At 66.7% G+C, this 227,516-nt stretch carries 205 protein-coding genes and 1 tRNA gene (2 of these 206 running past the window's edge); 103 read left to right on the top strand and 103 right to left on the bottom strand.

Annotation, left to right across the window (positions count from 1 at the left end; all coding sequences use genetic code 11):
* The 4 genes from AC3ARF_RS06435 to AC3ARF_RS06420 form a co-directional block, all read left to right on the top strand.
* A protein-coding gene (locus tag AC3ARF_RS06435) for a PQQ-dependent sugar dehydrogenase (RefSeq protein ID WP_498931356.1) crosses the window boundary here: on the top strand, nt 1-182 show its 3' end. The gene continues 862 nt to the left of window position 1, outside the view; only the last 182 of its 1,044 coding nucleotides appear in the window; its start codon lies off the left edge, out of view; its stop codon occupies nt 180-182.
* A gap of 68 nt (nt 183-250) precedes the next feature.
* Nucleotides 251-1,492: an App1 family protein phosphatidate phosphatase gene (locus AC3ARF_RS06430; protein WP_498931354.1), complete on the top strand. Its 1,242-nt coding sequence runs from the start codon at nt 251-253 to the stop codon at nt 1,490-1,492.
* A 60-nt stretch (nt 1,493-1,552) separates the two neighbouring features.
* Nucleotides 1,553-2,347: a ferredoxin--NADP reductase gene (locus AC3ARF_RS06425; protein WP_498931352.1), complete on the top strand. Its 795-nt coding sequence runs from the start codon at nt 1,553-1,555 to the stop codon at nt 2,345-2,347.
* Between the two features lie 37 nt (nt 2,348-2,384).
* The gene (locus AC3ARF_RS06420) at nt 2,385-2,927 is read left to right on the top strand and encodes a TlpA disulfide reductase family protein (RefSeq protein WP_498931350.1); all 543 of its coding nucleotides are present in this window, start codon (nt 2,385-2,387) and stop codon (nt 2,925-2,927) included.
* Nucleotides 2,928-2,999: 72 nt separating this feature from the next.
* On the opposite strand, the gene AC3ARF_RS06415 is transcribed toward AC3ARF_RS06420, so the two are convergent.
* From AC3ARF_RS06415 to AC3ARF_RS06400, 4 genes are all read right to left on the bottom strand, one after another.
* A complete protein-coding gene (locus tag AC3ARF_RS06415; protein WP_498931348.1) occupies nt 3,000-3,392 on the bottom strand; it encodes a hypothetical protein in 393 nt (130 codons plus the stop codon).
* A gap of 14 nt (nt 3,393-3,406) precedes the next feature.
* Complete coding sequence (locus AC3ARF_RS06410; protein ID WP_498931346.1) at nt 3,407-3,889, bottom strand: glutathione peroxidase; 483 nt, start codon at nt 3,887-3,889, stop codon at nt 3,407-3,409.
* 111 nt (nt 3,890-4,000) lie between these two features.
* Nucleotides 4,001-6,295 carry a TonB-dependent receptor gene (locus tag AC3ARF_RS06405; protein ID WP_498931344.1) on the bottom strand — a complete coding sequence of 765 codons (2,295 nt, stop codon included), beginning with the start codon at nt 6,293-6,295 and terminating at the stop codon, nt 4,001-4,003.
* Between the two features lie 229 nt (nt 6,296-6,524).
* Nucleotides 6,525-8,579: an amidohydrolase family protein gene (locus AC3ARF_RS06400; protein ID WP_498931342.1), complete on the bottom strand. Its 2,055-nt coding sequence runs from the start codon at nt 8,577-8,579 to the stop codon at nt 6,525-6,527.
* 233 nt (nt 8,580-8,812) lie between these two features.
* Between AC3ARF_RS06400 and AC3ARF_RS06395 the strand changes: the two genes are divergently transcribed.
* Nucleotides 8,813-11,002: a M3 family metallopeptidase gene (locus tag AC3ARF_RS06395; protein ID WP_498931340.1), complete on the top strand. Its 2,190-nt coding sequence runs from the start codon at nt 8,813-8,815 to the stop codon at nt 11,000-11,002.
* A 111-nt stretch (nt 11,003-11,113) separates the two neighbouring features.
* Here AC3ARF_RS06395 and AC3ARF_RS06390 read toward each other — a convergent pair whose 3' ends face one another.
* From AC3ARF_RS06390 to AC3ARF_RS06380, 3 genes are all read right to left on the bottom strand, one after another.
* Entirely contained in the window at nt 11,114-13,618 is a 2,505-nt protein-coding gene (locus tag AC3ARF_RS06390) for a response regulator (protein WP_498931338.1), read from the bottom strand.
* Nucleotides 13,619-13,758: 140 nt separating this feature from the next.
* Entirely contained in the window at nt 13,759-15,435 is a 1,677-nt protein-coding gene (locus AC3ARF_RS06385) for a phosphoethanolamine transferase (RefSeq protein WP_498931336.1), read from the bottom strand.
* Entirely contained in the window at nt 15,432-16,247 is an 816-nt protein-coding gene (locus tag AC3ARF_RS06380) for a phosphatase PAP2 family protein (RefSeq protein WP_498931334.1), read from the bottom strand. Before AC3ARF_RS06380 ends, AC3ARF_RS06385 begins: the two co-directional genes overlap by 4 nt.
* A gap of 351 nt (nt 16,248-16,598) precedes the next feature.
* Here AC3ARF_RS06380 and AC3ARF_RS06375 point away from each other — a divergent pair, with 351 nt between their 5' ends.
* Nucleotides 16,599-17,315 (top strand): response regulator transcription factor, encoded by a 717-nt coding sequence (locus AC3ARF_RS06375; RefSeq protein ID WP_498931332.1) that lies wholly within the window; start codon nt 16,599-16,601, stop codon nt 17,313-17,315.
* On the top strand, nt 17,302-18,564 hold the full coding sequence (locus AC3ARF_RS06370; protein WP_498931330.1) for a sensor histidine kinase: 1,263 nt from the start codon (nt 17,302-17,304) through the stop codon (nt 18,562-18,564). The genes AC3ARF_RS06375 and AC3ARF_RS06370 overlap by 14 nt, the downstream gene beginning before the upstream one ends.
* Before the next feature lie 82 nt (nt 18,565-18,646).
* Here AC3ARF_RS06370 and cfa read toward each other — a convergent pair whose 3' ends face one another.
* The 4 genes from cfa to AC3ARF_RS06350 all read right to left on the bottom strand — a co-directional run bounded on the left by cfa (nt 18,647) and on the right by AC3ARF_RS06350 (nt 21,901).
* Nucleotides 18,647-19,783 (bottom strand): cyclopropane fatty acyl phospholipid synthase, encoded by a 1,137-nt coding sequence (gene cfa / locus AC3ARF_RS06365; protein ID WP_498931328.1) that lies wholly within the window; start codon nt 19,781-19,783, stop codon nt 18,647-18,649.
* A gap of 42 nt (nt 19,784-19,825) precedes the next feature.
* Entirely contained in the window at nt 19,826-20,641 is an 816-nt protein-coding gene (locus AC3ARF_RS06360) for a DUF3298 and DUF4163 domain-containing protein (RefSeq protein ID WP_498931326.1), read from the bottom strand.
* Nucleotides 20,642-20,766: 125 nt separating this feature from the next.
* Nucleotides 20,767-21,480 (bottom strand): pseudouridine synthase, encoded by a 714-nt coding sequence (locus AC3ARF_RS06355; RefSeq protein WP_498931324.1) that lies wholly within the window; start codon nt 21,478-21,480, stop codon nt 20,767-20,769.
* Nucleotides 21,481-21,613: 133 nt separating this feature from the next.
* On the bottom strand, nt 21,614-21,901 hold the full coding sequence (locus AC3ARF_RS06350; RefSeq protein ID WP_498931322.1) for a GNAT family N-acetyltransferase: 288 nt from the start codon (nt 21,899-21,901) through the stop codon (nt 21,614-21,616).
* A gap of 145 nt (nt 21,902-22,046) precedes the next feature.
* On the opposite strand from AC3ARF_RS06350, the gene AC3ARF_RS06345 reads away from it, so the two are divergent.
* Nucleotides 22,047-22,244: a hypothetical protein gene (locus AC3ARF_RS06345; RefSeq protein ID WP_498931320.1), complete on the top strand. Its 198-nt coding sequence runs from the start codon at nt 22,047-22,049 to the stop codon at nt 22,242-22,244.
* An 11-nt stretch (nt 22,245-22,255) separates the two neighbouring features.
* Here the strand turns inward: AC3ARF_RS06345 and AC3ARF_RS06340 are convergent, their stop codons facing one another.
* On the bottom strand, nt 22,256-22,864 hold the full coding sequence (locus AC3ARF_RS06340; RefSeq protein ID WP_498931318.1) for a rhomboid family intramembrane serine protease: 609 nt from the start codon (nt 22,862-22,864) through the stop codon (nt 22,256-22,258).
* Between the two features lie 4 nt (nt 22,865-22,868).
* A complete protein-coding gene (locus AC3ARF_RS06335; RefSeq protein WP_498931316.1) occupies nt 22,869-24,482 on the bottom strand; it encodes a POT-type proton-dependent oligopeptide transporter in 1,614 nt (537 codons plus the stop codon).
* A gap of 220 nt (nt 24,483-24,702) precedes the next feature.
* On the opposite strand from AC3ARF_RS06335, the gene AC3ARF_RS06330 reads away from it, so the two are divergent.
* Complete coding sequence (locus AC3ARF_RS06330; RefSeq protein ID WP_498931314.1) at nt 24,703-26,478, top strand: M14 family metallopeptidase; 1,776 nt, start codon at nt 24,703-24,705, stop codon at nt 26,476-26,478.
* Nucleotide 26,479: 1 nt separating this feature from the next.
* Here the strand turns inward: AC3ARF_RS06330 and AC3ARF_RS06325 are convergent, their stop codons facing one another.
* On the bottom strand, nt 26,480-27,085 hold the full coding sequence (locus AC3ARF_RS06325; RefSeq protein ID WP_498931312.1) for a YdeI/OmpD-associated family protein: 606 nt from the start codon (nt 27,083-27,085) through the stop codon (nt 26,480-26,482).
* A 77-nt stretch (nt 27,086-27,162) separates the two neighbouring features.
* Between AC3ARF_RS06325 and AC3ARF_RS06320 the strand changes: the two genes are divergently transcribed.
* A complete protein-coding gene (locus tag AC3ARF_RS06320) occupies nt 27,163-27,420 on the top strand; it encodes a hypothetical protein (protein ID WP_498931310.1) in 258 nt (85 codons plus the stop codon).
* A gap of 6 nt (nt 27,421-27,426) precedes the next feature.
* Here the strand turns inward: AC3ARF_RS06320 and thpR are convergent, their stop codons facing one another.
* The 5 genes from thpR to AC3ARF_RS06295 form a co-directional block, all read right to left on the bottom strand.
* Entirely contained in the window at nt 27,427-28,014 is a 588-nt protein-coding gene (gene thpR / locus AC3ARF_RS06315; RefSeq protein WP_498931307.1) for an RNA 2',3'-cyclic phosphodiesterase, read from the bottom strand.
* Nucleotides 28,015-28,026: 12 nt separating this feature from the next.
* The gene (locus AC3ARF_RS06310) at nt 28,027-29,931 is read right to left on the bottom strand and encodes an ATP-binding cassette domain-containing protein (RefSeq protein WP_498931305.1); all 1,905 of its coding nucleotides are present in this window, start codon (nt 29,929-29,931) and stop codon (nt 28,027-28,029) included.
* 43 nt (nt 29,932-29,974) lie between these two features.
* Nucleotides 29,975-30,406: a host attachment protein gene (locus AC3ARF_RS06305; RefSeq protein WP_498931303.1), complete on the bottom strand. Its 432-nt coding sequence runs from the start codon at nt 30,404-30,406 to the stop codon at nt 29,975-29,977.
* Nucleotides 30,407-30,532: 126 nt separating this feature from the next.
* Nucleotides 30,533-31,225, bottom strand: coding sequence for a DUF5666 domain-containing protein (locus AC3ARF_RS06300; RefSeq protein WP_498931301.1), 693 nt, complete (start codon nt 31,223-31,225; stop codon nt 30,533-30,535).
* A gap of 128 nt (nt 31,226-31,353) precedes the next feature.
* Entirely contained in the window at nt 31,354-32,913 is a 1,560-nt protein-coding gene (locus AC3ARF_RS06295; protein WP_498931299.1) for a protein adenylyltransferase SelO, read from the bottom strand.
* A gap of 216 nt (nt 32,914-33,129) precedes the next feature.
* Between AC3ARF_RS06295 and AC3ARF_RS06290 the strand changes: the two genes are divergently transcribed.
* The 3 genes from AC3ARF_RS06290 (at nt 33,130) to AC3ARF_RS06280 (ending at nt 36,908) form a co-directional block, all read left to right on the top strand.
* On the top strand, nt 33,130-35,205 hold the full coding sequence (locus AC3ARF_RS06290) for a DEAD/DEAH box helicase (protein WP_498931297.1): 2,076 nt from the start codon (nt 33,130-33,132) through the stop codon (nt 35,203-35,205).
* Between the two features lie 24 nt (nt 35,206-35,229).
* Nucleotides 35,230-36,090: an EamA family transporter gene (locus AC3ARF_RS06285; protein ID WP_498931295.1), complete on the top strand. Its 861-nt coding sequence runs from the start codon at nt 35,230-35,232 to the stop codon at nt 36,088-36,090.
* A gap of 62 nt (nt 36,091-36,152) precedes the next feature.
* A complete protein-coding gene (locus tag AC3ARF_RS06280; protein WP_498931293.1) occupies nt 36,153-36,908 on the top strand; it encodes a type 1 glutamine amidotransferase in 756 nt (251 codons plus the stop codon).
* On the opposite strand, the gene AC3ARF_RS06275 is transcribed toward AC3ARF_RS06280, so the two are convergent.
* The gene (locus tag AC3ARF_RS06275) at nt 36,891-37,787 is read right to left on the bottom strand and encodes a pseudouridine synthase (protein WP_498931291.1); all 897 of its coding nucleotides are present in this window, start codon (nt 37,785-37,787) and stop codon (nt 36,891-36,893) included. The genes AC3ARF_RS06280 and AC3ARF_RS06275 overlap by 18 nt on opposite strands.
* A 49-nt stretch (nt 37,788-37,836) precedes the next feature.
* On the opposite strand from AC3ARF_RS06275, the gene AC3ARF_RS06270 reads away from it, so the two are divergent.
* The gene (locus AC3ARF_RS06270) at nt 37,837-38,421 is read left to right on the top strand and encodes a YaeQ family protein (protein ID WP_498931289.1); all 585 of its coding nucleotides are present in this window, start codon (nt 37,837-37,839) and stop codon (nt 38,419-38,421) included.
* Nucleotides 38,422-38,435: 14 nt separating this feature from the next.
* Nucleotides 38,436-39,626 carry a BaiN/RdsA family NAD(P)/FAD-dependent oxidoreductase gene (locus AC3ARF_RS06265; protein WP_498931287.1) on the top strand — a complete coding sequence of 397 codons (1,191 nt, stop codon included), beginning with the start codon at nt 38,436-38,438 and terminating at the stop codon, nt 39,624-39,626.
* Nucleotides 39,627-39,670: 44 nt separating this feature from the next.
* Here the strand turns inward: AC3ARF_RS06265 and AC3ARF_RS06260 are convergent, their stop codons facing one another.
* Nucleotides 39,671-39,823 (bottom strand): hypothetical protein, encoded by a 153-nt coding sequence (locus AC3ARF_RS06260; protein ID WP_498931285.1) that lies wholly within the window; start codon nt 39,821-39,823, stop codon nt 39,671-39,673.
* A gap of 176 nt (nt 39,824-39,999) precedes the next feature.
* Here AC3ARF_RS06260 and AC3ARF_RS06255 point away from each other — a divergent pair, with 176 nt between their 5' ends.
* A complete protein-coding gene (locus AC3ARF_RS06255) occupies nt 40,000-40,440 on the top strand; it encodes an FKBP-type peptidyl-prolyl cis-trans isomerase (protein WP_498931283.1) in 441 nt (146 codons plus the stop codon).
* Between the two features lie 16 nt (nt 40,441-40,456).
* On the opposite strand, the gene AC3ARF_RS06250 is transcribed toward AC3ARF_RS06255, so the two are convergent.
* On the bottom strand, nt 40,457-42,133 hold the full coding sequence (locus AC3ARF_RS06250) for a serine hydrolase (RefSeq protein WP_498931281.1): 1,677 nt from the start codon (nt 42,131-42,133) through the stop codon (nt 40,457-40,459).
* 129 nt (nt 42,134-42,262) lie between these two features.
* On the opposite strand from AC3ARF_RS06250, the gene AC3ARF_RS06245 reads away from it, so the two are divergent.
* A complete protein-coding gene (locus AC3ARF_RS06245) occupies nt 42,263-43,510 on the top strand; it encodes a TIGR03862 family flavoprotein (protein ID WP_498931280.1) in 1,248 nt (415 codons plus the stop codon).
* On the opposite strand, the gene AC3ARF_RS06240 is transcribed toward AC3ARF_RS06245, so the two are convergent.
* The 5 genes from AC3ARF_RS06240 to AC3ARF_RS06220 all read right to left on the bottom strand — a co-directional run bounded on the left by AC3ARF_RS06240 (nt 43,494) and on the right by AC3ARF_RS06220 (nt 48,578).
* Nucleotides 43,494-43,838: a RidA family protein gene (locus tag AC3ARF_RS06240; protein ID WP_498931278.1), complete on the bottom strand. Its 345-nt coding sequence runs from the start codon at nt 43,836-43,838 to the stop codon at nt 43,494-43,496. The genes AC3ARF_RS06245 and AC3ARF_RS06240 overlap by 17 nt on opposite strands.
* On the bottom strand, nt 43,835-44,593 hold the full coding sequence (locus AC3ARF_RS06235; protein ID WP_498931275.1) for a sulfurtransferase: 759 nt from the start codon (nt 44,591-44,593) through the stop codon (nt 43,835-43,837). The genes AC3ARF_RS06240 and AC3ARF_RS06235 overlap by 4 nt, the downstream gene beginning before the upstream one ends.
* A gap of 97 nt (nt 44,594-44,690) precedes the next feature.
* Nucleotides 44,691-45,962 carry an MFS transporter gene (locus tag AC3ARF_RS06230; protein ID WP_498931273.1) on the bottom strand — a complete coding sequence of 424 codons (1,272 nt, stop codon included), beginning with the start codon at nt 45,960-45,962 and terminating at the stop codon, nt 44,691-44,693.
* Between the two features lie 248 nt (nt 45,963-46,210).
* Nucleotides 46,211-47,395, bottom strand: coding sequence for a glycosyltransferase (locus AC3ARF_RS06225; RefSeq protein WP_498931271.1), 1,185 nt, complete (start codon nt 47,393-47,395; stop codon nt 46,211-46,213).
* Between the two features lie 16 nt (nt 47,396-47,411).
* The gene (locus AC3ARF_RS06220; protein ID WP_498931269.1) at nt 47,412-48,578 is read right to left on the bottom strand and encodes an MFS transporter; all 1,167 of its coding nucleotides are present in this window, start codon (nt 48,576-48,578) and stop codon (nt 47,412-47,414) included.
* Nucleotides 48,579-48,757: 179 nt separating this feature from the next.
* On the opposite strand from AC3ARF_RS06220, the gene AC3ARF_RS06215 reads away from it, so the two are divergent.
* The 5 genes from AC3ARF_RS06215 to AC3ARF_RS06195 all read left to right on the top strand — a co-directional run bounded on the left by AC3ARF_RS06215 (nt 48,758) and on the right by AC3ARF_RS06195 (nt 55,961).
* A complete protein-coding gene (locus tag AC3ARF_RS06215; protein WP_498931267.1) occupies nt 48,758-49,834 on the top strand; it encodes a hypothetical protein in 1,077 nt (358 codons plus the stop codon).
* 105 nt (nt 49,835-49,939) lie between these two features.
* A complete protein-coding gene (locus AC3ARF_RS06210) occupies nt 49,940-51,649 on the top strand; it encodes an AMP-binding protein (protein ID WP_498931265.1) in 1,710 nt (569 codons plus the stop codon).
* 16 nt (nt 51,650-51,665) lie between these two features.
* Nucleotides 51,666-52,400, top strand: a complete 735-nt coding sequence (locus tag AC3ARF_RS06205) for an ABC transporter ATP-binding protein (RefSeq protein ID WP_498931263.1) — start codon at nt 51,666-51,668, stop codon at nt 52,398-52,400.
* Entirely contained in the window at nt 52,397-54,754 is a 2,358-nt protein-coding gene (locus tag AC3ARF_RS06200; protein ID WP_498931261.1) for an ABC transporter permease, read from the top strand. Before AC3ARF_RS06205 ends, AC3ARF_RS06200 begins: the two co-directional genes overlap by 4 nt.
* Nucleotides 54,755-54,761: 7 nt before the next feature.
* Nucleotides 54,762-55,961: an efflux RND transporter periplasmic adaptor subunit gene (locus AC3ARF_RS06195; protein ID WP_498931259.1), complete on the top strand. Its 1,200-nt coding sequence runs from the start codon at nt 54,762-54,764 to the stop codon at nt 55,959-55,961.
* Nucleotides 55,962-56,157: 196 nt separating this feature from the next.
* Here the strand turns inward: AC3ARF_RS06195 and AC3ARF_RS06190 are convergent, their stop codons facing one another.
* On the bottom strand, nt 56,158-56,574 hold the full coding sequence (locus AC3ARF_RS06190; protein WP_498931257.1) for a hypothetical protein: 417 nt from the start codon (nt 56,572-56,574) through the stop codon (nt 56,158-56,160).
* A 108-nt stretch (nt 56,575-56,682) separates the two neighbouring features.
* Between AC3ARF_RS06190 and AC3ARF_RS06185 the strand changes: the two genes are divergently transcribed.
* Nucleotides 56,683-57,486: a hypothetical protein gene (locus tag AC3ARF_RS06185; protein ID WP_498931255.1), complete on the top strand. Its 804-nt coding sequence runs from the start codon at nt 56,683-56,685 to the stop codon at nt 57,484-57,486.
* 130 nt (nt 57,487-57,616) lie between these two features.
* Here the strand turns inward: AC3ARF_RS06185 and AC3ARF_RS06180 are convergent, their stop codons facing one another.
* Entirely contained in the window at nt 57,617-59,296 is a 1,680-nt protein-coding gene (locus AC3ARF_RS06180) for an ABC1 kinase family protein (protein WP_498931253.1), read from the bottom strand.
* Between the two features lie 47 nt (nt 59,297-59,343).
* Complete coding sequence (locus AC3ARF_RS06175; RefSeq protein ID WP_498931251.1) at nt 59,344-59,847, bottom strand: phosphoglycerate mutase family protein; 504 nt, start codon at nt 59,845-59,847, stop codon at nt 59,344-59,346.
* Between the two features lie 55 nt (nt 59,848-59,902).
* Between AC3ARF_RS06175 and AC3ARF_RS06170 the strand changes: the two genes are divergently transcribed.
* Nucleotides 59,903-60,805, top strand: a complete 903-nt coding sequence (locus AC3ARF_RS06170) for an NAD-dependent protein deacetylase (protein ID WP_498931249.1) — start codon at nt 59,903-59,905, stop codon at nt 60,803-60,805.
* Here AC3ARF_RS06170 and AC3ARF_RS06165 read toward each other — a convergent pair.
* From AC3ARF_RS06165 to AC3ARF_RS06155, 3 genes are all read right to left on the bottom strand, one after another.
* Nucleotides 60,800-60,988 (bottom strand): YgaP family membrane protein, encoded by a 189-nt coding sequence (locus tag AC3ARF_RS06165; protein ID WP_498931247.1) that lies wholly within the window; start codon nt 60,986-60,988, stop codon nt 60,800-60,802. The two genes, AC3ARF_RS06170 and AC3ARF_RS06165, sit on opposite strands and share 6 nt — an antisense overlap.
* A gap of 111 nt (nt 60,989-61,099) precedes the next feature.
* Complete coding sequence (locus AC3ARF_RS06160; RefSeq protein WP_498931246.1) at nt 61,100-61,693, bottom strand: HAD family hydrolase; 594 nt, start codon at nt 61,691-61,693, stop codon at nt 61,100-61,102.
* A 30-nt stretch (nt 61,694-61,723) separates the two neighbouring features.
* Nucleotides 61,724-61,990 carry a DksA/TraR family C4-type zinc finger protein gene (locus AC3ARF_RS06155; RefSeq protein WP_498931244.1) on the bottom strand — a complete coding sequence of 89 codons (267 nt, stop codon included), beginning with the start codon at nt 61,988-61,990 and terminating at the stop codon, nt 61,724-61,726.
* Nucleotides 61,991-62,360: 370 nt separating this feature from the next.
* On the opposite strand from AC3ARF_RS06155, the gene AC3ARF_RS06150 reads away from it, so the two are divergent.
* The gene (locus AC3ARF_RS06150) at nt 62,361-62,639 is read left to right on the top strand and encodes a hypothetical protein (protein ID WP_498931242.1); all 279 of its coding nucleotides are present in this window, start codon (nt 62,361-62,363) and stop codon (nt 62,637-62,639) included.
* Nucleotides 62,640-62,645: 6 nt separating this feature from the next.
* On the opposite strand, the gene AC3ARF_RS06145 is transcribed toward AC3ARF_RS06150, so the two are convergent.
* Nucleotides 62,646-63,065, bottom strand: coding sequence for an Lrp/AsnC family transcriptional regulator (locus AC3ARF_RS06145; protein WP_498931240.1), 420 nt, complete (start codon nt 63,063-63,065; stop codon nt 62,646-62,648).
* Nucleotides 63,066-63,210: 145 nt separating this feature from the next.
* Here AC3ARF_RS06145 and ocd point away from each other — a divergent pair, with 145 nt between their 5' ends.
* Complete coding sequence (gene ocd / locus AC3ARF_RS06140) at nt 63,211-64,257, top strand: ornithine cyclodeaminase (RefSeq protein WP_498931239.1); 1,047 nt, start codon at nt 63,211-63,213, stop codon at nt 64,255-64,257.
* 153 nt (nt 64,258-64,410) lie between these two features.
* Nucleotides 64,411-64,656, top strand: coding sequence for a DUF2789 domain-containing protein (locus tag AC3ARF_RS06135; RefSeq protein ID WP_498931237.1), 246 nt, complete (start codon nt 64,411-64,413; stop codon nt 64,654-64,656).
* A gap of 71 nt (nt 64,657-64,727) precedes the next feature.
* On the opposite strand, the gene AC3ARF_RS06130 is transcribed toward AC3ARF_RS06135, so the two are convergent.
* Together AC3ARF_RS06130 and AC3ARF_RS06125 are read right to left on the bottom strand one after the other, a co-directional pair.
* Nucleotides 64,728-64,967 (bottom strand): hypothetical protein, encoded by a 240-nt coding sequence (locus AC3ARF_RS06130; protein ID WP_498931235.1) that lies wholly within the window; start codon nt 64,965-64,967, stop codon nt 64,728-64,730.
* A 165-nt stretch (nt 64,968-65,132) separates the two neighbouring features.
* On the bottom strand, nt 65,133-66,161 hold the full coding sequence (locus AC3ARF_RS06125) for a magnesium transporter CorA family protein (RefSeq protein WP_498931233.1): 1,029 nt from the start codon (nt 66,159-66,161) through the stop codon (nt 65,133-65,135).
* 156 nt (nt 66,162-66,317) lie between these two features.
* Between AC3ARF_RS06125 and AC3ARF_RS06120 the strand changes: the two genes are divergently transcribed.
* The 4 genes from AC3ARF_RS06120 to AC3ARF_RS06105 all read left to right on the top strand — a co-directional run bounded on the left by AC3ARF_RS06120 (nt 66,318) and on the right by AC3ARF_RS06105 (nt 71,234).
* The gene (locus AC3ARF_RS06120; RefSeq protein ID WP_498931231.1) at nt 66,318-67,124 is read left to right on the top strand and encodes an N-formylglutamate amidohydrolase; all 807 of its coding nucleotides are present in this window, start codon (nt 66,318-66,320) and stop codon (nt 67,122-67,124) included.
* A gap of 88 nt (nt 67,125-67,212) precedes the next feature.
* Nucleotides 67,213-68,988 carry a flavohemoglobin expression-modulating QEGLA motif protein gene (locus AC3ARF_RS06115; protein ID WP_498931229.1) on the top strand — a complete coding sequence of 592 codons (1,776 nt, stop codon included), beginning with the start codon at nt 67,213-67,215 and terminating at the stop codon, nt 68,986-68,988.
* Between the two features lie 4 nt (nt 68,989-68,992).
* Nucleotides 68,993-70,045: a glutathione synthetase gene (locus AC3ARF_RS06110; protein ID WP_498931227.1), complete on the top strand. Its 1,053-nt coding sequence runs from the start codon at nt 68,993-68,995 to the stop codon at nt 70,043-70,045.
* A gap of 85 nt (nt 70,046-70,130) precedes the next feature.
* Complete coding sequence (locus AC3ARF_RS06105; protein ID WP_498931225.1) at nt 70,131-71,234, top strand: DUF1615 domain-containing protein; 1,104 nt, start codon at nt 70,131-70,133, stop codon at nt 71,232-71,234.
* Nucleotides 71,235-71,281: 47 nt separating this feature from the next.
* Here the strand turns inward: AC3ARF_RS06105 and AC3ARF_RS06100 are convergent, their stop codons facing one another.
* The 3 genes from AC3ARF_RS06100 to AC3ARF_RS06090 all read right to left on the bottom strand — a co-directional run bounded on the left by AC3ARF_RS06100 (nt 71,282) and on the right by AC3ARF_RS06090 (nt 75,491).
* The gene (locus tag AC3ARF_RS06100; RefSeq protein WP_498931223.1) at nt 71,282-72,229 is read right to left on the bottom strand and encodes an NAD(P)/FAD-dependent oxidoreductase; all 948 of its coding nucleotides are present in this window, start codon (nt 72,227-72,229) and stop codon (nt 71,282-71,284) included.
* Between the two features lie 140 nt (nt 72,230-72,369).
* Nucleotides 72,370-74,496 carry a M13 family metallopeptidase gene (locus AC3ARF_RS06095; RefSeq protein ID WP_498931220.1) on the bottom strand — a complete coding sequence of 709 codons (2,127 nt, stop codon included), beginning with the start codon at nt 74,494-74,496 and terminating at the stop codon, nt 72,370-72,372.
* A gap of 155 nt (nt 74,497-74,651) precedes the next feature.
* Nucleotides 74,652-75,491, bottom strand: a complete 840-nt coding sequence (locus AC3ARF_RS06090; protein ID WP_498931218.1) for an alpha/beta hydrolase — start codon at nt 75,489-75,491, stop codon at nt 74,652-74,654.
* Nucleotides 75,492-75,742: 251 nt separating this feature from the next.
* Between AC3ARF_RS06090 and AC3ARF_RS06085 the strand changes: the two genes are divergently transcribed.
* The gene (locus AC3ARF_RS06085) at nt 75,743-77,131 is read left to right on the top strand and encodes a sensor domain-containing protein (RefSeq protein ID WP_498931216.1); all 1,389 of its coding nucleotides are present in this window, start codon (nt 75,743-75,745) and stop codon (nt 77,129-77,131) included.
* A gap of 45 nt (nt 77,132-77,176) precedes the next feature.
* Here AC3ARF_RS06085 and AC3ARF_RS06080 read toward each other — a convergent pair whose 3' ends face one another.
* Nucleotides 77,177-77,923: a hypothetical protein gene (locus AC3ARF_RS06080; RefSeq protein WP_498931214.1), complete on the bottom strand. Its 747-nt coding sequence runs from the start codon at nt 77,921-77,923 to the stop codon at nt 77,177-77,179.
* 185 nt (nt 77,924-78,108) lie between these two features.
* Between AC3ARF_RS06080 and AC3ARF_RS06075 the strand changes: the two genes are divergently transcribed.
* Nucleotides 78,109-78,540, top strand: coding sequence for an FHA domain-containing protein (locus tag AC3ARF_RS06075; RefSeq protein ID WP_498931212.1), 432 nt, complete (start codon nt 78,109-78,111; stop codon nt 78,538-78,540).
* A gap of 62 nt (nt 78,541-78,602) precedes the next feature.
* Here the strand turns inward: AC3ARF_RS06075 and AC3ARF_RS06070 are convergent, their stop codons facing one another.
* On the bottom strand, nt 78,603-79,133 hold the full coding sequence (locus AC3ARF_RS06070) for a hypothetical protein (RefSeq protein WP_498931210.1): 531 nt from the start codon (nt 79,131-79,133) through the stop codon (nt 78,603-78,605).
* Between the two features lie 105 nt (nt 79,134-79,238).
* Nucleotides 79,239-80,159 (bottom strand): M14 family metallopeptidase, encoded by a 921-nt coding sequence (locus tag AC3ARF_RS06065; RefSeq protein ID WP_498931208.1) that lies wholly within the window; start codon nt 80,157-80,159, stop codon nt 79,239-79,241.
* Nucleotides 80,160-80,371: 212 nt separating this feature from the next.
* Between AC3ARF_RS06065 and azu the strand changes: the two genes are divergently transcribed.
* The 6 genes from azu (at nt 80,372) to AC3ARF_RS06035 (ending at nt 83,972) form a co-directional block, all read left to right on the top strand.
* Complete coding sequence (gene azu / locus AC3ARF_RS06060) at nt 80,372-80,959, top strand: azurin (protein ID WP_498931206.1); 588 nt, start codon at nt 80,372-80,374, stop codon at nt 80,957-80,959.
* A 159-nt stretch (nt 80,960-81,118) separates the two neighbouring features.
* Nucleotides 81,119-81,961: a class I SAM-dependent methyltransferase gene (locus AC3ARF_RS06055; protein WP_498931204.1), complete on the top strand. Its 843-nt coding sequence runs from the start codon at nt 81,119-81,121 to the stop codon at nt 81,959-81,961.
* Nucleotides 81,962-82,179: 218 nt separating this feature from the next.
* Nucleotides 82,180-82,533 (top strand): YkgJ family cysteine cluster protein, encoded by a 354-nt coding sequence (locus AC3ARF_RS06050; RefSeq protein WP_498931202.1) that lies wholly within the window; start codon nt 82,180-82,182, stop codon nt 82,531-82,533.
* A 12-nt stretch (nt 82,534-82,545) separates the two neighbouring features.
* Nucleotides 82,546-82,764, top strand: coding sequence for a hypothetical protein (locus tag AC3ARF_RS06045; RefSeq protein ID WP_498931200.1), 219 nt, complete (start codon nt 82,546-82,548; stop codon nt 82,762-82,764).
* Entirely contained in the window at nt 82,761-83,027 is a 267-nt protein-coding gene (locus tag AC3ARF_RS06040) for a hypothetical protein (protein ID WP_498931198.1), read from the top strand. The genes AC3ARF_RS06045 and AC3ARF_RS06040 overlap by 4 nt, the downstream gene beginning before the upstream one ends.
* A 174-nt stretch (nt 83,028-83,201) precedes the next feature.
* A complete protein-coding gene (locus tag AC3ARF_RS06035; protein WP_498931196.1) occupies nt 83,202-83,972 on the top strand; it encodes a DUF2189 domain-containing protein in 771 nt (256 codons plus the stop codon).
* A gap of 68 nt (nt 83,973-84,040) precedes the next feature.
* Here AC3ARF_RS06035 and AC3ARF_RS06030 read toward each other — a convergent pair whose 3' ends face one another.
* The 4 genes from AC3ARF_RS06030 to AC3ARF_RS06015 all read right to left on the bottom strand — a co-directional run bounded on the left by AC3ARF_RS06030 (nt 84,041) and on the right by AC3ARF_RS06015 (nt 90,576).
* Nucleotides 84,041-85,921, bottom strand: a complete 1,881-nt coding sequence (locus tag AC3ARF_RS06030) for a S8 family peptidase (protein WP_498931194.1) — start codon at nt 85,919-85,921, stop codon at nt 84,041-84,043.
* Nucleotides 85,922-86,307: 386 nt separating this feature from the next.
* The gene (lnt, locus tag AC3ARF_RS06025) at nt 86,308-88,746 is read right to left on the bottom strand and encodes an apolipoprotein N-acyltransferase (RefSeq protein ID WP_498931192.1); all 2,439 of its coding nucleotides are present in this window, start codon (nt 88,744-88,746) and stop codon (nt 86,308-86,310) included.
* A 44-nt stretch (nt 88,747-88,790) separates the two neighbouring features.
* The gene (locus AC3ARF_RS06020; RefSeq protein ID WP_498931190.1) at nt 88,791-89,462 is read right to left on the bottom strand and encodes a hypothetical protein; all 672 of its coding nucleotides are present in this window, start codon (nt 89,460-89,462) and stop codon (nt 88,791-88,793) included.
* A gap of 25 nt (nt 89,463-89,487) precedes the next feature.
* Nucleotides 89,488-90,576 (bottom strand): SGNH/GDSL hydrolase family protein, encoded by a 1,089-nt coding sequence (locus tag AC3ARF_RS06015; protein WP_498931188.1) that lies wholly within the window; start codon nt 90,574-90,576, stop codon nt 89,488-89,490.
* A 431-nt stretch (nt 90,577-91,007) separates the two neighbouring features.
* Here AC3ARF_RS06015 and phaZ7 point away from each other — a divergent pair, with 431 nt between their 5' ends.
* From phaZ7 to AC3ARF_RS06000, 3 genes are all read left to right on the top strand, one after another.
* Nucleotides 91,008-92,063 (top strand): extracellular native short-chain-length polyhydroxyalkanoate depolymerase PhaZ7, encoded by a 1,056-nt coding sequence (gene phaZ7, locus AC3ARF_RS06010; protein WP_498931186.1) that lies wholly within the window; start codon nt 91,008-91,010, stop codon nt 92,061-92,063.
* Nucleotides 92,064-92,096: 33 nt separating this feature from the next.
* Entirely contained in the window at nt 92,097-93,431 is a 1,335-nt protein-coding gene (locus AC3ARF_RS06005) for an NAD(P)/FAD-dependent oxidoreductase (protein WP_498931185.1), read from the top strand.
* Nucleotides 93,432-93,515: 84 nt separating this feature from the next.
* Nucleotides 93,516-94,496, top strand: coding sequence for a DUF4240 domain-containing protein (locus tag AC3ARF_RS06000; RefSeq protein ID WP_498931183.1), 981 nt, complete (start codon nt 93,516-93,518; stop codon nt 94,494-94,496).
* A 90-nt stretch (nt 94,497-94,586) separates the two neighbouring features.
* Here the strand turns inward: AC3ARF_RS06000 and AC3ARF_RS05995 are convergent, their stop codons facing one another.
* Nucleotides 94,587-95,186, bottom strand: a complete 600-nt coding sequence (locus AC3ARF_RS05995) for a short chain dehydrogenase (RefSeq protein ID WP_498931181.1) — start codon at nt 95,184-95,186, stop codon at nt 94,587-94,589.
* 97 nt (nt 95,187-95,283) lie between these two features.
* Here AC3ARF_RS05995 and AC3ARF_RS05990 point away from each other — a divergent pair, with 97 nt between their 5' ends.
* Nucleotides 95,284-96,201 carry a LysR family transcriptional regulator gene (locus tag AC3ARF_RS05990; protein ID WP_498931179.1) on the top strand — a complete coding sequence of 306 codons (918 nt, stop codon included), beginning with the start codon at nt 95,284-95,286 and terminating at the stop codon, nt 96,199-96,201.
* Nucleotides 96,202-96,252: 51 nt separating this feature from the next.
* On the opposite strand, the gene AC3ARF_RS05985 is transcribed toward AC3ARF_RS05990, so the two are convergent.
* A complete protein-coding gene (locus tag AC3ARF_RS05985; protein ID WP_498931177.1) occupies nt 96,253-97,338 on the bottom strand; it encodes an alpha/beta fold hydrolase in 1,086 nt (361 codons plus the stop codon).
* Nucleotides 97,339-97,589: 251 nt separating this feature from the next.
* Here AC3ARF_RS05985 and AC3ARF_RS05980 point away from each other — a divergent pair, with 251 nt between their 5' ends.
* The 3 genes from AC3ARF_RS05980 (at nt 97,590) to AC3ARF_RS05970 (ending at nt 99,565) form a co-directional block, all read left to right on the top strand.
* A complete protein-coding gene (locus tag AC3ARF_RS05980) occupies nt 97,590-98,252 on the top strand; it encodes a glutathione S-transferase family protein (RefSeq protein ID WP_498931175.1) in 663 nt (220 codons plus the stop codon).
* Between the two features lie 77 nt (nt 98,253-98,329).
* Entirely contained in the window at nt 98,330-98,812 is a 483-nt protein-coding gene (locus AC3ARF_RS05975; RefSeq protein WP_498931173.1) for a pyridoxamine 5'-phosphate oxidase family protein, read from the top strand.
* A gap of 108 nt (nt 98,813-98,920) precedes the next feature.
* Complete coding sequence (locus AC3ARF_RS05970) at nt 98,921-99,565, top strand: outer membrane beta-barrel protein (protein WP_498931171.1); 645 nt, start codon at nt 98,921-98,923, stop codon at nt 99,563-99,565.
* A gap of 84 nt (nt 99,566-99,649) precedes the next feature.
* Here AC3ARF_RS05970 and yihG read toward each other — a convergent pair whose 3' ends face one another.
* The gene (yihG, locus tag AC3ARF_RS05965) at nt 99,650-100,537 is read right to left on the bottom strand and encodes a 1-acylglycerol-3-phosphate O-acyltransferase, YihG family (RefSeq protein ID WP_498931169.1); all 888 of its coding nucleotides are present in this window, start codon (nt 100,535-100,537) and stop codon (nt 99,650-99,652) included.
* A 168-nt stretch (nt 100,538-100,705) separates the two neighbouring features.
* Nucleotides 100,706-100,981: a hypothetical protein gene (locus AC3ARF_RS05960; RefSeq protein ID WP_498931168.1), complete on the bottom strand. Its 276-nt coding sequence runs from the start codon at nt 100,979-100,981 to the stop codon at nt 100,706-100,708.
* Nucleotides 100,982-101,237: 256 nt separating this feature from the next.
* Here AC3ARF_RS05960 and AC3ARF_RS05955 point away from each other — a divergent pair, with 256 nt between their 5' ends.
* Nucleotides 101,238-102,401: a hypothetical protein gene (locus tag AC3ARF_RS05955; RefSeq protein ID WP_498931166.1), complete on the top strand. Its 1,164-nt coding sequence runs from the start codon at nt 101,238-101,240 to the stop codon at nt 102,399-102,401.
* Nucleotides 102,402-102,567: 166 nt separating this feature from the next.
* Here AC3ARF_RS05955 and AC3ARF_RS05950 read toward each other — a convergent pair whose 3' ends face one another.
* Both AC3ARF_RS05950 and AC3ARF_RS05945 read right to left on the bottom strand, forming a co-directional pair.
* A complete protein-coding gene (locus AC3ARF_RS05950) occupies nt 102,568-103,158 on the bottom strand; it encodes a DUF6151 family protein (protein WP_498931165.1) in 591 nt (196 codons plus the stop codon).
* A 163-nt stretch (nt 103,159-103,321) separates the two neighbouring features.
* Nucleotides 103,322-104,302 (bottom strand): alpha/beta fold hydrolase, encoded by a 981-nt coding sequence (locus AC3ARF_RS05945; RefSeq protein WP_498931163.1) that lies wholly within the window; start codon nt 104,300-104,302, stop codon nt 103,322-103,324.
* A gap of 138 nt (nt 104,303-104,440) precedes the next feature.
* Between AC3ARF_RS05945 and AC3ARF_RS05940 the strand changes: the two genes are divergently transcribed.
* On the top strand, nt 104,441-105,340 hold the full coding sequence (locus tag AC3ARF_RS05940) for a LysR family transcriptional regulator (protein ID WP_498931161.1): 900 nt from the start codon (nt 104,441-104,443) through the stop codon (nt 105,338-105,340).
* 141 nt (nt 105,341-105,481) lie between these two features.
* On the top strand, nt 105,482-105,847 hold the full coding sequence (locus tag AC3ARF_RS05935; RefSeq protein ID WP_498931159.1) for a DUF1428 domain-containing protein: 366 nt from the start codon (nt 105,482-105,484) through the stop codon (nt 105,845-105,847).
* Between the two features lie 28 nt (nt 105,848-105,875).
* Here AC3ARF_RS05935 and AC3ARF_RS05930 read toward each other — a convergent pair whose 3' ends face one another.
* Entirely contained in the window at nt 105,876-106,241 is a 366-nt protein-coding gene (locus tag AC3ARF_RS05930; RefSeq protein WP_498931157.1) for a DUF6164 family protein, read from the bottom strand.
* Between the two features lie 184 nt (nt 106,242-106,425).
* Here AC3ARF_RS05930 and AC3ARF_RS05925 point away from each other — a divergent pair, with 184 nt between their 5' ends.
* Both AC3ARF_RS05925 and AC3ARF_RS05920 read left to right on the top strand, forming a co-directional pair.
* Nucleotides 106,426-106,938, top strand: a complete 513-nt coding sequence (locus AC3ARF_RS05925; RefSeq protein WP_498931155.1) for a DUF2975 domain-containing protein — start codon at nt 106,426-106,428, stop codon at nt 106,936-106,938.
* A gap of 1 nt (nt 106,939) precedes the next feature.
* On the top strand, nt 106,940-107,164 hold the full coding sequence (locus AC3ARF_RS05920; protein WP_498931153.1) for a helix-turn-helix domain-containing protein: 225 nt from the start codon (nt 106,940-106,942) through the stop codon (nt 107,162-107,164).
* Nucleotides 107,165-107,221: 57 nt separating this feature from the next.
* Here the strand turns inward: AC3ARF_RS05920 and AC3ARF_RS05915 are convergent, their stop codons facing one another.
* The gene (locus AC3ARF_RS05915) at nt 107,222-108,589 is read right to left on the bottom strand and encodes a hypothetical protein (RefSeq protein ID WP_498931151.1); all 1,368 of its coding nucleotides are present in this window, start codon (nt 108,587-108,589) and stop codon (nt 107,222-107,224) included.
* A 395-nt stretch (nt 108,590-108,984) separates the two neighbouring features.
* On the opposite strand from AC3ARF_RS05915, the gene AC3ARF_RS05910 reads away from it, so the two are divergent.
* Entirely contained in the window at nt 108,985-109,737 is a 753-nt protein-coding gene (locus AC3ARF_RS05910) for a DNA-formamidopyrimidine glycosylase family protein (RefSeq protein WP_498931149.1), read from the top strand.
* The gene (gene yghX, locus AC3ARF_RS05905; protein ID WP_498931147.1) at nt 109,734-110,621 is read left to right on the top strand and encodes a YghX family hydrolase; all 888 of its coding nucleotides are present in this window, start codon (nt 109,734-109,736) and stop codon (nt 110,619-110,621) included. The genes AC3ARF_RS05910 and yghX overlap by 4 nt, the downstream gene beginning before the upstream one ends.
* Nucleotides 110,622-110,663: 42 nt before the next feature.
* On the opposite strand, the gene AC3ARF_RS05900 is transcribed toward yghX, so the two are convergent.
* A complete protein-coding gene (locus AC3ARF_RS05900) occupies nt 110,664-112,250 on the bottom strand; it encodes an FG-GAP repeat domain-containing protein (RefSeq protein ID WP_498931145.1) in 1,587 nt (528 codons plus the stop codon).
* 223 nt (nt 112,251-112,473) lie between these two features.
* Complete coding sequence (locus tag AC3ARF_RS05895) at nt 112,474-113,865, bottom strand: S8 family peptidase (protein ID WP_498931143.1); 1,392 nt, start codon at nt 113,863-113,865, stop codon at nt 112,474-112,476.
* 518 nt (nt 113,866-114,383) lie between these two features.
* Between AC3ARF_RS05895 and AC3ARF_RS05890 the strand changes: the two genes are divergently transcribed.
* Nucleotides 114,384-114,863 (top strand): VOC family protein, encoded by a 480-nt coding sequence (locus AC3ARF_RS05890; protein WP_498931142.1) that lies wholly within the window; start codon nt 114,384-114,386, stop codon nt 114,861-114,863.
* A 17-nt stretch (nt 114,864-114,880) separates the two neighbouring features.
* On the opposite strand, the gene AC3ARF_RS05885 is transcribed toward AC3ARF_RS05890, so the two are convergent.
* On the bottom strand, nt 114,881-115,309 hold the full coding sequence (locus AC3ARF_RS05885) for a VOC family protein (RefSeq protein WP_498931140.1): 429 nt from the start codon (nt 115,307-115,309) through the stop codon (nt 114,881-114,883).
* Between the two features lie 254 nt (nt 115,310-115,563).
* Here AC3ARF_RS05885 and AC3ARF_RS05880 point away from each other — a divergent pair, with 254 nt between their 5' ends.
* From AC3ARF_RS05880 to AC3ARF_RS05870, 3 genes are read left to right on the top strand one after another with little or no spacing between them, the layout of a single operon-like run.
* The gene (locus AC3ARF_RS05880) at nt 115,564-116,712 is read left to right on the top strand and encodes an SPFH domain-containing protein (protein ID WP_498931138.1); all 1,149 of its coding nucleotides are present in this window, start codon (nt 115,564-115,566) and stop codon (nt 116,710-116,712) included.
* Nucleotides 116,713-116,733: 21 nt separating this feature from the next.
* Nucleotides 116,734-118,044 (top strand): TFIIB-type zinc ribbon-containing protein, encoded by a 1,311-nt coding sequence (locus AC3ARF_RS05875; RefSeq protein WP_498931136.1) that lies wholly within the window; start codon nt 116,734-116,736, stop codon nt 118,042-118,044.
* Nucleotides 118,041-118,307 (top strand): hypothetical protein, encoded by a 267-nt coding sequence (locus AC3ARF_RS05870; protein ID WP_498931135.1) that lies wholly within the window; start codon nt 118,041-118,043, stop codon nt 118,305-118,307. The genes AC3ARF_RS05875 and AC3ARF_RS05870 overlap by 4 nt, the downstream gene beginning before the upstream one ends.
* A gap of 184 nt (nt 118,308-118,491) precedes the next feature.
* Here the strand turns inward: AC3ARF_RS05870 and AC3ARF_RS05865 are convergent, their stop codons facing one another.
* From AC3ARF_RS05865 to AC3ARF_RS05850, 4 genes are all read right to left on the bottom strand, one after another.
* Entirely contained in the window at nt 118,492-118,962 is a 471-nt protein-coding gene (locus AC3ARF_RS05865) for a hypothetical protein (RefSeq protein WP_498931133.1), read from the bottom strand.
* Between the two features lie 234 nt (nt 118,963-119,196).
* A complete protein-coding gene (locus tag AC3ARF_RS05860; protein ID WP_498931131.1) occupies nt 119,197-119,754 on the bottom strand; it encodes a DUF3228 family protein in 558 nt (185 codons plus the stop codon).
* Nucleotides 119,755-120,494: 740 nt separating this feature from the next.
* Nucleotides 120,495-121,592, bottom strand: coding sequence for a tetratricopeptide repeat protein (locus AC3ARF_RS05855; protein ID WP_498931129.1), 1,098 nt, complete (start codon nt 121,590-121,592; stop codon nt 120,495-120,497).
* Nucleotides 121,593-121,717: 125 nt separating this feature from the next.
* Entirely contained in the window at nt 121,718-122,740 is a 1,023-nt protein-coding gene (locus tag AC3ARF_RS05850; protein ID WP_498931127.1) for a LysR family transcriptional regulator, read from the bottom strand.
* A gap of 126 nt (nt 122,741-122,866) precedes the next feature.
* On the opposite strand from AC3ARF_RS05850, the gene AC3ARF_RS05845 reads away from it, so the two are divergent.
* The 9 genes from AC3ARF_RS05845 (at nt 122,867) to AC3ARF_RS05805 (ending at nt 133,450) form a co-directional block, all read left to right on the top strand.
* Nucleotides 122,867-123,112, top strand: a complete 246-nt coding sequence (locus AC3ARF_RS05845) for a hypothetical protein (RefSeq protein ID WP_498931125.1) — start codon at nt 122,867-122,869, stop codon at nt 123,110-123,112.
* Nucleotides 123,109-123,948 carry an SDR family oxidoreductase gene (locus tag AC3ARF_RS05840; RefSeq protein WP_498931123.1) on the top strand — a complete coding sequence of 280 codons (840 nt, stop codon included), beginning with the start codon at nt 123,109-123,111 and terminating at the stop codon, nt 123,946-123,948. Before AC3ARF_RS05845 ends, AC3ARF_RS05840 begins: the two co-directional genes overlap by 4 nt.
* Nucleotide 123,949: 1 nt before the next feature.
* The gene (locus AC3ARF_RS05835; protein WP_498931777.1) at nt 123,950-125,134 is read left to right on the top strand and encodes an efflux RND transporter periplasmic adaptor subunit; all 1,185 of its coding nucleotides are present in this window, start codon (nt 123,950-123,952) and stop codon (nt 125,132-125,134) included.
* A 126-nt stretch (nt 125,135-125,260) separates the two neighbouring features.
* The gene (locus AC3ARF_RS05830; protein ID WP_498931121.1) at nt 125,261-128,425 is read left to right on the top strand and encodes an efflux RND transporter permease subunit; all 3,165 of its coding nucleotides are present in this window, start codon (nt 125,261-125,263) and stop codon (nt 128,423-128,425) included.
* A 30-nt stretch (nt 128,426-128,455) separates the two neighbouring features.
* On the top strand, nt 128,456-129,190 hold the full coding sequence (locus tag AC3ARF_RS05825; protein ID WP_498931119.1) for an SDR family oxidoreductase: 735 nt from the start codon (nt 128,456-128,458) through the stop codon (nt 129,188-129,190).
* Complete coding sequence (locus AC3ARF_RS05820) at nt 129,184-130,629, top strand: efflux transporter outer membrane subunit (RefSeq protein WP_498931118.1); 1,446 nt, start codon at nt 129,184-129,186, stop codon at nt 130,627-130,629. The genes AC3ARF_RS05825 and AC3ARF_RS05820 overlap by 7 nt, the downstream gene beginning before the upstream one ends.
* Nucleotides 130,630-130,652: 23 nt before the next feature.
* Nucleotides 130,653-131,096 carry an RcnB family protein gene (locus AC3ARF_RS05815; protein WP_498931116.1) on the top strand — a complete coding sequence of 148 codons (444 nt, stop codon included), beginning with the start codon at nt 130,653-130,655 and terminating at the stop codon, nt 131,094-131,096.
* A 223-nt stretch (nt 131,097-131,319) separates the two neighbouring features.
* Entirely contained in the window at nt 131,320-131,796 is a 477-nt protein-coding gene (locus AC3ARF_RS05810) for a YehS family protein (RefSeq protein WP_498931114.1), read from the top strand.
* A gap of 130 nt (nt 131,797-131,926) precedes the next feature.
* A complete protein-coding gene (locus AC3ARF_RS05805) occupies nt 131,927-133,450 on the top strand; it encodes an SDR family NAD(P)-dependent oxidoreductase (RefSeq protein WP_498931775.1) in 1,524 nt (507 codons plus the stop codon).
* A gap of 192 nt (nt 133,451-133,642) precedes the next feature.
* Here AC3ARF_RS05805 and AC3ARF_RS05800 read toward each other — a convergent pair whose 3' ends face one another.
* A complete protein-coding gene (locus AC3ARF_RS05800) occupies nt 133,643-133,897 on the bottom strand; it encodes an energy transducer TonB (RefSeq protein WP_498931773.1) in 255 nt (84 codons plus the stop codon).
* A gap of 509 nt (nt 133,898-134,406) precedes the next feature.
* Nucleotides 134,407-137,049, bottom strand: coding sequence for an excinuclease ABC subunit UvrA (locus AC3ARF_RS05795; RefSeq protein WP_498931112.1), 2,643 nt, complete (start codon nt 137,047-137,049; stop codon nt 134,407-134,409).
* Nucleotides 137,050-137,516: 467 nt separating this feature from the next.
* Here AC3ARF_RS05795 and AC3ARF_RS05790 point away from each other — a divergent pair, with 467 nt between their 5' ends.
* A complete protein-coding gene (locus AC3ARF_RS05790) occupies nt 137,517-139,424 on the top strand; it encodes an autotransporter outer membrane beta-barrel domain-containing protein (RefSeq protein ID WP_498931110.1) in 1,908 nt (635 codons plus the stop codon).
* 111 nt (nt 139,425-139,535) lie between these two features.
* Complete coding sequence (locus AC3ARF_RS05785; protein ID WP_498931108.1) at nt 139,536-140,015, top strand: DUF1203 domain-containing protein; 480 nt, start codon at nt 139,536-139,538, stop codon at nt 140,013-140,015.
* 56 nt (nt 140,016-140,071) lie between these two features.
* Here the strand turns inward: AC3ARF_RS05785 and AC3ARF_RS05780 are convergent, their stop codons facing one another.
* Nucleotides 140,072-140,533: a YybH family protein gene (locus AC3ARF_RS05780; RefSeq protein ID WP_498931106.1), complete on the bottom strand. Its 462-nt coding sequence runs from the start codon at nt 140,531-140,533 to the stop codon at nt 140,072-140,074.
* Between the two features lie 376 nt (nt 140,534-140,909).
* Here AC3ARF_RS05780 and AC3ARF_RS05775 point away from each other — a divergent pair, with 376 nt between their 5' ends.
* The 3 genes from AC3ARF_RS05775 to AC3ARF_RS05765 all read left to right on the top strand — a co-directional run bounded on the left by AC3ARF_RS05775 (nt 140,910) and on the right by AC3ARF_RS05765 (nt 143,383).
* Nucleotides 140,910-141,953 (top strand): sensor histidine kinase, encoded by a 1,044-nt coding sequence (locus tag AC3ARF_RS05775; RefSeq protein WP_498931104.1) that lies wholly within the window; start codon nt 140,910-140,912, stop codon nt 141,951-141,953.
* Entirely contained in the window at nt 141,935-142,711 is a 777-nt protein-coding gene (locus AC3ARF_RS05770) for a LytR/AlgR family response regulator transcription factor (RefSeq protein WP_498931102.1), read from the top strand. The genes AC3ARF_RS05775 and AC3ARF_RS05770 overlap by 19 nt, the downstream gene beginning before the upstream one ends.
* A gap of 123 nt (nt 142,712-142,834) precedes the next feature.
* Complete coding sequence (locus tag AC3ARF_RS05765; RefSeq protein WP_498931100.1) at nt 142,835-143,383, top strand: ester cyclase; 549 nt, start codon at nt 142,835-142,837, stop codon at nt 143,381-143,383.
* A gap of 19 nt (nt 143,384-143,402) precedes the next feature.
* On the opposite strand, the gene AC3ARF_RS05760 is transcribed toward AC3ARF_RS05765, so the two are convergent.
* From AC3ARF_RS05760 to AC3ARF_RS05740, 5 genes are all read right to left on the bottom strand, one after another.
* Nucleotides 143,403-144,080 carry a hypothetical protein gene (locus AC3ARF_RS05760; RefSeq protein WP_498931098.1) on the bottom strand — a complete coding sequence of 226 codons (678 nt, stop codon included), beginning with the start codon at nt 144,078-144,080 and terminating at the stop codon, nt 143,403-143,405.
* Nucleotides 144,081-144,235: 155 nt separating this feature from the next.
* A complete protein-coding gene (locus tag AC3ARF_RS05755) occupies nt 144,236-144,505 on the bottom strand; it encodes a hypothetical protein (protein ID WP_498931096.1) in 270 nt (89 codons plus the stop codon).
* A 225-nt stretch (nt 144,506-144,730) separates the two neighbouring features.
* On the bottom strand, nt 144,731-145,357 hold the full coding sequence (locus tag AC3ARF_RS05750) for a hypothetical protein (RefSeq protein WP_498931771.1): 627 nt from the start codon (nt 145,355-145,357) through the stop codon (nt 144,731-144,733).
* A 140-nt stretch (nt 145,358-145,497) separates the two neighbouring features.
* Nucleotides 145,498-145,767, bottom strand: a complete 270-nt coding sequence (locus tag AC3ARF_RS05745; protein ID WP_498931094.1) for a hypothetical protein — start codon at nt 145,765-145,767, stop codon at nt 145,498-145,500.
* Nucleotides 145,768-145,975: 208 nt separating this feature from the next.
* The gene (locus AC3ARF_RS05740; RefSeq protein ID WP_498931092.1) at nt 145,976-147,673 is read right to left on the bottom strand and encodes a winged helix-turn-helix domain-containing tetratricopeptide repeat protein; all 1,698 of its coding nucleotides are present in this window, start codon (nt 147,671-147,673) and stop codon (nt 145,976-145,978) included.
* A gap of 94 nt (nt 147,674-147,767) precedes the next feature.
* Here AC3ARF_RS05740 and AC3ARF_RS05735 point away from each other — a divergent pair, with 94 nt between their 5' ends.
* Nucleotides 147,768-148,298, top strand: coding sequence for a cupin domain-containing protein (locus tag AC3ARF_RS05735; protein WP_498931090.1), 531 nt, complete (start codon nt 147,768-147,770; stop codon nt 148,296-148,298).
* 137 nt (nt 148,299-148,435) lie between these two features.
* Here the strand turns inward: AC3ARF_RS05735 and AC3ARF_RS05730 are convergent, their stop codons facing one another.
* Nucleotides 148,436-150,037, bottom strand: coding sequence for a hypothetical protein (locus AC3ARF_RS05730; RefSeq protein ID WP_498931088.1), 1,602 nt, complete (start codon nt 150,035-150,037; stop codon nt 148,436-148,438).
* A 343-nt stretch (nt 150,038-150,380) separates the two neighbouring features.
* On the opposite strand from AC3ARF_RS05730, the gene AC3ARF_RS05725 reads away from it, so the two are divergent.
* Nucleotides 150,381-151,424, top strand: coding sequence for a serine hydrolase domain-containing protein (locus tag AC3ARF_RS05725; RefSeq protein ID WP_498931086.1), 1,044 nt, complete (start codon nt 150,381-150,383; stop codon nt 151,422-151,424).
* A gap of 58 nt (nt 151,425-151,482) precedes the next feature.
* Here AC3ARF_RS05725 and AC3ARF_RS05720 read toward each other — a convergent pair whose 3' ends face one another.
* Nucleotides 151,483-151,956 (bottom strand): hypothetical protein, encoded by a 474-nt coding sequence (locus tag AC3ARF_RS05720; protein ID WP_498931085.1) that lies wholly within the window; start codon nt 151,954-151,956, stop codon nt 151,483-151,485.
* 165 nt (nt 151,957-152,121) lie between these two features.
* Between AC3ARF_RS05720 and AC3ARF_RS05715 the strand changes: the two genes are divergently transcribed.
* Entirely contained in the window at nt 152,122-152,667 is a 546-nt protein-coding gene (locus AC3ARF_RS05715; RefSeq protein ID WP_498931084.1) for a fasciclin domain-containing protein, read from the top strand.
* An 89-nt stretch (nt 152,668-152,756) separates the two neighbouring features.
* The gene (locus tag AC3ARF_RS05710; RefSeq protein ID WP_498931082.1) at nt 152,757-153,536 is read left to right on the top strand and encodes a hypothetical protein; all 780 of its coding nucleotides are present in this window, start codon (nt 152,757-152,759) and stop codon (nt 153,534-153,536) included.
* Nucleotides 153,537-153,673: 137 nt separating this feature from the next.
* Here the strand turns inward: AC3ARF_RS05710 and AC3ARF_RS05705 are convergent, their stop codons facing one another.
* Together AC3ARF_RS05705 and AC3ARF_RS05700 are read right to left on the bottom strand one after the other, a co-directional pair.
* Entirely contained in the window at nt 153,674-154,330 is a 657-nt protein-coding gene (locus tag AC3ARF_RS05705) for a hypothetical protein (RefSeq protein ID WP_498931080.1), read from the bottom strand.
* A gap of 584 nt (nt 154,331-154,914) precedes the next feature.
* Complete coding sequence (locus AC3ARF_RS05700; RefSeq protein WP_498931078.1) at nt 154,915-155,379, bottom strand: hypothetical protein; 465 nt, start codon at nt 155,377-155,379, stop codon at nt 154,915-154,917.
* Between the two features lie 188 nt (nt 155,380-155,567).
* Between AC3ARF_RS05700 and AC3ARF_RS05695 the strand changes: the two genes are divergently transcribed.
* Both AC3ARF_RS05695 and AC3ARF_RS05690 read left to right on the top strand, forming a co-directional pair.
* Nucleotides 155,568-156,332, top strand: a complete 765-nt coding sequence (locus AC3ARF_RS05695) for a restriction endonuclease (RefSeq protein ID WP_498931076.1) — start codon at nt 155,568-155,570, stop codon at nt 156,330-156,332.
* A 211-nt stretch (nt 156,333-156,543) separates the two neighbouring features.
* On the top strand, nt 156,544-157,362 hold the full coding sequence (locus AC3ARF_RS05690) for a GIY-YIG nuclease family protein (protein WP_498931074.1): 819 nt from the start codon (nt 156,544-156,546) through the stop codon (nt 157,360-157,362).
* A gap of 401 nt (nt 157,363-157,763) precedes the next feature.
* Here AC3ARF_RS05690 and AC3ARF_RS05685 read toward each other — a convergent pair whose 3' ends face one another.
* Nucleotides 157,764-159,503 (bottom strand): ATP-dependent nuclease, encoded by a 1,740-nt coding sequence (locus AC3ARF_RS05685; protein WP_498931073.1) that lies wholly within the window; start codon nt 159,501-159,503, stop codon nt 157,764-157,766.
* A 78-nt stretch (nt 159,504-159,581) separates the two neighbouring features.
* On the bottom strand, nt 159,582-163,136 hold the full coding sequence (locus AC3ARF_RS05680) for a methylmalonyl-CoA mutase family protein (RefSeq protein ID WP_498931071.1): 3,555 nt from the start codon (nt 163,134-163,136) through the stop codon (nt 159,582-159,584).
* Nucleotides 163,137-163,314: 178 nt separating this feature from the next.
* On the opposite strand from AC3ARF_RS05680, the gene AC3ARF_RS05675 reads away from it, so the two are divergent.
* The 5 genes from AC3ARF_RS05675 to AC3ARF_RS05655 all read left to right on the top strand — a co-directional run bounded on the left by AC3ARF_RS05675 (nt 163,315) and on the right by AC3ARF_RS05655 (nt 170,123).
* Nucleotides 163,315-164,484 (top strand): hypothetical protein, encoded by a 1,170-nt coding sequence (locus AC3ARF_RS05675; protein WP_498931069.1) that lies wholly within the window; start codon nt 163,315-163,317, stop codon nt 164,482-164,484.
* Between the two features lie 40 nt (nt 164,485-164,524).
* Entirely contained in the window at nt 164,525-165,796 is a 1,272-nt protein-coding gene (locus AC3ARF_RS05670) for a 2OG-Fe(II) oxygenase (protein ID WP_498931067.1), read from the top strand.
* A gap of 197 nt (nt 165,797-165,993) precedes the next feature.
* Nucleotides 165,994-167,097 carry a Glu/Leu/Phe/Val dehydrogenase dimerization domain-containing protein gene (locus AC3ARF_RS05665; protein WP_498931065.1) on the top strand — a complete coding sequence of 368 codons (1,104 nt, stop codon included), beginning with the start codon at nt 165,994-165,996 and terminating at the stop codon, nt 167,095-167,097.
* Nucleotides 167,098-167,246: 149 nt separating this feature from the next.
* Complete coding sequence (locus AC3ARF_RS05660; protein WP_498931064.1) at nt 167,247-168,404, top strand: isovaleryl-CoA dehydrogenase; 1,158 nt, start codon at nt 167,247-167,249, stop codon at nt 168,402-168,404.
* A 210-nt stretch (nt 168,405-168,614) separates the two neighbouring features.
* Nucleotides 168,615-170,123 carry a DUF3369 domain-containing protein gene (locus AC3ARF_RS05655; RefSeq protein ID WP_498931062.1) on the top strand — a complete coding sequence of 503 codons (1,509 nt, stop codon included), beginning with the start codon at nt 168,615-168,617 and terminating at the stop codon, nt 170,121-170,123.
* 63 nt (nt 170,124-170,186) lie between these two features.
* Here AC3ARF_RS05655 and AC3ARF_RS05650 read toward each other — a convergent pair whose 3' ends face one another.
* Together AC3ARF_RS05650 and AC3ARF_RS05645 are read right to left on the bottom strand one after the other, a co-directional pair.
* Nucleotides 170,187-173,942: a two-component regulator propeller domain-containing protein gene (locus AC3ARF_RS05650; protein ID WP_498931060.1), complete on the bottom strand. Its 3,756-nt coding sequence runs from the start codon at nt 173,940-173,942 to the stop codon at nt 170,187-170,189.
* A 60-nt stretch (nt 173,943-174,002) separates the two neighbouring features.
* Nucleotides 174,003-176,837, bottom strand: a complete 2,835-nt coding sequence (locus AC3ARF_RS05645; protein ID WP_498931058.1) for a S8 family serine peptidase — start codon at nt 176,835-176,837, stop codon at nt 174,003-174,005.
* Between the two features lie 207 nt (nt 176,838-177,044).
* Between AC3ARF_RS05645 and AC3ARF_RS05640 the strand changes: the two genes are divergently transcribed.
* The 5 genes from AC3ARF_RS05640 (at nt 177,045) to AC3ARF_RS05620 (ending at nt 181,568) form a co-directional block, all read left to right on the top strand.
* On the top strand, nt 177,045-178,220 hold the full coding sequence (locus AC3ARF_RS05640) for a thiolase family protein (RefSeq protein ID WP_498931057.1): 1,176 nt from the start codon (nt 177,045-177,047) through the stop codon (nt 178,218-178,220).
* 151 nt (nt 178,221-178,371) lie between these two features.
* Nucleotides 178,372-178,719, top strand: a complete 348-nt coding sequence (locus tag AC3ARF_RS05635) for a hypothetical protein (protein ID WP_498931055.1) — start codon at nt 178,372-178,374, stop codon at nt 178,717-178,719.
* A gap of 165 nt (nt 178,720-178,884) precedes the next feature.
* On the top strand, nt 178,885-179,193 hold the full coding sequence (locus AC3ARF_RS05630) for a hypothetical protein (RefSeq protein WP_498931053.1): 309 nt from the start codon (nt 178,885-178,887) through the stop codon (nt 179,191-179,193).
* A gap of 187 nt (nt 179,194-179,380) precedes the next feature.
* The gene (locus tag AC3ARF_RS05625) at nt 179,381-180,991 is read left to right on the top strand and encodes a carboxyl transferase domain-containing protein (protein ID WP_498931051.1); all 1,611 of its coding nucleotides are present in this window, start codon (nt 179,381-179,383) and stop codon (nt 180,989-180,991) included.
* A 217-nt stretch (nt 180,992-181,208) separates the two neighbouring features.
* Nucleotides 181,209-181,568: a hypothetical protein gene (locus AC3ARF_RS05620; RefSeq protein ID WP_498931049.1), complete on the top strand. Its 360-nt coding sequence runs from the start codon at nt 181,209-181,211 to the stop codon at nt 181,566-181,568.
* 145 nt (nt 181,569-181,713) lie between these two features.
* Here AC3ARF_RS05620 and AC3ARF_RS05615 read toward each other — a convergent pair whose 3' ends face one another.
* From AC3ARF_RS05615 to AC3ARF_RS05605, 3 genes are read right to left on the bottom strand one after another with little or no spacing between them, the layout of a single operon-like run.
* On the bottom strand, nt 181,714-181,947 hold the full coding sequence (locus tag AC3ARF_RS05615) for a DUF6587 family protein (RefSeq protein ID WP_498931046.1): 234 nt from the start codon (nt 181,945-181,947) through the stop codon (nt 181,714-181,716).
* A 2-nt stretch (nt 181,948-181,949) separates the two neighbouring features.
* On the bottom strand, nt 181,950-183,818 hold the full coding sequence (feoB, locus tag AC3ARF_RS05610) for a ferrous iron transport protein B (RefSeq protein ID WP_498931045.1): 1,869 nt from the start codon (nt 183,816-183,818) through the stop codon (nt 181,950-181,952).
* Nucleotides 183,815-184,117, bottom strand: a complete 303-nt coding sequence (locus AC3ARF_RS05605; RefSeq protein WP_498931043.1) for a FeoA family protein — start codon at nt 184,115-184,117, stop codon at nt 183,815-183,817. The genes feoB and AC3ARF_RS05605 overlap by 4 nt, the downstream gene beginning before the upstream one ends.
* A gap of 118 nt (nt 184,118-184,235) precedes the next feature.
* Between AC3ARF_RS05605 and AC3ARF_RS05600 the strand changes: the two genes are divergently transcribed.
* From AC3ARF_RS05600 to AC3ARF_RS05585, 4 genes are all read left to right on the top strand, one after another.
* Nucleotides 184,236-185,021, top strand: a complete 786-nt coding sequence (locus AC3ARF_RS05600; protein ID WP_498931041.1) for an enoyl-CoA hydratase/isomerase family protein — start codon at nt 184,236-184,238, stop codon at nt 185,019-185,021.
* Between the two features lie 138 nt (nt 185,022-185,159).
* Nucleotides 185,160-187,157, top strand: coding sequence for an acetyl/propionyl/methylcrotonyl-CoA carboxylase subunit alpha (locus tag AC3ARF_RS05595; protein ID WP_498931039.1), 1,998 nt, complete (start codon nt 185,160-185,162; stop codon nt 187,155-187,157).
* A 7-nt stretch (nt 187,158-187,164) separates the two neighbouring features.
* Nucleotides 187,165-188,058, top strand: coding sequence for a hydroxymethylglutaryl-CoA lyase (locus AC3ARF_RS05590; protein WP_498931769.1), 894 nt, complete (start codon nt 187,165-187,167; stop codon nt 188,056-188,058).
* Nucleotides 188,055-190,631 carry a sensor domain-containing protein gene (locus AC3ARF_RS05585; protein WP_498931037.1) on the top strand — a complete coding sequence of 859 codons (2,577 nt, stop codon included), beginning with the start codon at nt 188,055-188,057 and terminating at the stop codon, nt 190,629-190,631. Before AC3ARF_RS05590 ends, AC3ARF_RS05585 begins: the two co-directional genes overlap by 4 nt.
* Before the next feature lie 13 nt (nt 190,632-190,644).
* Here AC3ARF_RS05585 and AC3ARF_RS05580 read toward each other — a convergent pair whose 3' ends face one another.
* Nucleotides 190,645-191,739 carry a c-type cytochrome gene (locus AC3ARF_RS05580; protein ID WP_498931035.1) on the bottom strand — a complete coding sequence of 365 codons (1,095 nt, stop codon included), beginning with the start codon at nt 191,737-191,739 and terminating at the stop codon, nt 190,645-190,647.
* 163 nt (nt 191,740-191,902) lie between these two features.
* Here AC3ARF_RS05580 and AC3ARF_RS05575 point away from each other — a divergent pair, with 163 nt between their 5' ends.
* On the top strand, nt 191,903-192,673 hold the full coding sequence (locus AC3ARF_RS05575) for an SDR family NAD(P)-dependent oxidoreductase (protein WP_498931033.1): 771 nt from the start codon (nt 191,903-191,905) through the stop codon (nt 192,671-192,673).
* 78 nt (nt 192,674-192,751) lie between these two features.
* Entirely contained in the window at nt 192,752-193,318 is a 567-nt protein-coding gene (gene yeiP / locus AC3ARF_RS05570; protein WP_498931032.1) for an elongation factor P-like protein YeiP, read from the top strand.
* 99 nt (nt 193,319-193,417) lie between these two features.
* Here the strand turns inward: yeiP and AC3ARF_RS05565 are convergent, their stop codons facing one another.
* Nucleotides 193,418-194,806 (bottom strand): D-2-hydroxyglutarate dehydrogenase, encoded by a 1,389-nt coding sequence (locus AC3ARF_RS05565; RefSeq protein WP_498931030.1) that lies wholly within the window; start codon nt 194,804-194,806, stop codon nt 193,418-193,420.
* A 126-nt stretch (nt 194,807-194,932) separates the two neighbouring features.
* Between AC3ARF_RS05565 and serA the strand changes: the two genes are divergently transcribed.
* Nucleotides 194,933-196,171 (top strand): phosphoglycerate dehydrogenase, encoded by a 1,239-nt coding sequence (gene serA, locus AC3ARF_RS05560; protein WP_498931028.1) that lies wholly within the window; start codon nt 194,933-194,935, stop codon nt 196,169-196,171.
* Between the two features lie 114 nt (nt 196,172-196,285).
* On the opposite strand, the gene AC3ARF_RS05555 is transcribed toward serA, so the two are convergent.
* Entirely contained in the window at nt 196,286-196,861 is a 576-nt protein-coding gene (locus AC3ARF_RS05555; RefSeq protein WP_498931026.1) for an NUDIX hydrolase, read from the bottom strand.
* A 169-nt stretch (nt 196,862-197,030) separates the two neighbouring features.
* Between AC3ARF_RS05555 and AC3ARF_RS05550 the strand changes: the two genes are divergently transcribed.
* The 5 genes from AC3ARF_RS05550 to mtnC all read left to right on the top strand — a co-directional run bounded on the left by AC3ARF_RS05550 (nt 197,031) and on the right by mtnC (nt 201,923).
* Nucleotides 197,031-198,506 carry an amino acid permease gene (locus AC3ARF_RS05550; protein ID WP_498931024.1) on the top strand — a complete coding sequence of 492 codons (1,476 nt, stop codon included), beginning with the start codon at nt 197,031-197,033 and terminating at the stop codon, nt 198,504-198,506.
* Between the two features lie 91 nt (nt 198,507-198,597).
* Nucleotides 198,598-200,022 (top strand): amino acid permease, encoded by a 1,425-nt coding sequence (locus tag AC3ARF_RS05545; protein WP_498931022.1) that lies wholly within the window; start codon nt 198,598-198,600, stop codon nt 200,020-200,022.
* Between the two features lie 13 nt (nt 200,023-200,035).
* Complete coding sequence (locus AC3ARF_RS05540; protein ID WP_498931021.1) at nt 200,036-200,674, top strand: methylthioribulose 1-phosphate dehydratase; 639 nt, start codon at nt 200,036-200,038, stop codon at nt 200,672-200,674.
* Nucleotides 200,671-201,228 carry a 1,2-dihydroxy-3-keto-5-methylthiopentene dioxygenase gene (locus tag AC3ARF_RS05535; protein ID WP_498931019.1) on the top strand — a complete coding sequence of 186 codons (558 nt, stop codon included), beginning with the start codon at nt 200,671-200,673 and terminating at the stop codon, nt 201,226-201,228. The genes AC3ARF_RS05540 and AC3ARF_RS05535 overlap by 4 nt, the downstream gene beginning before the upstream one ends.
* Nucleotides 201,225-201,923, top strand: a complete 699-nt coding sequence (gene mtnC, locus AC3ARF_RS05530) for an acireductone synthase (protein ID WP_498931017.1) — start codon at nt 201,225-201,227, stop codon at nt 201,921-201,923. The genes AC3ARF_RS05535 and mtnC overlap by 4 nt, the downstream gene beginning before the upstream one ends.
* Nucleotides 201,924-201,931: 8 nt before the next feature.
* Here the strand turns inward: mtnC and AC3ARF_RS05525 are convergent, their stop codons facing one another.
* The 11 genes from AC3ARF_RS05525 to AC3ARF_RS05475 form a co-directional block, all read right to left on the bottom strand.
* Nucleotides 201,932-202,516 (bottom strand): YdeI/OmpD-associated family protein, encoded by a 585-nt coding sequence (locus AC3ARF_RS05525; RefSeq protein WP_498931015.1) that lies wholly within the window; start codon nt 202,514-202,516, stop codon nt 201,932-201,934.
* 4 nt (nt 202,517-202,520) lie between these two features.
* Nucleotides 202,521-204,188 (bottom strand): calcineurin-like phosphoesterase C-terminal domain-containing protein, encoded by a 1,668-nt coding sequence (locus AC3ARF_RS05520; RefSeq protein ID WP_498931013.1) that lies wholly within the window; start codon nt 204,186-204,188, stop codon nt 202,521-202,523.
* Nucleotides 204,189-204,293: 105 nt separating this feature from the next.
* Nucleotides 204,294-204,959: a bifunctional phosphoribosyl-AMP cyclohydrolase/phosphoribosyl-ATP diphosphatase HisIE gene (gene hisIE, locus AC3ARF_RS05515; protein WP_498931011.1), complete on the bottom strand. Its 666-nt coding sequence runs from the start codon at nt 204,957-204,959 to the stop codon at nt 204,294-204,296.
* Entirely contained in the window at nt 204,956-205,747 is a 792-nt protein-coding gene (gene hisF, locus AC3ARF_RS05510; RefSeq protein ID WP_498931010.1) for an imidazole glycerol phosphate synthase subunit HisF, read from the bottom strand. Before hisF ends, hisIE begins: the two co-directional genes overlap by 4 nt.
* Nucleotides 205,747-206,490: a 1-(5-phosphoribosyl)-5-[(5-phosphoribosylamino)methylideneamino]imidazole-4-carboxamide isomerase gene (hisA, locus tag AC3ARF_RS05505; protein WP_498931008.1), complete on the bottom strand. Its 744-nt coding sequence runs from the start codon at nt 206,488-206,490 to the stop codon at nt 205,747-205,749. Before hisA ends, hisF begins: the two co-directional genes overlap by 1 nt.
* Complete coding sequence (gene hisH, locus AC3ARF_RS05500; RefSeq protein WP_498931006.1) at nt 206,487-207,086, bottom strand: imidazole glycerol phosphate synthase subunit HisH; 600 nt, start codon at nt 207,084-207,086, stop codon at nt 206,487-206,489. Before hisH ends, hisA begins: the two co-directional genes overlap by 4 nt.
* Nucleotides 207,087-207,099: 13 nt before the next feature.
* Nucleotides 207,100-208,200: a bifunctional histidinol-phosphatase/imidazoleglycerol-phosphate dehydratase HisB gene (hisB, locus tag AC3ARF_RS05495; protein ID WP_498931004.1), complete on the bottom strand. Its 1,101-nt coding sequence runs from the start codon at nt 208,198-208,200 to the stop codon at nt 207,100-207,102.
* Nucleotides 208,197-209,258 carry a histidinol-phosphate transaminase gene (gene hisC / locus AC3ARF_RS05490; protein ID WP_498931002.1) on the bottom strand — a complete coding sequence of 354 codons (1,062 nt, stop codon included), beginning with the start codon at nt 209,256-209,258 and terminating at the stop codon, nt 208,197-208,199. Before hisC ends, hisB begins: the two co-directional genes overlap by 4 nt.
* 86 nt (nt 209,259-209,344) lie before the next feature.
* Nucleotides 209,345-210,646, bottom strand: a complete 1,302-nt coding sequence (gene hisD, locus AC3ARF_RS05485; protein WP_498931000.1) for a histidinol dehydrogenase — start codon at nt 210,644-210,646, stop codon at nt 209,345-209,347.
* Nucleotides 210,643-211,557 (bottom strand): ATP phosphoribosyltransferase, encoded by a 915-nt coding sequence (hisG, locus tag AC3ARF_RS05480; RefSeq protein WP_498930998.1) that lies wholly within the window; start codon nt 211,555-211,557, stop codon nt 210,643-210,645. Before hisG ends, hisD begins: the two co-directional genes overlap by 4 nt.
* A 28-nt stretch (nt 211,558-211,585) precedes the next feature.
* On the bottom strand, nt 211,586-211,894 hold the full coding sequence (locus AC3ARF_RS05475; RefSeq protein ID WP_498930996.1) for a YerC/YecD family TrpR-related protein: 309 nt from the start codon (nt 211,892-211,894) through the stop codon (nt 211,586-211,588).
* Nucleotides 211,895-212,046: 152 nt separating this feature from the next.
* On the opposite strand from AC3ARF_RS05475, the gene AC3ARF_RS05470 reads away from it, so the two are divergent.
* Entirely contained in the window at nt 212,047-213,873 is a 1,827-nt protein-coding gene (locus AC3ARF_RS05470; protein ID WP_498930994.1) for a sensor domain-containing diguanylate cyclase, read from the top strand.
* A gap of 99 nt (nt 213,874-213,972) precedes the next feature.
* Here the strand turns inward: AC3ARF_RS05470 and AC3ARF_RS05465 are convergent, their stop codons facing one another.
* Together AC3ARF_RS05465 and hisS are read right to left on the bottom strand one after the other, a co-directional pair.
* Nucleotides 213,973-215,865 (bottom strand): HAL/PAL/TAL family ammonia-lyase, encoded by a 1,893-nt coding sequence (locus AC3ARF_RS05465; protein WP_498930992.1) that lies wholly within the window; start codon nt 215,863-215,865, stop codon nt 213,973-213,975.
* On the bottom strand, nt 215,862-217,307 hold the full coding sequence (gene hisS / locus AC3ARF_RS05460; protein WP_498931767.1) for a histidine--tRNA ligase: 1,446 nt from the start codon (nt 217,305-217,307) through the stop codon (nt 215,862-215,864). Before hisS ends, AC3ARF_RS05465 begins: the two co-directional genes overlap by 4 nt.
* A 159-nt stretch (nt 217,308-217,466) precedes the next feature.
* Here hisS and AC3ARF_RS05455 point away from each other — a divergent pair.
* The 3 genes from AC3ARF_RS05455 to AC3ARF_RS05445 all read left to right on the top strand — a co-directional run bounded on the left by AC3ARF_RS05455 (nt 217,467) and on the right by AC3ARF_RS05445 (nt 220,196).
* Nucleotides 217,467-217,543: transfer RNA gene (locus AC3ARF_RS05455), tRNA-Pro, on the top strand.
* A gap of 305 nt (nt 217,544-217,848) precedes the next feature.
* On the top strand, nt 217,849-219,303 hold the full coding sequence (locus tag AC3ARF_RS05450; RefSeq protein ID WP_498930990.1) for a glycosyltransferase family 2 protein: 1,455 nt from the start codon (nt 217,849-217,851) through the stop codon (nt 219,301-219,303).
* Nucleotides 219,300-220,196, top strand: a complete 897-nt coding sequence (locus AC3ARF_RS05445) for a hypothetical protein (protein ID WP_498930988.1) — start codon at nt 219,300-219,302, stop codon at nt 220,194-220,196. The genes AC3ARF_RS05450 and AC3ARF_RS05445 overlap by 4 nt, the downstream gene beginning before the upstream one ends.
* A 70-nt stretch (nt 220,197-220,266) precedes the next feature.
* Here the strand turns inward: AC3ARF_RS05445 and AC3ARF_RS05440 are convergent, their stop codons facing one another.
* The 7 genes in view from AC3ARF_RS05440 to AC3ARF_RS05410 are tightly spaced (at most 19 nt apart) and all read right to left on the bottom strand, a layout consistent with a single transcriptional unit that may run on beyond the window.
* Nucleotides 220,267-221,529: a glutamate-5-semialdehyde dehydrogenase gene (locus tag AC3ARF_RS05440; protein WP_498930986.1), complete on the bottom strand. Its 1,263-nt coding sequence runs from the start codon at nt 221,527-221,529 to the stop codon at nt 220,267-220,269.
* Nucleotides 221,526-222,686 carry a glutamate 5-kinase gene (gene proB, locus AC3ARF_RS05435; protein WP_498930984.1) on the bottom strand — a complete coding sequence of 387 codons (1,161 nt, stop codon included), beginning with the start codon at nt 222,684-222,686 and terminating at the stop codon, nt 221,526-221,528. Before proB ends, AC3ARF_RS05440 begins: the two co-directional genes overlap by 4 nt.
* The gene (gene argH / locus AC3ARF_RS05430) at nt 222,683-223,972 is read right to left on the bottom strand and encodes an argininosuccinate lyase (protein ID WP_498930982.1); all 1,290 of its coding nucleotides are present in this window, start codon (nt 223,970-223,972) and stop codon (nt 222,683-222,685) included. Before argH ends, proB begins: the two co-directional genes overlap by 4 nt.
* Nucleotides 223,973-223,991: 19 nt before the next feature.
* Nucleotides 223,992-224,957: an N-acetyl-gamma-glutamyl-phosphate reductase gene (gene argC / locus AC3ARF_RS05425; RefSeq protein WP_498930980.1), complete on the bottom strand. Its 966-nt coding sequence runs from the start codon at nt 224,955-224,957 to the stop codon at nt 223,992-223,994.
* Nucleotides 224,950-225,558 (bottom strand): GNAT family N-acetyltransferase, encoded by a 609-nt coding sequence (locus AC3ARF_RS05420; RefSeq protein ID WP_498930978.1) that lies wholly within the window; start codon nt 225,556-225,558, stop codon nt 224,950-224,952. The genes argC and AC3ARF_RS05420 overlap by 8 nt, the downstream gene beginning before the upstream one ends.
* Before the next feature lie 3 nt (nt 225,559-225,561).
* Nucleotides 225,562-226,884 (bottom strand): acetylglutamate kinase, encoded by a 1,323-nt coding sequence (locus AC3ARF_RS05415; RefSeq protein ID WP_498930976.1) that lies wholly within the window; start codon nt 226,882-226,884, stop codon nt 225,562-225,564.
* Nucleotides 226,881-227,516: the 3' portion of an acetylornithine deacetylase gene (locus AC3ARF_RS05410; protein ID WP_498930974.1), read on the bottom strand. It continues 462 nt past the right edge of the window; the window shows 636 of its 1,098 coding nt (coding positions 463-1,098); the start codon falls outside the window, past its right edge — the gene reads right to left on this strand; it ends in the stop codon at nt 226,881-226,883. Before AC3ARF_RS05410 ends, AC3ARF_RS05415 begins: the two co-directional genes overlap by 4 nt.

Raw genomic sequence — 227,516 nt, 5'->3', positions numbered from 1 at the left:
CACTCATTCGCCTTTCCCTGGACGGTGAACGGATCCGCGGCGAGGAACGCCTGCTTACGGAGTTGGATGAGCGCATCCGCGACGTGCGTGCCACGCCCGATGGCCTGCTGTACGTAGTGACCGACGAGGACGATGGGCGCCTGCTGAAAATCACTCCGCCGGGCATGGGGGATACGCCCTGACCGTGCGTTGACACCCCATGCGGCAGGCTCATCCCACGCAAGAGGTGGGCGTGGGCCAAGAGGTGGATGTGGGAGATTCCGACAGCAACGCGAAACATGCGCCGGGGTGGCGGCAGCGCGCCGGGCAGTATGTGCGCGACCGGATCATTGTCGGCGACGACACACTGGATGCCGCACGGCGGCGGCTGGAGACGCGGCTGGGCCTCGGTCGCCCGATGCACATCGACGCCTACCGTGGCTATGGCGACGACACTTCGATCGAGCTGATCGGCCGCGTCCTGGCCGAGAAGCCCGGCGACGGACCGCTGGAGGATGCCGGGTGGTGGGACAACCTGCTGGACACCTGGCGACGTTTCGAAAGTGACGAGGTGCCGGGGGTCCCGCTGCGCGCTCGTTTTGGCCGGCACGAGGTCGAAGTCACCTCCGACCATGAGGGCTACTACACCGCGACCCTGCCCGGCAGCGGAACGCCCACCGAGCTGTGGGAGAACGCGACGGTGATGCTGGCCGACGGCACGATCGCGACCTCGCAGCCGGTGCTGCGCATCCTCCCCCAGGCGCGGATCGGGATCATCTCGGACATCGACGACACCATCCTGTACAGCGGCATCACCAACTGGAAGGTTGCGGCACAACTGACGTTCCTGCACAACGCGAGGACGCGCAAACCGCTTGCCGGCGTGGCCGCGTTGTACAAGGCGCTCCAGCGAGGCATGGCAGGTGCGGGGCCGAATCCCCTGTTCTACGTATCGAGCTCGCCGTGGAACCTGTACGACCTGCTTGAGGATTTCATGGACCTCAATGGCATTCCGCCAGGGCCCATATTCCTGCGCGACCTGGGCACTGACCCGGGAAAGTTCATCAAGACCCAGGGCCATGGGCACAAACTCGAGCGGGCACGCACTTTGATCACCCGCTTCCCGCAGTTGCGCTGGGTGCTGCTTGGTGATTCGGGCCAGGCCGATGCCGAGCTGTATGCCGAGGCCGCGCTGGAGTTTGGCGACCGCATCGCCGCGATCTATATCCGCGACGTGGACCCTGGCACGGATTCACCCTTCGACACGGCCGTGGACAGTCACCTGCAACGCATCGCCGGCACCAAGGTACCGATGCTGCGCGCTACCGACAGCAGCGCCATCGCCAGACACGCGGCCGATCTGGGCCTGATGGCGCGCGAAGACATCGCCGCGGTGGAGCGTGATGTGCATCGGGACCAGCAGCGCCCGGCGCAGGGTGAGGCGGCCCTGGCCGCCGCCGTGGGGGCCGAGCCCAATCCGGGGCCGGACGGCACACCGCCAGCAGGCAGTTAGGCACCCCGGCGACCGGTGGCGTAAAATGGCGAGTCATCCGCTGTCTTCTCCCGCCCGCCCATGTCCTCCGCCTTCGGCACCGAGACCGTGCTGGACGTCCGTCACTGGACGGACGCCTATTTCAGTTTCACCACCACCCGCGACGACGGCTTCCGGTTCGAGAACGGCCAGTTCGTGATGATCGGGCTGGAAGTGAACGGCAAGCCCCTGATGCGTGCGTACTCCATCGCCGGCGCCAACTGGGAGGAGCAGCTTGAATTCTTCAGCATCAAGGTGCAGGACGGCCCGTTGACCTCGCGGCTGCAGCACATCAAGCCTGGCGACACGATCCTGATCGGACGCAAGCCGACGGGCACGCTGCTGATCTCCGACCTGCATCCGGGTCGCAACCTGTACCTGCTGGGCACGGGCACCGGATTCGCCCCGTGGTTGTCGGTGATCAAGGACCCGGAGACGTACGAGCGCTTCGACAAGGTCATCCTGTGCCATGGCGTGCGCAGTGCGGAAGACCTGGCGTACCGCGACTACATCGTCAACGAATTGCCCCGCCATGAGTTCCTCGGCGAGACCATCGCGGCCAAGCTGAAGTACTACCCGGCGGTGTCGCGCGAGCCGTTCACCTTCAACGGCCATGACCAGCGCGGCCGCCTCACCGACCTGATGGCGGACGGGCGGATGATGGAGCACCTGGGCATCGAGCCGCTGGACGCCGAACACGACCGCGCGATGATCTGCGGCAGCCCGCAGATGCTGGCCGACTTCCGCGCCCTGCTCGACGGCCGTGGCTTCTCTGCGGCGCCGCGCATCGGCACGGCGGGGCAGTACGTGTTCGAACGCGCCTTCGTCGAGAAGTGAGCTAGACTCCGTCGGCGCAACGCCAAGGGATGGGGTCATGGGGAAGATGAGAACGGCCTGGCTGGCGGGACTGCTGGCCATCGCAATGCCGCTGGGAGCCTCCGCACCGCTGCCGCCGCAGCCCAGACCAGGTGAATTTCCGCCGGACGCGCTGGGTACGCTGAAGGGCCACCCCCTGAGCGTCAGCCAGCATCGCGGCAAGGTGGTGATCGTTACCTTCTGGGCTTCGTGGTGCGGCCCCTGTCGGCGCGAATTGCCGTTGCTGGCCAGATTGCAGAAGACAGTGGGGCGCGATCACCTCGAAGTCATCGCGGTCAACTACAAGGAAGACCGGCGCGACTACCTGGCGGTGCTGCGTGCCAATCGAGAATTCGAACTGACCTACGTCCACGATGCCAGTGGCGTGATCAGCGATAGTTACGGTGTGCGAGCCCTGCCGAACATGTTCGTCATCGACCGCGATGGCAAGGTGGCCCACGTCCATCGCGGCTATTCCGAGCAAATGATCCCCGGCTTCATCCAGGAGATGCTCGCCCTGCTGCCGCAGGAAGCGCTGAACCGTCCGGCCGAAGGCACCTGAAGGCCGGGACACAGGCGCCTGCGCCTCGTGCCAGTGCGCCCTGGTTCGAACGCGCCGTCGTCTAGAAGCGACTTACTCCTCGCCGTAGGTCAGCCACACCGAGGCGGCGGCCTCGCTGCCAAACACGCGCACCGCATATCCCCGCTCGCGGGCGAGTATCTCCACCGATTCCGCCAGGGGAATCCGATCGTCATGCGCCTCCACGTAGGCAATGCGCACGCCTTCCAGCCCCTGGCCGATCAGCGCGGCGATGAAGCGTTGGCGGTCGCCGGGCGCCATGGGGTTTCCCGCCATCCGGTCGACCACCAGCAACTGGGCGGGGCGGCGGCGACGAACCTCATCGGCAATATCCATCCAGCGCGAGAGCATCACTTCCCAGGTGTCGTGCACGCCGCTGATCTCGGCGCGCAGGCGATTGCCGGAAAGCTGGAACGTGACTTCAAACGGGACCTTGCGCGCATCCATGGGTCGCGGCGCCGTCAGGCCAACGCGGCTTCAATGTCCGCGGCGATGGATTCGGGCTTGTCGTTGGGCGCGTAGCGTTTGATGACGCGACCATCGCGACCGACGAGAAACTTGGTGAAGTTCCACTTGATGGCGTCGATGCCGAGGAAGCCGCCCTTCTCGTCCTTCAGCCACTTCCAAAGCGGGTGTGCGTCGTTGCCGTTGACGTCGACCTTGGCGTACATCGGGAACGTCACGTCATAGGTGAGCGAGCAGAAGTCCTTGATCTCAGCCTCGTTGCCGGGTTCCTGGTGCCCGAACTGATCACAGGGAAAACCCAGCACGACCAGGCCTCGCGGGCCGTACTCGCGCCACAGTTGCTCCAGCCCGGTGTACTGCGGGGTGAAGCCGCACTTGGAGGCCACGTTGACCACCAGCAGCACCTTGCCGCGGTATTCCTCCAGCGCGCGGGGCTGTCCGTCGATGTCGGTCGCGGAGAAGTCGTAGGCAGTCGTCATGGGTCAGCCTCCACTGGGGCCCCCAGCATACCCCCATGCCACCCTGCGCAAACAAGCACGCCAGCGCGGACGGGCCGCGCTGGCGTCGGGTCAGAACGTGTGGGGCCAGTCTTAGAAGCTGGCCTTGAACTCCACGCCGACGATCCGCGGCTCGTTGACGAAGCCGGTCAGGTTGTTGAAGTCGATGGCGCCCACGGCCTGCACTTCATCCAGGATGTTGCGGCCGAACAGGGCCAGGTCGTACTGGCCGTGGTTCCAGCTGTAGCCGACGCGCAGGCCGCCTTCAAGCAGGTCCTTGCTGCGGAACTCCACCGCCTCGTACAGAAAGTAGTTGACCGAGCTGCGATAGGCCCAGTCGGTGAACACATAGAACTCACCCGCATCGCCCACCGGCAGGCCGTAACGCGCGGTGGCGTTATAGACCCACTTGGGTGCCTGGGGCAGCGGGTTACCGTCGATGTAGGCCAGCCCGCCCACGACCGGGTCGGTCACCGTGCACATACCGCTGCCGCACGGTGCGACGGCCAGGTCCTCGTCCTGGATTTCGGTGTCGTTGTAGCTGGCGCCGAAGGTGACCATCAGCGCATCGGTCAGGTAAGCGTCGAAGTCGACTTCAAAGCCCTGACCCACGGTCTTGTCCGCGTTGAGCAGGATGGTCTGGTTGAGCGCACCACCCACGGCGTTGAGCTGCTGGTTGTCCACTTCGTACCTGAAGACCGAGAAGCCCAGGCGCGCACGGTTGTCCCACAGGTCCGCCTTGACGCCCGCTTCCACCGAAATCACCTCTTCGGCATCGGCGACGGAAGGCTGCGGCGGGTTCTGGAACAGCAGGCGGCCCTGGATGGACGGGGCGCGGAAACCCTTGGCCACGCGGGCGTAGAGGTTCACTGCATCCGTCGCCTCGAACGTCCCGCTGAGGTCCCAGCTGACGTCATCGACATCCGTACGCACCGGGAACGGGCCGGAGACCGGCGCACCGAACGGCGCGCTTTCGAGCACGCTGGCGCTGAAGTCCTTTTCGTCCTGCGTATAGCGCAGGCCGCCACGCAGGGTCAGGCGCTCCGTGACGTTGTAGTCGAGCGAGCCGTATACCGCCCATGCCTTGTTGCGCTGCGTCTGCTGCGCCCAACCGGCCTGCGCGCCCTGGTCGAACAGGGTGTCGTAGTTGAAGCTGTCGACGGTGATGTCCTCGTCGAACCAGAACAAGCCGGCCTGCCAGTTCATCGGACCGTCGTAGTTCGATTCCAGGCGGAACTCCTGGGTGACCTGGCGATGGTCCGGCAGGCCATCGGCGGACTCGGCCGCGAACGGGATGAAGCCCGGGCCCGACGGCTGGAAGAACACCGCGCCGACGCCACCGTCGATGTCACCGCGGCTGAGCGACTCGGCCGTCTCGTACCCGGTGATGGAGTACAGGGTCAGGTCATTGGACAGGTCCCAGCTCAGTCGTGCACCCGCACCCCAGGTGTCCAGTTCCTGGAAGTTGCGACCGTCGATGGCGACCTCGTCGATCTCGAAGTCGTCGCGCAGGTCATTGGTACCCTGCTTGAACAGGTTGGCGCGGAACAGGCGCGCGGTGCCGTTGAGGTGGCGTGCGTGCACGTTGAACAGCGCCTTGAACGTGTCGCTGCCGTCGTACTGCAGTTGCAGGCGGGCGGCCGACTCGTCGTAGCCCTCGAGCTTGGGGTTGGTGCGCGCATCGGGGTTGGTGTTGTCGACCCACTCATCGCGGCGCTGGAACAGCACCGAAGCGCGCGCCGACCAGTTCTGGCTCAGCGGGCCACTGACCGCGCCTTCCACGTTGGTGGTGCCGTAGGTGCCATAGGCGACCTGCCCGTAGCCTTCCAGGTCGCGGGTCGGCTTGGCCGACTCGAACTTCACCACCCCGGCCGGGGTGTTGCGGCCGAACAACGTACCCTGCGGGCCGCGGAGCATTTCGACCGTTTCTATGTCGAACACCGGGAAGCCCTTCAGCAGCGGGTTCTCCATGACTACTTCGTCGTACACCAGCGATACCGGCTGCGAGGCGTTGAGGTCGAAGTCGGTGTTGCCCAGGCCGCGGATGTAGAAGCGCGGGAAGGCGCGGCCAAACGAGGACTCGATGTTCAGGCTCGGCAGGCGACCGGCGAGGAAGCGGATGTCGCCGCCCCCGGAACCCAAAACGTCCATCTTCTCGGCGTCGACCGTGGTCAGCGCCATCGGCACGTCCTTGGCGCGCTCCACCCGGCGGGTGGCGGTGACCATCACCGCGTCCAGGGTCTTGGCATCAGTCTCGGTCTGCGGCGCCGCCGGAGCTTCCTGCGGGGTGCTGGACTGGGCCACGGCCTGCATCGGCAGCAGGATGGCGACTGCGGCCGCGAGGGCGCTGCGGCGCAGGGTACGGGTGCTCGGGTGGCGTGCGGACATGGGCGATCTCGCTGATGGGGGCGACCGCAAGTGCGGCTCACCCCGGAGGGGGTCGGAGGGTATGGCTACCTGGAGCCGTCCCATGACGGCCCGGCGCCCCGGTTGGGCGCGTGGCGATTCGCTGAGCACGGCGATGTTACAGCAACGTTAACGAGTCCGTACTCGACAGTCCGGAGCGTCGTACGCAGTGCCCGCCTCGCCCGGACCCGGACGGATGGGGGACGAGTTTTTAGCGTGCCGTCCCGTTGGCTGTTACGGGCGCAGCAAACGGCTTGATACCCAGCGATTCGTGAATTTCGCTGGGGTAGTACGCCACGTCGCCCTTCATCACCAGTGCAACCTTGCGGATATCGGCGATGTTAGCGATCGGATCGCCGTCGATCAGCACCAGATCAGCGCGCTTGCCCACTTCAATCGAGCCCCGGTCATCCAGTACCCGGGCCACCTTGGCCGATGTCCAGGTGGCGCTTTGCAGGGCTTCGCCGGGGGTCATGCCGGCCTGCACGTACAGTTCCAGTTCCCGTTGGAGGGTGAAACCCGGGATGGCGTCGGTCCCCGGGACGATCGGAACGCCGGCGCGGTGCATCCGGCCCACGAACTCGATCATCTTGGCGTACGAGCGGTTGTAGCGCTCCGCCGTCGCATCGTCCGGGATTTTCATCTCGGCACTGCGCAGCCCGCGCTGGATGTCGGGCGGCATGTGCGGGGCGACGGCGGCATACGCCTGCGACATCTCGCCCGCCCGCTGCCGCAGGAAGTCGAAGGTGGTCAGGGTCGGGTCAACCACCGTCTTGTTGCGCGCCAGCAGCGCAATGAAGTCCTGAACCGCCGGGCTGTCGAAATCCAGGTCGGCCACCCTCTCCGCCGGCAGGTAGAAGCGCTGCAGCGTACGGGTGTCGGTGGTGTCATCCACCAGGAAGTTCAGCAGTACCTGGTTGATGTGTTGGATCTCGTCGTAACCCTGCTCCACCACGTCGCGCGCGCGCATGAACGCGGGCACGTGGCCGCTGACGCGCAGCCCCTTGGAATGGGCGTACGCGGCCGTCTCCCGCAGCAGTTCCTTGGGGAAAGAGTTGTAGATCTTGACCTGCACGTAGCCGTTCGCTGCATACCAGTCGATGGCCCGCTTGGCTTCGTCAAGGGTCTTGATCACGAAGCCGTTGCGCGCAGACATCGGGCTTTCGCCCTCGAGGAAGCCGGCGGCGACGATACGGCTGGTCAGCAGCGTGCCGGCCTTCTCCTCGCCCATGATCTGCTGCAGGGTGGTGTTGTCGTTGCCCATGTCGCGCACGGTGGTCACGCCGGCCGCGAGGTTCAGGCCACCGTCCCAGCGCCCGATGTGGCCGTGCATGTCGAACAGGCCGGGCAGCAGCACGCGGTTGGCGGCGTCCACGACTTGGTCGGCCTTGGCGGCGCGTCCACCGGCAGCCTTGATCGACACGATGCGGCCGTCCTTGACCAGCACGTCCGAGGCGGGGCCCAGTGTGGCCTTGGCGCTATCGAACAGGCGCGCGTTGCGGATCAGCGTCGAACCCTTGAGCGGGTGCGAGACGCGCGCATTGAGCCCGGACAGGAACTCGCCCTCAGCCTGCTTCTGGCGTTGCTCAAGGCCCGCGGCGTTCTCGTTCCAGCCGTCCTCGATCAGCTGCATCCAGCCCGGCACGATCGCGGCGAACAGGCGCGGCTGGGCATCCGTGGTGGCCCAGACGAACTGCGGCACGAGGCCAATGCCGGTCAGGGCCATCAACTGCACGCGTTGGGTTTCCTGCCCGCGCTTCACCTCCACTTCCGTGATCTTGCGCGCGGACAGGGTTCCCCCGGGGATCAGCGGCAGCTTGCCGTCGGGGCGCTTGGCCAGCGCCCCCAGGCTCACGGAGGCGATCGCCGGCGACCCGCCCAGCGGTGCGTACATCGCCGTGCCCGACACGGACTGCTCGCCGTGGTCGGACGTGGATTTCCAGGTCGCCTGCCCGCCTTGGCGCTTGAACGACTCGTCCACGGGAGCGCCGAAAGTGCTGCTGCCGGTCACCTGATAGGTGGCCAGGGTGTGGTCCGGGGCCAGCGTGAAGGTCTCCTTCAGCTCGGGACCGCGGCCGTTGTCCTTGAAGATGAAGTCGACGTGCGTCACCCCGTCGTCTCCTGTAGTGACTACCTGGTGCCCGGCCTGCTTGTTGCCGTCCACCAGCACCACGTAGCGCGTGGTCTCGGCCGCCAGCGCATCCATCGCCATCATTGCCAGGCAGGCGGCCAGTCCGGCCGACCATGCCGCTTTCGTCTTCTTCATGCCCTACCCCTTCCTGTGAGTTGTGCCGGGACCCAACGCGTTTCCGCCGGGGGCGAAACCCTGCCCGAGCCCCTGGCGCCGCCGGTCAGCCGAGTCTAGACCTCCCGGCGGACCGACGGTCCATGCCAGAAGTCCTGCTGAACCCTTGCTTGCCCGTGCCATTCGTCACGGGCCCCGGGGGCCGCCGTTCCGGTAGGCTTCGGGTTCCGTTTCCGTCCTCGAGACTCCACCCAATGAAGCATCCCCTCGCGCTTGCGCTCGCCGTGGCGCTGACCTCCGTCGCCGTCACCGCGTGCAAGCCGTCCGCCGAGAAGCCCGCCGCCACCGAGACCGCCGTGAAGCAGGAAGCCAACCCGTTCTTCGCCGAAAGCACGCTGCCGCTGCAGTACCCGCACTTCGACAAGATCCAGGACAGCCACTTCGCCCCCGCCTTCGAGCGCGGCATGGCCGAGCAGCTCAAGGAAATCGAGGCGATTGCCAACAGCACGGAAGCGCCGACCTTCGACAACACCATCGTGGCGATGGAGAAGTCGGGCCGCCTGCTGACCCGCGCGGCCTACGTGTTCTACAACCTGGTCGGTACGGACACCAATCCCGAGCGCGAGAAGCTGCAGGCGGAATTCGCGCCGAAGCTGTCGGCGCACAGCGACGCCATCCGCCTGGACCCCAAGCTGTTCGCGCGCATCAAGGCGCTGCATGACAAGAAGGACACGCTGGGCCTGGACGCCGAGGGCGTGCGCCTGGTCGAGCGTTACTACACCGACTTTGTCCGCGCCGGCGCCAACCTGTCCGACGCTGACAAGACCAAGCTGAAGGAAATGAACGCCGAACTGGCCAAGCTGGGGACCCAGTTCAGCCAGAACGTGCTGGCCGAGGTGAACGACTCGGCGATCATCGTCGACACCAAGGAAGAGCTGGCCGGCCTGTCCGACGAGGCCATCGCCGCCGCCGCGGAAGCCGCCAAGGAGCGCAAGCTCGAAGGCAAGTACGTGCTGGCGTTGCAGAACACCACCGGCCAGCCGCCGGAAACCTACCTGCACAGCCGCGCCCTGCGCGAGAAGCTGCACCGCGCCTCGGTGGCCCGTGGCAGCCGCGGCAACCAGTACGACAACACCGAGATCGTGGCCAAGGTGGTGAAGCTGCGCGCCGACCGCGCCAAGCTGCTCGGCTACCCGACCTACGCCGCCTACGTGCTGGAAGACGAGACCGCCAAGTCGCCGGAAGCCGTCAACGCCATGCTGGGCAAGCTGGCCCCGGCCGCCGTGGCCAACGCCAAGGTCGAGGCCGCCGCGCTGCAGGCCATGATCGACCAGGAGCAGGCCGCCAAGGGCGAGCCGACCTTCAAGCTCGAGCCGTGGGACTGGGCGTACTACAGCGAGAAGGTGCGCCAGGCCAAGTACAACTTCGACGAGTCGCAGCTCAAGCCGTACTTCGAGATGAAGAACGTGCTGGAGAACGGCGTGTTCTTCGCCGCGACCAAGTTGTATGGCATCACCTTCAAGCAGCGCACCGACCTGCCGACGTACCACAAGGACGTCACCGTCTATGACGTGTTCGACAAGGACGGCAAGCAGCTGGCCATCTTCCTGATGGACCCGTATGCGCGCTCGTCCAAGCGCGGTGGCGCGTGGATGAATTCGTACGTCGACCAGAACGCGCTGTTCGGCACCAAGCCGGTCGTGGCCAACCACCTCAACATCCCCAAGCCCAGCGAAGGCAAGCCGACGCTGATGACCTGGGACGAGGTCACCACGATGTTCCACGAGTTCGGCCACGCGCTGCACGGCATGTTCTCGGACGTGAAGTACCCGTACTTCTCGGGCACCAACGTGCCGCGTGACTTCGTCGAGTTCCCGTCGCAGGTCAACGAGATGTGGGCGGACTGGCCGGAGATCCTGGCCAACTACGCCAAGCACTACCAGACCGGCGAGGCGATGCCGAAGGAACTGCTGGACAAGGTGCTGGCCGCGTCGAAGTTCAACCAGGGCTTCGCCACGACCGAGTACCTGGGTTCGGCGATGCTGGACCAGCGCTGGCACCAGATCACCGCCGACAAGGCCCCGACCGCCAAGGACGTCATGGCATTCGAAGCCGCCGCGCTGAAGCAGAACGGCACCGACTTCGAGGCCGTGCCGCCGCGCTACAAGACGCCGTACTTCAGCCACATCATGGGCGGCTACGCGGCCGGCTACTACGCCTACATCTGGTCGGAAGTGCTGGACGCCAACACCGTCCAGTGGATCAAGGACAACGGCGGCCTGAAGGTCGAGAACGGCGACCGCTTCCGCGCCACCCTGCTGTCGCAGGGCGGCAAGAAGGACGCGCTGCAGCTGTTCAAGGACTTCACCGGTGCCGAGCCGAAGATCGAGCCGTTGCTCGAGAAGCGCGGCCTGACCGGTGGCGCGGCAGCTGCCGGCAAGTAACACGCGTCCTCGTCAGGCGTGAGGAAGGCCGCCCGGAGAAATCCGGGCGGCCTTTCCTTTTGTGGGAGGGTCCCGGTGCGGGCCGGTGGGCCGGCCCCGCCCGGCGAGCGCTCAGGCGCCGGCGGAGACCGGCTCGGCGAAGCGCAGCGCCTTGGCGAGCTGTGCGGCCTCGAAAGGCTTGGGCAGGATTGCCCCCATGGCGCCCCGCTCGCGCAGGGTGGCCACGTCGTGGCCACTGACGTACACCACGCGCACGGGGATGCCGCGCTCTCGCACCTTGTGGGCGAGTTCGATGCCGGAGTACATCGGCAGCTCGACGTCGGTCATCAGCACGTCCCAGCCGCCGTCGGCCAGGCGTGCGAGGGCCTCGTCCGGGGTCGCCGCCGTGTCCGCCGCATGCCCCAGCGATTGCAACTGCGCCTTGGTGAGGAAACGTTCGTCCGGGCAGTCATCCACCAGCAGGATACGGAGCGGTCGGCCGGTTTCCCCGGGTTCGCGCGAGTCCAGGAGCGCGCGCACCCGCTGGGCGAGCACGTCCATGCGATAGGGCTTCTCGAGCAGTTCGTCGCCGGCCTCCAAGCCGCCATCGCGCGCCAGGGCTTCCTCGGCAAAGCCCGAGGTGAACAACACAACCACCCCGGGATGGTGGGCGCGCACGTATGTCGCCAGCTCGGTGCTGCGCATCGGCCCCGGCATGACCACATCGGTGAACAGCACGTCGGGAACGATGCCGCTGTCGACCAACGCCTTGGCGGACGCGGCGTCGGCCGCCTCGCAGACCTTGTAGCCCAGCGCGCGCAGCATCCGCACGGAGCCGGCGCGGACCGCTTCGTCGTCCTCCACCACCATCACCTTCTCGCCGTGGCCGCGGCGTGCGTCATCCAGCTCGGGAGCCACTGGCGTGACCGGCTTGTCCGTCATCGGCAGGTACAGGGCCACGGTCGTGCCCTCGCCTTCGGTGCTCTCCACGCGTATGTCACCGCCGCTCTGGTGCATGAACCCGTAGACCATCGGCATGCCCAGCCCCGATCCGCGACCCACCTGTTTGGTGGTGAAGAAAGGTTCGAAGATGCGGTCGAGCACGTCCGGGCCCATGCCACGGCCGTTATCCTGCACGACCACCTGCACCATGGGCTCGCCCGCGCGGCCGACGGCGGCCCCGTCGATACGACGGCAGCGGATTGACACCAGGCCCTCTCCGCGAATGGCGTCGCGGGCGTTGATGGCCAGGTTGAGCACGGAGTTGTCGAACTGCACCGGGTCCGCCTCGACGTTGCCGACGCCTGGGTCGATGTCCAGATCGAGGGTGATGGCGGTGCCCTCGCCCAGCGTGCGCTGCAACAGGTCGCCCAAGCGCTCCAGGTGGTCGCCCGCGTCGAACACCGTGGGGTTCAGCGGCTGCTTGCGCGCGAACGCCAGCAACTGCGACACCAGGCGGGCGCCGCGCCGGACCGCGCGTCCGGCGGCATCCAGTCGCTCCATCACGGGCATGGGCAGGGCTTCGTGCCCGCGCGCCAGATCGAGATTGGCGCCCACCACCTGCAACAGGTTGTTGAAGTCGTGCGCTATGCCACCGGTGAGCTTGCCGACCGCCTCCAGCTTCTGCGCCTGCAGCAACGCGGCCTCGGCGACGCGGCGTTCGGCCTCGCTGGCGTGCAGGGCCCGGGTGCGTTCCTCCACCAGTTCAGTGAGATCGGCGTGGTACCGCGCCAGCTCCTCCTGAGCCTTCGCCTGCGCCGTGATGTCATTGCCCTGCACGAAAATCCCGGTCACGCGACCCTCGGCATCCCGCACGGGCTGGTAGACGAAGTCGACGACGATCTGCTCCAGTCCGCACTCCGGGGTGCGCTGCAGCTCCAGTCGCATGCCATGGCCCACGAAGGGCTTGCCCGATTCGAACACTTCGTCGAGCAGGCGCAGGTAGCCCTGCTCCGCCGCCTCCGGGAGGCACTCCGCCAGTGTGAGCCCCAGCAGTCCGCGATCGCCCACCAATTGCGAGTAGGCCTGGTTGATCAGCGTGAATCGGTGTTCGCGGCCCTGCAGGTAAGCCATGAAACCAGGCGCCTGCTCGAACATCTTGAGGAGTTGCGTGCGCTGCTCTTCCAACTGCGTGTTGGCCGCCTGCACCTTCTGTGCGCGCTGGAAGACGCCGCCTTCCAGCGATTCCAACCGTGCGACCTCTTCCTGCGGCGTGGTTGCGGCAAGCAGGGCCTCCTTGAGGCGCTGCAACTCAGTCACGTCCACCGTGTGCTGCAGGACGTGGGTGGTGCGCCCCGCGGCGTCGTACATGGGTGTGTGCGTGGCCGACCAGTAGCGGACGTCCATGACCGGCCCATCGGGTGTCTGGCGCTCGATGGCGTAGCGGATCAGCCCAAGCGTGTCGGCCTTGCCCGTGTCCAACACCTTGCGCAGCGAAGCGCGCAGCATGCGAACGTTCTCGTCGCCCAGAAGAGTGCCGTCGCCGGGAAACGCCTCGAAGACCGGGACACCGAGCAGTTGTTCGCGGCTGCGCCCGGTTACATCCAGGTACGCGTGGTTCATGTCAACGTAGCGCAACTCCCGATCCAGCACCATGTACGGGTTCGGGGACTGCTCAAACAGTTGGTGGTAGTCCATCGGATCCCGGCGCGAAGGCGAAAGTGGCCTGCCCGGAACCCCCAAGCCGACGAAGTGTGACAATGCACCTTAACAGGGTGTTGGCCGCGTGAAGGATGCGCGAGGAATCCCCAGCTTGCTCCGCAACGCCAGGCGTTGGATCACGTCGCGGGGGCAGTACACCCCTTGAACAGGTCCCGCTCTCCATCGTACATGCGGGTGCGTACCTGCAACAGGCCCAGCACCGAGTGGAAGAGGTTGTCGTGGCTGGCCGGCTGCCGGGTACGGGCGCGCATGCACGCCAGGTCGATGCCGCGGCTGGCAGCCATGCCGGCGGACATCCACATCACCATCGGCACCTTGATCTGGGTATCGGGCGCGATGGCGTACGGCACGCCGTGCAGGAACAGCCCCTTCTCGCCCAGCGACTCGCCGTGGTCGGAGACGTAAACCAGCGCGGTGTCGCGGTCCTTGCGCGCGGCCAGCTGGCGGATCGCCTTTGCCAAGAAGTCATCGGTGTGCAGGATCGAGTTGTCGTAGGCGTTGACCACCTGCTGCGAGGTGCAGTCGCCCAGCTCCGAGGTGTCGCAGGTGGGGGTGAAGCGGCGGAAGGCCTGGGGGTAGCGCTCGTAGTAGCTGGGGCCATGGTTGCCCAGCTGGTGCAGTACCACCACCGCGTCGCGCGGCAGGCGGTCCACCTTGTCCATCAGGCCACTGAGCAGCACGTCGTCCATGCAGCCGTCGGTGGTGCAGTCGCCGGGCACGGTGCCGTGCTCCAACGACTCGAACGGCAGGCCCTCGCACACGCCCTTGCAGCCGGTCTGGTTGTCACGCCACAACGTGGCGATGCCGGCGTGGTCGAGCACGTGCAGCAGCGACTGCGAATGCTTGATGCGGTCCCGGTCGTAATCCGCGCGGCCCCACGGCGAGAACATGCACGGCAGCGACACTTCGGTGGCCGAGCCGCACGCGGTGACGTTGGCGAAATTGAGCGGCGCCAGCGCGGCCAGCTGCGGCGTGGTCTGGCGCGCGTAACCGTTGAGGCCCCAGTTCTGCGCGCGCACCGTCTCGCCCACCACCAGCACCAGCAGGCGCGGCTTGGCGCCGGCCGCACGCCCCACCACCCTGGCGTCCAGGCCAATCGGGGCGCGCGGTTGCTGGGCGCCGGCATGGTCTTCCAGCGCCACCTGGGTCAGCGAGACCAGGTAGTTGCCCGGGGCGATGAGGTAGCGCAGCTCCTTGTGGTTGCGCATCAGCGCCGAGACGTTCTGGAACGACAGCAGCAGCCCCACGACCGCGGCCACCGCAACGCCCGCCATCCAGATCGCGCGCAGCCAGACCGCGCGCGCCAACGGCCGGCGCACGATGCGCACGCGCCACAGCGCCACCGCCGGCAGCACGCCGGTCAGCGCCACCCAAGCCACCATGCCCGGCGCGAACAGCTCACGCGATTCTTTGGCGTCGGTGTGCAGCACGTTGCGCACCATGTCCGCGTCCAGGAACACGGTGTAGGCGCTGGCGAAATACGCGGCTGCCGCTGTACCCACCAGGAGCACGGCCAGCAGCGGCTTCGTCGTCCAGCGATTCAGCACCCCACCCAGCAGCAGCGCGTGCAACGCGGTGATGGCCAGGAACATCGATACGCCGGTCAGTGCGCCGCTGGCGCCGTGCAGCGACCCGGTGGCCATTACCGCCCGCCAGTACGCCAGATTGAACATCACCGAAAAATACAGGCTGGCCATGCAGGCCAGTTGCTCTACCGTCAACAACGGCCGCACCGCGGCCCAGCGGCGCATGGTCGCCCAGGGGCCGCCGCGCGGCCACACCACTGCACTCATGCCACTCCTCCGCGCCGACCGGCCAGGCGCCAGACCACCACCGCCACGCTCCAGCACAGCAGCGCGGCCCACACGTCATGCGACAGGAAATGCGCGCCGCGGAGGTGCTGCGCCACGCCAAACACCAGACCCATCCCCACGCCCGTCGCCAACCCAAGCCAGCGCCACGACGGGCGCACGGCCAGGAAGAAGAAATACAGCGCCATCCACGCATAACCGGCACTCGCGTGGCCGCCTGGGAAACAGCGGTTGTGTCCCAGCGCCGCCGGGCGTGCCTCCCACAGCCCCACGTAGGGGCGATGGCCGCCGAACTGCAGCAGGTCCCACGGGCAATCCATGTTGGACCACGACTTGATCCACGCCACCAGGCTGGTCGCCAGCAGCACGGACACCGCCAGGACCGCCAGCGGCCGGCGCGCACCGCGGTGCGCGGTGCGCCGCCAGGTCAGCGCCCATGCGACCACCACGCCCAGCCACGCCAGGGAGGACAGGTCGCGGCCCATCCTGTGAATGAGCGTCTCGGTCACGAAGGCCGACTTCAACGCCCAGCGCTGGCCTTCCAACCCATACAGCCAGCCGGTCCAGCGGAAGTCGATATCGGTGGCGGCCATCGCCGCCAGCACCGCGATGCCCACCAGCCACGGCACCCAGAGTTCCGACCACGGCGGCAGGCGATGGCGCTGCATCGCGCGCGGCCCGACCGCATGTCTCACCGCGGCCTCCAGCCGCGGATCGCGTGCCGCCGTTGCGGCCAGGCGCCAGCCGGACCGGCCGCTGCGGGTGCCCTGGGGATTGAAGGAGGAGAAGCCCACCGGATGCGTGCCAAGTACGAAGCCCGCGGCGATGGTCGGGGGGGCGGCGTCGGAGAGACGTCGGAGCCTTGTAAAGCGCTCGTTACAGGCGCCGCTGGGTTCACACTTCCGCAGTCGCCGGGCCCGGGCTTGGTGGTCGATCAGGCGATCTGGCTCTCCCATCGCCCAGCGGACCCAACGACCCGCCGAACCCGCCCCCGCACGATCCCGCGGGGGTGCCACCGCTTGCCCCGGTCTCGCCCCCCGCCCACCATGGGCCGGCGGGCCGCCCGGACATTGTTCCGACATCGACCCACGCAGACTGCCCGACCGATTGCTTCAGGCGCCCCTGGCGCGAGGACGCCCGCACCCATGCGGATACTGGTGGTGGAAGACAACCGCAGCCTGGTGGCCAACCTCTTCGAGTACTTCGAGGCGCGCGGGCACGTGCTGGATGCCGCCCCCGACGGCCGCACCGGCCTGCACCTGGCGCTGAACCACCCCTACGACGCCATCGTGCTGGACTGGATGCTGCCGCGCATGGAGGGCCACGAGGTGGTCCGCGCCCTGCGCGAGGCCGGCCGCGACACGCCGGTGCTGATGCTCACGGCGCGCGACGAGTTGCCAGACAAGATCGCCGGCTTCCGCGCAGGCGCCGATGATTACCTGACCAAACCCTTCGCCCTGCCCGAACTGGAAGTCCGGCTGGAGGCCCTGCAGGCCCGCGCCACCGGCCGCGGGCGCACCCGCGTGCTGGAAGTGGCCGACCTGCGCTACGACCTGACCACGCTGGAGGTCACCCGCGGCGGCCGCCCGCTGCACCTGTACCCGGCCTGCCGCAAGCTGCTGGAAGTGTTGATGCAGGCCAGCCCCGCCGCCGTCACCCGTGAGCGGCTGGAGCAGGCATTGTGGGGCGAGAGTCCGCCCGACAATGACATGCTCCGTTCGCACATCTACGAGCTGCGCCGCAGCGTGGATGGCGCCGCTGCGGTGAAGCTGATCCACACCCTGCCCCGCGTGGGCTACCGGCTGGGGGTCACCGCAGAAGGAGTCGACACACCGAAGGAGGCCGCGCATGGCCACGGCTAACCTCCACCAGCGCATCCTCTGGGGCATGCTCGCCTACCTGGGCCTGCTGACCTTGGCCGTCATGGCCTACGGTGCGATCACCAACGAGTACGCCGAGCGCCTGGTGTGGCGCGCCGTGCTGGAGTCGGAGCTGGACCATCTGGCCGAGCGTCGCGCCGAGGAGCCCGGCTACACCTGGCACGACACCGCATCGATGCGGCTCTACGACGGCAGTGCCGGGCGCCGGGTTCCGGCCGAACTGAAGACGCTATCGCCCGGCCTGCACGACGACATCGCCCTCGACGGCCTGCCGATCGCGGCGATGGTCCGCGACATCGACGGCGAGCACACGGTGCTGACCATCGACATCAGCGATTTCGAGCGACACGAGGAGCATCTGGCGCTGGTGGTGATGGGCGCTGCGTTGGCAATGACCCTGCTGCTGGGTCTGGCCGTCACCCTGAGCGTCAATCATCTGGTGCGGCCGTTGAAGGCCTTCCTCGGGCAGATCGGCGCCCTGCGCCCGGACCAGGCCGGCCAGGCGGTGAAACTGCCGCGCACGGCCAGCAGCGACCTCGTGGCCATTGCCGATGCGCTCAACGGCTACCTGCGGCGCAACGACCACTTCGTCGAGCGCGAGCGCGCCTTCATCGACAGTACGAGCCACGAACTGCGCACGCCGATCGCGGTGATTTCCGGCGCGGCGGAGATCGCGCTGGCGCAGCCGGATATCACCCCGGACGTCCACCAGCGGCTGGAACGCATAAAGCGCACCGCCTCGCACGTCGAACAGTTGATCTCGCTGCTGCTGGTACTCGCCAAGGACCCGGCGCAACTGGGCAAGGCCAGCGACCGCATCGCCCTGGACCAACTGCTGCCGGACATCGTGGACGACCACCGCCACCTGCTGGAAGACAAGGCACTGTCGGTGCAGGTGGGCCCCCTGTTGCCCTGTGAGATCCAGGCGCCGGTGGTCATCGTGCAGGCGGCGATCGGCAACCTGTTGCGCAACGCCATCGAGAACAGTGACCGCGGCGAGATCCGCGTGCGACTGGAGGCGCCGGCCACCGTGGTGATCGACGACCCCGGCCACGGCATGAGCCCGGAGGAGATCAGCGCGATCTACGCCAGGCTGGCGCGCGGCGGCGGCGACCGCGGCGGCGGCGGCATCGGCCTGGACCTGATCTCGCGGCTGTGCGAGCACCTGCACTGGCAGCTGCGCTTCGACTCCGCGCCGGGGCGCGGGACCACCACGACGCTGCGGTTCTGAGCGGCGCGGCACACGGCACGCCAGTCGCGCCGGCGCCTTCGCGACTCGATTCAGGGCGGCGCGTCCTTATCGAACGTCGCTCTCAGCGCACGGCCGTGAGTCCGCCCGGCACGCCGCGTGGTGACATGACGATCTGCCACAACTGCGAACGCCGGCTGCGGAACGTTGCCATCGATGCCGCCAGGTAGAAACGCCACATGCGCCGGAAGCGCTCGTCATAGCGCGGCGGCAGCCGGTCCCACGCGGCCTCCACGTTGTTGCGCCACGCCTGCAGTGTGCGGTCGTAGTCGGGGCCGAAGCCGTGCCAGTCCTCCAGTACGAAACGGCGCTCGGCGGCGCTGGCGATCTGCGCGGCCGAGGGCAGCATCGAGTTGGGGAAGATGTAGCGGCCGATCCACGGGTCGGTGTGGGTGGCCGAGATGTTGGTACCGATCGTGTGCAGCAGGAACAGCCCGCCCCCGGTCGCCGTTTCGTCGCGCAGGCAGCGGCGTACCACGTCGAAGTAGGTGCGGTAGTTGCGCACCCCCACGTGTTCGAACATGCCGATGGAAAAGACGCGGTCGAAGGGCTCGTGCAGCTCGCGGTAGTCCTGGACGCGGATCTCCACCGGCAACCCGGCGCACAACTCGCGTGCGAACGCGGCCTGCTCCTTGGAGATGGTGATGCCCACGCCGGACACCCCGTAGCGCTCGGCGGCGAACTTCAGTGCCTCGCCCCAGCCACAGCCGATATCGAGCACGTGCATGCCCGGGCGCAGGCCGAGCTTGCGGCAGACCAGGTCCAGCTTGGCCTCCTGCGCGGCATCCAGTTCGTCCGCATTGGCCCAGTAACCGCAGCTGTACACCATGCGCCGCCCCAACATGGCGCGATACAGGTCGTTGCCCAGGTCGTAATGGCGCTCGCCCACTTCGCGGCTGCGCCAGCGGGTCTGCAGGTTGCTCAGGTGCGCACGCAGGCCATCGAGCACCCAATGCCAACCGTGCACGCGCTGGTCGAGCTGGGCCTGCAACAGGCGGGTCAACAGCCCGTCAAGGCTGCGGGTGTCCCACCCGCCGTCCATGTAGCCCTCCCCCAGCCCCAGCGAGCCTTCGGCGAGCAGCCGTGCGTATAGCCGTTCGTCGTGGACTTCCAGGTCCCATTCGCGCTCGCCGTCCATCCGCACGTCGGCCAGCGCCAACAGGCCAGACACCCTGTGTTTGAAGGGATGCACTGCGGCCATCGTCCACATCCTCGGTGGGCAACGCGGCCAGCATAGCGCGGCTTACTGGCTGGCGAAGAGGTCCCTGTACTCGGGGGCGATCAGCGGCAGCAACGCCGAGGCCGGCAGTTGCACCGACTGCACGCCGTCGGAGTACGGCCCGACCTGGTACGGCGGGAACACGAACTTCAGCCCGGCCAGCTTGCCGCCCGGGCCCGGCACCGGCTCGAACTGGCGGAAGCTGGCAGCGTTGGGGGCGGTACCCTCATCGATCATGCGGCCGGCGCTGCGGGCGATCTCGGCACGGTCCTGCGGGGAGAGTTCGTCGGCATCCAGGCGCTGGGACAATGCGGTGTGCAGTTGCTCCCGCACCAGGTCGGACAGTGGCTTCCAGTTACGCGCGTCCGGCACCAGCAGCTCGGCGGTCAGGCGGCGGTTCTGCCTGGGCAACCACACGAAGCGCTCCAGCAGCGGATTGCCGTGCGCGCCGCCGGTATAGCTGCTGCCGTCGGCCGCGACGGCGACCAGATCGGGTGTCTCCATGACGTCACTGAAGGTGAGTGACAGGTCGTACATGTCCGCCGCACTGCCGTCGGCACCACGCCCCTTGGCGGCGGTCACCAGCTCCGCGCGCGCCGCATCGGCGTAAGCCTTGATCTCCGCCGCAAGCCCGGGATAGCGCACGGCGGACTTGGGAAAGGTGATGCCGACCATGTAGCCCGGCTGGCTTTCCACCACGTCCTGCAGCCCCGCCGATGGCGCCGTGGGCGCGGGTGCGGGTTGGGCAGTGACTGCGGGAGCGGGCGTCGGCGCGGGTTTCTCACGCTCGCAGGCGGCCAGGGCCAGGGCGAGCAACGCAACGATCAACAGACGATTCATGGGGGAGGCAATCCGTTGTCCAATCCAGTCGAAATTTCAGCCGACCATAGCCGTCGGCATGTGATGAATGCATACAGGAAAGCGCGGTCGGCACAGGGGCCCACGGCGTCAGTCGACGCGGTGGGTCACCACTCGGTGCGGTTGGGCAGCAGCCCGCGCAGTTCCGCGTCGGTGAGGTTGCGCCATTGGCCGATCTTGAGGTGGCCCAGCTTCACGTTGCCGATGCGGACGCGCACCAGCTTCTTTACCCGCAGCCCGAAGTGTTGCGCCATGAGTCGGATCTGGCGGTTGAGGCCCTGCACCAGGGTGATGCGGAAGCCGAACTTGCCCAGCCGCCCGGTCTTGCATGGCAGCGTGGTCTGGCCGTGCACGGGCACGCCGCGGGCCATGCCGCGCAACACCTCGTCGGTGATCGCGTGGTTCACCGCCACCAGGTACTCCTTCTCCAGTTTGTTCTCGGCGCGCAGGATCTCGTTGACGATGTCGCCGTTGCTGGTGAGCAGGATCAGACCCTCGGAGTCCTTGTCCAGGCGGCCGATGGGGAAGATGCGCTTCTCGTGGCCGATGAAGTCGACGATGTTGTCCTTGACGTCGGACTCGGTGGTGCAGGTCACGCCCACCGGCTTGTGCAGCGCGATGTAGACATGCTTCTTCTGGCCCTTGGCCGCGGTCCGGACTTGCAGCTTCTGGCCGTCCAGCAGCACTTCATCGCCCTCGCCCACCTCGGCGCCGATCCGGGCGCGGACGCCGTTGACGGTGACCCGGCCTTCACCGATGAGGCGATCGGCCTCACGGCGCGAGCAGAAACCGGTGTCGCTGATGTGTTTGTTCAGGCGCATGGTGGGGCGGTGGCCGGGCGCGTATAGGGGGGCGCATGCTGGCACAAACCGCGCCCGCCTGCATTGTTCCGGGGCTGCGCCGACAATTCCAGGGGTTCAGGGCCAGGCGGCGAACGTCGCCCCAGCGGGCGAATCAGGCCAGCAGGTCGCCCACCGCCTGGTGTTGGCGCCGGGCCCAGACGTCAGCGTAGGAGCACTCCGGGCGCACTTTGAGCCCGCTGCTGCGCGCATGGTCGAACGCCGCCTGGACCAGCTTCCCTGCAATGCCCCGGCCGCCAATGGCGGGCGGCACGATGGTGTGGGTGATGACCAGCACCCCGGCCTCGACCTCGTAATCCAGGTGCGCGTTGACGCCATCGACCGTGGTAGCGAAACGGCAGTTGGCGGCATCGTGGTGGACGGCGGGAGCCGGGTGGGTCATGGCGGGGCCTCTTTGGGTGGGTCGCGGATATCAGAACGTGCCGGGTGGCACCGCCGCGTGAACATGCGTGCGGACCGTCGCTGCCGGTTTCGACAATCGGTTGCGTTGATTGATGCACAGTCCACGCATTCCGGGGGAAACCACCATGGCCACCTTGCACCCGACGTCGCTCCAGGCCCTATCCGACGAGGCACTGGTGGAGCGACTGTATGAGTTGTCCTGCGATGACGTCTACCCGGCCACGCTGGCGGCCGAGCTGGACCGCCTGGTGCACCGCCGCCTGACCAACACCTACGGGGAGCCCGATTCCGCACCCGAGCGGCGCATACGCCGGGCCGACTGAGCCTGGCGCGGTCAGCGGAGGAAGGAGGGGCTGAGCAACCGCTCCAGGAAGACCGCGCCCACGCGCGGCTCCATCAGCAGCATGAACAGTACGCCGTAGATCGCACCCGACAGGTGGGCGCTGTGGTTGACGTTGTCGGTGCCCTGCCGGTCCATCCAGAACGAGTAGCCGACGTAGAAGACGCCGTACAGGATCGCCGGCACCGGGACGACGAACACGAAGATCAGCGACCAGGGTTGGACCAGGATGAAGGCGAACAGCACCGCCGACACCGCTCCCGACGCGCCCAGGCTGCGGTAACGCGCATCATTGCGGTGCCGCAGGTAGGACGGCAGGATCGCCACCACGATCGCGGACATGTAGAACAGCACGAACCCCAGCGGCCCGATCAGCTGCGCCATCAGCCGTTCGATCACCCGGCCGAAAAAGAACAGGGTGATCATGTTGAACAGCAGGTGCTGCCAGTCAGCGTGGACGAATCCGTGGGTCAGCAGCCGATCGTACTGGTGCTGGCGGCTCATGGCGGGAGGCCACAGCGTCAGCCGGTCGAGCAGCCGCGGCCGCTCGAACGCCAGCCACGACACCAGCACCGTCACCGCGATCAGGGCGAACGTCAGCATCGGGTCAGCCCGCCGGGCGGTAGTTGTCCACCAACGGGTAGCGCCGCGCGTACCACCCGAAGGCCAGCGCGGCGACCAGCGCGAAGCCGGCGAAGAAGAACATCAGGAACGCCGTCTCGCTGAACCCGGTCTGCGCGATCTTCCCGGTCACCGTATCGTTGCGCACGGCGGCGTTGGACAGCAGCACCCACAGGTTGCCGATGGTGGTGGTGAGGTTCCAGAAGCTCATCACCACGCCCTTCATCGACAACGGCGCCTGGCTGTAGGCGAACTCCAGGCCGGTAGCCGAGACCAGCACCTCACCGAAGGTCAGCAGCGCGTACGGCAATACCTGCCAGACGATCGACATCGGCGTGCCCCCGTCCATCTGCAACTGGATAAGGCCCACCACGATCCACGCCAGCCCGCTGAAGGCGATGCCCGCGGTCATGCGACGCAGCGCAGTCGGCTCCATGCCGAAACGGCGCAACGCCGGATACAGGACCAGGTTGTTGAACGGAATCAGGATCATCACCAGCGCCGGGTTCAACGCCTGCATCTGCGAGGCCACGAACCACTCCGGCTTGGCCATCGCATTGCCCTGGATGACCCAGGTGGACGCCTTCTGGTCGAACAGGGAGTGGAACGGGGTAACGAGCGCGAAGATCACCAGCAGGCGCAGCACGCTGCGCACGCCTGCAATGGCGGCGTCGGGATGCACGCCGCGCGCACGGTCCAACTGCAACCACGCGCCACCGCCCACACCGGCCACCAGCACCACCAGCGCCAGGCAGAAGGTGATGACGAAGCCGAAGCCCTTCGGCCACCAGGCGGCCAGGCCCAGCGCGGACAACGCCCAGCCCAGCACCATGCCAACCGCAACCGCGACACCGGCGAAAGCCAGCGCGCGACCCGGTGCACCCTGACCTTCGCGGCGGGTGTTGAGCGCGGTGCGGATCACGTTGGCGAACGAATTGGGGTCGCGCGTGCGCGCCGGCGGCACCATGACGTACTTCTTGCGGCCCAGCCACAGCACGAAGGTGGCAATGAACATCAGGATGCCCGGAATGCCGAACGCCACACTGGGCCCGTAGTTCTTGAGGAACAGCGGCATCAGCAGCGAGGCGAACAGCGAACCGAAATTGATGATCCAGTAGAAGGCGTCGAACACGACCTTGGCCAGCTTCTCGTTGGACTTGTCGAACTGGTCACCCACGAACGAGGCCACCAGCGGCTTGATGCCGCCCGCTCCCAGCGCGATCAGGCCGAGGCCGGTGAAGAAGCCGGCACGGCTGTGCTCGAAAATGGCCAGGCACGCGTGGCCGGCACAATAGATCAGGCTGAACCAGAGGATGGTGTTGTACTTGCCGAAGAATCGGTCGGCCAGATAACCACCCAGCAGCGGGAAGAAATAGACCCCGATCATGAACTCATGCATCAGGTCCTTGGCAGCCAACTCGCGTTCGCTGCCAGCGGTGATGTGCTGCAGCAGCAGGCCGGTGATCAGGAACTGCACCAGGATGTTGCGCATCCCGTAGAAACTGAAGCGCTCGCAGCCTTCGTTGCCGATGATGTAGGGGATCTGCCGCGGCATGCGGCCTCTATTGGCGGTGGCAACGGTGCTGGTGGTGGACGACATCGAGCGACCCTGTCTGGTGCAAAGGGGCAAAGCCTACCCCATCTCAGGGGGGCGATTTCCATCCACCCCCGTTCATGTTGCAAGCCAACTCAGCTTGTCAAAGCCTTCCGCCGCCTGCCGGCAAGCACCCTGCGGACAGCTGGCGCCCGTGACCTCCAGCAGGGTTCCGTAGTCCCGGCTCGTCTTACCATCGGCGATTGCCTTGTCCCCGGACCGCCGAATGAACCGAAAGCCGTTGCTTGTCGCCCTCCTCGCCTGCCTGGCCGCGACCGCCTCCGCGGCTCCCGCGAACACTGACGGCCTGGTGACGGTGTCCGAACGCTCCGGCTTCCTCCGCACCGGCCGTTACGACGAAGTCATCCGCCTGTGCGATGCCTTCGCCCGGGCCTATCCCACCGCGGTGCGCTGCGAATCGTTCGGCACCACGCCGGAAGGCCGGCCGATGCAGGTCCTGGTGGTGTCGAAGGCCGGTGCGTTCACCCCCGACGCCGCCCGTGCCCAAGGGCTGCCGGTGACCCTGATCCAGGGCGGCATCCACGCGGGCGAGATCGACGGCAAGGACGCGGGATTCCTGGCCCTGCGGGAGATGCTGGAGGGCGTCGCTGCAAAGGGCGCGTTGGAGCGCCAGGTGCTGCTGTTCGTGCCGGTGTTCAACGTGGATGGCCACGAACGCTTCGCCCGCTGGAACCGCCCCAACCAGCGCGGCCCAGAGGAAATGGGCTGGCGCACCACCGCGCAGAACTACAACCTCAACCGCGACTACGTGAAGGCCGACACGCCCGAGATGCAGGCGATGCTGGCACTGCTGAACCGCTGGGACCCGCTGGCCTACGTCGACCTGCACGTCACCGACGGCGCCAAGTTCGAGCACGACGTGTCGATCCAGGTGGAGCCGGTGCACGGCGGCGATGCGGGCCTGCGGAAGGCGGGCACGCAGTGGCGCGATGGCGTGATCGCCGCCTTGGCGCGACAGGGTTCGCTGCCGCTGCCCTTCTATCCTTCGTTCGTCGAAAGCGACAACCCCGCGTCGGGGTTTGCCGATGGCGTGGCGCCGCCGCGCTTCTCCCAGGGGTACATTGCCCAACGCAACCGCCTGGGCATGCTGGTGGAGACGCACTCCTGGCGGGAGTACCCGCACCGGGTCAAGGTCACGCGCAACACGATCGTGGCGGTGCTGGACCTGGTGGCGCGTCACGGCCGGCAGTGGCAGGCGGAGGCACGTGCGGCGGATGTGCGTGCAGCCGAGGTGGCGGGCCTGCCCGTCGCACTGGATTACAAGGCCACCGACAAGGCGCGGACGATCGCCTACCGCGGCTACGCCTATACCCGCACGCCATCGGAGGTGTCCGGCGCGTTGATGACGCGCTATGACGAGACCACCCCGCAGGTCTGGCACATACCGCTGCGTGATGAGGTCGTGCCGTCGCTGACGGTGGCGGCACCCCGCGCGGGCTACGTGGTGCCGCCCGCGCATGCCGCAACCGTGCTCCCGCTGCTTCAGCGACACGGCGTCAATTACGCCCGGCTGGAGACAGCCCTGGCCCAGAGCCCGGTGCAGGCCTTCCGCGCGACCACGGCCGAGGCGGGCAAATCGTCCGTGGAAGGACACCAGCGCTTGACCCTGAAGGGCACGTGGGCCGACGAACGCATGGACATTCCCGCAGGCGCTCTGTTCGTGCCCATCGCCCAGCCCAGGTCTCGACTGGTGATGTCGCTGCTGGAACCGCAGGCCCCTGACTCGATCGCGGCTTGGGGCGGGTTCAACAACGCCTTCGAGCGCAAGGAATACATGGAGGACTACGTGGCCGAGGAAGTCGCCCGGGAGATGCTCAAGGATCCGGCGGTGAAGGCCGAATTCGAGGCGCGACTGAAGGCAGATGCCGCCTTTGCCGCGAGCCCGGAAGCCCGCCTGGAGTTCTTCGCCCGCCGCCATTCCTCGTGGGATGCGCGCTACAACCTGTACCCGGTACTGCGACTGGACCAGGCCCCGCGCTGACCTAGCAGCCGGTGTACTTCCAGTTTCGGGGCTTGCCCTCGGCCATCCACTCGACGGCCTGGGCGAGCCGGCGCTGGCGGGTGTCGTCGCGTTTGGCCTCGGTGATCCACTCGATGTACTCGCGGCGTTGACTGGGCGGGAAGGCAGCAAACGTCGCTTGGGCCGCGGGCACTGCCGCAAGGGCTGCGGCCAGGTCGGCCGGCACCGGCAGTGTCGGTCGGGGCGAGGCCTTCGCTGGCCTGCGCGCCGCCCCCGCGTCGATCAAACGCATGGCCTCGCGGACGTAGTCCTCCAGCATCTCCCGCGGGGGCAGTTGCGCCACCTCGGTCAGCCGTCCGAACTGGCCCATCGCGGCCTCGGTACGCCCTTTGGCTTCGCCCACGATCTGCCCGCCCTGCCAGAAACCGAACGTCGCGTGCTGCTTGAACGCGGCCATGCCGCAGACCAGCTTGCCCTTGTACGTCAGATGCGGTGACCCCCACTTGAGGGTCTCCTGGCCCTGCGGGCACGCGGTGGCCACCACATCCCGCAGGTAGGACAGGATCGGCCGGGCGAAGGGAGCGGACCTGGCGATATAGGCGTCGATGCGCGGGTCTTGGGTGGCCATGACGGGGGAGCGGTGGCGGACGGCCCATTCTGCCGCTGCCTTGCGTTTGGTGTCTGCAGGAGAGGAGGAGAACCACCATGGCAGACACCGGCCTGAAAGACCGTCGCCTGAGGGCAGACGCATCCACGTACCTGCTGCGCGCGCAGCTCAACGAAGCCCAATTGCTCACGCTGGCGGAGCTGGAGCGCTTCGGCTGGCAGGTCCAGTTCATCCGCCGCCCGCTGTTCCAGGACCCCATCCCGGTATTGGTGGATGGCGACCGGAAATGCTACGCGGTGCTCACCCCCGAGGGGGAGTTGGACGAGTCGCCGACGTTCAACATCCGCCAACGCTGACTCGCGTCAGCCCACCAGTGGCCAAGTGCCGAGTGCGCTGTACGCGCTGCTTGCGCCCAGCGCGCTCTGCATGAGGTGGAACGATTCCACCCGCCACGTGACCGGCTCGATGATCGTCTCGGGCAAGGAAGACCGCGCATCGCGAAGGACGGTGACGTGCGGGCGGAACCCGTGCGCGTCCGGGACACGCACCCCGGCCTGCGCAAGCTCCAACCCGAGTCCGCGCCACAGCGTGGACAACCCCGGGACCTCCGCGGTGGGACCGAGCCACCACGGAATGGCGCGGTTATGGAAGCTGCCTGCCCTGTCCAGCACCAAGGAGAACGGCGCAACCCGTACCCGCAATGCGGCATGCCGCGCCTGGGTTGCAACGGCCGTGGGAGGACCGTCGAAATCCCCGAGGAACTGCAGGGTCAGGTGGTAGCGCCCGGGATCGATCCAGCGACCGCGGGGCGCATGTTGCGCCTCCAACTGCACGGCTGCCTGATGGATGCGGGCGCGTGTCGCCTCGTCCGGTAGCAGTGCGAAGAACAGACGATACCGCCGTTGTGGCGGAGTGGCGCCAGGGGCCGTGAGCGACTCGTCCGTGGTCATCCGATCCCTGCCCTAGCCGTCGAGCTCCGCCCAGCGCGCATAGGCCGCATCCAGTGCCTGCTGGGTCTCACCCAGCCGAGCGGTATGGGCGGCGACCGTCGCTGCCTCGCGCTGGAAGAAGGATGGATCGTTCATCTGGCTGGTCAGTGCCTCCAGCTCGGCCTCCAACTGTTCGATGCGCACGGGAAGTTGTTCCAGCTCGCGCGCATCCTTGTAGCTGAGCTTGCGCTTGGACGGCGCGCCGCTGCTCGCCGTCGATGCGCCCTGCCCCACTCCGGCCGCATTGCGCGCGGTCGGCGCGGCATTGCCGGAGCCGGCGGCCGATCGGGCGAGCCCCGGCGCCGCCTGCCGCAGCCAATCGCTGTAGCCACCCACGTACTCGCCGACGTGCCCCCCACCTTCCATCACGAGGGTGGAGGTGACCACGTTGTCCAGGAAGTCGCGATCATGGCTGACCAGCAGCAGCGTGCCTTCGTACTCGCCGAGCAATTCCTCCAGCAACTCCAGCGTCTCAACGTCGAGGTCATTGGTGGGTTCGTCCATGACCAGCAGGTTGGAGGGCTGTGCGAACAGCTTGGCCAGCAGCAGGCGATTGCGCTCGCCGCCGGACAGGCGGGTGATGGGCGCGCGTGCGCGCTCGGGGGTGAACAGGAAATCCTGCAGGTAGCCGATGGCGTGCTTGCGCTTGCCGTTGATCTCGACGAAGTCGCTGCCTTCAGCCACGTTTTCCAGCGCGTTCCAGTCCTCGCGAAGCGTGGCGCGGTACTGGTCGAAGTAGGCCACCCGCAGGTTGCTGCCCAGGCGCACCTCGCCAGCAGTGGGGGCGAGCTCGCCCAGCAGCACCTTCAGCAGCGTGGTCTTTCCGCTGCCATTCGGGCCGATCAGGCCAATCCGGTCGCCGCGCAGGACCACGGTGTCCAGTCCACGCAGCATCGGCCTGCCGCCGTAGTCGAAGTCGACTCCCTTCGCCTCGATCACCTTCTTGCCGGAGGACTCGCCCTGGGCAACCTCCATCCGCACGTTGCCTTGCAGGTCACGGCGCTGTGCGCGTTCGCCGCGCATCGCCTTGAGCCTGCGCACGCGTCCTTCGTCACGCACGCGCCGGGCCTTGATGCCCTGGCGGATCCAGACTTCTTCCTGTGCGAGCAGCTTGTCGAAGCGCGCGTTTTCCTGCGCCTCGGCATTGAGTCGCTCCTCGCGACGCCGCTCGTAGTTGGCCCAGTCGCCCGGCCAACTGGTCACCTTGCCGCGGTCAATCTCGACGATGCGGGTCGCCAGTGCGCGCAGGAAGCGGCGGTCGTGGGTGATGAACACCAGCGCGCCGGGCCAGGACTTCAGGAAGCCCTCCAGCCAGTCGATCGCCTCGATGTCGAGGTGGTTGGTCGGCTCGTCCAGCAGCAGCACGTCCGGCGCGGACACCAGGGCGCGCGCCAGCAACACGCGCCGCTTCATGCCGCCGGAGAGTCCCGCGAACGCCAGGTCGCCGTCCAGTTCCAGACGGGTAAGGGTTTCGGTCACGCGCTGGTCCACGCTCCAGCCGCCCGCCGCTTCGATCTTGGCCTGCACCGCAGCCAGCCGGGTAGTATCCACGTGTTCGGCATGGCTCAGGTGATGGTATTCGGCCAACCACTGGCCCAGTTGCCCCATGCCCGCGGCCACCACGTCGAAGACGCTGCCTCCGGCATCGCGGGGCACCTCCTGCTCGAGCCGGGCCACGCGCACCCCGCCCTCCAGACGCACCTCGCCGTCGTCCGGGTGGAGGTCACCCGACATCAACTTGAGCAGCGTGGACTTGCCCGCGCCGTTGCGGCCGATCAGCGCAATGCGCTCGCCAGGTTCGAGGGACAGTTCGACATTGTCGAGCAGCAATGGGCCGCCGATGCTGTAATCGACGTTCTGCAAAGTGATCAGGGGCATCCGCGCATTGTACCGGCATGTGCGGGTTGGCCCGTGTCAGCCGTCAGTGCAGATGGCTCAACTCCTCGCGGATCCGGTCCATGCTGGCGTCGGTGATCTGCTTGTCCAATGCATGGGTCACCATCCGCGCCACCTGTGGGTCCAGCTCGGAGCGCACCGAGCCCAGGAATGCCGGGGCCGCCATCAGTACGAGGTTGTCGTAACGGTTGGCCACGCGCGCCTCGTTGAGGAAATCGGACAGCTCCGCGGCGAACTCGTGGCGGATCTTCTCTTCGGTCGAAGTGCGCGGCTCGATGCCGTGTCGCGCTCCACCCACGCTCTGGTGGGCGCGCGGCAGGCGGTCACGATGCCCGCGGTCGGCGTGATGCGCGTCGGGATGGACGAAATCCGCAACTTCCAGCAGTTCGCCATTGGCCCGCTCGCTTTCGAACAGGCGGGCGTGGGCTTCGTCGGCGACGAGAATCCAGGTCTTCATGGCAGCTCCCATTGCGCGAGCGGGCCCGTGCCGGAGTAGCCCGGCGCCCGAACGTGCTTTCACCGCGCGCGGCGGCTTGCCGACGAGCATGCGACCGCCGGCGTTAAGCGGCGGTCACCGCCGGCCTTACCGCGAACGCGCGCTGGTCTCCACCCAGATCTGTTCGGCAAGCCAGTCGTTGCCTGATGGCCGCGCCTGAACGCGGATCAGGTCGCCGCGCTCCAGCTGTTCGGGGCGCAAGTACTGCCCTCGGTACTCGACCCGGGTGCGCTCGTCGTAAAACACGCGCTCCGTGCGGCCGGCGTAGCCATCGCGGGTCAGGTCGATGCGGCGGGCGCGGGTATCGACGTAACTGACTGCTCCGCGCAGCTCGCCACCGTAGTAGCTCCCACCCTGGCCATCGCGCACGTTGTGCACGACCTCGATCGAACGCGCCACGAGTCGACCACCGGAATGCACGCCATCGACGCTGATGCGGTCGCCGCGCTCCAGCCCCGCGATATCCACTTCGCGGCCCTGGTAGTACAGACGGGTGTTGCGGTCGAAGCCGACTTGCACGTAAGCGGATGACTGTCCGTACCGGCTTTGGTCGGCGGTCATGACAATGCGGCCGTTGCGAAGGTCGACTTCCTGCACCGTGCCGAGGACGCGCTCGTTGCCATAGCCCTGGCCGTAGCCGTCGCCGGGGTAGCGATCCCCGGGATAGCCGCCACCATAGGGAGTCACACAGCCCGCCAGTGACAGCGTTGCGAGCAGCAGGGCCACCAGGCCGGGGTGGAGCCGGCGCCAGCCGAAACAGAGAAGGTGGGATGCGGTCATGGTGGTCCATCCTCGGGCCCCTGCGGGGCGTGCGGATCGAGGATGCGACCGGCTGCGTGAATTGGGCGTAAGCGCTTCCGACCGGAACGTCGGCCGTCCGCAACAACGGCAGGGGCGGGAATCGCCGCTCAGGAGCTGCAGGACAGCATCGAACAGCCGGCCCTCTCCCTGGCCCAATCCGGACGCTTCTGTGCGAAGGGCTCGCGGCCCGGCTGGTCCTCGTAGGGACGGCGCATGACGTCCAGCAGTTCAACGACGCCGGCGATATCCCCCTGCGTGGCCCGGTCGATGGCCTGCTGCGCCAGGTAATTGCGCAGGACGTAACGTGGGTTGGCGGCATTCATCCGGACACGGCGGGCGGTGGGGTCCGCCGCATCCTCTTGCACGCGCGCGGCGTGTCGCAGCAGCCAGGCCTCAAGCGCAGGCGCGGCTTCCGCCCGCTTGGACAGGTCGTAGAACGCCTCGCTCAGGGGCGCCAATGACGGTGCGCCCGGATCGACCGCGGCCAGTTCCCGGAAAAACAGGGTCATGTCCACCTCGGCCTGCCTGAGCAGGTCCCGGAGGTCCTGCATCAGTACCAGATCCTTGTCACGGGCTTCCAGCAAACCCAGCTTCCGCGCGGTGGTCTCGCGTTCGGCCGCGTTCCACGCCGCCACGTAACGTTTCAGCCCGTCCTGCAATGGCTCGGTGGAACCAAATAAAGGTGAAAGCGCCCCCGCCAGACGACCGAGGTTCCAGTACGCCACCTGCGGCTGCTGCCCAAAGCGGTAGCGCCCCCGTTGGGCGTCGGTGGTGTTGGGCGTCCAGTCGGGGTCGTAGTCATCGACCCAGCCATAGGGCCCGTAGTCGATGGTCAGCCCGAGGATCGACATGTTGTCGGTGTTCATCACGCCGTGCACGAATCCCACGCGCATCCAGTGCCCCATCAGCACTGCCGTGCGCTCGCAGACCTGGGCGAACCACTCCGCGTACAGCGCTTCGCCCTGCCCCTGCAACTCGGGGAAATCCCGGCGGATGCAGAAGTCGGCAAGCCGTCGGACAAGGTCGAAGTCGCCGCGCGAGGCGGGCAACTCGAAGTTGCCGAAGCGGATGAACGACGGCGCCACGCGGCACACGATGGCGCCCGGCTCCAGCTCGGGATGGCCGTCATAGAACATGTCGCGCACCACGCCTTCGCCCGTCCCGACCAGGCTCAGCGCCCGGGTGGTCGGCACGCCCAGGTGGTGCATGGCTTCGCTGCACAGGAACTCGCGGATGGACGAGCGCAGCACGGCGCGCCCGTCGGCTGTGCGCGAGTACGGCGTCGGGCCGGCGCCCTTGAGCTGCAGTTCCCAGCGCTCACCCGCCGCGTTGATGGCCTCGCCCAGGGTGATGGCACGGCCGTCGCCCAGTTGCCCGGCCCAGTGGCCGAACTGGTGGCCCCCGTAATTGGCAGCATACGGGTCCATGCCAGGCATCAGCGCGTTGCCGCCGAAGATCCGGGCGAAGTCCGGGTCGGAAATGTCAGCCGCATCGAAACCCAACCGCGTCGCCATCCCCGCCGAGTGCGCCAGCAATCGGGGCGCCAGCACCGGGGTCGGCGCAACCCGCGACCACAAGCCGCCCTCGACCTGGCGCACTCCGGGGCCGACCACGGGGTCGCCCGGCAGGTCGCGCAAAAAGGCATTGTCGAAGCGGAGTTGGCGCATGCGCACTCAAAGACTGGCGGTGGTCGAGAAGTGTCCCACAGCGGGCTGAAACCCACGCTGCACAAGCGTTACCGTGGGGACGGCCGAACCTCGGGGGCGACAGCGGGCGCCTGATCCAAAGCGCGACCTGCGCCCGCATCACACGCCCTGTTCAGCAGAAGGGTAAACTGTTCGATCCCCGACCGGCCGCCACGGCGGCGCCAACGAGACTTAGCGATGAGCGCCGAGACGCCCGCAACGCCAGAATCCCCCGAAACCCCGACGATCAAGTTCACCGACCTGGGCCTGCCCGAGTCGCTGCTGAAGGCCTTGAGGGACGTCGGGTACGAGTCACCATCGCCCATCCAGGCCGCCACCATCCCGCCGCTGCTGCAGGGCCGCGACGTGCTGGGCCAGGCCCAGACGGGCACCGGCAAGACCGCCGCCTTCGCCCTGCCCGCCTTGGCGCAGATCGACCCGAAGCAGTTCAAGCCGCAGGCGCTGGTGCTCGCGCCGACCCGCGAACTGGCCATCCAGGTGGCCGAGGCGTTCCAGAAGTACGCCGTGAACATGCCGGGCTTCCATGTGCTGCCAATCTATGGCGGCCAGAGCTACTACCCGCAGCTGCAGGCGCTCAAGCGCGGCGTGCACGTCGTGGTGGGCACCCCGGGCCGCGTGATCGACCACCTCGACCGCGGCACCCTGGACCTGTCCGAGCTGCGCTGCCTGGTGCTGGATGAAGCCGACGAAATGCTGCGCATGGGCTTCATCGACGACGTCGAGAATGTGCTCAAGAAGACCCCGGAGACCCGCCAGGTCGCGCTGTTCTCGGCCACCATGCCGGCGCCGATCAAGCGTATCGCCCAGACCTACCTGAAGGATCCGGTCGAAGTCTCGATCAAGGCCAAGACCACCACCGCGGCCAACATCCGCCAGCGCTACTGGTCGGTCAGCGGCGTGCACAAGCTGGACGCCATCACCCGCATCATCGAGGCCGAGCCGTTCGACGCGATGATCGTGTTCGCGCGCACCAAGCTGGGCACCGAGGAACTGGCCGAGAAGCTGTTGGCACGCGGCGTGTCCGCGGCGGCGATCAACGGCGACGTGCAGCAAGCCCAGCGCGAGAAGACCGTCCAGAACCTCAAGGACGGCAAGATCGACGTGCTGGTGGCCACCGACGTGGCCGCGCGCGGCCTGGACGTGGAGCGGATCAGCCATGTGCTGAACTACGACATTCCGTACGACACCGAGAGCTACGTCCATCGCATTGGCCGTACCGGCCGCGCCGGGCGCAAGGGCGAGGCGATCCTGTTCGTGACGCCACGCGAGCGCGGCATGCTGCGCGCGATCGAGCGTGCCACCCGCCAGCCGATCGAGCCGATGGAACTGCCGAGCATCGAGACGGTGAACGAGCAGCGCGTCAACCGCTTCCTCGGCAAGATCGGCGAGGCGCTGGAAAGCAGTGAACTTGGCCTGTTCCGCGAGATGATCGAGCGCTACGAGCGCGAGAAGAACGTGCCGGCCATCGAGATTGCCGCAGCGCTGGCCAAGCTCTTCCAGGGAGACACGCCGCTGCTGCTGGCCGCACCGACCCGACCGGAGCGCGCCGCGCCCTTCGAGCAGCGCGGGCGCGATTTCGGCGACCGCGAACGCGGCGCGCGACCGCAGCGCGAGTTCCGCGAGCGCGATGAGCGCCCGGCCCGCGAGCCGCGCGCCTTCGCCGAGCGCGAGCGTGCGCCGCGCCACGCCGAGCGCCAGTTCACGCCGCCCGCCTACAACCCGCCCGCCAACGCCGGCGAGGCGATGTTCGACGACCACGCCGATGCCGCGCCAGCGCCGCGGCCCGCCCGCGAATTTGATGCGCCGCGGGGAGCCGAGGCGGGCATGGAGACGTTCCGCATCGAGGTCGGCCACGTGCACGGGGTCAAGCCGGGCAACATCGTCGGCGCGATCGCCAACGAGGCCGAACTGGAAAGCCGCTACATCGGCCGCATCGACATCCGCGATGACCACAGTCTGATCGACCTGCCGGAAGGCATGCCGCGGGAAGTCATGGAGCACCTGAAGAAGGTGCGCGTGGCTGGCCAGCAGTTGCGCATCAGCCGACCGGGCCAGGGTGGCTGGCGTCAGAGCCAGCACCAGGGACACGACGAGGGCCGTCCGGCTCGCGCGCATGACGATCGTCCGCGTGGTGGACACGGCGACGACCCGCGTCCTCGCGGCCCGCGGCCGCAGGGCCCGCGCCCGCATGACGGCCGTCCTGGCGGTCGGCCGCACGGCACAGGACCCCGCAAGCCGTTCAAGCCGCGCTGATCGCCCTCCTGCGGCAACGGGTCGATGCACCTGATCCTGTTCAGCGCGGTTTGCAGCGTGCTGGTGTCCGTACTGCTGAAAATAGCGCCAAGGCACCGGCTGGACGTGGCCCAGCTGGTGACGTGGAATTACCTGGCCGCCACGGGGTTGTGCGCATGGATCCTGCAGCCCCCGCTTGACAGCCTCCAGGCGCCCGATGCGCCCTGGCCGGCGCTGCTGGGGCTGGCCGTGGTACTGCCCTCGCTGTTCCTGGTGCTGGCCGCGGCGGTGAAGTCCGCCGGCATCGTCCGGACCGACGTGGCCCAACGCCTTTCCTTGCTGCTGTCGCTGATTGCCGCGTTCACCCTGTTCGGCGAGCGCGTCGACGGGTTGCGGCTGGCGGGGCTCGCGCTGGGGCTGCTGGCCGTGGCGGGGATTGTCATGCGCCCCGAGGCTACCGTGACGGATCGTCGCGGCTGGGGCCTGCTGCTGGTCGTGTGGATCGGCTTCGCGGTGGTGGATGTGCTGCTCAAGCGCATCGCGCTGGCCGGCATGCCGTCGTTGGCCTCACTGCAGGTCGCCTTCGCCCTCGCCTTCCTGTTGATGCTCAGCTGGCAACTGCTACGCCAGGGGCGCGGAACGGCACGGCTTGACCTGCGGAACTTCGCGGCGGGCCTGCTGCTGGGCGTGCTGAACTTCGGCAACATCGTCTTCTATGTGCGCGCCCATCAGGCACTGCCGGGCAACCCGTCGGTGGTATTCGCCACCATGAACATCGGTGTGGTGGTCCTGGGCACGGCGGTGGGCGTGCTGGCCTTCGGCGAGAAGACCAGCCGCTGGAACCGACTCGCGATCGGGCTGGCCATCGGCGCAATCGGGCTGATTGCGGCGGCCCCGAAGAGCTGAGCGAACATCGCCATCTTCCGCATGGCTTGGCATAGTGGGCCTGACAAGCCACAACCGCCGCCATGTCACGCCTACTGGTCTTCCAACACGTCGCCGCCGAGCCGTTGGGCACCCTGGACCCGCTGATCCGGCGGCGCGGGCACCGCATCCGCTTCAAGAACTTCGAGCGGCACCCGGAAACGCAACCTAACGTCGACCGCTACCGCGGACTGATCGTGCTGGGCGGGCCGATGAACGTGGAGGACCACACCCACCGCGCCCACCTGCTGACCGAGATGCGTGCAATCGAACGGATGTTGCAGCTGGGCCGCCCGGTACTGGGCATCTGCCTGGGAGCGCAGTTGCTGGCCCATGTGCTGGGTGCACCGGTGCAGCGCCACTCCGTGCCGGAGATTGGCTGGCACCGGCTGCAACTCACCGGCCCCGGCAAGGCGGACCCAGTGCTGGCGCCGCTGGGCGACGAGGCGCCGGTTTTCCAGTGGCACCGCTACAGCTTCCACGTCCCGCCCGGCGCCGAACATCTGGCGCGGACCGACGGCTGCGACCCGCAGGCATTCCGCTACGGCGCCAACGCCTACGGGTTCCAGTTCCACCTGGAAATGGACCAGGCCCTGGTCGAGCGCTGGCTGGCCAATCCGGACTACCTGGCGGAACTGGCCGCTCACGGCCACGCCACGGATGCCGACGCGATCCGCGCCCACACACGCGCGCACATCGGCTCAATGCAAGCCCACGCCGACGTGGTCTTCAACCGGTTCCTGGATCTGGTCGGGCGGCCCCAACGGCGCTACACCCTGCCCTCAAGGGAATGGGTCTAGGCGGAAACGACTCTCAAAGTGCCGTGGACTGCCATCAATCGGGTCGGAAAATCTCAATGTGCGTGCGAGCAGCCTGAGGGGCTTCGTGAAGTCATCATCCTCGCGCTGCCGCACCTCGGGATACACCGCGTCGTTGGCAATCGGCGCGCCCATCGCCGCCATGTGCACCCGCAACTGATGCTTCCGCCCGGTGACCGGCTCCAGCCGGTAACGCCAAAGCCCTTCACCCCGGGTGAGCACGTCGAGCCGGGTTTCCGTATTGGCGGTCCCCGGCACCTCCCGCATGCGGAAGAAGGGTTCTCCGGGCTCCAACCGCGACCTGTGAACCCGGGGAAATTCCAGCCCCGGCAGTGCTGGCGCGAGCGCCTCGTAGCCCTTGGTGATGCAGCGGTCGCGGAACAGCGCCTGGTAGGCCGCTCGCGTGTCCGGATGGGCTGCAAACAGCACCAGCCCGGCGGTATCGCGGTCCAGGCGGTGCAACGGCACCAGATCGGGGTTGTCCAGCCGTCGCATCAGCCGCCCAAGCAGGGTCTCGTGGACATGGCGGCCGGCAGGCGCCACCGGCAGAAAATGCGGTTTGTCAGCCACCACGAGGTGCGCATCGACGTGGACCAGGGTCTCTTCGAAGGGAATCCGGGGTTCCTCGACCACCTCGCGGTAATAGTGGATATCGGCGCCGGGCCGATACGGCGCGTCGTCGCGCATGGGGCGACCGGCGGCATCCAGAATCCGCCCCCGCGCGAACCGATCACGCCAGGTTGCCTCCGGAATGGCGGGAAACAACGCGCAGAGTGCTTCAAGGGCCGTCCCCCAAGGTCCCGGTGGCAGTTGGATATGGCTGGCCGGAAGACCGTCGATGGCAGGCGGGCGAGTACGCATGACCTAGAATGACGGATTCTCTTTCCCGGCGCCCGCCGGCAGGCACCCCATGGCAGCGAAAGCCACCGTCGTCAAAGCCGAGATGCAGGTCAGCGACATGGACCGGCACTACTACGCGTCGCACAATCTCACCCTCGCCCAGCACCCGTCGGAAACCGACGAGCGGCTGATGGTGCGGTTGCTGGCGTTCGCGTTGAGTGCGGATGAGCGGCTGGAGTTCGGCAAGGGCCTGAGCAGCGATGACGAGCCCGACCTGTGGCGCCGCGACTACACCGGCGACATCGAGCTGTGGATCGACCTGGGCCAGCCGGACGAGTCGCGCATCCGCAAGGCATGCGGCCGGTCACAGCAGGTGCTGGTGGTCAATTACGGGGGCCGCAATGCTGACGTCTGGTGGGAAAGGAACGCGGTGGGACTGTCCCGACTGAAGAACCTCAGCGTGATCGACATCGACGCTGCCAGCGTCGAGGCGGTCGGTGCAATGCTGGAACGCGGCATGCGCCTGACCGCGATGATCCAGGACGGTGAATTGCAGTTGATGAGCGAAAGCACCAACGTCGCACTGCGACCCCGGGTACGGATGGTGTCTGCGGCAATGGCCGCGGGCGGGATGTCCAACCTGCAGGTCGCCTGAGCAACACCGTCACGATGCAGCACTACGACGTCATCATCATCGGCGGTGGCGCCGCCGGCCTGATGTGCGCCATCACGGCAGGACAGCGCGGGCGACGCGTGCTGGTCGTTGACCACGCCAACCGCGTGGGCAAGAAGATCCTGATGTCCGGCGGCGGGCGCTGCAATTTCACCAACACCGGCACCACCCCGGCCAATTACCTTTCCGCCAACCGCCATTTCTGCAAGTCAGCCCTGGCGCGCTACACGCCCTGGCATTTCATCGAGATGGTGGAGCGGCATCGCATCGCCTATCACGAGAAGGAGCTCGGCCAGCTGTTCTGCGATGAGTCGTCCAAGCTCATCGTGAAGATGCTGCTGGATGAGTGTGCCGGGGCGGGAGTGCGTATCGAAACCAGTTGCAGCGTGGAGCGCGTGCTGCACGGCGAAGGCACGGCCGAGGCGCCCTTCCGCCTGCACACGACCCACGGCGTGTTCGTCGCAACTTCGCTGGTGGTGGCCAGTGGTGGATTGTCGATCCCCAGCATGGGCGCCAGCGGTTTTGGTTACGAACTTGCGCGCCAGCTTGGCCACGCCGTGCTGCCCACTCGCGCGGGGTTGGTGCCGCTGACGCTAAGTGGCAAGCACCAGGAGCGACTGGCGGATCTCAGCGGATTGGCACTGCCGGTCACCGCCACCTGCAACGGCCAGTCCTTCAGCAATTTCATGCTGGTCACCCACCGCGGCGTCAGCGGGCCGGCCATCCTGCAGATCTCCTCGTACTGGCAACCGGGTGACGAGCTGCACCTCGACCTGCTTCCCGGACAGGACGCGTTGGACACCCTGCAGCGCTGGCAGCGCGAACGTCCCGCGGCCGAACTGAAGACGGTGCTGGGCGATGCATTGCCCAAGCGCTTTGCCCAACGCCTGTGCGAGCACTGGCTGCCCAACCGGCCCATGAAGCAGTTCAACCTACCCGAGCTGCGGCAGATCGCGGAGGTGCTGCAGGCATGGCCCCTGGTGGCCAGCGGCACCGAGGGTTACCGCACCGCCGAAGTCACCCTGGGCGGGGTGGATACGGACAGTCTGTCATCCACCACGATGCAGTCGCGCCGGGTGCCCGGGCTGTACTTCATCGGCGAAGTGGTGGACGTGACCGGCTGGTTGGGTGGCTACAACTTCCAGTGGGCTTGGGCATCCGGCCATGCGGCCGGGGAAGCGGCGTAACCCGCGCCGACACACAGCTCAACGCGATGGCGCCGACCGGGCCGTCAAAACAAGGTGGGCAGCCCCAGGATCGGTGCGAGGACCCAGTACAGTCCGAACAGAACCAGCCCCCACATCAGCAGCTTCATGGCGAACCCGGCCACCTTCAGCGCCAGGTACAGGCCGACCACCACGATCACGATGCCAATCCAGCTCATGCACGCCTCCAATGTGTCCTGGTCGCAGGGTACGTGCAGCTCTTGGCACCCGGCAACCCATGCCCAGTCACTGGAATCGGGCTAACCTTTCGCCTTCGCAATCTCAACCACGCGTGTCGCGCCGCTCGATCACCGGCATCGGAGGGGTGGCCGCCGCCCCATTTCCGGACCCTGCCATGCACCCAACCCGCCTCCTGCTTGCCCCCTTGCTGGGCCTGCTGCTCACCGCGTGCGCCGATCCGGGCCCGCCGCCCGGCGGAAGCGTGGCCGAGCTGCAACGCATGGACCAGACCACCGGCAGCGGGCCGGTGGCGGTGCCGGGCAGCGACGTCACCGTGCATTACACCGGTTGGCTTTACGACGAGCGCCGACCGGACAAACGCGGCAAAAAGTTCGACAGCTCGGTGGATCGGGGCGAACCCTTCACCTTCCTGCTCGGCGCGGGACGGGTGATCCGCGGCTGGGACGATGGCGTGGCCGGCATGCACGTGGGCGGAAAGCGTGTGCTGATGATCCCCGCGCACATGGCCTATGGCCGCAAGGGCGCGGGCGGCGTAATCCCGCCCAACGCCTCGCTGGTGTTCGAGGTCGAACTGCTAGCCGTCAAGGCGCACTGAGCGCCCCGAGCCACCCTCACTTCGCGGGGGCGGCGTCCGCCTTGACCGGCACCAACCGCAGGTCGTGGAAGTCGAAGCTGAAGTCGGTCTGCGGCGAAATCGCCTTGATCCGAACCTCGGCGACGTTTCCATCCGCATCAAGGCTGAAGTTCACGAAGGCGTCGGCGTTGAGCCAGCGCTGGTGCCACCGGACGATGAACGTGTCGTGCTGCCAGTGCGACAGCGTGCCAACCAGCGACTTCGTGCGGCTGAAGCGCATCACCAGCTTGCCCTTCTCCTGCGCGATGGAGACGTCGCCGTACCAGGCATCCCGGTAGGTGCCGGCATACTTCGCCAGCGGCAACGAGGGCTTGGACTTCGCGTCACGCGCCTGCTCGTGCTTTTGCCAGCTTTCGTCAGCCTTGGCCTCGGCCTTCGCCACCGCCGCGGCGTAGGCGTTCACCCAGTCCGTGCGCGGCGCATCCAGGAACGCATCCAACGCGCGCATCGTCACCGCGTTGAACGCCGCTCCCACTTCGGCACTGGTCAGCACCACCACGCCCAGCTTGTGCTCGGGCACCAACGTCAGCCGCGACACCATGCCCGGCCAGCCGCCGGTGTGCCAGACCAGCTTGCGGCCGCGGTAATCCGACAGCTGCCAGCCTTCCCCGTAGCCGAGGAAATTGGGCTTGACCGCGCTCAGTTCCGGCACTGAAGGCTCCTGGATGTTCATCGGGGTGATCACCGACCACATGGCCTTCTGCCGCTTCGCACTGAATAGTCGCTTGGCGTCGTCACCCTCGCCCGCCATCACGCCGCCATCCAGCTGCACGCGCATCCACTTCGTCAGGTCGTGCGCGCTGGCGTACAGGCCACCGGCACCCGACACGTTGTGCCAGGTCATCGGGGCGACGGGCTCCAGGTCCTTGAAGTCGGCCTTGGCGTGACCCGTCGCCACGTTGTCGTTCGGCTTGAGGTGGTCGCTGTTGAAGCGCGTCTCCGTCATGCCGAGCGGCGCGAAGATGCGGGCCTGCAGGAAGCCGTCGAAGGTCTGCCCGCTCGCCTTCTCGATCACCAGCTCCGCCACGCCATACAGGATGTTGTCGTAGGCGTACTGGCCGCGGAAACTGCCGGTCAGCGGCACGTCCTTCAACCGCCGTGCCACCTCCTCGGTGGTGTAGTCGGTGCCCGGCCAGTACAGCAGGTCGCCGGCACCAAGACCCAAGCCGCTGCGGTGCGCCAACAGGTCCCGCAGGCGCATCTCGTGGGTGACGTACGGGTCTGCCATGCGGAACCACGGCAGGTGGTCGATGACGCGATCGTCCAGCGAGAGCTTGCCTTCGTCGGCAAGGATGGACAGCGCAGCCGCAGTGAACGCCTTCGTGTTGGAGGCGATGGCGAACATGGTGTGTTCGTCCACACGCGCGGGTTTGCCCATCTCGCGCACGCCATACCCGCGCTCCAGCACCACTTTGCCATCCTTGATGATGGCGACCGCAATGCCGGGCACGTTGAACTGCTGGCGCACGCGCTCAACGTAGGTGTCGAAGTCGCGCAGTTGCTCCGGCAGCGTCGCGTCGCGCGATTGCGCGGGTTGCGCTTGCCCGGTCGCCGCGGGACTCGCCTGTCGGACGGGCGTATCGGCCCATACGGGAAGCGTCGCACTGCCCCAGATCACAACGGCCAACAGGGCGGCAAGACGGTTCGGGCGCATGGGGTCGGTCTCCTCGATGATCAGGCGTGGTGCCAGCCGGCGAAGATACCGCACCCGGCCACTCGCGCCCCGTTGCCGGGGTCATGGGCCAACCGCGGCATAATGGCGCGCCCCACTGCGCCCCTGCCCATGCCCGCATCCCGCCACAACGCTCCTGGTCTGGTCGTCATTGGGGGCGGGCCCGCCGGCCTGATGGCCGCTGAGGTGGCGCGTGCCGCCGGCATCGACGTGGACCTCTACGAGGCCATGGGCTCGGTGGGTCGCAAGTTCCTGATCGCCGGCAAGGGCGGCCTCAACCTGACCCATGCCGAGCCGCGCCCGGCGTTTGATCAGCGCTACCGCGACCGTGCGCAAGCCGTCGGTCGCTGGCTGGATGATTTCGATGCCGTCGCGCTGCGCGAATGGGCACGCGGCTTGGGCGTGGAGACCTATGTCGGCAGCTCCGACCGCGTATTCCCGCTGGACCGGAAAGCCGCGCCACTGCTGCGCGGGTGGGTACGGCGACTGCGGGAACAGGGCGTGCGATTCCACGTACACCACCACTGGCTCGGCTGGACCGACGACGGTGCACTCCGCTTTGCGTCGCCTGCCGGCGATGTGGAAGTCCTGGCCCCGGCAACGCTGCTGGCACTGGGCGGCGGCAGCTGGCCCGAGCTCGGCTCCGATGGCGCCTGGGCGCCGGTGCTGGCCGCGCAGGGCATCGATGTGGCCGAGCTTCAGCCGGCCAATTGCGGCTTCGACGTGGGCTGGAGCGAGCATCTGGCGCAGCGCCATGCCGGGGCGCCGCTCAAGCCCGTGGTCGCGCACTGGCACGATGCGGAAGGCGTCGAGCACAGCCTGCAGGGCGAGTGCGTGCTCACCGCAACCGGCATCGAGGGCAGCCTGATCTACGCCCTGTCCGCGCCTCTTCGCGAGGCCATCGCCGCCAATGGAGAAGCCCGCCTGTGGCTGGACTTGGCTCCGGGCCGCGACCTGGAGCACCTCAAGCGGGGCCTCGCCAAGCCTCGCGCCGGCCGCAGCATCAGCGAACATCTGCGCCGCCAGGCAGGGCTGGTCGGCGCCAAGGCGGCGCTGGTGCATGAGGTGCTGGGCCGCGACGGCATGCAGGATCCGGATGTCATCGCCACGACCATCAAGCGCCTTCCACTGATCCTGACCCAGCCGCGGCCGCTGGCCGAGGCGATCAGCACGGCCGGCGGTGTCCGGCTTGAAGCCTTGGATGATGCGCTGATGCTGCGCCAGCATCCCGGCGTGTTCTGCGCCGGTGAGATGCTCGATTGGGAGGCGCCGACGGGCGGCTACCTGCTCACCGCCTGCTTCGCCAGCGGCCTGCGGGCGGGCCGCGGCGCGGTGGCGTGGCTCAAACGGCCGCGGTAACCACGATCTCGACCTTCCACGCCGCGTCCGCCAGGTGCGCCTGCACCGTGGCACGGGCCGGCGCCTGGCCCGGCACCACCCACGCGTCCCAGGCGCGGTTCATGCCGGCGAAGTCCGCCATGTCACGCAGGAAAATCTCGGCACGCAAAAGGCGGGTCTTGTCAGTGCCGGCCTTGGCCAGCAGTGCATCGATCTCCGCCAGCACCTGGCGGGTCTGGCCTTCGATGTCCTGGCTGGTGTCTTCGGGAATCTGTCCCGCCAGGTAGGCCACGCCGTTATGGACCACGGCCTCGGACATGCGGGGGCCGGCATCGATACGGTGGATCATGGGACAACTCCAGAAGTCTGGACTGCATCCACCAGGGGCTGCAGTTGCGGATCCAGCGCCACGCGCTCGTCGAAAACGAAGCAGCGCCCGTCGTAGTGGGCGCCGCCCACCTGTTCAAAGTAGCCGAGGATTCCCCCGTCCAGCTGCAACACGTTGTCCATGCCGTCGGCGCGCATCCACAGTGCCGCCTTCTCGCAGCGGATGCCGCCGGTGCAGAAACTGACCACCGTGGCATCGCGCAGGGCATCGCGGTGTGGTGCCAGCGCCTCGGGCAGGTCGGTGAAGTTGTCGATGGGCAGCGTCAGCGCCCCCGCAAACGTACCGAAGCCGAACTCCTCGCGGTTGCGGGTATCGAGCATGACCACGCGGCGCCCGGCATCGTCGTGGCCCTGGTCAAGCCAGCGGGTCAGCGTTTCGGGCGTGACCGCCGGGGCACGGCCCACCAGCGGGGAGGCGTCGTCCCTGCGGAAGGCGATGATCTCGCGCTTCAGCTTGACCTTCAGGCGCGCGAACGGCTGCGCGGCACTGTGGCTGTACTTGACGAGGATGTCGGCGAATCGGGCGTCGGCGCGCAGGTGTGCCAGGAACGACTCGATGGCCTCCGCATCGCCCGCCAGGAAGATGTTGATGCCTTCGCCGGCCACCAACACGGTACCCAGCAGGCCGCCCTCCCCGGCCCATCCGCGAGCGGCCGCGGCCAACGCCGCGGGGTCGTCCACGGCTACGAAATGATATGCGGCGATATTGACGATCATCGACCCATTTTACGCGCAGGCCTACGCGAAAACCGGAATGGCGGCCTGCGAGGCACCTGAGAAGTGCGACGCCAAGCGCCTTGACACCGCTCCGACCTCAGGTGGCCCTCGCCGGACGTATGGCCAGGAGGGCGAGCAAGGTCAGCACGGCAGCCGCGACGAGGTAGAGCCCGACCGACACCAATCCGTAGCGACCCGCCAGCCAGGTTGCGATGTACGGCGCCAGCGAGGCGCCCAGGATGCCCGCGAGGTTGAACGCCAGCGACGCGCCCGTATAGCGGACCGCGGCGGGAAACATTTCCGCCAGGATCGTGCCCACCGGCCCGTAGGTCAGCCCCATCAACGCCAGCCCCAACGACAGGAACAGCAGTGTGCTCCCCATGCTGCCGGCAACGAACAGCGGCGCAAATACCAATCCGAAGGCGAGGATGGCGACTGTCGCGGCAATCATGGCCCGCCGGGCACCCACCCGATCCGCGTACAGCGCGGACACCGGGATGGTCAGCGCAAAGCACACCACTCCCACCATCTGCAGCCCCAGGAACTGCTCGCGCGTGTACCCCAGCTGAGAGGTGCCCCAGCTCAGCGCGAACACCGTCATCAGATAGAACAGCACGAACGTGGCCAGCGCGCCGAAGGTGCCCGCCAGGAGCGCGCGCGGATGCGAGCCCAGTACCACCAGCATCGGCAGGCGTACCCGCTCTTCGCGGTCCAACACCCGCTGGAAGTCGGGCGTTTCGCTCAACCGCAGGCGGATCCACAGGCCGATGAACACCAGCGCCGCGCTCCCCACGAACGGGATGCGCCAGCCCCAGGCGAAAAACTGCGTATCGCTCATCACTGCGGTCAGCAGCAGGAAGATGCCGGTTGCGAGGAAGAACCCGAGCGGCGCCCCCAATTGCGGAAACATCCCGTACCAGGCGCGCTTGCCCGGCGGCGCGTTCTCGGTGGCGAGCAGCACCGCCCCGCCCCATTCGCCACCGAGTCCCAAACCCTGGCCAAACCGGCACAGAGCCAGCAATGCCGGCGCCACCAAACCGATGCTGGCGTAGGTCGGTAACAGGCCAATCGCGACGGTGGACAGGCCCATCGTCAGCAGCGCCGCGACCAGGGTGGCCTTGCGCCCCACGCGATCCCCGAAGTGGCCGAACACCGCCGAGCCAATGGGCCGGGCGAAGAACGCCAGCGCAAACGTCGCCAGCGACTGCAGCGTTGCGGTGACTGGATCACCGGCCGGAAAGAACAACTTCGGGAACACGAGAACGGCAGCCGTCGCGTAGATGTAGAAGTCGAAGAACTCGATCGTCGTGCCGATCAGGCTGGCGAACAGCACGCGCGCCGGCGAGTTTCCCTGCTTGGCTGGAGGCATGTGGAGGCTATCAATGGGTGGGTTCCACGCCCATGGACCCCTGCCAACCCCGCAGGCGCCCCTCCCCGGGCCGGATGCCGCCACGATAACTGCCGCTCCCTACCCGCGCAAAAAAAGACGCCGGCGGAAGCGCGTGCCATGGGGGAGGAGGGGGCACAGGGGCTTCGGCCGGTCGTCTTCATCTATGCCAACGCATCCGCGTGGCCAACACCGGACGCTTTTGCCCTCCCCCGCACGGGGGATGGGGATCAGGCCAACGCGGGCATTGGGCGCGCCAACGAGGCGTACAGCTCCACCGCGCGCCGCATCAGCACCTCGGTGCTCCAGGCACGGGCATCCAAGGGGCCCGCCTCGGCGAGTGCGCGACGGTCTTCCGCCGAATCCAGCAACGAGGCCACATGTTGTGCGAAGGCCTCCTCATCTTCCTCGCTGACTCTCGCGCTGCGGGCGTCACGCAGCACGGTCGCCGTGCCCATGACCGCTGTAGAGACGATCGGCGTACCCAACGCCATCGCCTCGATCAGCACCAGCCCCTGCGTTTCGCTGGGCGAAGCAAACACGAACACGTCCCCGGCACGGTAGGCATCCAGCAGGGTGCTGCGCCGGTCGAGGTTGCCGAAAAAGCGGACGTTGTGCTCCAACCCCAGGCCTGCAACCAGCTGCCGCAACCTCGCGGCGTCAGGGCCCTCTCCCGCTATCAGGAACTGGAGCGCGGGGAACCGGGGCAAGAGCCGCTTCATCACCCGCAGCAGGAACGCGATGTTCTTCTCCAGCGACAGCCGGCTCACGGTCACCATCGTGGGAACATCGGCGGCAATGCCGTGCGTCTCGCGGAAGCGCGCGCCGTCGCCGCCGGCAAACTCAGCCAGGTCGATGCCCGTGGGAATCACCGTGCGGGGCGTGCGCACGCCGTAACGGTCGAGTACCTCGGCCATCTGCGCGCTGGGCACGATCAGGTGGTCCACGCCGTGGCACAGGTAACGAGAGGCACGTCGTGCCAGCCAGCGCGCCAGCCCGGTCGGCAGCCACGGCAGGTAATGGCCCACGTACTCCTCGAAATAGGTGTGGTAGGTCTCCACCGTCGGCACGCCAGTCAGCCGTGCCAGCCGCACGCCCAGCTGATGGGCGCGGAACGGGGTGTGCACGTGGACCACGTCCCAGTCGCGCGCGGCCAGCGTTCGGGTCACCCTGTCCAGCGCGGCGCCCTTGATCAGGCGGTCTTCTGGATCGAAGAAGATCACCCGCGCAGGCAAGCGGATGACCTTGAAGGTGTCGTCATGGTGCTGCTCCTGCCCGCTGCTAGCCCCGTAGTCCGGCACCACCAGCGTTACCGCATGGCCCATCCGCGCCAACGAGCGGGCAAACGTACGGATCGACGTGGAAACGCCGTTCACACGCGGAAAATACACGTCGGACAGCATCAGGATATTCATCCCGATGCACGCTAGGTCAGGCAGATGACGGTTTCATGGCGCGGGCGAGCCACGGCGTGGCGAGGGCAGCCAGGCCCGAAACCACAGCCCCCATCCAGAATGCCGCGGGTGGGCCTTGCCGATCCCACAGCCACCCTGCGACGGCACTTGCCACCAGCAGTCCCGCCCCTGACACCAGATTGAACATGCCGAAGGCTGTGCCGCGATACGCCTCGGGCGCCACATCCGCCACCAGGCTGGCAAGGATGCCTTGGGTCAGGCCCATGTGCAGGCCCCACAGCGCGATGCCGCCGAATACCAGGCCCAGGCCGTCGGACGCGGCCAGCGCCACATCGGCCAGCACCAGCACGCCCATTCCCAACGCAAGCAGCGTCGAACGCGACATCCGATCCGACAGGTATCCAGCCGGATAGGCGGTGAGAGCGTAAACCGCGCTCATCACCACCAGCACTATTGGCACCCAGGCCAGCGGCAGCCCCCGATCGGCCGCCCGCAGCACGAGGAACGCCTCGCTGAACCGGGCCAGGGCCACCAGCAGCCCAAGCGCCACCAACCACCAGAATGAACGCCCCAAGTGCGACAAACCTTCCCGGCTCAGTGGCAGGCGCGCGGGCTTGCGGGCCCCATCGGCCGGTTCAGGCACCTTCAAGAGCAGCAGTACCGCCACCACTCCGGGAACCACCGCGAACCACAGCACGGTCTGGATGTCATTGGCGAAGGCGTGCATGAGCCCCACTGCCAGCAGTGGCCCCATGAACGCCCCGACGGTGTCCATCGACTGGCGCAGCCCAAAGGCGGCGCCGCGGATCTCGCGCGGCGTCAGGTCGCTCACCAGCGCGTCACGCGGCGCACCACGGATACCCTTGCCGAACCGGTCCAGAAGGCGCACCGTCGTCACCGTGGCCACCGAATCGGCCAGCGGGAAAAGGGGTTTCACTACCGCAGCCAGCCCGTAGCCCAGCAACACCAAAGGCTTGCGGCGCCCCACCGCGTCACTGACGTAGCCGGAAAATACCTTGGTCACCAGCACCAAGGCCTCGGCTGCGCCCTCGATCAGGCCGATCACCAGTGCGCTGGCCCCCAGGGTACCGGCGAGAAGCACCGGCAGCAGGCTGTGGACGATTTCCGACCCCATGTCGGTGAACAGGCTGACGAACCCCAGCGCGACAATCGCGCGTGGCATGGCCGGAGGTGGCGGGAGGGACGTCGAAACTGTCAAACGAAGCCACCCCGTGGCAAGGCGCGCGATTGATCTTATCCAGCCGAAGTGATGAACAGGCAAAGGCGCGTCCTGAAGGCATGGGTTAAGGACGTTTAATGGAGAATAATGGCCGCATCCCACGACCCTGCCCGCCACGTTCCATGACGAAGCCTTGGCTCCTGCTATCCCTCGCGTCGGCGTTGATCGCCGCGCTGAGCGGGTGCTCGGATCAAGCTGCGTCGGCGAATGACGGCGACGGCAAGCCGCCGGTGGTGACGTTGGCCGAGGATCGCAGCAGACCCGCCATCGCCGGCCTCCGCGCGCCGCCTCCGCCGACCACGCCGGACTTCACCTACTGGCCCCCGGCCACGCTCGAAAGCGGCACGGCGCGGGTGAGCTGTCACTACGACTACGACCGCGAAGGCGACGGCGACCGCATCGGCGCCCTGGAGTTCTTCAACCTGGTAGATGTGTTGTCCGAGTGCCGTGAACCCGGCATGGTCCGCCTGAGGTACGACGGCAAGATCGACGCTGGCTTTACGGCGCTGATGGCCCGCGTCAGCGAGGTCGCCGATCGCATGGAGATCCGCAACCGCGTGCTCGACATCGACTCGGCGGGCGGACAGGTGGAAGAGGCTATCCGCGTGGGCGACCAGATCGCCGAATCCGGCTGGTCCATCTGGGTGCGCGAAGGTTCGCTGTGCCACAGCGCATGCGTGCTGGTGCTGGCTGCGGGCGACACCCGTTCCATTGCCGGCAAGGTGGGAATCCACCGCCTGATGCGGCTCAAGTCCACTGCCACCACGCGCGTGGAACTCAATGACGAACTGCGTGACATCACCCAGCAGCTGCGGGACTACCTCTCGCGCAATGGCGTGGCCGCGCACCTGGCCGATCGCATGATGACCATCCCGGCGCGCAACCTGTTGCTGCTCAACGCCGCGGAACTGCGCCAGTATGGACTCTCGGGTACCAACGCGGCGCAGGAAGACCTTGACCGCATCCGCGTTGCGCGCAAGTGCGGCGAGGATTTCGCCCGGCGCCGCGACGCATTCGGGCGTGCCTTCGACAACGAATGCATGCAGCCCGGCGCAGCCTTCCAGTCGCTGGCTGATTGCGGACGGGCGCTGCGGGGCCAGTTCGGCTTTCCGGACGTGCGGTGCCCGGACGAAACGCCGCTCGCCCGCTTCGACACCGCGAACGAACAGGCCCCTCCACAACTGCTACGGCAGGAGTGAGATCCGGCGGCGCATCACGTAGCCGCGTGTGGGCGGCAGACCAGGCGACAGCCCGATACCAAAGACGCATCGTGTCGATTCCCGGCCGGCGGCTATCCTGCGCGGATGACCTCGCTTCCCGACCCCGGCCCCAGCCCCAGCCACGTCATCGGTGACCACACCGTCCCGCTCCTCGAGGAAACAGTGGGCGACATGCTCGCCCGCGTTGCCCGCACGTGGCCCGCACAGCCTGCCTTGGTCGTACCGCCGCAGGGCGTGCGCATGGATTACGCCACCTTCAACGAGGCCGTGGATCGGTTGGCGGCAGGCCTGCTGAAACTTGGACTGGTGCCCGGCGACCGAGTCGCCATCTGGTCCCTGAATCGCGCCGAATGGGTCCTGATGCAGTTCGCCGCCCCACGGGCCGGTTTGATCCTGGTGAACATCAACCCGGCGTATCGCACCCACGAGCTGGCCTTCGCGCTACGTCACGTGGGCTGCAAGGCTCTGGTACTGCCCAGGCGCTTCAAGACCTCGGACTACGTCGGCATGTTGCGCGAGCTGGCGCCCGAACTGGACGCATGCGCCGCAGGGGAGCTGAAGGCGGCCGCGCTGCCGGACCTGCGGCACGTGTTGGTGATGGGCGAAGGCGAACCGATTCCGGGCACGCACGCATTCGATTGCGTCGCGAACTGCGACGACACCACCGCCCTCGCCCGCATGCGCGGCGTGGCTGCCACGCTCTCCCCCCACGACGCCGTCAACATCCAGTTCACCTCAGGCACGACCGGCGCCCCCAAGGGGGCCACACTCACCCACCACAACATCGTCAACAACGGCTTCTTTGTCGGTGAAGCCATGCACCTCACCGAACAGGACAAGCTGTGCATCCCGGTGCCCTTCTACCACTGTTTCGGCATGGTGCTCGGCAACCTGGCGTGCGTGACGCACGGCGCGTGCATGGTCATTCCCGGCGAGGGTTTCGACCCGCTGGTTACGTTGGAGACCGTGCAGGCCGAGCGCTGCACCGGACTGCACGGCGTGCCCACGATGTTCATCGCCGAGCTCGAACACCCGCGCTTCGCGGAATTCGACCTCACCACGTTACGCACCGGCATCATGGCCGGCTCCAATTGCCCCATCGAGGTGATGAGGCGCGTGGTCGAGGTGATGCACATGTCCGAGGTGACCATCACTTACGGGATGACCGAAACCAGTCCGGCCAGTTTCCAGACCACACCCAATGACCCCCTGGAGCGCCGCGTCGATTCCGTCGGACGCGTGCACCCGCATGTGGAGGTCAAGATCATCGATGGCGAAGGCCGCACCGTGCCCCGCGGCACCACGGGCGAACTGTGCACGCGCGGCTACTCGGTCATGCAAGGCTATTGGAACGAACCCGCGCGCACCGCCGAGGCGATCGACGCCGAAGGCTGGATGCACACGGGGGACCTCGCCACCATCGACGCCGACGGCTACTGTCGCATCGTAGGCCGCGTCAAGGACATGCTGATCCGCGGCGGTGAGAACATCTACCCGCGTGAGGTAGAGGAATTCCTCTACACGCATCCCGCCATCGCCGACGTGCAGGTCTTTGGCATTCCGGACGAGAAGTTCGGCGAGGAGGCCTGCGCCTGGATACGGCTCGCCGACGGCGCCGTCTGCGATGCCGACCAGGTCCGCGCGTACTGCCAAGGCCGCATCGCCCATTACAAGATCCCCCGCCACATCCGCTTCGTCGACAGCTTCCCGATGACGGTGACGGGCAAGGTACAGAAGTTCCTGATGCGCCAGGCCATGATCGACGAGTTCAAGCGCACCCAGGGCGACGGCTGACCCATTACAGTAGGGCATGGCCACGGCCCCTACCCCCTTGGACTCTCCGCAGCCGGTGTTCCGGGCACGGGGGCTGACCAAGGTTTACCGCATGGGGGATGTCGACGTGCATGCGCTGCGCGGCATCGACCTCGACCTGTTTGCCGGCGAGTTCGTGGTGTTGCTGGGAGCCTCCGGCAGCGGCAAGTCCACCCTGTTGAACATCCTGGGCGGCCTGGATGCGCCTACCAGAGGCGAGGTCGAATGCCAGGGCCATCCGCTCACCGGTGCGGATGAGGCAGTGCTGACGCAATTCCGGCGTGAACACGTGGGCTTCGTGTTCCAGTTCTACAACCTCATCCCCAGCCTGACCGCCCGCGAGAACGTGGCGCTGGTGACGGAGATCGCCGACCAACCGATGGCGCCCGAGGAGGCGCTGGCGCTGGTCGGGCTGAAGGAGCGCATGGATCACTTCCCCGCGCAGCTCTCCGGTGGCGAACAGCAGCGCGTGGCGATCGCACGCGCCATTGCCAAGCGGCCTGCCGTACTGCTTTGCGACGAACCAACCGGGGCACTGGATTCCCCAACGGGCATCCTGGTATTGCAGGCACTGGAGCGCATCAACCGCGAGACCGGCGCACTGACCGTGGTGATTACCCACAACGAGGTGATCGCCGGGATGGCCGACCGCGTGATCCGACTCAGCGATGGTCGTGTCATCAGCCAGGAGCGCAACGCCACGCGCAAACCCGCCTCGGGGCTGCGCTGGTGAGGGCCCTGCACCGCAAGCTGCTCCGGGAGTTCGTGCAGCTGCGGGGCCAGGTGCTCGCCATCGCGCTGGTCATGGTGGGTGGCATCGGCACCATGGTGATGGCGCTGGGCAACTACAACGCGCTCTCCCGCACGCGGGCGCTGTTTTACGCCGAATACGGCTTCGCCGACGTGTTTGCGCAGGCCAAGCGCGTTCCGTTGCCGCTGGCCGACACGATCCGCGGATTGCCGGGTGTGCGCGCCGTTGAGGCCCGCGTGGTGGGCTTCGCGCCCCTTGAACTGACGGGCTTCAGCGGCCCCATCAACGCGCAGCTCATCTCGCTCCCTGCATCCGGCGATGGAGGCCTCAACCGGCTCTACCTGCGCTCGGGCCGATTGCCGGAGCGGCTGGATGAAGCGGTGGTGGGCGAGGCCTTTGCCGAGGCCCACGACCTGCACGAAGGCGATCGGCTCGTTGCCATTCTCAATGGCCGGCGGCAGGAACTGCGGATCTCCGGCATCGGCCTCTCGCCGGAGTTCATCTACCAGATCAAGCCGGGCGAGGTCTTTCCCGACTTCCAGCGCTTCGCGGTGCTGTGGATGCAGCACGCATCGCTGGCCCGCGCTTTCGACATGGATGGTGCGTTCAACAGCCTCGTGGTCACCGTGCAGCCCGGCGCCCGCGTGCCCGATGTGATCGACGCCATCGACCCGCTGCTCGTCCCTTTCGGCGGAGCCGGCGCCAACGGCCGCGACCTGCAGCCCTCACACCGTTTCCTCGATGAGGAATTGAGCCAGTTGCGGATGATGGCGCGCATGTTCACCGCGATCTTCCTCGGCGTTACCGCGTTCCTGCTCAACGTGGTGCTTGGTCGGCTGGTGGCGTCCCAACGCGAACAGATCGCACTGCTCAAGGCCTTCGGCTACTCGCGCTTGCAGGTGGCGGTGCACTACGGGCAACTGGTGCTGATTGTGGTTGCGGTGGGGGTGCTGCCAGGCATCGGGCTGGGCGCGTGGCTGGGGCGCGCGATTGCCGGCATCTATCGCGAGTACTACCGCTTCCCCTACCTGACGTGGTCACTCGAACCACCGCTGCTGTTGCTGGCGATGGCGTTTGCCGTGGTTGCCGGCGCATTGGGCACATTCGCCGCGCTCGCGCGCGTGCATCGGCTTTCGCCCGCGGAGGCCATGCGGCCTGAGTCGCCGGCCAACTTCCGTCCCCTGCTGCTGGAGCGCCTGGGCCTTGGGCGTGTCCTCGACCCCGCGGCGCGGATGGTATTGCGCAACCTTGAACGGCGCCCGTTGCGGACGTTGCTATCGGTGCTGGGCATCGGGATGGCGTGCGGCATCCTGGTCATGTCGCGGGCGATGCCCAATTCGGTCGAGCGCGTGGTCGACGTCCAGTTCGGCTTTGCCCAGCGTGACGACTTCGCCGTGGGTTTTACCGAGCCCGCTTCCAGCCGGGCGGTAGCGGAATTGGCCGCACTGCCCGGCGTGCGTGCTGTCGAACCGTTCCGGGTGGCTGCCGTTACCCTTCGGCATGGCCATCGCACGTACCGTACCGCATTGCACGGCCTGCCTACGCAAGGCGACCTCAAGCGGGTGGTGGATGCGCGCATCCAGCCCGTCGTGCTCCCGCGCGATGGACTGCTGCTGACCGATTACCTGGCGGACCTGCTCCGGGTCCGTCCCGGCGACACCTTGCAGGTGCAGTTCTTCGAAGGCCACCGCCGCACGCTTGCCGTACCGGTGGCCGGCACCGTGAAGGAGTACCTGGGTGTCGGCGCATATGCGCGCCACGGCTACCTCAATACCCTGCTGAACGAAGGGGACGTGGCTTCCGGCGCATGGATTTCGGTGGACGCGCGGTACCGCGAGGCGGTCCTTGCCGAGCTCCGCCGCCGACCCCGCGTGGCCTCCGTCACCGACCGATCAGCGATGGTGCAGAGCTTCCGCGACACCATGGCGCAGAGCCTGTCCACCTTCACCTTTGCGATCACCCTGCTGGCCGGCGCCGTCGCCGTGGGCGTGGTGTACAACGCCGCGCGCATCACCCTCGCCGAGCGGGGTCGCGAACTCGCCAGCCTGCGCGTACTGGGCTACACCCGTGCCGAAGTGCGGGGCCTTCTACTCGGCGAGCTGGGCGCGCTGGCCCTCATGGCCCTGCTGCCAGGGTTCGTGTTGGGATTCGCCATGATCGCGCTGCTGGCCCGGGGCATGCAGTCCGACCTGTTCCGCATCCCGGTCGTTCCCGACCCGACGGGCGTCGCGTTTGCCGGCATCGTCATACTCGCAGCGACGGTACTATCGGCGGCACTGGTGCGCCGACGACTGGATCGACTGGACCTGGTGGCCGCGCTGAAGACCAAGGAATGATCCGCTGATGCCGGCAACCACACGCGCCCGCCTGCTCCGTTGGCTGCTCGCCCTCCTCGTGGTGGGCGCTTTCGCCGCTCTGCTGCTGTGGCCCAAGGCCACGCTGGTGGACACTGCCCGCGCCGATCGAGGTCCCGTGCGCGAGGTCGTCGAGGCGGAAGGCCGCACTCGCCTTCGCGACCGCTATGTGATCACGGCGCCGATCGCGGCCACCGCGCGCCGGCTTGAACTGGAGCCAGGCGATGCCGTCGAGCCCGGCCAGACCCTCGTGGTGCTCGATGCCCTGGCCGCCCCTGCGCTGGATGCGCGTGCGCGCGCCGAAGCGCAGTCGCAGGTTGCGGCCGCGCGCGGGCGATGGGCCGCGGCCCGGGAAGCGGCGGCAGCCTCCGCCGCCCGTGCCCGCCAGGCCAAGGCCGATGCCGACCGCCTGCAGCGCCTGCAACGCGACCAGCTCGTGGCCAGCGCCACGGCCGACCAGGCCCGCACCGCTGCCGACCAGGCGCAGCGTGAGGCCAGCAGTGCCCGGTTCCTGGAGGCAACGGCCAAACACGAACTGACGGCCGCGCAGGCCGTCCTCGCCCACGGCAGCGGGGAGAGTGGCGCCAGCGTGCTGAAGCTCACGGCCCCGGTGGCTGGCATGGTGCTGCGTCGACATTTCGAAAGCGCGCGCCCGGTGCAACCCGGCGAACCATTGCTGGAACTCGGCGACCCGGATGCGCTGGAAGTGGAAGTGGACGTGCTCTCCGCCGATGCGGTCCGCCTGCGTCCAGGCATGCGCGTGGAGCTCGTGCGCTGGGGCGAGGCGCAGCCCCTGGAGGGACGCGTTCGCCGCATCGAGCCCGGGGGCTTCACCAAGGTGTCGGCGTTGGGCGTGGAAGAGCAGCGCGTGTGGGTGATCGTGGACATCCTCAGCCCCCATGCGCTCTGGCATCACCTCGGCGAGGCCTACCGCGTCAATGCGCGCTTCCTGCTGCGCGAGGCCGCGCCCACGTTGCGCGTCCCCGCGAGTGCGGTCTTCTTCGATGGCGACACTGCCCGCGTGTTCCGGGTCGTCGCGGACAAAGCGCGCCGGACTCCCGTGGGCGTCGGGCTGCAGGGCGAAGGCTGGTCGGAGATCCGGCAGGGAATTTCCCCTGGCGACATCGTGATCGTGCACCCGGATCGCGCCCTTGAAGATGGGGACCGTGTCCGCGAGAGGGGCCGCTGAACCCCGAGACAGAGGCAATGCCCTGCGCACCCGCCCCGGACCCAACCGCCAGCTGAATCTTTTTTTCACCTCTGCGCTGGTATCGGGCGGATGTCAGTGCCCGTTCATGCGTCTTCACGCCAACTGCACATCAGGCGTGCGGGTGGTCCGCGGCCCATCCTGGAGACACGAAATGAACGGTTGCGGCCAGCGAATCCTACTCGCGGTGGTGATCGGCACTTTGCTGGCCGTGGCGGCGCCCGTGGGCGCGCAGCAGGCGCAAGGGGACGAGCAGAACGAACGTCCACGGCGCGGCGAAGGCCGCCGCGCGCGTGATGAAGAACGGTCGAACCAAGCGGGCCAGGATAAGCCCCCGCAAGCCGCGGAGGCCCGCGAGGAGAGGCGTGAGCGTAGGTCTGAGCCACGCCCGGCCGCAGTCGACCGCGATGACCGGGCACAGTCCCAATGGCGACGCGGCCCCGAGCCAGCCGAGCCTGGACGCCGCTGGCAGCAGGAGTCCGAGCGCCCGGAGCGCGACGCGCAACGCGAACAGTCCAGGTCGCAGCGCATCGCCCAACAGGCTGAGCGGGAACAGCGCGAGCAAGCCCAACGCGCCCGCAACGAACAGGCACAAGCACGCGCTCAGGAGCAGCGAGAGCGGGCGTTCGCGCAGCAGCGGGACGCCGAAGCCCGCGAGCAGGCAGCCCGACAGCGGCGCGCAGAAGCGGAACGCGATCGCGCGGTGGAAGCCCGCCGTGTGCGCGTGGAAGACGAAGGCCGCCCGCAGCCCGGCCGTGTGCGCGATACCGATGAACAGCGCGGCCCCGCATGGCGCGACCTGGATCGGGTGGCGCAGGAACGGCGCGATATCGACGAGCGCCGCAGTGTGGAGCGCTCCGACCGCGAGCGCCGTGGGGACGCGCGTCGCGACGCTGGGGGGCAGCGTCTCTCAGCCCCGCAGCAGCGCCGCCTGATCGAAAGCCAGCAGCGGCAGGCCGACGCCTACCGTCGCTCTCACGTCGACCGCGAGCGCCGTGCCGAACAGTACAGCCGAACCCTGCGCGATCAGCGTCGCACTTCGCAGTACCGGTACCAGAGCGACTACATCCGCCGCCTGCGCGACCATCACCACCGGTATGCAACGCGCCGCTGGGACTATTACAACGACCCGTTCTTCTATACCCCGATCAGCTACCGCTACTACTACAGCGGCTACCACCACGACACCAACCGTTACGGTGCCGACCTGCTGCGTGACGCGGTGCGCCGGGGGTACGAGGAAGGCTACTGGGCCGGCCGCGCCGACCGCATGGACGGCTGGCGTCCGGACTATCGCAGTTCCTACGCGTACTCGGATGCCAGCTACGGCTACTACGGCTACTACGTGCCTTACGACGCCTATCGTCACTACTTCCGCCAGGGCTTCCGCCGTGGTTACGACGACGGCTACTACGGTGCGTACCGCTACGGCACCTACCGCCGCGGCACGCCGTCGATCCTGCCGGCGATCCTCGCCACCATCCTGGTGCTGGACGCATTGGACTGACCATAGTTCCGTTTCGACACCGCACCCTGCACTGCAGTAACTCGACGCCCGGCCAGCCCGGGCGTCTTTTTTCATCGGGGATCGGCAACGACTGATCGCCTTGCCACGCGCACGCGAGATTGCACCTCGCTCAGCGCCCGCCCCCGCTCCGCCAGATCGAATAAACCAGCCATGCCCCCGCCACTGCCGCGCCGAGGAAGCCCAGCAGCCCGAATACCGGCAGGCCCATCAGCGTCGGCCCGCCCTCCACGGTCAAAGTGATCGACGAACCGACGATCAGCGCCGCCAACACCACGCCCACCGTCAACCGGTTGGCCGAGTGGTCGATCTGCGCGCTGAATTCCTTCAGGTGGTCGATGTCGATATGCACCTTCAGCTTGCCGCCCCGCACCACGCGCACGATCCGCTGCAGGTCGCGCGGCAGCGCCGCGAGGAACCGCGCCGTGTCGCCGAGTACGTGCCAACTCTGCCGCGCCACCGCGCGTGGCCGGTATCGCCCGAACATCACCACGCGCAGGAACGGCGCCGCTTCGTGGGCCATGTCGAAATCCGGGTCCAGCTTGCGCCCCAGGCCCTCGAGGGTGATGAACACCTTCACCAGCAGCGCCAGTTCGGAAGGCAGCGCCAGCTTGTGCGTGCGCAGCAGCGCGGTGACCTCCAGCAGCATCGCCGGCAGGTCCAGGTCCCCCAGACGCACGCCGTGGTAGCGCTCAACGAATGCGTCGATGTCCTGCGCCAGCTGGCCCTCATCGGCCTCCGACTGGCCGGTCCACTCCATCAGGACGTCGCTCACCCGTTCGGGATCGTGGTCCACCAGCCCATGCAGCAACGACACGATCTGTTCGCGGCGCGCCTGCGACAGTCGGCCGACCATGCCGTAATCAATCACTGCAATGCGCGAATCCGGCAGTACGAACACGTTGCCGGGGTGCGGATCGGCATGGAAGAACCCGTCCTCCAGCACCATTTTCAGGATGGTCTGCGCGCCCCGGCGTGCGATCAGTTTGCGGTCCACGCCGGCGGCGTCCAGCGCGGCGGTATCGGACACCGGGATGCCGTCGATGTAGTCCTGCACATTCACCCGCTCGCTGGTGAAGTCCCAATGCACCGAAGGCACGACGATCTCGGGGTGGCCCTCGAAGTTGGCGGCGATGCGCTCGGCGTGGCGGCATTCCGCGGCCAGGTCCAGTTCCAGCATGAGCGAGGCGCGGAACTGCTTGACCACACCCACCGGCTGGAACTGCCGCCATTCGGGGAACTGCGCTTCGAACAATTGGGCCGCGCGTTGCAGCAGGCGAAGGTCGGCCTCGATCACCGGGCGGATACCCGGCCGCCGCACCTTGACCACCACTTCGCGGCCGTCCTTGAGCGTGGCCCGGTGCACCTGCGCAATGGACGCCGCCGCCAGCGGGGTGGTGTCGAAACGGCGGAACACCTCGTCGGGTGGCGCCCCGAGGTCCTCCACCAATTGCGCGTGGATGCCCTCGTACGCCACCGCGGGGGCCTGACTGTGGAGTTTTCCGAACTCGGTGATCCAGTCGGGCGGAAACAGGTCGACGCGGGTGGCCAGCACCTGGCCCAGCTTCACGAACGTCGGCCCCATGTCTTCCAGCGCGCGCCGGACGCGCACTGGCGCGGGCAGCGCAGCGGATTCGGAAAGCTGCGACAGCGGCAGCACCTTGCCCGCCCGGGCGACCACGGCGCCCAATCCCAGGCGGCGCACCATGTCGCCAAAGCCGTAATGCACCAGGATCGAGGCGATGTCGTGCACCCGTCCCAGGTCACGCACGGCGGTGAGGTGTTCCCACATGCCCAGGCTCCTCCGGTATCGCAATGTCCGTCGCGCGACGGCCAGCCTCAACGCACGGGCCAACGTTCCTGCTGCAGCTGCACCTCGCCGTCGGCGGGGATGACGACGATCATGGCACGGTCGTATTCACTTTCATCCATGTCAGCCACGCCTTGCGCGCCCAGCGCACGGGCCACCGCCGGCAGGGTATTGCTGTGGCCGACCACCAGCACGCTTTCGCCCGAATGGCGACTGCGCAGCACTTCGGCCAGGGAGGCGGCCGGCTCACCCGCGGGACGTACGGTGAGGGGCAGGCCCCGCGCCTTCGCGACGGGCCAGGCGGTGAGCTGCGTCCGCCTGAAAGGCGTGGCGTAAACCGCCGCGATGGGTCGCTCGGCCAGGCGATCCACCAATGCCTCGGCACGGGTGCGGCCTTCGACCGTCAGCAGGGGATCGCGCGAGCCGTCGGTGGCCTTTTCGGCATGGCGCACCAGCACCACCACCGTGTCCGGCGGAGCCGCCGTAGCCAAGGGTGCTGCCAGCAGGCACAAACCCAACCACATCGATCGCATGTTTTACGTCCTCGCGCGTCACGTCCTCACCCGGATTCCAACGTAGCATGGACGCATGGCCACGCCCGCCCCCGCGCCCCTTGAAGCCGCCCTGCAACTCGCGGACTGGATGGCCGCACACCCCCGCGTGTTCGTGCTCACCGGCGCGGGCTGCAGCACGGCTTCTGGCATCCCCGACTACCGCGACGAGGACGGCAGCTGGAAACGCAAGCCCCCGGTCACCTACCAGGCCTTTGTGCAGGAGCCACTTACCCGCGCACGATACTGGGCGCGCAGCTTCATCGGCTGGCCGCACATCGCCACCGCCCGGCCCAATGACACCCACAACGCACTGGCCGATTGGGAAGCGGAAGGCGGCGTCTCCACGCTGGTCACCCAGAACGTGGATGGGCTGCACCAGCAGGCGGGCAGCCGCGGGGTCATCGATCTGCATGGCCGCCTGGATCAGATCGTCTGCCTGGTTTGCGGACAACTCAGCCGCCGCGACCGGCTGCAGCAGCGGCTGGGCGAACTCAACCCGGACTGGCACCACCTGAGCGCAGCCACCGCACCGGACGGCGATGCAGACCTTGAAGACGCGGATTTCCACCGCTTCCGCGTGCCGGACTGCGACGCTTGTGGTGGCCTGCTCAAACCAGACGTGGTGTTCTACGGCGAGAACGTCCCGCGCGATCGCGTCAACGCCGCGCAGCAGGCGCTGGCAAGTTCCAACGCCATGCTCGTCGTCGGCTCTTCGCTGATGGTGTATTCGGGTTACCGCTTTGCCCGCATGGCGCGCGAGGTCGGGCTGCCCTTGGCCATCCTCACCCGCGGCGTCACGCGCGCCGACGAGCTGGCCACGCTCAAACTCCCTGCGGACTGCGGCACCACGCTCGCGCGGGCAATGCATGCACGCAACGAAAAGGCCGGCGGCACCCCCCAGCGCCGCCGGCCGGCCTCCCCCACTGCAACGTTATGACCTGACCTTGCAGGTACTCATGCCCAGCAATGCGTACAACGGGCAGAAGTTGAAAAGACCGGTCAACAAGGGCACCACGCCGACCCAGGCCCATACCGGCCCGCCCGTCGCCGCCCACGCAATCAGGGCCACGCCGACCACGATCCGCAGCACCTTGTCCACGCCACCCACGTTCGCCTTCATACGCACCTCCGTCTGGACGTTGTGCCGCCACGGTAACCGACCCGGCGCGGCGGGACTTGATCAAGGGCAAATGGCGCGACAAACGGCAGGCAACGGTCTGGGCGCGGTGCGTCAGGCCGGCAGCTCCTGCCAGCGGTAGTACCGCCGGCTGGCCAGATCCAGCATCGGCTCGTCCTCATGGGTGTCGCCATAGGCGTAGACCTCGCCGTACTCGCCCAACCGGTAGCGGTCCAGGATCATCTGCGACTTGAACGGCCCGCAATCCCCCTCCAGCAGTCGGCCGGTCATGCGGCCGCCCCGCGACTCCAGTTCGTTGCAGATCAGCTCAAGACCATGGTTGCGGCACCATGCGGCCAGATACACGTCCAACGAACAGGACACCACGACCACCCGGTCACCGCGGGACTTGTGCCAGCGGATGCGTTCCAGTGCATGCGGCCGCACGAAGGCGGGCAGCTTCTCGGATGCATAACGCTCGCCCGCGGCGCGCACCGCGGCCTCATCCTTGCCGCGGAATGCAAACGCGCTCACCAGCGTGCGGATCATCGGTGCCGAGACGAGGCCAAGCTTGTACCCCACCACCACCGGGGCCAGCACCACGCGGCCAACCAGCAGGTGGCGGCGCGACAGGGCATGGGGCAGGAACGACGAGAAGGTGTCGTTGACCGTGATCGTTCCGTCGAAGTCGAACAGGGCCAGGTCCATCGGGTGCGTCCTGCAGGATGTGCCGACAGCTTACCGGAGTTGACTGTCCTTGCTGCCCCGGCGGTTGTATCCGGTGAAGGCATCCTGTTCCTGGTCATGGGCCTCCTGGCACGGCACGCACAGGCGCACCCCCGGCATGGCCTTGCGCCGCGCCTCCGGGATCAGGGCGTCGCAGTCCTCGCAACGCTCACGCCCCGGCCCCTGCGGCAATTGGCTGCGCGCACGCTGGATTGCGTCGTTGATGGTCGCGTCGATCTGGTCCTGCACAGCGCCGTCGCCGGCCCAACCGGTGGCCATGGCTGTCTCCGGGGTTCGTGGTCTGGGTTTCAAGCATACGCCGCGGGTCCGAACGCGGATTGAATGACGCCGATCGATTGGGCCGACTCCTCGACTGCGCGCTCACGCCGCATCAGACACGGTGGGAGCCCCCGTTCCGGAGTGACGCATGCCCCGCCATCTGCCTCTGATTGCCGTCCTCGCAATGGCCGGTTGCTCCGCGCAACCTGACGCGTCCACCACAGCAGCGCCGTCCCGGGCCGAACGCCCTTCGGCTGACAGCCCCCGGTCGCAGCCTCACCCCCCGGCGGAGAGGCCGCCGCATGCCACCGAGGTCGCCGCCCCCGACGGTCCCGCTGCCCCCTCAAACCCGCCCCCCGCGACGGCGGGCGTGCCCAAGCGCTTCCAGGGCACGTTCGCCCTGAACGAGCAGGCCTGTGGCCAATCCGGGCACGAGAGTCACCTGGACCTGTCCGCGGACCGCATCCAGTTCCACGAAAGCAGCGGTCCGATCGAGCACGCCCAGGTCGCCGACAACACGCTGCACGTGGTCGCACGCATGACCGGCGAGGGCGAGACGCGCGAGGCGACCTACCGCTTCGCCCTCACCGAAGACGGACGGCAGCTGAGCGACCTCAACCACGGCATGGTCCGCGTGCGTTGCCCCTGAGCCCGCTCAGCCGCGGAAGCTGTGCAGGTGGATGCTGGTTTCGGTGGCGCTGACGCCCTTGATGCGCCGGATGCGTTCCAGCGTCGCCGAAAGTTCAGCGAGGGAGCCCACGCGCAGCTCGGCGAGCAGGTCCCAGCGGCCGTTGGTGTCGTGCAGGGCGGCGACGCCCGGCTCCCCCAATAGCGCTCGGATCACGCCCTGCTGGTTGCCCTCCACTGCCACGCCGGTCCACGCGTGGATTTCGTCGGGCGCCGCATCCGGGCGCAGCCGCAGGGTGTAGCCCACGATCACCCCGTCACGCTCGAGCCGCGCGATGCGGTTGGTGATGGTGCCGCGCGACACCCCCAGCGCTTGGGCCAGGTCGGCGATCGAAGTGCGGGCGTTGTGCCGGAGTTTGGCGATCAGGCGGTGGTCGAGGTCGTCCATGCGGGCATCATGCCTGCGCCACTTGCCGAAATGCCAGACGCCAGTGACTAAACGTCACTAAATTGGCGTTTAATTGCCATTATTGCTGTTTTGTTCTGGCACGCAGCTGAGCAGAATGCCCACTCCCCTTCGAGCCCGGGCTGCCATGACCACTTTGCTGACCACCCGTGACGTTGCGCGCATCGTCGCCGCCCACGGCTTGCCGCAGGTGTTGGCGCGCATGGTCGAGTACCTCGAGGCCGATTTCCGCCGCTGGCCGGAGTTCGAGAAGTGCGCTCGGCTGGCCTCCCATTCCGACGTCGGCGTGATCGAGCTCATGCCCGTCTCCGACGCCACCGAGTACAGCTTCAAGTACGTCAACGGCCACCCCAAGAACACCCGCGAAGGCTTGCCCACGGTCATGGCCTTCGGCGTGCTGGCCAACGTCGCCACCGGCATGCCCACCCTGCTGAGCGAGCTGACCCTGACCACCGCGATGCGCACCGCCGGCACTTCGGTGATGGCGGCCAAGCGACTGGCCCGGCCAGACAGCAAGGTGATGGCGCTTGTCGGCAATGGAGCCCAGAGCGAGTTCCAGGCGCTCGCCTTCCACCATCTGCTGGGGATCCAGCAGGTGCGCCTCTATGACGTGGACACCGACGCCACCGCCAAGCTCACCGCGCACCTGCAGGCCGCGGCCCCGGCGCTGCGCGTTGTGCGCTGCGGCAGTATTGCTGAAGCGGTGCGCGGCGCGGACATCGTCACCACGGTGACCGCGGACAAGACCAACGCCACCATCCTGACGCCGGAGATGCTGGAGCCGGGCATGCACGTCAACGGCGTGGGCGGCGATTGCCCCGGCAAGACCGAACTGCATCCGGCCGTGCTGCAACGCTCGCGCGTGTTCGTCGAGTTCGAACCGCAGACCCGCATCGAAGGCGACCTGCAGCACCTCCCCGCCGACTTTGCGGTGACCGAGTTCTGGCGCGTGCTGACCGGCCAGGCCGAGGGCCGCCGCGATGCCAGCGAGACCACCGTGTTCGACTCGGTTGGCTTCGCGCTGGAGGACTATTCGGCGCTGCGCCTGCTGCGCGACTGCGCGCGCGAACTGGGACTGGGAGCGGACGCCGACATCATCCCGGCGCTGGCCGACCCCAAGGATCTGTATGGCCACCTGATGGGTGCGCCGCTGGGGCAGCGTCAGGCGGCCTGAGCGCCACGGCAACAACGAGACCCGAAGAAGGACGACTTGGCCGCAAGGATGCGGCACCTATTCCCGGGCGCATCGCCCTTGTTGATGATGCGGCCTTGATCCCCCCGGCGGTACGCTGGGCTCCGTTGATCCCCCAAGCGGCACGGAGCCCCCATGGAACATCCCGTCCATCCGTTTTCCGAACTCTTCGCCCAGTTGGGCCTGCCCAACAGCCACGAAGACATCCGCCAGTTCCTGGCCACCCATGCACCGTTGCCCGACAACATGCGGCTGGAAGAGGCGCCGTTCTGGACCCCCGCCCAGGCCCAGTTGTTGCGCGAAGAGCGCGTGGATGACGCCGACTGGATCGTGGTGATTGACCAGCTCAACGCGGCGATGCATGCGTCACCCGCGAACTGATCACTCCGGGCGAGCCGTCACGCTCGAAGGGAGCGTCCGTAGCCCATCGCCCCGTCCCCCTTGAGCCATGCTCAGCCGCTGCAACCGCCGCAGCAGATCGAGGGCAGCTGCTCCACCTGCTGCGGAGACACCGGGTAGCCTGCCTGCGACATCATCACCACCACGTCGACCGCGGTGAACGCGCCCGCCAGGCGCAGGGTGTCGCCCTTGACATCGAGATCGACCAACGCCGCGGGGTCCGCCTCAAGCACGGTGTCCTCGATAGCGTCGAGGTCAGGCCGCGCTCCGGCAAGATGAATGTGAAATTCCACGCGTCGGTCCTCCGGGCAATTTTGGAACCCAATGTTCCTGATGGCCATATTGGCCAAGGGTGCCCCGACGTGCCCTGACGCCGGTCAATCAAGAGGCGGGTTGCCTCCACTCGCTTCAAGGCCCGCCAAGACTGCCTGGGACCAGCCGTGCACCCTGCCCGCCGCTCAGATCCACCGCCGCCAACGGGCGACGACGATCGCGATCACCGCGACCAGCGCCATGCCCGCGAAGGCCGTCCAGAAGCCCCGCCCTCCCGTATCGAAGAAGGGCGCGGCAAAGTTCATTCCCAGCGTGCCTGCGACCACCGACAACGTGCCCAGCAGCACGGTCACGAAGGTCAGCGTGCGCATGGTGTCGTTGGTGCGCTCCGAACTGCGGGTGGCGAACAGCTCGAAGCTGCCCACGACCAGATCGCGGGCGTTCTCCACCGCGTCCATGGCGCGCTCGAATCGCTGCTCCAGGGCGCGGAAGTGCTTGTCGGCGATCCCGGCGTCGTCCGGCCGGAAGTCCGGACGTGCCATCGCCCCGAATACGTGCCGATGCGGCGCCAGCATGCGGCGCAGGCGCGATGCACCGCGACGCAGTTCTGCGAGGTCCTGGAGGCTTTCCCGGGGCGCCCGCGCTGACAGCACTGATACTTCCAGACGGTCAACCGCCGCCTCGAAATCGGAAACCGCATGCAGGTAGCTGTCCACCAGCCACCCCAGTAGCGAGGCGGTGAAGCTTTCCGCGCTCAGCGTGCCAAGGCGCGTGTCGGCCCGCTCGCGTCCACGCAGCTGCTCCAGAAACTGCACCGGGCCACGATGCAGGCTGACCACCACGTTGTGACCGCAGACGATCGCCAGCCCACGGCCCTTGAAGCGCAAGCCGCCCTCATGCTCCACCGCAACCGCCTGCGCCAGGAACCAGTCACCGAAGCTGGCCAGATCAGCCCGTCCATCCAAGGACTGCAGCGCCTCGACAGCGTGCGGACCCAGTTCCAGCTGATCCACCAGGTACTCGATCAGGGAATGGGCATCGCTGGCTTCATCGTCCTCGACGTCCACCCACAACAGCTGGGTTTCGGTCAGCGCACTGACGTCGAGCGTGTCCAGGTCAACATCGCGGTCCTGGCCTTCGCCGTCAAACAGGAAGGCACCCAACTTGGCCGTGGCCGGCGCGGGTGCTGGCGGAGCATTGGCAGTGTTCTGCATGGGACGCGTTGACCCTCGGGATGGGGCCATCTTCGGTTGCGGTCGCGAAGGTCGGGTGAACGCACAGGCCAACGAGCGCTGAACGCCCCCGGGGCGTCGACCCGACGTGCACGCGCGGCGTTCTAGTTTGGCGTCATCTGCCTGTTGCGAATTGTGATGAATCCCGATCAACCCTGCTCCATCCAGCCATGGTGGCAGCTGCAGCGCAGCGACGATTGCGTGGTGGCGACAGCCATCCACGATGGTAATGCGCTGCGTCCCGAAGTCCAGGCCGCGATGGCACTGACCGACGCAGAACGCCTGCGTGAGGAAGACCCCTTTACCGGCCAGGCAATCCTCGGAATCCCGACCCATGTCATCCCGCGGGTGTCACGCTTCGAGTGTGACCTCAACCGGGGTGAGACCGATGCGGTGTACGCCACGCCCGAGCAGTCCTGGGGTCTGGATGTCTGGCACGCGCCACCGCAGGCCGACCTGGTCGAGCGCTCGCTGCGCTATCACCGTTCGTTCTACAGGATGATGCGGCAACTGCTGGACGACGTCGCGACCCGAAGTCCCTTCGTGTTGTTGGACGTGCACAGCTACAACCATCGCCGGGACGGACCAGCTGCAGACGCGATGCCTCAGCAGGATGCACCGGATATCAATATCGGCACGTTCTCGATGCCGCGCGAGCGTTGGGCCTGGTTGCTGGACCCGCTGATGGACACGATGCGCGGGTTCGACTTCCTCGGCAGGCGCCTGGATGTGCGCGAAAACGTTGCCTTCCAGGGAAAGGGCCAGTTGGCCCGCTTCGTGCACCAGACCTACCCGGGTGTGGGCTGCGCCATTGCAATCGAGTTCAAGAAGTTCTTCATGGACGAGTGGAGCGGGGTACCGGATGTCGCGGAGCTCGAGGCGATGCGGCGTCTGATGACCTGCGTGGCCGACACCAGCCGACAGTTGCTGCTGGGCCATGGCTAGTATCACGCCCCCACCCGCGCAGCGGCCGCCCGCACCCGACTTGGGCGGAACGGGCGCGTATCGGCATGAGTCGGCGCTGGGAGTGCGGGTGCATCTGGACCGCCCGTTGCCCTTCGCGGTGCTCCATCGCCGCGTGCCGGGCACCGACGGACTGGCCATGCGCGTCACTGCGATCAGCCCCACCCACTTCCTCTGGCCCGGCCAGGCGAGCGCCGATGCCGCGGCAATGGCATCACTGGGAGAGCTTCTACAGCGGCTGCACGCTGACTTCCCCAGTTTTCTGCTGGTGTCGCTGTACGACCTGCCCCTTGACGAACGGATCGAGCAGGACAGTCCGCGTCTGGAGAAATTCCGCTTCGTCCTCGGGACATCGCAGCACGAGCCAGCCCAGGCGGCATCCCTTGCGATGGCAAGGGCACTGGAGGGAATTTGCCTGGACCTGCGCAACGCCCAGGTCGAGCCAGCGGACGCGCTATATGCCGAACCCGGCTTGGTGGAGATGCTGGCAGGCCATCCGGGCGTATCACACCTCTCGCTGGGGCTGCCGCAGGTTTACCGGGTGCCCCAGACACAGCGAATCTATCCGCAGCTTTTCAACGCCTTGGAATCGGGGGTGTTCGACGCGCTGCTGCAGGGATTCGCGGCATTTGTCGACGCGACCACACAGGGGCCGGCTCCACACCCGCGAACGCTGGGACGAAGTTCCTTCGTGCATGCCGCGATCGCGGCCGACGAGGCGCTGGATGCGATCAGCCGTTCGTTCGACTTCCTGCTGGGCGTATCCCCGATCAACAGCACGCAGGCGTTCGACCAGTTCATGGCCGACAAGGCAGCGAAGTCACCTGTTTTCCGCTATCGGCCCTTGGCCGTCGATGTGGACGCAGCCAAGCGCGCCGTGTATTCGGTCGACCTGCGGGCAGTGGAAGACCCGGTGCTGGAGTCGGTGTTCAGCGAGAAACAGCACGAACTCGACCTTCAGCTCACCTTGCTGCACAGCCGCAACACACCCAACTTCCGCCATGCCTCGTTGATGCAATACGGCGGCGTGGAGCAGGATCTGCTGGAACGGGCGCAGTCCGTGCTGTCAGGCCTGCCGCCAGAGGACATCGTGCGGGACCAGGTCATTGGCCCGCCGCGCATCCGTGAGGCGGCCGAGGCATTGATCCGGGATTACCAGGAGACTGCCCCAGATTTTGCCGCGGACGTCTGCATACGCGACGACATTGGCCCCGGCCTCATGGTGAGCGGCAACTCCCTGTTGGTGTCCAGTGCGACGCGCATGCCGGCGGCGCGGTTGGACGCCCTGTTGCAGCACGAGGTCAGCGTGCACGTGCTGACCTGCGTGAATGGCCGTCAGCAAGGGCTGCAGGTGTTCGGCAACGGCCTCGCCGGATACGAGGGCATCCAGGAAGGCCTGGGTGTTTTCGCTGAGTACGTGGCCGGTGGCCTGACCCGCGCACGCCTGCGCCTGCTCGCCGCGCGCGTGGTCGCGGTACATGCCCTTCTGGACGGCGCCGACTTCATCGATACCTGGCGGCTGCTACACCACGGCCACGGCTTCCAGCCACAGACGGCGTTCTCCATCGCCACCCGCGTACACCGTTCGGGGGGACTGACCAAGGATGCGATCTACCTGCGCGGACTGGCGCAGGTGTTCGACCTCGTGGCGAACGGACAGGACCTCACGCCCTTCTGGTGCGGAAAGATCGCGCCGCACCACGTGCCCATCGTCGACGAACTGCGGTCCCGCGGCATTCTCCGTCCGCCACTTGTCATGCCCCGCTTCCTCACCCGCCCTGCCAGCCTGGCCCGCATCGCCCGGATCCACGCAGGGGAACCCTTCATCGATATCCTCCGAGGCTGAACCGATGCTCATCGCCTTCTTCGTCAACGCCATCAAGGACGAGTACCCGCGTTACACCACCACCGTGCTGGCCCATGAGGCCTCGCGCCGCGGGCACGACGTCTGTTACATCACGCCCGACGACTTCGTCCTCAGCCCCGACGACGCATTGCGCGTTCACGCCCATTTCGTCCCGGCGGCCACGACGCGGACGCGCTCGCTGGACAAGTTCTTCAAGGACATGCGCGGGGCGGCGAAGAACACCAAGCTGATCGACATCGACGACATCGACGTGCTGATGCTGCGGAACGACCCCTCCAACGACGCCATCGAACGGCCTTGGGCGCAGGACATCGGCATCCAGTTCGGACGGCGCGCGATAGAACGTGGCGTACTGGTGCTCAACGACCCGGATTCGCTGTCGCACGCCATGAACAAGCTGTACTTCCAGTCGTTCCCGCGTGAGGTTCGTGCGGAGACACTCATCACGCGCAAGCCGGATGACATCAAGAAGTTCGCCAGGAAGCATGGCGGCAAGGTGGTGCTGAAGCCGCTGCAGGGCTCCGGTGGCCAGGGTGTGTTCCTGGTGAATGCCAAGACGGCAGCCAACCTCAACCAGATGATCGATGCCATCAGCCGCGATGGCTACGTCATCGCCCAGTCGTATGTGAAGGAGGCGGAAAAGGGCGACATCCGCTTCTTCCTCATGAACGGCAGGCCGCTCACCGTCGACGGAAAGTATGCGGCGATGCGACGCGTCAGCTCCAAGGACGACATCCGCAGCAATATCCACGCCGGGGGCAAGGCCGTCGCGGTGAAGATCTCCGAGCGCGAGCTGCGCGTGGCCGAGCTGATCCGACCCAAGCTGTTGGCTGATGGGATGTTCCTGGTGGGCATCGACATCATCGGCGACACCATCCTTGAGGTGAATGTCTTCAGCCCGGGCAACCTGCAGTCGTGCTCCGACATGGCGGGGGTCAACTTCGCCACGGCCATCCTCGAATCGATCGAGCGCAAGGTGCAGATCGCGCTGGAGTTCCCCGGGCAATTCTCGAACCAGGCGCTGGCGGTGATGTAAGGGGGTGGGCTTCAGCCTCGACGGAGTCCTTGGGTCGCCATGGGTTGGGGGTGCGCGCCGGCGAGTGTGTGGTTACGCTGCGCCGATGCATTCCATCCGCCCTGCCTTTGTCCTGTTGCTGGCCAGCCTGTTGGGCGTGGCCTCGTGCTCGCGGCCCGAGCCGCAACCCACGCCCGCGCAGATCCGTGCGCAAGTCAGTCGGCTGCTGCCTGTCACCCTCCACGAGCGCGCCGAGTGGGCGCAGGACGTGCAGGTCGCGTTCACGTCGCTCGGCATCCGACCGGTGCCACCCAACCTCTGTGCCGCCCTGGCGGTGATCGAGCAGGAAACCGGCTACAACCCCGATCCCGTGGTGCCGGGGCTGGCACGGATCGCCCGCACGGAGATCGAGAACCGCGCGGGGCGCCTGGGCGTGCCGCGCTTCGTGGTGGCCGCCGCCCTCGCGATGGAAGCCGCGGATGGGCGCCCCTACAGCGAGCATCTGGCCGCCGTCCGCACCGAGCATGACCTCAGCCGCCTGTACGAGGAACTGATCGATTCGGTCCCGCTGGGCAAACGCCTGCTCGGCCGGGCCAACCCCGTGCGGACTGGTGGTCCCATGCAGGTCAGCATCGCGTTCGCCGAGGCCTTCGCCGATGCGCGTCCCTACCCGTACCCACTCACCGGCACCATCCGAGACGAGGTGTTCAGCCGCCGCGGCGGGGTCTACTTCGGCATTGCCCACCTGCTGGCATACGAGGCGTCATACCCTCACCTGCGGTACCGATTTGCCGATTTCAACGCCGGGCTGTACGCCAGCCGCAATGCGGCATTCCAGAACGCGTTGAGCGTGGCCAGCGGCATGCCCCTCGACCTTGATGGGGATCTGGTACCGCACGGCAGCGGCCGCAACGACGTGGGACAGACCGAACTGGCGGCGCGCACGCTGACCCCGGTGCTGGGAACAGACGACGCGGCGGTCCGGCGCGCCCTCAAGCTGGGACATACGCTGCGTTTTGAGGACACGGACCTCTATCGCGAAGTGTTCGCCATGGCCGAGCGTGAAACCGGCAAGCCTCTGCCCCGCGCGATGATGCCGCGCATTCGCCTGCAGAGCCCCAAGATCACCCGCCGCCTGACCACGGAGTGGTTCGCCACACGCGTGGAGAAGCGCTATCGGCAGTGCATGGCACGCGCCGCAAGCGGCTGAAGCGACCGCCACCGCTGGCGCTATGGCCGCGCGTGGGTGCCCGGCAATCAGGCTTGCGCAGTCGCCGCCGGGGCGCTGGTAGCCGCATCCTCCTGGTCACGCAGCCAGTTGTGCGCGCGGGTCGCGGCCACCGCGCCGTGGCCCATCGCTACGCTGATCTGGTCCAGGCCTTCGACGATGTCGCCGGCGCAATACAAACCCGGCACGTCCGTTCCCAGCGGTGAGGTTGCCGCCACGCAACCCGCTTCGCCAAGTGGCAGGCCCAGCATCGCGGCAAGTTCAGTCCGTTGCCGCACGCCCAGCGCGGGATAAACCACGTCGAATTCCATCGGGGTGGCATCACCTTCCAGGTAGATGTCGAAACCCTGGGCATGGGGAGCGTAGCGTTCCACCGCGCGATCCTCCACGTGGATGCCGGCTGCCGCCAGCTCCGCTCGGCGCGCGGCACTCAGTTCGGCCTTCGCCTTGGGCAGCAGGGTCAGATGAGGGGTGTAGCGGCGAAGGAACAGCGCCTCGTCCGCGCCCTCCGCGTCGCAACCCACCACCGCCACGCGCCGATCGATGTGCTCGAAGCCATCGCACACGGGGCAATAGCGCAACACGTTGGCGCGGATGGCAGCTTCGTGGACGGCGTCTGGCAATGGAATCTGGTTCAGGTGGAGGCCGGTGGCCAGCACCAGGGCCCGGCCGGTTACGGTGTTGCCATCGGCGATATGCAGCTGGAAACGTCCGCGGGCGTGTTCCGCCCGCACCACCTCAGCCTGGCGCAGCACCGCCCCGTAGCGGGTGGCGTGCTCGGCCATGCGCTCGAGCAACTCGGCGCCCGCGATGCCGTCGGGAAACCCCGGTACGTTGTGTGTGCGCGGAATGCGCGCCGCGCGCGCCTTGCCGTCGTGCAACACCAGGACGCGGCGCCGAAAGCGGGCGAGATATAACGCGGCGGACAGCCCTGCGGGGCCCGCACCGATGATCAGGCAATCCCAAGGGGCGTCCAAGACAAGGTGCTCCAGAACATTGGAGACCTACCCTAGCCCGGGTCGCGTCAACGCCACGTTCAACCGCAACCCCGCCCCTGACGACCCCACCAAAGCAGAGGGGCCGCATTCGCGGCCCCTCGTCTGTCACTGCGTGCCCATCACCAGATGCGCACGCGATCCTTCGGTGCCACCCACAGCGGATCGGCCTGGGTGATGCCGAACGCCTCGTACCACGCGTCGATGTTACGCAGCGGTGCAAAGGCACGGATATGGCCCGGCGAATGCGTACCGTTGACCAGCTGCTGGCGCAGCGCATCGTCACGCCACAGCGTGCGCCACACCTGCGCCCAGCCCATGAACAGCCGTTGCTCACCGGTGAATCCATCCACCACCGGCGCGGGCTTGCCGGCCAGCGAGCGGCGGTAGGCTTCCAGCGCGATGGTCAGGCCGCCGAGGTCGCCGATGTTTTCGCCCATAGCGACACGGCCGTTGATGTGCATGCCAGGCAACTGGGGGAATGGATACGCCTCGTACTGCGCGCCCAGCTTGCTGGCCTGCGCCTCGAAACGCGCGGCGTCCTCGCTGGTCCACCAGTCGCGCAGCACGCCCTTGCCATCGGACTTGCGGCCTTGGTCGTCGAAACCGTGGATGATCTCGTGGCCGATCACGCCGCCAATGCCGCCGTAGTTCACTGCCGGGTCGGCCTTGGGGTCGAAGAACGGCGGCTGCAGGATCGCGGCCGGGAACACGATCTCGTTCTTCACCGACGAGTAATAGGCATTCACCGTCTGCGGGGTCATGCCCCACTCCGCCTTGTCCACCGGCTTGCCGATGCGCACGCGGTCGTAATCCCACTCGAACTGGCGCGAGCGCTGCGCGTTGCCGAACACATCACCGTTGACGACGGTCAGGCCCTTGTAGTCGCGCCACTTGTCCGGGTGGCCGATCTTCAAGCCGAAATTCTCCAGCTTTGCCAGCGCCTCGGCGCGGGTGGCCGGGCCCATCCACTCCAGCTTCTCCAGGCGCGCCCGCATGGCCGCCTTCACGTTACCGACCAGCTCGTCCATCTTGGCCTTGGACTCCGCCGGGAAGTACAGCTGGACATAGTCCCGGCCGATGGCTTCGCCCATCGCGGCCTCGGCAAAGGCCACGCCACGCTTCCAGCGCGGGCGCTGCTCAGGCTGGCCGGACAGGAACTTGTTGCGGAACTCGAACTCCGCATCAACGAAGGCCTTGGACAGCAGCGGCGCGGCTTCATCGGTGGTTCGGAAGGCCTGCCAGGCCTTCAGCGTGTCCAGGTCGGTCTCGGCGAAAACCTGGGCGATCTTCGGGAACGCGGTGTCCTGGCGCAGCACCGCGCGTTCGGCGCTGTCCACGCCGGCGGCCTTGAAGAAGGTCGCCCACGGGAAGCCCGGCGCCTTGGTTTCCATCTCGGCCAACGTGGCGGGGTTGTAGGTCTTGTCGCGGTTGCGGCTCTCGGCGCGGGTCCAGTGCGCCTGCGCGATGCGGGTTTCCATCGCCACGATCCCGGCGGCGTTGTCCTTGGCCTTGGGCCAGCCGACCATCGTCAGCATCTGCTCGATGTAGGCCTGGTAACGCTCGCGCTGCGGGGCGAACTTGGCGTCCAGGTACATCTCGCGATCGCCCAGGCCCAGGCCGGACTGGCCCAGGTACAGGGCGTACTGATCCGGATTGCGCGCGTCGTCGGAGACGAAGGCGCCGAAGAAGCTGCCGCCCAGGCTGCCGCTGGCACGCCCCATCAGTTCGGCCATGGCGGCCTTGTCCTTCACCTTGGCGATGGCCGCCAGGTGCGGCTTGAGCGGCCTGGCGCCCAGCGCCTCCAGGGCGGCCTCGTCCATGAAGCCACGGTACAGCGCGGCGATCTTGGCCGCGTCGCCGTCCTTGGCCGGGTCGCCCAGGGAATAGCCCTCGACCAGCGTGCGCACGCGGGCTTCGGACAAGTCGCGAAGTACCATGAACGAGCCGTAGCTCGATCGGTCAGAGGGGATCGGCGTGTTCCTGGCCCAGTTGCCATTGACGAAGCCGAAGAAGTCGGCGCCCGGCTTCACGCTCCGGTCCATGCCCGCGGTATCGATACCCCAGGTGCCATAGCGCGACGCGTCAGCCGCGGGGGCGCTGTCGCCACCCCCCGACGCGCTGTCCGTGGCGAACAGCAGCTGCTGGTCGCAAGCGGCATCCATGCAGCCGTGGTTCTCATCGGCGGCCACGGGGGCCGACAGGGCCAGCGCCAGGGCGGTCGCGGCGCAAAGCAGGGTCTTCTTCAAGGGATACCTCCGGGTGGTCGGTACGCCGCGACCCGTCAGCCGGGTTGGCGTGTGGCCCCGCGTGGGGCCGTCCGACGTTCTAGCCGGTTCCGGTTGGGGCGGAACAGTGCCGGAGGTTGGGTGCCGGGGCCATGGCTTTGCCAAAGGTTGCGAATTCACGGCCGCACGGGCTCCGGGAGCGCGAACAGCCAACGCACGGCCGCGGGGAAGGCCTCACGCCACGCCGCTTCGTTGTGCTCGGCGTCTGGCGCCAGGTGCAGGGTGACCCTGCCCTCCATGCCCGGCTGGGCCCGCAACACCTGCTCCATGCGCTGCACCAGTGGCACGGCCTCGTCCCCTTCCTTGCCGCCCATGTACAGGTACACGCGACTGTCCGCGGGCAAGGACGACCGGGCCGCGATCCTGAACGGCTCATCCGACACCCAATACGCGGGCGAGAACACGCCGGCTTTGCTGAACACCTGTGGGTAGCGATGGATTGCGTAGTCCGCTGACAGCCCGCCCAGCGAGCTGCCAAGGATGGCGGTATCCGCCCGCCCCGGGCGCGTGCGGTAATTGGCGTCGATGAAGGGCTTCACCGTGCGCACGAGGTCTTCGACAAAGCCGACCCCGGTGTTGGGGAGGAAACGCACGTTCCAGTAGGGAATCAATTCGTTGAAGCGCGCCTCATTGCCATGATCGATGCCCACCACGATGGCGGCGAAGCCCTGCTCGTGAGCGAGCGCGTCCAGACTCTCGTCCACCCGCCATTCGCCGGCATAACTGGTCGCGTCATCGAACAGGTTCTGCGCGTCGAACATGTACAACACGGGATACCGGCGCCGCCCCGAGCCGTAGTCAGGAGGCAGGTAGATGCGCAATCGCCGCGGATAGCCGAGGGCGGACCACTGCAGCGGCGGAGAATAAACGCGCACGGTGGGGCCGGCCGTGTGGGCCCGCTCGGGCGCCGCCGCCAATGCGGAAAACGGCAAGGCGAGCAGCAGGAGCAAAATCACGCGTCGTAGCATCGCCTTCCCCCGGATTGGCAGGTCATGACAATGCCGGCTGCGCGGCCTCGATGGCCCGTCCCATCCGTCATGTTGCACCGCATTAACGGGAGGCCAGCCTGATGCGGCATACCTCCCAGCCATGGGGCGGCGGTGCGGGCTCCTGCGTCGCCCGGCTGCCCGTCCCCTGCCCGGGTTCAAGGCGGGCCGTCCCGCTTGCGCGGACGGGTTTACAGTAGCGCTCACATGCCGGATGCCGGATGCCTGACACCCCGATGGAATACAGGCTGCCACCGCTGACCGAGCTGAAGGACCTGCTCCTGGATGCCCTCTGCGTGGTCGACGAAGAGGGACGCTATCTCTTCGTCAACGCAGCCTTCGAGCGGATCTTCGGCTACTGCGCCGACGAGGTGCTGGGACAGCGCATGATCGACCTGGTCCACCCGGATGACCGCGAGGCGACCTTGCGCGCCGCCCGCGACATCATGGCCGGGGAATCGAAGTTCAACTTCCAGAACCGGTACGTGCACAAGGATGGCCACGTGGTGCATGTGCAATGGTCGGCGCATTGGTCGCCGCAGCATCGGGTGCGCTTCGCCCTGGGCCACGACATCACCGAGCTGAAGCGCGCTGAGGCGGTGCAATCGGCCTTGCTCGAGATCTCCGAGGCGGCCCACGCGGAGTCCGACCTGCAGTCGCTGTTCAAGCGCATCCACCAGACAGTGGCCGGGCTGCTGCCGGCGCGCAGCTGCTTCGTCGCGCTGCGCGATGTCGACAGCGGCCAGGTGGCATTCCCCTACTTCCAGGATGAGTTCGACCCACTGCCCCCTCCGCTGCCGCTGGAAGCTCCAACGCTGTCCAACCACGTCATCCGCAGTGGCGAACCGCTCCTGCTCACGCCCGAAACTCGGATGGCCTTGCCTGCCCACCTGCGATTGCCCGTCGGCCATCGCTCAACCGGTTGGCTGGGCGTGCCGTTGGCAGCGCGAGCCGGCGTCATCGGGGCACTGGTGGTGCAAAGCTACGACCCGACTGCGCGCTACACCCAGCAGGACCTGCAATTACTGCAGTTCGTCTCCACGCAGGTCGCAGCGGCGATAGAGCGAACCCGCAACCGCAACTGGCTTGCGTTCCTCGCCAGCCATGACCCCCTCACCGGCCTGCCCAACCGCAGCCACTTCCACGAACGGCTGCAGCGGGCCCTGCAGGCAACTGGCAGCGAACGCCACCCCATTGCACTGATCTATATCGACCTGGACGGCTTCAAAGGCGTGAACGATCGCCACGGCCACGAGATGGGTGACCGGCTGCTGCAGGCCGTCGCGGAGCGGATTCGCAATGGTGTACGTCATTCGGACACGATTGCACGGCTGGGCGGGGACGAATTCGTGGTGATGTTGAACGGTACGTCGCGCACCGCCGATGCGGTCAATGTCGGCGAGACCCTTCGCAAGGCGCTGTCGCAGCCCTTCCAGCTTGACGATCACGCCATCCGCATCAGCGCCAGCATTGGCATCGCCCTGCACCGCGACGACGGGGACCCCGGAAACGGCCTGCTGCAGGAGGCTGACAAGGCCATGTATGCCGCCAAACGCGGCGGAGGTAACCGGTTCGTACTGTTTCCTTTCGACGAGCCCTGGACCGTGTAAGTTCGACGCCGCCGAATACCCGGCCACACGCCAGGGGCGGGCGCCCTAGTCGCGATCGCCGCCCGCATCGGAGGCGCCGCCGCCCATTCCGACGCCCAGCCCGAGTCCCGCGCCGCCTACGGCCATCCCGCTCCCTCCACCGCCTGCTCCTCCCCCGCCGCCACCCCCGCCGCCCCCGCGGCCGCCACCCTCCCGACCACCACGCCCGCCTCCGCCGCCACCTCCGCCGGAAGGGCGCGTCGGGCCCTGGCGTGGCACGGACAGGTCTGCGGGAATGGGATCCAGGTCCAGCACCTGGCGAATGAAATCACGCAACGAAAGCACCAACTCCGCCGTGTGCACGCGGCGCCCGGCCACCAGTTCCGAGGCGGCCGTGGCGGCCAGCCTCACCTGTTCGTCCGTACCCAACAGCAGGATGTCCGACAGCGCTGCCTCGACGGCATCGCGGATCCGCCGCGAACGCTCCGAACTTCCCGCCAGGACATCGGCCAGGGCCGCGTCGCCCGGCTCCACGGGCCCGGGTTGTGCATCGACCCCGACCTGGCGCTGCCGGACCTCGCGCAGATGGGTGGGATCAACCTCCAGGTTGCCGGTGAAGGAGCCGCCGAGTGTCTTGTATGCCGCGATCAGGGTGCGGAGGCGTTCGTTGATCTGTCGGTTTTCCCGTTGCCGGCGTTGCTGCACCGTCTGCATTACCAAAAGGCGGATGCCCACACCCACCAACGTGATCAGGGCCAACGCCAGCACGGTGGAAAACATGCCCTGCCAGGAGCTCACGTCCAGATAGCGCATGGAGCGATCCTCGTCTCATTGCCGCCCCCCAACCTGACGTGCGGCCCGTGGACGGAACGTCGACGCCCGCCGCCGCCGGTGAAGCTGAAGCCCCTTCGCGCTGCAATGCTGGCGCACTTGCACAACCCAACGAGCCGGCTCGTGCTAGGGTGCGTGCCCGCCCACCAAAGCAGCATCGAATCGAAATGCCGACGGCCCTTTCCGACCCCGAATACCTGCTCCGCGGCGTTGCGGGCGACGTGTTTGGCCGAAGCTACCGACTCTTGGCCCCCACGACGGTGGGTCGCGCCCCGGAATGTGACATCTACCTGGACGACGCGGGTGTGTCCCGGCAGCACGCGCGCCTGCGGCCGCTCGATTACGGCGTGGAGGTCCAGGACCTGGGCTCCACCAACGGCAGCTTCATCAATGGCCAACGTGTCACCGTGGGGATCGCCGGAGTGGGTGATGAAGTGGCGTTCGACCAGCTGCGCTTCCGGATTGGCGATCGACGCGCACCACATGCGGCCAGGAAGGGCCCGTCCGCTCCAAAGCCGGGCGTGCATGCGGGGTGGTACTGGGTCGCAGCGGCAGCGCTACTCGGCGGCGCGCTCGCGGGCTACTTCCTGCTGCGCTGACCGCCCACGGACGGCGCCAAGCGCACGCCCTACGCGCGCCGTCCCGACGGATCCAGATGGTCCTAAAGCGTCGACGTCACGTCGGCGCCACGTTCACGCAACAGCGATGCTGCCTCATCGCGCTGCTCTCTGCTGAATGCATGCACCACGACCGTGGTATCGCCCGCGCGCATTGCGTCGCGCGTCGCCTGGATATAGCGGTCATGGTCCGGTCGCAACGACACCAAGCCACCCAGCATCATGCCGCCAAAGGTTGAAAACGCGAGCAGCACCACGGCTGAAGCGATCGGGGACTGCACGATGAACGGCACACCCATTGCATACAACACTGCAAATACCAGCAGGCCCGCTATCGCGCCCACGACGGCTAGACGCACATGCGACACCACGATGGTACGCAGGATGCCCCGGCTCTCGGGCTCCAGCTTGCGACCTGGGAAAGGCTCGCCGGGCGCCACCAATTGCACCTGCGACTCGCCCAACCCCAGTTTCGACACCAGGCTGCTGGCTGCGTCCTGTGCGCCCTGTGCCGAGTGGAAGACCGCCGCAAGCTTGTGATTCGAATACTCGTCGGTGATGGGCGTCGTGGTCATGGGATGCACTCCTCTTTACCCATGCAGAGGCTCGCAGAACCGTCGTATGCGAAGGGTGAATCCTTCGCGCCATCCCCCGTTGGATGCCGCAGCAGCTCGTTCCCGTTACGCCAGCGTCAGTGCATGGTCAATCGCGCCCCGCACCGACGCCGCCTGGGCCTCGTTGCACTGCTCGGGCGTCGCACGCGGACTGTCGGGATACACCTCGGTGGTGGTGCGGAAGCGCGCATTCGTCACGCCCGCACACAATCCCAGCTTCCGATACGGATATTCGATCACGCCTGGCGCCACCACCGGCGAACCGATGATGGTGCCGTCCGGATCCGCCGGCGCGATGTGCGTCACCTGCGCCACCGCCGCGATCACTGCCTGCTGGAACGCAGGCTCCGGTGCTTCGCTGTCGGCGCACAGGTAGAAGCCATCCGGAATCGTGCCTGGTTCGAACGGCTTGCCATCCCGCGCGGCCAACGCCGGGCGGAACTCGGACTCGTCGGTATCGGTGGTTTCGTGCAGGTCGATGTGCATCACGATGCGATCGCGCAGCGGCGCCACGAGCGCCATCAGGGCAGCCGACTCAGCCGCGGGACTGTCGTCGCGGAATGAACGGTTGGGGTCGATGGCATCGGCGTTCCAGCGGTGGATGCGCTCATATGCCCACGGACTGATGCAGGGCGCCACCAGCAGGTTGATGCGGCCGGCGTAGCGCTCCGCATCCTGTTCGACAAAACGCAGGGCGCCGTGCACGCCGCTGGTCTCGTAACCGTGCACGCCGCCGGTGACCAATGCCACAGGCAGATCCTCGCGCCAGCCACGGTTGCGGATCGCGAGAAGCGGGTAAGCGTCCGCGGCATATTCGAGCCGACCGTATTCCACCACGTCAAAACCGGCGCGCAATCGATCGAACACGCTCAGCACCTCGTCGACATAGCTGCGCCGACGCCCCTGCCGGGCCCGCCATTCAGCCTTCTCCGCATCGCCCCAAGCGCGGCCGGGCGTACCAATGGGGTAGAAGACTGGGCTGTTCATCTGACTCGCTCGGAAGGCACGGAAGGCTGGTCAATTTACCACTGCCCGGCTGGCCGACAGGCCGACCACTCCTCGCCTTCGGCCGTCAACACGCCGCCGTACGGCGAGAGGTTTAGAATCCCCAGCGGCTGGAACCACGCCACGCCATGCGCCCTGCGGCGGGTCACGCCCCCCCAGGCCATGGCGACTCCCCCAACCTTGGAGACTGCCCCATGAACGTCAAGCTGACCCTGCTTACCGCTGCCTGCGTGCTGGCCCTCACCGCTTGTGGCGACAAGTCCCCGCCGCCGGCACCGGAGCCCGTCGCCGAACCCGCCGCTCCGGCCGAGCCTGCGCCGGCACCCGCCGCCGAGACTCCCGCACCGGCTGCAGCGCCGGCACCCGCCACCGATGCCAAGCCCGCGGCCACCGTTGCCAACTGCGCGACGGAGATCGAAGGCAACGATGCCATGCAGTACAACGTCGGCTCCATCACCGTGCCGGCCTCGTGCAGTGAGTTCAAGATCACCCTCAAGCACACGGGGAAGATGCCCGTCGCGGCAATGGGCCATAACGTCGTGATCGCCAAGACCGCCGACATGCAGGGCGTGGCCGCCGATGGCGTAGCCGCGGGTGCGGCCGCTGCCTATGTGAAGGCTGGCGACGCCCGCGTCATCGCGCACAGCGGACTGATCGGTGGCGGCGAAAGCACCTCGGTTACCTTTGCGGCCAGCAAGATCAAGGATGGCGGCCCGTATGAGTTCTTCTGCAGCTTCCCGGGTCACGCAGCGATCATGAAGGGCACCATCGCCGTCCAGTAAGCGCGACATCGGCTGCACACCCTGGGTGAAGCCAACGGCGCCCGAGTTGACATCGGGCGCCGTTTTCATTGATCCAACTGGACCCGGTCCAACGGGACCCGCCTGTGGGGAACCCGGCGGTTCCGGTACCCTGCACCCCTTTCCACCGGATCAACCGCCGTGCCGCATTGCACCGGCCCCCTTCTCACCCGACCGCTCGCGCAGGCGCTCCTGGCCGCGCGCGATGCGGGTGCCAACACCTGGACCGGTTCGCTCGACCTTGGCCGCTCGGACGGGGACGCAGTGCTTGGTCCTGACACGTGGCAGTGGCGAGGCCAGTCGTTTCCCTACGCGCCCACGCTCAAGGATCGGACGCTCTATTACTGGGACGGTGAGGAGTTCGCGCCCGCTTCACGTTACGCCGGCTCGCTGATCAAGCTGGTGCCTACCGAGTGGGGCGCGCCCACTTTCGAGATCGACGGCATCAAGATGCTGCCCACTTCGAAGGAATCGCCCATCGACGATGCGCGGCGCAAGGTGGCGCTGGTGCAGCCCCAGGGCAAGACAGTGCTGGATACCTGCGGGGGCCTGGGCTACTTCGCCGCGAGCTGTCTCGAAGCGGGTGCCGCCCATATCCAGTCGTTCGAAAGGAACGCCGACGTGCTTTGGCTGCGCACGCTCAACCCCTGGTCCCCTGATCCGGACGCAACCGACAGCGGTGGCCGCCTCCGGTTGACGCACGCGGATGTTTCGGAGGCCATCGGTCAGTTGCCCAACGGCGCATTCGATGTGCTGCTGCACGATCCGCCGCGTTTCGGCATCGCCGGCGAATTGTATTCACAGGCGTTCTACGACCAGCTGGCGCGCGTGCTGCGCAAGGGCGGTCGCCTCTTCCACTACACCGGCAGCCCCAACAAGCTCACGAGCGGGCGGGATGTGCCCCGTGAGGTGGCCAAGCGGCTGGAGAAGGCCGGGTTCAAGGCCCAGCTTGCGCTGGACGGCGTGCTGGCGATTCGCCGCTGATGGGGGTTGAACCCAAGCGGCACAGGAAGCCCGTTCATCCTTGTGGGGCCCTGCTGGTGTAGGCTGTGGGGGCACCAGCGCCCCTTCTGCGCGTCTCCCCCGACTTCCTGTCGCCGGCTTCGCTTCCCTTCACGCGCCACCACCCTCGTAGAGGGTGTCGCCCCCCGGGAGCGCCATTGCCCAGCCTTTCCAGCCCCAAGTCCCCCTTTGCACCGGCCATGCCAGCGTCGAATCCGTTGGCGGCCGATGAGGCCAACACCGTGTCCCCTGCGCCTGAAACCGCGCGTTGCGACGCCTGCGATGCCGTGTGCTGCCGCCTGACGGTGGTGCTGATGCCCGAGGACAACGTGGCCGCGCACCTGACGACGCGCACCCCAGCCGGGCTTCTGGTCATGGCGCGTGGTGAAGACGGCTGGTGCGTCGCGCTCGACGGCGTCCGAATGAGTTGCTCCATCTATGACACGCGCCCTGCGATCTGCCGAAAGTTCGCCATGGCCGGGCCGTATTGCCTGGATGTGCGCGCCGAATACGCCGACAGCCGCGCACGCGGCATCCCTTTGACGCTCTACTGAGGACCAACGCCCATGGCCCGAGCTCCAGCCAACACCAGCCGCGTCTTCCAGCGCAAGGAAACCGAGCCGCGCGCTCTCACCAGCGAGCGCATCGCCGACCACCTGGCCGCGTTCCACGCAGCGGGGGGGCATATCGAGGTACTGGGCTCCACCCGTGTGCTCAAGAAGTTGGACGACCTGGTGATGACCCCCAACTCCGCTCCTGACCCTGTCCGGTCGCGTACCAAATGAAGCACCAGATCGCGATCTTCCGATTCACGTTGAGCCGCCACCAGAGCATCGGCCCCACCCAGCTGCAAGCGCTGTGGGCGCGCGCCTGCCAGTCGGCGCAGGTGAGCGTCAGCCGGAGCCGGGGCGCGGCCGACGACCGGCCGATCTATTCGCTGTATGCCTCGCAACAGCTTGAAGACCTGCCCCAGGTCGAACGGCGCCTGCGGCAACTGTTGGAACAGAATGACCTGCGGGCTTCGCTCATACCGCTGCATGTGGCCTAGCACCAGACCTGCCCGGATTGCGGAAAGTTAACGTTTCCGCGGTTGCGGTTGTTGCTTTCCCAAACACCGCGTAGTGGCCACGGTGATAAAATCACCAGCGACTCGCCACCCCCGCACGCCCCTGTGGACGCTGCCGACTCCGGGTGACGCGCGCCGTCCTTCTGGGAGGACGCCATGACGACCCTGCATCCGGGCGCAATGCCCTCGCATCCTGGCCACGGGACCTCCCACATTGCCTTGGGCGAACCGTTCCGCTGGCTGTCACTCGGGCTCCGTGATGTTCGCCGCGTTCCATTCGTGGGCCTGGCCTACGGGCTGATGGTCACCCTCATGGCCTGGCTGGTGTTCGCACTCGGCAACCATCCGTATTTCATCGCCGCAGCGGGGACGGGCTTCCTGCTGCTCGGCCCCATCCTTGGCGCCGGACTGGTCGAGGCCTCACGCGCAATTGAAGCCGGCGAGACGCCCACCTTCGACACCTCACTGCGCGGCCTTGGCCCGCACCGCGCCGCCTTGGAGCGCATGGCCTTGGTCTTGCTGGCGCTCGCTGCGGCCTGGTTGCTTTTGTCCGCGTGGGTACTCAACACCGCATTGGGGCCGATTGCGCCCAACGTGGAGAGGTCACTGTGGGACGACGCGCTGCGAATGATGTCATCCGGCCAATGGGTCGCCTGGGCAGTGATCGGCGGCGCGCTGGCCATTGCGTGCTTCTCGATCTCGGTCATCGCAGTGCCTTTGATCCTGCACCAGGATGCCACTGCGGGTGAGTCGATGCGCGGCAGTCTGCGCGCGGTGGCCACCCACCCGGTCGCCTGCGCCGAGTGGGCATTGCTGATCACGCTGCTTATCGCCATTGGCCTGTTGACGGCCATGGTGGGGCTCATCCTCATCTATCCCGTGCTGGGCCATGCAAGCTGGCATGCCTACCAGGCCCTCCGGAAATAGCCCGTCGCCGCAACAGAAAGGACCCCGGCACGCGGCCGGGGTCCTGCAGTCCGAGTGGACGTCACTTCCTAGAACGTGATGCTCCAGCTGTTGATGTAGCCGGTGTCGGCGTTGGCGTTGTCGTTCACCCGCAGCTTCCAGGTGCCGTTCAGCGCTTCGCTGGACAGGTTCACCGTGAAGGTGGCGATGATGTTGTCGGCACTGCCACCCGAGCGGTTGCGCAGGTTGTAGATCGACCCGTCCGGCGCAACCACGTCCACCCGCAGGTCACCGACATAGGTGTGGCGGATATCCACCGATACCGACGTCGTTGACGGCGCGTTGCCACTACGGCCGGAGACCGCGATCGGGCTGTCCACCGTGGCGTTGTCGCTGATGGTGTAGTCCGTGCCGTTGGTGTAGGTCTGCGTACCACCGCCACCCCCCGTGCTGTAGTTGCCGACCAAGCTGACGCCACTGAAGCTGCTGTACGCCTTCAAGCTGACGTAGTAGGTGCCTGCCTGCGGCGCGGCGAAGCTGCACGTTTCCGTGTTGCCGGACAGATACGGACGACAGTCGTACGAGCTGTCGGTCGGTGCGCTGCCGAACTTCACGTACATGTCGGCATCACCTGTGCCGCCCGAGGTGTTGAAGCTCAGGTTGGTGGAGCCGGACGGCACCACCATCGTGTAGTGCAGCCAGTTGCCTGTCGAAGCCGACAGGTTGGTCACCGCGACCCCCTTGGTCAGCTGGCCCGGCGGCGGGGGCGGCGGCGGAGTACTGCCGTCGAAGAACGAATACAGCAACCGGTTGGGCGAACTGGTGCCGGGGCTGGTCACCTTGTTCGGCGTGGCGGCATTGATGATCGCGGTGGTGACCTGGCTGGGCGTCGCACTCGGGTTCACCGCCAGGTACAGCGCGGCGACGCCCGCCACATGCGGCGAGGCCATCGACGTGCCGCTGATGGTGTTGGTCGCGGTCGTGCTGGTGTACCACGCCGAAGTGATCGAAGAGCCCGGCCCGAAGATGTCCAGGCAACTGCCGTAGTTGGAGAACGACGACCGCGCATCGGTACTGGTGGTCGAGCCCACGGTGATCGCCGAAGCCGCTCGCGCCGGCGAGTAGTTGCATGCGTTGCTGTTGTCGTTACCCGCCGCGACCACGACGGTGACACCGGCGTTGGACATGCGTGCCACGGCGTCATCCACCGCGGTCGATGCACCTCCGCCCAGGCTCATGTTGGCGACGGCCGGCTTTACGTGGTTGCTCGCTACCCAGTCCATGCCGGCGATCACGCCGGAGTTGGTACCCGAGCCCGCGCAATCGAGCACGCGCACCGGGTGCAGCTGCGCGCCCTTCGCGATGCCCCATGTCGCGCCCGCCACGGTGCCGGCCACATGCGTGCCGTGGCCGTTGCAGTCCGTGGTGCCACGGCCGTCGCTGATGGCGGTGTAGCCACCACTCACCCGTCCGCCGAAATCGTTGTGGTTGCCCAGGATGCCGGTATCCACGATGTAGGCGTGCACGGACGATGCCGTTGTGTCGTACGTGTAGGTGGTGCTCAGCGGCAGATCGCGCTGGTCGGTTCGGTCGATGCCCCAGGTCGCACCCGACTGGGTGGCGCTGGCCTGCACCTCGCCATCCTCTTCGATGTACTCCACGCGGGGATCGGCCAGCAGGCGCGCCAGTGCGGCGTCATCCGCGCGGGCGACGAAACCGCGCAGCACCTGTTCATAGCTCCGAACCAGGTTGACGCGATGCTGCGAGGCCATGCTGCTGGCCACGGTTGCCACGCGTGCCGCGCGGCTGGACTCGCCGGCCAGACTCGCGGCCTGTGCCTTCAGGACGACGATGTACTGACCCTCTACCGGTTTGGACACGGTACGCAGATCCGCCGCCGAGGCGGCGAGCGACACACCGGACAGACCGATGGCGATGGACAGTGACAGGACTGAGATTCGATGATTCACGGGAACTCCTTGTGTACGGATCCATGTGGTTGGGCGCCTGGAACGCGCCAGCCATCGCTGGCAGGCGCCATGCGACTTGCGGATTGCGACTGCAGGAAACGTGAACTGCCAGGACCCGATGCCCCTGTCCCGAACGTCAGGCACACAACTCCCCGTGTGCCAAGCCGCCCCGATCGGCTCCGAGCGGAGGAATGCCGGGGCAGTCCTCCGCCCGGAGCACGCTAGGGACCTTTCAGGCCGCGAGCACGCGGCGCCGCAACAATGCCCCGTTCATATGGAAGGGAAGCGCTGTCATCAGGCATTTCCCGCCTGTTCAGCCCTTTTTTTTGCGTCAATGTGCGCGAGTGGGGACTGGGTCCCGCTCGCCAAACGTAGCCGGGGAACCTTCAAGCAATCAGCCGCAAGACCAGCCACGTCGGCACGCCTACGTAGAAGACCACGCGCCCCAACCACTCCAGCGCATCACGCACGGCAGGGCCCCGTGCCGGCTGCAACGCGTGCACGACCATGCAAACGACTTCGATCAGCACGCGAAGCATCGCGGCCAACAGCATCAGGCCAATGGACCATGAGACCCACCAGATCAGCAGTCCCGTGAGCCATGCGCTGGCACCGTACGTGTAGTACTCCCCAAACGTTCCTCCAAAGGCGATCACCTGGTGCAGTCGGAAGGCCACCAACGCGGGCAGCAGTGGAAAAATCAGGAACTTGACCACCAGGTTATCCAGGCGCGGACGTCTCGCCGACGCCCGCGCCTCGACAAAGCCCGCGATTGCCGCGTCCATCGGGTCGTCGACGGAGACGCGGCGGCCGACGGCCACCAATGCGTCCTCCAAACGTCGGGGTCTCGCCAGCACGAGTCCCTGCGCCAGCCATCGACCGGAGGCCAGGCCCAGATCGACACCACTACCGGGCAGCGGCATACGCCACGGCCGCAGCGCTCCGATGGACGCAAGCGGGATTTCAATGCGGGAACGCCGCTGGTCGAGTACCAGCACCTCGCCCTCGATGCGGACCTGCGCCTTGAATGCTTGCAGGATCATCCAGGATGCCAACGCCGGGAGGACCACGGCGCCCCCAAAACGCCACAGTTGCGACAGTGACTGCACCTGCCAACCCACGCGTAACGCCATGTCCAGCGCGAGCCACACCAACCCCGCGCCAGCGCCCAGCCACAATGCCGCCGCAAGGGCCCGCCAAGACGGCGACAGCACTGCCGCCTCCAGCGCGAGTGGAGCGTCGACAACCGGTCCTGCCCGTCCGCGCAATCTTCGCAAGACAGCTACGACCAACAGCGCCATCAGGAACCATGCTGCTGCGCGACCGACCCAATCGCCCCAGCGCACCATCAGGGTCGCTGGTGCGTCCTGTGCGGCCACGAAGGCGGTAAGCACAGCCTGCTGGCCCATCTGCGTGCTGGCCACCACCTCGCCGGTGGGATCGATGATCGCACTCATGCCGTTGGTGGTGACGCGCACCTGCGGCAAGCGCGTCTCGATGCTGCGGAATGCAGCAACTGCGAGGTGCAACCGGGCCCCGACGGGCTGACCGGTGAACCAGGAGTCGTTGGACATGCCCACAATGGCCTGCGCACCCAGTCGTGCGCCTTCGATGGCGAGGCCAGTGCGCACATCGTCCAGGCAGATCAACGGAACCACGTTGACCTCCCGCCCGTCGGTGCTGCGCAGTGGCAGCACCCGCGCGCCTTCGCCGGGTTGCCACGTGCCCGCCCACGGCAGCACGCGCCGCAACCACGACGCATCCAGCCAGGGCGGGACGTATTCTGTCAGCGGGAAGGGATTGGCCTTGCGGTAGGTGCCCAGCCGCCCCTTTCCTGGCTCCAGGAACGTGGCGGCGTTGTACTCGCCGTTGGCATCCACGTCGTAGGTGCCGAACACCAGAGGCACGCCCACCGTGTCCACAAATCCCTGGATCTCGCGGTCCAGCCCCGCACCATCCTCGCTGCGCGGGCTGCCGAACGTGGTCGGGTACACGGTCTCCGACCACAGCAGTGCGTCCGCACCGTGGTCACGGACAGCCGAGACCGAAAGCGCGTAATGCGTATCCAGCACGTGGCGCACGACGGCGTAGGTGCCCTGCTCGCGGCGCAGCCGCTCATAGTCGGTGATGTTCGCCTGGACCATGGCGATCCGCAGCGCGGGAGGGGGATCGCCCGACGGCGCCCTCAGCACGGCCAGTCGCGCCATGCCATACCACGCCATGCCGAGCACGATGGCCAATCCGAGGGTCAGCGGCCGCAACAGGGCCCGCGGGCCTGCGGCCCGTCGCTCGACCGCCACTGCGACGGCTTCGTTTACCAGCAACAACAGGAAGGTCAGGCCCGCCGCGCCGCCGAGGTCCGCGGCCTGCCGCAATGTAGCCGAGGGGAACAGCCCATGACCCAGCGTATCGCCCAACAACTTGGGCACCAGCCATTCGCAGGCCACCCACGCCGATGCGGCCGCCAAGGCGCGCAGGACTGGTCCGTGGCGCCGACCCACCAGGTGCCGCACCAGCGCGAACACGGTGAACTGCAATTGCAGCAAAGGCGCAAGGAGCAACAAAACCGCCGTCGCCGCACCTGCGCCCATGCCGGTATACGCGCCGATGGCAACGCCAAACCAGCTGAATACAGCAGCCATGAACGCCACGCTGATCACCGCGCCGCTGACCACCGAACCGCGCAGCGTGCGCACGCCATTCAGCGTGAGCAGCCACGGCACCAGCGCAACAAAGCCCAATGCCCAAGCGTGCGGGGCGCGGGCGTACAGGGCAAGCAGCAGGACTGAGACGAGAAGACCGGCAGGATTCCGCCAGCGAGACAAGGACAACCGATCCGTGGCCAATCAGCGGACTCCGTTGGTAAGTATCAGGGCTTGGGGATCCGGACGCGCCGCAGAGGCAGCCCCGGTGGTGCCAGTTCGGGCGGCACGACGCGATTCTCAGGCAGCGGGATGGGTCGGCCGTTCTTGTCGTACAGGGTGAGGTCAGGCGAGAACATCAGGATCGGTTCGATCGGCACGCCTTCGTCCGTCACCTGGTGATGGCGGACGTAGCCATCAGGGAGTTTGAAGTCGTCTGGGACCGCAAGCCCTTCCAGCGGGGGACTGGTCCCTGGCGGGTTGAATGCACCCAGTCCGGTGCGGACGCCCGCATCCTGCAGCGCCGTGATCACCTCGGCGCCGGTGGGCTCGGGATCACCTGGCTTGAAGTACGCGGCGAGGTCATCGGGGTCGTTGCCGGGCAAGGGTTCGGGCTCCTGGGTGGAGGCATTGGGGGTCGGCCCGACGGCCCGGGGCCTCGCGGCGGCGGTCGGTGGTCTATTGCCCTCGGTGACCGGCGGCGGCGGCTCCATGCCCCCTGTCCCCTGGCCCGGCGATCCTCCCAGCACGAACCACGCCGCGACCCCCACGACCACGACAACCATCACCAGCGCCAACCACGCCCACGCGCGCCGCACGCCTCGCGGCTTGGACACCACGCGCACACCGTCACCGTCCGGCTCGGACGGCGGGGTGTGCGGCGGACGGCGCTCGGCCACGGATCAGTCCTCTTCGACCCGGCCGTTACGGACTGGCCGGGTTGTAGACCGACAGTGCCCAGCCCATGCGCTCATGTCCATAGCTGTTCCAGATCGGGCTGCGGCCATTGGTGTAGCTCGTATAGCGCGGTGCACCGCTGCCCGTGCTGCCGCCCCAGAGGCCGGCCGTCACCGTGCCGCCCGTGTAGGTCGGATGGGTATCGTCGGACTGGATGTAGTCATACGAACTGGTGGAGGTCACGAACTTGGTGTTCGCATCCCGCAGCGTGGCTTTCAGCGTGCCCGTGATCCGGCTGACATACGTGGCCTCGCTCTCACCAGCCACGTAGCGCAGCGCATCGGAGTCGACCTGGCCGTCGTTGTTGCTGTCGTAGTCCCCGCCCATGTACTGCGCGAAGCTGTCCGTGCACTGGAAGCCCTTCTGCCGCGCGTACTCGCACATCCAGTAGTTCATCCGGGTGATGGCCGGCAGGAAGCGATCACGCAGGTTGACTGTCTGCCCGGTGGTGGCGTCCTTGCATGAGCTCTGCACGTTGTCGGCGTTGTAGCCCGGGTAATACAGGTTCGAGATGACCTTCAGGCGCGTGTTGGGGTGTGCGTTGGCGTTGATGTAATCCATGGCCGCGGCCACGTACACCTTGCAGCTGTTGACCGCGGCATCCAGCACGCCGTAATTGCAGGTGCCGGTCTGCCCTTTGAAGCTGCTGCGCGCCTGCAGGCCATCGTTGCCGCACATTTCAAACGTCACCACGCGGGTGGAGGTTGCCTGCATGTACGAGCGCTCGGCCACGATCTTGTTTTCGTAGACGTCCTGCGCCACCGCACCCGACTTGGCGCGGCGGATGCTCTCTATGTCCGCATTCCATCGGGCTGACAGGTACTCCGAGTCCACCGTGGGTGCCGAATAACGCGCGGCGTTGCTCACGGAACCGTTATAGCCGGCATAGATGGAGTCCCCATAAGCCACGACACGGTACTTGGCGGTCGTGCCCGAGCGATCGATGGTCCACGACACGTTCTGGTTGAGGGTGCTTGCGAGGGTCGGCGCGGACAGCGCCAACAGCGATATCACCGGCAGCCACTGAGTAGCCGCACGACGGAACAGAGTATTCATCCTAAATCCCCTTCGACTGGTATTCACGGCGGGTGATGTCCCGCTCGCGTCCGACGAAAAAGCTGGTGAAACACTTCCACGATGTGGTGGCCGGTCCGACCAACCACCCCTGTCATCGCGGACCGGACGCTAGCGTATGTTTTCCGGGGGCGCAATCTGCGGCGCAGCAGCATCAGCCTATTCACACGAAAACGTGCCGCATCGCACACAAAGGAGACCGCTTCATGCGGCAGTGCGTCATGCCCCATTGGGCAATGGCCGCGGTCCCACGCGCGGCGGAGCATCAAAGACCAATCGGACTTCGTCGTAGTCGAACTGACACCCTGGGGAGGGCTCTCATGTTCCGCAGCACGTTGCGAAAGGTTTCCGCCAAGTCGTGCGCCTCTGCCACAATGGCATTTGCGCTTCCACTGCTTGGATTCGCGTCACTCTTGTTCCCTGGCACGGCACAGGCACTGGAGTGCGGCAGCAACAACGGCTACACCTGTACCGGGGCGGCCACCCAATATGCCGGCGGGTTCAACCCCGGCGTGGGCAGCGGTGGATTCGGCGGCGGCAATTGCTCCGCTACGCGAACGCCGGTGGTATTCATCCATGGCAATGGCGACAGCGCCATCAGCCTGGACATGCCACCAGGCAACGTGAGCGGATACACCACCCCGACCAACTCCGTCTACGACGAACTCAAGGCACGGGGCTACAACGACTGCGAGCTGTTCGGCGTGACCTACCTCGACGCGGAGGAGCGCGACACGCCGCAGTACAACTACCACGAGCCAGCGAAGTACCAGATCCTCAAGACGTTCATCGACAAGGTGAAGGCCTATACCGGGCGCAGCCAGGTCGACCTCGTCGGCCACTCGATGGGTTCGAGCATGGCGCTGGCGATGCTGCGTTATCACGGCTACCACGCCAACGTGCGCCGCTTCATCAATATCGGGGGTGGCCTGCGCGGGCTCAACACGTGCTACTCGACGGGCTACCAGTCGCCGTACGCGCCCACCTGCAACGCCGAAGCCTACGTGTGGCCGTATGACTATTACACCTTCGGCTTCTACCCAAGCAGCGGCGTGGCCGGCTACGGCTACAACCGGTGGACGGGCAGTGGCAACAACAGCCTGCGCGCCATGCCCGCGCTGTTTTCCACCATCAACTTCTACACCATCACTGCCGGGAGCTACGACCAGGTCCATTGCTTTACCACCAGCTACGCAGCCGGCTGCAATAGCGGCGCACTGTTCAACAGCGGTACCAACGTCAAGGCACAGGTGGACATCGGCTTCGGCAGCAGCGCCTACGCCTACGACTGGGACTGGGCCGATGGCAGCCCGTACAACATGGGCGGAGGCGACACCAGCAGCGGCATCGGCCACTTCCGCTCCAAGAGCAACGCGGGGCGCATCGTCTACAACATGCTGGCCACCACCTGCACCACCGGCTGCGCCAATGGCTACCTCAGCATCAACGGGCCGGCGGTGAACCGCTGACCGAGCCAGGCGGGCCTGCCGTCCGCACCCGGCATGGGCGACAATACGCGCATCCCCATGCCGGGCTGCTCTGCGATGACGGATCCTCGCCCCCACCTCGTGATCATCGGCGGCGGCTTCGCCGGCCTCTGGGCGACGCGCGCACTGGCCGATGCCCCGCTGCGCATCACGCTGATCGACCGACACAACCACCATCTGTTCCAGCCGCTGCTGTACCAGGTGGCGACTGCCGGCCTCTCAGCTCCGGATATTGCGGCACCGCTGCGTCACATATTGCGCAACCAGCGCAACGTGGAAGTGCGATTGGCCGAAGTGGGCTCGATCGATGCCGCGGGCAGGACCCTCACGCTCGCCGACGGCACCGCGATCACCTTCGACTACGTCCTGCTGGCCACCGGAGCCACGCACGCCTACTTCGGCCATGATGAGTGGGCCGCCCATGCGCCCGGTCTGAAGACGCTGGACGACGCCCTGCACCTGCGCCGCCACCTGCTCCTGGCCTTCGAGCGCGCCGAGGCGGAGACCGACCCGGAACGCCGCGCCGCCTGGCTCAACTTCGCCATCGTCGGCGGTGGTCCCACCGGCGTGGAACTGGCCGGCACGCTGGCGGAGATCGCCCGGCACACGCTGACCAACGAGTTCCGTCACATCGACCCGGCGCAGGCGCGCGTGCGCCTGATCGAGGCGGGCCCACGCGTGTTGGCGTCGTTCCCGGAGGCGCTATCGACGAAGGCGCGCGCGCAACTGGAACGCCTTGGCGTTGAGGTGGCGACGGGCGTGCCCGTCAGTGCCATCACCGCAGAGGGTTACCGACTGGGCGACACCTTCATACCGGCGAAGACCGTGGTATGGGCGGCCGGCGTGGCTGCCTCGCCGCTGGCACGATCGCTGGGGGTGCCCCTCGACCGTGCCGGCCGGGTGCTGGTCGAACCCGACCTGAGCGTTCCCGGCCACCCACATGTGTTCGTCGGCGGGGACCTCGCGGCCGTCGTCACCGACGGCAAGCCCGTTCCCGGCGTGGCCCCGGCGGCCAAACAGATGGGCCGACACGTGGCCGACGCGCTGCGCGCTCGCCTCGCCGGGCGGGCCGCCACACCCTTTGGCTACCGCGACTACGGCAACCTGGCCACCATCGGGCGCATGGCCGCCGTGGTGGATTTCGGCCGACTCAAGCTATCCGGCTTGCTCGCGTGGTGGTTCTGGCTGGCCGCCCACGTGTTCTTCCTGATCGGCTTCCGCAACAGGCTGGTGGTGCTGCTCAATTGGGCGTGGGCCTATTGGAGCTACCAGCGGGGAGCGCGCATCATCCTGGGCGATGACCCCACCACGTCCGGCTCCGATCTGCCTCCGTCCCTCCCGAAGCCTTGAGCCGCCATGCCCCCACCGTTCCTCGATGACCTGAATGACGCGATGGGTCGACTGCAAGGCAGCGGCCTGCCGTACGAAGCGCGAATGGAACTTGCCTATGCCGAGGTTCGCGACGACTGGATGGCCCGTGGGCACCTGGACCCGCTGATCGCATTCGTGCATTACAACTGGGACTCGGGCAACTGCGACGATTTCATCGCCCCGCTTGCCGCGCAGCTTCTGCAGACAGCGGACCTCCGGCGCTTTGCCCGACTCTGGAAAGGGGTGCTGCGGCGACGCCTCGACAAGCTCCATTGGTACGCTGATCCCCGCATCGACGCCACATCACTCGCCACCGTCGACGTCTCCGACTTCAACTCCCGCGACCCGGCGCATTACGCGAACCGCCGGCGTGTGACTGCTTGGCACCACCGTTACGTGCTCGCCGGCTTGGACACCTACATCGCGGGGCTGCGCCAGTTGGGCGCGGAGACTGAGCTCGCACAGGCCCAAGCCATGCGTGCCGATGCAGCGGCCTTGCGCAAACCAGCCCCGCGGCCGGTCCGCGACCGCCGTCGGATCGACGAGGTCCTTTTCTGGGCCCTTATCGAAGAAGCGCGCGCCACCACCGAAGACACCCCAGACTTCATCGAGGCGCTGACGGAGCGCCTGTCCGGCTTCGCGCCCGCCCAGATACGCGCGTTCAACCGCCGTCTGGACAAAGCGATGGCCCGCCTCAACCATCACGATGTGTGGGCGCTGGCCTACATCAGCCAGGGCGGCTGCGGCGACGACGCGTTCGCCGATTTCCGCGCGTGGGCCATCTCCCGGGGTCAGGCAGTGCATGCCGCGCTCTGCGACTTCGATCCAGCGCACCCCGACACGGCGGTGCTGGCTCCAGCGCTCGCGCAGGAGCCAGCCTTCCTGGAGGAAATGCAGTACGTAGCCGACCGCGCGCACGAGGCGGCGACTGGCGAGCCGCTGCCTTGCTCGCCTGGAGGACGCACCTTGCGCACGCGCGGCAAGACGTGGCGCGAGGATCAGCTGGGCGAACGTTATCCAGCACTGGTCGCTGCGTTTGGTTGACACCCGCGGCCACCGCCGGGCCCGTTCGCCCGGGTAGTGCTCGACAGGGATGACGATTGCAAGGTGTTGGTTGCCCCGCGCACACGCCAATCAATGCGCCTCGTACACCTTGCCGGTCTCCCCACCCTCCACTGAGCGCGCGTAGCTGAGCGCAGCTCGGGCGCCGGGCACCGGGTGGAAGCCACGGAAGTACGGACCCAGCTCAGCCATGGATTCCAGCAACACCCCCGGGCTCACCGCGTTGATGCGCAGCCCTCGGGGGAGCTCGACCGCGGCGGCGCGGACGAAACCCTCAATGCCCCCGTTGGCCAGGCTGGCCGCGGCACCGTAGGCCACGGGCTGCTGCATCAGCACGCCACTGGTGAGCGTGATCGAGCCGCCATCGCGCAAGTAGCGATGGCCAACCAGCGCCAGGTTCACCTGCCCCATCAATTTGTTGGCCACACTGAAAGACCACTGCGCTGGCGTCATTTCCAGCAACGGCGCCCAGCCCACCTGCCCTGCCGCCGAGACGATGGCGTCCACCTGCCCCAGGTGGTGGAAGGCAGCCTGCACACTGGCGGCGTCGGCCAGATCAAAGCGCAGGTCGCCAGCCTGTCGGCCGGCACTCACCAGCTCATGCCGGCCGCCCAGTTCGGCCGCAACCGCGCGGCCAACGGTGCCCAAGGCACCCACCAAGAGAATCTTCATTGCGTGACTCCTCGCCGACCCCATTGGCCGTTCCAGGCACTCTAAACGCCGTTCTACTTGCCATCATCGGGCCGTTTGTGGCTAATCTGTTTCCTGCATGGAAACAAACAACCATCGATTCCCCCAGGCCCTGGCCCTGCTCACCGTGGTGGAGACGGGCAGTTTCACCCGTGCGGCCGAGCGTCTGGGCGTCTCCAAGGCCCAGGTGAGCAAGCAGGTGAGCGCCCTGGAGGCCGGGCTTGGCGTCAAGCTCCTCCACCGCACCACCCGCCGGGTCGGACTCACCGAGGCGGGCCAGCTCTATCTCGATTACGCGCGGCAGGCCCGCGATGCGTTGGATGACGCCGATCGCGCCGTCTCGGCCGTGCGCACCGAGGTCGACGGCCTGATCCGGCTGACCGCACCCACCTCGCTCGGCGACGGCTTCCTGATGGACCTGCTGGCGGACTTCCGCGCTGTCTACCCGGCCGTTCGCTTCGACGTGGACCTCAGCATTGCCGCCCGCGACCTCATTGGCGGAGGCTTCGACTTCGCCATCCGCATGGCCCGAACCATTGATCCCTCACTGGTGGCCCGGCCGCTGGGCCTGATGCGCGAAACCATCGTGGCCAGCCCGGCCTACCTGGGCACACACGCACCCGACGGCGTGCGGGAACCTGCACAGCTGTCCGCCCTGCAGGCCCTGCGCAACAACCACTTCAACGACGAGGGGCAGTGGTTGCTGCAACGTGGAACCGAGAGCATCACCGTGCCCATCCAAGGCAGCCTGGCGATCAACCACTTCATCGGCCTGCGCCGCGCAGCCCTGCTGGGCCAAGGCATCGCCCGGCTGCCGCGCTACCTGGTGCGTGACGAGCTTGCACGCAATGGGCTGGTCGAAGTCCTACCGGGGTGGCAGATGCCCGCCATGCCGGTGGCCCTGGTGTACCCCAGCCGCGAACACCTGCCGGAGCGCGCACGGGTGTTCCGGGACTTCGTGCTGGGGTGGTTCCAGCGCAGCAATGTCCTGCGCTGAGTACGGGGCCGGGTCATTAGCCAACAGCCACGCCCCCTGGCCAGGCCCCAATCACGGCTGCTCGTCCGCCAAGGGCCGCACGTGTTCCACCAGCGACAACAGCAGCTTGCCCGGCTCCTCCCAGAACATCATGTGTGCGGAGTGTTCGAACCACACCTCGCGCTTAAGGGGGGCCTGCAGCTTCGCCATCCATTTGGCCACCGGCGCAGTGGGCGTGGTGTAGTCATGCCGGCCGTAGAACATGACCACCGGCAGCTTCATCTCACGCACCGTTTGCAGGTTGGCGTTGAGTACGGCATCCATCACCCGGTCCACCGTCAGCACACTGCCCTTGTCCACCGCCGCCACGTCCGCCTGCGTGTACTCGGGCGACAGTTGGCCACCACGGTAGTAGAAGTTGGAATCGCTGCGATATGCCGTCAGGCCACCGTAATGTTGAGGCCACTTCCGCGCGACGATCACCCGATCGCGCGTGATCGGCTGGTTACCGGGATACGGCGCGATCCTTTCCATCTCCTTGATGGCGGCGAAGTTGTTCTCGGCCTGGGCGCGCTTCATGCCGTAGTCGAAGCTGATGCCCTCGTTGGCATGCCCGTCGATCACCTGGCCGGCGCCCACATAGGCGTGGAACAGGTCGGGCCGCTTGGCCGCGGCTTTCAGGCCAATGATGGTGCCCCAACTGTGTGCGACCAGGATCACCTTGCGCTTGTGGTAACGCGTGCGGAGGTGTTCGGCCAGCTCGATGATGTCCTCGACGTAACGTTCCACCACCAGGGTCGGCGCGACGTCCTCGGGCTTGGAGGCCAGATAGGTCCTGCCCGCACCCCGCTGGTCCCAATTGACCACGGTGAAGTACTCCGCCAAGGGACGCTGGAACTGCCAGGCAGTAGGCTGGATCGGGGCCGCGGGGCCGCCATGCACGAAAAGCAGGATCGGATTTTCCCTGTCCTGCCCACGCACATATACCCACTGCGGAATGCCACCAATTTCAACCGTGTAGTTCTCCTGCACGCCCCGGGGGGTCACCACCCGTTGCAGGTCCGCCATCACCGCCCGCGCTTTGTCCTGCACCGGTTCCGCGGCGTGCGCGGCCGGAGCAAATGCGCACAGTAGGAACAACGCCTTCGAGAATTTCATCTGAGGGCCTCCAAATGGCCAAGGGCACGTCGCGAGGGACCCTAGCATGGGTTTACGTGCGGGCGCTGCGCGTCGCGCCACGTATCACGCGGCGACGTGACAGGGCATTGGCGAGGACGCTACCGCTGGATATCCCGATATTGCGCTGGGTCGCGGGCAGGCGCTAAAACACGTTCACGCGCATCCCCACGACGGTTGTCGAAAACGACCGGGCCCATTCGTCGCACAGGCATACCCAACCGGAGTTTCCCATGTCGGCCAACCGCCCGAGCCTGTACGCCCACCCGTTCTCGTCCTATTGCCAGAAGGCATTGACCGCGCTGTACGAGAACCAGACCCCGTTCGACTACCGCAACCTGGAGGACGCCCAGGCCAATGACGAGCTGACCGCCCTGTGGCCCATGCGCCGCTTTCCCGTGCTGGTAGACGGCGACCACACCGTGCTCGAAGCCACGTGCGTCATCGAATACCTCGACCTGCACTACCCCGGTCCGGCGAAGCTCATCCCCGAGGATCGCGACGCCGCGCTCGAGGTGCGAATGCTCGACCGCTTCTTCGATCACTACATCTCCACACCACAGCAGAAGGTGGTGGCGGACCGCCTGCGCCCCGAGGCCGACCGTGACCCGTACGGTGTGCGCGAAGCCCGCACCATGCTCGAAACCGCCTACGCCTGGCTGGACGCGCGCATGGCCACACGCGAATGGGCCGTCGGCGACGTCTTCACCCTTGCCGACTGCGGGGCGGCGCCCTTCCTGTTCTATGCGGACTGGACGCACCCGATCGAAGCGCGTTTCGCACACGTGCACGCATATCGGGCTCGGCTGCTTGCACGGCCATCGTTCAAGCGCGCGGTGGACGAAGCCAGACCGTTCCGCTCGTACTTCCCCCTGGGTGCGCCTGACCGGGATTGAGGGGGGATTGCACTTTGTCACGCCGGTCACGGGCGCGCGGTTACACCTTGCGGGGCCCCCACCCCATGGAGTCCGCGATGACCGACACCCACGAACTCGAAACCCGCCTCTGGAAGGCGCTGGACAAGGACCGCACCGTGATGCTCGGCGCCACCGGCGTGGAGCCGCGACCGATGACCGCACTCGCCGAAGAGCACCGTGCCCCGCTTTGGTTCTTCACTGCCAGTGACACCGAATTGGCGCAGTCGCTGGAGGGCAGCCGCGGCCACGCCGCCACGGCAACCTTTGCGGCCAAGGACCATGACCTGTTCGCCACCATCAGCGGCCACGTGGTCATCGACAACGACCGGGCCGTCATCGACCGCCTGTGGAATCCGTTCATCGCCGCCTGGTTTGAGAAAGGCAAGGACGACCCAAAGCTGCGACTGTTGCGCATGGACGCCGCTGACGCCCACGTTTGGCTCAACGAAAACAGCCTGCTGGCTGGCGTCAAGCTGCTGCTGGGCGTGGACCCGAAGAAGAGTTACAAGGACAAGGTGGGCGATGTGGACCTGCGCTGACCGATCTTTGCGTATGTGACGTCAGTCAGCTGCCATCCGGCGACCGCGGGTTACCCTTTGCGCCCTGCGGATGCCGGCGTGGCACCCGCCCACATCGGAACCTGAAACATGCGCAAGTACGGATGCGCGGCGCTGTTCGCCGCCTGTCTCGCCACCGCCCCCACGGCTTTTGCCGGGGATTTCTTCATCAATGGCCAATTGGGCCGGATGAACCTTGAGAGCGACGGCTTCGACGACGACGAGACCAGCCTCATGCAGGCCAGCGCCGGCTACCGTTGGGGCATCGGCATGGCCCAGGTAGGCCTGGAGGCCGGCTTGGGCCGGCAGGGTGAGCTGGACGAGGAGACCCGCCACGATTACCTGGACGGCTACACCGACAACAGCTACACGCTGAAGTCGCGCTATGCGTTCATCGGCGTCAATGCGCGCATCAAACCGCCGCTGGCCCCTGTCTACGCGATCGGTCGCGCAGGCTACGTGGGCTTCGAGCGTGAGCTGCAAGCCACCTCCGTGGATCATTACCTGGACACGACCCCGGTCACCGAGCACCGTGCGTTCGACGACAACGACGGCGGCACCTATGTCGGCGTCGGCGTGGGCACCACGATCATGCCGCTGCTGGACGTGGGCCTGATGGTCAACCAGTACCGCTATTCGCAGGTGCAGTACGACGCGGTCAATGACGAGTACGAGCTGTCGGACGACAAGCGCGATGCCCGCAGCGTGAGCCTGACGGTGGAATACCGGTTCTAAGACGCCACGCTGACTGCTCCAACCTGCCAGGCCGCCCACGGGCGGCCTGGCTCTTTCGTCCCGGCCACGAGCGACGAAGGGAGCTCAGGCAAGCGGCCGATGCAGCAGCCGCTCCAGATCCTCGTCCTTCTCCCGCCACAACCCGTTCATCCACTGCTGGAACTGCGCGCGGAACGCACGATCATTCTGATAGTCGCCGCGCAACATCTCCTCCGGAATGGGTCGCTGGCGCACGTGTACGCGAACTTCGGGGATCCGGTTGGCCAGCAGGTCCATCAGCGACGGCGCCCCTGCCGGATAGGCGATGGAAACGTCCAGGATGGCGTGCAGGCCATCGCCCATGGCATCCAGCACGAAGGCCACGCCACCGGACTTGGGCTTGAGCAGGTGCCGGTAAGGCGAAGCCTGCTTGGCGTGCTTGACCGGAGTGATGCGAGTACCTTCCACGAAATTCATGATGGCCACCGGGATGGCGCGGAACTTCTCGCAGGCACGGCGGGTGGCGGCAATGTCGCGCCCTGCCAGCTCCGGCCGGCGCGCAACCTGCTTGGGCGTGTAGCGACCCATGAACGGAAAATCGAGCGCCCACCAAGCCAGGCCCAGCAAGGGCACCCAGAACAACTGCCGCTTCAGGAAGAAGCGCAACAGCGGAATGCGCCGGTTGAACACCTTCTGGAGCACCAGGATGTCCACCCAGCTCTGATGGTTGGCCAGAACCAGATAATGGCCGTCGGCTTGCAGCGCAACGTCCTCGCGCACATCCAAGCGCGTGCCGGTCAAACGATCCATCATCCAGCTGTTGACCCCAATCCAGCTTTCCGCCAGCCCGGTGAGCAGCGGGTTGCTGGCCACCCGCAAACGGTCGGACGGCAGCAACGCCTTCACCAGTGCCGCCAACAGCAGGATCGGCACGTGAATCAGGGTGTTGGCCGCGATCAGCAGGGAGATCAGTGCAACGCGCAATGGGGCCATGGGAACCGGGAAACCTCGGGGAGGAGGCCTATTGTCCCGAGGAACCCGGGTCCGCGTCACCTGTGCGGGCGCGGCGTCACACGCCCGTGGCCGGAGTTGCCATTGACCAGGGACTTCGGGACGTCGGTCTACCAGTTGCTGGGGTAATTGAATCCCGCGGCAGCGCAACTAGTGCGAGGAAGCAGCCTTTGGGCTATCCCACTTCAAGGGGTCGATGCGACCCAGCACGTCCATCTTCCAATCGTTGCCGCGGGTGATCATGTTCCGGAGGGAATAGCCGGCAGCGCCGCTGAAGGTGACGAGGCGTCGATAGAGCAAGTCGCCGGGTTCGCCCAGCAGATCTGGCTCGCGCTCCTCGTAAAAAATGCCGACGGCGTCGATCGCCCGAGCGTCAACCGCCTTCGGGACGAGTCGTACGTTGTAGCGGACAGTGCAATGTGGCATCGAGGACAATTCTGCTCCGAATCCTCGACCACGGGAGGGCTTACTCCATCCCCCGGATGGGTGCCGCGTCGTGCGCCACGGCCCTCACGGGCCTGCTACCACCTCCTCCTGGATGCGCAGCCCCCATCCAAGTGGGGTGTTGATCACATTTTCGCGTTCTATCCACGGCCGGACACGCCATCAGGCATTCCGGGCACGTCGGTCAGCCTCTGCGCCCGCCGCCGAACTATGGATAGTTACACGGAGAGAACCCGCAATGTTGAAACACAAGCTCCTCAGCACCTGCCTCGCGATCGCCCTGACAATGGTCGGCGGCTTCACTTCCACGGCAGCTGCCGCCACGCCGACTGATTCGGCGGTGGCCGGCACCCGGTATCCCGAACTGGTAGCGCGCGCGCAGGCGCTCCAGACACGCCTACCCCAGCACGGGCCGGCCAATGCGTCCATCCAGCGTGCCATTGTCGGCACCCAGTGGGCCCGGATTGCCAGCAACGCCATCAACCCGGGCGACTACCAGTGCAATGCCACCGGGCTGGGTGACTACATCGACGGCCAGATTGCCGGTATCGATTACGGCAGCCTCTACATCCTCGCCCGCTTCGGCGGTCTGGACCTGCCGAGCTACGACGCGCTGATTTACGGCCAGGAGTCCTCGACGAACACCTTCGGCCCGAACGGCGAGTACACCCTCAAGCTGACCCACGAATTCCGTGACCTCAAGGGTTTCTGGGACGTCGACTCTCGTAGCTTCGACATGGTCCCGATGCACGGGACCGATGTATACAGCAGCCGGGAGCGCACCCAGCGCGCAGTGGAACTGCTGTATGGCCCCGGCCCATTCGCCCAAGCCGTCGCCAACCTGCTGTACACCGTGGTCCACACCGATCCAGCGCTGCAGAACGGCGCGCACCCGCTGTTTACCTTCAACGCATTCGCTTTCCCCGGGCTGCCGGCGCTGGGCATCCCCGAGCGCATCGTCATGGGCGACGGCATCATGCAGGGCATGGACGCCGTTGGCCTGGGCGACACGGGGCCGCGGGCCATCCTTGCGCACGAGTTCGGCCACCAGGTGCAATTCAAGAAGGGCCTGTTCAACTCGCCGCTGACCGGTGCGGAGGCCACGCGTCGCACCGAACTGATGGCCGATGCCTTCGCCACTTACTACCTGACGCACGCCCGTGGCCTGTCGCTCAACGCCAAGCGCCTGTTGCCGTCACAGAAGTCGTTCTATGAAGTCGGTGATTGCGGATTCGCGTCGAACGGACACCACGGGACGCCCAACCAACGCTTGTCCAGCTCCGCCTGGGGCGCCAACGTGGCCGCTGATGCACACAAGCAGGGTCATATCCAGCCGTCGCTGTCGCTGGCGTGGCAGTTTGATGCGGTACTGCCCTACCTGGTGCAGCCGGACGCGCCGTAAGCCCCAAGAGCTCAGGGGCTCAAGCGGTCGTCGCGCGATGCGGCGGCCGCTTCCTGGTGAATGCAGGTTCCTCCGGGTCGTGCAATTCATTCCTGCGACGGAGCACTACAACTCGTACCGCTCGCGGCGGATCGCAGCGACTTCACCGTGCACAAGCAGCACCCCTTCAACCCTGGCGCTCCAACTCAGCACGCCGCTCCCGGCTGACCACATCCGGCTCACGCAGCGGATGCCCATTGGCATCAAAAAACGGCCAGGTCCGCTCCCGGCGCAACTTCACGCCCAGCACCCCCATCAGGATGCGCAGGCTGCCCATTACCAGGTGCATTGGCGTGGATTTCACGGGCGTCGTCGCGGACTGCGCATTCACCACCATGCGATCCCGCGGCCCGAACGCCGCATCCACCACCTGTGGGCGCGCATCAAAGCACGCGCTTACCATCCCCACGTAAGGAAGCTTCGGCTCGCGCGGGGTGTTGGCCAGCGGGGTACGGCAGCACGCGGCATACCAGCGCAGCAACCCCTTGGGGCTGAGCGACATGCACACCACGTGTTCGCCACCGGCAGTGATGCGCACGGCCGCCGGCGCGACGGGCACGATGTCCGTGCCCCCGCTGGCATCCAGCACACCCGGCACGCCAAGGAATCGCGCAAAGGCGCGACAGTCCTTGCAGTAGCACGTCGCGCGCGCGTAGGCGCGTTCGGTATCCATCTCACCCCTCACCGCGCCGCAGTGGCATCGCAATGGCATCTTCATGTCCGCGCCTTCCTCGGGTTCAGCGTTCGCCGCGCTCGACGACCGGCCACATCATGCGCTGCGCATCTGGAGCACACCAGCGCGGGCAATAGGCTGGGGGCAGAGCGAGATGCCCTGCCCCAACGCCATTGTGCGACCGTCCGCAAATCCAAGCATTTGCCACTTATGGCGTGCCGACCGCGCGCGGGACCGTGCGGTCAAGGAACCGGCGGATCATCCCGGCAATCTCCGGCCCGTGCGTTTCCAGCGCGAAATGCCCGGTATCGAACATGTGCACCTGCGCATTGGGGTTGTCGCGCTGGTAGGGCGCTGCACCCGCCGCGACGAAGATCTCGTCATTGCGCCCCCACAGCACCAGCATCGGGGGCTTGCGCTCGCGGAAGTACTGCTGCCATTGCGGGTACAACGGGAGGTTGGTGCGGTAGTCGTAGAACAGGTCCAGCTGGATCTCCTGGTTGCCCGGGCGGTCCAGGCGCGCCTGATCATGGGTCCAAGCGTCCGGGCTCGCCAGCGAAAGGTCCGGCACGCCGTTGGTGTATTGCCACTGCGTGGCCTTCGCACTGGTGAGCCAGCGCAGCGCTTCACGGTCGGCTGGCGAGCCACTTCGCCAATAGGCCTTGATCGGATCCCAGAACCCGGTGATGCCTTCGTCATAGGCATTACCGTTCTGCACCACGATTGCAGTTACGCGATCCGGATGCGCGGTAGCCAGGCGGAAGCCGACGGGTGCGCCATAGTCCATCACGTACAGGGCGTAGCGGCCCAGGCCAAGTTGCTGCGTGAACCTGTCGACTACCTGCGCATAGTTGTCGAAGGTGTACGCGAAGCGGTTGCGCGCCGGCATGGCGCTGAAACCGAAGCCCGGGTAATCCGGGGCGATGACGCGATAGCGCTCGGCCAGTCTCGGCATGAGCTCCCGGAACATGTGCGATGACGTCGGGAACCCGTGCAGCAACAACAGCACCGGCGCATCGGCCGGTCCCGCTTCCCGATAGAAAACGTCCACGCCGTCGATGGTGACGGTGCGGTATCGCACCTGCTCGACGGCCGCAGTCGCAGTCGGGGCGTTGGCCGGGGGGGCAGCCTGGACGGTTCCGGCGGCGAGCAACGCCGCCGCAGCCAGGCTCAGGAGGGTCTTGGTCATGAGGTACTCCTTGGGGTCGGGTGCAGCGTCACCGACGGCATTGGGAAGGGATGGGCTGCGGCGGGCACTGTGAATCTTTCTCGTGCCGGCGATAATCCCAAGGCCACACACTTCACTATTGTAATAATCGGAACAAACATGGACCGACTGACCGCCATGGCCGTCTTCGTGGCCGTATGCGATGCCAACAGCTTTGCCGGCGCGGCCCGGCGCCTGGGTCAGTCACCCCCAGCGGTGACGCGCATCGTGACGGCCCTGGAGGCGCACCTCGGCGTCCGCCTGCTCCAGCGCACCACGCGCTCACTCCACATCACAGAGGCCGGGGCGCGCTATCTGGAGGCCGCGCGTCGGGTCCTTGCGGAGGCAGACGCGGCCGACGAGAACGCGCGCGGTGAAGGGGAGCGTCCGCACGGTCGGCTGGTGGTCACCGCACCGCTGATATTCGGGCGACTGCACGTGGCGCCGCTGCTCAGCCGGTACCTCAGTCTCCACCCGCACGTCACCACGGAACTGCAGCTCAGCGACCGCAACGTCAATCTCATCGAAGAAGGCGTCGACCTGGCCATCCGCATTGGCGCACTCCACGACTCCAGCCTGGTCGCCCGGCGGATGGGTTCGACCCGACGCGTGGTCGTGGCGAGCCCCGCCTATCTGGCGGCACGGGGCGAGCCCAGCTCGCTGGCGGACATCGACGCCCACGACACCATCAGCTTCGGGCCCAGCCACGCCGGCCGCAACTGGCACTTCATGGATCCGGCGGACCCTGGCCGCGAACTTCGCATCCCGATCCGTGCGCGTTTTGTCACCAACAGCGGCGATGTCGCGATCGATCATGCGCGCGAGGGCGGCGGCCTCGCCCGTGCGTTGCACTACCAGGTGGCGCCGTACATCGCGCGCGGCGATCTCGCGATCGTGTTGCCGGGTTTCGAACCGGCACCTTCACCGGTCCATGCGCTGTATCCCAGCGCGCGTTTGCTGCCCGCCCGCGTGCGGCGATTCCTGGACCTGGCGCTGGAATCAGAGCATCGGGTGTACTGATCCGAAAGCCGTGCATACCGGCGCCTGCCAACTGGGCGTCAGGGCGGCGGAATCATCCCCAACTCTGACTCCGTGTCTTTTCACACGCACCTTCCATTCGTCGGCGCAAAGTTCCAAGCACCCCGCCATCAGGAGACCCGCATGTCTTACGTCGATGGATTCATCCTCGCAGTGCCGACCGCCAACAAGGACAAGTTCATCGCGCACGCCCGCATGGGCGACTCGGTGTTCATCGAGTACGGCGCGCTACGCGTGCTGGAGTGCTGGGGTGACGACGTGCCCCACGGCAAGCTCACCGACTTCTACGGCGCGGTAAAGGCCACCGAAGACGAGACCGTGGTGTTCTCGTGGATCGAATGGCCCGACAAGGCCACCCGCGACGCCGGCATGAAGAAAATGATGGACGGCAACGACCCGCGCATGGACCCGGAGAAGAACCCAATGCCGTTTGACGGCAAGCGCCTCATCTACGGTGGATTCGAGCCGGTGCTGGAGTTGACGAAGTAGGCGTCGAGGCCCTGGGTGACGCGCCGGCTTACCGGCGCAGCAGGATGACTGGTAGCGCCACCAAGGCCAGCATGAAGAGGATGCCCAACACCGTCAGTACGACGCGCGCGGGTTCGGTCCGAAGCACCGTCCAGAATGTATCCGCGGTGCCTGCACGCCGCGCTGCATCGTATTCGGCGCGGACGCGCGCCTGGCGTCCCTGCTGGTATATGGCCATCAGGCGCTTGGCCTCCACGATGGCGTCGTCCTCCGTCACCCAGATCCCGCCTGAGGAGATCCCCCACCGGCTGGGTGCGGTTTCGTAGAACGCAATCCGGTTGGCGTCGAGCATGGCGCGCACATCATCGGCCTCGTCGTCGGGCACGTTGCGCAGGTTAAGCAGTAGCTTGGACATGGGCTGAAGGATAACAGCGCCCATCTCGCCACCCCGCCCCCCGTTGGCCCTGGTGCTCGGCTGGGCCGGCAACGAATAAAAACGCGTCCAAGGCGGTGGTTCCGGGGTGCCTTCCGACCTATTGTTATCGTTTATCGATGTGTGCATTATCGACTTACGATACGCGCGCAGGAAAAAAACCGTCATGAACCGTACCTCGGCCCACGCCCTTGCCGTCGCCCGCCCGGTCATCCGAGGGCTGACCCTCCTCAACCTGCTCTACGCGGCGGGCATCGCCCTGTTGCTGGTCGCCAGCTTCCTGATGCCGGGCTGGCCAGAGCGGGCACTCGGCTTCGACATCGTCAACCAGTACCCGCGGGTGCCCTTCGGGTTGCGCGCCATCGTCCTTGTCGGCCTGGTGGGCGCAGCAATCGTGCACGTGGTGCTGCAGCGCCTGCTGGCCATTGTCGACACCGTGCGCGCGGGTGACCCCTTCATCGCGGACAACGCCCGCCGCCTGGATGCCATCGCCTGGAGCGTGCTGGCGCTGGAAGTGCTTCGCATGATCATCATGGCGATCGCCGCGGCGGTGTGGGAGCCGGGCCGACTGGGCGGCTTCTCGTTTGCGCCGTGGCTGGCGGTGTTGATGTTGTTCGTGCTGTCAGGCGTGTTCGCGCACGGCGCGCGACTGCGCACCGACCTGGAAGGGACGGTGTGACATGGGGCGCATCGTGATCCGTCTGGACGAGTTGCTGCACGCCCGCCGCATGACCCTCACCGAACTCGCCACCCGCATCGACATCACCTTGGCCAACCTGTCGATCCTGAAGACCGGCAAGGCCAAGGCGATTCGCCTGTCCACGCTGGAAGCGATATGCACGGTGCTGGAGTGCCAGCCGGGAGAACTGCTCGCGTTCGACCCCACGCTTCCGGCACAGGAATGACACCGCACTACAGCGCTCGGGCCACGCAAGTCCAAGTAACTAGCTGGGGCTGCGCTGCTAATTCCGGGCTTGGGACACAGGCGGTGCCAGCACCCAACCCGCCTGGGCCAGTCCTTCATGCAGCAGCACAGCGGGCTGCGCCGGCACGTCCTTGGCCACGGTGCGCAGAAAGTGCGCAGTACGCGCATCCGTGCGCCGCTCAGCCGCCGAGATGAACGTATCGGTGGTCCACGGCTCACCGGCCGCCACCCTCGCCTGGAACTCGCGCCACACGCAGGCCAGCCCGCAGTCGCCCCCGCTGGCACGGTGCGCCGCGGCGTCCACCGCCATCTGCATGACGAAGCCGCACGCATAGAACGTGTCAAAGGAGCCGCCGACATGCGCCCGCGTCAGCGGCTGCTTCGCGATGCCACTGGCGCAGGCATCCAGTGAAGACTGCATCCGCGCCAGCACCGCGTCCCGGTCCACCACGCCCAGCGCCTGCAGCGCCACTGCCGCCAGCGCATCGGCACCGCCCTCGTGGATCCAGCTGTCACCGGCGTCGGCCATCGCGGGATAGCGCTGGTACAGATGCGCGGCCTCGTGCGCGAAGAACCAGTCCAGGCGCGCCGCGAACGCTGGCGTGCCGAAGGCTTCGTGGCGGCCATAGAGGTGCATGAACACCTGCCCCGGCAGCGTCCCGCCCTGGAATCCATAACCGCCCCCCGCGTGCGCCTCGTCGCGCGAGGCATACAGCATCGGCCGGCTGCTCAGGGCACCGAACTCGCGGCCATAGAACGCCATCAGCCGCGGCAGCAGCGACTGCAGCCGTGCCCGCGTGTCAGCGGGAAAGGTCTGGTCGATCACCGCGACCACGTCAGGCGTCGTCACCGGCAAGGCGCGCCCGACGTACAGGTTGGTGCCGTCGTTGCCCTCCTCGAAACGCACCGATTTCACGACCCGGCCGTGGACGATGGCATGCGCCCCTTCCGGCGGCTGCAGTGACACCTGGAAGGTCTCGCCGCCCGCGCAGCGCTCGGCGCAGGCATGGAAACGGCCGGTGTGGACCAGCAGCCCGCCGTCACCGAACGGCGCGAAGGGCGCGTAATCCTTCTCGAGCGCTACGTAGCGCGGCGCCATGCGGAAGTCCGCATGCTCGAAGGGTGCGCCGTCGGTCCGGCGCACGACCTCTTCGCCGTCCTCCAGCAGGATCACCAGCGACGGGTCCACCGGGGTCCACGATGAGGCGCGGTTGCACTGGCGGTCGACGCGCACGAAGCGGAGGGTGCGAGCCGGGTGCGGCAGCGTGTAGCGCACTTCCCATTGCGCATCGTGGGGCGCCAGCTCGATCGCTACAGGGCGCGTCACCTCCGCCGCGTGCAACTGCGCCCCAGTGACGCATGCACCGGCAAGGGCCACGCAGGCAAGCAGGAACTTCAGGTTCATTGGAGCCCTCCTTGCGCTGGGCAGGTGTAGTCCATGATTGTCACCGCGGCGCCCCTTCACGCAGTGCCGAAAGTGGGGCTTGGCAGTCCAGCCCCTCCCCGCCATCTGTTCTTCGGTCGGTGGGCGCATACTCCCCTGACCCACTGCCCGCCGCAGTCCAGCCCCACCGCACCCAGGAGAAGCACATGAGCAAGGGCCTGAACCAGAAGAAGGAACAGAAGAAGAAGCCCGCCAAGTCGATGAAGGAGAAGAAGGCCGAGAAGAAGGACAAGAAGGCAACCAAGGCCTTTGCGCCGGTCTGAAGCCGGCCGGAGCACCTCGCTCCGGGTGTGGGCCTTGCGGCTGCCTTCGTGCCATTGACGCCTGACTCATGGCACGGCGGCCATACTCCGCCCATGCCGGAAGGCCCCTCCATCGTCATCCTGCGCGAAGCCGCGGCCACGTTCGCGGGGCGCAAGGTGCTGCGCGTGTCCGGCAACAGCACCCAGGACATCGGCCGCATGCTCAATCGCAAGGTCGTGGCCGTGCGCAGCTGGGGCAAACACTTCCTGCTGGAGTTCAACGGCTTCAGCCTGCGGATCCACTTCATGCTGTTCGGCAGCTACCGCATCAACGAGGACAAGGGGACACCCCCGCGCCTGTCGCTGGGTTTCAGCAAGGGGGAAGTCTTGAACTTCTATGCCTGCTCGGTACGGTTCATCGAGGGCGATCTCGACGACCAGTACGACTGGAGCGCCGACGTCATGAACGACGCGTGGGACCCGGCCGCCGCGCGCCGCAAGTTGAAGGCGCGGCCTGCGACCCTGGTCGCGGATGCCCTGCTCGACCAGAACGTGTTCGCAGGCGTCGGCAACATCATCAAGAACGAGGTGCTCCACCGCATCCGCGTGCACCCTGAGAGCACCACGGGAGGCCTGCCGCCGCGCAAGCTAGGCGAGCTGGTGGCGCAGGCCCGCGATTACAGCTTCGATTTCTACAGATGGAAGAAGGCCTTCGTGCTGCGCAAGAACTACCAGGTACACACGAAGAAGACCTGCCCCCGCGACGGAACCCCCTTGAACTATCGCAAGCACCTCGGCGAGGCGCAGCGCCGCGCCTTCTGGTGCGACACCTGCCAGCGGTTGTACCAGCGAGGACCCCCGCCATGAGCCGCCTGACCGCCAAGGACTTCTCCCCCGAGTTGCTGGAGCTGTACGACGGCTACGTGCACGGCCGCATCAGCCGGCGCCAGTTCCTGGAGCGCGCCGGGCAGCTCGCCCTGGGTGGCATGACCGCCGTGGGAGTCCTGGCCGCGCTCAGCCCCAACTATGCGCTGGCCGAACAGGTGAAGTTCACCGACCCGGACATCGTGGCCGAGTACCTCCACTACCCCTCGCCCCAGGGCCACGGCCAGGTTCGCGGCTACCTGGTGCGACCAGCCAAGGCCGAGGGCAAAGTGCCCGCGGTGGTGGTCGTGCACGAGAACCGCGGCCTCAACCCATACATCGAAGACGTGGCGCGGCGCCTGGCCAAGGCCGGCTACCTCGCGCTGGCGCCCGATGGGCTGAGCTCGGTCGGTGGTTACCCGGGCAACGACGACAGGGGCCGCGAACTGCAGCGGCAGGTGGACCCGGAAAAACTGATGAACGACTTCTTCGCCGCCATCGAGTTCCTGCTCAAGCACGAACGCAGCACCGGCAAGGTCGGCATCACCGGCTTCTGCTACGGCGGAGGCGTGTGCAATGCCGCATCGGTGGCGTACCCGGAACTGGCGGCTGCGGTGCCCTTCTACGGCCGCCAGGCCAAGCCGGAGGACGTGGACCGCATCCGCGCGCCGCTGCTGTTCCAGTTTGCCGAGAAGGACGACAACGTCAACGCCACCTGGCCGGCGTACGAGACTGCACTTAAGAAGGCCGGCAAGACCTACGAGGCGCACTTCTACCCGGGCACCGGCCACGGCTTCCACAACGACTCCACGCCGCGTTATGACGAGGCCGCGGCCAACCTTGCGTGGGAGCGGACCTTGGCGTGGTTTGGGCGGTATCTGGTCTGAGGACGGATTCGATGCGGGGTCGGCACGGCAGCTCCGCCACGATCACCTCTCCCGGGGCGCAATCCTGACCAATGGGGATGGGCGTACGGGCGCCCAGGAGGGCCCGCCGCTTGGCGATGCGATGGGCATCGCCGGAGCTGAAAATAACGGAGCCTCCTGCACCTCCTCCGTACGGCAAATCGCCAGTGGGGGAAGGATGGGATTGCAATTGGTGCCCCGTAGCAGGCGTACTCCCCAGTAGGAAATGGCAACGGCGGCATCTTTGCAGCCATCCCCATCGAGATCCCCGATGGACACGCCGGTTTGGGAAATGCCAGGCGCCTGGCCGGTCAGGAAGTAGCGGAGCTGCGGTCCCGACAACTGACCGTTTGATTGCAGGTGGTAGGTAAGGCGGTCCCATCCATCGTGTCCCACCGCCAAGTCCTGGGTGCCATTGCCGTCAAGGTCGGCGACCGCCAGCGACGTGCCTATTGGCTCGGAGCTATAACTCACTGGCGTCCCCCCGAACCCACCCGTCGGGGCCTGGTAACGGACCCACAGACGCATGTCCATGCTGCCGGGACTGGCTGCCAGGTCATCGCGGCCGTCTCCATTGAAGTCGCCGATCGCGATGTAGTCCATCGACGAGTAGTTGAACCCACTCTGCATGGTGGCGTCCAGGTCGAAACCCGGAGCTAGCTTGCTGCCATCGTTGAGGTACACGCGAACCAGATCTTTACAGAGCTGTTTCCAGTAGTCGCACTGGCGAACGCGTACGGCGACGTCCTGGCGCCCGTCGTTGTTGAGGTCTCCCGATGCCAGGGACACCGGCTTTTCCATATCGCGAGGACTGACTCCGAATGTCTGGAAGGAATAGCTGCGTTCAAAACCCCCAAGTCCATCCCCGTACATGACCAGTAGCCGGCTGTGCGTATCCGTCGTAGGGCTGCTGGAACCGGCATGCGTCCGGGACAGGAAAAACACAAGGTCCAGGTGCTGATCGTCATCCACCTGCGTCACCAGCGGCGGCACGATCTGGGCGATCTCGATGGGCTGATAGATGGGGCGCGCTACCACGCGAAATCCCTCCACCCGGTCTGACAACAGAACCGTATAGTCCGTTTGGCCGGTAACGAGCACATCCTGGACGCCGTCTTCATTGAAGTCGCCCATGGCGGTGCCGTGCGCGGTGCCTATCGTAAGGGGGTACCTTTTCGGCAGAGCCAACGTGTGATCCGGCGTCTGCGCGTAGACGAGGATTTCGGAAATCGCATCCGTCGAAACCACGTGTGCGAGCACCACCAGATCGTCCCGGGAATCCCCAGTGACGTCGCCGATTTCCGTCGAGCCGAACGTGCCTGCTTGAGGCTCGCTGACGCCAAACCACGGTACGTGGATATACCCATATGGGTCGAGGGAATACGGCGTACTGCCCGTGGCCAGGAGGGCTGCCGGCGGCGTGGCCATCGACGGCGCGGGGCTGGGCGCCGCGGGTTCACGGAATTCCTCACGCGGGTGCTCGACGCTCCGTTGGAGGGTCGCGACTCCTTCGTCCGTTTCCCCGTCCTTGACCGGCAGGAGGCGAGCGCCAAAAAACATCACAGTCGCAACCATGGAGGCCCAGAACCACCACCGCGTCGAGGAAATCATCCTTACTCCTGACTCACTGTCCCTGGACGGAACCGGCTGGATTATGCCATCCCTTCCCGTTCACCAAATGCACTCGGCCGAACCGTCGGGACGGCCCCGGCCCACCTGGCGTGGGAGCCGACCTTGGCATGGTTTTAGCGATATCTGGCCTGAGGCCGCCCACCGCAAACAAAAACCCCGGCCGAAGCCGGGGTTCCTGTCGTACTCGACTAGCTGTTTCGGATCAGTACGCTGCAGCCGCCGACACGGCAGCCGCCGCATCGATGATGCCGTTGCCGATCGCCTTGTCGTTGGCGCCCGGGAAGGCGCGCAACGTGCTCTTCAGGATCGATTCCACCTGCGCCGGCGTCAGGGGCGTGGGGCGCACGGCCTGCATCAGTGCGACCGTACCGGCCACGTGCGGCGCCGCCATCGAGGTACCGGCCATGCACATGTAGTTCTCGGTCGACGGGCTCTTCGTGCCGGAGTTGCCGGTCGACACGATCAGCGTGGTGCAGTCCGGGCTGTCGCCGCCCGGAGCGGCCACGTCGATCGTGCTGCCGTAGTTGGAGTAGCTGGCGCGGGTGCCGGTGTTCTTGGTCGCGGCGACGTTGATCACGTTGCCGCAGCTGGCCGGGGTGAAGCCGGACGCATCGGCGTTGTCGTTGCCGGCGGCCACCACCACGGTGGTGCCACGGGCCACGGCGGCGTTGATGGCGTTCTGGTAGGTGGTGGAACACGTACCGCTGCCGCCCAGCGACATGTTGATGACCTCAGCCGGGTTGGCGTTGGCCGGCACGCCGGCCACGGTGCCACCCGACGACCAGGTGATGCCGTCGACGATGTCAGAGGTGTAGCCGCCGCCACGACCCAGCACGCGGACCGGGACCACCTTCGCGCCGTAGGCCACGCCAATCACACCGAGGTTGTTGTTGCCCACCGCGGCGACCGTGCCGGCCACGTGGGTGCCGTGCCAGCTGGAGTTCTTGCCACGGCCGTAGTCGCCCGGGTCGTGCGCATCCGCATCGCGGCCGTTGCCATCACCGGCGACAGTGCTGCTGCTGATGAAGTCATAGCCCTGCAGGATGTTGCCGAGGAGGTCGCTGTGGTCGGTGTAACCGGTGTCAAGCACCGCGACGACCACGCCGTTGCCGTTGGTGGTGTTCCAGGCCTGGTCGGCGCGGATGCCGGGAGTGCCGCTCTGCAGGCCCCACAGGTAAGTGCCGTAGTGGGTGTCGTTCGGGGTCATCAGCGCCTTCATGAGGCGGTCGACCTCGACGTACTCGACGTTCGGGTCGGCGGCGATCTGGCGCATCAGGCTTTCGGCTTCCACGCGATCCAGGCCGCGGTTGGTCTGGACGACTTCGCCGCCAACCGACAGCGAACGCACGCGACCGACCGACAGGGCGTTGGCATGGCCCTTGGCGGCGTTGGCCAGGTTGGACTGCTGCGCAGCGGCAGTGGTGCCGGCGCGGTACTTGACGATGAAGCGATCAAAGCTGGTCTGGTCAGCCGAGTTCAGGCCGGCGGTATCGACGCGCCCGGCGGCTGCGGCGGAACCGGCAAATCCGGCGGTCAGCGCCACGGCCATGGCAGTGGCCAGCGCGCGCTGGTGCAACTTGTGCGACTTCGACATCTGAATCTTTCCCCGAAATGATTGAAATAGCGATTGGCGATGCGTCGGCACCCCTGCCGACACCCGGCGCGCATCCTGTCGCCCAGCTGTAACGGGCGCCCTTCCTGCCGGGATGTGACCGGCGCAGAACCGGTCCGGTTCAACCGTAGCGACAAATCCGGATTGCAACAATGCGTGCGTGCGGCTGTGCGTCGTTTGAGTCCCTCCGCGTTGAAGCTGCGGGGCGTTTTGCAGCCAGAATCCGCTGTTCAGCCGGCGAGAGGCACGGAGTAGTGGATCGCTCTGAACGGGGATGGGAACTGTGGACAGCGTCACACATACTGCTGCGTAGCGGCAGAAGACGGGCCGGAACCAGGCGGGAACATGACGTGTCCGACGCCCACGCGAAGGGCACAGAGGGGCTCCGGTACTCGTCGCCGACCTCCCCGGCCCGTTCCGCGGGAGCGGCGTTGGAAGCTGTCGATTCCGGGCCCCCTCATCCGTCGCATGGATGGATTTACCTACACGGGAGACCCGATATGACCAGCAAGAACACCCTCTGCCTCTGGTACGACGGCACCGCCCTGGAGGCGGCCGAGTTCTACGCGCGCACCTTCCCGGACAGCACCGTGGGGGCCGTGCACCGCGCCCCCGGCGACTACCCTGCCGGCAAGGAGGGCGATGCGTTGATGGTGGAGTTCACCGTCATGGGGCTCCCCTGTATCGGCCTGAATGGCGGCCCGGGCGTGCAGCACAACGAAGCGTTCTCGTTCCAGGTGGTGACCGAGGACCAGGCCGAAACGGACCGCCTGTGGAACGCCATCGTCAGCAACGGCGGCCAGGAAAGCGAGTGCAGCTGGTGCAAGGACAAGTGGGGCGTGTCATGGCAGATTGCGCCACGCGTGCTGATGGAAGCGGTTACCGGCCCCGACCGCGCCGCGGCCAAGCGGGTCTTCAACGCGATGATGCAGATGCGGAAAATTGATATCGCCGCCATTGAAGCGGCACGGCGCGGCTGAGACGGGTGACGCTACGCTCAGAACGTGACCCTGACCGACGCCGCGCTCCGCTTCGCCGCACCGTGGTACACGGCCTCGATGTTGTTGCCGTCGGGGTCGAGCGCAAAGGCCGCGTAGTAGCCGGGGTGGTAAGGGCGCTCGCCGGGGGCGCCGTTGTCCCTGCCGCCGTGCGCGAGCGCGACCTTGTGGAAGGCATCGACCATCGCGCGGTCGGCAGCCTGGAACGCCAGGTGCGAGGGGCCCGTCAGCCGGCCCTGCGCAGCCTCACCGTCCGCGGTGGATACGAAGAGTTCGTCGGCCCAGAAGAAGCCCTCGCCCTCGCCGCCCATCGGCACCCGCAACACCTCGAACACCGCGGCGTAGAAGGCGCGGCTGGCCTTGAGGTCGCGAACGACCAGTTGGATGTGGTCGATGAGGCGGCCGCGGTGGAGTTCGTTGGTTTCCATGGGAGCGGGCGATGGCTGCGGGCGAGGCCACACCTGTTAGCACCCGCAACGTTCACGACGGATCAAGGCGATGGGTTCGTTCGCAGAAGCACGTCGTTTAGTTACTCCGCAAACGCGGATACGAAATCCACGGTACCAGACGCGCCCGCAGCGTGGGCCACGCACCAGCACGATCGTGGCCATGCCTTCCGGGAAAGTGTAGTTTGTCGCGCATGGCGGGCACACTGCCCGGCCACGAATCAGGGAGAGATGTCATGGGTCTTGTGCAGGCGGTGGTGGGTTCGGTCGGCGGCATGTTCGGCGACCAGTGGAAGGACTTCTACACGGTCCCGGACGGTCTCCCGCCAACCGCGGCACTGTTCGCCGCAGTGCCCCGAGGCACCAATGCCGGACGCGGCTCGAATACAAGCGCCTCCTCCAACATCATCACCAACGGGTCGAAGATCGTCGTCCCCGAGGGTTACGGTCTGCTGCTGTTCCAGGACGGCAAGATCACCGGCTTCGCCGCGGAGCCGGGCGGTTACGAATGGCGCTCGGACGATCTCAACTCCAAGTCGATTTTCGCGGGGGATGGCCTCGTCGACCCGCTCATCAAGCAGAGCTGGGAGCGTTTCAAGTTCGGTGGCCAGCCAGGTTCCCAGCAGGCGGCCTTCTTCGTTTCGCTGAAGGAACTGCCCGACAATCGCTTCGGAACGCAGTCCGAAATCTACTGGGACGACGGTTTCCTCAACACCCAGGTTGGCGCCGTCACGCGCGGCTCCTACACGTTGAAGATCGTCGACCCGATCCTGTTCGTGAAGAACTTCGTGCCCGCTTCGCACCTGCAGCCGGGCATGGTCTTCGACTTCACCGACATCGACAACGCCGCCGCCAGCCAGCTGTTCAACGAGGTGGTCGCGTCGCTCGCGCCGGCCTTCAGCCTGTACACCAACGATCCCGGCAAGGGCAATCGCATCACCAAGCTGCAGCAGGACTCGGTCGGGTTCGCCAAGAGCCTGTCCGATGCAGTGGAGAACGCCTATCAGTGGAGGTCGGAGCGCGGCCTGGCCATCGTCAAGACCGCCATCGTCTCCATCGAATACGACCCCAACACCCGGGAACTGCTCAAGACCGTGCAGCGGGCCGACGCGCTGACCGGTTCGCGCGGCAACGCCAACCTGCAGGCCAGCGTGGCCCAAGGCATCCAGTCCGCGGGGGAGAATGGCGGCGCGGCGGGTCTGGTGGGCGTGGGCATGGCGACGGGGATGATGGGCGTCGGCAGCCTGCAGCAGCCCGTGGCACCGCCCGCACCGGCCGCCGACGACCCGGTCGCCAAGTTGAAGAAGGCCAAGGAGATGCTCGAACTCGGCCTGATCACCCAAGCCGATTACGACGCGCTCAAGGCCAAGGCGTTGGGCCTGTAAACCGCGCGTCGTCCTACCACCATGCCCAACCCTAGCAACCCGCCCCCCGTGCCACCCTTCACCGGCCCGGGGTCGCCGCGGGACGTGCCGCCGCAGCCCGGCAGCACGCCCATCGACCCTGCCACCCTGCCGCCGCCGATCCGCGATGAGTTGCTGGCGCCGGATCCGGTGGCCATCGACACGTCCGCCGAAGAACTGAAGGACGGCCTCAACCGCTGCCCGAAATGTGGCGCCACCGACATTCGCCACAAACCCGGCAGCGACCTGCTGGTGTGCCTGTACTGCCGCAACGAATGGCATGGCCAGCGCGTGGAGGAGGAATTCGGCCTCGGCACCGGCATCGACGAGCTGACCGGCACGGTCATTGCGTCCGGCGCGCGCAACATCGAGGTCGATGCCGCCAGCCTGATGACCTTCCATTGCACCGGCTGCGGCGCCGAAGTCACGATCAACACCGAAAACGCGATGACCGCGCGCTGCCACTGGTGCCGCCACGTGTTCGGCGTCAACGAGCAGGTGGCAAACGGCGCCGTCCCCGACGCGGTGTTGCCGTTCCGCATCAGGAAGGAGGACGCGGTCGCGCGCATCCGCCAGTTCGTGGACAAGCGCCGGCTGTTCGCCCTGAAGGAATTCAAGGAACAATTCACGCCCGAGAACGTCATCGGTGTCTACCTGCCGTACATGATCGTCGACGGCAAGGCGAGTGCCGACGTCGAGGGCGTAGGCGAGATCGAGACGCGCCGATACACCCAGGGCACCGGGGACAAGAAGAAAACCTACTACGACGCCGACGTGTACCGGGTGGTCCGGCACGTGGACTTCACCGTGGACGACCTTCCGCTGGAATCGTCCGGCGAGCGCGACAACCTGGACACCGGTGTCAATACCAACAACATCATCAACACCATCCTGCCGTTCGATACCAAGAACGCCGTGAAGTGGAACGCGTCCTACCTGGTCGGCTTCAGCTCGGAAAAGCGCGACCGCGATGTGGAGCACCTGCACCCGCGGCTGGAAGACCAGCTGCTGTCCATTGCCCGCTGCCAGGTCGCGCCCTCGGTGCGCCGCTTTGACCGCGGTGTGCGCTGGGAGCGCGAAGGGCTGGACGTGCACGGCACCCGCTGGGTGTCCATGTACCTGCCGGTGTGGCTGTACTCGTACCACCAGCCCGGCCGCAACGGCGGCATGCTGCACTACATCGCGGTGAACGGCCGCACCGGCGAGACCATGGGCAGCGTCCCCGTGCAGCAGTGGAAACTGCTGACGGTCGCGATCACCGTCGGCACCTTCCTTGAAGGCATCGCACTCTGGATCCTGGGGTACTCGTCATGAGCGAAGACGGCGGGCTGTTTCTACTGCTGCTGGGCCCCGCCGGCGGTGCCGGGCTTTACTGGCTGCTGTACCGGTATTACCGGAACACTGACAAATCGCACGCCTTCGAACGCGAGACCCAGGTTGATGCCAAGCCCGTGACCGGTGCGGAGCAGGACACGAAGGTGGATGAGGTGAAGGGGACGCGGGCGACGAGTGTCCCGGGCAACAACGTGCATGCGTACCGTGCGCGGGTGCAGCGGATGCAGGATGGGCCTTCCTGAGCCGGAGGCGCGCCCCCGGGGCGGTCACGCCGAATCGGAGCCGGATCTGCCCCACCACGCCTTGATCCGCCCCGTCCGCCCCTTGCACCGGGGGGGGGGCCACACGCCCCCGCCCTGCCCCGCGTAGGCTCAGAACGTCCAGCCAAAGGCCAATTGCACCGGAATCGCCAGGCGGCTGCCGGTGTCATTGATGGACCCCAGGCCCAGGCCGCCGATGCTGCTGTCGTCGTCCTTTCAGGTCGCCGTGGTACTCGGCGCTGACCTGCAACCCCAGGTTGGCGGACTCGCCCAACCGCCATTCCACGCCGGCGTCCACGCCCGCGCTCGCCACCCAACCGCTTTCATAGAACGCGACGTTGTTGAGCGCGATGGCCGCATCGGGAATGGTAAACGTGGCGCGGATCTCGTCGATGCGCGTCGCGCCCACCCGGCCACCCACGTAGGGCCGCACCCCCCCGCTGCCAAAGGCATGCCGATAGCCGCCTTCCAGGGCCATTGCCTTGTAGTCACCAAAGCGGCCGTACACGGGCAACGTAGTGTTCAATGCCGGCACAAACGCCCCACCCACCTGCCCCTGTCCACCGTCGGCAGTGGTCCTGCGCAGGGTGCCGAACCACTGGCCGTTGCCGTTTTCCCACGCCAGGCGCAAGCCCATGGTGTTGGCGTCGTCGCAGATCTCGTCGTAGTCGCGGGACTGGATGCGCAGTTCCGCCGGCCAGGGTCGGGTTCAGCGGGCCCAGGTCAGCGACCGGCGCCACGGCGCCGTCGTGCACTTCGCCGGATACCGAGGCCTCGCGTCCGCCAAACACGCTGAATACGGGACCTTCGGCCAGCGCCACCATGGGCGACACCAAGACGGCGCCCGCCATCATCCGGATGCAGGGCTGGCCTACCCCCGCCAATTGGCGTGGGTCCGCCAAAACTCCACGCTGCGCGCATAAGCGCGCCGGTCCAGCGGCACGCCTGAACCGCCCTCCGCCACGCCGAGTGCGTTGCGCATCATGGTGACCGGTGCCATGGGCGTCTCTTCCGGCTCTGCTGTGTACATGCAGCCGACAACCCCCCAGTCGGCTTCGATCACCGTGCCCTCCTTGGCCAGCTGCTCGCGGCTGTAGAGGATGACGATGAGGTAGGCCGCCACCGGCGGCTCCAGGCCCTCGAACCAGCGCACCAGCACCGGCAGTTCGTCCTTGGTGCGCGCTTCGTAGTCCGAGCGCAGCAAGTGCCGGTTGGCCTCGGTGATGGAAACCGCCAGGCAGCGCGTGGACGTCCAGTTGCGGTGCACGTGCAACTTGCAGAACGGCGCGTAGCCATCCAGCACCTTCAGCGGCGGCACCTCGTTGAGGTGGCGTTCGAACTCCTCGGGGGTGATGTCCTGGATGGTGTTGCGGCGCGGCTCGCGGGGGAACAGGCGGGGGCGGGCAAAGTCGGTGAGGAGGATGCTCATGGGCGTAGCTTAAATCCGGGTCCCATGGACTGCTCGCTCTTTTGGATGCGTGTCTCGAGAATTTCAATCCGCCAGCGGAATCCCTTCTGGCGGAATCGCGCAAACGGTCGGCGAGCGCAGCGACCCCACGCTTCCAAGTGGGGCCGTACTCCCGGCAGAGCGAACGGTTCGCTGGAACAAGCGCAAGAAGCGCTGCGGCCTGACGCGCCAAAGGTTCGACCGGTCGGATGCAATCGAAGCTTGCTCCACGCAACTCGTCGGGCAGCGCAGTCCGATCTTCCGTAAGTGCCGATAAAAGCACATGAGAAGCAGCAATCAGCGTGAGGGTTTGGCCGTCCCCCATGTCCTCGTACTCCCGTCCGACGCCCGCCATGATCAGCTGGGTAATTTCCTCGTCGGGTGCTTCAAGCAAACCAATCAGGTATCGGGCTTCCTCAGGAGTACGGATCTCAAAGTTCATGCCCAGTGAACGACGAGTCTCAAAGGACTCGAAATCCTCGAGAGCGGCCGTCACGTGTGCACGCCATGACTCTTGCGGCAAGAGCGCGAGATCACTTGCCCAGTCCAGTGCATCGTTGTTTCCGAAAGGCTTGTGCGACCAAGCGCCCATGATTCGTCCCCTTCCCCGAGAATATACGTCGTGTCGGGCACCTCCGGCTTGGCGCCCTACGCTATGTGGTGCTGCCGTGAGCCATCGCCTGGATACTCGGCTCGCGCGGTCTTCGGCGCAGAGCAGACGCTCAAGACTCGCTCGAGGGCACTTCCACGGCCTCGGCTTTCGAGGGCTGGTTGGTCGCACGATACATGGCGGCGAGCGCTCGTCGATTGGCCTGGGCATCGGACTTCCGGACCGGAATCGACTCAAAGATGCTGATTGCCTTGACGAAGTGCGCTTCCGCTTCGTCGTAGCGCTTCAGGGCTTCACACGTGACCGCGATGTTGCTGTGAGTCGTCGCAACAAATGGATGGTCTGGCCCCAGTGCCTCGATGCGGATCGCCAAGGCACGCGCATACGACTCAAGTGCTCTGTCATATCGCTTGCCCTGATCATAGATCACACCGAGCGTATTCAGGTGACCGGCGATCCTGGGATGATCTGGACCAAGCTCCCGCGTTTCGATCGCCAGCGCGCGCAGCGCGAAACCTTCGGCCTCTTCAACTCGGTCCAGCCTCCACATGAGATCTGCCATGTTGCCAAGCAATCCTGCGAGGTGGCTGTCTTCGACACCCTCCTGATCCAGGATCGACAGCGCGCGTCGATATAGGGGCTCAGCGCGGTCCGGTTCGTCCTGGCTATGGTGCGCCAGCGCCAATGCGGCGGTAGCGTCGGCGACCTCCCTTGAGTCGGTAGCATGAGCCGCTTCAACCGACTCCAGCGCCTGCTGGTAAAGGGGCAAGGCACGGTCGTAGCGCCCCTGCTCGCGATATGCCTCCGCGAGATTGTGATAGGCCGCGGATCGGTCTTTGGCGCTGGAAGCGGGTGAGGACACAATGCGGGGCAACGCCTCCTCGAAACTGAGTTGCGCTGCGCTGTATTGGCCAAGTGCCAGGTGCGCCGCGCCCGCAAGAGTCACCGTCTGGGCAATAGCCAAGCTGGCGTCGCCCTGCTCCTCTCGCGCGCGTTGTGTGGCGCGATCCGCGAACGCAATGCTTCCGGGGTAGTCCCCACGCGCGTAGGCACGGTTCGCCTGCACGTAGATCTCTTTCCAGGACTCCTTGGCCGCTGTGTACGACTGACATGCAACAGACAACGTGCAGGCGACAAGGATGACCAAATAGCCTTTCCGCGCGGAACTGATCGGGAATTCCCGCCTCAACCGCCGGTATGGATCTGTCATAGGAGCCCCTCCCCGAGGACATTAGCGCTGAGCTTAGTTCGCAGTCCCATGGTGTAACAAGCCTGTCTACCGCCTGCTACGGGTCCGGAGCGTTCACGATCAACGACCGAACGCTCAAGCAAGCGTCAGTGGCCTGCCGCGACTTCCAGGATGCGTCTCCCGACTTCCTCGTCGCTATCCTGGCTTGCGCCAGTTGCATCCACGCCGGAGCCGTCGCATTTCGAGTAAGGACAATGCGCTGACATGTAGTCGATGTCGAGGTTCAACCGCTCCAGCAGGAAATCGACAAATGCGCGTACCTTCGGCGAGCGCGCATGCCCGCGCGGGAACACCGCGTTCAGTTCGTACTCGCCGCCGGTCCAACCTGCGAGCACGCGCTTTACGAAACCCTGCTCCACGAACGGCTTGACCATCACGTCGGCGGCGATGATCACGCCCTCGCCGCACAGCAACGCGCCCTTCAGAGCGGCAGGATCGTTGGCCACCAGCACCGGGTGGATCGGGAAATTACGCCTGCCGCTGCCGTCGTCCAGCGACCATTGGAAGCCGTTGCCGTGGCGGTTCTTCTGCATGGCGAGGGTGCGGTGGTACTGCAACTCGTCGGGATGCAGCGGCTCACCGTAGCGCGCGATGTAGGCGCTGCCCGCATACACCTGCGTGTTGAGCGTGCCCAGCTTGCGCGCCACCAGGGAGGAATCGGGCAATGCGCCCAATCGCAGGGCGACGTCGATCTCGCTGCCGATCAGGTCCAGCGGCTCGTTCGACAGCAACATTTCCACGCGCACCTCGGGATGGCGCATGTGGAACTCGCCCAGCAGCGGCGCGATCTTGTCGATGCCGATCGAATACGGCGCAGTGAAGCGCAGCCAACCGCGCGGCCCGGCCTGCAACTGGCTGACCGCGCTCTCCGCTTCGTTGAGGTCGCGCGCGATCCGCTGGGAGTGTTCGAAATACACGTTGCCGGCTTCGGTCAGGCCGAGCCGGCGCGTGGTGCGGTTCAATAGTTGCGCGCCCAGCCGTGTTTCCAGTTCCTGCACCTTGCGGCTGACCGTGGTCTTGGGCAGGCGCAGGGACTTGGCCGCGCTGATGAAACTGCCGTGCTCCACCACCTTGACGAAGATCAGGGTGTCGTTGAGATCGTGGGACATGCGTGACTCCGGGGAGATATGAGCGATTGGCCCACCTGATGGACAATTATTCCCCTAATCCGGGACTAATCAAGTCCGGTTTACAGGCCTAAGGTAGGCGCCGTTGCCACTGCCGGGTCCACCACCATGCGCTCCTCTCCCCGCCGCCTGCTGTCCTACGCCAGCTTCGTAGCACTGCTGGTCCTGGATGCGATTGCACTGGCCGCCATCCTTATCGTTCAAGTACTTGGCGCCCCCATGCCGATAGCCTGGGGCGTGGCCGCGATACTCGTCGCGATGGCCTCCCCGGCCCTGTTGCGCTGGGCAGACAAGATCTTCGCGAGGGGCGGCAACGGCGGCACCATCCCACCGACGGGAGAATCTTTCCTGTGAGCGGGATAATCGAAATCGGGACAATCGCGCCGACCCTGTTGGTGCTGGGCGCGGGCGGAAACGTCGGCAGCGGGGTGGTACAGGCAGCGATTGAAGGCGGTTGGTCGGTGTTGGCGGTCGATCAGGACACCGCCGCGCTCGAGGCATTGCAGCTGCGACACGAGGGCGCCACCTTGGCCACCCTCTCGGCAGCGATCACCAGCGATGCCGATGCCGCGCAGCTGGCTGCCCGGGTGCATGCACACGCTAGTGCCGGCATTGCCGCCGTTGTCGCAAGCATTGGCGGTCGTCATGACTGCGCGCGCCTGCTGGACCAACCGGCAGACATGCTCCGCGACACGCTGGACCAGGACCTGATGCCACAGTTGTTCGCGGCGCGCCACCTCCTGCCGCTGCTCCCACGCGATGGCACCAGCAGCTACGTGCTGATCGGTGGACCCGGCGGTGATTATCCCTGGGCGGGCTACGGCCATTGCTCGATAGCCGCCGCGGCACTGCGCATGATGGTGCGAGTCCTGCATGACGAAGCCGCCGGCCAGGGTGTCCGCGTGCAATTGCTGGCGCTCGATGCGCCCGTGCATACCGAGTCGAACACCGCGCAGGCAGGCAGCGCCTGGCCAAAGGCGTTCGCCGTGGGCCAACGCGCGCTGGCAATGCTGGATGTGGGCCGCACACATACCCCGCCAGTCATCGACTTCCGCACTGACCACCCGAAGGCCGACCTTACCCCCGACGACCCGCCCGTCCGCGACCTGCGTGATGCGCGCGCCCTGCTCGCCTCGATCCGCTCCCTTCCCCCTCTCCTTCCCGGACGCCTTCCCCATGAAACCCCTTGAAATGAATGCGCTGCAGCGCCGGCGCCACGGCATCGCAACACCCCTGCTCGGCATCCTGGCCGCAGCGGTACTCGCGGCCTGCGGCAGCGAGGCCGCCCCGTCGGCGGCGATGCCCGCCCCGCAAGTGAGCGTCGCCACGGTGCTGTCCGAACCCGTGCAGCGCTGGGACGAATTCACCGGCCGGGTATCCGCGGTGGATTCGGTCGAACTGCGCCCGCGCGTGAGCGGCTACGTGCAGCGCGTGGCATTCGTCGAAGGCCAGGACGTGCGCAAGGGCGAGCTGCTGTATGTGATCGATCCGCGCCCCTACCGCGCTGCCCTTGACCAGGCCCAGGCACAACTGGAACGCGCCCGCAGCGAGGCCAGCCTGGCCGCCGCGCAGAACGCGCGCGCCCGGACCCTGATCGAAGCCAGGGCCATCTCGCGCGAGGACTTCGAAGCCCGCACGGCCGCCAGCCGGCAAGGCAATGCCGCGGTGCGCGCCGCCGAAGCCGCGGTCGCCGCGGCCCGGCTCGACCTGCAGTTCACCGAAGTGCGTTCGCCCATCGACGGCCGCGCCGGGCGCGTGCTGGTCACCACCGGCAACCTCGCGCAGGCGGACGCCACCCTGCTGACCACCGTGGTTTCGCAGGATCCGGTGTACGTGGATTTCGAAGCCGACGAACGCGCCTGGTTGCGATATGGCCAGCAGGCCGGCGTTGGCGCGCAAGCCATCGCGCACAATCCGGTGCAGGTCGGGCTGGTCAGCGAAGACGGCTATCCGCACGCGGGCACGGTGGCCTCGGTCGACAACCAGGTGGACCCGGGCACCGGCACGATCCGTGCGCGCGCACGCGTCCCCAATCGTGACGGTGTCCTGATGCCGGGCCTGTTCGCGCGCGTGCGCCTGGCCGGGACCGGCACCGCGCAGGCGCTACTGGTGGACGACAAGGCGGTGCTCACCGACCAGGATCGCAAATACCTCTACGTGCTCGGCGCGGGCAATACCGCGCAGCGGCGCGACGTGACACTGGGCCCGGTGGTCAACGGCTTGCGTGTGGTCGATTCCGGCCTCAAGCCCGGCGACAAGGTGATCGTGAATGGCCTGCAGAAGGTGTTCATGCCCGGCATGCCGGTGGCACCCAAAGTGGTGGCGATGCGCGCTGCCACCCGTGCCGGAGCTGCGGCCGCCGTCGCGCAACGCTGATCTTTTCTCCTCCCCGCCGGTCGCGACCTGCCCTGCCCCTCCCCCAAACGGGCAGGTCGCGGACCGGATTTTGATTCGCCGCCCTATGCGCGGCACGCCCGCGGCTTGCCCGCAGGAAGGATGGCCATGAACTTCTCCAAATTCTTCATCGACCGACCGATCTTCGCCGCGGTGCTGTCGATCGTGATCTTCGCCGCGGGGCTGATCGCCGTCCCGTTGCTCCCGGTCGGTGAATACCCCGACGTCGTCCCGCCTTCGGTGGTGGTGCGCACCGTATATCCCGGCGCCAATCCCAAGGTGATCGCGGAAACCGTGGCCACGCCGCTGGAGGAAGCGATCAACGGCGTCGAAGGCATGATGTATTACAAGTCGGTCGCCGGTTCCGACGGCGTGCTGCAGACCACCGTCACCTTCCGCCCGGGCACCGATCCGGACGAGGCCACGGTCAAGGTGCAGAACCGCGTCTCCCAGGCGCTCGCACGCCTGCCCGAGGACGTACGCCGGCAAGGCGTCACCACCCAGAAGCAGTCGCCAGTGTTCCTGATGGTGGTGCACCTGACCTCGGAGGACGGCCGCTACGACTCGCTGTACCTGCGCAATTACATGCGCCTGCACGTCAAGGATTCGCTGGCGAAGATTCCGGGCGTCGGCGACGCGCAGTTGTTCGGCGGCGGCGACTACGCGATGCGGCTGTGGCTGGACCCGGACAAAATCGCCTCGCGCGGCCTGACCGCCGGCGACGTGCTGCGCGCGGTGCGCGAACAGAACGTGCAGGTCTCGGCCGGGCAGATCGGCGCGGAGCCGATGCCGGGCAAGAGCGACTTCCTGCTGCCCATCAATGCACGCGGCCGCCTGGAGACGGCCAAGGAGTTCGGCGACATCGTCCTCAAGAGCGGCGCCGACAGCGAAGTGGTACGACTGGCCGACGTAGCCCGCATCGAACTGGCTGCCGGCGACTACACGTTGCGTGCGCGCCTGGACGGCAAGAACGCGGCCGCGATCGGCATCTTCCAAGCGCCTGGCGCCAACGCCCTGCAGATCCGCGATGCGGTGGTGGCGAAGATGGACGAACTACGCCCGACCCTGCCGCCGGGCGTGGAAATCCAGTCGATCTACGACACCACGATCTTCGTGCGCGATTCGATCAAGTCGGTGGTGACCACGCTGCTGGAAGCCATCCTGCTGGTCGTGCTGGTGGTGATCCTGTTCCTGCAGACCTGGCGCGCCTCGATAATCCCGCTGCTGGCGGTGCCGGTGTCGGTAGTGGGCACCTTCGCGGTCCTGTACCTGCTGGGCTACTCGATCAACACCCTGACCCTGTTCGGACTGGTGCTGGCGATCGGCATCGTGGTCGACGACGCCATCGTGGTGGTGGAGAACGTCGAGCGCCACATCGAGCACGGCGCGACGCCGCTCCAGGCGGCGCACCTGGCGATGCGCGAAGTCTCCGGGCCGATCATCGCGATCGCACTAGTGTTGTGCGCGGTGTTCGTCCCAATGGCCTTCCTCAGCGGCGTCACCGGTCAGTTCTACAAGCAGTTCGCGGTGACCATCGCGATCTCCACGGTGATCTCGGCGATCAATTCGCTGACCCTGTCGCCGGCGCTGGCCGCCAAGCTGCTGAAGCCGCGCGATGCGGCGAAGGACGCACCCTCGCGCCTGATCGACCGCCTGTTCGGCTGGCTGTTCCGTCCGTTCAACCGCTTCTTTACGCGCAGTTCGCAGCGCTATGAAGGCGCGGTGGGCCGTGCACTGGGCCGCCGTGGCGCGGTGTTCGTGGTGTACGCCGTGCTGCTGGTCGGCGCGGCCCTGATGTTCAAGGCGGTGCCGGCCGGGTTCATCCCGGAACAGGACAAGCTGTACCTGATTGCCGGCGTGAAGATGCCGGAAGGCGCCTCCATCGAGCGCACCGATGCGGTGTTGAAGCAGATGGCTACGATCGCGAAGGGCGTCGAAGGCATCCAGCACGAGGTCGCCTTCCCCGGTCTGAACCCGCTGCAGTTCACAAATACCCCGAACAACGGCGTGGTGTTCTTCCCGCTCAAGCCGTTCAGCGAACGCTCGCGCAGCGCCGAGGAAATCACGGCCGAGCTCAACCAGAAGTTCGCCGGCATCCAGGAAGGCTTCACCTTCGCCTTCATGCCGCCGCCGATCCAGGGCTTGGGCAACGGTTCGGGCTGGTCGCTGTTCGTCGAGGACCGCACCCGCCTGGGCTACGGCGAATTGCAGAACGCGGTGCAGGCGTTCCAGGGCGCGGCGGCGCAGACGCCCGGCCTCGGCTACCCGATCACCAGCTACCAGGCCAACGTGCCGCAATTGGACGCAGTAGTGGACCGGACCAAAGCCAAGGCGCAGGGCGTGCCGCTGACCGAACTGTTCGACACCCTGCAGACCTACCTGGGGTCGGCCTACGTCAACGACTTCAACATGTTCGGCCGCACCTGGCAGGTGGTGGCGCAGGCCGACGCGCCGTTCCGCGACGACGTGTCCGACATCGCCAAGCTGCGCACGCGCAACGCCCATGGCGAGATGGTGCCGATCGGTTCGATGGTCGATATCCGCCAGACCTACGGGCCAGACCCCGTGATCCGCTTCAACGGCTATCCGGCCGCGGACCTGCTAGGCAATGCCGATCCGCGCGTCCTGTCGTCCGGCGAAGCGATGGCCAAGGTGACCGAACTGGCCGGTAAGGTGTTGCCGCCCGGCATGGGCATCGACTGGAGCGACCTGAGCTACCAGCAGGCAACCCAGGGCAATGCCGCGCTGGTGGTCTTCCCGCTCGCGGTGCTTCTCGCCTTCCTGGTGCTGGCCGCGCTCTACGAGAGCTGGACGCTGCCGCTGGCGGTGATCCTCATCGTGCCGATGACCTTGTTGTCCGCGCTGTTCGGGGTGTGGCTGACCGGTGGCGACAACAACGTGTTCGTGCAGGTCGGCCTGGTCGTGCTGATGGGCTTGGCTTGCAAGAACGCAATCCTGATCGTGGAGTTCGCGCGGGAACTGGAATTGCAGGGCAAGGGCGTGGTCGAGGCCGCGCTGGAGGCCTGCCGCCTGCGCCTGCGCCCGATCGTGATGACTTCGGTCGCGTTCATCGCCGGCACGGTGCCGCTGGTGCTGTCGCAAGGCGCAGGCGCCGAGGTCCGCTCGGTCACCGGCATCACCGTGTTCGCCGGCATGCTCGGCGTGACCCTGTTCGGCCTCTTCCTCACCCCGGTGTTCTACGTCGCCCTGCGCAAGCTCGCCGGGCGGCCGCTGGTCTCGCATGCGCCGCACGCGCCGCCGCTCGAAGCCTGATTCCCTCCCCTCATTCCAAGGACCTTCCCCATGACCACGCAAGACAAGATCGCCCTCGTCACAGGCGCCACCCGCGGCATCGGCCTGGAGACCGTGCGCCAGCTCGCCGAGACCGGCGTGCACGTCCTCCTCGCCGGCCGCGACCGCGGCAAGGCCGTCGATGCCGCGCTGAAGCTGCAAGCACGGGGCCTGCCGGTCGAGGCCATCGCCCTCGACGTCACCGATGCGGACAGCATCGCCTCCGCCGTGCAGCAGGTGGAAGCACGGCATGGCCGGCTCGACATCCTCATCAACAACGCCGGCATCCTGCTCGACGACCCGGCGCAGAAGGTGTCTGGCCAGTCGCAACAGACTTGGCGCAAGACCTTCGACACCAATGTGTTCGGCGTGATCGCGACGACCCAGGCCTTCCTGCCGCTGCTGCACAAGTCTGCGGCCGCCCGCATCGTCAACGTGTCCAGCATCCTCGGCTCCAATGCCCTGCACAGCGACCCGACGTCTTTCATCTACGACTTCAAGGTGCCGGCCTACAACGTCTCAAAGAGCGCGGTGAACGCATGGACCGTGCAACTGGCGCATGAGCTGAAGGACAGCCGGATCAAGGTCAATACCATCCACCCCGGCTACGTGCAGACCGACATGAACGGCGGCCAGGGCGAGATCAGCGTACCCGAGGGCGCGCGCACCAGCGTCAGGCTCGCGTTGATCGACGAAGACGGCCCGAACGGCGGCTATTACTACCGCGACGAGGTGCTGCCGTGGTGAGGCAACTGGCGTTCAGCGCACTCGCAACCGCCTTGCTGTCGGCGTGCACAGTGGGACCGGATTTCGTGAAGCCGGACATTGCGGCGTCGGTGACCTTCGCCCGGGCGCCGGCAGTGGACGCATCGGCGGCGCCGGCCGTCGCCGACGAACCGTTCTGGGACGCGTTCGGCGACCCCACGCTGTCGGCCCTGGTCGCCGATGCGCTGCTCTCGAACCACGACCTGCGCATCGCGCTGGCCAACCACGACCAGGCCACGGCCCTGCTGCGCGGCGCGCGTCTCGACCGTTTGCCCACCGTCACCGCGGACGCCCAGGCCAGCGATGCGCGCAGCAGTGCAAGCCAGCTTCCCGGCGTGGCACACGAAGACCGCGACACCCGCAGCTACCAGGCTGGTATCGCCGCCAGTTGGGAACTCGACCTGTTCGGTCGGATCCGGCGCAACGTCGAGGCGGGCACGGCCGACGCCGAGGCCAGCGCCGCCGACCTGCGCGCCGCGCAGGTCGTGGTGGCCGGAGACGTGGCCGCGGCCTATGTCGAACTGCGCGGCCTGCAGGAGCGCCTGCGGGTGGCGCGCGCGAACCGCGACAACCAGCAACGCACGCTCGACCTGGTGCAGGCGCGGCTGGACGCCGGCGGCGCCAGCGACTTCGATGGCGCACGCGCACGCGCGCAACTGGAAGCCACGTCCGCACGCATCCCCGAACTGGAAGCGGCGGAAGCGGTGGCGATGCACCGGATCGCGGTGCTCACCGGGCGCACGCCGGACGCGCTGATCGCCACGCTCTCGCAGCCGGCGTCATTGCCTGTGCTGCCTGCGCGGATCGAGCCCGGCACTCCGGCGGACGTGCTGCGCCATCGCCCCGACGTGGGTGCGGCGGAGGCGCGCCTGCACGCAGCCACCGCGCGTATAGGTATTGCCACCGCTGACCTGTTTCCGCGCATCACCCTGGGCGGCCTGCTGGGCACCCAGGCAAGCGCTGCAGGCGCCTTGTTCGAACGCGACAGCCAGACGCGACTGGTCGCGCTCGGCATCGACTGGTCGTTCCTCGACGTAGGCCGCGTGCGCGCACGCATCGCCGCTGCCGACGCGGCCGGTGACGCGGCGTTGGCGCACTACCAGCAATCGGTCCTGCGCGCGCTGCAGGACACCGAGGACGCGTTGGTCCGGCTGGACCGCGCACGACAGGAGGATGAGCACCTGCAGCGCGCGGCGACCGACAGCGCGCGGGCCGCGGACCTGGCGCGGGTGCGCTTTGACGCCGGTGCGACCAGCCTGTTCGAGATGCTCGACGTGGAGCGGTCACGGCTGCAGGCGGAAGACGCCTTCGCCGATGGGCGTGCACGGAGTGCACTGGGTGCCATCGCCCTGTACAAGGCGCTGGCGGGAGGGTGGCCGCAGTCGCCCCCAACGCGTGAATCAGTCGCGGGTCGACGTTGATCGAGCTCAAACCTAAAGGCTGGATGAAGATCGACAAGGAAAAAAGGCGACTCCCGTCAATGTTTCCTCATTGCGACTGGGACAAACGTGGGCAGCATCATAGGATCGCAGCGCAAACCGAAAACTTTGGGGGATCCATGAAACGCCTGCTGTCCGCCGTATTGTTCGGCTTCGTTTTTCTTTCGCCAATGGCGGCCACCGCCAAGAACAAGCACCACGACCGTCACCATCACGATCACCATCACCATCACGATGATGATGACGACCGCCATGAGCACCATCGGCACCGGCACGATTATCGTCGCGGCGTTGTGTACGTCGAAGAGCGCATCTATGTCGATGATTACCGCGACTATGACCTGGCTCCACCGCCCCGCGGTCACCGCTGGGTGCGCAGCCCGGACGGCAAGTACGTCCTGATCGCCGTGGCGACGGGCGTCATCGCCGACATCCTGCTGCACCACTGAGCCGCAGGTAACCGAAGCTCCGGAATGGCCCCGCTCGCGGGGCCATTTGGCACCTCCGGCTCCGCGGGTCTCTGCAGCGACCCAAACGCTCTCGAACCCGTCCATACGCCCTCCCCTCCGCACGTACGGACCCTGCAATGCCGGCCTACAGCGTTGGTCCCGGACCCCTTCGAGGCAGTCGCGCTACCCTGTGCGCGGAATTCAGCCCCCCCCCGGACCCGACGTGATCAACAACGACGTACTACGCAGCATCCGCTACATGCTTGATCTCAGCGACGCCAAGGTCGTGGAGATCATTCGACTGGCGGATGCCGAGTTTCCCCTTGACAAAGCCGACGTGCATGCCTTCCTGAAGAAGGAAGAGGATCCGGACTACGCCGAATGCAGTGACCGGGTCCTCGCTCACTTCCTCGATGGTCTGGTCGTGTACAAGCGTGGCCGCGATGAGAGCCTCCCCCCACGACCGGTGGAAAAGCGCATCACCAACAACGTGGTGCTCAAGAAACTTCGCGTTGCATTCGAACTCAAGGACGTCGACATGCACCGGGCATTCGCCGATGCCGGCTTCCCGATCTCCAAGCCGGAGATGACCGCGCTGTTCCGCCAAGCCGACCACAAGCATTTCCGTCTGTGCGGCGACCAGTTGCTGCGCAACTTCCTGAAGGGTTTGACGCTGCGCATGCGAGGCGCAGGCGCGTAAACCTTTTCCTGCCGTCACGGCGCGTAACACGGACCTATCCTTGAACACCACCGCTGCACCCACGTCTTCCATCGCGCCGGCATCCGACGCACACGCGCCCATCTCCGGCGATCGCCTGCAGACCACCCTCATGCTACTGGACGCGATCATCGCCGACCGCAGCGTGCTCGATACGCTGACCGCAGGACAACGCGAGCGCCTGCTTCAGGCCGTCGCGTTGGTCCACCATCCCGAGCTCCGTGCGCGGCGCGCCAAGTCCAAGGCCCAGGCACGCGAAAGAGCACGGGAAAAAGCCCGCGCCACCGAGGCACTGCTCGACCAGACCGGCATCCGCACCTTGCGTCGCAAGCCGGTGTTCACCACGCCCAACTATTTTCCGCCGCAGGCGCCTGGCCTGCACGACCCCAGCAACCGCGCGTCCGATCCCGTAGCGCACAACGAGTCGCCGGAACTACGTCATTGCTATGTCTGCAAGCAGAAATACACCCGTATCCACCACTTCTACGACCAGTTGTGCCCGACCTGCGCAGAAGTGAATTTCTTCAAGCGCACCGAGACCGCCGACCTGCGCGGGCGCGTGGCGCTGCTGACCGGCGGCCGCGTCAAGATCGGCTACCAGGCCGGCTTGAAGCTGTTGCGCGCGGGTGCGGAACTGATCGTCACCACGCGCTTTCCGCGCGACTCCGCGGCGCGCTATGCGGCCGAGCCGGATTTCGGCGAGTGGGGTCATCGGCTGGAAGTGTTCGGGCTGGACTTGCGCCACACGCCCAGCGTCGAGGCCTTCTGCACCCAGCTGCTGGCCACGCGCGAGCGCCTGGATTTCATCATCAACAACGCCTGCCAGACGGTGCGTCGCCCGCCGGCGTTCTACGCGCACATGATGGCCGGCGAGACCGCCGCCCTGCACAGCATGCCCGCCGACGTGCGCAAGCTGATCGGCCAGTACGAAGGCCTGCGCATTGCCGACCTGTTGTCCGATGCCAATGCGACCGTGCTGCAGGCGGGCCATCATGACCTGGCCAGTGCGGCGGGTCTCACCCGCGCCGCCGAACTGTCACAGGTGCCCTTGCTGGCCGACGAACTGCTGGGCCAGGCCCACCTGTTCCCCGAGGGCCGGCTCGACCAGGACCTGCAGCAGATCGACCTGCGCGGACGCAATTCATGGCGTTTGCAGATGGACGAAGTCCCGTCGGTGGAGCTGCTGGAAACGCAACTGGTCAACGCGGTGGCGCCGTTCATCATCAATGCGCGACTGAAACCGCTGATGCTGCGCACGCCCAATGGCGAGCACGCCACGCGTGACAAGCACATCGTCAATGTCTCCGCGGTCGAAGGCCAGTTCTACCGCAACTTCAAGACCACCAAGCACCCGCACACCAACATGGCCAAGGCCGCGCTCAACATGATGACGCGCACCGCGGCCGCCGATTACCACGGCGACGGCATCCACATGAACAGCGTGGACACCGGCTGGGTGACCGACGAGGATCCGGCCGAGATCGCCGCCCGCAAGATCGTCGAGGAACGCTTCCATCCGCCGCTGGACATCGTCGATGGTGCCGCCAGGATCGTGGATCCGATCATCCACGGCTTCAACACGGGCGAGCACGTGTGGGGGCAGTTCCTGAAGGACTACGCGCCGACGGATTGGTGAGGGGCTGCAACAGGCTCGGCGACCGGCGGCGGGTGCGTGGGAACTGCGCGCCAATGTCGCGGCGCATCTCTTCCAGCGCCCGCTCCGCCCCCCGGCCAGCGCTCCTGCCTACCTGCGGGTCATGAAGCAGTCCGACATCACCCCCCGATGCCCGCCACCAAATCGGCCCGGACATGGATCAAGGCCGTGACGCTACCTAACGCCCGCGTTGACCTCACGTGCGGCCTGTTCCTGCTTCATCTTGCTGGTGCGAAGGTCGTACTCCAGATGAACCTGACAACGCGCAGGCACCGCCTTCCCCGCGTGCGTCGCAGGTCTGAATCTCCATGCGGCCAACGTAGCGTTGGCCGCTTTCGCAATGATCGGGGGATCCGTTGCGTCGCTTCGGATGTTCCGGGGGCGACCCTTCGTGTCAACGTCGAATTTCACCGTGACTTTCCAGTACATGTCGTAGCGAAGCGCGAACTGATCGTATCGCCACACAAGGTCGCTTGGGGGTGAAGGCCTCGCCATCTGCGTAACCCATGGCTGCTCATCAAACTCCCCTTCGCAAGCCGCGAAATTGGGCTTCGACCCGTCCTTGAGGAGAGGGAGTTCGGGGCCCTGCGCCATCGCGGGGCACCAAAGCGACAACGTCGCAACCAGAAGTACAAGGGCACCGCGCCCGAACCGTTGTTTGGTCGCGTCCTGGATAGCCATGGACCCTATTGTTGCCAGCTGCATGAAGCTCTCCCTTGTCCCCATCGTGACCGGTGAATCCGGCCCAAGACCTTCATATCGTAAATCCAATGCGACACCAGTCGAGCAAGCCGCTACCAAGAATAGGTCTGCGGCGTCGCACGCTTGATCGCCTTCTTCTCCTCAGCCTTGCTGCTGGCCATCGTGGCCGGAGCCCATGACGTCGCTGCGCAGCGCAGCGGAGTCCTCCCGCGGGGCGCGCAGCAGCACTGCCGCGATCAACCCCGCAACGCCGCCCCCAAAAACCTCGCCGTCAAACTCCCCTCCACCCGCGCCACCCGCTCCGGCGGTCCCTCCACAACAATCTTCCCCCCGCGCTCACCCGCGCCCGGCCCCATGTCGATCACCCAATCGGCCTGGGCGACGACGCGCATCTCGTGTTCGATCACCACTACGGTGTTGCCCGCGTCGACCAATCGATGCAACTGCGCCATCAGACGGTCGACGTCCGCGGCGTGCAGCCCGGTGGTGGGTTCGTCCAGCACGTACAGGCTGCGGCCGCGCTGGCTGCGCTGCAGCTCGGTCGCCAGTTTGATGCGCTGGGCCTCGCCCCCGGACAGCTCGGTGGCGGGCTGGCCCAGGCGCAGGTAACCCAGGCCGATCTCGCGCAGCAGGTGCAGCGGGCGGGCGACGGCGTCTTCGCCCAGGAAAAACTCCGCGGCCTGTTCCACCGTCATGCGCAGCACTTCGGCGATGTTGCGGCCGTTCCATTGCACCTGCAGCGTGGGGTCGTTGTAGCGCGCTCCTTGGCAGGCCGGGCACGGGGCGTGGACGCTGGGCATGAACAGCAACTCGACGCTGACCACGCCCTCGCCTTCGCAGGTGTCGCAGCGCCCCTTGGCCACGTTAAACGAGAAGCGCCCGGCGTCGAAGCGGCGGCGGCGCGCGTCGGGCGTGGCGGCAAACAGCTTGCGTACGTGGTCAAACAGGCCGGTGTAGGTGGCCAGGTTGGATCGCGGGGTGCGGCCGATCGGTTTCTGGTCCACCTGCACCAGCCGCTGCACGGCATCGACATCGCCGGCGAGGTGGCCGCGCGTGCGTTCAAGCACGGTCGGCGCATCGGGCGTGTCGTCGTCGCTGTCCTCGGGTTCGTGGCCCAGGTGCAGGCGGACCAGTTCGGCCAGCGCCTGCGCGATCAGGCTGGACTTGCCGGAGCCGGATATGCCGGTGACCGCGGTCAGGACGCCCAACGGTATGCGCGCGTCCAATCCGTGCAGGTTGTGGCGGTGCAGGCCGCGCAACTCGAGCCATCCGGACGGTGCGCGCGCGTGGCTGGCGGGCGCTGGCGTGGCGCCGAACAGGTACTGCGCCGTGCGCGACGAGCTGACGTCCGCGAGCCCGGCCGGCGGTCCGCTGTACAGCACCCGCCCTCCACGCTCACCGGCGTCGGGGCCCACGTCGACCAGCCACTCCGCGCGGCGCATCACCTCGAGGTCGTGCTCCACCACGAACACCGAGTTGCCGGCGTCGCGCAGTTGTTCCAGCGCGTCGTACAACGCCTGGCTGTCGGCCGGGTGCAGGCCGGCGGATGGCTCGTCCAGCACGTAGACCACGCCAAACAGGTGCGAGCGCAGCTGCGTGGCCAGCCGCAGGCGCTGCAGTTCGCCCGGCGACAGCGTCGGCGTGGTGCGGTCCAGCGACAGGTAGCCCAGCCCCAGCGCCTGCAGCGTGTGCAGGCGCGCGACGACGCCTTCGGCCAGGCGCTGCGCGGCCAGTTGCTTCTCCTCGGACAGCGCCGGGGTGCGGCGCACGTCAGGGGCGGCGGCATGGGTGGCCTGCTTCGCCGCGGCGCGCTTGGCGCGGTCACGCTTGGTCACAATGCGATCGGTGGTTTCGCCGCCGGCGTGGGCCGCAAATTCCCCGCGCGCCACCGGCTGCAGCAGTTCTACCACCCGGTCCAACGGCAGCCGTGACAGCTCGCCGATGTCGACGCCGGCAAACGTCACCGACAGGGCCTCGCGCTTGAGCCGCTTGCCGTCGCACTGCGGACACACGCGGCCCTCCATGTAGCGAGACACGCGCTTCTTCATCAGCGCGCTCTGGGTGGTGGCAAAGGTGTGCAGCACGTAGCGGCGCGCGCCGGTGTAGGTGCCCATGTAGCTGGGCTCGGTCTTGCGGCGCAGCGCGGCGCGGGTTTCGGCCGGGGTGAACCCCGCGTACACCGGCACGGTCGGGGTCTCCTCGGTGAACAGGATCCAGTCGCGGTCCTTCTTGGGCAGGTCCTTCCACGGCTTGTCGATGTCGTAGCCCAGCGTGACCAGGATGTCGCGCAGGTTCTGCCCGTGCCACGCCGGCGGCCACGCGGCAATCGCCTTCTCGCGGATGCTCAGCGAACGGTCGGGCACCATCAGCGCCTCGGTGACCTCGTACACGTGGCCCAGCCCGTGGCAGCGCGGACATGCGCCCTGCGGCGTGTTGGGCGAGAAGTCCTCGGCGTAGAGCATCGCCTGCCTGGGCGGGTAGGCGCCGGCGCGCGAGTACATCATCCGCACCAGGCTCGACAGCGTGGTTACGCTGCCCACGCTGGAGCGCGCGTTGCTCGCGCCGCGCTGCTGCTGCAGGGCAATGGCCGGCGGCAGGCCCTCGATGGCGTCTACGTCCGGCACGCCGGCCTGGTCGATCAGTCGCCGCGCGTACGGCGCGACTGATTCGAAGTAGCGGCGTTGCGCCTCCGCGTAGATCGTGCCGAAGGCCAGCGACGACTTGCCCGATCCGGAGACGCCGGAGAACACGACCAACTGGTCGCGCGGAATGTCGAGGTCGACATCCTTCAGGTTGTGCTCGCGCGCGCCGCGGACGCGGACGAAACCGGCATCGCGGGCGACGGCGCGGGCGTTCCGGGTATGCCCGACGTGGCTCATGTCGGGGCTGGGCGCCCCCTTCGCACTGGATTGGCGCGGCATTGCGGCGAACCTGCAGGAAAAGTTCACGTTAGTCCCGCGGCGTGAACGCTGGGTGGGGGAAGACGACCGCGACGCACCTCCGACGGTCGGATGAATGGCGCACCCAGCAGTCGCCCCCCCTGATCGGGTGAGGTCGGCGCCCGCGGTTTTTCCGTTTCCAGCAGTGTGCGCATCCGCAACCAGGGACTGCCATGAGCGTTCAGCGCTGCCTGTCGTTGGCGGTCATCGCCGCCGTGTGTTGGCTGACTACCGGCTGTGGCGGCGGAGGCGGGGGAGTGCGGCCCGAGGCGCCGGCGAATCCCCCTCCCCCTCCCTCTCCACCTCCACCTCCACCGCCCCCACCACCCCCACCTCCACCGCCGGGCCCATCGGGACCTTGCCTGCCCCCACACACAGCCGACTGCGTGGTGGTGGAACCCGGTCGGATGCTCGGCGGCCGTGACAGTTCGTTCGGATTGAACATCGGCCTGCCCTATGACTTCGGGTTGGAAGTTGGCGATGGCAGTTCGCCAGGCGCCCGGTATGTATTCGCTGGCGGCACGTCGGTGACGGGCGGTGGCTACCTCGAGGTTTCGCCGTTCAACACGCTCGTCTCCAACGTCGAGGTGGATGGATTCAGCTCGCTGACGGTGGAGGGCACCGTCGAAGGGAACATTCTCAACAGCCCGCGCTTCGATCCAGCCGACGGCAGCCGGGTATACATCGACTTGACGGGCCAGGTGCAAGGCAACTTGGACAACGCCGGCACTGCCGTATTGCTGGGCCACTTGACCGGCAACGTGGTCAACACGGGCGCAATGAATTTCATGGGTCTGGTGGACGGCGCCGTCACCAATAGCGGAAGGATGATCGTGACAGGCTTCGCCGTTTTCCAGCCGGACACCTTCGGCACCATCAACGGCAACTTCACCCAGACCGAAGGCGGCAACTTCGTATTCAAGTTCGCGCCAAACGACCCGTCGTTCCAGGCAGGGCCGCTGCAGGTCACCGGGCAAGCGCAACTGGCCGGCACCCTGGAGCTCGGCGTGTACGAAGATGCCTGGGGTCCATATCCATTGCCCGGTGCCGCATCGCAGCACCTGATCCACGCGAACGGGGGCGTGACTGGACAGTTCGCACAATGGACCTCGCCGGGATTGTTCCTTGAAGGCAGCGTGCGCTATGCCAGCAACGACGTCTGGTTCGACCTGACCCGCATCTCCATGCAGGCGGTGATGGCCGCCAACGCCGTCACGCCGCAGATCGTCTCCACTGCCGCCAACCTGGACCGCGTGTTCGACGTGGTCGATCGCATTGCGGGCACCGCACCCGGCAGTCTGGACCCGGCGCTACGCCAACTGCTGTCCTCCGCCGGCTCCGTGCTGCGCATTGACGACCTGGCGCAGGCAACCCGCACGCTGGACAGCCTGTCCGGCCAATCCCTCGCCGCGCTTCATGGCGGGCTTCGGGACAATTTTGACCCGCTTGGCCCGCATTGGTCGCAGATCCGGCAATGGCGCGATGCCCCTGCGTCCCACCAGGCGTGGGTGGCAACGGCATCACCTTCGGCCGCCAACAGCGGCCCAGACTGGATGCCAGGGAGATCGGAAGCAGCCCTGATGAGCGGAGTCACCCGCCGCTTGGGCCCGCAACTGCTGGTCGGCGCCGCCACTGGCCGTGGCGATGCCTGGATGGCACATGACGGTGACAGCCGCACACGCAGCGTGGAATCCCTCGCCATGCTCCATGGCCATGTCTGGCGTGGTCCATGGCATGCCCATGCCGAACTACGCGGGAGTCGCGGCATGGTGGACACCTGGCGCGACATCGACGTCGGCGACCGGCGCACCCACCGCGCCTTCGCGGACTTCGGCATCGTGCGCATGCGCGCGCGCCTGGAGGGCGGCCTTGACCACCCGCTGGGCGGCGGCCAGCTCACGCCGTACGCCGCACTGCAATACGACCGGGTGCACAGCGGTGCGTTCACCGAGGCGGGCGACACCGGTATGGAACTGCAGGTCCAACCCGCCACCAGCCGACGTACCAGCGTCGAGCTTGGCGTGCGAATGGCACGCGACTGGCGACGCCGATCCGGATGGCTGCGGCTCGAGGCGGCAGCGGCCCACCGCCACGCGCTAAGCACCGACGGTGGCCTGACGGCAGCGTTCACCGGCGTGCCCGGTGTGATGTTCCAGATCGACGATGCGGCCGCGTCCACCCAGCAGTCCTGGTTCGACCTGAAACTGGAAGCGGGGCGTGGCGCCTGGTGGTCCACCGCGTTTCGTTATCGCTGGAGCGCGGACGACGCCCTCCTCGACCGCGGGTGGTGGCTGGAATTCGAGCGCAACCTTTGACCGTCCACTTCGGCATGACGTACCCGTGGCAACTGCGCTGTCCGATTTCGGCGAGTACGCTGGGCAAACATCGCTGATCCTTCCCACTCGCAAACCGCTTGGGATTCAACGATGCCCTGCTTTCAGCTCTCCGGCCTTGATCATGAGCAATTCCATCACCTGTTTGCTCTTTCAGACGAGAAGCTACAGGCCATTAATGCCGAGCGGCACGTGGCCACTGCCAGCTTTGGGTTCCCTTGCAGGGTCAGCTTGCAGGACGCCGAAATTGGCGAGGAACTGCTCCTTCTCCCGTATTGGCATCAATCGGAGATGTCGCCATACCGCGCATCCGGTCCAATTTTTATCCGTCGTTCCGCCAGCCGTTGCGTGCTTGAAGCTGGGATCGTGCCTGCCTACGTGACCCGACGTCTCATGTCCCTACGTGCTTATGACGCTGCACACATGATGGTGGACGCGTCTGTATGCGATGGACCTTCGGTTTCGAACGAGCTGGACCGGATGTTCGCCAATGAAGACGTCGCTTACATACACCTTCACAACGCGAAACGCGGGTGTTTTTCGTGTGTGGCAAACCGGATCCAAGCCGCCTGAATTAGCAGGCGGCTTGGGGTTGAGTGTGTCGAGCCCGCCTTACACGCGTTACCGGGTTACTTCGTGGCGGAGGGCGGTGGATCATCGGACGGATGGTCGACCACGTACAGCCAGCGGCCATTGACCTTCTTCGACACATCGGTGAAGCGTCCGCGCTGCACCGCCTCCGCGCCGTTGGACTTGTTGACCATCCGGATCTCGTAGGTCCCCCAGGCCGTGCGGGTGTCGCCCTCGCCCATCACGTGCCCGATTACAGTCAACTTCACGTCCTTGATCTCCATTGCGGAGAAGAAATGGGCGAAGCCATCGCGGATGGCCTCTCGGCCTTGGGCCATGGAGCCCCCCGGAAACCAGATGATCCCGTCTTCGGCATAGCAGGCGGCCACGGCATTCGCGTCGGACGCCATGAAGGCCTTCGAGAAGCACTCACCCGCCGATGTCTCGGCATCCGCGGCCAGTGCCGCACCTGCCCACAAAGCCATGCCACAAAGCAGGGGCGCGATTCGAAGATGGTGCATTGCCAGGTCTCCCGAGGCCGTGCACTGAAGGACACGCATCCGAGCAGGGGAACGCTGGCAGAGGTCGAAATCGGCCAGCAGAAAGACCGGATCTCCCGCCGCAGCCTCCACTCACCCCACTGCGGCCCCCACTCGTCCCTCCCCAACCCACCGGAATCCGCGACCAAAGCATGATTCCCCCACGCATCGCGGGAGCCCGTCATGACGAACTGCAATCGCCCCTCGCCCGGGCTGATAAGGCAATTCGGTATGCTGCCCGCGCCGGCGATGGGGTCGGCGACTGGAGGCAGCCCGGCCGATGGCACAGCTCGCTAAGGAAGCGCACGACGGGGCGCCAACAGTGGCGGAACGCGGGTCCCCATTCGGCCGCCGGGGTATGGCCATCCTGGCGGCGTGGACGCTGGTCGCGATGCTCTTCGCCGGGCAGGCCTGGTTTGCCGCACATGTGCGCGGCGAACCGTTAGCGTGGGCACGTGCCAGTGCGATCTGGCTCGTGTGGGCCGCGGTCTGGGCTGCCCTCACGCCGATCGCGCTGCGACTCGAGGCGCGGTTCCCGCTCCAGCGACCCCGCTTGCTTGGCGCGCTTGCGGTGCACGGCATCGCTTCACTGGCCTGCGCCCTGGTCAACCTGGCGCTCTTCGCGCTGGCGGCGCCCGTCATCGGTGCGACCCAGGTGGAACCCACTTGGCTCGGCACCTTCAGCCGGCTGCTGGGAACGACGCTCCTGCTGAACCTCCCGGTGTATTGGCTGATCGTCGCCGCGGCACATGTGGAGCGACTCGTGCGGACCGCCCGGGAAAGGGATCGTCGGCAACTCCGCCTCGAAGCGCAGCTGGCCGATGCCCGCCTGCAGACATTGCGCACCCAGCTGCAGCCACACTTCCTGTTCAACGCCCTCAACACGATCTCGGTGCTGATGCACGAGAACGTAGACTCGGCAGATCGGATCCTCCTGCAGCTGAGCGCGTTGCTGCGCCGCTCGTTGGACAGCACCGACGCGCATGAGGTGACCCTCGGCGAAGAGATCGCCTTTCTCCAGAACTATCTCGAGATCGAGCAGGCCCGTTTCGGCGGGCGTCTGAGCTACCGGGTACTCATTCCTGATCAGGTTCTCGAAGCGCGGGTTCCGAACCTGATCCTGCACCCCCTGGTCGAGAACGCGCTGCGCCATGGATTGGCCACGCGCGCCGGCCCGGGGCGAGTGGACATCATGGCGTACCGGCAGGGCGACTCCCTCCTGCTGAGCGTTGTTGATGACGGCCACGGGCTGCCACCGGCCACGACCGAACGCGTTGGCCTCGCAAACACCCGGGCACGGTTGCGCTTGCTGTATGCGGGCAGGCAACGCTTCGACGTGCGAAATTCCGATGACGGCGGCGTCATCGCCGAGATCGAGCTACCTTGGCGCACGGCCCCATGACCATCCGCGTACTGATCGTTGACGATGAACCGATCGCCCGCCGCGGGATACTGCGGTTGCTGCAGCAGGAGCCGGACATCGAAGTGGTCGAAGAGTGCGGTGACGGTGCAGCTGCAATCGCGGCGATCAGCGCGCTTTCGCCTGACCTCGTGTTCCTCGATGTGCAGATGCCCGAACTCGATGGGTTCGCCGTCATTGAAGCCATCGGCGGCAACCGCATGCCAGCGGTCGTATTCGTGACCGCATTCGATCAACACGCGGTGCGCGCGTTCGATGCGCAAGCGCTCGACTATGTGCTCAAGCCGATCGATCCGGAACGCTTTCGCCGTGCACTGCAGCGCGCCCGCTCCCACCTGGCCCATCCTGATGAGGGCTTCGTCCGCCGCGTTTCCGAGGCGTTGAAGTCGATCGACCGAGGCGAGCTGCAGCGGTACCCATTGCGACTCGCAATCCGCTCGGAGGGTCGCGTTCGATTGCTCGACATCGACGAGGTCGACCGCATCGTCGCCGCAGGGAATTACGTCGAGATCCACACAGGCGCGAAGCAGCACCGGATGCGCGAGACGATGGCCAGCCTTGAGTCCCGCCTGGACCCACAACGCTTCATACGGGTATCACGGGCGGCATTCGTCAGCATTGCCCAGATTCGCGAAGTGCAGCCACTGTTCAATGGAGACTTCGTCGTTCTCCTCAAGAATGGCGCGCAAGTGAACGGCAGCCGCCGCTATCGGGCGGCGCTGGACGTGTTGCTGCGCTGAGCGCCGTCACTGCGCAGCCGCTACTCGTCCCGCCGCCGCGCCCGTCCGCCACCAAGGGGCGCGCGAGCGGCTGCAAGCGACCTCATGATCCGCAACACGCACTCATGCGTTACGGAGCTGATCATGAAAACGTACAACCTCCTGCTGTCCGCAGTGACCGCCAGCGTCGTCCTCACCGGCGTAATTCCCTGCGGGGCGAATGCGCCTGACGGCGTTGGCGCTGAGTCCCTGGAGCTCAACAAGTCAGTCACCCGCCGGGTGTACGAGGAAGGCCTCAACCAGGGGCGATTCGAGGTGCCCTACAGTTCGGACTTCGTCGGCCACGGCGGCAGGGCCACCTTTACCCATGCCGATGGCATGGCCGAAGCCCAGGGATGGCGCAAGGCGTTTCCAGACCTGAAGATCACGGTCGACAAACAGGTGGCGGAACGGGATCTGGTGGCGGTGCGCTGGACGGCGCGCGGGACCAACACCGGCGCCGGCAATGGCATTCCGGCCACCGGTCGCGCGGTGCAAATCACGGGCACGACGCTGTTCCGGATGGCTGATGGGCGAATTGCTGAGGAATGGACCTGCGCCGATTCGCTTGGGCTTATGAAACAGCTGGGCCTGTTGGCCACGCCGGCAGCGACGCCGAAGGCCGAAAGAAGCGCTTCTGCTGGTGCCCGCTAACCCAGGCCGACGCAGCGTCTCACTGGCGGGCGGACCGTGCGTCTCTACCCTCGTCACGTTGCGTAGTCGCGCGACTTTGCACGAACTCCGGGAAGGTCTCCGCTAGCGATGCCTTGTCCGGCAAGACGTAGAACACCCCGCCCCGCTCGAACGTTGGACGGATGATCTGCTCGTAGAACTCTGGGGAGACGTTGATGCAGCCATGAGTGACGCGGTTGTCGTCCGGCGTAGGCGATGCAAGCCGTTCGGGGCGTCTCTCGGCCGGGACGTTAGCGGTAGGGTGGATGGAAACTGCGGAATCGTAGTCCACCCACAGCACGCGTCCAGCGTCGATTGACGGACCGTAACCGCCCACAAAACGACCAGCAGGCGTGGTGCGATCCCGGCCCGGAATCTCGCGAAGAGCGAGACCGGCGACGCCCGGGGCTATGTGATCGCCCACCGCCGAGCCAAAGAGCCCAGGTGCAGCGCCACGAAGCCGGCCGTCGCCCCCGAACACCAGAACTTGTGCGGCAGCCTTGTCTATGACCGCGAACGGATAGCCTTGGCTGTCCTCGGTGGCGACAACCCAGCCCGCGAGTTCGGTCACCGTGTCGGACACTTCTTGGCTGGGTGGAAGCTGGTCGACCGCAGCCACCGGCTTCTCGGCAGAATCCTCGGCGCTGGCCACGCCGACGCTCACGAACGCAAGCGCCATCGCCAGCGCGCCATAAGCAACTCGGATCGCGGGGTGTGTGAGCGTACGGATGGGACGATTCCTTGAAACGAAGACTGGATGAAGGCAAGGAGACCGGTGGCCAGCAGGCCACCGGTCACGGTTCAAGCCGCTCGTCGCGAATTGCGCAAGAGCGATTAACCGCGGGGCACGCGACGCGGCGACGATTCGAGCCTCTGGACGCGGCCTTCAATCTGATCCAGGCGCTGGTTGGCCTGCTGCGCGGACTGGTTGGCGGATTCGGCGCTCTGGGCCGCGCTCTGCACCTTCGAGTCGAGCTGATCGAGGCGTGAGTTGATCCCTGCAAACTCGTCGTCGTAGGTAGCGCAGGCGGACAGTCCCAGGGTGGCGACGATCGCCACGGCGAACGTACGCGCCATCACCAGATGTTGCTTGTTCGGAAACATGCCAATTCTCCTTCGTCGGGGGTACGGAAATACAGCGGCCTTCTTGCCGGGCCATGATGACGCTGGCAGACGTTGATGGATTGTGAAGATGTGGCAATCCCGGCTTTCACCCGTAGGGTGTACGCGGACGGCCCCAACCAAGCCAGCTAAACCGAGCCCAATGGAGCGTCGCATTGCCGCCGAATTACTTGCGCGCGCCCTCCGCGCCTTCCCTCGTTGCGCTGCTTAGTCGCGACTTTGCGCGAACTCCGGGAAGGTCTCCGCCAGCGATGCCTTGTCCGGCAAGATGTAGAACACCCCGCCGCGCTTGAACGTCGGTCGGAGGACCTGCTCGTAGAAGTCGGGCGCGACGTTGATGCAGCCATGAGTGACGCGGTTGTCGTCCGGCGAACGCGATGCAAGGCGTTCGGCGCGTTTCTCGCCCGGGACGTTGGCGGTAGGGTGGATGGAGACCGCGGAATCGTAGTCCACCCACAGCACGCGCCCAGCGTCGATTGACGGACCGAAGCCGCCCACGTAGCGACCCGCGGGCGTCGTGCGATCCTTGCCCGGGATCTCGCGAAGCGCGAGGCCGGCGATGCCGGGGGCCGTGTGATCGCCAACTGCCGAGCCAAAAAGCCCAGGGGCCGCGCCGCGAAGCCGACCGTCGCCGCCGAACACCAGGATCTGTGCGGCGGCCTTGTCGATGACGGCGAACGGATAGCCTTGGGTGTCCTTAGCGCCGACAACCCAGCCCGCGAGTTCAATCACCGTCTTGGAAACCTTTTGGCCTCGCGGAAGCTGGTCGACAGCAGAGACCGGTTGCGCGACGGCATCTTCGGCGCTGGCCGCGTCGAAGCTCGCGAATGTCATCGCCAGCGCCAGCGCGGCATGCGCGGCCCAAGTCGCAGGGTGCATGCGAGTTCTGATGGGAAAGTTCATTGGAACGAAGACTGGGTAGTGAGAAGAACCCGGTGGCCCGCAAAGGCCACCGGGTCATGCTTCAAGCGCGATCAGCCGCGCGGCACGCGGCGCGGCGAGGATTCAAGATTCTGGACGCGGCCTTCAATCTGATCCAGGCGCTGGTTGGCCTGCTGCGCGGACTGATTGGCGGCGTCGGCACTCTGGGCCGCGCTCTGCACCTTCGCGTCGAGCTGATCCAAGCGCGAGTTGATCCCTGCAAACTCGTCCTTGTAGGTGGCGCAGGCGGAAAGGCCCACAGAGGCAACGATCGCCACGCCGAGCGTACGCGCCATCACGAGGTGTTGCTTGGTCAAGAACATGCCAACTCTCCTTTGTTTGGGGTCCCGGGAATATAGCGGCGTTTTGGTGTAACGCAGGAACACGCCTTCAGCTAAGGTTCGGATACGCAAAAAAAGCGTGAAATTGGTCGCATCCGACAGCACTACTGCATAGCGCTCCCTGTGAGCGAGGGCAAAGGACGACTAGCAAGGCAATTGAATGGGGCTGGCCGCCCCGACGGATGCCGTGTCAACCCGCCAACCGCCCCAATCTCCCAAACGCCTTCCCAATCAGCCTCGTATGCTCCGGCTGCTGGAACTGGAACGCACGAAGGAAATCCGCCACGCCATACGCCGGCTTGGCCTCACGCACCCGGGCGAAATGCGCCCGCGCAGCATCGTCATTCCCCGCCAACACCTCGCACACCGCGGCCATCGCCACCAGGTGATAGTGCGCGTTGGGCAGACGCACCCCACGCGACATCAGCTGCGCTGACTGTCGGTAATCGCCCCGCAACGCCAGGCTGAAGGCGCGCACGCCCATCATCGCCGAGCCCATCGGGTCGTACGGGCTCAGGCGCAATGCCTTGTCCGCCCGCTCGATGCTGTGCACCGTATCGCCCGCCTGCATCAGGGCAAACCCAAGCGTGTACTGGCCCACGGCGAAGCTGGGGTTCAGCGCCGTGCTGCTGCGCAGCTCACCCAGTGCGTCATCCATGTCACCCTGCAGCAGGTGCACGCGCCCCAACGCCCAATGACCCAGCGGGTCGCGCGGATTGAGGGAAACGCTCTGCTGCGCCAGCTCCAACGACCGCTGCAGCTCGCCCTTTCGATCCCCCGAGAGCTCGAGGAACGCCCGCTGCCAGTGCACGAACGACAGGCAGGCATAGGTGCGCGACAGATTAGGATCAAGTCGCGCCGAGAGCTCGAAGCACCGGCGGGCTTCCTCGAAGTCCGCGGCGTTGAACCGGTACATGTGCCAATAGCCCCGGTGGTAGGCGCTCCATGCGTCCAGGTTCGCCGGCGTCTCCAACAACGCCCGCTGCTGCTCTGCCATTTCCACCTCGTTGGAGATCGAACTGACGATCTGGTCGGTGATCTGCTCCTGCGTCTCGAACATATAGTCCAGACCGCACTGGAAGCCCTCTGCCCACAGCTCCCGCCCCTGGGTCGCGTCGGCCAGCGCGGCGTGCACACGCAACCCGGTTCTGGAGAACTGGATGTTGCCCTGCACCACGTAGCGGACGCCCAGCTTGCGGGAAACCTCGCGTGCGTCATGTAAACCCGGGGCAAAACTGAAGGCCGTGCCGCGGGCAATCACGAAGAACGAACGGGTTCGCGCGATGCGGGTCATGACGTCGTGGGTCAGCCCACGCGCCAAGTTGACGTGCTCGGCATCGCCATCGGTGGCGAAGGGCAGGATCACGATCGACGGCTGCGTCGGCAGGGCCAGTTCGAGGGTGTCTCCGGAGTCCGCATCAGCCTCACCCCGCGCAGACGCAGCTGTCACCACCGCAGGCCGCCTGCCCCCACACGGACGCACCCTGACCGCGGGCACCAACTGGTAGCCCATCCCGCGCACCCCACGGAGGTAGCGCGAACGCTCCGCGTTGTCATCCAGCGCACGCCGCAGCAGCAACACGCGTTGGCTCAGTGTTTCCGGTGACAGCAGGCGGCCGCGCCAGACTCGCGCAGCCAGGTCTTCATGGGTAAGGAGCGCCGGTGCGGCCTCCACCAAGGCCAGCAGCAGCTCGTAGGTGAGCCGGGGCATCGGAAGGCGGGTGAGGCCGCGAAACACCGCGCGCTGCCGCGTGTCCAGCGTCAGGTCAGCGAACTCGAAGATCACCTGCGGCGGGGTGCCCGCCGTCGTTGCATCGGCCATCGTCACGCCCAGCGTCGCCGGTTGCCCGCGCCGGCCCAGCGTATCCCACCTCCCCGCAATCTTCATTGAAAGTTGATCGTGGCTTCATGCAGCACGCCTGCGACGGTGCAAGCCTTGGAGCACCCGCAATCGCCTGCTCCATCCATAGGGAGAGCACCTGATGAACGCGCATTCCACACCCGTTGCCGGCGTGCAGCCGCCCCGACGCACCCGTTACGCCGCCCTGATCTGCGGCGCCCTGGCGCTCGGCATGGCCGTCGCCTGCCCGGTCCTGGCCACGCCAGGCTCAAGCGTCACACCCCAGGTGCTGGCCCTCGGCGAGCTGCCGGAGGCCGTCCGCGCCAAGTTCAAGGCCGATGGCATGGGCGGCTTCGAAAACGGCACTGACGTGGCGCAGATCGTGGCGATCCGCTACACCGTGGCCCCTGGCGGTTACTTTGGCTGGCATCGCCACGGTGGGCCGGTGTGGGTCGTGGTGGCAGAAGGCACGCTGACCCTGTACGACGCTGATGACGCCACTTGCACCGGAACTGACTACGAACTCGGCAGCGCGTTCCTCGACCCGGGCGACCACGTGCACAACGCGCGCAACGAAGGGACTGCGGACGTAGTGGTCTACGCCACCTTCATGATTCCGGCAGGTGGCCAGCTGCGCGTCGACGCGCCCGACCCCATGGTGTGTCCGTTCTGAAGCCGGAAGCGGCAGGGACCGCTCACCTCCGGCACGATTCAGATGGGGCCAGTGCCCCATCGCCGTCGGGGCACGCTCAACCGGCCAAGGCCCCGCCGTCATGTCCCAGCGATGTGCCCTTCGCTCTCCGTCAAGCCTCAGCTACCCGAAAACTCCACTTCCCACTTGCCCTCGCGCATTGACAGCACGCTGGCATCCGGCGTGAGGCAGAAGGTCGGATAGTCGGGGGAAACGCGCAACAGCCTGCATTGGAACGGAGCCTCACCGGAACGCGCCCAGTCCTTCGTCGTTGGCGAGTAGCTGTAGGTTTCCCACGTGCTGCTGAACGCGCCGGGGTTGAGGCGACTCGCCCAGCCCTTGTCCAGCCCGTCCATCTGCACGTCGAAGATGATGTAGGGCGGTCGACCGATCGCGGCCCAGGTGGTGCCCTTGTCGGAGGAGACATAGACCTTGGAGAACGCACCCTGGCTCCACAGCGCCGTGATCACCCCGCTGGTGACGTCGACGCGATGCGAGGAGATCCGCTCCCCCGGTGTGATCGTCGCCCACTGCCCGCCGACCAAGTCCAGGCGCTGCAGCCCATTACCCGCCATCACGTAATACTGGCCGTCGACGAGTTGGCCGCGTGCACCTAGCCACCCAATCTGGTCCTTGGGCGCAATCACGAACTCCTTCGACACCGCCAAGTCGCCCAGGTCAGCGCCCGTGCCGGTATACACGCGCATGCGGATCGAAGGCGTGCCCTTCGCGGCGGCGATCAGTCCGCCCCCGCGCTCCGCATTGGGATCGTCAAAGGTCTGGGTGGTGGTCAGCACCCATGTGCCGCCGGCGTGGTCGATGTCCACAACGGCCTCGTTGCGCGCAAACGCCTTCAGCTCCGTCCAGGTGGCACCCGCGTCGCGGCTCTCGCGCACGCGGCCGTCGTCGCTGCCAGTGAGCAGGCGGCCATCCACCGCTTCCACCGACAGGATCTGCCGCAACGTGTCGATGCCCACGCTGCTCCATTCGCCGGCCGGCGTGCGCTTGCGCACCTGGCCCAGGTCCGCCGGGAACAGCAGCGTGCCGTCGGACAGGCGCGCGGGCTCGTCCTGCAGCGGCACCGTGACCGCACGGGCGAGTTGCACGAACTCCGCCGGGTCCTTCGCCTTTTTCAACGCCTCGCGCGTGGACGGCTTGTTGACCTTGCGGTCATAGGCCATCAACAGGTCGGCGACCAATCCCAGCCCGGTGGTGCCCTGGTTGGTGTTGATCGGCGGCTGCACCTGCGTGATGCCGGCCGTGATGGGTGCGGGGTCCTTCAACAGCGGAGCGAACGACTGCGTTGCCGCCTGCAAACCTCCTGCGTGTTCCTCATGGACCAACGGCACCAGCACGGTCGCATAACCACCCACGTCAAACGCTGCCAGATCCCCCAGGTCCGTCACGCGTCCAGCCTGCACCTCAAACTCCGGCCCCTCGCTCCAATTCAGCAGGCCCCACTGCGCCACCTTGTAGCGCCCGGACGGCAACCACTTGCCGAAGGCCTGTGCATTGCCTACAGCAACCGCGGCCGCTGACGTATCCAGCCGCTGCGGCTTGCCCTTCCCCACCGGCTTCACCGTCAGCACCTGAGCGCCGCCCTTGGGGAAGGCCACATGAACATAGCCGTGCGTCGCCGCCAGCTGAGAGGGCAACTGGGGCTGCTCCTTGGCGGCAACGGGGAGGCTCAGGAGGAGGCTGGTCAGCAGGAGTCGGCGCATCGCTTCGGGTCCTTCAATGTGAAAAGTTCAAGCGGGGAACGCCGTCCGCACAGCGACACGCCACGGGAACGCAGTGACGCGCGGAGTGAATGCTAGCGATGTCCCCTTTGAGCACGACCCAAGTCGCCGGTCGGCTGGGGGTGATTGTAATGAGCCTTCGGCTCCTGCGAAGGCCAAGGGCCGGATGGGCCCTCTCGCCTCACGTGAGCCCGCCTGATTTCGGCGCCATTCCTTGCCGTTTCGTCGGCTGTGCGCGGGTTTCGTCGGATGCCCGACTCCGCCCCGATGCCGCGCTGCTAGGCTCCATCGCAATCGGACACACGATCACGCACAAGGAATCTCCATGCACCGTGCACTACTCTGCTTCACCCTAGCCGCGGCATCCTTCGCCGCGACGGCACAAACCGGCCGCTTCGCACAGGCCCAGAAGGCCGTCGAACAGGGCGATTACAAGGCCATTACCAGCATCTTGGTCGCGCAGGACGGCAAGGTGGTGTACGAGCACTATTTCAATGCATCCGGCCCGAACACGCGCCACAACACGCGCTCGGCGACGAAGACCGTGGCCGGCATGCTGGCGGGACTGGCGGTCGCCGACGGACGCATGTCGAGCGACTCCCTGATCTTCGACCTGTTACCGCCGCAGCGGCGCGCACGCATGCTCAACCCGGATCCGCGCAAGGACGCGATCACCGTCGAGGACTTGCTGACGATGTCCTCGCAGGTCGAATGCAATGACGACAACGAATTCTCGCGCGGCAACGAAGAGCGCATGTACCTCATCGAGGACTGGGTGCAGTTCTATGCGGACCTGCCCGTGCAGGGCTTCCCCGCATGGATGCCGAAACCCGCCGACTCGCCGCACGGGCGCAGCTTTCGCTATTGCACGGCGGGCGTGACCACGCTGGGCGAAGTCATCCAGGGCGCCGTGCACGAACCCTTGCAGGCCTATGCGCAACGCCGGTTGTTCGATCCCCTGGGCATCCAGGCGGCCGAGTGGCAGTTCTCCCCACTGGGGCTCGCCCAGGCCGGAGGCGGCCTGGGCCTGCGAACCCGCGACCTGTGGAAGCTCGGCCAGTTGTACCTGGACGGTGGTCGTTACGGTGGCAAGCAGCTCATTCCAGCCGAGTGGGTCCGCCGTTCGCTCTCCGCACAGGTGACCGCGCGCGACGACGCCGACTACGGGTACCTGTGGTGGCTGATGAAGATTCCGTCCGACGACTCGACCATCACCAGCCCCGTGATGGCCGGCACGGGAGGGAACGCGGTGTTCCTGCTGCCCGAGAAACGCGCCGTGGTGGTGATCACCACCACCAACTACAACGAACGGCAGCCGCATTTGCTGACGTTCCAGTTGCTCACCCGCGACCTCTTGCCGGCGTTGTAGAGCCTTGCACGAGCATTGAGCGCCCTCGCCAGCTCTGAACCCCTCGCCCCAAGGGGCGTCAGCGCGACCCACCCACGGTGGCGAAGTTGTACATCACCCGGACCTGGTCGCTGCCGCCCCAGGCCATTGCCAATGTCGCACTGCGGCCGCCCTTGCGGTAGTACATGCTCGCGCCGCCGCGCGTGTCGACCGGCGAATAGTGGTTCTCGGTCCAGCCGGCGGCCAGCATCGCGGCCCGCGCCTGCTCGGCAATGGCGATCACCTCACCGCGGGTCCGCAGTTCGACCGCGTGGTCGCCTTCGTTGACCTCGGCGACCCCATGGTCCCCGGGCAGGTAGACGTCCGCGGGGAACCAGCCGGGAAGGACAGCGGGGACGGCCGCGGGCTCTGCAACCCTCCCCTCCGCGGCACCGACGGGGACCGCGGCGTCCGGTGCCGCGCCTGCGACATCGCTGGCCCCGTTGCGATCGCCGCCACAGGCACCCAGAACCACCGCCACAGCCACCGCCAGCACGAGGGAATTTGGACGCATGTTCGGCGGCTCGGGGAAAGGGTCCGGAAATTTTACACCGGTGAAATGGCCGCGCGGCGTCAGCTGACAGCCGCGCCGACCGCAGGATGCATCCGAGTCGCCCCATCCGGCGTAACAGGCTTTGCTGCTCATGCAGCCAACCTCCCATCCCGCACGAGGCACACCATGAATTCCCATCGCATTGCTCTGGCTCTTTCGCTCGCCCTGCTCGCGCCGCTGGCGTCCACAGCCCATGCCGGCACCGCCAGCGCCGCCGCTCCGGCCAAACAGTCGACCGTGGTCGACGTCGCCGTCAGCTCGCCCGACCACACCACCCTCGTCGCTGCGGTCAAGGCGGCCGGCCTAGCCGGCACCCTGTCCTCGACTGGCCCGTTCACCGTCTTCGGGCCGACCAACGCTGCGTTCGACGCACTGCCCGCCGGCACCGTCGACACCCTGCTCAAGCCCGAGAACAAGGCCACCCTGACCGGCGTCCTGACCTACCACGTGGTGCCCGGCGCGGTCGACGCCGCCACGCTGGTTTCGACGATCAAAGCCGCGGGCGGCAAGGCCGAACTGACCACCGTGCAGGGCGGCAAACTGGTCGCCAGCGTCGACGGCAACCGCGTTGTGCTCACCGACGCCAAGGGCGGGAAAGTCACCGTGACCGCTACCGACCTCGTCGCTGGGAACGGCGTCGTGCATGTCGTCGACCGCGTGCTGATGCCCTGATCCAGACCGTCTCCTGCGCCGGCACGATGCCGTTGCCCTGGCCACGGCATCGCTGCCATTCCCGGCATCACCCACCCGGAGAAACCCTCATGAACAAGCTGCTGCTTTGCACCGCGCTCTGTGCGCTGGCTTCCCCCGCCCTGGCCGGCCCCGAGAGCGGTCGGTTCTCCATGTCCGTGCTGGGCGGCGTCGACAAGCCGCTCAGCGGCGACGTGCACGGCGGTGCGACCGTGGACGTGCCCGACCTGGGCCCGCTCAACCCCGCACTGGCCGGCGTCGATGCGCAACTGCGCATCCGCTCGCGCGGCCACGACGATATCTATGGCACGGCCAGGTCGTTGGGCCTGGAAGTGGGCTATGGACTGAGTGACCGCAGCGAAGTCTTCCTCCAGGCGAGGGAGACCAGCGCCGACGAGGGTCGCGTGCGCGTGGGTGCCGCCTACGTGCCGGCGCTCGATACCGAGCTCGACGTCTTCGGCGAGTTCTCGAGCTATGACGCCTACACGTGGGAGGTCGGCTACCGGCAATTCTTTGGCAACGACGGGCGAATCCAACCGTTCTTCGCGGCGCGACTGGGTGCGACCGAGACCGATGTCATCCGGGCCACCTTCGAGATTCCCGACGCCGGGATCACGATCCCCAATGCGGCGTTCTATGAGAAGGGCTGGGCGCTGAGCGGCGGGCTCGAGGCCGGCGTGCAGATCCCGTTCACCGAGAGCTTCAGCATGACGCTCGCCGCAGGGGTGAACTACATCGACGATCTTGCCGACGATGATTCCGCGATCGGCGGGCTCGGTTTGGCGGCCATCAACGACACCGGTAGTCGCGTCTCAATGCCGGTGTCCATCAGCGGACGCTGGGATTTCTGAGGACGTCCGCGCCACCCGGCCTAAGAAGAAAAGCCGCCCGGGGGCGGCTTTTCGGGGACTGATGCCCGCCGCTCGCGCGGCAGCAGGCGCAGCCGGCCGAAATCGATCAGAACGATGGACGCCCTGCGAAGTAGTTTCTACTGCAGCGAGTGTCCTGCCGCCACCCGCAACTGACCATTTATTGATCTCCAAGCGTTGGGAACGAATGTGGGATCCTTCGCTACATCGGACTCTTTTCTGAATGTCGTTAGGCCGCCTGCGACCACGGAAACATATCCTTCCGGGAGTTTCGTGAACATAAATTGATCGCTGTGCCCGTGCAGTAGAGTGAGGCCCAGATGCTCCTCGGCAAGGGCATCAAGTAGCTCCTTCTTGCCTTCCATTTGCTCGACGGTCTTGTGATAGTCCAATTCAGGCGCTTCAAATGGTGAGAACGCGGCCGCATTCTTCCTATGGGTACAGTGCTTGCATCTACCCTGATGGCCTGTGCAATGCTTACATGTGTCCGGCTTGGTTGGTCGATGTTTGCAGCTGGAGTCTTTCCCTGTGACTCTTCCTACCCAACCCACAGGAAGCGCGTCCGAGTCTTCATTTCCATCATTTCTACTAACGGAAACGACGAGATTTCGCTCGGTTTGAGAGTACCCCTCAAGCATCAATCGAACTGTCCCTTCGTCTTCGTAGACTGGAACGTACAAGCCGAAATCCGTGCCATCTAGCTTTTGAAGATAGTCATTGAGCTGACCTGACTGAACCCGGTCGATAATGGCTTTCACCTTGCCGTCAATTTCCATGAGTCTGCTCCAGTGCGGGGCGCAGCCATACTCTGAACAGTGCCCGAAATAGCGCGACCCGAAGATGGAATGGGCACTGTGGGCTCTAACGGATATTGCACCCAGAACTGGCCGGCAAGCCGCGACCCTCCCGGCGTGACCCCTACAGGTGGGGGATCTATAAGATCGATGGAACATACGGCTGGCTCGCTCAGCAGGAGTGTTGAGATTTAGACAGGAGGGCTGTTGAGGAGGGGTTTGCGGCCTCAACCAAAGGATCTTCGGTCATCCACAAGCGGCCGCGACCTCAACTGAAGGGTCATCGACCCCTCAGGGAGCGTCCAACACCTCAACCAAAGGATCATTGACCCGTACGGAAGGGTCCGCGACCCAAACGGAAGGGTCATTGACCGCTCCGGAAGTCTCCGCAACCTCATCCGAAGGGGCATTGATCCGTCCGGAAGCGTCCGCGCCCCCAACTGAAGGGTCATTGACCCTTCCGGAAGCGTCTGCGACCCCAACCCCCGCCCTGCCTGTCCCGCCCAAACCCCGAAACAAACAGGCCGCCCGAAGGCGGCCTGTCGGCTACAGCGCTAACGGTCGCATCAAGCCGGCTGCACCACCTTGCGGCGGTTCTTGGCGAAGCGACCGCTCAGCTCCTTGCGCAGCTCTTCCAGGCCGTGCGCACCGCCGGACATCTTGATCTGGTTGTAGCCGTCCAGCGCCACATCCATCACGTCGCTGCCGAGCGCGGCGAGCGTGTCGTCCACGCGCGCGGTAAGGCGCTGCAGGCGCTCGAACACCGGCGTGAGCTTGTCGTACGCGGCCAGGTCGGCGTGGGCCTCGGCCACGTTGAGACTGGGTGGCACGATCTGCGGGTTCTGGTCCAGCACGCGCAGCGTCTGCCGGGCGAACGGCTGCGACACCGGCCCCAACAGCATCATCCCGCGACGCTCACCGGCCTCCATCGCAATCAGCCCCGGCAACGCCGCCTCGATCTGCTGCAGGCCCGCCATCGCCGCGGCGATCTGCTCATCGGTGTAGTTCAGGGAAACAAGGTTCTGCGACACAGCACTCTCCTTTGCTAATCCATGTGTAAGTAAGCCGGCGTCTGCCGGCGCGTCCATGCTCCGCCGCGGTCCGTGTGGCGTTTGGTTCGCCCTGGGCGATCGGAGCGGCGAAATTGTCGCAGATCAGACGGCAGGCATTCCACGGTAAACGCCGGTATGGTTTGCAGCGGCTGCACGGGGAGGTCGGAATGGCACGTCGCAAGACCGGTTTGCTGGATGAGATCGCAACCCTTCCGTGGTACGTCGGGGTAGCGCTTGGAATCATCGCGTTCGTTTTTGTCCGGCAGTTCGGCGGGCTTTTGGCGCCGCTCGCGTGGATGTTCCTAGCAGGCTGCTGGATGGCGGCACTGGTCTCATTCGTGGGGAGCCAGAAGCGTAAGCAACTGCTGGAGACCCAGACCGGGCTCGACACCCTCGCCAAGATGAGCTGGCGCGAATTCGAGATGCTGGTGGGCGAGGCATTTCGCCGCCGCGGCTATTTGGTGGAGGAAACCGGGCTTGGCGGCAAGGACGGCGGAATCGACCTGGTTGTCAGCATGGGGGGGCGCAAGGAACTGGTGCAGTGCAAGCAATGGCGGACGCGACAGGTGCGCGCTTCCACGGTGCGCGAGATGTGGGGACTGGCACATCACCACGGTGCCGATGCAGTGCACATCGTGTGCATTGGCGACTTCACGCCCGATGCAGCGGCGTTTGCCCGAGGAAAACCGATCGAACTGATCCGGGGCGAACGGCTTCTGGAAATCGTGCGAGAGGTTCAGCGCGAAGGGAGTGCGAACGCAACCACAGGTGGTCGTTCCTCGCGAATCGAGACTGTGCTCTCCACACCCTCGCCCCCTCCGCCCTGCCCCACCTGCGGCCGCAACATGCTTCAGAAGCGCAATCGCCAAAATGGCCAGCACTTCTGGGGCTGCCCCACCTATCCGCATTGCCGGGGAACCCGTCCCTACTAAGGTTCGCGAGAAGTTCTCGAACCGGCGCGCCGGCACTGGAAAGTCAACTAGTTACCCTAGAATCTCAACAAGAAAAGCGTGAGGCCAAGCTCATCGCCCCTTTGTAGTTCAGGGGTGCCAAGCCCCAGGCAGGGCTGATCTCGTCTTCCGCTCTGTCGGGCGAACGACCTTCATTATGCGCGCGCCGGAACTTACTCAGGGCCACCCAATCATGGACCGAAACGCTATAGCGGCTCTCTTAACCGCAAATCCGGACCGCTTCTACGTTTACCAACTGGCCAAACCTGATGGCACCCCCTTCTATATTGGCAAGGGCTATCGACAGCGCATCTTCCATCATGAGACTGAAGCGAATGGTCCGTCGGTATCGCACAAGCTCAACACAATCCGACAGATCAAGCGGCTCGGGCAGAGCATCGACTACTCAATCGTCGAGTTTTACGACTGTGAATTCGAGTGCCATTCGCGTGAAATCGAAGAGATTCTTCGAATCGGTCGGCAGGATCTAAAGACCGGCCCGTTGACTAACCTCACCGGCGGAGGCGAAGGGACTGTGGCATTGTCAGACGAAACGTTGGCGCGCATTGATTTCGAGTTGCACAGTCCCGACGCCCCGGGCGATCGAGGTGTCGCAAACAGATTCTTCTTTGAGCTTGCCGCGAGCGTGCGTTCTGTACCCGTTCGGCCGCTTAGCAAGATTCAAAAGCCCCGTCAGTTATCGCCAATCCCATTCGACGGCAGCAATCCTTCGATCAGGCAGGCAGCCGCATTGGCAGCCAGCGCGATCGCGAATCGCGTAATGATATCCCCCGGATCAAACCTCCCCCGCCTAATGGAAGTCGACGGGGTGCCGATGGTCATCGAATACGGTGCATGCAATGACATTCTTCGCTCAGGGTTGGCGAAGTACGTGGCAGGTGCGACCCTTGTTGATGAGGCTCTAGAACTGACGGAGTCCGGACGTCAGGCAATAGTCAACTTACTGGACAATGCAACTCTCGTTAGCGCAGGCGTGCTGATGCCTGACTAACGCAGCCAAACGAGTCCTTTGACGCGTCACCATCCAACTACTACGGTGCAATCACCCAGCGGCTTCCGCTCAGGTCTCACCGCCAAGCTTTCCCGAGTGCCATATACCACTCCAGCCAATTCGGTCTCGTACGCCTCGGACCAGCGTTACGGGCAACACTCCTTGCGATCGAGTGAAGAACTTCGTTGCGGCTGTGCAAATTGCCCTGGCGTGATGTTCTCGATGCCGTTGTGGCGCGGCACGCACAGGAACAGCCAGCAGCCTACGCAGAGGACAAGCGTGATCGAGATACGGGCGTCCAAAATTGGCGAACGGAATTCACCACGTGGGCACACCCGCCAAGACTCTGACTCCAATCCGCTGCTGCTCGCGCTATAGCCAACGGCCGAACAACCAACGCGCTACAGCTTCGAAGCCCGAATGAAATCAACTAATGCTCCAAGCCTTCTTCTAAGATCAAGCTCCGACAGATCCGCCGGACGTTGAGCCACTAATCGCGCCACTTTTACCTTATCGACATCATCGAATACTCCCCTGTTCTTCGTATGAAATGGGAGACGATGCTCGTAGCGACCATCTGCGACTAGCGACTCAAATTTTGACTCGTACAAAGTCGACAGAACGGACGAAATAAGCGGAGGAGGGACATAGTTCTCCACCTCCCGTCCAGCCGTCACCCACGCTGCGAAGTCGCCAAACTCCGCGACAATTCGTTTCTTTGTGTCATTTAGCCGCGCTGTAGCAACCTTTTTGTCGCTATCAATGAGGATTGCTATGTTCCTATTCAGTCGGCGGAGCGAGATGAACTCATCAACCTCAGGATCATTGGCAGTCAAATGACTAAGCAGTCTCCCGCCATAGAACATGATGGAGTAGTCAACGCCCTCAACCAAATCCGACGCGACAGATTTGATCCAATGATTCAGATAGATTCGATCCGAAGGGCCCTCCACCCAAACGATCGCGTTCGCTTGCAATAGATCAGATGCCTGGTAACCAAGCTGCTGGCAAATACCATATCGATCTGATGAACTCGTCGCCAAAGAAATCGTCACACCGCCATGTTCGTCCTTGGTGACGCCAAAAATTGATGACTCCACCGAGTCAATCAAAGACGCTGAATGCGTAGCAATGAAATACTGGTTCGTGGTGTTGTCCCGCAGATATCGCAGGAACTTCTTTTGGAGCAATGGATGCAGATGAATTTCAGGCTCTTCAATACAAACGATTTCATCCTCAACCAAGCTGCAGAATGAGGCCATCATTACGACCTCATGTATGCCCGTCCCCAGAGATGACAAGGGAAGGACCTTGCCATCCATGTGCACAAGCAGATGCCGCCGATCAAATGGAACCTCAATTCGCGCGTCATGCGTGTCGGTTGCCGCACGCAAAAACTCATTGATTTGTCGAAACTTTTGCTCATTCGCACGCAGATCGTGAGGCGGGTTCTGAAGCTCCGCCAACTTATCAATCAATCCCCGACCGCTGAAATCCTCGAAAGCCACTCCGGCAGGCCCGACTTCCCGGATGGCAGGAATAAAGTGAACCCTCGGATACGCGGGCGTCACCGAACTAGCGAGCCAGCCCAATGTCTCCGGGATCCAATGGCCATCCAATCCGCCTCCGCCTTGGTGGGTTAAGTTCGCCCACAGGCGATTCCACTCCTCGGGCTTGAGCAACGGCTTAGCCGCTTCAACGGCACGCGGATCGAAGGAAAGTGACCGATAGTCAGCACGAGGAAAAAGCCACACCAGCCCCCTGTCGCTGAGAGCCGAAATGATTACCCTCAAGGAGGCAAGCAAGCGCTCGTCCACAGTAATTTTGTCAAACTCAGCGACAGGGATTGCTACACCCCAAGCAACCTCGTTCGCGTTCTTCCCTAGATGCACATCGAGAGTGCCAAACTGGCGCGCCCAAGGCGTCATTCCCCCGGTCTTCTTTGGGTGCAAGTAGGTTGCGATGAAAGCAAGGACCGCAGACTTGCCGACATTGTTCGGTCCGACGAAAAAATTGATATCCCTAAAAGGACCAATGCGTCTTAGATCCGGACCTAAGCCACGGAAATTCGCGATAGCTATTCCGCTCAAGAACGTAGATGCCATTACCCGCCCCCCGAAATTAAAGAGCTCAATGCCCATATCGTGATCAGAAGCCGTATCGGTACTACGAGCCAAAAAAGAGGCCCGCGTATGCGGGCCTCAGCATGATCAGCGACGTTACATATTTCTTCTGTATTCGCCGCCAACATCATAAAGCGCGTGACTTATCTGCCCCAACGAGTGCGTCTTAACGGCCTCCATCAGGCTCTCAAACACATTCCTACGCTCCCGCGCCGTCGACTGTAGGCCGCGCAGCCCTTCGGCGCTGTAAGAATTTCTCGCAGCCTGGTACGCCTGCACATTCGTAATCTGCTGCCCCTTCTCCCCCTCGGTACTGCGGATCAGCTCGATCTCGGTGACGATGTCGCCGCCGTGGTCCTTGGGCAGGAAGGTGTTCACGCCGATCAGCGGCAGGCTGCCGTCGTGCTTCTTGTGCTCGTAGTACAGGCTCTCTTCCTGGATCTTGCCGCGCTGGTACATGGTGTCCATGGCGCCCAGCACGCCGCCGCGCTCGCTGATGGCCTCAAACTCCTTGTACACGGCCTCTTCCACGATGTCGGTCAGCTTGTCCACGATGAAGCTGCCCTGCCACGGGTTCTCGCAGAAGTTCAGCCCCAGCTCCTTGTTGATGATCATCTGGATGGCCACGGCGCGGCGCACGCTCTCTTCGGTCGGCGTGGTGATCGCCTCGTCGTAGGCGTTGGTGTGCAGGCTGTTGCAGTTGTCGAACAGCGCGTACAGGGCCTGCAGCGTGGTGCGGATGTCGTTGAACTGGATCTCCTGCGCGTGCAGGCTGCGGCCACTGGTCTGGATGTGGTACTTCATCATCTGGCTGCGGGCGCTGGCGCCGTAGCGCTCGCGCATGGCGCGCGCCCAGATGCGGCGGGCCACGCGGCCAATCACGGTGTACTCCGGGTCCATGCCGTTGCTGAAGAAGAACGACAGGTTGGGCGCGAAGTCGTCGATCTTCATCCCGCGCGCCAGGTAGTACTCGACGATGGTGAAGCCGTTGCTGAGGGTGAAGGCCAGCTGGCTGATCGGGTTAGCGCCGGCTTCGGCGATGTGGTAACCGCTGATGCTGACCGAGTAGAAGTTGCGGACGTTCTTGTCCACGAAGTACTGCTGGATGTCGCCCATCATGCGCAGGGCGAACTCGGTGCTGAAGATGCAGGTGTTCTGCGCCTGGTCTTCCTTCAGGATGTCGGCCTGCACGGTGCCGCGCACGGTGGCCAGCGTGTGCGCCTTGATCTTGGCGTACACCTCCGGCTCCACCACCTGGTCGCCGGTCACGCCCAGCAGGCCCAGGCCCAGGCCGTCGTTGGTCTCGGGCAGCATGCCGGCGTATTCGGGGCGGTGGCGCCCTTCGAACATCGCCTGGATCTTGTCGTGCGCGGCGTCCCAGCGGGCCTGGTCGGCGCGCAGGTACTTCTCTACCTGCTGGTCGATGGCGGTGTTCATGAACATCGCCAGGATGATCGGCGCCGGGCCGTTGATGGTCATCGACACCGAGGTGCTGGGCGCGCACAGGTCAAAGCCGGAGTACAGCTTCTTCATGTCGTCCAGCGTGGCGATGTTGACGCCGCTGTTGCCGATCTTGCCGAAGATGTCCGGGCGCACGGCGGGGTCTTCGCCGTACAGGGTGACGCTGTCGAACGCGGTGGACAGGCGCGCGGCCGGCTGGCCCACGCTCAGGTAGTGGAAGCGGCGGTTGGTGCGCTCCGGCGTGCCCTCGCCCGCGAACATGCGGATGGGGTCTTCGCCGGTGCGGCGGTACGGGTACACGCCGCCGGTGTAGGGGTAGTAGCCCGGCAGGTTTTCCTTCTGCAGGAAGGTCAGCAGCTCGCCCCAGCTCTTGTAGGTGGGCGCGGCGATCTTGGGGATCTGCTGGTGGCTCAGCGACTCGCGGTAGTTCTCCACGCGGATGGTCTTGTCGCGCACCTGGTACTCGTTCACCTCGTCGGTGATCGACTTCAGGCGGGCGGGCCATTCGCGCAGCAGCTTCAGCGCCTCGCTGCTGAGGGTCTGCACGGCGTCGTTGTAGCGCTGGCGCAGGGTCAGCAGGCTGCGGTCGGCCACGTACTTGCCGGCCACCAGTTCTTCGGTCACCGGCACGGCCGGCGACGGGCTGTCGGGGATTTCCGGCGCGGTCCCGCTGACCAGCGCGCCCGGGCTGACGTGGGCGGAGTCGTACAGCTCCAGTGCCTTGGGCAGCGCGACGTCGCCCAGCTCATGCAGCGCCTGCCACAGCGACTGGGCGCGGTCGGCCACGTCGGCCTGGCTCTCGATCTGGCGGTTGATGCCGCGGCCCTGCTCGGCGATTTCGGCCAGGTAGCGCACGCGCGCACCCGGGATCAGCACGGTGGCGCGCGGTTCCTTCAGCGCGGTGTTGATCTCCGGCTGCCAGTTGCAGTGGGCGGTGTCGATGCCGGCGTCCTGGCCCAGCTTGGCGCGCAGCAGGCGGCACAGGTTGGCGAACATCCAGCTCACGCCGGGGTCGTTGAACTGGCTGGCGATGGTCGGGTAGACGGGGATGTCCTCGTCCTTGATGTCGAACTTCGCGCGGTTGCGCTTCCACTGCTTGCGCACGTCGCGCAGGGCGTCTTCGGCGCCGCGCTTGTCGAACTTGTTGAGCACCACCAGTTCGGCGTAATCCAGCATGTCGATCTTTTCCAGCTGGCTGGGCGCGCCGAAGTCGCTGGTCATCACGTACATGGGGAAGTCGACCAGGTCCACGATCTCCGAGTCGCTCTGGCCGATGCCCGCGGTCTCGACGATGACCAGGTCGTAGCCCAGGCCCTTGAGGAAACCGATGCAGTCCTTCAGCACGGCGTTGGTGGCCACGTGCTGGCGGCGGGTCGCCATCGAGCGCATGTACACGCGCTTGCTGCGCAGGCTGTTCATGCGGATGCGGTCGCCCAGCAGCGCGCCACCGGTGCGGCGGCGGGTCGGGTCCACCGAGATCACCGCGATGCGCATCTCCGGGAAGCTGGCCAGGAAGCGGTTGAGCAGTTCGTCGGTCACCGACGACTTGCCGGCGCCGCCGGTGCCGGTGATGCCCACCACCGGGGTCTTGCCGCCGGCCAGGTGCCACTGCTTGCGCAGGTGGGCCAGCTGGCCTTCGTCCAGCAGGCCTTCCTCGATCGCGCTGAGCATGCGGCCGATGGTGATCTCATCGTCGATGTCGGCGCTCTTGTCCGGCAGCTGCGCGGCCTTGCGGCCGTCGGCGGCGCGGCGGACCACGTCCTCGATCATCGCCACCAGGCCCATGTGCATGCCGTCGTTGGGGTGGTAGATGCGCTCCACGCCGTAGGACTGCAGCTCGCGGATCTCCTCCGGGGTAATGGTGCCACCACCGCCGCCGAACACGCGGATGTGGCCGGCGCCGCGCTCCTTGAGCATGTCCACCATGTACTTGAAGTACTCGACGTGGCCGCCCTGGTAGCTGGACAGGGCGATGCCGTCGGCGTCTTCCTGCAGCGCGGCGCGCACCACGTCCTCCACCGAGCGGTTGTGGCCCAGGTGGATCACCTCCGCCCCCTGCCCCTGGATCAGGCGCCGCATGATGTTGATGGCGGCGTCGTGGCCGTCGAACAGGCTGGCGGCGGTGACGAAGCGCAGCGGGCTGCTCTCGGCGGCGATGTCGGCGGGGAGGTTGCTGGCGGGGGTGCTCATGGGACGGCCTTTCAATACGGAAACGGCAATCCGTGAATTGTAGCGCGACCGCCCCTTGCCCCTCCGGGCGGGCCGTACGCTGCCGTGGGGCCGACCAAGGGCGGCGGCGTTCACCATGCGGTGCAGCAGGCGGTACGCTTGAGCCCCTGTCCGCCGCCGCTGCCCTGGGGGGTTCGTCATGCTGGATCGCGCGCACCACGGCCGCAGCCTGCTGCTGGAAAGGCGCTGGGACGAGGCGCGGGTCCACTTCCACGACGATGCGCAGGCCGGCGATGCCCGGGCGCAGGTCGAATACGCGCGGATGCTGCTGCACGGCCTGGGCGGCCCCGCCGACCCGGTGCAGGCCATCGACTGGCTTGAGCGCGCCGAGGCCGCCGGCCACGCCGAGGCGGGCTATTACCTGGCGTGCATCGCGCTGGACGACACGCCGGGGGAGCGCGATACGCGCATCAACGAGCGCATCCTGCAGGCGGCGCGGGCCGGCATGGCGGCAGCACTGCGCGCGGCCGCGCTGCACCTCGCGCGCCGCGACGACCCGGTCGAGCAGGCGGCGTGCGTGCAGTTGCTGGAGCGCGCGGCGGTTGCCGGTGACGCCATCGCCGCGCCACTGCTGGCCGAACGCCTGTACCGCGGCGAAGGCACGCCGGTGCGCTTGGCCGATTCGCGCCGCTGGTGGCGCGCGCTGGCCAATTGCGGCGTGCCGCGACTGCCCTGGCTCAAGCCGTGGACGCTACCGACACAGCCGGCCGCACGCGGCAGCGAGGACGACCACGGCCGGTTGGCCTTTGCCGACGCTCTGCATCCACCGCCGTGGACTGCACTGTGTGGACGGCCGCGGGTGATGCGCCTCCCGCGGCTTCTGTCCACCGACGAGTGCCGGATGCTGATGGTGATTGGCCAACTGCAGATGGCCACCGCCCACGCAGGCGGCCCGGAAGCGCGCTTCGACCAAGTGCTGGACGACTTCGCGGTGCGCTGGCTGCACCTGCTGATGGCGCGGGCGGCGCGCATCCGCTTCGGCCAAACCAGTTCGCTGGTGGTGCAGCGGCACGATGCCGGCGAGCCGGCGCGCACGCTGATCACCGGCGGCTCCACGTTGCCGCAAGGGGGGCCGTCGGGGATGGCCGCCTCGGAAGGCCGGCGTGCGCTGTGCGTGCTGCTGGCGCCCGCGCTGGTGGGTGGTGCGCTGGAGGCCAGCGGCGTCGCCAAGCCGATCGCTCTGGCGCCCGGCGAGGCGGTGCTGTTTGACGCCACACCGGACGACGGGCCGCCCACCCCCGACGCGTCCCTGCAAGTCCAGCCGGTGCGCGAGGGTACGCTGTGGCTGGCGATGTTGTGGTTCCGCTAGCGCCCGCCCGGTGGCTGGGTGCTCGCGTTACGCTGTAGCCATGCACGCCAACGCCCTGCCCGACCTCGACACCCTGCGCCACGACGCGGCCAACGGCGCGCCCGACGCGCAGTTCCGGCTGGCCGCCCGGCTGGTCACGCTGGACGGTGCCGAGGAAGCCTTCGACCTGTACCGCCAGGCCGCCGAACGCAACCACCTGGCCGCGCAGGTGGAACACGCCCGCATGCAGTTGTATGGCGTGGCTTGCGACGCCAATCCGATGGCCGCGGTGCAGTGGCTGGAACGTGCCGAACGTGGCGGTTCGGCGGGTGCGGCGTCGCTGCTGGCCAGCATCGCGCTGGGCGGCATCGTCATGGACCGCGATTTCCTCCGGATGGGCCAGCGCCTGCTGGCCGCGGCCAAGGGCGGCGACGTGGCGGCGATGCGTGCGCTGGCGATGTACTTCGGCCGCGACATCGACAACCCGGCGGCGATGCGCCAGTCGCGCACGCTGCTGGAGCAGGCCGCCCGCGCGGGCGACCCGATCAGTGCGTGCCTGCTGCTGGAGCGGGTGCGCCATGGCGAGATGGACGCGGGCAGCGATCTGGCGGCCTGGCAGGCGCTGGTGGCGCAGGCCGGTGTTCCGGCCCTGCCCCCGGCCCCGGGGCGCGCCCCGGTCGACGGCCCCAGCCGACCGCTGCAACTCAACCTTGAAGCCAGCCTGCAGGCGCCCGTGCCCGAAGTGCGCAGCCAGACACCGCGCGTGGCCACGCTGGAAGGCCTGCTGACCGCCGAGGAATGCCGCTACGTGATGCTGATGGGCGCGCCGTGGCTCAAGCGCGCCCGCGTGGTGGACCCGCGCACCGGCGAATGGCTGGAGCACCCGGTGCGCACGGCGTTCGATGCCACCTTCAACGAGATCATCGAGGACTTCCAGCTGCGCCTGCTGCAGATGCGCATGGCGGCGGCGATCGGCATCGATTTCACCCGCGCCGAGCACATGGTGCTGCTGCGCTACCTGCCCGGGCAGGAATACCGCCCGCACCGCGACTACCTGCCGCCGCAGACGCTGGCAGGCGACCGGCCGCAGGCGGGCCAGCGCGCGGCCACGCTGTGCGCGTACCTGTGCGACGTGGAATCCGGCGGCGGCACCGCCTTCCCCGAGGCCAACCTGGTGGTGGACGCGGGGATGGGCCGCGCGGTGGCGTTCCGCAACACCGACGATGCCGGCCGGCCGGACCCGGACTCGCTGCACGCCGGCACGCCGGTACTGGCCGGGGAGAAGTGGCTGGCCACGCTGTGGTTCCGCGAGCGGCGCTACCGGGCTTTCTGAATCGGGGACGGTGGAGGGTCCGCCCGGGACCCCGGTTGTTGCATACGTAACCGTATCCCCCGATTGCCGTAAACTATGCCCCCTGCGGCGGGACCCCTACCCCGGTCGCAGAGGCGAATCTTTCCGATTCAACGACTTACAACGCACAGTTGGCGTGGCGCCCTTCGCGCATCCCCCACGCCGACGCGGAGCACCTGATGATTTTCGAGACCCTGGACACCTACGGCCACGAGCAGGTCGTGTTCTGCCACAACAAGGACGCAGGCCTGAAGGCGATCATCGCCATCCACAACACCGTGCTGGGCCCCGCGCTGGGCGGCACGCGCATGTGGCCGTACAAGTCCGAGCAGGAAGCGTTGAATGACGTGCTGCGCCTGTCGCGTGGCATGACCTACAAGAATGCGGTTGCCGGCCTGAACATCGGCGGCGGCAAGGCCGTGATCATCGGCGACCCGGCCAAGGACAAGTCCGAAGCGCTGTTCCGCGCGTTCGGCCAGTTCGTGGATTCGCTGGGCGGCCGTTACATCACCGCCGAGGACGTCGGCATCGACGTCAACGACATGGAATACGTGTACCGCGAGACCGAGTTCGTGACCGGCGTGCACCAGGTGCACGGTGGCTCCGGCGACCCGTCGCCGTTCACCGCCTACGGCACCATGCAGGGCCTGATGGCCAGCCTCAACAAGCGCTTCGGCGACGAGGAAGTGGGCAAGTACAGCTACGCCGTGCAGGGCCTGGGCCACGTCGGCATGGAGTACGTGAAGCTGCTCAAGGAGCGCGGCGCGAAGATCTTCGTCACCGACATCAACCAGTCGCTGGTCGACAAGGCCGTGACGGAGTACGGCGCCGAGGCCGTGGGCCTGGACGAGATCTACGACGTGCCGGCCGACGTGTACTCGCCGTGCGCGCTGGGTGGCACGGTCAACGAGCACACCCTGCCCCGCCTGAAGTCCAAGATCATCTGCGGCGCGGCCAACAACCAGCTGGCCAACAACGCCATCGGCGACGAAGTGCAGAAGCGCGGCATCCTGTACGCCCCGGACTACGCGGTCAACGCGGGCGGCGTGATGAACGTGGCGCTGGAGCTCGAGGGTTACAACCGCGAGCGCGCCATGCGCATGATGCGCACCATCTACCACAACCTGCACCGCATCTATGAGATCGCCGAGCGCGACGGCGTGCCGACCTACCAGGCCGCTGACCGCCTGGGCGAGGAGCGCATCGCCGCCATCGGCAAGCTCAAGCTGCCGCTGGGCCGTGGCCAGACCCGCTTCAAGGGTCGCATCCGCGGCGGCAACTGATCCGTATCGGTTGCACTGACGGGCTGTAGAGCAAAATACGACGGGGCCCAGTGCCCCGTCGTGCTGTCCGGACCGGGCGCATGCCCCGGCCGCCAAATTCACACCGGCTGTCGAAAGGCTTCGAGGCCGTAACGTTGCCAGGAGTAGTTATGCGCCCCTTCCCGCTGGGTGAAGAGATCGATGCGCTGCGTGACGCGGTCCGCCGCTTCGCCGATGCCGAGATCGCACCGCGTGCCGAACAGATCGACCACGACAACTGGTTCCCGCAGGACCTGTGGCCCAAGCTGGGCGAGATGGGCCTGCTGGGCATGACCGTGCCGGGCGAGCACGGCGGCAGCGAGATGGGCTACCTGGCGCACCTGGTGGCGATGGAAGAAATCTCGCGTGCGTCGGGCTCGGTGGGCCTGTCGTACGGCGCGCACTCCAACCTGTGCGTCAACAACCTCTACGCCAACGGCAACGAGGCTCAGCGCCACAAGTACCTGCCCAAGCTGTGCACCGGCGAGTGGAAGGGCGCACTGGCGATGAGCGAGCCGGGTGCCGGCTCGGACGTGGTCGGCTCGATGAGCTGCCGCGCCGAGCTGCGTGACGGCGTGTGGGTGGCCAACGGCAACAAGATGTGGATCACCAACGGCCCCGAGGCCGACGTGCTGGTGGTCTACATGCGCACCGCGCCCAAGGACGCGGGCAGCAAGTGCATGACCGCCTTCATCGTCGAGAAGGGCATGAAGGGTTTCAGCACGGCGCAGAAGTTGGACAAGCTGGGCATGCGCGGCTCCAACACCTGCGAGCTGGTGTTCGAGAACTGCGAAATCCCCGCCGAGAACGTGCTGGGCGAGGTCAACCAGGGCGTGAAGGTGCTGATGAGCGGCCTGAATACCGAGCGCCTGGTGCTGTCCGGCGGCCCCATTGGCCTGATGCAGGCGGCGCTGGACATCACCCTGCCCTACACCCGCGAGCGCAAGCAGTTCGACGCGGCCATCGGCACGTTCGGCCTGATGCAGGGCAAGATCGCGGACATGTACACCCGGTTGCAGTCCAGCCGTGCGTTCGCGTACCAGATCGCCCGTGACTACGACAGCGGGTACAAGAGCCGCGTGGACGCCGCCAGTTGCCTGCTGCACGCCTCGGAGTCAGCGGTGCAGGTCACGCTGGAGGCTATTCAGGCACTGGGCGGCAATGGCTACATCAACGAGTACCCGACCGGGCGGTTGCTCCGCGACGCCAAGCTGTACGAGATCGGCGCGGGCACCAACGAGATCCGCCGCATGCTGATCGGCCGCGAGCTGTTCAACGGCAACAGCTGAGGCGGCAAGGGGGCCGCTCCCTATCCTGAACACGGTCCCTGACGGCCCGACCAGTCCGCTGGCCGGGCCGATCTGTTTCCGTCCCCTCCGGCCGTCGGGTGGCGTTGTACCAGGGTAGGCCGGTTCATCGCCCCCCGCCCCTTGGAGTGGGGCCTTGCCGCCCCTTTTTTTTGGATAGACTGGATCCAGCTCAGGGGGAGGGCTAAGCCAATGGGTTTCCTCGGCGCTTCTGCCGGTAATGCCCAGCCGCCATGGAAGGTATTGCTGGTAGACGACGAACCGGAAGTCCACGAAGTCACGCGGCTGGTGCTTGCCAGCTTCCGTTTCGACGACCGTCCGTTGCAGATCATCTCCGCCCACAGCGCCAGCGAGGCGCGCGAGATCCTGCGGGCGCATGACGACATTGCCGTGGCGTTCCTGGACGTGGTGATGGAAACCGACCAGGCAGGCCTGGAGCTGGCCCAGTTCATCCGCACCGACCTGGCCAACCCCGACATCCGCATCGTGCTGCGCACGGGGCAGCCCGGCCAGGCGCCGGAGCACGAGGTCATCGCGCGCTACGACATCAACGATTACAAGGAAAAGACCGAGCTCACCGCTCAGAAGCTATCGACCACGCTGTTTGCCGCGCTGCGCGCGTGGCGCGACATCATGACCATCAAGGAGCACAAGCGCGGCCTTGAGCGGGTGATCGAGGCGTCGGCGCAGGTCTTCGCCAACGAGCGCACCAGCAGTTTCGCCTCCGCGGTGTTGTCACAGCTGGCGACGCTGGTGGGCATGGAACGCGGCGCGCTGTACTTCACCACCAGTGGCGACGCGGCCAACGAGGAGGACCACTTCGTCGCCTCGGCCGCCACGGGCGATTTCAAGCGATTCGTCGACCACAACATCGACGAGGAACTGCCGCCCAACATGCTGGAGACGCTGCGCTCGGCCCTGCGCGATAAACGCCACCAGTTCAGCCACGACCACTATGTGCTGCACTTCACCGACAGCCAGAACGGCGAAAGCCTGCTGTACGTGGGAGAGGCCTGGGACCTGTCCGAGCTGGACTACAAGCTGGTCGAGATCTTCTGCACCAACGTGTCCATCGCGTTCGAGAACCTGCAGCTGAGCCAGGAAGTCTCCAACGCGCAGATGGAGATGATCTTCCTGCTGGCGGGCGCCGCCGAGACGCGCTCCAACGAAACCGCCGCGCACGTGCATCGCGTGGGCCTGATCGCCGAGCTGCTGGCGCGCGAGCACGGCATGGACGAGGCCTATTGCGAGCGCATCCGCCATGCCGCGCCGCTGCACGACCTGGGCAAGATCGGCATCCCCGACGCCATCCTCAACAAGCCCGGCGCGCATACACCCGATGAGACGGAGATCATGCGCACCCACGCCGCCATCGGCCACCGCATGCTGGCACCGTCCAAGCGCGGCATCCTGCAACTGGCCGCGGAAGTCGCACTGGCCCACCATGAGCGTTGGGATGGCAACGGCTACCCGCATGGCCTGGCGGGCGACGCGATCCCGCTCAGTGGGCGCATCACCATGCTCGCCGACGTGTTCGACGCGCTGGGCAGCAAGCGCTGCTACAAGGATGCGTGGACGTCCGAGCGCATCCGAGAGTACATCGTGGAGCACACCGGAAAGATGTTCGACCCGTCCCTGGCGCGCATCCTGCTGGACCACTGGGAGCGTGCCGAAGCCATCCGCGACCAGTTACCGGACTGACGCCGACGGGGCACCGGCATGCCGCCCCACCCCAGCTGCAAGCTGCCGGGGCTGCCCCCGCACTCAGGCCGGGTTGGCGTTGTTGCGGGCCCGCAGCGTGCGCGGAATCCGCAGGACGAACGATGTGCCTTGGGTGCGTTCGGTGTCGCAGGCAATCGTGCCGCCCAACACCTGCGTGGCCAGGTTCCACACGATGTGCATCCCCAGCCCCGATCCCCCGCTGCCGCGGCGCGTGGTGAAGAACGGCTCGAACACCCGCTTGCGGGCCTCCTCACTCATGCCGCTGCCGTCGTCCTCGTACGTCAGCACGATGTCGCGCTCTTCGCCGGTCACGGCAATGCGGATGTGCCCGTTCTCGCGGCCGGAAAAACCATGCATGACCGAGTTCATGACCAGGTTGGAGACGATCTGGTAGATGGCGCCAGGATAGGTCTCCAGCGTGATCGGTTTCGGGCAGTCGATCGCCACCTCGTGCCGGCGCTGGCGCAGCATCGGTTGTAGCGAGATCAGGATCTCCTCCAGGTAGCCCGGCAATTCGATCACCCGCGTAGCCTCGCTGGACTGGTCCACCGCCACCTGCTTGAAACTCTTCACCATGCGGTCCGCGCGCTGCAGGTTGCGCAGGATCAGCTGCGAGCTGTCGGTAGCCGCTTGGCTGAAGGCCTTGAGGCCCGCTTCGTCGAGCGTGCCGTCGGCGATCCTCGTGGACAGCGAGCTGGCCTCCTGGGCCAGGTAAGACGCCGCCGTCACCCCAACGCCCAGCGGCGTGTTGATCTCGTGGGCCACGCCGGCCACCAGGCCTCCCAGCGCCGCCATCTTCTCCGACTCCACGAGCTGCTTCTGCGTGTCACGCAACTCGCCCACGGTCTTGAGCAGGTACTCGTTGCTCGCATGCAGGGCTTCGGTCCGCGCGTGCACCCGCGACTCCAGCTCGACATTGACCTTGGCCAGCGCCAGCTCGTTGTCCTTGAGCCGCGTGATGTCGCTGTTGGTTCCGGCAAGGCGCAAGGCACGGCCATCCCGGTCACGCGCGACCACGCGCCCGCGGCTCAGCAGCCAACGCCAGTTGCCGTCGGCGTCTCGCACGCGATAGGAAACCTCGATGTAGGAATTCTCGCCGGACAGGTGCGCCGCGATCGCCTCGTCGAACGCCGGCAGGTCGTCCGGATGCACCAGGCCGCGCATGGCGTCGGCGCCGCCCACCAGCTCCCCGCCGCTCGCGTCGGCCGTCGCAAGCGGGTTCTGGCGGCGCAACTCCCCCTTCACCAGGTCGAGGTCCCAGAGCTCATCGCCGGTGCCCCAGAGGGCCAGCTTCAGGCGCTGCTCGCTCTCGGCGATCTCACGCTGCGCTCGCTTGCGTTCCGCAAGCCGCTGGCGGACCTCCCAAGCCACACCTCCCAGCAGCAACAGCCCGAGCAGCGCGTACCCCAGGTAGGCCACCCAGGTCCGCCACCACGGCGGCGTCAGGCGGATGGGAATCACCAGCTCCGGGCCCCACGCGCCGTATGGGCTGCGCGCCCTCACGTGAAAGACGTAGCGCCCCGGTCCCAGGTGGTTGTAACTGGCCAACCTGCGGTTGGCATCCACCTCCACCCAATCGTCGTTCACGCCTTCCATCCGGTAGGCATAGCGGACGCCCTGCGGATCCGCGAACGCCATCGACGAGAACTCGAAGCTGACATCGTCACCGTCGGGAGGAAGCACGATCGCGCCGCCCTTCCCGCCGGTCCGCACCCATTGAGTCCAGGCGTCCGCCTCGGCATCCGCTCCGGCACGCGCCACGTAAATGGCCGTGAGGGCGACACGGTGTGATCTGGAGGCGATCGCCACTTTCCGGGGATCGAACACCGTAAGGCCATTGATGCCGCCAAACGCAATCCTGCCATCCGGAAACTGGCCGGCCGCGGTCACGAAATAGCCCATCAACTGGGCTCCGTCGCGCGCGCCGAAATGGACAATCTCCCCGCTGTCCACATCAAGCCGGCTGATGCCGACGGTGGTGCTGATCCAGTAGCGGCCTTCCTCGTCCTGGATGATGCCGCCCACTGCGTTCATGTTGTAGTTGTGGAACTGCACCGGCCCCGGCGCGTCCAGCTTGGCCCAACTCACTCCGGCACCGTGGCCAACCCACAGCCGGCCCTGTCGATCCTCGCTGATCCAGGACACGCTGTCGTTGCCGATATGGCCCGCCACACCCGGACGGGCGCGGAAGTGTTCGATGCGATTGGTGGCGGGGTCCAGGCGCGCCAGGCCCGCCGAGCGCAGGCCGATCCAGATGGCGCCGCGGCTGTCCTCGAACAGTGTCTCGACGGAACTACCCCCCAATCCGGGGCGGCCGTCCATGTCAGGCAGGGCGCGGTAGTTGACGAATTGCGTGCAGCCGTCGCACAACATGCCGACGCCACCGCCCAGCGTGCCCACCCACATCGCGCCGTTTCGATCCTCCAGCAGCGCCGAGCAGTTGGGGTTCGGCAGGCTGGTCGAGTCCTTGGGGTCGTGGCGGAACACGGTGAACCCGTCGCCGTCCAGACGCGCCAGGCCTGCGGCCGTCGACACCCACAACCGGCCACGCCGGTCGCGCCGCATGTCCAGGATGATGTTGGAAGGCAGGGCACGTGGATTCGAAGGGTCGGGCGGGTACTGCGCCAGCACGCCGCGCTCGAAATCGTAGTGGACCAGGCCGAGGCCTTCGGCAACGCTCAGCCAGACCGAGCCGTCGGGTTCGATCAGGAACGAGCCTACTGCCAGACCCCTGCCACCGATGGTGTCGCGCGCGCGGACCTGGAGCTCTTCGAAGACCTCGCTTTGCGGCGAAAAGATGCTCACGCCGTTCAACCAGGTCCCCACCCAGACCAAGCCATCGCGATCCACCATCAGCGCCTGCAGGCGGCTGGAGGCCAGGCTTCCCCCCAGGCCCGCACCGTAGGTCCAGGCTCGCAGGGGTTGGCCGGTGGCGTCCAGGCGCGCGAGGCCCTCGAGGGTCGTGATCCAGAGCCGCCCTTGCCGGTCAAACACCAGGTCGCGCACGTTCGAATGTGGCAGTCCCTCCTTGGCCTGCCATTGACCAAGCTGGTTGCCAGTGCGATCGAAACGGAACAGCCCCGCGAAGCGCGTGCCGACCCAGACGTCAGTGCCGTCGGGGCTGACTTCGATGCTCTCGACACGCAGGTCGTCGCCGCCCCGACTCCAGCGCCGCGCCGACTGACCCGACGCGTCCACCAGCCAAACCCCGTCCTTGCCACCCACCAGCAGCCGCCCGTCGAGCAGGGCCATGGCGGCGATGGAGCCCAACTGACGATTCAACGCATCAGGGGCCCACTGGAACCGATCGCTCCCCGGGTCCAGCCACTGCAGGCCATTGCCGGAATTGCCCACCCACAGACGGCCATCACCCGTCTCCTGCAACGCCGTAACCGCATTGGCCTCGCCGCCCCCGTCGGGCTCACCCGTGGCGAACCGGGTGAACCGGTCCCGTTCCGGGTCGTACAGCGCGATGCCCGCCGCCTTGGTGCCCACCCAGAAGCCGCCGCGCCGCGACGGCGCCAACGCCTGGATGTAGCTGTCGGGCAGTGAATCCCGGCGTTGCAGGTCGGCGCGATAGACCTTGAACTCGTAGCCGTCGAACCGGTTCAGGCCGTCCTGGGTGCCGATCCAGACCGCACCGCTGGGGTCCTGCAGCATCGCCCTGACCGTGGTCTGCGACAGACCATCTTCCACGCCGTAGTTGTGGAAGTGGACATCATCCACCGTGACCACGGCCTCAGGCGCCGCGGCCAGGGCGGACGCAGGCCACCCCCACGACACCGCCAGGGCTGCCATGGCAAGCAGCGCGGGGAGCCAGTGGCGCGCCCGTGGGCGCCGGGCGCGGTTGTCAGACACTCAGAAACCGACCGCCCAGCTCAATTGCGCCTGCGTCCAGCGGTGGCCATTCTCCTGCCGGAGATCCGCGCCCAGCCGCATCAGTCCCAGGTGCGGAAGGCGCGCCTGCAACCCAACCCCAAGCATCCCGATGTCGCGCGCCAGTGTCTCGCCGTCGATCGGCGACCAGACATCGATGCCGGTGAATCGCGCGTTGATGTCGTTGCCCGACTGCGACAGCGTCCGCTGCCATTCCACTCGGCCATTGATGCCCAGTTGGGTTGCACCCCCCCACCACTGATGGTCGAACCGCAGGCCTGCCAGCGCCTGGGACGCTTCGAAGGTCGATGCGTGGGTGCTCAGGCCGAAACCCGCCGCACCTTCCTCGGTGAATCCTTCGCGCGTCATGCGCACTGACTGCAGACCCACGTACGGGGTCAGCCCGCCATCGCCCATCGTCCAGCGCTGGCCCAACTGGAGCCCCATCGACGTATAGCGGTTGTCGTAGTCGCTACCGACGCCAAATGACATGTCGCCCAGCAACACGTCACGTCGCGCCTGCCGTTCCATTACGCCGTGCGACACCCGTCCGAGCAGGTAGGAGTCGCCGAACTGCCATTGCGCGTACAGCTGCCCTTCGACCTGCCGGTTACGCTCCCGGTCCGCGCGGTCGCCTCGGAAACCCTGCCCCAGCATTTCCGCGAAGGCGCCGCCCACCGACCACCCTTCGCCCAGCCGGTAGTCGTGACCCATCACCCAACCCTGCGCATCGATGCCCAGATGGCTGCTGGATTGGCGCTGCGCGCCAAGCCGATCCCACCAGGCATTCGCGCTGGAGGTAGCGCCCCGCGCATCGAGACGGGCCTCCAGCGCATGCCGGCTGCCCTCCATGGCCATCAACGCATAGGCCGTATCCGCACCGTGCAGGTCTCCGGAAAGACTTTCCAGCGTGCGCTCCGCCGCCATGGCCGTGGGCGAGCGCTGGATCTGCCCTGCTGCCGCAAGGAAGTCGAGCCCACCGCCCGTGCCTGCGCCGCCCGGCACCGCGCCATCGTCGATTGCGGAGAAAGCGCCCTCCACCCGCTCCGCGCTGGACAGCGAGGCCGCGGTGAAGCCCATGGACGCAGCCGTCGCGGTGACGTCCAGGCGGGTGATGTCCAACCAGATCGTGTTGGGGTCGTAGCCCAACGTTGCCTGCAGGAACACGCCGCTGCCAGCACTGAGCGTAGAGAAGCGGCCGAACACGCCGCCCCCCGCCGTCAGCACCGACTCGCGCGATGAGCGGGTGTAGCCCTGGGCGATGCCGGTCACCTGCGCATCACCGCCGTCGATGGTGGCCTGGCCGGTCACCTGCAGAGGCGCACCGACCTCGAAGGCGAAACGGGCATTGCTGCCATGGTGGTAATTGCCGCCCACGACGTGGCTCGCCGTGGTCTTCGTGCTTACGGTTCCAAGGTTGTCCAGGTTCCCGACCACGCCGCCGCGCAGCTCCAGGTTGGCACCCGAACTCACCGACGCATCGCCTGGCACGGTGAAGAAGCTGGCCAGCGTCCCTCCCTGCACGCGCGTGGCGCCGAGGTAGCTGTTCGGCTGCGTGAGCTCCAAGCGGCCACTGCCCTGCTTGACCAGCCCGCCACCGCCGGAGATCGGATTGCTCCACGCGGATGTGCCGGCGAAGGAAACCACCACGTCGCCCCAGTCGAACCGGGCAGCCCCCCGCACCGCCGCGCCCACGTCGAGCAGGCCGTAGCCGAAGATGGAATCGACACCCAGGGCACCGATGTCCTTGGCGGTACCCAGCAACGTCTGGCGTACCATGTCGTTGTTGAAATACGGGAATTTCTGCCACACCAGGGCAGCAGCACCCGACACCTGCGGTGCGGCGAACGAGGTGCCCTTCCAGCGCCAATAGGTCGGGTTGTTGTAGAGATCGTTGGTACCCGTCGCGATGACCGTGCCCGGCGCGGCAAGGCAATAGCGCATCGCCACGCCGCAGGCATTGGCGTACACCGTGCCGTCGCTGCCCTTGTCCAGCGAATTGATGTTGGTGGGGTCCACCGCCGTTACCGCCAGCCAGCCGCGCTCCAGGTCGGCCCCCGGCTTCGTGCCATTGGCGCCGGGCTGGCTGGGCAGCGCGGCCATGCTGGACGGGTTGGCCCTTCCCTCATTACCGGTCGCAAACACGACCAGACCGCCGTGGGTGGCAATGAACGGCCGGTACTCGTCGGCAATGGGAGCGGTGGCGCTGAGGTTGGTCCAGTACAGGCCACCCCACGAGTTGTTCATGACGCGAACGCCGCGGTTGATCAGGTCCTGGTGGATCGACTTCAGCCCCAGCGCGCCCGACACCTCGTTGCCCTGGCCGGACCCGTCGTCGCTGGGCGGCTTGTCGGAAATGATGCGCGCGGATACCAGCTGCGCACCCGGGGCAATGCCGCCGGGCCACGAGCCGAACGCGGTGCCGGCAGCCACCTGTGCAACGGCAGTGCCGTGTCCATCCACGTCATCGACGGAGAGGTTGTTGCCGTTGCTGCTGATATAGATCAGGTTGGCCAGCACGCGACCCTGCAAGGCGGGGTGGTTGCGGTTGATGCCGCTGTCCACCACGCCGATGATCACGCCCGCACCGCTGAGGCCGGCGGCATGGGCCGCGCCGGTGTTGGTCAGGTTCAGGTGATCGCTGTACCGCGGCTCGGCGGCATATACCACCGGCGGGGGCAACGCCGCCGGCGGCGGGTCCACCCTCACGCTCTTGCCACCGCCGCCGCCACCACAGGCCACCAGCCCGGCAGCCAGCGCCGACAGCAACAGACCCCGCCGCACGGCGACCGCCAGCCCATTCTCACGATATGTCATTCGATTTTCCCCGACGTCACGGTCGTCCGATCCTGGACCGCAGGCGGCGCGTGGCCGACAGCATCCTTGTAGTGCAAACCCCCGAGCCGATCAACGATGAACCGAAATCCCGTAGGGCACCGTTGGGCTTTGTAATTTGCGGCGGCGCAACAATCGGCGCGATAATCGAGTGATCCCGGCAGGCCGCCGGCCCCACTGGAGCAGTCCATGTCCGACATCGTCATCGTCGGTGCCAAGCGCACCGCCATTGGTTCCTTCCTCGGCCAGTTCAACGGCGTCGCCACTCCGGTACTGGGCAGCGCTGCCATCACGGGCGCGTTGGAGCACGCTGGCGTTGCCGCCGACCAGGTGGACGAAGTGATCATGGGCTGCGTGCTGCCGGCCGGCCTGGGCCAGGCCCCGGCCCGCCAAGCGTCGCTCGGCGCCAACATCCCCACTTCGGCCGGCTGCACCACGATCAACAAGGTCTGCGGTTCGGGCATGAAGGCGATCATGCTGGCCCACGACATCATCAAGGCCGGCTCGGCCAACGTGGTGGTCGCTGGCGGCATGGAGTCGATGACCAATGCGCCGCACCTGCTCAACGGCTCGCGCAACGGCATCCGCTATGGCAGCGCCGAGTTCATCGACCACATGGCCTATGACGGCCTGACCGACCCGTACCAGGGCAAGGCCATGGGCGTGTTCGGCGACACCATGTGCGCCGAGTACAAGTTCGACCGCGAGGCGCTCGACGCCTACTCCACCGAGAGCGTGAAGCTGGCTCAGGCCGCGCAGACCAGCGGTGCCTTCAAGGACGAAATCGTCCCGGTCACCGTCAAGGGCCGCAAGGGCGACGTGGTGGTCGACTCCGACGAAGAGCCGGGCAAGATCGACACGACCAAGATCCCGACCCTGCGTGCGGCGTTCGGCAAGGATGGCGTGCTGACCGCCGCCTCGTCCTCCAAGATCTCCGACGGCGCCGCTGCCACCGTCCTGATGACCGCCGAGGAAGCCGCCAAGCGCGGCCTGAAGCCGTTGGCCCGCATCGTGGCCCACGCTACCCATTCGCAGGCACCCGAGTGGTTCACCACCGCGCCGGTCACCGCGATCGACAACGTGTTGAAGAAGGCAGGCTGGAGCGTGGCCGACGTCGACTTGTTCGAGATCAACGAAGCGTTCTCGTGCGTGGCCATGGCCCCGATGAAGGATCTGGGAATTTCGCGCGACAAGGTCAACGTGCATGGCGGCGCAGTCGCGCTGGGCCATCCGATTGGCGCCAGCGGCGCCCGTCTGGTGGTCACCCTGCTCAACGCGTTGCGCCAGCGCGGTGGCAAGCGCGGCGTCGCATCGCTGTGCATCGGCGGTGGCGAAGCGACGGCAATCGCCGTCGAACTGGTCTGAGCAGCCGCCATTTAGCCGAGGCTATTCGGTATAACGACGTCTTAACCAAAAAAAGTCGGCCACCCGCTTGACAGCCGTCACCGGCTTGTCATCATGTACACCGGCGCGCGGTCTGCGCGTTGCCCTACTTTATTGACGAGGAAACCGCACCATGACCATGAACAAGGCGCTGCTCGCCCTGGCTCTGGGCTTCGCCCTGGCCGCCTGCTCGAACCAGCAGCAGGCTGCTGACTCGGCCGCTGAGGCCGCTGACGCTTCGGCCGAAGCCGCCACCGCCGCTGCCGACGCTGCCGCCACCGGCGACGCCGCTGCTGCTGACGCCGCCACCGCTTCGGCTGACGCCGCTGCCGCTTCGGCCGACGCCGCCGCGACCGCCGCTGACGCTGCCGCCACCGCCACCGACGCCGGCTCTGCCGACGCCGCTGCCGATGCCGCTGAGCAGGCCGCCGACGCCGCTGAGCAGGCTAAGGAAGGCGCTGAAGAAGCCGCCAAGCAGTAATCAAACCCGCTGGTCCTAACGGGCCTTACGGTTGGAAAAAGCCGCTAGTCCGCTAGCGGCTTTTCCTTGCCTCCCCGCCATTTATGAATAGGGCCCGCCCGATTCTGAATGGCCGAGGCACCCCCTTTGCAACACGTTTCACCACCTACCCTCCTGGAGATTTTCATGAACACCAAGCTCTACGTTGCCCTGGTTGCCGCCGCCCTCGCCCTGACCGCCTGCAACAAGGAAGAGGCCCCGGCCGTTGACGCCGCCGCTGCTGTCGAGGCTCCGGCCGCTGACGCCGCTGCCACCGCCGCTGTCGAGGCTCCGGCCGCCGACGCCGCTGCCGTCACCGCTGCCGACGCTTCGGCTGCTCCGGCTGACGCCGCTGCCGCCCCGGCCGCTGACGCCGCTGCTGCTCCGGCCGCCGACGCTGCCGCTGCTCCGGCTGCCGACGCCGCTGCTGCTCCGGCCGAAGAAGCCGCGAAGTAATAGGCGTTCGCCTGCAGTACCGAAGAGGCCCGCGCAAGCGGGCCTCTTTTTTTGTGCCACGGCCGCGGCGGTTGTCCGGCACGCCCTGCCTGCGGTGGGTCCAGTCCACGACCACACGCCGGCGGACCTTGGCCGGCCGCGCCGCTTTGTGTTCTCATGCGCGGCTTACACGCATACCCAGATCCCCATGCCCGCGCTCACCTCCCAACTCGACACCCGCTCGCAGGATTTCCAGGCCAACGTGGCCTACCACCGCGCGCTGGTGGAAGAGTTGGACACCCGACTGGCGCGCGCTGCCGACGGTGGCGGCGAGAAGGCACGGACCAAGCACACCGAGCGCGGCAAACTGTTGGCCCGCGACCGCATCACCGCGCTGCTCGACCCGGGTTCACCGTTCCTCGAGATCGCACCGCTGGCGGCAGAAGGCATGTATGACAACGCCGCGCCCGCAGCGGGCATGGTCTGCGGCATCGGCCGGGTGATGGGCCAGGAAGTGGTGGTGGTGGCCAACGATGCCACGGTCAAGGGCGGCACCTACTTCCCCATGACGGTGAAGAAGCACCTGCGCGCACAGGAGATCGCGCGCGAGAACAAGCTGCCTTGCGTGTACCTGGTGGACTCCGGCGGCGCGTTCCTCCCGCTGCAGGACGAAGTCTTCCCGGACAAGGAGCACTTCGGTCGCATCTTCTACAACCAGGCGCGACTCAGCGCGGAGAACATCCCGCAGATTGCCGTGGTCATGGGCTCGTGCACCGCGGGCGGCGCCTACGTGCCGGCCATGTGCGACGAGAGCATCATCGTCAAGGAACAGGGCACCATCTTCCTGGGCGGCCCGCCGCTGGTGAAGGCCGCCACCGGCGAGGTCGTCGACGCCGAAACCCTCGGCGGCGCCGACGTCCACACCAGCATCTCCGGCGTGGCCGACCACTTTGCCGAGGATGACCGCCACGCGCTGCAGATCGCGCGCGACATTGTCGGCACGCTCAACCGCAGCAAGGTGCTGCCGGTGGCGGTGCAACCCGCGCGCGAACCGCTGTACGCCGCCGATGAGCTGTACGGCATCGTCCCCAAGGACACCCGCCGCCCGTTCGACATCCGCGAGGTGATCGCCCGCGTGGTGGACGGCAGCGAGTTCCAGGAGTTCAAGGCACGCTACGGCAAGACCCTCGTCACGGGCTTCGCCCACCTGCACGGCTATCCGGTGGGCATCGTGGCCAATAACGGCATCCTGTTCGCCGAGAGCGCGCTCAAGGGCGCGCACTTCATCGAGCTGTGCAACCAGCGCGGCATCCCGCTGGTGTTCCTGCAGAACATCACCGGTTTCATGGTCGGCAAGAAGTACGAGCAGGCCGGCATCGCCAAGGACGGGGCGAAGATGGTGACGGCGGTGGCATGCTCGCACGTGCCGAAGTTCACCGTGGTGATCGGCGGCAGTTTCGGCGCGGGCAACTACGCCATGTGCGGACGGGCCTACGGCGCACGCTTCCTGTGGATGTGGCCCAACGCGCGGATCAGCGTGATGGGCGGCGAGCAGGCGGCCAGCGTGCTGGCCACCGTGCGCCGCGACGGCATCGAAGCCGCGGGCAAGGTGTGGACGCCGGACGAGGAGGAATCGTTCAAGGCTCCGATCCGCGAGCAGTACGAGACGCAGGGCAATCCCTACTACGCCACCGCGCGTCTGTGGGACGACGGCATCATCGATCCGGCCGACACGCGCCGCGTGCTGGGCCTGGGCTTGTCCGCCAGCCTCAATGCGCCCATCGAAGACCGCACCCGCTTCGGCGTGTTCCGCATGTAAGCACTTGCCGTCGGGGATCGCCCGACGCACCGTCATGCCGGCCCCCGGGGGTGGCATGGGTGGGCTGTACCGTCCCCTCGGTTCCAAGTACATTTGGCGGGGTCGCCGGCGTACCGGCGGCGCCTTAGTGCGTCGGCTGCCCGGGCAAGGAGCTTCCTTCACGGTGCGATGGCGGACGAGTTGTAACCTTGGCCATCTTTTTTTCTGGAGCACACCCATGAACACCAAGATCTACGTTGCCCTGGTCGCCGCCGCCCTGGCCCTGACCGCCTGCAAGAACGAAACCGCCACCGCGCAGAACGAAGCCGCTGAGGCCGCCGCTGCCAGCGAGCAGGCTGCCGACGCCGCTGCCAACGCCGCTGCCGAGTCCACCGAAGCTGCTGCCGCCGCCACCGGCGAAGCCGCTGCCGAAGTGGGCGCCGCCGTTGAAGGCGCTGCCGACGCAGCCGCCGCTGCCGGCGCCGAAGCCGCTGCTGGCGCCGCTGCGGCCACCGCCGACGCTGCCCAGGCCACCGCCGACGCTGCGCAGGAAGCCGCCGACAAGGCCGACGCCGCCGCTGAAGAAGTCAAGAAGTAATCAGCTGCCGCAAGGCGCAAGCCGATCAGGAGGCCCGCACGCGCGGGCCTCCTTTTTTTTGCTTTGCAGGGGCGCTCCCGCGCTGGCCTCATCCCTCGCCCGCCCTCTGCGCTGGGCCCAGGTTGTGGTTTGCGAGTGCCGTCGCCTAGTCGCAACCGTCGCAACCGCCGCAACTGCCACCGACGGACTTCGTGGCGGGAGCGATGCGCCTCCCAAGGCGCCGCATCCATGCAGGGCGCGCTTCCCGCACCAGCGGCACGGCGATCGCGAGCCTTGCCTTGCGCACCGCGCCGGGAAACTGTCGCTTGAGCACGTACCAGGCACTCAGCACGACTGCCAGCGCGATGACGATGTATTGCGCGAGCAGCCCGGCGTCCACGTTCACCCCGCGCCCAGCAGTACCGCCGCCTGGTACGTGACCAGCGACGCCAGGTAGGCCATGGCGAAGAGATAGCCGGCAGCGATGCCCACCTGCTTCCACGAATGCGTTTCGCGGCGGATGGTAGCCAACGTGGAAATGCACTGCGGCGCGTAGATGAACCACACCAGCAGCGACAGTGCAGTCGCCAGCGACCAGCCGTCACTGATGATCGGGCTCAATGCCTGGATCGCGCTGTCCTCGTCGGCAGCCGACAGCGCGTACACCGTGGCCAGCGAGGAAACCACGACTTCGCGCGCGGCCATGCCGGGAATCAGCGCGATGCAGATCTGCCAGTTGAAGCCCACGGGCGCGAAGACCGCCGTCATTGCATGTCCAATGCGCCCGGCGAAGCTGTAGTCGATGGCCGGCCCGGTGGCACCTTCGGGCGCACCCGGGAACGTCAGCAGGAACCACAGCAGGATGGTCATCGCCAGGATGATCCCGCCCACCCGCTTGAGGAAGATCGCGGCGCGCTCCCACAGGCCCAGCAGCAGGTCGCGCGCATGCGGCACGCGGTACGACGGCAGCTCGAGCATCAGCGGATGCTCGCTCTTGTCGCGCCGCCACTTCTTCATCACCCACGACACCAGCAGCGCGCTCACCACGCCAGCGGTATACAGCCCGAACAACACCAGTCCCTGCTGGTTGAGTACGCCCCAGACCTGCTTCTGCGGGATGAAAGCACCGATCAGCAGCGCGTACACCGGCAGGCGTGCCGAGCAGGTCATGAGCGGTGCCACGAGGATCGTGGCGAGGCGGTCGCGCGGGTCCTGGATGGAACGCGTGGACATGATGCCCGGCACCGCGCAGGCGAAGCTGGACAGCAGCGGGATGAACGACCGGCCCGACAGCCCCGCCGCCGACATCATCCGGTCGAGCAGGAACGCGGCGCGCGGCAGGTAGCCCGACTCCTCCAACGCCAGGATGAAGGCGAACAGGATCAGGATCTGCGGCAGGAACACGATCACGCCGCCAAGGCCCGCGATGATGCCGTCCACGACCAGGCTCTTGAGCGGGCCTTCGGCCATGTAGGTGCCGGCCCACTCCCCCAGCTTGCCGGTCAGCAGTTCGATGCCATCCATCATCGGCGTGGCCCAGGCGTACACCGCCTGGAAGATCAGGAACATGACCACCGCCAGGGTGGCCAGGCCGAACACCGGATGCAGCAGCCAGCGGTCCAGGGCGTCATCGATTTCCGCGGTGCGGCGCGGCATGGCCACCGCAAGCGACAGCAGGCGGCGGGTCTCGGCGTGGAGCATGTCGCTGTCCAGCTCGCCGCCGCGGGCCAGGCTGACCGTGGGCGGCTGCGGGTTGGCTGGCAGGGCATCGAGCATGGCGACCAGGTCGCGCGCGCCATGGCGCTGCACCGCCACGGTGGGCACCACCGGCACGCCCAGTTCGCGCTGCAGCGCGTCCAGGTCGACGTCGATGCCCCGACGCCGCGCGGCATCCATCATGTTGACCGCCACCACCATCGGCTTGCCCAGTTCGCGCACTTCCAGGGCGAAGCGCAGGTGCAGGCGCAGGTTGGTGGCATCCACCACGCAGACGATCACGTCCGGGGCCGGCTCGCCCGGGTAGAAGCCGCGGCACAGGTCACGGGTCACCGCCTCGTCCAGGCTGGCGGCATGGAAGCTGTAGGCACCCGGCAGGTCGAGCAGCGCGTAATGCCGGCCCGAGGGAGCCTCGAACCGCCCCTCCTTGCGCTCCACGGTGACGCCGGCGTAGTTGGCCACCTTCTGCCGGCTGCCGGTGAGCAGGTTGAACAACGCGGTCTTGCCGCAGTTGGGGTTGCCTACCAGGGCGATACGCTGCACGGACGCGCTCATGCCGAGGCCCTCTCGCGCGAATCGAGGGCTTCCACCTCCTCGGGCGCGGGCGCCGCTTCGGCCACGCCCACGCGGACGCTGATTCTTGCGGCCTCGCGCCGGCGCAGGGCGAAGCGGGTGAAGCCCACCTGCACCAGCATCGGCTCGGCCGCGATGGGACCGACAGCCATGACTTCCACCTGCTCGCCCGGGACGAAGCCGAGTTCCCGCAAGCGCCGCGCGATGGGGTCGTTGGCAACCTGGTCATCGACCGAGGCAACGGTTGCGACAGTACGCCGTGGCAGTTCCGACAGCTTCAAGCGGAAATCCTACAAATAGGAATTGTTCTCATTCTATCATTTCCTACCGTACCGGGGCGGTGGTTCGGGCCCACCCGGTATCATTAACGTTTGCCTGCACTGCACGGACCGCCCCACGATGAACGCCCCACTGCTGAGCCTGCACGACGGACCGGTCGCGCGCCTGCGAATGAACCGGCCGACCCTGCACAACGCCTTCGACGCCACCCTGATCGCGGCGCTCACCGGCGCACTGGTCAACCTGGGCCGCGACGATGCGGTCCGCGTGGTGGTGCTGGAGGGCGATGGCGCCTCGTTCTCGGCGGGCGCGGACCTCAACTGGATGCGTGGCATGGCCGCCGCCAGCGAGGAGGAGAACCGCACGGACTCGCTGGCCCTCGCCCGGCTGATGCGCACGCTGGACGAACTCCCCAAGCCCACCATCGCCCGCGTGCACGGTGCGGCATTTGGCGGCGGCGTGGGCCTGGTGGCCTGCTGCGACATTGCCATCGGCACCCCGGAGGCGAAGTTCGGGCTGACCGAGAGCAAGCTGGGGTTGCTGCCGGCGGTGATCTCACCCTACGTGATCGAGGCCATCGGTGCGCGCGAGGCGCGGCGCTGGTTTGCCACCGCGGAGATCTTCGACGCGGCCGAGGCGCTGCGCATCGGCCTGCTGCACCAGGTAGTGCCTGCGGAGGATCTCGACGAGGCGGTGTTGCGCCAGATCGGGCTGCTGTTGAAGGCCGGTCCGGTGGCCGCCTCGTCGGCGAAGGCCTTGGTGCGGCGCGTGGCCGCGGGCGCTCCGCGTGACACGCTGGATGCGGACAACGCCGCGCTCATTGCCCGCCTGCGGGTGTCGCCCGAGGGCCAGGAGGGCCTGACTGCGTTCCTGGACAAGCGCAAGCCAGCTTGGATGGGCGGCTGACCGGCGGGCGCGGGGAAGGCAGCAGGCATTCCGAGGCTCCCTTCCTTGACTGCTCGCGCTCCTGTCCCGCCGCCATCATCGATCCAACCGTGTCGACCTCCGGGCGACCGTCTCCTCTTCTGCCGAGCCACTACGCCCATGTTCGACAAGATCCTGATTGCCAACCGCGGTGAAATCGCCTGCCGTGTCATCCGCACCGCCCGCCGGCTCGGCATCCGCACGGTCGCGGTGTACTCGGACGCCGACGCCAATGCCCAGCACGTGCGCCAGGCCGACGAGGCCCATCACATCGGTGGCCCGCGTCCGCAGGAGTCGTACCTGCGCGGCGAGGCGATCATCGAGGCGGCACTCCGCAGCGGTGCGCAGGCCATCCACCCGGGTTACGGCTTCCTGTCGGAGAACGCCGACTTCGCCGACGCTGTGGAAGCGGCGGGCATGACCTTCATCGGCCCGAAGGCGGCGTCGATGCGGAAGATGGGCAGCAAGGCGGGCGCCAAGGAGCTGATGCACGCCGCGGGCGTCCCGGTGGTGCCGGGCTATACCGGCGAGGACCAGTCGCCGGACGTGCTGCAGCGCGAGGCCGATGCGATTGGCTATCCGCTGATGATCAAGGCCGCGCACGGTGGCGGCGGCAAGGGCATGCGCATTGTCCGCAATTCGGGCGAGTTCATGGCCAACCTGGAGAGCTGCCAGCGCGAAGCCGCGGGCGCCTTCGGCCGCGACCGCGTCCTGCTGGAGCGCTACGTGGAAAAGCCCCGCCACATCGAGATCCAGGTGTTCGGCGACAGCCATGGCCACGCCATCCACCTCAACGAACGCGAGTGCTCGGCGCAGCGCCGCTACCAGAAGGTGCTGGAGGAGTCACCGTCCGCCTTCCTCACGCAGGACCTGCGCGAGGCGATGGGCGCGGCCGCGGTGCTGGCCGCGCGCGCCATCGACTACGTCAACGCGGGCACGGTGGAGTTCATTGTTGGCCAGGACGGCGGCTTCTACTTCATGGAGATCAACACCCGCCTGCAGGTGGAACACCCCGTCACCGAACTGGTGACCGGATTGGACCTGGTGGAATGGCAGCTGCGCGTCGCGGCCGGCGAACCGCTGCCGCTGCCGCAGGACGCCATTGGACAGAACGGCCATGCCATCGAAGTGCGCCTGTATGCCGAGGACCCGGAAGCCGGCTTCCTGCCCGGCTCGGGCAAGCTGGAGCGGCTGAAGCTGCCGACCGCCGACGCCCACGTGCGGCTGGACTCGGGCGTGGTTGAAGGCGACACGGTCACGATCTTCTACGACCCGATGATTGCCAAGCTGATCGTGTGGGACGCCGACCGGCCGGCCGCCCTCGCCCGCCTGCGCGCGGCGCTGGCGCAGTGCGAGATCAACGGGCCGAAGTCGAACATCGAGTTCCTCGAGCGGCTGGCCCGGCACCCCGCAGTGGTCGAGGCGACCATCGACACCGGCTACCTCGACCGCCACCTGGACGAGTTCATGCCCGTGGCCGAAGCCACCGACACCGACCTGCTGCTGGCGGCGACGGTCGCCGAACTGCTCGGCCAGGAACGCGCCACCCGCGAGGCAGCCAGCACGTCCAACGACCCGACCTCGCCATGGGCCATCGCCGACGGCTGGCGCCTGGGCCACGGCAGTCGCCGCGCCCTGGCTTTCCTGCGCCGTGGCGAGCGCATCGAACTGCACGCGCAGGGCAGCGCCGGCGAGTACCGCGTCGAACATGCCGGCACCACGCATGCCATTTCCGGGGCGCGGCTGTCCCGCGACACCCTGAGTCTGCGCATCGACGGCAAGGGCCGCCGCTTCGATATCCTCGAGCAGGACACGCACCTGGTGGTGCACGATGGCGACAAGCGCTTGCGCCTGGACCCGGTGCCCATGTACCACCACGAGCAGGGCCAGGGCAGCAGTGGCGCCGACCGCGTGCTGGCGCCGATGCCCGGCCGCGTGGTGGTGGTCAAGGCGGCGCCGGGCGATGAAGTCGAAGCCGGCCAGGAGGTCATGGTGATCGAAGCGATGAAGATGGAGCTCAGCCTGAAGGCACCGCGCGCCGGCAAGGTGGCCGAAGTGCGCGCCGCCAGCGGTGACTTCGTCGACGCGGACACCGCCCTCGTGGTGCTGGAGGCCTGACATGGCAATGCCCTCGCACGTGCGCATCGTCGAAGTGGGCCCCCGTGACGGCCTGCAGAACGAGAAGACGCTGGTCTCCACCGCCGACAAGATCGCGCTGATCGACCGCCTCTCGGCGACCGGCCTCCAGAGCATCGAGGCCACCGCCTTCGTCAGCCCGAAGTGGGTGCCGCAGATGGCCGATGCCGCCGAGGTGTTTGCCGGCATCACCCGCAAGCCGGGCGTGCACTATCCGGTGCTGGTGCCCAACGAGCAGGGCTACGAGCGCGCCCGCAGCGTTGGCGTGGAGGAAGTGGCGGTGTTCACCGCCGCATCCGAGGCGTTCAACCGCAAGAACATCAATGCTTCCATCGAGGAATCTCTGGACCGCTTCGCACCCGTGCTGGCGCGGGCCAAGGCGGACGGCGTGAAGGTGCGGGGCTACGTCTCCACCGTGCTCGGCTGCCCCTACCAGGGCGAGGTGCCGCTTACCGACGTGGTGCGCGTGGCGAAGGCACTGCACGGCATGGGCTGCTATGAAGTTTCGCTGGGCGACACCATTGGCGTTGGTACGCCGGCCAAGGCGCGAGCCATGCTGAAGGCCGTCGCCGCCGAGGTGCCCATGGACGCCCTGGCCATCCACTTCCACGACACCTACGGCCAGGCATTGGCCAACATCCTCGCCTGTCTGGAGGAAGGGGTCGCGGTGGTGGACGCCGCCGTTTCCGGTGCGGGCGGCTGCCCCTATGCCAAGGGCGCCAGCGGCAACGTCTCCAGCGAGGACGTGGTCTACATGCTCCACGGACTGGGGATCACCACGGGGATCGACCTCCCCGCACTGGCCGAGACGGGCCGCTGGTTGGCAGGCATACTCGGACGGGAATCACAAAGCAAGGTCGGAAAGGCCCTCGCCGCCACATGAGCCATCGCTCGCCCTCCTCCCGCCACGATGCTCCGCGTGCGATCGCGGATCCGCTGGAGATTGTGGCCGCGATCGAGGGTACCCTGGCCGATCCGGCCCTTCCGCAGGGCGTCCGCCTGCTGCTCGAACAGGCCCGGGACGCACTCGCGCATTCCGAAGACCACGCCCTCGCCGCCGAGCAGCGCTACCAGGCCCTGTTCGACGCGGTCCCTGACCCGGTGAGCATCATCAGCTGGGACGGGACGGTGCTGGACGTGAACCGCGCGGGCCTCAATGCGTACCGCCGCTCGCGTTCTGAGATCGTCGGCAAGCCCATCCACGTGCTCAACCCCGACCTGCCGCGCGATCACATGGGGCCGGTGTGGGATGCGCTGAACCGCGGCGGCAGCTACGTGGTGGAAGTGTCCAACATGCGCGCCGATGGCACGCGCTTCCCGGTGGAAGTGCATTCGGCAGCCTTCGAACAGGACGGGCAGAAGCTGATCGTGGCGGTGGCCCGCGATCTCAGCGGGCGTCGGGATGCCGAGACCCGCCACCGCGAGCTGATGGAAACCATCGACAAGGGCATCCTGGTCCGCGACGCCTCGGGCCGCATCATCCACGCCAATGCCGCGGCGATGCGGTTGTTCGGGATCGAGATCGGCCAACCGATCGAGAATGCGCTGTCAGACGAGCACTGGCTGGTGATCGACGAGCACGGACGCGCCCTGTCCAGCGACGAACGCCCGGCCATGCGCGCCATGCGCCTGGGCAAGCAGGTCGAGAGCACGGTACTGGGGTTTTTCCACCGTCAGGACCGGCGGCTGCTGTGGTTGTCGGTCACCGCTGTGCCGCAGTTTGAGCCCGGCAGCGACCATGTCCAGCAGGTGCTGTCGCTGTTCTCGGACGTGACCGCGCTCAAGCGCGACAGCGCGCTGTTCGACCGGGCGCAGGCCCTGGCCCACATCGGCGGGTGGCAATGGGATGCCGGACGCAACCAGCTCTATCTGACTGGGGAGGCGTTGCGCATCACCGGCGCGGACCGCGCCGCGACCGGCATCGAGGGCCTGCTGCAGACCCTGCTCCCTGACGACGCCCAACGCCTGCGCGGGGCCTTGGAACGCGCGATGGGGGACGGCCGCGGCATCAACCTCGAACTGCAGGGTGTCCGCGGCAATCGCGAGCCGTTCTGGATCCGGTTGATGGGCGAAAGCCAGGCAGAAACGCCGTTCACCGCGCAACTGACGGGGACGCTGCAGGAAATCACCGACCTCAAGCAGGCCGAAGAGGCTTTGCGCGTGCAGGCACGGACCGACCCGATGACCGGTCTGCTCAACCGCGACGCCGGCTTGGGCGACCTGGCTCAGTTCCTGGCGCCGGGAACCGACTCGCGCGTGGCGGTGCTCTACATCGACCTCGACCGGTTCAAGATCGTCAACGACGTTCTCGGCCACGCTGCCGGCGACCGTCTGCTAGCGTCGGCGGCCCGGCGCCTGCTGCGCGCCGTAGGCGAGGAAGGCCACGTGGTGCGCTTCGGTGGGGATGAATTCCTGGTCATCTGCCGGTTCGAGGATGACCTCACCCGCCCGGCTCGACTTGCGCAGGACATCCTGACCACGTTCTCGGAGAACTTCCGGGTGGATGGCGAGGAGTTCAGCATCACCGCCAGCATCGGCATCGCGCAGGCGCCTGAGCACGGCGAACGCCCGCAGCAGCTGATCCAGAGCGCGGACGTGGCCATGTACGACAGCAAGCGGCGCGGACGCAATGCCTGGCAGGTGTTCAGCAACGAACTGGCCGAGCAGCAGGTCGAGCGGCTGCAACTTGAAACACACCTGCGCCGCGCGGTGGACAACGACGAATTCGAGTTGGTCTACCAACCGCAGGTCGACCTGGCCAGTGGGCGCACGGTCGCCGCGGAGGCACTGATACGCTGGCGCAACCGCTCGCTGGGGGAGATGTCTCCGGACCGCTTCATCCAGCATGCCGAGACCACGGGCGACATCGTCGAGATCGGCAACTGGACGTTGCACGAGGCCTGCCGCCAGTTGGGCCGCTGGCGTGCCGATGGCCTGCAACTGGATCGTGTCGCGGTCAACGTGTCGTATCGCCAGTTCCTGGGCGAGGACCTCGTGCGCACAGTGCGATCGGCCCTGTCGGCCTCGCGCTTGCCAGGTTCCTCGCTGGAGCTGGAGTTCACCGAGCGCGTGCTGATCGAGGACGAACCGGACACGCTGAGTACGTTCGCCGAACTGCGCGACATGGGCGTGGTGCTCACCATCGACGACTTCGGTGAGGGCTACAGCGCGCTCAACTATCTGCGGCGCCTGCCCATCCACGGACTCAAGCTCAGCCAGTTGTTCGTGCAGGGTGTGCCGGACACCCATTCCGACGTCGCGGTGTGCCAGGCGGTGGCCGGCATATCCCGCAGCCTCGGGCTGGAACTGATCGCCGAGGGCATCGAAACCGAGGCGCAGCGCGCGTTCCTGCTTCGGCTGGGGCTGGGCGTGGGCCAGGGTTTCCTGTTTGCCGCCGGCCTGCCCCCGCACGAGTTGCGGCAGCACTACGGCAGCCCGGTGATGGTACTGGGCTGACGCGCGCGAGGCCCTACCACCCCTTGAAGAAGCTCCCGTCCGCGAAATCCCACAACAGGTTCAGGTGGAACCGGTAGTCGTAGGGCTGGTCGCTGAGCGGCAACTCGACGCCGAGATTCAGCGCGACGTGGCCACCACGCGTGAGTCCAATGCGCATCTGCGGCACCGCGCTGAACTTGACCCGGTCACCGCCGGGGTCCTGGAACGGCGCCGCCGCGGTCAGCTCCAGCCCGCCGAAAACACGCCGCGGCCACGGCGACCATTTGTAATGCGCGATGGCAGCCACCTCCACCTGGCCTTCGTCGGGATTGTCGAATGGCACCGTGGTTCGCGCGCTTCCCTGGGTAATCCACCGCTCGGACCACTGCCGCCCCCACGCCAGGTATGGCGCAAACGCCTCGGAGGAGCCATCGGTAGGAACCGCCACGACCAGCGCGCCCGACAGGATGGACGCCTTCTGCCGGTTCCAGGCGAGGACGTGCTTGTACCCCACCTCGACTTCGGTGATCTCGCTGCGGTCACCGTCGTCCGCATGGATGACTTCCAGCAGCCACTGACCGCGCTTGCCCACGCGCTTTTCCACCTCCAGTACGTTGCGGAACTCGTCACGGCCGTTGCGATCGGTGTAACGCGACTTCCATACCACCTCGTCTTCGGGGAACGCCTTCTTGGTCCGGATGGGCAGGAAGAAGTTGAGCTCGCCCGGCGGGTACTCCGATGTATCGGCAAGCGTCTTGACGTACGCGACCACGTTGCGGATGTCGGAATCGGTGAGCGTTCCGCCTTGGGCGGGCATCTGTTCCGACAGACCCATTGAGTGACCGCCATGGCGAACGACCATCTCCCAGTCGGGCGCGGGCTCGCGGCTGTTGAACAGCGGGTCGGCCAGATCGGCCGGCGGAGGGTCCATGGCCGCGCGCAGTGGGCTGTCCGGCGGCAGCGTTCCTGTGGTGCCGTGGCAGGCCGCGCACACGGTCTCGAAGGTCCTGCGGCCCGCGTCGAGATCGGCCGCCAGCGTCGCGGTGGGAACCGCCCAGGCCAAGGCGAGTACGATGCCCCACGGCCACCCGGATCGCGCGCGGGTGGCACCGGAGTTCGACAGGTCCATCGAGTCCTCCTCGTACGGACGGGCGGGACCCGCCCCTCCGCGCACTGTAACCACCCCGCCGGGGTTGGTGCGGGAAGAAGGCGAGTCTCAGACCCATTCGCTTTCAGGCGACGCGCCCGCCCCAGCCGGTTTAAAATCCCGGGTTTCCAGTTCGGGGTATGTCATGCAGCTTGCATCCGTTCGTGCCGTCATTACCGGTGGCGTCTCCGGCCTTGGCCTTGCCGTGGCCCAGCACCTGGTCGCCAACGGCGGCAAGGTCGCCCTGTTCGACGTCAATGAGGAAAAGGGCGCGGCCGCTGTCGCCGAACTGGGCGAAGCCAATGCCCGCTTCTGGAAGACCGATGTCAGCAACGAGGACACCGTCGCCGCCAATGTCACCGCCGCGAAGGAGTTCCTGGGCGGCCTGAACGTCGCGATGAACTGCGCCGGGATCCTCGGTTCCGGCCGGGTTTTGGGCAAGGAAGGCGCGATGCCGCTGTCGCAATTCCAGACCACCGTCATGGTCAACCTGGTGGGCAGCTTCAACGTGGCCAAGGCTGCCGCGGCGCTGATGCAGCACAACGAGGCCGGCGTCGACGGCGAGCGCGGCGTGATCATCAACACCGCCTCGGTCGCCGCCTATGAAGGCCAGATCGGCCAGGCCGCGTACTCCGCGTCCAAGGGCGGCGTGGTCGGCATGACCCTGCCGATGGCGCGCGAACTGGCCCGCTTCGGCATCCGCGTGATGACGATTGCTCCTGGCGTGTTCTGGACGCCGATGGTGGATGGGATGCCGCAGTCGGTGCAGGAGTCGCTGGCCGCTTCGATTCCGTTCCCGTCGCGCCTGGGCCAGCCGGAGGACTTCGCCAGCCTGGTCGCGCACATCCTCGGCAACACCTACCTCAACGGCGAGACCATCCGCCTCGACGGCGCCACCCGACTGGCGCCCAAGTAACCCTTTACCCACCCTCCCCCGGTCCGCCCCGACCCCGGGGAGGAACAGGACCGGGTCACACGATCCAGTGAGCACTCCATGAAGGCTTTTGACATCAAGAAGGGCAACGTTGTCGAACACAACAACGGTGTCTACCAGATCCGCGACATCGAGCGCAGCTCGCCCCAGGGCCGCGGCGGCAACGTGCGCTTCCGTTTCATCATGTACAGCGTGCCGGGCGGCAACAAGCTCGACGCCAGCTTCGATGGCGACGACGAACTGCGCGAGGTCGACCTGGTGCGCCGCCAGGCCACCTTCTCGTACATGGATGGCGATGCGTTCGTGTTCCTCGACGACGTGGACTACACGCCGTACACGCTCGACGCGGACGTGGTGGGTGACAACGCCGGCTACATCGTTCCGGACCTGTCGGGCTGCTACGTGCAGGTGATCGACGAGCAGGCCATCGGCCTGCAGATGCCGCAGACCGTGACACTGGAAGTGGTGGAAACTCCGCCGGAGCTGAAGGGTGGCACCGCCACCAAGCGGCCCAAGCCGGCCAAGCTCAACACCGGCATCGAGATCATGGTGCCGGAGTACATCGTCAACGGCGAGCGCGTGCTGGTGAACACCACCACGGGTGAGTTCGCGGGTCGCGCGGACTGAGTGCGATTGCCGCCACCATGGGGCGGCAAAGGCATGGACAAAAGCGGGCCAAGCCCGCTTTTGTCGCTTCAGGACGGGTGGCCCCGCCCGGCCCCGCCATCAGGCGTCGAACACCTTGCCCGGGTTCATCAGTCCGTTCGGATCGAGTACCTGCTTGATGCCCTTCATCACCGCGATCTCGGCGGCACTTCGCGTGCTCGAGAGGTAGGGCTTCTTCACCAGGCCGATGCCGTGCTCGGCCGAGATGCTGCCGCCGTGCCGCTGCAGCGCGTCGGCCAGCAGCTTGGTCACCTGCTCGCATTGGGCGACGAACGCGTCGTTCTCCATCGCGTCGGGCTTGAGCACGTTGATGTGCAGGTTGCCGTCGCCGATGTGGCCGAACCACACCACTTCGAACTGCGGATATTCCTGCGCCAGCAGCGCCTGGGTTTCCGCGAGGAACGCAGGCATCGCGGACACGCGCACGGCGATGTCGTTCTTGTAGGGCTTGTAGCGCGCCAGCGCCTCGGTGATGCCTTCGCGCAATCGCCACAACTGCGCAGCCTGCGCATCGCTCTGGCTGATCACGCCATCCAGCACCAGGCCACCCTCCAGGCAATGCTCGAAAGCGGCCAGTGCCGCGCTTTCCTGCTGCTCGTCGCCGATGGCGTATTCGGTGACCACGTAGTAGGGAAAGGTCTCCGCGAACGGAGCCTGCGCCCCGTGCGCCAGCACATGGCGCAGCGCCACGTCGGTGAAGAACTCGAAGGCCTCCAGTTGCATCCGCTCGCGGAACGCGGAGAACACCTGCATCAGCACGTCGAACGAGGGTAGCGCCAGCAGCATCACGTTGGTGGGCGGCGGCGGGTCGGTGAGGCGCAACGTGGCTTCGACCACCACCCCGAGCGTGCCCTCCGAGCCCACGAACAGGTGGCGCAGGTCGTAGCCGCTGGAGTTCTTCACCAGCCCGCGGTTGAGCTCAAGCACGTCGCCCGCGCCGGTGACGACAGTCAGCCCCGCCACCCATTCGCGGGTGTTGCCATAGCGCACCACACGGATGCCGCCGGCGTTGGTGGCGATGCTGCCGCCCACCGTCGCCGAGCCGCGCGAGGCGAAATCCACCGGGTACGCCAGCCCGTGACCGGCTGCCGCCTCCTGCGCCACCTGCAATGGCACGCCGGCCTGGACCGTCAGCGTACGGTCCACCGCATCGAAGGCGAGCACGCGGTTCAAGCGCTCCAGGCTGAGGACGAGCTCGCCCTGCGCCGCGACCGCGCCACCGGACAGGCCGGTACGCCCGCCGGAAGGCACCAGCGCCACCCCAGCCTCGTTGGCCCAGCGGACAACACCCTGCACCTCGTCCACGCTGCCCGGCAACGCTATGGCCAAGGGCGCAGGTGTCCAGCGACGCGTCCAGTCGCGGCCGTAGTGTTCCAGGTCGGCGGGATCGGTCTTCAGTCGCAGCCCCGGCACGGCGGCCAGCAGGCGTTCGAGGCGCGGATCGGTCATGGCGTGGCGACGTTGGGCGAGGCGTCCAGCGTGCCAGCCGCACGCCTTCCGCGTCCAGTGATGCACTGCAGCAGAAACTAATTTTTTCTGCGATATTCCAAGACCCGCGACCCCCCCAACCCCGCCGTGGCCAAGAAGACCTCCTACCCCAAGAACGACATCCGCGTGCTCCTGCTGGAGGGTCTGAGTCCCACCGCGGTGGAGAGCTTCCGCGCGGCCGGCTACAGCAACATCCAGACTTTCGAGAAGTCGCTGCCCGAGGACGAACTCAAGCGGCAGATCGCCGAGGCCCACATCATCGGTATCCGGTCGCGCACCCAGCTCACCGCCGAAGTGCTGGCCGAGGCACGCCGCCTGATCGCCATCGGCTGCTTCTGCATCGGCACCAACCAGGTCGACCTGGACGCGGCAGAGATGCTGGGCATCCCGGTGTTCAATGCCCCGTACTCCAATACCCGCAGCGTGGCCGAGCTGGTGGTGGCCGAAACGATCATGCTGTTGCGCGGCATCCCGCAGAAGAATGCCGAGTGCCACCGCGGCGGCTGGTCGAAGTCGGCCGCTGGAAGCCACGAGGTCCGCGGCAAGGTCATCGGCATCATCGGGTACGGCCACATCGGCACCCAGGTTGGCGTGATCGCCGAGGCCCTGGGCATGCAGGTGCTGTTCCACGACATCGAGACCAAGCTGTCGCTGGGCAATGCACGCGTCGCGGCCGGACTGGACGACCTGCTGGCCCGCAGCGACATCGTGACGCTGCACGTACCCGAGACGCCAGCCACGAAGAACATGTTCGGCAGCGCGCAGATCGCCAAGATGAAGCGCGGCGCGCACCTGATCAATGCCTCGCGTGGCACCGTGGTTGACATCGACGCGCTGGCGGCGGCGCTGGCCTCGGGCCAGATCGGCGGCGCGGCGGTCGACGTGTTCCCGGTCGAGCCCAAGGGCAATGACGACGCGTTCGTGTCCCCGTTGCGCGGCCACGACAACGTGCTGCTGACCCCGCACATCGGCGGCAGCACACTGGAAGCGCAGGACAACATCGGGCTGGAGGTGGCGGCCAAGCTGATCCGCTACAGCGACAACGGCTCCACGCTGTCCGCGGTCAACTTCCCCGAGGTCACGCTGCCCGAGCACACCGGCAGCAAGCGCCTGATGCACATCCACCGCAACGTGCCAGGCATCCTTTCGCAGATCAACGACATCTTCTCGCGCGAAGGCGTCAACATCGACGGCCAGTTCCTGCGCACGCACCCCAAGGTGGGTTACGTGGTGATCGACATCACGGCGAGCGAGGACCAGGCCGATGGCCTGCGCGAGCAGTTGGCGGCCATCGAGGGCACGCTCAAGGTGCGCATCCTGTACTGACCGCATGCCGCGCAGTCGAAGGGGACGCGGCGACATGGGCGCCGCTACCCTCCTCCGAGCGTGACCTGCAGGTGGCGCTTCAGGCGTCAATCCGCACGGCGACTCGCCCGCGGGTTACCGGCTAACGGCCAGCCACTTCCGCGCCATGCGCCGCATGGATTCATCCGATGCCTGGTCCTCGGCGATGGCTGCAATGTCGCGCCATGCCAAGTCGAGTGACTCCTCGCTGACCACGAATTCCTCGCTGCCGGTGGTGCGCACCACGTAGCGCGCGTCGTAGTGCCAGTGACCGGGCACGTCACCGCGCCCGGGGATCCAGTGGCGGTCCAGATCGAAAAGCTCCGGCTCGACCCGCAGGCCGGTGAGGCCGGATTCCTCTTCGGCTTCGCGCAGCGCAACGTTGGCCAGGTCGCGGTCGCCATCGGCGTGCCCCCCCAGCTGCAACCAGCGGTCGAGCTTGCGGTGGTGGGTCAGCAGCGCCCGTTTGCCGGAGGCGTCGACCAGCCAGGACGACGCGGTGAAGTGCCCGGCGAGGCGCTCACGGATGAAAGGGTCGGCGGCGTCGTCCAACAGTTCAAGGAATTCCCCGGCCGTTCCTGCCTCGTCCGGCCAGCGGCTCGCATAGTCGCGGAAGGTCGCATCCAGCGGGGGGACCAGCGACGAAACAGTGGACTTGGACGTGGGCGACATACGCAGGGGTATTCAATCGAATGAACGGGGGAGCCGATTATGCGCGGAAATCCGCGCCGCCTTCTCGCCCTTGCTGCGACTTTCGTCGGTGGGTTAAGGTGGCCCGCCGCGTGCCTGTCCGCTGCCACAGCGCGATGACGGGCCCAAGACAATCACTTTGGGGATCAGGATGTACAAGAATCTGTTCGCGACCAAGCCGGTGGAAGCCGCCGGCCACGTCGACGCCGGCGAGCCCGTGGAAGGCGGCTTGCAGGGCGAGGTAACACTCAAGCGCGTGCTCACAGCGCGGCATCTCGTGCTGCTGGGCGTGGGCGCCATCATCGGCGCCGGTATCTTCGTGATGACCGGCACGGCGGCGGCCAATTACGCCGGGCCCGCCGTGATCCTGAGCTTCGTGATGGCGGCGGTGGCCTGCGGCTTCGCCGGCCTGTGCTATGCCGAGTTCGCCTCGATGATGCCGGTTTCCGGGTCGGCCTACTCCTATACCTACAGCACGCTGGGCGAGGTGGTGGCCTGGTTCATCGGCTGGAACCTGGTGCTGGAATACCTGTTCGCCGCGTCCAGCGTGGCCGTGGGCTGGTCGGGCTACCTCAACAGCTTCCTGACCACATACGGCGCGGGCATACCCGCCGCGCTGGCGCAGGCGCCGTTCCACTATTCGGCCGAAGCCAAGGCGTTCGTCAGCACCGGCTCGATCGTCAACCTGCCGGCGGTGCTGATCGTCGCCGCCATCTCGGGTCTCTGCTACCGCGGCATCACCCAGTCCGCGTGGGTCAACGCGCTGATCGTGGCGATCAAGGTCACGGTGATCGTGGCTTTCCTCGGCTTCGCCGCACAGTACATCAACCCCGACAACTGGCACCCGTTCATCCCGGCCAATGAGGGCGGTACCCGCTTCGGCATGGAAGGCGTGGCGCGTGGCGCGGCCGTGGTGTTCTTCGCCTACATCGGCTTCGATGCGGTCTCGACCGCGGCGGGCGAAGCCAAGAACCCGCAGCGCGACATGCCGATCGGCATCCTGGGCTCGCTGGCAGTGTGCACCGTGCTGTACATCGCGGTCGCGGCCACGCTGACCGGCCTGATGCCGTTTGCGCAGTTGGACACCCCGAAGCCCGTCTCGACCGCACTGGAAAACTACCCGACCCTGGGTTGGCTGAAGACGGCGGTCGAGATCGGCGCGATCGCCGGTCTCAGCTCGGTGATCCTGGTCATGCTGATGGGCCAGCCGCGCATTTTCTACGCGATGGCGAAGGACGGCCTCATGCCGAAGATCTTCGGCCGCGTGCACCCCAAGTTCCAGACGCCGTACATCGGCACGGTGATCGTGGGCGTCGTCGCTTCGATCATGGCCGGCCTGCTGCCGCTGGACTTCCTGGGCGACCTGGTCTCGATGGGCACCCTGCTGGCCTTCTCCACCGTGTGCGCGGGCGTGCTGATCCTGCGCTACACGCGTCCGGACCTCCCGCGTCCGTTCCGCGTGCCCGGCGCCATGGTCGTCTGCACCCTGGGCGTGGTCTCCTGCCTGTACCTGTTCTCGCTGCCGTTCAAGGACCACTGGCAGGTCATGCTGGGCTGGACGATCATCGGTTTCATGATCTATTTCGGCTACGGCTACCGCAACAGCAAGCTGCGCAACCGCGCCTGACCGGCCACTCCTCCAGGGCCGACGACTTGCGCGTCGGCCCTTTTCAGTTACGCGATCACCGGTGGGATTCCGCCGGCCCAGGACCCACCCGATGCTGCAACGCCTGCTCGCCACCAAGCACCCCCACGCCGCACATGCCGATGCCGACGGCCTGAGCCTGCACCGCACGCTGGGCAAGTGGGGCCTGACCGCACTGGGCATTGGCGCGGTGATCGGTGGCGGTATCTTCGTGATCACCGGCCAGGCCGCCGCCAACCACGCCGGTCCGGCGATCATCCTTTCGTTCGTCCTGGCGGCGCTCTGCTGCACGTTCTGCGCGCTGGCCTATGCCGAGTTCGCATCCATGGTGCCGGTTTCCGGCAGCGCCTACACCTATACCTATGCCACGCTGGGTGAACTGGCTGCCTGGTTCATCGGCTGGATGCTGGTACTGGAATACGGCGTCTCTGCCTCCGCGGTGGCGGTCAGTTGGACCGGCTATCTGCTGAGCCTGCTGGAACACTTCAACATCCACCTGCCCGCGGCGCTGGTACAGGCGCCGTTGGACAGCAAGCTGCAGCCCACCGGCGCGATTGCCAACCTGCCAGCGGCGGCCCTGGTGCTGTTGTTGACCTGGGTGTGTTACGTCGGCATCCGCAAGTCCTCAGGCATGAACACGGCGATGGTGCTGCTCAAGAGCGGGCTGATCGTGCTGGTCATCATCGCCGGCTGGCAGTACGTGGACCCGGCCAACTGGGAGCCGTTCATCCCCGCCAACGAAGGCCCGGGCAAGTTCGGTTGGGAAGGCGTGCTGCGCGGCGCGTCGATGGTGTTCTTCGCCTACATCGGCTTCGAAGCGGTGTCGGTAGCGGCACAGGAATCGCACAACCCGCAGAAGGACCTGCCGTTTGGCATGTTGATGTCGCTGGCCATCTGTACCGTGCTGTACATCGGCATGGCGGCAGTGATGACCGGCCTCACCCCGTACACGCTGCTGGGCACCGACGAGCCGGTAGTGACCGCGGTGGCTGGCCACCCGCAGTTGGCATGGTTGCGGGTGGTGGTGGAGATCGGCGCGCTGATCGGTCTGTCGTCGGTGGTGCTGGTGATGATCATCGGCCAGCCGCGCATCTTCATGATCATGGCGCGCGACGGCCTGCTGCCGGCGGTGTTCACCCGCATCCACCCCACGCACCGCACGCCGCACATCAACACGGTGATCACTGGCATCGGCATCGCCCTGTTGGCCGCGCTGTTCCCTCTCGACATCCTGGGCGAGCTGACCTCGATGGGCACGCTGATCGCATTCGGGGCCGTCTGCGGCGGCGTGCTGATCCTGCGCCGCACCCAGCCGGACCTGCCCCGCCCGTTCCGCATCCGGGGCGTGTGGTTCATCTGCCTGGCCGGCATCTTCAGTTGCCTGGCGCTGCTGTCGGCCATGACCCTGCACAACTGGATGCTGATGCTGGGCTGGACGGCCTTGGGCTTTGCCATCTACTTCCTGTACGGGTACCGGCACAGCAAGCTCAAGGGCTAGTAAACTTGGGGGCATGAGCGCCCCCCTGCCCTACGACCCGCTGCGCCTGAAGCATTGCGCGGGCAACATCATCGTCAATGTCCGCGAGCTCTCGCACCGCGGCTGGACGCCCGCCACCAGCAGCAACTTCTCAGAGCGGATCGATGATCGCCACGTGGCGATCACCGTCTCCGGGCGCGACAAGGGCAAGCTGACCGAAGCCGACATCATGGTGGTGGACGTGGACGGGGAGCCCGTCGCCACTACGCTGAGGTCGTCGGCCGAGACGCTTCTGCACACGCAGCTCTACAAGCGCTTCCCCGAAGTGGGCTGCGTCCTGCACACCCACTCCATGGTGCAGACCGTGGCATCGCGCCTGTTCGCCGGGGCCGGCCACGTGCACCTGGAAGGCTACGAACTGCTGAAGGCCTTCGTCGGCAATACCACCCACGAGACCGAGTTGGACGTGCCGGTCTTCCCCAACACCCAAGACATGCACACGCTGTCGGCGCAGGTCGATGCCCTGCTCGACCGCCAGCCGATGTGGGGTTACCTGATCGATGGCCACGGGCTCTACGCCTGGGGCCGCGACATGGCCGAGGCGCGCCGCCACCTGGAGGCGTTTGAATTCCTGCTGGCCTGCGAACTTGAACTGAGGAAGTTGCAACGATGAGCCGCCTGCGTATCTTCGACGAGAACAACCCGTCCACCCCGCGCCTGACCACGAGCGACCGGGCGGAAATGGCGCGCGAACTGAAGAAGCTCGGCGTGACGTTCGAGCAGTGGCAGGCCCGCCAGCCCATTGTCCCGGGTGACACCCCGGAAAAGATCATGGACGCCTACCGCGCCGACATCGACCGGCTGGTGACCGAACGCGGCTTCAAGAGCGTGGACGTGGTCAGCATCGCGCCGGACAACCCGCAGCGCGAGGCCATGCGCGCCAAGTTCCTGGATGAGCACTTCCACAAGGAAGACGAAGTACGTTTCTTCGTGGCCGGTTCGGGCCTTTTCACCCTCCACGTGGACGATGGCGTGTACGAAGTGCTGTGCGAGCAGGGCGACCTGATCGCCGTGCCGGACAGCGCGCGGCATTGGTTCGACATGGGCCCCGAGCCGAGCTTCGTGGCGATCCGCTTCTTCACCGAGCCGGACGGCTGGATCGGCCATTTCACCGGTACGGACATCGCCCAGCGCTTTCCGCGCCTTGAGCCGGGCACCCCGGAATGACCCGCGCCATCCTCACGGACATCGAGGGCACGACCAGCAGCATTTCCTTCGTCAAGGATGTGCTGTTCCCCTATGCGCGACGCGCATTGCCGCGATTCGTGGCCACTCGCGGGCGCGAACCCGCGGTGCGCAAGTGGCTGGACATGGTGGCCACCGAGAATGGCGGCATGTGCGACGACGCGATGATCGTCGAGGTGCTGCAGGGCTGGATCGACCAGGACCGCAAGCACACCGCGCTGAAGGCGCTGCAGGGCATGATCTGGGCCGATGGTTACCGCGCCGTGGACTTCACCGCGCACATCTATGGGGACGCCGCGGCGGCCTTGCAGGCGTGGAAGGCGGCCGGACTGCCGCTTTACGTGTACTCCTCGGGCAGCGTGCCTGCGCAACGCCTGTTTTTCGGCCACAGCGACGCAGGCGACCTGACGGGGCTGATCTCTGGCTGGTTCGACACCGAAGTTGGCGGCAAGCGCGAGGCCGGCAGCTACCGCCGCATCGTCGAGGCGATTGGCCATGAAGCCAGCGACGTGCTGTTCCTCTCCGACGTGGTGGAGGAGTTGGACGCGGCGCGCGAGGCTGGGCTGGGTACCGTGCTGCTGGACCGCCGCGAGGACTATCCCACGCCGCGCCTGGGCGATGCCACCCACGGGCACACACGGGTGGAGTCGTTTGCGGATATCACGCTGGCGGGTTGAAGCGCGACTCAAGCGTGCAGTTTCTCGCCTTTTTCCAGCATCTCCACGAACCGGACGGCTCGTAACCGGCGCGTCTCGACTTTCTTGGCGGTCTGCACGCGCCAGCAGAACGCATAGCGGTTGGTTCGGTCGAGTTGCTCGAAGAACCGTCGCGCCTTGGCGTTGCTGGCCAACGCGTTGGCCAGTTCCTCAGGCACCGGCATGTCGCGCCCACCCCCGTAAGCCCGGTCCCACCGACCGTCCGCCTTGGCGGCGTCGACCTCGCGCAGCCCCAAGGCCCGCATGCGGCCGGCGGCAGTGAGGCGCTCGACGTGGCCAATGTTGATCTTCGACCATACGCTGCGCGGGCGTCGAGGCGTAAAGCGCTGAAGGTAGTAGCGCTCGTCGCAACGCCGCTTCTGGCCGTCGATCCAACCATGGCACAGCGCAACATCCAGCGCATCGGCGTAGGTGATCGAACCCACGCCCGCGCCCTTCTTCGCGATCTTCAGCCAGACACCCTTGCTGTCGTCCTGGCCGACCAACCACGCCTCCCACTCGTCGGCGTCGGCAAACAGGGCAATCGGCAGATCAGTCGGCAGGCTTGTGGCCATCCCGTTACTCCGCGCCCGCATCCAGCCGGTACTGGGTGCTGGCGCGTTGCTCGCCCTGCCAGCGGTCAGAGGCGCGCACCTCGACGCGGTGCTCCCCCAGGGCCAAGTGGGTGGGCAGCGTCCCCCGCCACAGGTGCGGTGAGGCTTCGGCGGGCGGCGCACGATCGTAGCCGCGCAGGGCCTCTGCCCGGTCATCCTGCGCGTTTTCCGCCACCAGCCAAGGATCAGCGGCAGCCACCCGGCGCATGGGCTGCCAGGGGCCATCGTCGATGCGGTATTCCACGCGCGTGTCGTCCTGGCCCATGAAGACATTGGCGTGCACCGCGAACGCCGGCCAGGCGCCGCGCCTCAGTACCCTTGGCGCGGACAGGCGCATCGCCGGGGTGTAACCGGAGTCATCGGCAGGCCCACGCGCCGGGTGCCATGCCAGGGTGTAATCGCCGCCCTTCCGGACCTGCAGACGCGCGTAACCATTCGGGGTGCCGTCAGCCATCGTCGTGTCGGGAATACCTTGCGCATCCTTCACGCCGGACCAGAAGGCCCCGCACGCCGCGCCGACGTTGTACTCGTGCAGCGGCGCCGCGCCATGCCAGCCGCTGGCGGCATCGTGGTACACGTGGCGCTGGATGTGGCTGTGGCCGCTGAGCAGCAGCACCTTGGGGAAGGCCTGCAGCAAGGCGAACAGACGGTCGCGATCGGCGTGGCGGAACGTTTCCCGGCCGGGCTCGGCGTCGAAGAACGGGATGTGCACGGCCACCACCAGCAGGCGATCCTTGGGCACCGTGGGCAGGTAACGCGCCAGGAAAGCGAACTGGTCCTCGCGCAGGCCGCCGATGTAGGACGGCTGGCTCCCGGGCTGGTAGATGACGTCATCCAGCAGCAAGAAGGTCGCCTCGGGCTCCTCCCACGCGTGGGTGTCCGGACCGAAGTGGTGGCGGAACGTCAGCAGAGAATCCTCGTCGCGCCCGGCGTCGAAGTCGAGATCGTGGTTGCCGGCCACGTGCAGCCATGGCACTCCCAGACTCGTGGTCGCCGCGGTCAACGCCGGATACAGCGACAGGTCGTCGCTGGTGATGTCGCCCAGGCTGATGCCCAGGTCGCCCGCCAGGCCGTCGAAGTAGAAACGACCAAAGCCGTGCCCCATCTCGATGGCCGTGTCCCGCTTGAGCGGCTCGATGATGTCGCGGCGGTAAAAGTCGACATCGCGCTGGGCCTTGGGCTGTGGGTCTGCGAAAACCACCACATCAAGGGCTTGCTGCCGCTTTGGCGAGGGCTTGGCGGCGCGCAATGCGAAGTCGCGGCAGGTCGCCGGCTGCACGGGCATGCCGCCGTACTTGAGCGCGGGACCCGGCGCAGTGCGGGTGTTCCGCCACACGTCCGGCAGGCCGTCTTCGCGCCGGATGGACAGGTAGCCTGCGGGCTTGATCACGAACAAGCTGCGTCCGTCGACGGGGAGCAGGCGATAGACACCGCGCGTGTCGGTAACGCTGACCTCCACGCCGTCAGAAACCTTCACTCCGGCAACGCCTGGCTCTCCCGGCTCCCGTCGGCCGTTGCCGTTGCGATCTTCAAACACCATGCCGCCATCGCAGTACGCTGTCCCGGCCATAACCGGAGCACCGCAAGCGAGTGCCAAGGCGATCAGCGAGAGTGAAACGAGCGGAAAACGCATGCCGACTCCTGGGCGTGGACCGCCGTCCGGCGGCCGATTGACTCGGGCCGATTATGCGCGAGCGGCATGAGGGAATGCGCCTTCCCGCGCCGAAGGTCACCCCGGTCAGCCAGCCTTGTGGCGATCGCGCAGCACCGCCACCGCATCCTCCAGCGATCGACCACGTGCTCGCAGCAGCACTTGCAGGTGGTACAGGAGGTCCGCGGCCTCGCCCAGCAGCGCCTCGTCATCCTGCGCAACCGCGGCCAGCGCCGTTTCCACGCCTTCCTCGCCGACCTTTTGCGCGATTCGGCGGATGCCGTCTTCGAAGAGCCGCGTGGTGTAGCTGCCGGGCGGACGATCGCGCTCGCGGCCCGCCACCAGCACATCGAGTTCGGCGAGGAAGTTGCCCGGCGCCTTGGGGAAGCAACTGGTGCGCCCCAGGTGGCAGGTTGGGCCCTGGGGGCGGGCCAGCACGAGCAGCGTGTCCCCGTCGCAGTCCACGTCGATCGATACCAGGTCCAGGAAATGGCCGGACGACTCACCCTTGGTCCACAGGCGCTGCCTGCTGCGGCTGAAGAAGGTGACATGGCCGGTGTCGCAGGTGGCTTGGAGCGCCGCGCGATCCATGTAACCCACCATCAGCACGCGTAACGTCTTGGCCTCCTGGACCACCGCGGGCATGAGCCCGTCCTGCTTGTCCCAATCCAGCCTGCCGAGGAGGTCGGTGGTATCGATGGAAGGATCGGGGTGCGAACGTCCGCCGTCCGCAGCGGGGTTGGTGTTACTCATGCAGGCACCGTATCGGTCACCGGCCGGACCGGAATGCCGGCGGCCGCCAGTTGGCGTTTGAGTTCGGGGATGGCGATGGCTCCGGAATGGAACACACTCGCGGCCAGAGCGCCGTCCACGTCGGCATCGCGGAATACCGCTTCGAAATGCGCCACGGTGCCAGCCCCGCCCGAGGCGATCAGCGGCACGTTGCACAAAGCGCGCACCTCGCGTAACTGCACCAGGTCATAGCCCTCGCGGACACCATCGCTGCCCATGCAGTTGAGCACGATCTCGCCGGCGCCCCGCTGCTGCGCCTCGATCACCCAATCCAGCGTGCGTTTTGCGAGCGCCTGCGTGCGCGAAGGGTCACCCGTGTACTGGCGCACGCGCCATTCCCCATCGGGATCAAGAAGGCTGTCGATGCCGACCACCACGCACTGTTCGCCAAACGCTTCGGCCAACTCGCTGATCAGCGCCGGGCGTTCCAGCGCGGGGGTGTTGATGGAGACTTTGTCGGCGCCGGCATGCAGGATGCCGCGCGCGTCATCGACGCTGCGGATGCCGCCGGCCACGCAGAACGGAATGTCGAGGGCACGGGCCACGCGCTCCACCCAGCCACGATCCACAGCCCGTCCCTCTGGACTGGCAGTGATGTCGTAGAACACCAGTTCGTCGGCGCCCTGCTGCCGGTACCGCCGTGCCAGTTCGACGATGTCGCCCATGTCGACGTGGTCGCGAAAGCGCACGCCCTTCACGACGCGTCCGTCGCGGACGTCCAGGCAAGGGATGATGCGGCGACTGAGCATCAGGCCATCTCCGCAATGGCATCGGCCAGTTCGAAACGTCCGTCCAGGAGTGCCTTTCCCAGCACGGCCCCGGCACAACCGGCTTGCCGCGCGCCCACCACGTCGGCCACGTCACGCACGCCGCCCGAGGCCTGCAGTTGCACCTGCGGTGCCAGGTCAAGGATACGCCTGTAAAGCGCGAGGTTGGGGCCGGACAACATGCCATCCCGGGTTATATCGGTACAGAGCAGGTGTTTCAGCCCGGCCGCCATGTAACCGGAGAGGAGGGTTCCCAGCTCCACCCCACTGTCCTCGGTCCAGCCTGCGGTAGGCAGCTGCCAGCGCCCGTCTGCGGATTCGCGTGCGTCCAGTGCAACGGTGATGTGCGCGCTGCCGAACGAACGCAGCCAGCCCCTTACGCGCGCAGGTTCGCGCACTGAAAGGGACCCGACTACGACGCGGTCGGCACCAGCCTCGAGGATCGACTGCAAGTCCGCTTCGCCGCGCACGCCACCGCCGGTCTGCACCTGCAATGAAGTTGCCGACTTGATGGCGGACAGGAGCGGCGCCAGGGTGTAGCCACCGGCACGTGCGGCGTCCAGATCCACCAGATGCAGCCAGCGCGCACCGGCCTGCGCGTAACGCTCGGCCACGGCAAGCGGGTCGTCCGCGTAGCGGGTTTCCTGCGCGTAGTCACCTTGGCGTAGGCGCACCACGCGGCCGCCGCGCACGTCGATGGCGGGATACAACACGAAGCTGCTCATGCCAATTCCCCTGAGAGGAAATTCTGCAACAGCCGCGCGCCAACGTCGGCGGAACGCTCCGGGTGGAACTGCGCACCAAAGCGATTACCGCGCCCCACCACGGCCGCGAATTCCTGGCCGTGGGTGCAGGTGGCCAGTGTGTCGCCAGTGACCGGCGCACAGTAACCGTGCACGAAATAGGCTTGGCTCTCGCGTGGAATTCCCTCCAACAAAGCATGCTCCCGCGTTGGCGAAATCGTGTTCCAGCCCATGTGCGGCACGCGGATGCCGTCGCCGCCGCGCATGCGCGAGACGGTGCCAGGCAGGAGACCAAGGCACTCGACTCCACCCTCCTCCGATGCGTCGAAAAGCAGTTGCATGCCAAGGCAGATGCCGAGCAGCGGCTGCTGCAAGCCGCGTATAACCTCCACCAGGCCGCGATCGCGCAGTAGCGCCATCGCCGTGCCAGCTGCGCCCACGCCGGGCAGGATCACCCGTTGGGCATCGCGAATCGTGTCCGCGTCAGCCGTCAGGGGCGCATCCACGCCGAGGCGCTCCAGCGCATAGCGTACGGAGCCGATATTGGCGCCACCGGAGTCGATCAGCACGACCTTCATCGCAGCGCTTCCATCACAATGCCCCTTTGGTGCTAGGCAGTTCGCTGCCTTCACGGCGGATGGCCTGGCGCAGCGCGCGCGCAACCACCTTGAAGCAGGCTTCGACCTTGTGGTGGTCGTTGTCGCCTTCCACGCGCAGGTTCAGGTTGAGGCCACTGGTTTCGCAAAGCGAGCGGAAGAAGTGCGGCACCAGCTCCGTCGGCATGTCGCCGACGCGTTCGCGCTTGAAGCTACCGGTGAAGATGAAATACGGCCGCCCAGAGAAATCCAGCGCTGCGGACGCCAATGCCTCGTCCATCGGCAGTGTGAACGAGGCCTTGGCGGGCTCGGCATCGGAGCCGTAGCGCCCAATGCCGCGCTTGTCGCCCAGAGCCTCGCGCAATGCCTGGCCCAAGGCCAGTGCACAATCCTCGATGGTGTGGTGCTCGTCGATATCCAGGTCGCCGTCGCACTGCAATTGCAGCGCGAAGCCGCCGTGCTTTCCGATCTGCTCCAGCATGTGGTCGAAGAAGCCCAAACCGGTGTGCACCGAGGGCTCTGCCACGCGATCGAGGTCCAACCCAACGCGGATCCGGGTTTCGCGTGTGCTGCGCGTGACGGTGGCGGTGCGCGGCTGGCCCGCCAACACATGTGCGATCCCGGCCCAATCCCAATCCCCGCCAAACTGCTCGGTGCGCAACTGGAACGGGCGGATGCCCAGGTTCCGGGCAAAGGCATTGTCGGTTTCGCGGTCGCCCACCATCGCCGAGCGGGCCCAGTCGATGCTCCGGTCCCGCAGGTAGTGCAGCGCAAGGCCGATCCCGGGCTTGCGGGTTGGCGCGTTGTCAGCGGGGAAGCTGGTGTCGATGAGCACCTCCCGGAAAGTCACGCCCTGGCTTTCCAGCACCTGCATCATCAGGCTGTGCGGCCCTTCGAACTTTTCACGCGGGTATGCGTCCGTACCCAGTCCGTCCTGGTTGGTGACCATGACGAACTGGTAGCCCGCATCGCGCAGACGCAGCAACGCCGGAATCACGTCGCGGACGAAGCGCAGCTTCTCGAACGAATCCACCTGGAAGTCGGCAGGCTCCTCGATGAGCGTGCCGTCCCGGTCGATGAACAGGATCGGCGTCATGCGACCGCCTCCGGTCCGGCCAACGTCGCAAGCACGGCATCATTCTGCTCACGCGTACCCAAGCTGATGCGCAGCGCATCGCCCAGTCCCAATGCATGGCGCATGTCGCGCACCACGATGCCGGCGGCAAGCAGGGCTTTGTAGGCTGACTCGGGATTGTCGAAACGCACCAGCAGGAAGTTGGCACTGGACGGATACACGCGCCGCACGCCAGCCATGCCTGACAGTGCTTCGGCCAGTCTCACGCGCTCCTCACAGGTGATTGCCACCCGCCGCGCAGTCTCGGCAAGCACTTCAGGTGTCAAAGCGCGGGATGCCAGGTCTACGCTCGGCTCGGGAAGCGGGTACGGCGCCTGGCAACGCTGAAGCACCTGGATCAGCGCCGGGTCGGCGATGACGGCTCCAATGCGCGCCGCGGCCAGCGCGTGGGCCTTGGAGAGGGTCCGCAGCACGACCACGTTGCGCTGCGCGTCAAGGAGGCTGATCGCGGACGCACCTTGGGCGTACTCCTGATACGCCTCGTCAACCACCACCAGCGCCTGCCCCTCCAGCGCGCCCGCGAGCGCAGCAACGGCCGGCAGAGGCAGCACGGCCCCCGACGGATTCCCGGGCGAACACAGGAACACGATACGCGCTCCGGCGTTGCGCGCGGCCTGCTCCAAAGCGTCGAAGTCACAAGCAAGTCCGCTCGAGGTTTCGACCAGAGGCACTTCCACCACCGGCGTGCCGTGCAACCGCGCGCACACCGCGTACATGCCGAAGGTTGGCGGTGTCACCACGATGGCGTCGCCGCCGGGCCGGCACAGCGCACGGATAATCAGATCAATGGGTTCATCACTACCGCGACCTGCGAGCAGTTGTTGGGGCTCGCAGCCATACAGGTCTGCCAAGGCCTTCCGCAGGCCGGCCGGTTGCGGTTCCGGATAGCGGCGCGCTGTTCCGGCGCCGTCGGCCTCGTTGGGCCACGCCGCCTCGTTGGCGTTCAACCAAACGTGACCGTCGACCATGTCGGTCCGGGCGGACCGATAGCCTGCAAAGTCCCGCAGGTCCTCGCGCACCAGCAGCAGCGGGTCGCAGCGTGCAGTGTCGGACAGGGACTTGTCCGCCGGTCCATCTACCGCGCGTTCCTGGGGCATCAGCGCGCTCATGCGGCGACCTCTTCCAATCGCAACGCCACCGCGAGCCGGTGCGCGTCCAGCCCTTCCGCGGTCGCCAGTTCCACCGCACACGGACCGATGGCCGCAATGCCGCCCCGGGTCACTTCCTGCACGGTGATCGCCACCTGGAAACTGGCCACGTTGAGCCCGCCCACGTAGCGCGCTGCGCCACTGGTCGGCAGCACGTGGTTGGTGCCGCTGCAATAGTCGCCCAGTGCTTCCGGCGCCCAGTCGCCCAGGAATACCGAGCCCGCCGCCTCCACTCTGGGCAACCACGCCCGCGCGTCGCGCAATGCGAGGATCAGGTGTTCGGGCGCATAGGTGTTGCTGACGTCGAACGCTTCATCCAACGTATCCACCTGGATCAATCGCGACGACTCCAACGCGCGTCGCGCCACGTCGGCCCGCGACAGCCCGGCCAGTTGCCGTTCCACCTGCCCAGCCACGGCATCGATCAGCGGCGCGTCATCGGACAGCAGCAAGACCTGCGAATCGGGACCATGCTCGGCCTGCGACAGCAGGTCGGCAGCGACGAATGCCGGATTGGCACCCGCATCCGCGATCACCAGGACCTCCGACGGTCCGGCTGGCATGTCAATGGCCGCGCCGCCTTCGCTCATCGCAACCTGGCGCTTGGCCTCGGTGACATAGCCGTTGCCGGGGCCGAAAAGCTTGTCGCACTTGGGCACTGACGCCGTGCCAAAGGCCATCGCGGCGATCGCCTGCACGCCGCCCACCTTGAGCACCTGGCGCACGCCGCAGCGTTGCGCGGCGTACAGCACCGCGGGGTCCGCGCTGCCATCGGGCCGCGGCGGGGTGCACAGGACCACGTCGCGGCAACCGGCCAGCCGCGCCGGCACACCCAGCATCAACGCGGTCGACGGCAAGGGCGCCGACCCGGCGGGCACGTACAAACCCACCCGCGCAATCGGGCGCAACACGCGCTCGCAGCGCACGCCTGGTGCCGTGTCCATGCCGTACTCGCGGGTCATGCCTTCTCGGTGGAATGACTCGATCCGAGCAGCGGCTTCATCGATCGCGTCGCGCAGTGCGGGCGTGAGGGCAGTCGCGGCGGCAGCGAACTCGGCCTCGGTCACCGCGAGCGCATCCAGCGATACCCGATCGAAACGTTCGGTCAACTCGCGCACGGCCGAATCGCCGCGGGCACGCACCTCGTCGATCAGCGCCGCCACCGCCACGCTGGTGCCGGCGCTGGCGTGCTGTGCCGGTCGACGCAGCACCTGCGCACGCTCCCGCACGTCCAACGAATTCCAGGACACGCGCCTCATGCCAGCATGCCCTCCACCGGCACCACCATCAGGCCACTGGCGCCAGCGCGCTTGAGGTCCTCCAGGCGCTGCCAGGTCACCGCGCCATGGCACAGTGCCTGCAGCGCCATGCGGTCTGCGCCGTCCACCTGCATCACCGTGGGCGCCTCGGCATCCGGCAACAACGGCAACAGCGTCGGCAAGTCATCGCGACGCGCCTGGAACATCAGCAACTTGCTCCTGCGCACGCGGATCGCGCCGTCGAGGCGACGCAGCAACAGGTCTGCCAGCTCGCCGCGCACATCGTCGAAAGCCTCGACAGGGCCGGCCAGCACGGCTTCGCTCTGCAACAACGTCAACGCCGGCTTGAGCTGGTTTGCCGACAGCGTGGCGCCGCTGGACACCAGGTCGCAGATCGCATCCGCCTGGCCGAGTCGCGGCGCGATCTCCACCGACCCCGACAGCAGAACCACGTCGGCGGCAATGCCCTGGTCCTGCAACCACTGGCGCAGCAGCGCGGGATAGCTGGTCGCAATGCGCTTGCCTGCCAGTTGCTGCGGCCCCTGCCAGTCCCAAGCCTCGGGCACGGCGATATCGAGGCGGCAGCCGCCAAAGCCCAGCGCACGCCACTCGCGATAGGCGTGCGTGCGGCCACTTTCCACGCGATCCTGCCCCTGCTCCTGCAGCACGTTGCGCCCCACCACGCCCAGGTCGCACACGCCGTCGGCAATCAGGCCGGGAATGTCGTCATCGCGCACCAGCAGCAGGTCGACGGGCAGCGTTTCGCCGTAACAGAACAGGCGATCCCGGCTCTCGCGCCAGCTGAGGCCGCAGGACGCCAGCAACGCACGGGCGGGTTCGGCCAAGCGTCCGGACTTCTGGATGGCGATGCGGAGACGGTCGCGCCCTTGGGGAGCAATGGGGGGGGACATATGGGAATTTCTCTGAAGGAATCGGGAGTCAGCCGCCTTGGGCGACCGCCTGGAGGGCAGCGACGTACCCGCCCGCACCGCGCTCCAAGGTGCGCGCTACACGGCCCACCGTGGTGACGCTGACCTGGGTGAGCTCATGGATCTCCCGATACGGGACACCCTTGGCCACCAGCGGCACCACGCGCCAGCGGTCGGCCATGGCCTCCAGCTCGGCGGGCGTGCACAAGTCTTCGAGGAAGGCGGCAACGGCCTGGGCCGTGTCCAGCCGTGCCAGCACGTCGGCCAGCCCGGAGGCAGCAACTTCGGTTTCATTCGGCTCGTGGGGACGACGCTTCATGGGGCATGAATCTAATGTAATAGCGTGTTAATACATTATTGCAAGAAAAAACCGCAGTCAACCTTTTGGGCCGCCAAAGCCTGAATCCGTGGGATAGACTGCCCCGGCGAGGCTTGAGCTGGCGTCCTACGGCGCAGGGGGGTTAAGCACGCATGGGATGGCTATGCCGCGTTCGCTGCATCCTGTTTGCGTTGGCCGTGATGCTGGCCGGCGGCAACGCGCGCGCGGACACGGGACTCGACCTCCAACCGGAGCAGGCCATCGTCCCCCTGGCGGCGTCTACCCGCTACTTCCATGACCTGGGCGCCCCCGCAGACCTCAATGCGGCCCGCATCGCCCTCGCGGCAGGACACTTCCAGCCCCTTCCCTCGCAGAATCCGTCTTTTGGATTCAGGGAAGGCGCATTCTGGTTCCACGTCCGCCTGACGAACCACGACGCTACCGAGCCGCGGTGGTTGCTGGTCCAGCAATACGCGCTCAGCGACCACCTCGACGTCTACGCCAGCTACCCCGACGGCCGCGTGGTGCATCGGATCGGCGGCGATGCCCTGCCCTTCAATGCACGCAGCATCCGTTACCGCCACCCCAACTTCATGCTCGACCTGCCGGTCGACGTACCGGTGGACGTCTTCGTGCGGGTGCAGAGCCAGAGTTCGATGCAGGTCCCGCTGGTCCTGTACACACCATCGGCCTTCACCGAGATGTCGCGTGACGCGCAGTTCGCGATGGGGCTGTACTACGGCATCCTGATGGCGCTTTTCTTCTACAACCTGGTGTTGTGGCAGTCGTTGCGCGATGCCAGTTACGGTTGGTACCTGTTGCATGTCACGGCATTCGGACTGGTGTTGTTCACGCTGAATGGCCTGGGCTACGAATACCTGTGGCCCTCGTCACCGTGGGTGCAGGACCGGTCCGTACCACTGTCCATCTGTCTGGCGCAGGTCGGCATGCAGCAATTTGCCCGCTCGTTCCTCGGCCTGAAGGTGCGCTGGCCGCTGGGTGACCGTGTCGGGCTGGCGATGATCGCCTTCTTCGTCGCATGGGGCATCGCTTCGGTATTCCTGCCGTACCGCATCTCCACCCCCGTTGCTTCGCTTGCGGTGTTCGCCAGCATCGTCTGGATCGCGCTGGAGGCCGTGGTGGTTACCCGCAGCGGGTACAGGCCGGCGCGGCTGTTCCTGCTGGCGTGGGGCATGTTCCTGCTGGGCACCGGCATGTTTGCCGCCGTTGCCTTCGCACAGCTGCCCAAGAGCTTCATGACCGACTACGGCGTCCAGATCGGCTCGGCGCTGGAGATGCTGCTGCTGTCGGTGGCGCTGGGCTACCGCTATTCATCGCTGCGCAACGAGAACGAACGCGTGGTGCGCGAGGCGAAGGAGCAACTGGAACACAAGGTTGAGCAACGCACGTCCGAGTTGCGCAACGCGCTCGGACAGTTGGGGGACGCGCACGCCCGACTGCGTGAATCCAGCCAGCGTGACGGCCTGACCGGCCTGCACACGCGAATGCACTTCCATGAGCGGTTCGCCCCGCTCACCGCCCACGCCCGCGAGCACCGCCATCCGGTGACGCTGCTCATGATCGACCTGGACCACTTCAAGCAAATCAACGACGAGTATGGACACCTGGTCGGCGACGAGTGCCTGCGCTGGGCCGCCCATGTGATCGGCCAGACCCTGCGCCCGCACAATGCGCTGCTGGCCCGGTTCGGTGGGGAGGAATTCGTAGCCGCCCTGCCCGGCAAGGACCTGGCCGAAGGGCTGGCCACCGCCGAAAGCATCCGCATCGCGCTCAACGATTCCCCTTGGGACGCGGGTGGCCGCTCGCTGTCGCTGAGTGCGAGCATCGGCATGCACGTCGTTGAGTCGCACATGCACTGCACGATCGAGGCTGCGTTGCAGAGGGCCGACGAGGCGCTGTACCGCGCCAAGGCCGAAGGTCGCAACTGCATACGGACGTCGAGCATGCGCGCGGCGTGAGCGCCGGATCGGCGCTGCAATGGCAGCGCCTTTTACGCCTGTGAAGCAAGAACCTGCCCCCCTGGCCGGCGACGCGCTGACGTCGCCGGGCAGGAGGGGTTAGACGCCCTTCGCGGCCGCGAGTACGTGCCCTTCGCGCTCCAGGCGGACGATCAGACCGATCTCGCCATCCAGCGCGCGGTCGCGCGCGAGGAACGGGATGTGTTCGCGAATGGCGGCGTGGGCCGCAGCGACCGCGCGACCCGGGCGGAAGTCCGCCGACGACGACAGTTCCTGGCGCAGGCCTTCGACCTCGGCGAGGAAGCCGCCCCGATCCGGGCTCCCCGGGAGGGGCGCGCCCGCCACCTTGCTCGAAAGCGATTCGGCGTCAGCCCGGTCGGCCAGACCACGTGCGGCATTGATCATGTCGCGACGCAGGTCCAGCGCCTGGGCGGCGGTGTACAGCTCCAGTGCCAGTACCTTGCCCAGATCCTCTGCCATCGCCAGCACATGTCGCGCCTCGTTGGCGCCCATCGACACGTGGTCCTCGGCGTTGGCGCTGGTCGGGATCGAGTACACCGAAGCCGGGTGGGCTCGGCTGGCCAGGTCATTGACGATGGCCGCTGCGGTGTACTGCACGATCATGTGACCGGACTCGGTGGAGTCCTCGTTGCCGATCAGGAAGCCCGGCAGGCCGTCGTTGGTGGCGGGGTCAACCAGCTTGTTCAGGCGGCGCTCGGAGATGCTCGCCAATACCGGAATCGCGGCCTTGACGTAACTCATCGCCAGCGCCAGAGGCATGCCGTGGAAGTGGCCGGCGGAGATCACCTGTTCCTCCACGTGCTGCTTCTTCGCGTCCGGGAACACGATGGGGTTGTCGGTCAGCGCGTTGAGTTCGATATCCAGCACGCGGGCGGCCTGCGCAATGGCGTCCCGCACGGCACCGTGCACCTGCGGGATGCAACGCAGCGAATACGCATCCTGCGGCTGGTGCTTCTTCCCGCCGCGGAACGGGCGGAAGCGCGTATAGAACTTCTCGCGGCCGTGGCGCTGGTTGAACGGAACCCAATCCCAGCCGATGTCGAAGTGCAACGACTGCGCCTCGGGCGTGTCCCAGCTGCCCGGCAGCCAGGGCCGGAACTTCGGCACCAGGTGATACGGGATGTCGGACAGCGTGGAGCCGTCCAGCAGACGACGCAGGTTCGCCGCGACCTGCACCTGCCCGGGATGCGGACGCAGGTCGTGCACCTCCTCGGCAAACGCGCCAAGGCGGCCCGCGAAAGCATCGATGGTCATGGCCGCGGCAAGATCGGCGGTATCGGCCAGCTTCTCCAGGCGGTCCAGCGCCAGCACGCCGGTGGCAAGCATCTGCGCTGTGCCGTTGTTCAGCGCCAGGCCTTCCTTGTAGGACAGGGTCACGGGCGTCAAGCCGGCGCGCTTCAGCGCTTCTTCGCCCGGCATGCGCTTGCCCTCATGGAAGGCCTCGCCCCCACCCAGCAGCACGATGGCCAGGTGCGACAACGGTGCGAGGTCGCCGCTGGCACCCACCGACCCCAGCTGTGGCACCACCGGCACGATGCCGGCGTTGAGCATCGCAGCCAGCGCTTCCAGCGTCTGCACGCGGATACCGGAATGCCCGCGCATCAACGTGTTGATGCGGATGCACAGCATGGCGCGCACCACATCGGGTGCGAACGGCTCGCCCACGCACACCGCATGGGTCACGATGAGGTTGCGCTGCAGCTCCTCGTGCAGGGTTTCCCTGGAGCGCTGCGCACCGGGCAGTTCGTCGCGCAGGTGGTGCGCGCCAAGGAGACGGTCGGCGTTGCTGCCGAAGCCGGTCGAAACACCATAGATCGGCTCCTCGCGGCGGACCTGCTCGGCCAGGAAGTCAGCCGCGCGGGCCACGGCGGGCAACTGGGCGGGATCGAGTTCGACCTTCGCGCCACGGGCAACGGCTACCAGTTGGGCGCGCGTCAGCGAGCGCCCGTCAAGACGTACGATTGCGGTCATTTGTTCTGCAATGCCTCGGCCTGGGCCAGCTCCACGCGCAGGGTACGCGCCAGCTCGCCACGGGCTACTTCGAATTGATCCTCACGGCGCAGGTCCTTGACCGTCACCGTCCCCTTGGAAATCTCGTCCTCGCCCAGCACCACCACGAAGCGGATGCCCGCGCGATCGGCGTACTTGAACTGCTTGCCAAGCTTGGACGGCTCCATCACCACCTCGGTGTTGAGCCCGCCGTGGCGCAGTTCGCTGGCGATGGCCAGGCCGTGCGGCAGGTGTTCCGCGTCCATCTGGGTCACCAGCACCTGCACGGTGCTGGCAGCACTGTCGACGATGCCAGCCTCGCGCAACTGCCAGAACAACCGGGTGAGGCCGATGGAGATGCCCACGCCCGGCAGCTTCGACTTGGTGTAGTGGCTGGCCAGGTCCTCGTAGCGGCCGCCCGAACAGATCGAGCCGATCTGCGGATAGTCGTTGAGCGTGGTTTCGTACACGGTGCCCGTGTAGTAATCCAGCCCGCGCGCGATGGAGAAGTTGAGCGCGTAGTTGGACTCCGGCACGCCCATCGCGCGGACCAGCTCCAGCACTTCGCGCAGCTCGGCCACGCCCTCGCGCAGGGCATCGCTGCCCTCGCCCAGGGCGTCCAGGTGCGCTATCGCGTCCGCATGCGAGGTCGAGCGGACCTTCACGAACTGCATGATGCGATCGACGCCTTCGGCCGGCAGATTGAAGCCCTCGCCGGTCAGCGTTTGGCGCACGTAGTCCTCGCCGCGCTTGTCGAGCTTGTCGACCTCGCGCAGCACCAGCGCCTGCAAATCCGGATCGGCAACGCCCTGCGCCTCGAAGAACCCGCGCATCAGCTTGCGGTTGTTGAGCTGGATGGTGAACGCGCCGATGTTCATTTCGGAGAACACCGAGTGGATCACCGCCGGCAGTTCGGCATCGAAACGCACGCTCAGCGCGTCCTTGCCGATGACGTCGATGTCGCACTGATAGAACTCGCGGAAGCGGCCACGCTGGGCACGCTCGCCGCGGTAAACGCGCTGCATCTGGTAACGGCGGAACGGGAACGCGAGGTCGTGCTCGTGCTCGGCCACGTAGCGGGCGAGCGGCACGGTCAGGTCAAAGCGCAGGGCCATTTCCGGCCGGGCCAGCTCGCGCGCTGCGGCGCGGACCTGCTCGGCATCCTGGCCGGCCTCCACCGCCGCGGCTACCGCATTGACCCCGTTCTCCAGCGCGCCGGTGGACTGTACGAAGTACACCTGCCGCTCGGTCTCGCCGCCGGACTTGGTGAGCAACACATCCGACAGCTCCATTACGGGCGTCTCCACCGGCAGGAAACCGAAACGCTCGAAGTTGCGGCGGATCGTGTCCAGCATGCGCTGGAAGGCGATCTGGTCAGGAGGCAGCAGCTCCATGACCCCGGGAGGGGTACGCGGCTTGATCAAGCGGGTCACCAGCATTAGCGGATATGTGGCCGTACAGTTTAACGGGCGACGCGGACCGGTTGCCGGCCCGGGCGTAGGGTGTCCGACTGCGGGCTCATGAAATTTTCGACGCCACCTATTGCCCGAACGCGGATCAGTCTCTAGAATGCACGGCTCAGTCGGGGTGTAGCTCAGTCTGGTAGAGCGCTACGTTCGGGACGTAGAGGTCGCAGGTTCGAATCCTGTCTCCCCGACCAAATCTTGCAGTTCAATCAAGCCGGCAATGCCGGCTTTTTTGTGCCCGCGATTTGGCGCCGGTTCAAAGCCGCGAATCAGCCGATCTCGGCGCGTGCCCTTTGGTTGGGGCAGGACCGTGAAAGCCGCCGGCCGGAAAGTTGGCCCGGAACTTGCGGCAATTCCTCCATGACGACCCCGTGTGCCCTCGGGCATTGGCGGAGTCGCTCAACAGGGGGCGGGGCAAAACTGCGACAAACGTCACTTTATGACGTGAGCGGCCATCCGCGCGCCCAAGTTGTCACTCTTTGAGCCCGAAGCCGCCCCGATGATCCAAGAAGAAGCACTGCGCCGCGAACCGGGCCCGACCTGCGCCCCGGATCCGGACCATGAAATCCCCCCGCAAGCCCCGCTGACCCTCAGCCCGTTGTTGCCTCCGGCCTCGCCACCCACGGCAAGACGCCCGCTTTACGTCCCGGTGCGCGCCAAGTTCACTCTGGCCCTGCTGATTGGCCTGGCTTGGGCGGGCCTGAGCATCTGGCTGTCGCTGCCATGGGTGGATGACCTGACGCGCCTCATCGGACGGCCGCTGGCGCTGTTCGTCATCGCCTTTATCGCCTACGTACCGGGCTTCATGAACGCCTTCCTGATCAGCACGATCCTGATGGACCGGCGTCCGGAGCGGAAAATCCCCGCGCACTACCCCGGCGTGTCCGTACTGGTGGCCTGCTACAACGAGGCCGCCAACATCGCAGGGACCATCACCAGCTTGGCCAAGCAGGGCTACCCGGGAAAGATGGATGTGCTGATCCTGGACGACGGCTCGACCGACGATTCGATAGCGCAGGCCGAAGCGGCCATCGCGCAGGCCGCGCTTCCCGGCGGCCACACCATCCGCGTGGTTTCCGGCGGGATCAATGTCGGCAAGGCAGGCGTGTTGCGCCGCGGCCTTGAGATGGCCCGCCACGACCTGATCGTGACCGTCGATGGCGATTCGTGGGTGTACGCCGACGCGCTGCAGCGCCTCGTCGAGCGCTACCTGGCCGACCCACCCAATACCCGCGCCGTCGCGGGCGCGGTGCTCGCGCGCAACTCGCGCAGCAACTGGCTGACGCGGGTACAGGAGTGGGACTACTTCCATGGCATCGCCGCGGTCAAGCGCATGCAGAGCATGTACCACGGCACACTGGTCGCGCAGGGTGCGTTCTCGCTCTATGACCGCGCGGCGCTCCTGGAAGCCGGCGGCTGGCCCGATTGCGTGGGTGAGGACATTGTCGCATCGTGGGGTCTGCTGGAACGCGGCTACCGCATCGGCTACTGCGAAGACGCGATCGTCTTCACCAACGTCCCCGACCGCCTCCGCCAGTTCGCGCGGCAACGCAAGCGCTGGTCGCGCGGCCTGATCGAAGCGTTCAAGAGCCACCCGGGCCTGTTGCACAAGCCGCGGATGAGCCTGCTCTTCATCTGGTGGAACGTGCTGTTCCTGCCGCTGGACCTGGTCTACACCTTCGTGTTCATCCCGGGCGTGATCGCGGCACTGTTCGGCCATTACCACATCGTGGGCATCATGACCCTGCTGGTGCTGCCGCTGGCGATGCTGTGGAACGCTTTCATCTACCGCGTGCAGCACCGCATGTTCAAACGACAGGACCTGAAAGTCCGGCGCAACCCTGTCGGATTCCTCGTGTACATGCTGGTGTACTCGCTGATCCTGCAACCGATCTGCGTGTGGGGGTATGTGTCGGAGCTTGCCGGTCTGCGCAAGAACTGGGGAACGAAATGAGGCGCGCCCTGTCCGTCGCCCTGCTGCTGGCTTGCGCCCTGCCCCTCCACGCGCAGGATGTCGCGGGCGGCGTGGATGTCTTCGCCTCCGACGACGGCGATGACACCAGTGTGCTGCGCACTGCGCTGACGGCCTATTACGGCTACGAAGATCCGACCCACTTCCGGGGGGTCACGGTGGAGCACGCACGCATTCGCCCGCTCGCCACCGACGGCTGGTCGGAGAACCGGGTCTACTACCGTTTCGCTGACAGTGCGGAAGACTGGACGTGGAACGCACAGGTGGGAACCAACGGGCATACGCTGCTGGGCAATGCCAGCCTGGTGCGCGAGGGGAGCCGTCGCCAGGAGTATTTTGTCGAGCGCGACGTAGTGGAGACACTGCAGGGGGAACAGGGGCTCTACTCCACCTTCGTGGGGGCGGCCGTCGACCTGCCGCTGGATAGCACGGAACGCCAGCAGTTGACCCTGCTCGCGGGCGTGCAGGACTTCACTGGAAAGAATGTGCGCGGCCATCTGCGAGCCACATACAGCGTGCAACTGGTGCCCGATTGGGGCCTGGGTGCGCAACTGCGCACGCGGGCGTTCCACAGCAGCCACCCGGACGAGGCCGACTATTACTCGCCACGCTGGTTCGCCGAGGCAATTCCCATGCTGCGCCTGCGCCGCTTCCACCACCGCTGGATGTTCAGTGCCGCGGCCGGTGTCGGCGCCCAGCGCGACAGCCGCTCGGATAGGCGTGCCGCACGCCTGGCGCAGGTGGTGATCGAGAGCCCACGCGCCGCGCGGCGTTGGTACCTGCGTGCTACCGGCACGTACAGCAACACGCCAGTGGGAGAAGGCGTCAACTACGGCTACCGCCAGGTCGGGTTGCAGTTCATCCAGCCATTCTGATCACAGGGCGTAGCGCGGCGAAGGTCGCGCTACGCGGCGGCGGGTGGCGCACGACTGCCCGTATCACCGGTCACAACAGGTCCGGGTGTCGCACCTGGCCCTCGCCGCGCACCACAAAGCGCTCAATGGTGAGTGACTCCACGCCCATCGGGCCATAGGCATGCAGGCGCGTGGTGGAGATGCCGATCTCCGCACCCAACCCCAACTGGCCGCCGTCGTTGAAGCGCGAGGATGCATTCACCATCACCGCGGAACTGCGCGTGCCACGCACGAACGCCTCGGCCGCCTGTGCGTCTTCGGTGGCGATCACTTCAGTGTGGTCGGAACCATGGCGCGCGATGTGCGCCAGTGCCTCCTCGAGGCTGTCCACGACCCGCACGGCGATGATCAGGTCCAAGAATTCTGCGGCGTAATCGGCTTCGTTGGCCGGGTGGACGCCCTGGACGATGGCTTGGGTGCGCTCGCAACCCCGCACCTCCACGCCGCGCGCCCCCAGCGCAGCCAAAGCGGGAGGAAGGAACGCCTCGGCGACGTCGCGATGGACCAGCAGCGTCTCCAGTGCGTTGCAGACCCCGGGCCGGGACGCCTTCCCATCCAGCAGCAGGTTGAGCGCCTTGTCCAGGTCGGCAGCGCGATCCACGTACAGGTGGCACACGCCCTTGTAATGCTTGATCACCGGGACTCGCGCGTGTTCGGCCACGAAACGGATCAGGCCCTCGCCGCCGCGGGGAATGGCCAAGTCGACCAGGTCGGTAAGCTGCAACAGTTCCAGCACGTGTTCGCGCGCGGGATCAGAGATCGTGGACACAGCGGCCTCCGGCAGGCCTTCGGCGCGCAGTGCGGCGTGGAGACAACTGGCGATGGCGCCATTGCTGGCCCGCGCCTCCGAGCCCCCCCTGAGCAGGACAGCATTGCCCGCTTTCAGGCACAGCGCCGCGGCATCGGCCGTCACATTTGGGCGCGCCTCGTAGATCATGGCGATCAGCCCCAGCGGCACGCGCTGGCGCTCCACCACGACCCCGTTGGGACGCACTTCGCGGCGCGTGACCTGTCCCAAGGGATCGGGTTGCGCGGCCACGTCGCGCAGCGCATTGGCAACGGCCAACAGGCGTGCACCATCCAGCATCAGCCGGTCGAGCATCGCGCTGCTCAGCCCCGCCTCCCTGCCCCGCGCCAGGTCTTCGGCATTGGCAGCCAGGATTGCATCGCGGCTGGATTCAAGCTGCGCAGCCATGCCCTCGATCAGCCGCCGGCGCGTTGTCGCGTCCGTCGTGGCCATGATGGCCGCAGCCACGCGGGCCTGCTCGGCCAGTTGTCTGACGTAACCACTCATGCCTTGCTCCCCGCATGCAGCACCACCAGATCATCGCGGTGGATCACCGATTCGCCGTAGCGGAAACCGAGGAGCGCCTCGATCTCGCTGCTGTGGTGGCGGGCGATGCGCCGCACTTCGCTGGCGTTGTATTGCGCCTGTCCGCGCGCCAGTGGCTGGCCAGTGCTCACCGCGCGGATATCGACGACATCACCCCGGCGGAATTCGCCTTCGACGGTGACTACCCCACCCGGCAACAGCGAGGCGCCGCGACGGTGCAGCGCGCCCTCGGCGCCCTCGTCCACGAATAGCACCCCGGAGGCAGGCGCGTGCCGCAACCACTGCTTGCGCGCACGCAGGCGGTCGCCATGCCCCGCAATCAGCGTGCCGTGCAGCATGCCCTGCGACAGCGCCCGCACGATCGCATCATCGCGGCCACAGAACAACGCGGTGGCAATCCCGGCCGAGGCGGCCTTGGCCGCCGCTTCCAGCTTGGTGTGCATGCCGCCCGTGCCCAAGCGCCCCGCGCCGCCACTCGCCGCGGCAAACAACTCGGGCGTCACGCACTCAACGAAGGTGATGGGACGTGCGCCGGGGTCCTGCTGGGGGTGCGCGCTGTAGAGGCCGCCGATGTCGGTGGCTATCAGCAATAGGTCGGCCTCGACCAGTGACGCTACCGCCGCGGCAAGGTTGTCGTTGTCGCCAAGCTTGAGTTCGTCGACCGCAACGGTGTCGTTCTCGTTGACGACGGGCAACGCGCCCAGTCGCAGCAGTTCGTGCAGGGACTCACGGGCGTTCAGGTAGCGGCGGCGATTGCGCAGGTCATCGTGGGTCAGCAGTACCTGCGCAACCGGCACGGGCGAAAGCGCCTGCCAGAAGGCGATCAGCGAGGCCTGCCCCAATGCGGCCAGTGCTTGGCGCTGCACCAATCCGTTGCCACCGGTGGCGATGCGACCCCGTCCGGCGGCCACGGCGCCCGACGACACCAGCACCACTTCGCGACCCTGTGCGCGTGCCTCGGTGACGAAGCGCGCCAGGCTGGTGGCATGGCGGGCATCCAGTCCGCTGCCGGGGGTCTGGTCGGCAAAGCCCGCCAACAGGCTGCTGCCCACTTTCAGAACGGCGCGACGCCAAGACGGCAGGGGCTGCGCGATGAAGTCCCCCGCCGCCCCGTTCATTGCAGCGCGTCCAATCGATGCTGCAGGACGTCCAGACGCAAGTCGGCGGCCGCACCGGGCGAAACCCGCGACCGGAGGCTGGCTTCGGGATCGCCCTCCGCCCAGCGCGCCGGATCGGCGGCCTGCTTGTAGGCATCGCGGAACGGCATGCCTTGGCGCGCCAGATCCACCGCCAGGTCGGTGGCGTACATCGACGGGTCGAGAGCCTCCCGCATCCGCTCGGGCCTCCACTCCAGGTTGCGCAACAGGTCCGGCAGCAGCTCCAACGCGCCCAGGCCACGGCCAAAGGCATGGAAAATCGCACCCTTCGAGAACTGCAGGTCGCGGTGGTAGCCCGACGGCAGCGACAACAGCTGCTCGATCTCGGTGCGCGCGGCGGCCACGGCTGAGTAACTGGCGCGCATCAGTTCCACCACGTCCGGATTGCGCTTGTTGGGCATGATCGAGCTGCCGGTGGTGTACTCGGCAGGCAGCGCGACAAAGCCGAACTCGGCGCTGGTGAACAGGCTCAGGTCCCACGCCAGGCGCCGCACATCCAGCAGCGCGGCGCCGAGCGCATCGATCGCGCCCATTTCAAACTTGCCACGCGAGAGTTGCGCATAGGTCGCGGCCACCTGCATCCGGCCGAAGCCCAGCGCCTGCGTGGTGTGGTCGCGTGCCAGCGGCAGATTGACGCCATAGCCGGCGGCGCTGCCCAGCGGGTTGGCGTCCACCCAGGCCAGTGTGTCGCGGGCGCGCACGGCATCGTCGATGAAGCCCTCGGCCCAAGCCGCCCACCACATGCCCCCGGACGAGACCATCGCCCGCTGCAGGTGGGTGTAGCCGGGGATCGGCAGCGAGGCTTCCGCCGCCGCACGCGCCAACGCCACCTCGGCGCTTTCGCGGCACAGCGCCATCACTCGCGCCAATCGGTCCTTCAGCCACAGCCGTGTGGCCACCAGGACCTGGTCGTTGCGGCTGCGGCCGGTGTGGATGCGGCGACCAGCGTCTCCCAGCCGCTCGATCAGGCGGGCTTCGATGGCCGAATGGCCATCCTCGAACTGTTCGTCCAGAACGAAGCGTCCCGCGCGGAAATCCTCGGCCAGCACTGCCAGCTCGCGCTTGATGCCGTCCAGCTCCTCGCCCGTCAGGATGCCGATCTGCTGCAGACCCTCGGCATGCGCACGGCTGGCCTGGATGTCGAAGAGAAAGAACTCGCGGTCGAGGATCACGTCCTCGCCGGCAAGGAAGCGCTGGATGCGCTCATCCACCTTCACGCCGGGTTTCTGCCAGAGCAACTGGGTCATGGAGGAATCTTCCTTCGAATCAATCGTTGCCGGTGGAAATACCGGCCATTTCATCCAGCCCGAAAGCCAGGTTCAGGTTCTGCAGCGCCTGCGTGGCGGCACCCTTGAGCAGGTTGTCTTCGGTGGCGACCACCACCATGCGACGGCCGTCTTCGGACAGGGCGAAGCCACCGATGTCGACGTGGTGCGCGCCCGCGATGCGACTGACCCAGGGGGCCTCGTCGTGCACCCGCACCAGCGGTTCGCCGGTAAAACGCTCCCGGTAGCGGGCGAAGACCTCGTCCCGCGTCATCGGCTGCGACAGGTGCAGGTTGGCAGTCAGGGTGATGCCCCGGAAGTGCGGCGCCACGTGCGGCATGAACTCGACGGGATGCCCCAGGTGACGTGTCACCTCACGCTCGTGCACGTGGTTGACCAGCGCGTATGGCATCAGGTTGTCACGCAGCTTGCCAGGATCGTTCTTGTCCGATGCCGTGGTGCCGGCGCCGGAGAAGCCCGAAACGCCAAAGCACTGCACGGGCCCTGCCAGCACGTCGAGCATTGGCGCGATGGCCAGTTGCATGGCGGTGGCATAGCAGCCGGGGTTACTGATGCGGCGCTCGCCGCGATAGCGGCTGCGGGTCAGCTCGGGCAGGCCGTAGTACCAGCCGTCGTCGAAACGATAATCCGCCGACAGGTCGATGATCACCGGATCCACGCCCACGGCATCGAACGCGGCCACGCAATCGGCAGCCTTGCCGTTGGGCAGGGCGAGCACGACGGCGTCCGCCCCCAGCGCCGGCAAGTCGGCATTCGAGGGGGCGGTATAGCGCAACTCACCCCGATAGGCGGCGTTGTGATCCGACACCTTCTGGCCTGCCAGTTCACGCGAGGAGACGAAGGCCAGCTCGAAGCGCGGATGGCCCGCGATCAGCGTGATCAGCTCCGCGCCCACGTATCCGCGGGCACCGACAATGCCCAGTCGGATGCCATGTTTGTCATCCATTGCGATGTCCTTCCAGCTTGGCCTGCAGGTGCCGCTTCACGGCTGGCCATTCCGAGTCGATGATGGAAAAAACCACGGTGTCCCTTGGGCTGCCGTCACTGTGCCGCTTGTTGTTCCGCAGCACGCCGTCCTGCTTGGCACCGAGGCGCGCTATCGCCGCACGCGAGGCAGAGTTGAACCAGCTGGTCTCGAACGACACCGCAATGCAGCCCAGTGCCTCGAAGGCATATCCCAGCAACAGCCGCTTGGCCTCGGTGTTCAGGCCCGTGCGCTGCGCATGCTTCGCATACCAGGTGTAGCCAATGCACAGATTGGGCACCTCGGGGTCGAGCGCATAAAAGCGCGTCGTGCCTACCACCTCACCACTCGCGGAACGGACCGCAAATGGCAACACGCGACCGGCCGCCTGGACGTCCAGCGCGGCCTGGATGTAACGCTCCACCCCGTCAGGCTCAGGCACGCTCGTATACCAGCAGCGCGACAGCTCGCCGTCGCCCAGCGCGGCGCGCAGACCCCCCGCATGCTCCATGCGTAGCGGCTCGAGCGTCACATGCTCCCCACGCAGCGTCGGCACCACCTTCCAACTGGCGTTCATTTCCATTTGCTAGACCTTCAACGTCGCCGGGCGTGCATCGCAGTGCTCCACGCACCAGCGGATGTCGTCGAACTTCTCCATGCCGTACCAGAACACCCGCCAGGGGCCCTGCTTGATGCTGCCGTCTGACTCGCCGTGGTAGAAGGCGTTTACCGGGTTGCCCTGGCGCGAACGCCAGAACAGGCGTGGATTCTCCTCGCGCATGACCTGCCACACCGCACGGCCAAGGCCTTCGCCCTGCGCGTCGTCCAGCACGGCGAACTTGTCCAGGTAGGTGTAGCCACCCTCTTCCGTCAGGATCACCGCGGTGCGGTAGTTCTCGCTGACGTAGGCACGGAACAATCGGGTGCGCTCGCAGTAGTCCGGAAGCAGCTTGCGTCCGAAGGCCGACTCGATCAGCACGCGCAGGCGGTCCAGATCGAGCTGGCCCCATTGGCTGACGCTCAGTACGCGTTCGCCGCGGCGAACCAGCGTGCCGGACCCCTTGTGGGTGAACAGCTCCTTGGCCAATTCATCCGGACGCGTGATCGATACGGACGAAGTCAGGGGCAGCTTGTCCAGCAGGTCCTTGATCTGCTCGATCTTCACCCGCATGCCGCCGTTGATCCACGGCTGCGCCATCAGGTGGTCGTATTCGGTGGACAGGTTGATGGAATCGATCACCTGACCATTGTCGTCAAGCAACCCGCCCGTTCCAGTCAGGAACACGATCTTGTAAGGCTGGAGCACCTGCACCAGCTCGTTGGCGGCGAAGTCAGCGTTCACGTTGAGGATCTGCCCGCCCGCGGTTTCGCCCAGGCTGGCAATCACCGGGATCGAGCCGGCGTTGAGCGCGGCCTCGATCGAGGCCAGGTGCACGCGCTTGACCTCGCCCACCAGCCCGTAGGTATCGCGGTCCAGGTACTCCGCTTCGAAAACGCCCGAGACAATGGAAGTGGCCCGCGCGTCGAACGCCTGCAACGCCTCGACCAGGCGCAGGTTCTGTGCATGGAACACGCGCCGGACGATGGCCAGCGCTTCCGGCGAAGTCACGCGCAGGCCGTTCACCGTCTGCTTCTCAATGCCCGCCGCGGACAACTCCTGGTCGAGCTGCGGGCCGGCCCCATGGATCACGATAGGGGTCAGCCCGACGTCCTGCAGGAAAGCCAGCGACGAGGTGAGCGCGTCGATATCGTCGCGCAGCACCGCGCCGCCCACCTTCACCACCGCGAATTTCTTGGCGTCCAGCTGGGAAAAGCGCTTCAGGTACTGCGAAATCTCCTTCGCGCCAGCCATGCTGGACAGCAGGCGGACGATGGTCTGGCGGGTCTGGATGTCGTGTGCGTCGTTCATTGTGTGGTGTGCCCGGCGAGGATCCGGGTAACGGAATCGGTGTAGCGACGGAGCTGGTCGAGCGAGACCCACTCGTCGGCGGTGTGCGCCTGGGCGATATCGCCCGGGCCGTAGACAATCGCGGTCAGGCCCGCGGCGGAGAACAGCGAGGCCTCGGTCCAGAAATCGACCGCGTTGCCGATCGGCAGGCCCAATGCGTCAGCGAGGTCCCGCGCGGCGAGTCGGTTCTCCTCGGCACTGGCGGTATCGCCCGCAGGCAGCGACGGGCCGCGGAACGTCTCTTCATAGCGCTCGATGCCGCCCGCCTCGATCAGCGTGCCGAACTGCTCGTGCAGCCCATCGATGGACATCGACGGCAGCGGGCGGAAGCCAAAGCGCACCTCCGCACTGGGCGCGATCATGTTGGCCTTGATGCCGCCCTCAACCTTGCCGATGTTGAAGCGCAGGCCGGTCAGGCCACCAAAGCGCTGGTGCGACTGCGACTCGACGAAATCCAACGCACGACTTCCCCAGCGCATCGCCTGGTGCAGTGCGCTGGCCTGCATCGCGTTGGCACCGGACGCATGGCCCGCCGCGCCCCGGAAGCGCAGCAGCACCGAGCTGATACCCCGGTGTGCCAGCACCGCCTCGCA

It is taken from the genome of Lysobacter sp. KACC 24251 (assembly GCF_057747755.1).
Note: the sequence above shows the minus strand (reverse complement) of the source record. Positions and strands in the feature narration are given on the sequence as shown.

Coding starts and splice junctions, on each gene's coding strand:
- AC3ARF_RS05950 (WP_498931165.1), bottom strand. CDS start 103,158: ATGAAGATGCCATTGCGATGCCACTGCGGCGCGGTGAGGGGTGAGATG.
- AC3ARF_RS06400 (WP_498931342.1), bottom strand. CDS start 8,579: ATGAAGAAGACGAAAGCGGCATGGTCGGCCGGACTGGCCGCCTGCCTG.
- AC3ARF_RS05715 (WP_498931084.1), top strand. CDS start 152,122: ATGAATTCCCATCGCATTGCTCTGGCTCTTTCGCTCGCCCTGCTCGCG.
- AC3ARF_RS06065 (WP_498931208.1), bottom strand. CDS start 80,159: ATGAACAGCCCAGTCTTCTACCCCATTGGTACGCCCGGCCGCGCTTGG.
- AC3ARF_RS05620 (WP_498931049.1), top strand. CDS start 181,209: ATGAACACCAAGATCTACGTTGCCCTGGTCGCCGCCGCCCTGGCCCTG.
- AC3ARF_RS05990 (WP_498931179.1), top strand. CDS start 95,284: ATGGAAACAAACAACCATCGATTCCCCCAGGCCCTGGCCCTGCTCACC.
- AC3ARF_RS05685 (WP_498931073.1), bottom strand. CDS start 159,503: ATGGGCATTGAGCTCTTTAATTTCGGGGGGCGGGTAATGGCATCTACG.
- AC3ARF_RS05860 (WP_498931131.1), bottom strand. CDS start 119,754: ATGAGCATCCTCCTCACCGACTTTGCCCGCCCCCGCCTGTTCCCCCGC.
- AC3ARF_RS05795 (WP_498931112.1), bottom strand. CDS start 137,049: ATGAGCCACGTCGGGCATACCCGGAACGCCCGCGCCGTCGCCCGCGAT.
- yeiP (WP_498931032.1), top strand. CDS start 192,752: ATGAAGGCTTTTGACATCAAGAAGGGCAACGTTGTCGAACACAACAAC.
- hisB (WP_498931004.1), bottom strand. CDS start 208,200: ATGACGCCGATCCTGTTCATCGACCGGGACGGCACGCTCATCGAGGAG.
- AC3ARF_RS06170 (WP_498931249.1), top strand. CDS start 59,903: ATGGCCACGCCCGCCCCCGCGCCCCTTGAAGCCGCCCTGCAACTCGCG.
- AC3ARF_RS05995 (WP_498931181.1), bottom strand. CDS start 95,186: ATGAAGATTCTCTTGGTGGGTGCCTTGGGCACCGTTGGCCGCGCGGTT.
- AC3ARF_RS06245 (WP_498931280.1), top strand. CDS start 42,263: ATGCCCGCATCCCGCCACAACGCTCCTGGTCTGGTCGTCATTGGGGGC.
- AC3ARF_RS05710 (WP_498931082.1), top strand. CDS start 152,757: ATGAACAAGCTGCTGCTTTGCACCGCGCTCTGTGCGCTGGCTTCCCCC.
- AC3ARF_RS06175 (WP_498931251.1), bottom strand. CDS start 59,847: ATGCGATCGATGTGGTTGGGTTTGTGCCTGCTGGCAGCACCCTTGGCT.
- AC3ARF_RS05865 (WP_498931133.1), bottom strand. CDS start 118,962: ATGGGCTTGCGCCTGGCGTGGGAAAACGGCAACGGCCAGTGGTTCGGC.
- AC3ARF_RS05680 (WP_498931071.1), bottom strand. CDS start 163,136: ATGAGCACCCCCGCCAGCAACCTCCCCGCCGACATCGCCGCCGAGAGC.
- AC3ARF_RS06040 (WP_498931198.1), top strand. CDS start 82,761: ATGAAGCACCAGATCGCGATCTTCCGATTCACGTTGAGCCGCCACCAG.
- AC3ARF_RS05855 (WP_498931129.1), bottom strand. CDS start 121,592: ATGACAGATCCATACCGGCGGTTGAGGCGGGAATTCCCGATCAGTTCC.
- AC3ARF_RS05780 (WP_498931106.1), bottom strand. CDS start 140,533: ATGCACCATCTTCGAATCGCGCCCCTGCTTTGTGGCATGGCTTTGTGG.
- AC3ARF_RS06085 (WP_498931216.1), top strand. CDS start 75,743: ATGCCTGACACCCCGATGGAATACAGGCTGCCACCGCTGACCGAGCTG.
- AC3ARF_RS06260 (WP_498931285.1), bottom strand. CDS start 39,823: ATGAGCTGGATTGGCATCGTGATCGTGGTGGTCGGCCTGTACCTGGCG.
- AC3ARF_RS06105 (WP_498931225.1), top strand. CDS start 70,131: ATGCATTCCATCCGCCCTGCCTTTGTCCTGTTGCTGGCCAGCCTGTTG.
- AC3ARF_RS05850 (WP_498931127.1), bottom strand. CDS start 122,740: ATGTCCCACGATCTCAACGACACCCTGATCTTCGTCAAGGTGGTGGAG.
- AC3ARF_RS06360 (WP_498931326.1), bottom strand. CDS start 20,641: ATGAATCGTCTGTTGATCGTTGCGTTGCTCGCCCTGGCCCTGGCCGCC.
- AC3ARF_RS05650 (WP_498931060.1), bottom strand. CDS start 173,942: ATGGCAGCCCTGGCGGTGTCGTGGGGGTGGCCTGCGTCCGCCCTGGCC.
- AC3ARF_RS05960 (WP_498931168.1), bottom strand. CDS start 100,981: ATGCCACATTGCACTGTCCGCTACAACGTACGACTCGTCCCGAAGGCG.
- AC3ARF_RS06195 (WP_498931259.1), top strand. CDS start 54,762: ATGCCGGCAACCACACGCGCCCGCCTGCTCCGTTGGCTGCTCGCCCTC.
- AC3ARF_RS05670 (WP_498931067.1), top strand. CDS start 164,525: ATGCACGCCAACGCCCTGCCCGACCTCGACACCCTGCGCCACGACGCG.
- AC3ARF_RS05915 (WP_498931151.1), bottom strand. CDS start 108,589: ATGAACCTGAAGTTCCTGCTTGCCTGCGTGGCCCTTGCCGGTGCATGC.
- AC3ARF_RS05720 (WP_498931085.1), bottom strand. CDS start 151,956: ATGCGTCCAAATTCCCTCGTGCTGGCGGTGGCTGTGGCGGTGGTTCTG.
- AC3ARF_RS06345 (WP_498931320.1), top strand. CDS start 22,047: ATGGCCACCTTGCACCCGACGTCGCTCCAGGCCCTATCCGACGAGGCA.
- AC3ARF_RS06395 (WP_498931340.1), top strand. CDS start 8,813: ATGAAGCATCCCCTCGCGCTTGCGCTCGCCGTGGCGCTGACCTCCGTC.
- AC3ARF_RS05920 (WP_498931153.1), top strand. CDS start 106,940: ATGGGGCGCATCGTGATCCGTCTGGACGAGTTGCTGCACGCCCGCCGC.
- AC3ARF_RS06355 (WP_498931324.1), bottom strand. CDS start 21,480: ATGCGCCTGAACAAACACATCAGCGACACCGGTTTCTGCTCGCGCCGT.
- AC3ARF_RS06120 (WP_498931231.1), top strand. CDS start 66,318: ATGAATCCCGATCAACCCTGCTCCATCCAGCCATGGTGGCAGCTGCAG.
- AC3ARF_RS05730 (WP_498931088.1), bottom strand. CDS start 150,037: ATGCGCCGACTCCTGCTGACCAGCCTCCTCCTGAGCCTCCCCGTTGCC.
- AC3ARF_RS06230 (WP_498931273.1), bottom strand. CDS start 45,962: ATGCCTCCAGCCAAGCAGGGAAACTCGCCGGCGCGCGTGCTGTTCGCC.
- AC3ARF_RS05750 (WP_498931771.1), bottom strand. CDS start 145,357: ATGACATTCGCGAGCTTCGACGCGGCCAGCGCCGAAGATGCCGTCGCG.
- AC3ARF_RS06160 (WP_498931246.1), bottom strand. CDS start 61,693: ATGGACCTGGCCCTGTTCGACTTCGACGGAACGATCACGGTCAACGAC.
- AC3ARF_RS06250 (WP_498931281.1), bottom strand. CDS start 42,133: ATGCGCCCGAACCGTCTTGCCGCCCTGTTGGCCGTTGTGATCTGGGGC.
- AC3ARF_RS05520 (WP_498931013.1), bottom strand. CDS start 204,188: ATGCGTTTTCCGCTCGTTTCACTCTCGCTGATCGCCTTGGCACTCGCT.
- AC3ARF_RS06405 (WP_498931344.1), bottom strand. CDS start 6,295: ATGTCCGCACGCCACCCGAGCACCCGTACCCTGCGCCGCAGCGCCCTC.
- AC3ARF_RS05665 (WP_498931065.1), top strand. CDS start 165,994: ATGATTTTCGAGACCCTGGACACCTACGGCCACGAGCAGGTCGTGTTC.
- azu (WP_498931206.1), top strand. CDS start 80,372: ATGAACGTCAAGCTGACCCTGCTTACCGCTGCCTGCGTGCTGGCCCTC.
- AC3ARF_RS05470 (WP_498930994.1), top strand. CDS start 212,047: ATGGGATGGCTATGCCGCGTTCGCTGCATCCTGTTTGCGTTGGCCGTG.
- AC3ARF_RS06320 (WP_498931310.1), top strand. CDS start 27,163: ATGGCAGACACCGGCCTGAAAGACCGTCGCCTGAGGGCAGACGCATCC.
- AC3ARF_RS05895 (WP_498931143.1), bottom strand. CDS start 113,865: ATGTCGAAGTCGCACAAGTTGCACCAGCGCGCGCTGGCCACTGCCATG.
- AC3ARF_RS05825 (WP_498931119.1), top strand. CDS start 128,456: ATGACCACGCAAGACAAGATCGCCCTCGTCACAGGCGCCACCCGCGGC.
- AC3ARF_RS05525 (WP_498931015.1), bottom strand. CDS start 202,516: ATGGCCACAAGCCTGCCGACTGATCTGCCGATTGCCCTGTTTGCCGAC.
- argC (WP_498930980.1), bottom strand. CDS start 224,957: ATGGATGACAAACATGGCATCCGACTGGGCATTGTCGGTGCCCGCGGA.
- AC3ARF_RS06330 (WP_498931314.1), top strand. CDS start 24,703: ATGAACCGAAAGCCGTTGCTTGTCGCCCTCCTCGCCTGCCTGGCCGCG.
- AC3ARF_RS06135 (WP_498931237.1), top strand. CDS start 64,411: ATGGAACATCCCGTCCATCCGTTTTCCGAACTCTTCGCCCAGTTGGGC.
- AC3ARF_RS05925 (WP_498931155.1), top strand. CDS start 106,426: ATGAACCGTACCTCGGCCCACGCCCTTGCCGTCGCCCGCCCGGTCATC.
- AC3ARF_RS05585 (WP_498931037.1), top strand. CDS start 188,055: ATGAGCCATCGCTCGCCCTCCTCCCGCCACGATGCTCCGCGTGCGATC.
- AC3ARF_RS05580 (WP_498931035.1), bottom strand. CDS start 191,739: ATGGACCTGTCGAACTCCGGTGCCACCCGCGCGCGATCCGGGTGGCCG.
- AC3ARF_RS05875 (WP_498931136.1), top strand. CDS start 116,734: ATGCCCAACCCTAGCAACCCGCCCCCCGTGCCACCCTTCACCGGCCCG.
- hisA (WP_498931008.1), bottom strand. CDS start 206,490: ATGAGCAGCTTCGTGTTGTATCCCGCCATCGACGTGCGCGGCGGCCGC.
- AC3ARF_RS05640 (WP_498931057.1), top strand. CDS start 177,045: ATGTCCGACATCGTCATCGTCGGTGCCAAGCGCACCGCCATTGGTTCC.
- AC3ARF_RS05845 (WP_498931125.1), top strand. CDS start 122,867: ATGCGCTCCTCTCCCCGCCGCCTGCTGTCCTACGCCAGCTTCGTAGCA.
- AC3ARF_RS05870 (WP_498931135.1), top strand. CDS start 118,041: ATGAGCGAAGACGGCGGGCTGTTTCTACTGCTGCTGGGCCCCGCCGGC.
- argH (WP_498930982.1), bottom strand. CDS start 223,972: ATGACCCAGTTGCTCTGGCAGAAACCCGGCGTGAAGGTGGATGAGCGC.
- yghX (WP_498931147.1), top strand. CDS start 109,734: ATGAGCCGCCTGACCGCCAAGGACTTCTCCCCCGAGTTGCTGGAGCTG.
- hisF (WP_498931010.1), bottom strand. CDS start 205,747: ATGCTCAGTCGCCGCATCATCCCTTGCCTGGACGTCCGCGACGGACGC.
- AC3ARF_RS06035 (WP_498931196.1), top strand. CDS start 83,202: ATGACGACCCTGCATCCGGGCGCAATGCCCTCGCATCCTGGCCACGGG.
- AC3ARF_RS05790 (WP_498931110.1), top strand. CDS start 137,517: ATGCTCGGCGGCCGTGACAGTTCGTTCGGATTGAACATCGGCCTGCCC.
- AC3ARF_RS06125 (WP_498931233.1), bottom strand. CDS start 66,161: ATGCAGAACACTGCCAATGCTCCGCCAGCACCCGCGCCGGCCACGGCC.
- AC3ARF_RS06410 (WP_498931346.1), bottom strand. CDS start 3,889: ATGACGACTGCCTACGACTTCTCCGCGACCGACATCGACGGACAGCCC.
- AC3ARF_RS06415 (WP_498931348.1), bottom strand. CDS start 3,392: ATGGATGCGCGCAAGGTCCCGTTTGAAGTCACGTTCCAGCTTTCCGGC.
- AC3ARF_RS05880 (WP_498931138.1), top strand. CDS start 115,564: ATGGGTCTTGTGCAGGCGGTGGTGGGTTCGGTCGGCGGCATGTTCGGC.
- AC3ARF_RS06425 (WP_498931352.1), top strand. CDS start 1,553: ATGTCCTCCGCCTTCGGCACCGAGACCGTGCTGGACGTCCGTCACTGG.
- AC3ARF_RS05575 (WP_498931033.1), top strand. CDS start 191,903: ATGCAGCTTGCATCCGTTCGTGCCGTCATTACCGGTGGCGTCTCCGGC.
- AC3ARF_RS05735 (WP_498931090.1), top strand. CDS start 147,768: ATGAACGCGCATTCCACACCCGTTGCCGGCGTGCAGCCGCCCCGACGC.
- AC3ARF_RS06340 (WP_498931318.1), bottom strand. CDS start 22,864: ATGCTGACGTTCGCCCTGATCGCGGTGACGGTGCTGGTGTCGTGGCTG.
- AC3ARF_RS06325 (WP_498931312.1), bottom strand. CDS start 27,085: ATGGCCACCCAAGACCCGCGCATCGACGCCTATATCGCCAGGTCCGCT.
- feoB (WP_498931045.1), bottom strand. CDS start 183,818: ATGAGCGCGTCCGTGCAGCGTATCGCCCTGGTAGGCAACCCCAACTGC.
- AC3ARF_RS05800 (WP_498931773.1), bottom strand. CDS start 133,897: ATGTACTGGAAAGTCACGGTGAAATTCGACGTTGACACGAAGGGTCGC.
- AC3ARF_RS05600 (WP_498931041.1), top strand. CDS start 184,236: ATGAACGCCCCACTGCTGAGCCTGCACGACGGACCGGTCGCGCGCCTG.
- AC3ARF_RS06280 (WP_498931293.1), top strand. CDS start 36,153: ATGTCACGCCTACTGGTCTTCCAACACGTCGCCGCCGAGCCGTTGGGC.
- AC3ARF_RS06080 (WP_498931214.1), bottom strand. CDS start 77,923: ATGCGCTATCTGGACGTGAGCTCCTGGCAGGGCATGTTTTCCACCGTG.
- cfa (WP_498931328.1), bottom strand. CDS start 19,783: ATGGCCGCAGTGCATCCCTTCAAACACAGGGTGTCTGGCCTGTTGGCG.
- AC3ARF_RS06300 (WP_498931301.1), bottom strand. CDS start 31,225: ATGACCGCATCCCACCTTCTCTGTTTCGGCTGGCGCCGGCTCCACCCC.
- AC3ARF_RS05655 (WP_498931062.1), top strand. CDS start 168,615: ATGGGTTTCCTCGGCGCTTCTGCCGGTAATGCCCAGCCGCCATGGAAG.
- AC3ARF_RS05440 (WP_498930986.1), bottom strand. CDS start 221,529: ATGAGTGGTTACGTCAGACAACTGGCCGAGCAGGCCCGCGTGGCTGCG.
- AC3ARF_RS06155 (WP_498931244.1), bottom strand. CDS start 61,990: ATGGCCACCGGTTGGGCCGGCGACGGCGCTGTGCAGGACCAGATCGAC.
- AC3ARF_RS06210 (WP_498931265.1), top strand. CDS start 49,940: ATGACCTCGCTTCCCGACCCCGGCCCCAGCCCCAGCCACGTCATCGGT.
- AC3ARF_RS06225 (WP_498931271.1), bottom strand. CDS start 47,395: ATGAATATCCTGATGCTGTCCGACGTGTATTTTCCGCGTGTGAACGGC.
- yihG (WP_498931169.1), bottom strand. CDS start 100,537: ATGGCCCCATTGCGCGTTGCACTGATCTCCCTGCTGATCGCGGCCAAC.
- AC3ARF_RS05755 (WP_498931096.1), bottom strand. CDS start 144,505: ATGTTTCCGAACAAGCAACATCTGGTGATGGCGCGTACGTTCGCCGTG.
- AC3ARF_RS06310 (WP_498931305.1), bottom strand. CDS start 29,931: ATGCCCCTGATCACTTTGCAGAACGTCGATTACAGCATCGGCGGCCCA.
- hisG (WP_498930998.1), bottom strand. CDS start 211,557: ATGTCCCCCCCCATTGCTCCCCAAGGGCGCGACCGTCTCCGCATCGCC.
- AC3ARF_RS05760 (WP_498931098.1), bottom strand. CDS start 144,080: ATGGCGCTTGCGTTCGTGAGCGTCGGCGTGGCCAGCGCCGAGGATTCT.
- AC3ARF_RS05660 (WP_498931064.1), top strand. CDS start 167,247: ATGCGCCCCTTCCCGCTGGGTGAAGAGATCGATGCGCTGCGTGACGCG.
- proB (WP_498930984.1), bottom strand. CDS start 222,686: ATGAACGGGGCGGCGGGGGACTTCATCGCGCAGCCCCTGCCGTCTTGG.
- AC3ARF_RS06270 (WP_498931289.1), top strand. CDS start 37,837: ATGGCAGCGAAAGCCACCGTCGTCAAAGCCGAGATGCAGGTCAGCGAC.
- ocd (WP_498931239.1), top strand. CDS start 63,211: ATGACCACTTTGCTGACCACCCGTGACGTTGCGCGCATCGTCGCCGCC.
- AC3ARF_RS06370 (WP_498931330.1), top strand. CDS start 17,302: ATGGCCACGGCTAACCTCCACCAGCGCATCCTCTGGGGCATGCTCGCC.
- AC3ARF_RS06265 (WP_498931287.1), top strand. CDS start 38,436: ATGCAGCACTACGACGTCATCATCATCGGCGGTGGCGCCGCCGGCCTG.
- AC3ARF_RS06385 (WP_498931336.1), bottom strand. CDS start 15,435: ATGAGTGCAGTGGTGTGGCCGCGCGGCGGCCCCTGGGCGACCATGCGC.
- AC3ARF_RS05930 (WP_498931157.1), bottom strand. CDS start 106,241: ATGTCCAAGCTACTGCTTAACCTGCGCAACGTGCCCGACGACGAGGCC.
- AC3ARF_RS05595 (WP_498931039.1), top strand. CDS start 185,160: ATGTTCGACAAGATCCTGATTGCCAACCGCGGTGAAATCGCCTGCCGT.
- AC3ARF_RS05420 (WP_498930978.1), bottom strand. CDS start 225,558: ATGGAAATGAACGCCAGTTGGAAGGTGGTGCCGACGCTGCGTGGGGAG.
- hisD (WP_498931000.1), bottom strand. CDS start 210,646: ATGAGGCGCGTGTCCTGGAATTCGTTGGACGTGCGGGAGCGTGCGCAG.
- AC3ARF_RS06390 (WP_498931338.1), bottom strand. CDS start 13,618: ATGGACTACCACCAACTGTTTGAGCAGTCCCCGAACCCGTACATGGTG.
- AC3ARF_RS06290 (WP_498931297.1), top strand. CDS start 33,130: ATGAGCGCCGAGACGCCCGCAACGCCAGAATCCCCCGAAACCCCGACG.
- hisIE (WP_498931011.1), bottom strand. CDS start 204,959: ATGAGTAACACCAACCCCGCTGCGGACGGCGGACGTTCGCACCCCGAT.
- AC3ARF_RS06075 (WP_498931212.1), top strand. CDS start 78,109: ATGCCGACGGCCCTTTCCGACCCCGAATACCTGCTCCGCGGCGTTGCG.
- AC3ARF_RS05625 (WP_498931051.1), top strand. CDS start 179,381: ATGCCCGCGCTCACCTCCCAACTCGACACCCGCTCGCAGGATTTCCAG.
- AC3ARF_RS05835 (WP_498931777.1), top strand. CDS start 123,950: ATGAATGCGCTGCAGCGCCGGCGCCACGGCATCGCAACACCCCTGCTC.
- AC3ARF_RS05945 (WP_498931163.1), bottom strand. CDS start 104,302: ATGACCAAGACCCTCCTGAGCCTGGCTGCGGCGGCGTTGCTCGCCGCC.
- AC3ARF_RS05955 (WP_498931166.1), top strand. CDS start 101,238: ATGTTGAAACACAAGCTCCTCAGCACCTGCCTCGCGATCGCCCTGACA.
- AC3ARF_RS05765 (WP_498931100.1), top strand. CDS start 142,835: ATGAAAACGTACAACCTCCTGCTGTCCGCAGTGACCGCCAGCGTCGTC.
- AC3ARF_RS06165 (WP_498931247.1), bottom strand. CDS start 60,988: ATGAAGGCGAACGTGGGTGGCGTGGACAAGGTGCTGCGGATCGTGGTC.
- AC3ARF_RS06420 (WP_498931350.1), top strand. CDS start 2,385: ATGGGGAAGATGAGAACGGCCTGGCTGGCGGGACTGCTGGCCATCGCA.
- AC3ARF_RS06005 (WP_498931185.1), top strand. CDS start 92,097: ATGGGCGACAATACGCGCATCCCCATGCCGGGCTGCTCTGCGATGACG.
- AC3ARF_RS06220 (WP_498931269.1), bottom strand. CDS start 48,578: ATGCCACGCGCGATTGTCGCGCTGGGGTTCGTCAGCCTGTTCACCGAC.
- AC3ARF_RS05740 (WP_498931092.1), bottom strand. CDS start 147,673: ATGAAGATTGCGGGGAGGTGGGATACGCTGGGCCGGCGCGGGCAACCG.
- AC3ARF_RS05830 (WP_498931121.1), top strand. CDS start 125,261: ATGAACTTCTCCAAATTCTTCATCGACCGACCGATCTTCGCCGCGGTG.
- AC3ARF_RS05475 (WP_498930996.1), bottom strand. CDS start 211,894: ATGAAGCGTCGTCCCCACGAGCCGAATGAAACCGAAGTTGCTGCCTCC.
- mtnC (WP_498931017.1), top strand. CDS start 201,225: ATGACCCGCGCCATCCTCACGGACATCGAGGGCACGACCAGCAGCATT.
- AC3ARF_RS06375 (WP_498931332.1), top strand. CDS start 16,599: ATGCGGATACTGGTGGTGGAAGACAACCGCAGCCTGGTGGCCAACCTC.
- AC3ARF_RS05985 (WP_498931177.1), bottom strand. CDS start 97,338: ATGAAATTCTCGAAGGCGTTGTTCCTACTGTGCGCATTTGCTCCGGCC.
- AC3ARF_RS05745 (WP_498931094.1), bottom strand. CDS start 145,767: ATGTTCTTGACCAAGCAACACCTCGTGATGGCGCGTACGCTCGGCGTG.
- AC3ARF_RS06205 (WP_498931263.1), top strand. CDS start 51,666: ATGGCCACGGCCCCTACCCCCTTGGACTCTCCGCAGCCGGTGTTCCGG.
- AC3ARF_RS05805 (WP_498931775.1), top strand. CDS start 131,927: ATGCTACTGGACGCGATCATCGCCGACCGCAGCGTGCTCGATACGCTG.
- AC3ARF_RS05540 (WP_498931021.1), top strand. CDS start 200,036: ATGAGCGCCCCCCTGCCCTACGACCCGCTGCGCCTGAAGCATTGCGCG.
- AC3ARF_RS05550 (WP_498931024.1), top strand. CDS start 197,031: ATGTACAAGAATCTGTTCGCGACCAAGCCGGTGGAAGCCGCCGGCCAC.
- AC3ARF_RS05910 (WP_498931149.1), top strand. CDS start 108,985: ATGCCGGAAGGCCCCTCCATCGTCATCCTGCGCGAAGCCGCGGCCACG.
- AC3ARF_RS05675 (WP_498931069.1), top strand. CDS start 163,315: ATGCTGGATCGCGCGCACCACGGCCGCAGCCTGCTGCTGGAAAGGCGC.
- AC3ARF_RS05725 (WP_498931086.1), top strand. CDS start 150,381: ATGCACCGTGCACTACTCTGCTTCACCCTAGCCGCGGCATCCTTCGCC.
- AC3ARF_RS05785 (WP_498931108.1), top strand. CDS start 139,536: ATGCCCTGCTTTCAGCTCTCCGGCCTTGATCATGAGCAATTCCATCAC.
- AC3ARF_RS05980 (WP_498931175.1), top strand. CDS start 97,590: ATGTCGGCCAACCGCCCGAGCCTGTACGCCCACCCGTTCTCGTCCTAT.
- AC3ARF_RS05565 (WP_498931030.1), bottom strand. CDS start 194,806: ATGACCGATCCGCGCCTCGAACGCCTGCTGGCCGCCGTGCCGGGGCTG.
- AC3ARF_RS06000 (WP_498931183.1), top strand. CDS start 93,516: ATGGAACTTGCCTATGCCGAGGTTCGCGACGACTGGATGGCCCGTGGG.
- AC3ARF_RS05535 (WP_498931019.1), top strand. CDS start 200,671: ATGAGCCGCCTGCGTATCTTCGACGAGAACAACCCGTCCACCCCGCGC.
- AC3ARF_RS06235 (WP_498931275.1), bottom strand. CDS start 44,593: ATGATCGTCAATATCGCCGCATATCATTTCGTAGCCGTGGACGACCCC.
- AC3ARF_RS05705 (WP_498931080.1), bottom strand. CDS start 154,330: ATGGAAATTGACGGCAAGGTGAAAGCCATTATCGACCGGGTTCAGTCA.
- AC3ARF_RS05415 (WP_498930976.1), bottom strand. CDS start 226,884: ATGAACGACGCACACGACATCCAGACCCGCCAGACCATCGTCCGCCTG.
- AC3ARF_RS05635 (WP_498931055.1), top strand. CDS start 178,372: ATGACCATGAACAAGGCGCTGCTCGCCCTGGCTCTGGGCTTCGCCCTG.
- AC3ARF_RS05555 (WP_498931026.1), bottom strand. CDS start 196,861: ATGTCGCCCACGTCCAAGTCCACTGTTTCGTCGCTGGTCCCCCCGCTG.
- AC3ARF_RS06240 (WP_498931278.1), bottom strand. CDS start 43,838: ATGATCCACCGTATCGATGCCGGCCCCCGCATGTCCGAGGCCGTGGTC.
- hisH (WP_498931006.1), bottom strand. CDS start 207,086: ATGAAGGTCGTGCTGATCGACTCCGGTGGCGCCAATATCGGCTCCGTA.
- AC3ARF_RS05445 (WP_498930988.1), top strand. CDS start 219,300: ATGAGGCGCGCCCTGTCCGTCGCCCTGCTGCTGGCTTGCGCCCTGCCC.
- AC3ARF_RS05815 (WP_498931116.1), top strand. CDS start 130,653: ATGAAGATCGACAAGGAAAAAAGGCGACTCCCGTCAATGTTTCCTCAT.
- AC3ARF_RS05545 (WP_498931022.1), top strand. CDS start 198,598: ATGCTGCAACGCCTGCTCGCCACCAAGCACCCCCACGCCGCACATGCC.
- AC3ARF_RS06145 (WP_498931240.1), bottom strand. CDS start 63,065: ATGGACGACCTCGACCACCGCCTGATCGCCAAACTCCGGCACAACGCC.
- AC3ARF_RS06180 (WP_498931253.1), bottom strand. CDS start 59,296: ATGTGGGAACACCTCACCGCCGTGCGTGACCTGGGACGGGTGCACGAC.
- AC3ARF_RS05890 (WP_498931142.1), top strand. CDS start 114,384: ATGACCAGCAAGAACACCCTCTGCCTCTGGTACGACGGCACCGCCCTG.
- AC3ARF_RS06015 (WP_498931188.1), bottom strand. CDS start 90,576: ATGAATACTCTGTTCCGTCGTGCGGCTACTCAGTGGCTGCCGGTGATA.
- AC3ARF_RS06255 (WP_498931283.1), top strand. CDS start 40,000: ATGCACCCAACCCGCCTCCTGCTTGCCCCCTTGCTGGGCCTGCTGCTC.
- AC3ARF_RS05450 (WP_498930990.1), top strand. CDS start 217,849: ATGATCCAAGAAGAAGCACTGCGCCGCGAACCGGGCCCGACCTGCGCC.
- AC3ARF_RS06285 (WP_498931295.1), top strand. CDS start 35,230: ATGCACCTGATCCTGTTCAGCGCGGTTTGCAGCGTGCTGGTGTCCGTA.
- thpR (WP_498931307.1), bottom strand. CDS start 28,014: ATGACCACGGACGAGTCGCTCACGGCCCCTGGCGCCACTCCGCCACAA.
- AC3ARF_RS06045 (WP_498931200.1), top strand. CDS start 82,546: ATGGCCCGAGCTCCAGCCAACACCAGCCGCGTCTTCCAGCGCAAGGAA.
- AC3ARF_RS05775 (WP_498931104.1), top strand. CDS start 140,910: ATGGCCATCCTGGCGGCGTGGACGCTGGTCGCGATGCTCTTCGCCGGG.
- AC3ARF_RS05940 (WP_498931161.1), top strand. CDS start 104,441: ATGGACCGACTGACCGCCATGGCCGTCTTCGTGGCCGTATGCGATGCC.
- AC3ARF_RS06275 (WP_498931291.1), bottom strand. CDS start 37,787: ATGCGTACTCGCCCGCCTGCCATCGACGGTCTTCCGGCCAGCCATATC.
- AC3ARF_RS06215 (WP_498931267.1), top strand. CDS start 48,758: ATGACGAAGCCTTGGCTCCTGCTATCCCTCGCGTCGGCGTTGATCGCC.
- AC3ARF_RS05935 (WP_498931159.1), top strand. CDS start 105,482: ATGTCTTACGTCGATGGATTCATCCTCGCAGTGCCGACCGCCAACAAG.
- AC3ARF_RS05645 (WP_498931058.1), bottom strand. CDS start 176,837: ATGACATATCGTGAGAATGGGCTGGCGGTCGCCGTGCGGCGGGGTCTG.
- AC3ARF_RS05885 (WP_498931140.1), bottom strand. CDS start 115,309: ATGGAAACCAACGAACTCCACCGCGGCCGCCTCATCGACCACATCCAA.
- AC3ARF_RS06110 (WP_498931227.1), top strand. CDS start 68,993: ATGCTCATCGCCTTCTTCGTCAACGCCATCAAGGACGAGTACCCGCGT.
- AC3ARF_RS05970 (WP_498931171.1), top strand. CDS start 98,921: ATGCGCAAGTACGGATGCGCGGCGCTGTTCGCCGCCTGTCTCGCCACC.
- AC3ARF_RS06350 (WP_498931322.1), bottom strand. CDS start 21,901: ATGACCCACCCGGCTCCCGCCGTCCACCACGATGCCGCCAACTGCCGT.
- AC3ARF_RS05465 (WP_498930992.1), bottom strand. CDS start 215,865: ATGACCGCAATCGTACGTCTTGACGGGCGCTCGCTGACGCGCGCCCAA.
- AC3ARF_RS06335 (WP_498931316.1), bottom strand. CDS start 24,482: ATGTCGTCCACCACCAGCACCGTTGCCACCGCCAATAGAGGCCGCATG.
- AC3ARF_RS06305 (WP_498931303.1), bottom strand. CDS start 30,406: ATGAAGACCTGGATTCTCGTCGCCGACGAAGCCCACGCCCGCCTGTTC.
- AC3ARF_RS06050 (WP_498931202.1), top strand. CDS start 82,180: ATGCCAGCGTCGAATCCGTTGGCGGCCGATGAGGCCAACACCGTGTCC.
- AC3ARF_RS05975 (WP_498931173.1), top strand. CDS start 98,330: ATGACCGACACCCACGAACTCGAAACCCGCCTCTGGAAGGCGCTGGAC.
- AC3ARF_RS05695 (WP_498931076.1), top strand. CDS start 155,568: ATGGCACGTCGCAAGACCGGTTTGCTGGATGAGATCGCAACCCTTCCG.
- AC3ARF_RS05630 (WP_498931053.1), top strand. CDS start 178,885: ATGAACACCAAGCTCTACGTTGCCCTGGTTGCCGCCGCCCTCGCCCTG.
- AC3ARF_RS05590 (WP_498931769.1), top strand. CDS start 187,165: ATGCCCTCGCACGTGCGCATCGTCGAAGTGGGCCCCCGTGACGGCCTG.
- AC3ARF_RS05900 (WP_498931145.1), bottom strand. CDS start 112,250: ATGATTTCCTCGACGCGGTGGTGGTTCTGGGCCTCCATGGTTGCGACT.
- AC3ARF_RS06070 (WP_498931210.1), bottom strand. CDS start 79,133: ATGACCACGACGCCCATCACCGACGAGTATTCGAATCACAAGCTTGCG.
- AC3ARF_RS06295 (WP_498931299.1), bottom strand. CDS start 32,913: ATGCGCCAACTCCGCTTCGACAATGCCTTTTTGCGCGACCTGCCGGGC.
- AC3ARF_RS05690 (WP_498931074.1), top strand. CDS start 156,544: ATGGACCGAAACGCTATAGCGGCTCTCTTAACCGCAAATCCGGACCGC.